We start from the raw sequence: 226731 nt of genomic DNA on the forward strand, positions 1-226731 counted from the left end.
GTTCAACAACTCGCGCTTTGCCAGCTCGCAGATTGGCATCAACGGTTCGCTGGACAGTGAAAACAACCTTAACTACGGCGTGTCGACCACCACCGCCACCGGCGGTCAGCACGATGTGGCGCTCAACGGCAGCTACCGTACGCCATGGACCACCCTCAACGGCAGCTATAGCCAGGGCGAAGGGTATCGTCAGAGCGGCATTGGCGCCAGCGGGACGATGATCGCCCACAGCGGCGGCGTGGTGCTCTCGCCGGAAAGCGGCTCGACGATGGCGCTGATTGAAGCCAAAGACGCGGCCGGCGCCATGCTCCCGGGATCGCCGGGCACCCGCGTGGACAGCAACGGTTACGCCATCCTGCCGTATCTGCGCCCGTACCGGATCAACGCCGTCGAGATCGACCCGAAAGGCAGCCATGACGACGTGGCCTTCGATCGCACCGTGGCGCAGGTTGTGCCGTGGGAAGGCAGCGTGGTTAAGGTGGCGTTCGGCACCACGGTGCAGAACAACCTCACCCTGCAGGCGCGCCAGGCGAACCATGAGCCGCTGCCGTTCGCGGCGAGTATTTTCTCCCCCGACGGCAAGGAGATCGGCGTCGTCGGTCAGGGCAGCATGATGTTCATCAGCGATGCGAACGCCAAACGCGCGATTGTGAAGTGGAGCGGCGGTCAGTGTTCGGTGGATCTGGGACAGCAAACAACAAAGGATAGCGTATGTCGCTGAGGAAATTACTGACGCTTTTTATCGTCTTAATGGCGCTGGGCACCACCTCGTCCTGGGCCGTCTGTACGCGTCTCTCTTCGCCAACGGTGATGCTGGACATGGTGGTGGGCAGGGTGGTGGTGCCCCCGGATCTGCCGGTGGGCTCGGTGATCCTCACCCGTGACTGGACGATGAGCGCCCCGGGCGGGGCGAGCTATCGCTGTACCTCCGGCACCAACCGCTTCGCGGCGAAGATCGTCTCGCCAGGGGCCACCGATCTTGGGAATAAAATTTATTCCACCAACGTGCCGGGGATTGGTATGCGTTTCAGCCGCGGCGGCGCGACGGTGAATATCGTCTATCCCGACGTCTATTCGTCCCGGGTGTATAACACCACCAACTATTCCCTTGAAGGGTCACGTTTTACGCTGGAGATTATCAAAACCGCGGCAACCACCGGCAGCGGCACCCTCGCGGCGGGAAAATACACCTCCTATGACTGGGAGAGCGGCGGCAACCCGATCCTCGAAACCTATCTGAGCGCCAATGCGATCACCGTGGTCTCGCCCTCCTGTTCGGTACTGAGCGGGAAAAATATGAATGTTGATGTGGGCGCCATCAGACGCACTGACCTGAAAGGGGTGGGCACCACCGCGGGCGGGAAGGATTTTAATATCGATCTGCAGTGCAGCGGCGGCCTGAGTGAAACGGGATACGCCAACATCAGCACCTCTTTTTCCGGCACCCTGGCGACCAGCACCACCGCCACCATGGGCGCCTTGCTGAATGAAAAGGCCGGCAGCGGGATGGCGAAAGGCGTCGGCATCCAGGTGCTGAAGGATGGATCCCCGCTGCAGTTTAATAAGAAATATACCGTTGGCCGCTTGAATAATCAGGAGACTCGCTACATCACCATCCCGCTGCACGCGCGCTTTTATCAGTATGGCCCGACGACCAGCACCGGCGAGGTGGAGTCGCATATGATCTTTAACCTGACGTACGATTAATACGGGAGGGGGAATGAAGGGATTGCCGAAACATACTATCGCGTGGCTGCTGCTCTGCGGCAGCCTCGCCGCCCCCTCGGCGTGGGGTTTCGAGACCAATTATGACCGCGGACGGGTCGATTTTGCCGGGCGGGTGACGGATATTTCCTGCAGCGTCGCGCTCAATGGCGGCCAGCATGCCGGCAGCGGCAACGTCTGGCTGGCGCCGGTCAGCCTGGCGGAAGTGCACGATCGCGGGGCCGGCGCGTTTATGAAGCCGCAGCCTTTTACCCTGGCGCTGTCAAACTGTCAGCTGCGTCATGACGGCGGCGCCGCCTCGCAGGACGAGGTGCGGCGGGTCAGCGTTCGCTGGGTCGACGGTTTTTTACTGACGGCGGTCGGCAATGAGAACGCGGGCTATCTCGCCAATACCTTGCCAGACGGAGCGCAGAATATTTATCTGGCGCTGTCGACCAATGATAATAATACGCTGGATAAGAGTAATAAAATTGTCCCTGCGGACCCGCAGCAAAATCAGGTGCATTTGCAGGAAAGCGCGGTCAGCGGCGGCCTGTTCACCTATTATGTGGGCTACGTTTCGCCGACGCCGAAAAGCGCCACCAGCGGGCCAATTACCAGCTGGGCAACGTGGGAATTAGTTTATAATTAAGCGAGACGAAAAAGCCGGGCAAGCCCGGCTTTTTTATATGACAATATCGTCGGCAACCAGTTGTTCAATGCTGACTTCCTGCCAGTAATGCCCCTGAATAGCAAACCATTCCATACCCTGCAGCCATTTTTTATGGGCTTCGCTTTCCACGCCTTCAATAATCACGTTGTGATGATTGCGGGATAAAAAGGTGACCAGCGCATCCATCAGCTGACGGCCGGACTCTTTGTGCATCAGATGCCAGAAAAAATCTTTATCAATTTTGACATAGTCAAAATGATAACCGCTGATGGCGTTTATCCCCGCGTAGCCAGAGCCGAAGTCGTCGAGCCACAGCGAGGTATCCTGCGGGCTTTGCCAGGCGGCGAGGGAATTATTCAGAAGTTTCTCGGCGTTTTCGGTCACTTCAAAATGGACGCAGGTCAGGGCGGCAATTTTCTCTTTTATTTCCTTCTGGCGTAGCAGATTCAGGATATGGTCATCGACGTTAATGGTGGCGGAAATATGGTTACGTAAAAACCATGCTTTATGCTGTTCAATCAACGCCAGTTGCTCGAGAAAAATACGTTCACGAACCGCCGCGGTGGCATGGCGGAAAAAATATTCTGGCGAAACGGGAAGATTATCGAAGCGGCTTAAGCATTCAACTGCGACTAAGGTATCTTGTGGGGAAAACATTTTCTGAAAGACGTAGCGTACAGCGATATCATTACGAGATAAAATGTTGTCTTCGAATATTTTAGTGTTCATTATCCCTCTTCACGAGGTTAGTCAGACAATAAGCAGAGGATTGACTAATTATAGGCTACCTGATGGTTAATGGGAATGGCAGGAAATGTAAATCAACAGCGAATAAGTACGCTTTATCCGCTATTGATTTACCGCTGTAAAATTTAACATTGATGAAGGGCGGCAATACGCTGGTTCATCGTGCGGGAATTATCAATGCCCAGCTTTTGCATGATATGGATACGATGGCTGTGGACCGTTTTATGGGCAATGCCGAGCAGGGCGGCAATACGCTTATTATTATTGTTGGCAATCAGCAGTTCGAGGATCTGGCACTCCCGCGGCGACAGCTGTTTGCGCAATCGTCGCGGCGGCGGTTCGCTGGCGCCCTTCGCGCGCTGGATAATGGAAGTAAACATAGATAGCGGTGAGTTTTCGCTAATAATCATGGCATTATCGACAGTTATCAACTCTCGGCATAGCCCGGCAATGTCGCTTTTTACCATCAGCACCGGCTGCTGGCAGCGCTGCAGGGAAAGGCGGAGCGCATTCAGCAGATCAAGGATTCTGATGGCAGAAATATCCTTATTAATTAAATTGAAAATAACCGTTTGGGCCACAGGCAGATGTTTTCTCTGGATAACATCGTCATAGCCAAAACGGGTGGCATTTTCATGACTATCAATAAGGTAGTGATAGATTGAGTGACCAATGAGATTATCATTGGTGTACAGCAATATACTTTCCAAGGGTATCAGATTCTCTTTTTGCGCTTGGCTTCTAAGATCAGGTCCAGCAGAATCTTCTCTATTCTGCGCTGATCGTCGAGATGACGGAACTTAAACTGGCAGGATATCTGATAGTAGCTTTCGCTCTCTTCATTGGGATTGTCGAGGGTGATAATAATGACATTTTTTACCACCAGGTCGATGGTGATCTCGCCATATTCCGCCAGCATCAGTACGGCATTTTTCAGCAATGCGTTATGACTGAGAAATTTCAGGTTCGGCGTTTTGGTCATCAGCGCGCAACCGCCGTCCGAAATGTCTTTGATGTCGAAAAGATAGTTTTCGCCATTTTTATGGCGCCCGCGGCAATAAAAGTCATGCTCGTGGCGTAAACGAAAGCGGGGATCGCGGCGACGCTGCACGACCTGCAGGCATTCAGGCAAGGAAAAGGCGTAGCGGATACCTTTATCGACACCGCTATTGTCATGTTTTGTCAGGGCTGCATTAAACTCTATTTTCCCTGAATCGCTATGCAGTAGAAAACGAATTTTATGACCCGGTGGGATTTTGCGATGGGTCTGAATATGGAACTCGGCAAAGTCCACGCGCGTCAGTTGGGTTATGATACTGGTGTTGTTAAAAAATATTTCAATTTCAGTACGTTTGCGCAACTCCTCTCTGAAAATAGCAATAATTTCATACTTACTGGTCTTTATCGTTCCCTCTGTCATAGGCTTCCCTTGTAAATAGTTGTCGTGAGGCGTTTGATTTTTCTTATAGCAATAGCAACATTCTGATTGGGTTAATCAGATGTTTTTATGAGCGTTTGATGTTATTGACTATCTTTGCAGCCAGATTGATATGTATAAACTTGGAATTCGATATTGTGTTTCCTGTAATCAAGAGTTTCAAATTTTGGTCATGACAAAAACGACAACGGCCTCCAAGCTGGAGACCGGTCGAAGGAAAAAACTTAAGTTTAATTAACGGGGATAATGAGAAAACGATCGTCGATCATGCCCCATTTGTAGGATCTATAGTGCCAGCAGTGTTGAGGTTTTTCCAGGCAAATATTGAGGAGGGAAGTCGTTCCCTCCATTTGGCCTGAGGGGTCAGGGATGCGTGCGATTGGCGATATTATCCAGGATGCGTAGCGCATCCGCTGGCAGAACCAGTCCGGCGGCGGCAATATTTTCCGCCAGGTGCGTGCGGGATGAGGTGCCGGGGATCAGCAGAATATTGGGCGCGCGCTGGAGTAGCCAGGCGAGGGCGACCTGCATCGGCGTCGCCTCAAGCGAGGCCGCGACCTCGTTCAGCTCCTGCGCCTGCAGCGGGGTAAAACCGCCCAGCGGGAAGAAGGGGACCCAGGCGATGTGCTGGGCGGCCAGCGCATCCACCAGCGCGTCGTCGGCGCGATGGGCAATGTTATAGAGGTTTTGCACGCAGACGATAGGCGTCATTTTCAGCGCATCCGCCACCTGCTTTGCCGTCACGTTGCTAAGGCCAATATGGCGGATCAACCCTCGCGCCTTCAGCTCCAGCAGGGTAGCGAGCGGCGCCTCCAGCGACCCCTCCACCGGGCCGTGGGGGCTCAGCATACTGCGCAGGTTCACCACCTCCAGCACGTCGAGCCCCAGGTGACGCAAATTGTCCTCGACGGCCTGGGTCAGTTCAGCGGGCGACATGGCCGGCAGCCAGTTGCCTTTCTCGTCACGGCGGGCGCTGACCTTGGTGACAATGCACAGATCGTCGGGGTAGGGGTGAAGCGCTTTGCGGATCAGCTGATTGGTCACATGGGGGCCATAGAAATCCGAAGTATCGATATGGTTTACCCCAGCTTCGACGGCGGCCTGCAGCACGCGCACCGCTTCTTCAGGATCTTTCGGCGGGCCGAAGACGCCGGGGCCGGCCAGCTGCATGGCCCCGTAACCCAACCGATAGACCTGGCGATCGCCGAGCGTGCCGCGACCGGATAAGGTGACACTGGACATAGGAACTCTCCTCACGGTGGCTAAGCCGTAAGTGTAATGCGCTCACAAGGAAGGGAAGGACGAGAATGTTGTCAGAATGTGCGACAGCGGCTCAGGCAAGCCGCTGTCGCCGGAGGCGGATTAGCCGAAGAACATCACGGAGACGCAGAGCAGGCCGACCACCAGAGTGATGGCGTTCCCCACCGAGCGATACGGCTTCAGCGCCGGGATAAGCCAGGTTGACAGCGTGGGCATGATAAACAGGATCATGGCGATAAGCGGTCCGCTGATGGCGTAGATCATCGAGATCGCATTCGGGTTGATAAAGCACACCGCAAAGGTGAAGGCGGAGACCAGCATGATCGACATCGCGCGGTTGAAGGCGCGGCTCTTGCGCACGCCCATCAGGCCCAGCGAGCTTTTGACGATTTCGCTGGCGCCTTCAATGACCCCGAAGTAGGTGCCGAGAAAGGATTTCGACATGGCGACCACGGCGACGATAATGCCGGTCACCGCCAGCCAGCCCGGCGCGCCCGGCACCATCGACAGGGCGGAGAGGATAGTCACCCCCTGATCGCGGGCGGTCTCAATATAGGTCGCCGGGATAGCCAGCAGGCAGCTGAAGACGAAAAACAGCACGCTGGCGCAGATGATGGTGTAGGCCACCTTCATGATTTTTTTGCATTTATCCATGGCCAGGTCGCCGTGTTTCTCCTGCTGGTCGATAGCAAAAGTCGAGATGATCGGCGTATGGCTAAAAGCGAAAACCATCACGGGTATGGAGATCCAGACCTGGTGGAGCGTCTGCGAGCTGAACTGCATCTGGCTGGTGAGATGTTCCGGATGCCAGTCGCGGATTAAATAGAGGGAGAGAAACAGAAAGCAGGCGATAAGCGGAAAGACCAGAAAGCCCATCACCTTGATGGTGATCTGCCGGCCCATGAGAAAGATCAGGTTAAGGACCAGCACCACGCCAAAACTCAGCAGCGCGCGTAGCGCAGGCGTCATCGGCGTGTGATGCGCCACCTGCTCGGCCAGCGAGTTGGTGATGGCCACGGCGTAGATCAGCACGACCACAAAGAAGGCGAGGAAATAGAGGCCGGTGATCAGGTTGCCAATTTTCTTACCATAGTAGTGATTGACTGCGCCGGTGATCCCGGTTCCCGGCGCGATATTGGCCGAGAGAATAAACTGGCTCAGCGCTTTGTGAGGCCAGTAGGTGAGCGGCCAGGCGACCAGCGCGGTGATGAAAAGGACGATGGCGCCAGCCGAACCCAGCTGGATCGGTAGAAATAGCGTCCCAGCGCCTACTGCAGTGCCATATAAGGCAAAACTCCATAGAGTTTCTTCTTTAGACCAAATTTTAGACATTATGCGACTTTATCAACCGTCAAACCAAAAAAAAGGAGTGCAATTTACCATATTTATGGTTCATCTGTTGCGATAGTTTTTGGTGATAAAGTCGCGGCGGATCGCGAAGGATCCGCCGCGGGGCTAGCCGCGTGCCGCCTGGCGCGGGCGGCGGTGTCGGATCACGCGCTCGCGCAGGGTGTCCCAGACCCAGTTAAACGCCATGGTGTAGGGCAGGAAGAAGAGCATAAAGCCGATCTCCAGCATAAACGCCTGCAGCAGCGATACCCCCAGCACGATGGCCACCATGGTGACGCCGATGATAACAAAGCCGGTCTCGAAGCCGATCGCGTGCAGCGCCCGCACTTTCAGCCGGCGGGGGACGCGGGAGACCGGCCACAGGCGATCGAAAGCCGCGTTATAAATGATGTTCCATACCATCGCCAGGGTGGCGAGCAGAATGCTCAGCCCGCCCATCTCCACCACCGAACGCTGCATCAGCCAGGCGGCGGTGGGGGCGAGGATCAGCGTCGCCAGTCCTTCGAAGGTGATGGCGTGGATAACGCGTTCGGTGAGCGTCTTGCGCTGATGCGGGGTCTGTTGCATGGCGAGCTACCTCCAGTTTTAGCCTGAACAGGAAATTACCCGGCAGTTTATGGAAAAATATGATAAACAAAAGATAGAAACCAGCGATAAAGTAGATACATCATGCGTTATTCACCGGAAGCGTTAACCGCCTTTGTCGAGGCCGTTGACAGCGGGTCGTTCTCCGCGGCCGCCCGTCGCCTGCGGAAAAGCCAGTCGACGATCAGTACCGCTATCGCCAACCTGGAGGCTGACCTCGGGGTGACCCTCTTCGATCGGGCAACGCGGCAGCCGACGCTGACGCCGCAGGGGGAGCAGGTGCTGAGCTATGTCAAAGCGATCCTCGCCGCCAGCGAGCGGCTGGATGAGCTGGCGGTGTCGCTGTCCGGCGAGACGGAGCCGCGACTGACCTTTGTGCTCTCGGACACCCTGCACCCGGACGTGCTGGAAGATCTGCTGGTGCAGTTTGACCGCCGCTTCCCTCATACCGAGTTTGAGTGTTTGATTGGCGAAGATGAGGACGTGATCGATCTCCTGCAAAAATCCCGCGCCCAGGTGGGATTGATTGAGGCGAGAGAGCGCTACCCGACCGATATCGGCAGCACCCGCCTGCCGCTGCAGACGGCGATGGGCATTTACGTGGCGCCTGACCATCCGCTGGCGGCGCAGGGCAAGGTTGTCTGGGATGAGCTGCGCAGCTGGCGCGAGCTGCGTTTGAGCACCTTTCTGGCCAGCGCCACGGAGCCTGCCGCCGGGCAAGTCTGGTCGGCGCCAAACTACCTGCTGCTGCTCAGCATGGCGGTGCAGGGCTTCGGCTGGTGCATTCTGCCCTGCGCCCTGGTGGCGGAGTTTGCGCCGCAGGGCGGGCTGGTGGCGCTCGATATCCCCGGCTGGCCGCGGGCGATTTCGGTGGATCTGCTGTGGAATAAGAAAGCGCCGCCCGGGGCGGCGGGCAGCTGGCTGCGTCAGCATCTGCAGCGGCGCGAACGTTAACGAATGGCTAATTCTTTGTGATTGGCCTCACTTTTTTTAAACAATTACAAAGTTTTTTGATAACAATTATCTAGTATATCGCTGTTTCTTTGCGCAAAAGCACGGGCAGGGGTAGAGGATGAAGGATGTCGTGATCGTCGGGGCGCTACGAACGCCGATTGGCTGCTTTCAGGGCGCGCTATCGCGCCATTCAGCCGTTGAGCTGGGTAGCGTGGTGGTGAAGGCGCTGGTGGAGAAGACGGGAATCGATCCGCAGAGCGTGGATGAGGTGATCCTCGGCCAGGTGCTGACCGCGGGAACCGGGCAAAACCCGGCCCGTCAGTCCGCTATTCGCGGCGGGTTGCCCAACACTGTATCGGCTATCACCATTAACGACGTCTGCGGTTCCGGCCTGAAAGCCCTGCACCTCGCCACCCAGGCCATCCAGTGCGGGGAGGCGGACGTGGTGATCGCCGGCGGCCAGGAGAACATGAGCCGCGCTCCGCATGTCCTCACCGACAGCCGCACCGGCGCCCAGCTGGGCAACAGCCAGCTGATTGACAGTCTGGTCCATGACGGCCTGTGGGACGCCTTCAACGATTATCATATGGGCGTCACGGCGGAAAACCTCGCCCGGGAATACGGCATCAGCCGCGAACTGCAGGACGCCTGGGCGCTCAGCTCGCAGCATAAGGCGCGCAAGGCGATTGATTCCGGACGCTTTCGCGATGAGATTGTCCCGGTCGTTACCGAGCATAACGGCGCGGCGCGCACCGTAGATACCGATGAACAACCGCGGGTGGATGCCAGCGCGGAAGGGCTGGCCAGCCTGCAGCCTGCCTTCGATCGTCTCGGATCGGTGACCGCCGGCAACGCATCCAGCATCAATGACGGCGCGGCGGCGGTGATGATGATGAGTGAGGCGAAAGCCGAGGAGCTGGGGCTGCCGATCCTCGCGCGGATCCGCGCCTTCGCCAGCGTCGGCGTCGATCCGGCGCTGATGGGCATCGCCCCGGTGCACGCCACCCGCCGCTGTCTGGAACGGGCCGGCTGGCGGCTGGACGACGTCGATTTGATCGAAGCCAATGAGGCCTTTGCCGCTCAGGCTATCTCCGTTGGCCGGGTACTGGAGTGGGATGAGCGACGGGTCAACGTCAACGGCGGCGCGATCGCCCTCGGCCACCCGATCGGCGCCTCCGGCTGCCGGATTCTGGTGTCGCTGGTGCATGAAATGATCAAGCGCGATGCGCGTAAAGGGCTGGCGACGCTGTGCATCGGCGGCGGTCAGGGCGTGGCGCTGGCGGTAGAGCGCGCGTAGCGCTGAATGTCGATTTCCATGGCCTCCTGCGGGAGGCCTTTTTTATGCGCCGCGCTTTGCCGACCTCCCTCTTTTTTTGCCGTATTTCCCTTCTCCCCACCGTCAATTTATTGAGCTCCGTCACGTCTTGTTGTGCCACCTTTTTTGAAACAAATAACTACGATCCTGGTCACTAAAACTGAGGTGCTTAAAAAATAAAATAACGTTTCATAAAAACGAAATGACATTTTATTTATTATAAGGGGTACCCTATGTTAAAACGATCTCTGGTTCTGGCCGCCCTCTGCGGTATGTCTTTTGCGGCAACTGCGGTCACGATAGATTTACGTCATGAATTTATTGATGGCGGCAAGAGCGATAAAAGCAATGCCGACCGCGTCTCGGTATCCCACCGCTTCGCCAACGGGCTAGGCTTTACCGTGGAGGCCAAATGGCGTTCAGGCGGCGACAACGGTTCGCAACCCTATTCGGACGTGGTGGGCAACGGCCATGAAGACACCATCAGCTGGCGCTGGAAAGCGACGTCGAACCTTTTCCTCACCCCCGGGTTTACCATAGAGAGCAACGACAGCCGCTCCATTTACAAGCCGCATCTGCACGTACAGTACAGTTTCGACAATGGCTTCTATGTCGCCGCTCGCTATCGCTATGAGTACACCCGCTATCCGAACGATGCCGGTAAAGATGATGACAAGGTGAATCGCGGCGACGCGTGGGCCGGGTTTGCCCTCGGCGACTGGCGCACCGAGCTGAACTATGTCTATGCCCGCAGTTCGGAAGGGGTGAACCGCAACGACAACAAACCCTACTCACAGGAATATAACGTGAAGGTAGCCTATAAGCTGGATAACAACTGGTCGCCGTATGGTGAAATCGGCAACGTCGGCGTGAATGACCGCAGCGATCGCCAGACCCGTTTCCGCGTCGGGGTGGCCTACTCGTTCTGATTTCCGCCAGACCCTCATCGTCTCTCTTCCCCGGCGCCGTCAGCCGGGGTTTTTTATGCGCCAAAGCGAGGGAACAAAAAAAGCCCTCCGCGAAGGAGGGCAAGGCCAGTTACAGAAAAACGTTCGCCGGGCTCAGGCGCTCAGCATCGGCGGATGGTCAGGTAATTTCGCGATATAGATGGCCGGCTTGCCGTCTTTATCGGAGCTGAACAGAATGGCGCTGTCATCCGGCGTAAACGAGGGGTGCGGGTGAGTCACCTGGCGGCTGTTGGCTACCGTCGCCCACGAGGTATCATGGCGCGCGACGCGGAAGTAGCGCTTCTCCGCCACGTTAAAGACGTACAGATAAGGATCGTTATCAATGGAGTAGCCGCCGGTATCTTTGACATCGACCGGCGTGCCCGATCCATCGCCCACCAGCAGCGTGCCGTCGAAATTGCTCATCAGATGCGAGCAGGCGGGCATCGTGATCAGGGCCTCGTTGACGCCGCTTTCCGGATCAAAGCGATAGATCGTCCGCCCCTGCTGGCCTTTCAGATAGGAGACGTAAATCAGCGCTGAACCGTCCGGTACCCAGAATTCATGGGTGCAGCTTTCGCCCGGGGCATGCGCTTTGACTTTACGCACGTTGCTGCCATCTTCATTGACCAGCCACATGCGGGCGTCAACCAGATCGTGCGGCCCTTCATGGCAGAAGGCGACGGTATGGTCGTCGAAGGGACGATAGATCGGATGTCCCAGCCAGATTTTTTCCTCATGGATCACCTGGCTCTCACCGCTGCGCAGGTCGACGCGCAGCAGGCGGCAGTGCGGTCCTTTGTGGAAAAAGTCATGAAAAATCTGCCAGTCGTTGAGCGGCGTCCAGTCGCTTTTCGCAATCTCAATGCCTACCAGTTTGCTGCAATCGCTGTTCGCCACCCAGGTGCCATAGCCGACCCACTCCTCGCTGACGCGGTAAACTTCACGCTCGGCGAGGGTGGTGAGGTTCACCTCCAGCAGGGTACGGTCATTTTTCACGTAATAGAGCGACTTATCGTCCGGGGAGAGGAAGCCGCCGAAGGTATTATCCCCGGCGCCTTCCGTCAGCTGGACGGCTTCGGCGCTGGCGATATTCAGCAGATAGTAGTTCCAGTGGCCGTCAAACTCGCCGGCGAACAGTAAATGGCTGCCATCGTTAAAAAAGCACTTCTGATAGAAGTAGTTGCGATGACAGGTGACCTCCGGGGGGGTTAAGCGGGTGACTTCCGCCCCGGTATCCGGATCGCGGCTGACGTGATAGTTCAGTTTGACCCGCATGCCTTTAGCCATGTAGTGCTCCTTTCTTTCCTGCGATGCCGCTGGACCAGAGGCGTGTCGCTGAGTGATGTGTTTTAAAAGATGGGTGTTAATTTATCAAAACAACGTTTCATTATTTGTGATGTCTCACGCAGTTCAGCGCAATTCCCGCATCTTCCGCGGCCTGCTGGCCCCACTTCGACCGTCTCTCCAGACAACCGGTTGAATCATCATTCTTTTAAAACCGCTTCCTGTCCGGCGCGGGTTGCCGCATCCGTTCGCTTTTTCTTTTTTTGTAATCGACGTCATAAAAAATGAAACAACGTTTTAAATATCATTGAAAATGACAGGGCGCGGGGCTAAGATGGCACCCATTAGTAAAACGGAACTCTGTTTTATTTTTATGATGGGCTATGCCCGTGAGTTCGCCCTACGCTCAGTCGCGCCGCCGGCGCGAGCCGGGCCGAGAGAACCTTGCCTGCATACTGCAGGCTCTGAACGACTAAGGAACACATTATGATTCTTGATGCATTCTCCCTGCAGGGAAAAGTGGCCGTCGTGAGCGGATGCGATACCGGTTTAGGTCAGGGGATGGCCCTCGGTCTGGCGGAAGCGGGCTGCGATATTGTCGGTATCAATATTGTCGAGCCGGTGGAAACCATCGAGCGGGTGACGGCGCTGGGACGCCGCTTTCTCAGCCTGACCGCCGACCTGCGCCAGATCGACGGTATCCCTCAGCTGCTGGAGCGGGCGGTGGCGGAGTTTGGCCATATTGATATTCTGGTCAACAATGCCGGCCTCATCCGCCGCGAGGACGCGCTGGCGTTCAGCGAAAAGGACTGGGACGACGTCATGAACCTCAATATCAAGAGCGTATTTTTCATGTCTCAGGCGGCGGCGAAGCACTTTATCGCCCAGGGCAGCGGCGGGAAGATCATTAACATCGCCTCGATGCTGTCGTTCCAGGGCGGGATCCGTGTGCCGTCGTATACCGCGTCCAAAAGCGCGGTGATGGGCGTCACCCGCCTGCTGGCCAACGAGTGGGCTAAACACCATATCAATGTCAACGCCATCGCCCCGGGGTATATGGCGACCAATAACACCCAGCAGCTCCGCGCCGACGAGCAGCGCAGTAGCGAAATCCTCGACCGCATTCCCGCCGGGCGCTGGGGCCTGCCGTCCGACCTGATGGGGCCGGTGGTCTTCCTCGCTTCCCCAGCCTCCGATTACATCAATGGCTACACGGTAGCGGTGGACGGCGGCTGGCTGGCGCGCTAACCGTCGGCGACGGCCGGCGCGACACTCATCGCTCCGGCCGTCTGAGCAATTATTGTCCATACCGTAAAATGAGGATCGTCCATATTCCAGAGTGCAGAATGAATGTTACCGCCCTGTATGGACAGGGTTATTAACTATGCGAAACGAATTTTTTGTTACTTTGAAAGTTTAATGTCCATCACAAAACCCATCTTGCCAGCAAAATAGTCCATATCTTTGGCGTATCCAGCCTGACAAACTCCTCCGCCAGTCACGTACTTTCGTCCTATGTCTTTCTCTGTGTGGCAGGAATAAAAATGACTTCAATCAGTAACGACTCTGCATTAACGCCGCGGGCGCAACGTGACACCCGGCGGATGAACTGGTTTGTTTCTATCGCCGCGGCGGTGGCGGGGTTGCTCTTTGGCCTGGATATCGGCGTGATATCCGGGGCGCTGCCCTTTATAACCGACCACTTCACCTTATCCAGCCAGCTTCAGGAGTGGGTGGTCAGCAGCATGATGCTGGGGGCGGCGATAGGCGCGCTGTTTAACGGCTGGCTGTCGTTCCGCCTTGGCCGCAAATACAGCCTGATGGCGGGGGCCGTGCTTTTTGTCGCCGGCTCTATCGGCTCCGCTTTTGCCGCCAGCGTGGAAGTGCTGCTGGTGGCCCGCGTGGTGTTGGGGGTGGCCGTTGGGATCGCCTCTTATACCGCGCCGCTGTACCTCTCCGAAATGGCCAGCGAGAACGTGCGCGGAAAAATGATCAGTATGTATCAGCTGATGGTGACCCTCGGCATTGTGCTGGCGTTTCTTTCCGATACCGCCTTTAGCTACAGCGGTAACTGGCGCGCCATGCTGGGCGTGCTGGCGCTGCCGGCGGTGATCCTGATCGTTCTGGTCGTCTTTCTGCCGAACAGCCCTCGCTGGCTGGCGGAGAAAGGGCGCCATATCGAAGCGGAAGAGGTGCTGCGGATGCTGCGCGATACCTCGGAGAAGGCGCGCGATGAGCTTAACGAGATCCGCGAAAGCCTGAAGCTGAAGCAGGGCGGTTGGGCGTTGTTCAAGGTCAATCGTAACGTGCGCCGGGCGGTGTTCCTTGGCATGCTGCTGCAGGCGATGCAGCAGTTCACCGGCATGAACATCATCATGTACTACGCCCCGCGTATTTTCAAAATGGCGGGCTTTACCACTACCGAACAGCAGATGATCGCCACCCTGGTGGTGGGCCTGACCTTTATGTTTGCCACCTTTATCGCGGTGTTCACGGTGGATAAAGCGGGCCGCAAGCCGGCGCTGAAAATCGGTTTCAGCGTGATGGCGCTGGGCACCCTGGTGCTCGGCTACTGCCTGATGCAGTTCGACAATGGCACCGCCTCCAGCGGCCTCTCCTGGCTTTCCGTCGGCATGACCATGATGTGTATTGCCGGGTATGCGATGAGCGCGGCGCCGGTGGTGTGGATCCTCTGCTCCGAGATCCAGCCGCTGAAATGCCGCGACTTCGGCATCACCTGCTCTACCACCACCAACTGGGTGTCGAACATGATCATCGGCGCCACCTTCCTGACGCTGCTTGACGCGATCGGCGCCGCCGGGACCTTCTGGCTCTACACGGTGCTCAACGTGGCCTTTATCGGCGTCACCTTCTGGCTGATCCCGGAGACCAAAAATGTCACCCTCGAGCACATTGAGCGCAACCTGATGGCGGGCGAGAAGCTGCGCAACATCGGTAACCGTTAATGTGAGGCGCGCGGCAGCCACGGGCTGGCGACCTTGCGCGTCTCCCGATGGTTGTCGCCGTGAATGATATGCAGGGCGCTCAGGCGCCCGATGTCGTAGTGCGGCAGCTGCACCGTGGAGAGCGGCGGCAGAAACAGATCGCCAATGCCCACCATATTGTCGTATCCCACCACCGCCACGTCCTGTGGAATGCGTAACCCCTGGCCCAGCAGCGTCTGATAGACCATAAAGGCGATGCGGTCGTTGCCGCAAATCACCGAGTCAAAGCCGGGTTTACCCTCGCGGATATGCGCCATCACCACCCCCGGAATATCGTGGTAATGCTCATCGCCCTGGGCCATATACGAGTGGGTCAGGCTGTCCGGTTCGATGCCCGCCTCCCGGCAGGCGCGCTCCAGCCCCTGACGGCGGCGGATTGTCGCCAGCTGGCTGGCGGGTAAGTGCAGGCACAGCGGACGACGATAGCCCGCGGCAAGCAGGGCTTTTACCGCGTCGTACTGACCCTGTTCATCGTCCGGGATATAGCTGGCCACCGGCTGGCTGAGGCTTTCGCAGTTGGCCAGCACGCAGGGCAGGGTCAGCAGTTTGTCCGGCAGCGGCACCTGGCGCAGGCCCATGGTGGTAAAGATAATGCCGTCCGGACGGTGGGAGAGGAGCAGGTCGACCACCGCTTCCGGCCGATCGTCGGAAAACATGTTGACCACAAAGCTGTTCCAGCCGTGGGCGCGGGCGGTCTCTTCGATCGAGAGGGTGATCTCCACCGAAAAGGGGGTGGTGACGGTATCCAGCGCCAGCACGCCGATGGTGCTGGGGGTGGCCCGCGCCCCGCGGATCTTTTTCGCCGACAGGTCGGGGACATAGTTGGTTTCGGCGATGGCGGCCTGCACGCGGGCCAGCGTCTCCGGCTTGAGCCGCTCCGGGGTGTTCAGCGCCCGAGAGACGGTCATCAGAGATACATTCGCCAGTTTTGCTACATCTTTCAGGGACGCCATTTTTTCCTCCGCCATAGCTGCAGAGTACAGGCTATACAACTAAGTCGCTGATGTAAAAGCGTGAAACGATTTTATGCTAGCCTCGTCCTCCACGCTGCCGCGGTTAATATTTGATCGCGATCGCATCTTCATTATGTTAACGTTAACTTTTGTGATTAACATCATGTATCGCAGCGAATCCCCCTGCGCTTTGTTTTTTGTTAACGTTACCATAATTGCATTCCTCTAACACGAGAATGTCATGATGAAAGCGCATCACTCACACAGCTACCCGTTGCTCAGTGCCTTACTGTTTTTCTTTTTCGTGACCTGGTCGTCATCCGGCTCCTTGCTCTCCATCTGGCTGCACCAGGAGGTCGGGCTGAAGGCCGGCGATACCGGTATCATCTACGCCGTTCTGTCGGTTTCCGCGCTGTTTGCGCAAGTTTGCTATGGCTTTATCCAGGATAAGCTGGGGCTGCGCAAACATCTGCTCTGGTATATCACCGCGCTGCTGATACTCTCCGGTCCGGCGTATCTGCTGTTCGGCCATCTGCTGAAAATTAACGTCCTGCTGGGCAGCATCTTCGGCGGGATCTACATCGGCTTGACCTTTAACGGCGGCATTGGCGTGCTGGAATCCTATACCGAGCGCGTGGCGCGCCAGAGCCAGTTTGAATTCGGCAGGGCGCGGATGTGGGGCTCGCTGGGCTGGGCGGTGGCCACCTTCTTCGCCGGTCTGCTGTTTAACATCAATCCGCAGCTTAACTTCCTCGTCGCCAGCTGTTCCGGACTGGTGTTTTTTATCCTGCTGGCGCGGCTGCGCGTCTCCTCGGCGCCGCATGCGATGCAGGAGGCGGTTTCGGGCGGCAAGGTGACCCTGGAAGATGCGCTGCGCCTGCTGACGCTGCCGCGCTTCTGGGCGCTGGTCTTCTTCGTCATCGGCACCTGCATCTACGGCGTCTATGACCAGCAGTTCCCGGTCTATTTCTCATCGCAGTTCGCGACCCTGCAGGAAGGCAATGAGATGTATGGCTACCTCAACTCCTTCCAGGTGTTCCTCGAGGCGGCCGGCATGTTCTGCGCGCCGTGGCTGGTGAACCGCATCGGCGCCAAAAATGGTCTGATTTTCGCCGGCATGGTGATGGCGATGCGCATGGTGGCCTCCGGCCTGGTGGAGGGGCCGCTGCTGATCTCCATCACTAAACTGCTGCACGCGGTGGAGCTGCCGATACTGCTGGTGGCTATCTTTAAGTACAACAGCATCAACTTCGATAAACGCCTCTCCTCCACCCTCTATCTGGTGGGCTTCGCCTGCACCAGCTCGATTATCGCCAGCGTTTTGTCGCCGCTGGCGGGCTACAGCTATGAAAAATATGGCTTCGCTCAGTCCTATCTGATCATGGGCCTGCTGGTGTTCTGCACCACCTTTATTTCCATCTTCTTGTTGCGCTCCGGCAAATCCTCCGCCGATCCGCTGGTGTCGCAACCTACCGCTGTCTGAATCAAAAAGAGTGAAAATGATGACTTACACAATCTCCAGGGCTGAACAGGTACTCCAGACACAACGCCAAGCGCTCAATCTGCGCTGGTATCCGCACTATCACCTGGCGGCACGCGCCGGGTGGATCAACGACCCAAACGGTCTGGTGTGGTTCGACGGCTGGTACCATGCCTTTTATCAACATCACCCGTACTCCACTCAGTGGGGGCCGATGCACTGGGGGCACGCGCGGAGTAAGGATCTGGTGCACTGGGAGCATCTGCCGGTGGCCCTGGCGCCGGAGGGGCCGGAGGATAAAGACGGCTGCTTCTCCGGCTCGGCGGTGGTCGATGGCGATACCCTGGCGCTGATTTACACCGGGCATAAATTCCACGGCGATCCGGGCGACGAAGCCAATCTGTATCAGGTTCAGTGTCTGGCCACCAGCCGGGACGGGATCCACTTCGAGCGCCAGGGGATGGTGGTCGACACCCCGCCGGGCATGCACCACTTCCGCGACCCGAAGGTCTGGCGGGAAGGAGACAGCTGGTACATGATCGTCGGCGCGCGCGAAGGCGATACCGGCCAGGTGCGGCTGTACCGCTCAGCCGATCTGCGCCAGTGGCAGGATGTGGGGGTGCTGGATGAAGCGGAAAGCGCCATGGGCTATATGTGGGAGTGCCCGGACTTCTTCACCCTCAACGGCAAACGCGTTCTGATGTTTTCCCCGCAGGGGATGCAGGCCGAGGGGTTCCGCAACCGCAACCTGTTCCAGAGCGGCTATCTGATCGGCGAGTGGCAGCCGGGGCAGCGATTCGTCCGCCACGGCGAGTTCAGAGAGATGGATCATGGCCACGATTTCTATGCGCCGCAAAGCTTCGCCACCCCCGATGGCCGGCGGATCGTGATTGGCTGGCTGGATATGTGGGAATCACCGCTGCCGGAGCAGCAGGACGGCTGGGCGGGCATGCTCTCCCTGCCGCGCGAGCTGAGCCTGAGCGCGGATAACCGCCTGCAGATGCGCCCGGCGAAAGAAGTGGAGAGTCTGCGCGGCGCCTGGTTCCCGTGGCCGGTAAGCACCCTGAACAATCAGCAGACCACGATGGTCGACAACTGCGAGGCGATGGAGGTGAACCTGCGCTGGAACTGCGCCCGCAGCAGCGCCGAGCAGTATGGTCTGCGCTTTGGCGATGGCCTGCGCCTCTACGTGGATGCCCAGCAGCAGCGTCTGGTGCTGGAGCGGCATTATCCGCAGCATGGCCTGTGCGGGACGCGCAGCGTGCCGTTGACCGCGGGGGCGGATCTCAATCTGCGGATATTTTTCGATAGCTCTTCGGTGGAGGTGTTTGTCAATGACGGCGAAGCCTGCCTGAGCAGCCGTATCTATCCGCAGGCTCCCCGCCGTGAATTAGCGTTATTTGCCTGGAGCGGCTCAGCGGCATTAACTGAAGCCGGAGCCTGGCAGCTCGAATAATAATAAGGCTGTTGTCGTTAATAACCCGTCTTTGACGATGGGCGGGTTATTATTGCCTGCATCGTCGTGCATTACCCATTAATAACAAATTTAGTTCATTTCATAATAAAAGGGTTTACCGATGAATAAAATCTGGGTCGGGTGTTTTCTCACGTCTCTCTCTCTGCCACAGGCGATGGCGCAGGCGCCGTTATCGCTGGAGGATCGGCTGGCGCAAATGGAGCAGCGGCTGAAGGCGACGGAGGCGCGCGCCGCCAGCGCAGAGGCGGAGATTAAGACGCTGAAAGGCCAGCAGCAGGCCACGACGGTCGCCCGCGCGGCGCCGGCTACGCCGCGCCTGCAGCTAAACGACAATGGCGAATTAAAATTTTATGGCGACGTCGAATTTAATCTTGATGGCGCCAGCCGCACCGGCAGCCTGACGTCGGTCAAAACCAGCGCGAATAAAAGCTGGGCGCCCGGTGATAAAGAGCGTTGGGATATTAATGGCCGTATTCTGCTGGGTTTCGATGGCAGACGTAATGGCGCCGACGGGAAATATGCCGGATTCAGCGTGCAGCCCCTGGCGGATATGGATGGCAAAATGAATCTCGATGATGCGGTATTTTTCTTTGGTCAGCAGGATGACTGGAAAATAAAAATAGGCCGCTTTGAAGCCTGGGATATGTTCCCCCTGAATCAGGATACCTTTATTGAATATTCAGGAAATACCGCCAACGACCTCTATTCCGACGGCTATGGCTATATTTACATGATGAAAGAGGGGCGCGGGCGCAGCAGCAGCGGCGGCAACCTCCTGTTCAGCAAAACGGTGGATAACTGGTATTTCGAGGTTAACACCCTGGTGGAGGATGGCAGTTCGCTGTTTGTCGATCAGAACTATCACGGTAATGCGCTGGAAAACCGTAAAAACGTGGTGTACGTGCGGCCGGTGGCGGTGTGGCAGTCCGGCGCGTGGTCGGCGGCGGCGGCGATAGAGAGCAACCTCGTCAACAACGCCTACGGCTATCAGAACCAGGGCGGGCGCTGGGTCGACCAGTCAAACCGTACCGGCTACGGGATGACCATGAGCTGGAACACCCTGAAAAGCGATCCGCAGGACGGGGCGGTGGTCAATCTGAGTACCGCCCTGCTGGACGCGGCGGACGAAACCGACTTCAGCGCCGGGATCAACGCCCTGTGGCATCGCGTGGAGCTGGGCTATATCTACGCGCATAACAAAATCGACCAGTTCAACATGGCCGGGGTGAGCAGCGAGTGCGATGACGACTGCGCAATCCTCGTGCCGGGGCGCTATGACATCCACACCGTGCATACTTCCTGGCAGTTGCCGAATATTATGGCGATGCCGAACTTCAATATTTACCTTGGCGCCTACGCCTCGTGGCTCGATTCCACGGCAGCGAAGAGTGGGAATCCCGATGAACGCTACGGCGCCCGGGTGCGCTTTAAATATTTCTTCTGACAGGATACTCAGGCAGGCTCTCCCGCGGCGGACGCAGCGGGAGGTTTCCGACGGGCAGGTTAGCGCATCGCGCGGCGCAGAATGCGGTCGGTCTGGCGCTGGAAGTCCTCGGCCGCTTCTTCCACCGACTTTTTACCGTAGTCGATGTACTGCAGGGTGGTGCCGAACTGGGCGACGATCTGCGGGTCGTCGAAGTACGGCGAGACCGGCAGAGTGGTGGGCAGGGATTGCGCCAGCTTCAGACCGGACACCGCCGGATCGTCGGCTTTGATGATCCCGTCTTCGGTCAGGTAGGTGACCGCCGCTTTACTCAGCGGCACGCCGCGCTCCAGTCCGAGAATATCCACCCCTTCTTTACTGTTCAGCAGGAAGTTAATCACTTTCGCCGCCGCCTGCGGGTTTTTCGTCGATTTGCCAATCGACAGCATTTGCGCAGGCTTGAAGAACAGTCCGGCATCGGTGGCTCCGGGGAGCATCGGGTATTCCCCCAGCACCAGCTTCGCCGGCGGCTTCAGGTTGTCGGAATATTTGTTGATGGTGGAGTTCCACATGTAGGTCCCGCCCCATTCACCCTGGATCCACGGCTTCATCTCGTACATGTTGCTCTTGCCGAAGGAGGCATAGTAGCGGGTGTCCGGCATGACATGGCTGTCGATAAGCTTCTTATACATGCCGAAGAAGTCCGCCCACTGCGCTTTGCTGTAGGAGAATTTGCGTCCTTTCTCATCGATGGCCGGCTGGTTGTATTTTTGCACCATGTAAGAGTTGAGCAGGGCCAGCACGTCCTGGTGCTCAAGCACCACCGGGTAGTACTGTTTCCCGAGTTTGCTTTCGAAAGTTTTCCCCGCCGCCAGCAGTTCATCCCAGGTTTTCGGGAAGGGGATGCCCGCCTTTTTCCACGCTTCGTCGTTAAAGTAGAAGACCCGGGCGGTGACCGACACCGGGATGCCGTTGAGCTTGCCATTGACCGTGGTGGACTGCAGCTCTTTGGCGTCGAACTGGCTGAGATCGATCTCGTCTTTCAGAGTGTTGAGATCGTAAAAACCCTCGCCATTTTTCGAAAAAATCGGCAGCCAGTTCCAGTTGGTCTGCATCACGTCAGGCTCGGTGCCGCCGGCTATCTGGGTGGTCAGGCGCGAAAGATGGCCGTCCCAGCCGGTATATTCCGCTTTGACATTGATATCGGGATATTGCTGGTGAAAAGCCTCCAGCGCCTTGAGAGTCACCTGATGGCGGCCATTGCCCCCCCACCAGGACATACGCAGGTCGACATCCTGCGCCAGCGAGGAGAAGGCGCTAAGGCCGAGGGTGGCGGAGAGGGTGGCGCTTATCAGCATGTTTTTCATTGTTATGCTCCAGGGTTCACAGAGAGAGGTTCTGTTCGGTTTTGGCGTCAAAGATGTGACACTTGTTAAGATCAAAGGTGAAATAGACTTTTCGATTCAGTCCCTTAGCTATCATCGGCTTCGCATCGTCCGACGGCACGCGAGCGGTCAGCTCGTAGCCCGCGACCTGCAGATAGACAAAGAACTCATGGCCCATGTTTTCCACCCGCACCATCTCGCCCATGCAGCCGCCTTCGGCGAACGGCGCGTCGGAGAGCGACACGAATTCCGGGCGGACCCCGTAGAACACCTCCTGATGCTGATACGCGCCGACTTTCTCCGCCAGACGGTCGTTCAACGGCAGGCGCTGGTCGCCAAGGGTCAGGCACAGGCGGCCGTCGTGTTCAACCAGCTGGCTGGGGCGAATATTCATCTCCGGCGCGCCGATGAAGCCGGCGACAAACATATTTTTCGGCTGGTGGTAGAGGTTGTCCGGGGTATCGACCTGCATAATGTGGCCGAGCTTCATCACGCAGATGCGGTCGCCCATGGTCATCGCTTCCGTCTGATCGTGGGTAACGTAGACGGTGGTCGCCGGTTTACCGGATTTTTTCAACTGCTTATGCAGATCGGAAATGCGGATGCGCATCGAGGCGCGCAGCTTGGCGTCAAGGTTGGAGAGCGGTTCGTCGAACAGGAAGACGTCCGGTTTTTTGACGATCGCCCGGCCCACCGCCACGCGCTGCGCCTGGCCGCCGGAGAGCTGGCGCGGCAGACGTTCCAGCAGCTCCTCCAGTTCAAGAATTTTCGCCGCTTCCTCCACCTGCCGATCAATCTGCGCCTTGGGCAGCTTGCTCAGCTTCAGGCCGAAGGCGAGGTTTTCCCTTACCGTCATATGCGGATAGAGGGCGTAGTTCTGGAACACCATCGCGATACCACGGGATTTAGGCGCCAGGTTGTTGACGATCTTATCGCCGATCCGCACCTCGCCGCCGCTGATGGTCTCCAGACCCGCCAGCATGCGAAGGGTGGTCGATTTGGCGCAGCCGGAAGGGCCGACGATCACCATAAATTCGCCATCGGCAATCTTCAGGTCGATACCATGCACCGCTTTAAACCCGTTTGAGTAAACTTTTTCCAGTTTGTTGAAAATCACTTCAGCCATGATATTTCCCTCTTAACCTTTGATTCCGCTGCTGGTCACGCCCTGCACGAAGTAGCGTTGAGCCAGGAAGAAGACGATGATGGACGGCAGAATGGAGATGCTCGCCATTGCCAGAATTTCGTTCCACGGCGCGCCTTCCGTGACGTCGATAGACATTTTTAGCGCCAGCGCGATGGGATACTTATCGACGCTGTAGACGTAGATCAGCGGACCGATAAAGTCGTTCATCGACCACATGAACTGGAACAGCGCCACCGAGATAATGGCCGGCTTGAGGATCGGCACTACCACATACCACAGCACCTGGATGGAGTTGCAGCCGTCGATCTGCGCCGCCTCTTCCATATCGCGCGGGACGCCGCGCAGAAACTGGATCAGCATGAAGACAAAGAATCCCTGGGTGGCGAAGGCCAGCGGCAGATACAGCGGCAGATAGCTGTTCAGCATCCCCATTTCACGGAACATCAGGTACTGCGGGATCAGCAGGACGGTGCTCGGCAGCAGCATGGTGGTGATGAGCGTCGCGAACCAGAACTTCTTCCACGGGATCTCAAAGCGTGCGAAGCCGTACGCCACAATGGTGGAGGAGATGATCGTTAACACGACCTTCGGGATCACATACTTAAAGGTGTTCAGCATATAGTGGCCGAAATGGTATTCGGTGCCGGTCTTCCAGCCGTTGATGAACCCGTCCCAGGTGGCGTGAGTCGGCCACAGCCCGAGGGTGGTGAAGATCTCATGGTTCGGCTTGAACGAGGCGGAGAACATCCACGCCAGCGGGTAGAGCATCAGCAGGCCGACGAACACCAGCACGACGTAGCGCACCACCCGGCTCACCTTTTCCCGGCGCAGCGTACGGGCCACCTCACGATCGGCGTCGCTCATCACCGGCGCCATCTGTTGAATATCAGCCATTTTTGCCTCCCTTATCGGCGGAATAGAAGACCCAGTATTTCGATGACTTAAAGGCTATCGACGCAAAGACCGCCACGACGAGGAACAGCACCCACGCCAGCGCGGCGCCATAGCCCATGTCGAAGTACTTAAAGGCGGTATCGTAGATGTAGAGCGAGAACAGGTAGGTGTAATAGGTCGGGCCGCCGCCGGTTATCACGTACGGGCCGGTAAACTCCTGGAACGCCTGGGTGGTCTGCATAATAAAGTTGAAGAAAATCACCGGGGTGATCAGCGGCACGGTGACCTTCATAAACATCTGCCACTTCGAGGCGCCGTCGATCATCGCCGCCTCATACTGCGACTGCGGGACGTTCTGCAGCGCGGCGAGGAAGATGACCATCGCGGAACCAAACTGCCAGACGCGCAGCAGGGTGACCGACATCAGCGCCAGCGAGGGTTCCCCCAGCCAGTTGATGGCATCGATGCCAAAGACGGCGAGAAAACTGTTCAGCAGGCCGTCAATGGCGAACAGGGCGCGCCACAGCACGGCAATCGCCACCGAGCTGCCAAGGATCGACGGGATATAGTAGGCGGTGCGGAAAAAGCCGATACCGCGCAGTTTGAAATTGAGCACAAAGGCAATGCCGAGGGCGAAAGCCAGTTTTAAGGGGATGGTTAAAAAGACGTAGGCAAAGGTCACCCCCATCGATTTCCAGAACAGGCTATCCTCGGTCAACATATAGCGATAGTTTTCAATGCCGTTAAATACCGGCGGACTCATCAAGTCGTACTCAGTAAAACTGAGAAAGAAAGATGAAACAAAAGGAAAAGCGGTAAAGACAATCAGCCCGATGATATAGGGCGATATCCATGCCAATCCCAGCAGCTTGTTTTCATTCATACATACCTACCTGGCTTACGAGTTGTAATACGGATCCGGTGACGCGGCGCTGTCGGCCTTTGGCCGCGAACCACGCAAAAAAGTCTGAACGCTTCCTCTGGTTAACATATCCTTGTTAATGAATGGGTTAGGTTTTAAGTGGCCCAGCGTGGAGGGGCCGTCAGGCTCTTTTTTTATGCTGATCTGTTTTTTATAAAACACCGTTTTAATTTCATTTTATTGCGATTTATTTCCGCGTCATGCAGATCTGGATGGAAATGTGATCAAAGTCGAAACGATGTTTCAAAAAGGTGAGGTGGTAAGCATTTTAGGCGTTTGTGAGGGACTGAAAAGTATGAAATATCAGCGTAAGCGAGGCGGGGAATATTATTATCAGGATAATGATTTTGCCGGTATATTTTATTCGAAGGTACAGGTAGATAACCGGGGGCGGCAAGCGCCCCCCGACAGGGATTAACCCTGGAGAAAATCTTCGCGGATGGGGGTAAAGGTATCGAGCAGCGTGCCGGGCTGCAGGCAGACGCAGCCGTGCATGATCCCCGGCTGCTTGTACAGCGTATCGCCAGCGCTGACGACGCGCGTCTCCTCGCCGATGGTGAATTCGAACTCGCCGGAGAGCACGTAGGTGAGCTGTTCGTGAGGGTGGTTATGCATCGGGCCGACGGCGCCGGCGGCAAAATTCACCTCCACGGCCATCATTTTGCCATCATGGGCCAGAATGCGGCGGGTTACGCCATTGCCAAGGTCTTCAAGGGTGGTGTCTTTATGGAAAATAAACATCTGCCGATCCTGTTGTTAAAATGAAACATCGTTTCACTTAAGTTATCTCACTCTTCATGAAAAAGAAATACGCGGCCAGAGAAGTGGAAAGTTGATCACAAGTTTGTTTCACTGGCAGAAACAACATAAGGAGCAAAAGATGAAAACCATTGGCCTGTTAGGCGGCATGAGCTGGGAGTCAACGATCCCTTACTATCGCCTGATTAATGAAGGCGTGAAGGCGCGACTGGGCGGGCTGCACTCCGCCAGACTGGTGTTGCATAGCGTCGATTTTCACGAGATTGAAGCCTGTCAGTCCACCGGCGACTGGGATCGCGCCGGCGCGATCCTTGCCGACGCCGCGGTTGGGCTGCAGCAGGCGGGCGCCGAGGGCATTGTCCTGTGCACTAACACCATGCACAAGGTGGCGGATGCCATCGCCGCCCGCTGCCAGGTTCCCTTTCTGCATATCGCCGACGCTACCGGAAGGGCGATTGCCGCCAAGGGCCAGCGGCGGGTCGCGCTGCTGGGCACCCGCTATACCATGGAGCAGACCTTTTACCGGGGTCGTCTGCAGGCGCAGTTTGCCATCGAGACGCTGATCCCCGAGGCCGACGATCGGGCGCGGATCAATCAGATCATTTTCGACGAACTCTGTCTCGGCACCTTCAGCGAGGCGTCGCGGGATTATTATCTGCAGGTGATTGCCGCCCTGGCGGAGCAGGGGGCGGAAGGGGTTATTTTCGGCTGCACGGAAATTGGCCTGCTGGTGCCTGCCGAGCTCAGCCCGCTGCCGGTCTTTGACACCGCGGCGATCCACGCTGAGGACGCGGTCAACTTTATGCTCTCTGCAGAACCGACGCCAGCGGCGTGAGGATCTGCGGCAGACTCTGCTGCAGGTGCGTCACGAAGGCGTCGACCAGCGCCGATCGCGGGCGATGGAGCGGGCGGATCAGGCTGACGGTAAACGGCACTTCGACGCTGAAGCGGCGCACCACCACGCCGCTATCGGCATAGTCCAGGGCGGTCAGCGGGTTAACCACCGAGATCCCGGCGCCGGCGCGCACCATGGCGCAGATCGAGGCCGCGCTGTGGGTTTCGACCACCATCCGCCGCTTGACCTGATGCTCAAGGAACAGGGCGTCGAGCAGCTGGCGATAGCTGTCGGTGCGCGACAGGCTGATGTAGTTCTCGCCCTGAAAATCGGCGGGGGTCAGCGTCGTCTGCGCCGCCAGCGGATGGCCGGCGGGCAGCACGCAGACTTCATTCAGCGTCAGCAGCGGGGTGCGTTCAGTGCCCGCGGGGGTATGCAGGGTCTCCGTCAGACCAAGGTCATGGCGCTGGGCGGAGAGCCATTCCTCCAGCAGCGGCGACTCCTGAGGGACGATCTGCAGGCTGACCTCCGGGTAGCGGGCGAGGAACGGCGGCAACAGCAGCGGCAGAAAGGACTGGGAAAAGACCGGCAGACAGGCTATCGACAGCTCGCCCTGGCGGAACTCGCGCAGGCTCTCGGCGGCGCTGACGATGCGGTCCAGGCCGTACCAGGAACGCTGAACCTCCTCAAACAGGCGCAGGCCCTGCACGGTTGGCTGCAGGCGACCGCGGGTCCGTTCAAACAGCCGCAGGCCGAGCACCTTCTCAAAGCGCGCCAGCTCGCGGCTGACGGTGGGCTGGGAGGTATGCAGCATCCGCGCGGCCTCGGTCAGGTTGCCGGTGGTCATCACCGCATGAAAGATTTCGATATGACGCAAATTGACGGCTGGCATGCGGTCTCCCTGAGGCTCGGCTGTAACTATATCATTTTTGCATAGAGTCGCGATAAAACGATATTTTTTATTCGTCCGGCGCTGTGGCGTAATCAGAAAAAACAGCGACCAACACACGCACTACACCGGAGTTCTTATGCCACACTCGCTTTACGCCACCGATACCGATCTGACCGCGGACAACCTGCTGCGCCTGCCGGCGGAATTTGGCTGCCCGGTCTGGGTCTATGATGCGCAGATTATTCGCCGCCAGATTGCCCAGCTCAGCCAGTTTGACGTGGTGCGTTTTGCGCAAAAAGCCTGCTCTAACATCCATATTCTGCGTCTGATGCGCGAGCAGGGGGTGAAGGTGGACTCGGTGTCGCTGGGGGAGATCGAGCGTGCGCTGGCGGCGGGCTACGATCCGCAGCAGAATCCAGAGGATATTGTCTTCACCGCCGATCTGATCGACGAGGCGACCCTCGATCGCGTCAAGGCGTTACAGATCCCGGTGAACGCCGGCTCGATCGACATGCTGAGCCAGCTGGGTGAAGTGTCGCCGGGCCATCGCGTCTGGCTGCGCGTCAACCCGGGCTTTGGCCACGGCCACAGCCAGAAAACCAATACCGGCGGTGAGAACAGCAAGCATGGCATCTGGTACAGCCACCTGCCGGCGGCGCTGGAAGTGATGCGTCGCTATCAGCTGCAGCTGGTGGGGATCCATATGCATATCGGCTCTGGCGTCGACTATGGTCACCTGGAGCAGGTGTGCGGCGCGATGGTGCGCCAGGTTGTCGACTTTGGTCAGGATCTGCAGGCCATCTCCGCCGGCGGCGGCCTGTCTATTCCTTACCGCGAGGGCGAAGAGGCCATCGACACCGCTCACTATTATGGTCTGTGGAACCGCGCCCGGGAGCAGATCGCCACCCATCTGGGTCACCCGGTGAAACTGGAGATTGAACCCGGACGCTTCCTGGTGGCCGAGTCCGGCGTGCTGGTGTCGCAGGTGCGCAGCGTGAAAGAGATGGGCAGCCGCCACTTCGTGCTGATTGACGCCGGCTTTAACGACCTGATGCGCCCGGCAATGTACGGCAGCTATCATCATATCACCGCTCTGGCGGCGGATGGCCGCGATCTCAGCGCCGCGCCGCAGGTGGAGACCGTGGTGGCCGGGCCGCTGTGCGAGTCCGGGGACGTCTTTACCCAGCAGGAAGGGGGGAAAGTCGAGACCCGTCTGCTGCCGGCGGTGGCCCCAGGGGATTATCTGGTGCTCCATGACACTGGCGCCTACGGGGCTTCGATGTCATCCAACTATAACAGCCGTCCGCTGCTGCCGGAGGTGCTGTTTGATGGCGGCAAGGCGCGGCTTATCCGCCGTCGCCAGACCATCCAGGAGCTGCTGGCCTTAGAGCTTATTTAAAAAAAGGTCCCGTCGTCACCGACTCACGCAACACCAGCGTGCCGGTGAACGGCGGGATCGTTTCGATCGGCTGCTGGTTAGCAAGCTTGATCGCCTGATCGATAGCCGTGGTGATCATGTTGTCGATCGGCAGATAGACCGTCGACAGCCCCGGCTCCAGCCATTTCGCGCTTGGCGCATCGTCGAAGCCAAACAGCGACACATCCTGCGGAATACGCAGCCCCGCCTGATGCAGCGCCTTAGACGCCCCCAGCGCCATATCATCGTTACAGGAAAACAGCGCGCTGAAGCGGGCTTTCTCGTCCAGCAGTTCCCGGCACAGCTCGTAGCCGCGGGTCATCGTCGAGTCCCCGTATTTCACCCGGCTCGGATCCCACTCAATACCATGTTTTATCAGCGCGTTGCGATAGCCCTGCAGGCGCGCCTGGCCGGTGGGGGTGTGCATCGGGACAGTGATGCAGGCGATATCGCGGTGGCCCTGGGTAATCAGATACTCCACGGCCTGGAAGGCGGCTTCCTGCTGTTCGAAGAACACGCAGCGTTCGCGGGCCTGCGCCACATCACGGTTAATCACCACCAGCGGCATGGCGATCGAGTTAATCAGCGACATGATCGCCTTCTCGCTCATATGCCGGGTATAGAGGATGATCGCATCGCACTGCCGGTCGGCGAGCATCTGCACTGCTTCCTCTTCGCGCTCCGGCGTATCATGGCCGTCGGTGACGATAAGCTGTTTTCCCCAGGCTTCGGTCTGGCGTGACGCCTGCTGCAGCAGACGGCCAAAGTAGAAGCCGTCAAAGGTGGAGACGACCAGCCCGATACTGTTGCTGGTCTGATTGGCCAGCGAGCGGGCAAGGAAATTCGGCCGATAGCCCAGCTCTTCCATCGCTTTAAAGACCTGTTGGCGGGTGCTCTCTTTCACCTGACCTGTGCCGTTCAACACGCGGGAAACCGTCGCTTTCGAGACGCCTGCGCGAATTGAGACATCCAGCATTGTAGCCATTCATCGATTCCTGATTTCACGTGGTAAGGCGCAGTTTATCACAGACCGAAAAGGGACATATCGACGGGGCGGGGCGGAAAAACCATCGCGATCACGCTTTTAGCAGGAACTGACCAACCGGCGCTATCTGGTATGCCAATAGCATTTATTATCGATATTTGGGATACCACGCAGCGGGTTGCGAGCCCTGTCACAGAACAATTTTTACCTGGCAACTATGTTTTGGTATGCCAAAAGTCTCTGGCTGTCCACCTGGCCGCAATAAGCCCTTTACTCTGAGGTACTCTTTTATGGCATTACAGGACAAACTGATCGACGCGCTGGGGCGTTTCGCGACGACATTCAACAGCTATCGCTACATTATGGCGATCAAATCGGCGTTTATTACCCTGATGCCGGTGATCATCGTCGGGGCCTTTTCGGTACTGATCTCCAATATGGTGCTGGATCCAAAGAATGGGCTCGCCAGCTTTTCCTCGCTCTCCTTTCTCGCCGCGCTGAAGCCGATCACCAGCGCGCTGAACTACGCCACGCTCAACTTCCTCAATATCGGCGCCGTGTTTCTGATCGGCATTGAGCTGGGGCGGATCAACGGCATCAAAAGCCTGTTTCCCGGCCTGCTGGCGGTGATCTGCTTTATCTGCGTCACGCCGACCACGGTAGAGATGATGGTCGATGGCCAGATGCACGTGGTGAAAGATGTCCTGCTGCGTCAGTTCTCCGACACCCGCAGCCTGTTCCTCGGGATGTTCATCGCTATTCTGTCGGTCGAGATTTACTGCTGGCTGGAGGGGCGCAAGGGACTGAAGATCAAGATGCCGGATACCGTGCCGCCGAACGTTTCAGCCTCTTTTTCCGCGCTGATCCCGGCGATCATCACCACCACCGCGATCGCCACCTTTGGTTTTCTCTTCCACCAGCTGACGGGAATGTATCTCTACGATGCGGTCTACCAGGTGGTGCAGCAGCCGCTGGAGCGGGTGGTGCAGAGCCTGCCGGGGATCCTGCTGCTGATGTTCGTCGCCCAGCTGTTCTGGGTGATCGGTATTCACGGCAACCAGATGATCAAGCCGATCCGCGAGCCGCTGCTGCTGGGGGCGATCACCGTCAATATGAGCGCCTTTGAGCAGGGGAAAGAGGTACCGAACATCATCACCATGCCCTTCTGGGATGTTTACATGAGCATCGGCGGCTCGGGGCTGACCATCGGCCTGCTGATTGCGGTGATGATCGCCACCAGGCGCAAAGAGATGAAAGAGATCGCCAAGCTGTCGATAGGCCCGGGGCTGTTCAATATTAACGAGCCGGTGATCTTCGGGATGCCGATCATGCTCAACCCGATCCTCGCCATCCCGTTTATCATCACCCCGCTGGTGACCGGCAGCATCGGCTATTTCGCCACCCTGACCGGCTTCGCCGGCAAGGCGGTGGTGATGGTGCCCTGGACCACGCCGCCGCTGATCAATGCCTGGCTCTCCACCGCCGGCTCGATGGGGGCGGTGGTCACCCAGCTGATCTGCATCGTGGCCGCGGTGCTTATCTATCTGCCTTTCGTCAAAATCGCCTCCCGCCGTGCCGATGCCGCGCAGCGTCAGGCAGACAATCAACAGACCGCCAACCCTGTCTGAGGAGCCTATGACTACCGTACGGATGACTATTCCCGATGATTTTATCCTTGGCGCGGCGGCTTCCGCCTGGCAGACCGAGGGCTGGAGCGGGAAAAAACCGGGGCAGGACTCCTGGCCCGATCTCTGGTACAAAAACGACCGTCACGTCTGGCATAACGGCTATGGCCCGGCGGTGGCTACCAATTTTATCAACCGCTTTCAGGAAGATGTGCAGCTGATGAAGCTGGCCGGGCTGACCCACTACCGCACTTCGATCAACTGGTCGCGCTTTCTGACCGACTATGAAAACGTCACGGTGGATGAGGAGTATGCGGCCTATTACGACCAGCTGTTCGATGCGCTGCTGGCCAACGGCATCACGCCGATGATCTGCCTTGAGCATTACGAATTACCGGGCTATCTGCTGGAAAAGTATGGCGGCTGGGGGTCGAAAACGGTGGTCGAGCTGTTTGTGCGCTACGCGGAGCAGGTTTTTGCCCGCTACCACCCGAAGGTGACCCGCTGGTTTACCTTTAATGAGCCGATCGTGGTGCAGACCCGGGTCTATCTTGATGCCCTGCGCTGGCCCTATGAGCAGAACACCAGCACCTGGATGCAGTGGAACTACCATAAGGTGCTGGCGACCGCTTGCGTCGTGAAGCGATTTCGCGAGCTAGGCTATCCCGGGACCGTCGGCTGCATCCTCAATCCGGAGGTGACCTACCCGCGCTCCCACGCCCCGCATGACCTGCGCGCGGCGGAGATCTACGATCTGTTCTACAACCGTATGTTTCTCGACCCGCTGGTGCACGGGGTCTGGCCGCCAGCGCTTCTCGCGCTGCTTGAGCAGCATCAGGTGACGTGGGAGGCCAGCGCGGAGGATCTGGCGATTATCCGCGAGCACACCGTCGATGAGCTGGGGATTAACCTTTACTATCCGCACCGGGTCAAAGCCCCGTCGCGGGCCTGGCATCCGCATACCCCGTTCCATCCGGCCTGGTATTATGAGCCGTTTGAGCTGCCCGGCCGGCGGATGAACGCCTCCCGCGGCTGGGAAATCTACCCGCAAATCATCTTTGATATGGCGATGCGGATAAAAAATGACTATCGCAACATTCCCTGGTTCGTGGCGGAGAGCGGGATGGGGGTGGAAAACGAAGGCCAGTTCCGTAATCGCGAAGGCGCCATTGACGACAGCTACCGCATTCGTTTTATCAGCGAACATCTGTGGCACACCCTGCGCGCCCGCGAGGCAGGGGCCAACTGCCAGGGCTATATGCTGTGGGCGTTTACCGACAACGTGTCGCCGATGAACGCCTTTAAAAACCGCTACGGGCTTATCGAAATCGATCTGCAAAACCATCGCGCCCGGCGACCCAAAGCCTCGGCGCACTGGTTTCGTCAGCTCGGCGAACGGCGTGAACTGGTGCTGGATATCGATGATGAATACCGCTAGCCGGGGGCAATATTTGCTAAGATAGCGCCGTGTTTGACTCGCAGGCATGTAACGCACAGGTGATTTTGTGGAAAAAGCGATAATTCCGCCGGAAAAGAAGCCCTATCAGGAGATTGGTGATGACCTGCGCGCCCAGATCGCGCAGGGGCGCTACCCGGTCGGGTCGCGCTTGCCGCCGGAACGCCATATTGCCGAAACCTATGGCGTCAGCCGGACCATCGTGCGCGAAGCGCTGCTGATGCTGGAGCTGCAGGGGACGGTGGATATCCGTCAGGGATCCGGGGTGTACGTCATGCGTATCCCGCACGAAAACGACAGCGAAGAAGAGCAGCTGCTCAGCAGCGACGTTGGTCCGTTTGAAATTCTCCAGGCGCGCCAGCTGCTGGAGAGCAATATCGCCGCCTTTGCCGCGAAAATGGCCACCCGCGCCGATATCGATAATCTGAAGCGGATTATCGAGCAGGAGCAGCGGGCAATCGCCCTCAACGACACCGCCCAGGATAACGCTCGTCTGTTCCATCTGGTGCTGGCTGGGGCGACGCAGAACCAGATGCTGTTAGCGACGGTGGAGCGGATCTGGCTGCAGATGGACAGCAGCCCGCTGTGGCAGCAGTTCAATGTGCATATTGCCAGCCGCGCCTGGCGGCTGAAGTGGCTCGGCGACCGGCAGACCCTGCTTGCCGCGCTGCGGCGTCGCGATGTGATGGGCGCCTGGCAGGCGATGTGGCAGCATCTGGAAAACGTTAAAAACAGTCTGCTGGAGCTGTCCGATGAAGACGCCCCGGACTTTGACGGCTATCTGTTCGACTCGGTGCCGATTTTTCAGGGGAAGCTGGTATGACGATCCTGCCGCTGTACGCCGCGCCGCAGTTCGCCCGGGAGGTGACCGACTGGCTGTGGCAGGCCTTTGGCGGCGAGGCGCTGCCGCGGGAGTTTTTCGCCAGCATTGTGCAGCATAGCCAGACGGCGGAGGCGCTGCCGCTGACCTTTATTGCCGTGGAAGGGGAGCAACTGCTGGGAACGATTGGCCTCTGGCGCTGCGATTTGATCAGCCGCCAGGATCTGTTTCCCTGGCTGGCGGCGCTGTACGTCGCGCCCGCCGCTCGCGGTCAGGGGCTGGCCGGACAACTGCAGCGGCATGTGATCGATTATGCCCGCCGCGCGGGCTATCGGGAGCTTTATCTCTACTCCGCCTGCCGCGATTTTTATGAACGCTTCGGCTGGCGCTACATCGGCGAGGGGCTGGATTACCCGGCCACCGCCGTGCATCTCTATCGCTACGACTTATCGCCTTCCTGCGGGGCCACCACCGAATGACGGCGCACCAGCGTCGGGCTGAACAGGTGGGTGATCTCCGGCGCCGGGCGCTGCTCCGCCAGGGCTAAGGCCAGCTCGGCCGCCTGGGTCGCCATCGTGACGATCGGGTAGCGGACGGTGGTCAGCCGCGGGCGAACATAGCGCGAAATCAGGACATCGTCGAAGCCGATCAGCGAAATTTCCCGCGGGACGTCGATGCCGTTGTCGTTCAGCACCCCCATCGCGCCGGCGGCCATCGAGTCGTTATAGCAGGCGACGGCGCTAAAGTGGCGGCCGCGGCCAAGCAGTTCGGTCATCGCCTGTTCGCCGCCGCTTTCATCCGGCTCGGCGAACGTGACCAGCCGGTCGTTGCACGGCAGGCCGCTCTCCTCCAGCGCCGCGTAGTACCCCTGCAGGCGATCTTCCGCATCAGAGATATCGTGGTTTGAGCACAGGTAGCCGATACGCGTGTGCCCCTGCTGGATCAGATGGCGGGTCGCCAGCCAGGCGCCGTAGCGATCGTCCAGCGCCACGCAGCGCGTTTCATATCCGGGCAGGATGCGGTTGATCAGCACCATGCCGGGGATCTGCTTCATCAGCCCGGCGAGTTCCTCATCGGGGATCATTTTGGCATGCACCACCAGCGCCGCGCAGCGGTGACGGATCAGCTGCTCTATCGCCTGGCGCTCCTTCTGCACGTTGTGGTAGCCATTGCCAATCAGCAAAAAGTTGCCGGTGCGATAGGCCACCTGTTCGACGGCTTTGACCATCGCGCCGAAGAAGGGGTCGGAGACATCGCCTACCACCAGGCCGACGGTTTCCGTGGACTGCTGGGCCAGCGCCCGGGCGTTCGCGTTGGGATGATAGTTGAGGGTTTCCATCGCCGCGCCCACGGACTGACGCGAGGCTTCGCTGGCTTTGGGAGAGTTGTTGATGACGCGGGAGACGGTAGCGACGGAGACTCCTGCGAGTCGGGCTACATCCTTAATTGTCGCCATACCATGCCTTTTATAGGGTAAGCGTTTACATACTGCTATGTTACGGGAAAGAGCGGCAGATTCAAGGCGCGGCGGCGAAGGAATGGCGCAAATGTGATTCAGAGCGGGCTTATCGGTGACCTGTTTACATTGACCCTATCAGTAATTGAAACCGGCTCGGGGAAATACAAACCTTTGCTTACACTTTGCGATGCGCTGTTGCGAATGTTCGCTGGTTTGTCCGCCGAGCAGGTTGATATTCTGGCTCTCCCAGAGGTATTGATAGGTGGAGTCAACGTCATGTTGACCACTTTACTTACACCAGCCTGCGCAGATGCGCAGGTTTTTTTTTGCCCGTCGCCGGCGTTGTTACAGATAGCGAAAATCGTAATAACTGGTTGCACTTAGGCTCACTCCCTTGCGTTTTCCCGCTGGCCCGAACCGGGCGAAAAACGCGACAATCGAGATCCCAGAGGTATTGATAGGTGAGTTTCTCAGGTACGCTCTTCGTACTGGACGTCTTACACCAGCCTGCGCGGATGCGCAGGTTTTTTTTATTCTGAAAATCCCCCCGCTGCACTGCTTTCCCACGCCTTCTCGTGTAACCTGCTTTGACTCATCACCGGTCACATGGAGTTGTTATGCTATTGGGATTTTTCAGACTGCTGTTCAAGGGGTTATACCGGGTCAGACTGACCGGCGACACGCAGGCTTTGCACCAGCAAAAAGTCTTAATTACCCCGAACCACGTCTCGTTCCTCGACGGCATTCTGCTGGCGCTGTTTTTGCCGGTCCGACCGGTTTTTGCCGTCTATACCTCAATCAGCCAGCGCTGGTTTATGCGCGCGCTGACGCCGATTATCGATTTTGTGCCGCTGGACCCGACCAAACCGATGTCGATCAAACATCTGGTGCGCCTGATTGAACAGGGGCGGCCGGTGGTCATCTTCCCGGAAGGGCGAATTTCGGTCAGCGGCTCGCTGATGAAAATTTATGACGGCGCCGCCTTTGTCGCCGCCAAATCGCAGGCGACCATCGTGCCGCTGCGCATTGAAGGCGCTGAGCTGACGCCCTTCAGCCGGCTGAAGGGGCTGGTGAAACGTCGCCTGTTCCCGCGTATTCAGCTGCATCTGCTGCCGCCCACCCATCTGCCGATGCCTGAGGCGCCGCGCGCCCGCGACCGGCGCAAAATCGCCGGAGAAATGCTGCATCAGATCATGATGGAAGCCCGGATGGCGGTGCGTCCGCGGGAAACCCTGTATGAGTCGCTGCTGGCGGCGCAGGACCGCTTCGGCGCGCGCAAACCCTGCGTGGAGGATATCAACTTCCAGCCGGATACCTATCGCAAGCTGCTGACCAAAACCCTGTTTGTCGCCCGCATTCTGGAAAAATACAGCCAGCGGGGCGAGAAGATCGGCCTGATGCTGCCCAACGCCGGCATCAGCGCGGCGGTGATTTTCGGCGCGATCGCCCGCGGGCGCATTCCGGCGATGATGAACTATACCGCCGGGGTGAAAGGGCTCAGCAGCGCCATCGCCGCCGCGGAACTCAACACCATTTTTACCTCGCGCACCTTTCTCGATAAAGGCAAGCTCTGGCACCTGCCGGAGCAGCTGACCCAGGTGCGCTGGGTGTTCCTGGAAGATCTCAAAGGCGATATCACCCCTGCGGACAAACTGTGGATTTTCGGCCATCTGCTGGCGCCGCGTCTGGCGCAGGTTAAGCAGCAGCCGGAAGACGCGGCGATGATCCTCTTCACCTCCGGCTCGGAGGGCAATCCGAAAGGGGTGGTGCACAGCCATAAAAGTCTGCTGGCCAACGTCGAGCAGATCAAAACCATTGCCGACTTTACCGCTAATGACCGCTTTATGTCGGCGCTGCCGCTGTTCCACTCCTTTGGCCTCACCGTCGGTCTGCTGACGCCGCTGCTTACCGGTGCGGAGGTGTTTCTCTATCCCAGCCCGCTGCACTATCGCGTGGTGCCGGAGCTGGTCTACGATCGCAACTGCACAGTGCTGTTCGGCACCTCGACCTTCCTCGCCAACTATGCCCGCTTCGCTAACCCCTATGATTTCTATCGACTGCGCTATGTGGTCGCCGGGGCGGAGAAGCTGCAGGAGAGCACCAAACAGCTGTGGCAGGATAAATTCGGCCTGCGCATTCTCGAAGGCTATGGCGTGACCGAGTGCGCCCCGGTGGTCTCGATCAACGTGCCCATGGCGGCGAAGGTCGGCACCGTGGGGCGTATCCTGCCGGGGATGGACGCCCGCCTGCTGGCGATGCCTGGCATTGAGCAGGGGGGGCGGCTGCAGCTGAAAGGGCCGAACATTATGAAAGGCTACCTGCGGGTGGAAAATCCCGGGGTGCTGGAAGCGCCGACGGCGGAAAATCAGCACGGCGAAAAGGAAGCGGGTTGGTATGACACCGGCGATATCGTCACCTTCGACGAGCAGGGCTATGTCCGCATCCAGGGCCGCGCGAAGCGCTTCGCCAAAATCGCTGGCGAAATGATCTCTCTTGAGATGGTGGAGCAGGTGGCCCTCGGCGCGTCGCCGGACAAAATGCACGCCACGGCGATTAAACAGGACGCCAGCAAAGGCGAGGCGCTGGTGCTGTTTACCACCGATAATGAACTGACTCGCGAAGCCCTGCTGCGCTACGCTCGCCAGCACGGCGTACCGGAGCTGGCGGTGCCGCGCGATATACGCTGGCTGAAACAGCTGCCGGTGCTCGGCAGCGGCAAGCCAGACTATGTCACCCTGAAAAACATGGTCGACGAGGCGGAAACAACCCATGAGTGAGTCAGTGCATACTAACCCTTCGCTGTATTCAAAAGGGATGATGGCGGTGATCTGCGCCCAGTTCCTGTCGGCCTTCGGCGACAATGCGCTTCTCTTCGCCACCCTGGCGCTGATGAAGCAGCTTTATTATCCGGAGTGGAGCCAGCCGGTCCTGCAGATGTTGTTTGTGGGCGCTTACATCCTGTTTGCCCCCTTTGTCGGCCAGTTCGCCGACAGCTTTGCCAAAGGCCGGGTGATGATGGTGGCCAACGGCCTGAAGCTGCTCGGCGCCGGCTGCATCTGCTTCGGCGTTAATCCGTTTATCGGCTATACGCTGGTGGGGATTGGCGCCGCCGCCTATTCGCCGGCCAAGTATGGCATTCTCGGCGAACTGACCACCGGCGATAAGTTAGTGAAGGCTAACGGACTGATGGAGTCCTCGACCATCGCGGCGATCCTGCTGGGCTCCATGGCCGGTGGGATCCTCGCCGACTGGCACGTGCTGGCGGCGCTGATCGTCTGCGCGCTGGTCTACGGCGGGGCGGTGGTGGCTAACCTGTGGATACCCAGGCTGCCGGCGGCGCGTCCGGGGCAGTCATGGCGTTTTAAGCCGATGACGCACAGCTTCTTCAGCGCCTGCCGCACGCTGTGGCGCAACGGCGAAACCCGCTTTTCGCTGATGGGCACCAGCCTGTTCTGGGGCGCTGGCGTGACCCTGCGCTTCCTGCTGGTGATCTGGGTGCCGGTAGCGCTGGGCATTACCAGCAACGCCATGCCCACCTATCTTAATGCGATGGTGGCGGTGGGGATTGTGCTGGGGGCCGGGGCGGCGGCGAAGCTGGTGACTCTGGAGACGGTGTCGCGCTGTATGCCGGCCGGGATATTGATCGGTATTGCGGTAATGGCGTTTGCGGTGCAGCAGTCGCTGCTGCCGGCGTTCGGACTGCTACTGCTGCTCGGGGTGTTCGGCGGCTTCTTTATCGTGCCGCTGAATGCGCTGCTGCAGGAGCGCGGGAAACACTCGGTCGGGGCGGGTAACGCGATTGCGGTACAGAACCTGGGCGAAAACGTGGCGATGCTGCTGATGCTGGGGCTCTATTCCCTGGCGGTGAGCGTGGGCGTTCCGCCGGTCGCCGTGGGGATAGGTTTTGGCGCGGTGTTTGCCGTGGCCATCGCCGCGCTGTGGGTCTGGGGGCGGCGTAAATAACTTCTCGTCGCGGTTGACTCGAAATCGTAACCCCTGCCAGGCGCGCGGGCAGAGGGAAACCCCGGGTTGCGGCTTACGCCTGACCCGGGCTACCGCGGCTGCTGAGGTGGCTACCCGACCGGGGTAGCGAAGGCCCGGTAAGGCGTAGCCGCCACCGGGCAACAACGCGACGCCAGAAGCCGGCGTCGACAGGTCATGCTACGGAGCCGGGTAGGTATAAACCTGATGCACCGCTTCAATCTCCGCTAATACCTCTTCGCTCAGCTCAAGCTGTAAACTTTCCACGTTGGCCTGCAGCTGCGCCATGGTCGTCGCCCCCAGCAGGGTGCTGGCGACAAACGGCTGCCGACGCACAAAGGCCAGCGCCATTTGCGCCGGATCGAGGCCGTGGCGTTTGGCGATATCCACATACGCCGCCACCGCTTTCTGCGACTGCTCGCTGCTGTAGCGCGTAAAGCGGCTGAACAGCGTATTGCGCGCCCCCGCCGGCTTCGCGCCGTTGAGGTACTTCCCGGTCAGGGTGCCGAAAGCCAGGCAGGAGTAGGCCAGCAGCTCCACGCCTTCGAACTGACTCACTTCCGCCAGGCCGACTTCAAAGCTGCGGTTCAGCAGGCTGTAGGGGTTCTGAATGGTCACGATCCGCGGCAGGTCGTGCTTATCCGCCAGGTGCAGATAACGCATCACGCCGAAGGCGGTTTCGTTCGACACGCCGATGTAGCGGATCTTGCCGGCGCGCTGGAACTCGGTCAGCGCCTCGAGGGTATCCAGCAGGGTCACCGCGGGGGCGGCGTCGGCCCAGGTGTAGCCCAGCTTGCCAAAGCAGTTGGTGGGGCGCTGCGGCCAGTGTACCTGATACAGGTCGAGATAATCGGTCTGCAGACGCTTCAGACTGGCGTGCAGCGCCTCGCGGATATTTTTCCGGTCCAGGACGTGGTTTGGTCGAATACTGCTGTCGTTATTACGCGCGGGCCCGCTGACCTTCGAGGCGAGCACCAGCTTTTCGCGATTGCCGCGTTTCGCCAGCCAGTTGCCGACGTAGGCTTCGGTCAGCCCCTGAGTTTCCGGGCGCGGCGGGACAGGGTACATTTCAGCGACATCGATCAGATTGATGCCGTTGGCGACCGCATAGTCGAGCTGCTGATGGGCATCGGCCTCGCTGTTCTGCTCGCCAAAGGTCATGGTTCCCAGCCCGAGGGTGCTGATTTCAAGTGAACTGTGTGGGATACGGTGATACTGCATAGCCAGCTTCCTTTTTATTTATAAGGTCAGGCATTCCCCGACAAAGGAGTATCAACATGGCAGAGGGTGAGAAAAAGAGGAAGTAAAAAAATCAAAAAAGCCGGGTGACGAGGAGGAGCGGTGGGTGAAACCCGCGGTGTCCTGGTGTGTCCCGACTCTTCTCAGAAGACTGGTTGTCGGTAAGCGCAGCGTCAACAGAGGCTGGGGCCGACGGGGAAAAATTAACGCTTAATGATTTGTGAAACGTCGTCACGATTGATCTGCATTTTATTACCCTGCTGATCTTCGTAGCTGATAAGACCGGTATCGTCATCCACGGTGGGTTTACCGTCGGTCAGGATCATTCGCCCATCTTTGGTCGCCATGACGTAATCGCTGCTGCAACCGGAAACCGAGAACGCCAGTCCTACGGCGGAAATCAATACTGCCCATTTTTTCATCGTCATCACCTCTTGAGTAGCTGCACCCCATACCTGTCTATTAATAGCCTGATTTGTGAGACATAAAAAGCAGTAAAGTCTGAAAAAGGGTTGCAGCCTGTGACCAGGCTGCAATTTTGTGGTTTACAGCGGGTTTTTCTTATTGCGCAGCAGGTTAAGGCTCTCCACCGCAATAGAGAAGAACATCGCGAAGTAGATGTATCCCTTCGGCACATGGACGTCGAAACTTTCCAGCATCAGGGTAAAGCCGACGAGGATCAGAAACGACAGCGCCAGCATTTTCACCGACGGATGACGGTCAACAAAATCGCCGATAGGTCGCGCGGCGAACATCATGACCCCCACCGCAATCACAACCGCCGCCATCATAATAAACAGATGATCCGACAGGCCGACGGCGGTGATCACCGAGTCGAGGCTAAAGATGATGTCCAGCAGCATGATCTGCACGATGGCGCCGAGGAAGGAGTGAACGTTAGTTTTCAGCCCCTCCTCTTCGCCTTCGATAGATTCATGGATCTCTTTACTGGCTTTCCAGATAAGGAACAGTCCGCCAAACAGCAAGATCAGATCGCGAAACGAAATCTCCTGACCGAGGACGGTAAAGAGCGGGTTGGTCAGCTTAACGACCCAGGCGATAGAGGCCAGCAGCGCCAGGCGCATGACCATCGCCCCCATTAAACCGATCCGTCGCGCGTGGGCGCGCTGGGCGGTGGGGAGCTTGGCCACAACCAGAGAGAGAAAAATAATATTATCGATCCCGAGCACGATCTCCAGCAGCGTCAAGGTGCCCAGCGCCAGCCAGGCGTTAGGATCGGTTATCCATGCAAATAACATTGTTCAAAGTCCTGCAAAATAGAAAGCAGCAATTATATGCAAGCCCCAACGCAGAACAAAAAATTAATCGTGTTGTAACAAGAAATGGCGGGCGAGCAGGGCGGCGGTAAAATTCTTTTTCAGGTAGAAGCCGCGCGGCAGCGTGAGGATCGTCTCCCCGCGGGCGCCGATGGCTTCGGTCAACGCCTTGCTGTTGGCCGCTTTCGGTCTTAGCTGCAGCACCTCGCCGTGGCGGGCGGTAATGCGCTCCACCTCACCGAGGACAATAAGATCCATCAGCTCTTCCCAGTCCATGCGCAGCTGGCGCTCCTCTTCTTCATCCGGACTCCACAGCAGCGGTGCGCCGACGCGCCGCGCCGCCAGAGGAATGGTGCGCTCTCCCTCCACAGGGATCCACAGGACTCGCTGCAGCTTATGCCGCACATGGCTTCTCTCCCAGGTGACGCCGCTATTGCCAGTTAACGGGGCGACGCAGACAAAAGTCGTCTCCAGCGGACGGCCCCGGCTGTCGATAGGGATCGTTTTGAGCTCCACCCCCAGCGCGGCGAAATCCTGCTCGGGTTTACTGCCCGCGCTGGCCCCCAGCCACAGCTCCAGCAGGATGCCCGTCCAGCCTTTATCACGTTTCAGATCGCGGGGAATGGGGATCCCGGCCAGCGCCGCCAGCTCACCCAGCGTATAGCCGGCCAGCTGGCGGGCCTGGGCCAACAGCTGTTCCTGACTTTGCGGCGGAGAGGAGAGTGGAGCGATAGCGGGCATAGGGCGACACCTTTGGTTAAAAAATGAGCGCTAATTTTGCGCGTTGTGGATAGAGTTTATCGTTTTCTGAGTAACTATACCAATCCCATGATTTATATGATTTTTTAAGGTCATTACGCGGCAGGTGAAAACCATGAAAACAGGTTTTCCAGAACTGGTCACTGACAATAAACAGGATCTTACACCATGTTATCCACAGAAAAGCGGGATAACTGGGGAAAAGCCCCACTACTGGTTCGATTTACAGCCTTGACGTGCGACGAAAATCGAATTTTTAGAGAAAATATGCCCGCGACCTGCGCGTAATCTGTGGATAAAATCGACATTGCTCGATCTTTCATCAGTCGGCGGATCGCATGTGTGATGATCGTCACGTTATGCTGTAATAAGTGAAAGGAATATATTCTAACTTAATGAATATGCTATCATTATTATAAGGTGCTAGCAGTGCGATGTTCAGATTGCTCCGGGTTTTCCCGGGTTAATTCCGTACTTCTTCACAACTCTATCCACAGAAAAAGTGAATAAAATCGGACGTCGGGCGCTTTCGCTGTTTATAACTCTGGCAATTACTGTGAGTTATTCAAATGTTATCCGTTCTCAGTGTGCGAACAGAGTGGTTTACCGTTTCCGACGAGTGTGAAACAATCATTCACATTGAAGCTTATCTTGAGGTAGTCCGGTGATTGATGACGATGGCTACCGCCCAAATGTCGGTATTGTAATCTGTAATCGTCAGGGCCAGGTCATGTGGGCCCGACGCTATGGTCAGCACTCGTGGCAGTTCCCGCAAGGGGGCATAAATCCAGGAGAATCCGCAGAGCAGGCGATGTATCGGGAATTGTTTGAAGAGGTCGGGTTAAGCCGTAAAGATGTGCGGATCCTTGCCTCAACCCGTAACTGGCTGCGTTACAAGTTGCCTAAACGTTTGGTGCGTTGGGACACAAAGCCGGTTTGTATCGGCCAGAAACAAAAGTGGTTTCTTTTGCAGTTGATCGGTAACGACGCGGACATCAATATGCAAACCAGCAGCACACCTGAATTTGATGGCTGGCGCTGGGTGAGTTACTGGTACCCGGTGCGTCAGGTGGTGTCGTTCAAACGCGACGTCTACCGCCGGGTGATGAAAGAGTTCGCCAGCGTCACTATGTCGCTGGCGGAGAGCGCACCTAAGCCGCAAAGCGCGCCTGCTTATCGACGTAAAAGAGGTTAAGCCACTCACATTATGCTCACTCGGTTGCGAGAAATAGTCGAGAAGGTCGCGAGTGCGCCGCGTTTAAACGAGGCGCTGGATATTCTGGTGACGGATGTCTGCCAGGCGATGGAGACGGAAGTCTGCTCGGTTTACCTGGCTGACAATGATCGACGCTGCTATTACCTGATGGCTACCCGCGGGTTAAAAAAACCTCGCGGGCGCACCGTTGCGCTGGCGTTCGATGAAGGCCTGGTGGGGCTGGTTGGCCGCCTGGCGGAGCCCATCAACCTCGCCGATGCGCAAAAACATCCCAGCTTCAAGTATATTCCCGCCGTCAAAGAGGACCGCTTCCGCGCCTTCCTTGGCGTGCCGATCATCCAGCGCCGCCAGCTGTTGGGCGTGCTGGTGGTTCAGCAGCGTGAGCTGCGCCAGTTTGATGAAAGCGAAGAGTCTTTCCTCGTCACCCTCGCCACCCAGATGGCGGCGATCCTCTCCCAGTCCCAGCTGAACGCCCTGTTCGGTCAGTATCGTCAGACGCGCATTCGCGCTCTGCCGGCCTCTTCCGGGGTGGCGATCGCCGAGGGCTGGATGGACGTCAGCCTGCCGCTGATGGAGCAGGTGTATGAAGCCTCGACGCTGGACACCGCCTCGGAACGTGAACGCCTGACCGGCGCGCTGGAAGAAGCGGCCAACGAGTTTCGTCGCTACAGCAAACGCTACGCCGCCGGCGCGCAAAAAGAGACGGCGGCGATCTTCGATCTCTACTCGCACCTGCTCTCCGACGCCCGCCTGCGTCGCGAGCTCTTTGCCGAAGTCGACAAAGGCGCCGTCGCCGAGTGGGCGGTCAAAAAGATCATCGAGAAGTTCGCCGAACAGTTTGCCGCGCTGAGCGACGGCTATCTGAAAGAGCGGGCCGGCGACCTGCGCACGCTGGGTCAGCGTCTGCTGTTCCATCTCGACGACAGTATTCAGGGACCTAACACCTGGCCGGCGCGCATTATCCTCGTGGCGGACGAGCTGTCGGCCACCACCCTCGCCGAGGTGCCGCAGGATCGTCTGGCCGGCGTGGTGGTGCGCGATGGCGCTGCCAACTCCCATGCCGCCATTATGGTGCGGGCCCTTGGCATCCCAACGGTGATGGGCGCCGATATTCAGCCCTCGCTGCTGCATGGCCATACGCTGATTGTCGATGGCTATCGCGGCGAGCTGCTGGTGGATCCTGAACCTGTTCTGTTGCAGGAATATCAGCGGCTTATCAGCGAAGAGAACGAGCTCAGCCGCCTGGCGGAGGACGATCTCCAGCGCGCATCGGAGCTGAAAAGCGGCGAACGGGTGAAAGTCATGCTCAACGCCGGCTTAAGCCCGGAGCACGAAGAGAAGCTCGGCAGCTTTGTTGACGGTATTGGTCTGTACCGTACCGAAATTCCTTTTATGCTGCAGAGCGGCTTCCCCTCAGAAGAGGAGCAGGTCGCCCAGTATCAGGGCATGCTGCAGATGTTTAACAGCAAACCGGTGACCCTGCGTACTCTTGACATCGGCGCGGATAAACAGCTGCCGTACATGCCGATCAGTGAAGAGAACCCGTGCCTTGGCTGGCGCGGGATCCGCATCACCCTCGATCAGCCGGAGATCTTTTTGATCCAGGTGCGAGCGATGCTGCGCGCCAACGCCGCCACCGGCAACCTCAGCATTTTGCTGCCGATGGTGACCAGTCTGGAAGAGGTCGATGAGGCCCGTCGGCTGATCGACCGCGCCAGCCGGGAAGTGGAAGAGATGATCGGCTACGCCATCCCGCGTCCGCGTCTGGGGGTGATGCTGGAGGTGCCGTCGATGGTCTTTATGCTGCCGCAGCTGGCCAGCCGGATCGATTTTATCTCGGTAGGCACGAACGACCTGACCCAGTACCTGCTGGCCGTCGACCGTAACAATACCCGGGTCGCCAGCATGTATGACAGCCTGCATCCTGCGGTATTGCGGGCGCTGGCGATGATCGCCCATGACGCGGAGCGCTTTGGCATCGATCTGCGACTGTGCGGCGAGATGGCAGGCGACCCGATGTGCGTGACGATCCTCATCGGTCTCGGTTATCGCCATCTGTCGATGAACGGCCGCTCGGTGGCGAGGGTGAAATATCTGCTGCGCCGCATCGATATCGAAGAGGCGCAGGAGCTGTCGCGTCGCAGCCTCGAAGCCCAGATGACCGCCGAGGTGCGCCATCAGGTGGCGGCCTTTATGGAGCGGCGCGGTCTCGGCGGCCTGATCCGCGGCGGGCGGTAGCGGTAGCCCGGGTGAGGCGTAAGCCGTAACCCGGGAATCCTCTGTTCGCACCCTCCGGCAAAATAGGATACCACCGGGAAAACGGCATTCTGTTAGCATCCGTATACATATCTTTTACACGCCGGCGCGGATCGCACACCTGGCTTATGCTATGATTCGCCTCCTTCGGCGTGCCCGTTTTAATCGGGCATGGATCATCACCGCTGTCCACTTTCGGCGGAATAACAAGTCTTTATGGTGACAGATGAATAGTGGCTACCTGCATTTTCCGGAGTTCGATCCGGTCATTTTTTCTCTAGGCCCGGTCTCCCTCCACTGGTACGGTTTAATGTACCTGGTGGGCTTTGTCTTTGCGATGTGGCTGGCCACCCGTCGGGCGAATCGTCCGGGCAGCGGCTGGACGAAAAATGAAGTGGAAAACCTGCTTTACGCGGGCTTCCTCGGCGTCTTCCTGGGCGGCCGTATCGGCTACGTGCTGTTCTACAACCTGCCGGTCTTTCTTGCCGATCCGTTGTATCTGTTCCGCGTCTGGGACGGCGGCATGTCGTTCCACGGCGGCCTGATCGGCGTGATCCTGGTGATGATTATCTTCGCCAGACGCACCAAACGGACCTTCTTCCAGGTCTCCGATTTTATCGCGCCGCTGATCCCGTTTGGCCTTGGCGCCGGGCGTCTGGGCAACTTTATCAACGGCGAGCTGTGGGGCCGCGTGGACCCGAGCTTCCACTACACGATGATTTTCCCGGGCTCCCGTGCTGAAGACCTGGCGCTGCTGCCGACCCACCCGGAATGGCAATCGCTGTTTGATACCTATGGCGCGCTGCCGCGCCACGCGTCGCAGCTGTACGAGCTGGCGCTGGAAGGCGTGGTGCTGTTCCTGATCCTGAACCTGTTTATCCGTAAACCGCGCCCGACCGGTTCCGTTTCCGGCCTGTTCCTGATTGGCTACGGCCTGTTCCGCATTATCGTGGAATTCTTCCGCCAGCCCGACGCCCAGTTCACCGGCGGCTGGGTGCAGTACATCAGCATGGGGCAGATTCTTTCGATCCCGATGGTGCTTGCGGGTATCATCATGATGGTTTGGGCTTACCGCCACCGTCCGCAGCAACTGAATTCTTGAGGAACCATGAAACAGTATCTTGATTTGATGCAGAAAGTGCTCGCCGAGGGCACGCCAAAAAATGACCGCACCGGCACTGGCACGATCTCTATTTTCGGCCATCAGATGCGTTTTAACCTGCAGGAAGGCTTCCCGCTGGTGACCACCAAGCGCTGTCATTTACGCTCCATCATCCATGAACTGCTGTGGTTCCTGCAGGGTGACACCAACATCGCCTATCTGCACGATAACAACGTCACCATCTGGGACGAGTGGGCAGATGAAAATGGCGACCTGGGACCGGTTTACGGCAAACAGTGGCGTTCCTGGCCTGCGCCGGACGGTCGTCATATCGACCAGATCAGCACGGTGATGGACCAGCTGAAAAACGACCCGGACTCCCGCCGGATCATCGTTTCGGCGTGGAACGTCGGCGAGCTGGATAAGATGGCCCTGGCGCCGTGCCACGCCTTCTTCCAGTTCTATGTCGCCGACGGCAAGCTCTCCTGCCAGCTGTATCAGCGCTCCTGCGACGTCTTCCTCGGCCTGCCGTTCAACATCGCCAGCTACGCGCTGCTGGTGCATATGGTGGCGCAGCAGTGCGATCTGCAGGTCGGCGATTTCGTCTGGACCGGTGGCGACACCCATCTGTACAGCAACCATCTCGAGCAGACTCATCTGCAGCTGAGCCGCGAACCGCGTCCGCTGCCGAAGCTGGTCATCAAACGCAAGCCCGCGTCGATCTTCGACTACCGCTTTGAAGACTTCGAGATTGAAGGTTACGATCCGCACCCGGGAATCAAAGCGCCAGTGGCGATTTAACCCCCTCTGCAGATATGACCAACCGGCGTCCGATGACGCCGGTTTTTTTATGCCGTTTTCACCACCTGAATGAGTGGCAGCCCTCGTCGCCATTAGGATAGGAACGCTTCACCCCGCCCCCTGGCCACAGGGGGTTGTGGGCGGGAATGTTGGAAAGAGGCTCGCAAAAAAATGTTCTGCTGTTGATCATACAAACCTTTTATGCGTGTCTGGCCGGGAAAGCTATTTTCCGTCGTCGCGCCAGGGCTAACCGCCGCGGCATACTCTGCGCCATGAACAGAGAACATGGCTATACCCTGATGGAAACCCTGGTGACGCTGACGTTAATGATGATCCTCAGCGTCGGCGGCCTGTACGGCTGGCAGCGCTGGCAGCAGCAGCAACGACTGTGGCAAACCGCCGTCCAGGTGCGGGATTTCCTGGTCTTCCTGCGCGATGACGCCAACGCCTACAACCGGGACCGCGTGCTTCGCGTCGGCCAGGATGAAGAGGGCTGGTGCCTGAGTGCGCAGGGGGAGGCGCCGGCGTGCGCCTCCGCGTCGACCTTAACGCTGCGCCCGCGCTGGCCGGGGATCTCGCTGGCAGGCGTCACGCCTGGCCTGGGATTCTACGGCCTGCGCAGCACCGCCTGGGCGGGGAATCTGCGGCTGCAGAGCGAGGCCGGCAGCTGGAGCATTGTGATTTCACACTGGGGGCGGATTCGTTTATGCCGCAGCGACAGCGCGGGAGGGTGCCAGTGAGCCGCCGCGGGTTTTCCCTTGCGGAGGCGCTTATCGCCATGGCGATAGGCTCGCTGCTGCTGATTGGCGCCTGCCGCTTTCTACCCGCCCTGCAGCGCCATATTCTGCGCCAGGGCGAACAGCTGGCCCTGGAGAACGAACTGTGGCAGCGGGTGCATGCCGTGGGTAAACATCTGCAGCGCGCCGGATACTGCCGGGGAGCGTGCGGCGGAGCCGGACTGGAGCTTGCCGCCGACGGCGAGTGCCTGATTGTGCGCTGGGACGCGAACAGCAATGGGACATGGGAAACCTCCCCTGCGGCAGCGGCGGAGAGCACCGGCTTTCGCCTGCGCGACGGCGCGCTGGAGACTTTGCGCGGAGCCAGCGACTGCCGCGGCAGCGGATGGGAGAAAATCACCAATCCGGCCGCTATCGTGGTGACGCGCTTTGCGGCGCAGCGTCTGCTGACCGAGGGCTTCGCGCCGGAGCTGATCGTGACGCTGGCGGCGCGCTCTGCCCGGCAGGCGGGTCTGGCGGCCGAGGTGGAGCAGCGGGTGACGGGGTATAACCTGTGATCCGCCAGCGTGGAATGTCGTCGCTGCTGATGGTGCTCCTGTTGCTGACTCTCGGTAGCCTGCTGCTTGAGGGGCTTAATCTGCAGCAGCGGGCGCTGCTGGCGCAAACCGCCAGCGAAACGCAGGCGATCCGCGATACGGCTGTGGCCCATTCGGCGCTACAGTGGGGAAAGCAGCAGGCCTGGTCGACACAGGCGCCGCTGGCCTGCCGCGAGCAGGCGCAGCAGGGCTGGCGCGCCTGTCTGCGCATCTTCGACGACGGTTCGCTGCTGCTCAGCAGCGCCAGCGGCGAGGTGCAGGTCTGGCAGTCCGGCGAGGTGCGCGGCGGGCAGGTGCGTTTCTCCGCCCATGGCTGGAGCGATTTTTGCCCGCTCAGGGAGGTGAGCTTATGTCAAATGCCATGAAGCGCCAGCGGGGTTTTAGCCTGCCGGAGACCGTGCTGGCGATGGCGCTGATGGTGCTGACGGTCGCCGCGCTGGGCGGCTATCAGCGCGGAATGGCGCAAGGGGTCCACCAGCTGAACCAGACGCGTCAGCTATGGCGCGACGCCTGGCGCTATAGCCAGCTCTCCGCGCCGCCTCCGCCGGCAGGCGAGCAGGTAAGCCGTATGCAGACATCGACGCAAAGATGTGTCAGCATCACGGTAACGATCAGTATGCCCGTTGCAAAGCGGGCGCAGATGACCCGGCTGCATTGCCCGGTCAGCCAGTAGTCAGGAGCAATTATGTTAAGGGTATACCACTCAAACCGGCTGGATGTTCTCGAGGCGTTGATGGAGTTTATCGTCGAGCGCCAGCGGCTGGATGACCCTTTTCAGGCTGAAATGGTGCTGGTGCAGAGTACCGGTATGGCGCAGTGGCTGCAGATGACCCTGGCCTCGCGCTTCGGAATTGCCGCCAACATCGAGTTTCCGCTGCCGGCGAGCTTTATCTGGGATATGTTCGTGCGCGTCCTGAAAGATATCCCTGGCGAAAGCGCCTTCAGCAAGCAGAGCATGAGCTGGAAGCTGATGACTCTCCTGCCGCAGCACCTGGAAGAAGACGATTTTATCCTGCTGCGCCAGTATCTGAGCGATGACGGCGACAAACGCAAGCTGTTTCAGCTGGCCGCCCGGGTAGCGGACCTTTATGACCAGTATCTGGTCTATCGCCCGGAATGGCTGATGCGCTGGGAGGCCGATCAGCGGGTTGACGGCCTCGGCGACGCCCAGCAGTGGCAGGCGCCGCTGTGGAAAGCGCTGGTGCGCTATACCGCCGAGCTCGGTCAGCCGCAGTGGCACCGCGCCAATCTCTATCAGCGCTTTATCAGCGCCCTGGAAAAGGCGGATGAACCACCCGCCGGGCTGCCGTCGCGCGTCTTTATTTGTGGAATTTCCGCGCTGCCGCCGGTCTACCTGCAGGCGCTGCAGGCGCTGGGTAAGCATGTCGATGTCTATGTGCTGTTCACCAACCCCTGCCGCTACTACTGGGGAGATATTAAAGATCCGGCGTTTCTGGCGAAGCTACTGTCGCGTCAGCGACGACATCACCGCGAGGCGCGCGCGCTGCCCCTGTTCCGCGACGCCGGGCAGGCGCCAGGGCTGTTTAATGACGCCGGGGAGCAGGATGTCGGCAACCCGCTGCTCGCCTCCTGGGGCAAGCTGGGACGCGACTATATCTACCTGCTGGCGGGGCTGGAGCGCTATGAGGAGCTGGACGCCTTTGTCGATATCGTTCCTGATAACCTGTTGCATAACCTGCAGTCGGATATCCTCGAACTGCGCAACGCGGCGGTGGCCGGGCAGAGCGCAGAGGCGTTCGCTCACAGTCGCGACAAACGTCCGCTGGCGCAGGATGACCGCAGCCTGAGCATTCACGTCTGCCACAGTCCGCAGCGTGAGGTGGAGGTTCTGCACGATCGGCTGCTGGCGATGCTGGAGGCGGATCCGACGCTCACGCCGCGGGATATCATCGTCATGGTGGCGGATATCGATAGCTACAGCCCCTATATACAGGCGGTGTTTGGCGCCGCCAGCGGCGACCGCTGGCTGCCGTGGGCGATCTCCGACCGCCGCGCCCGCGAGTCGCACCCGGTGCTGCAGGCGTTTATCACGCTGCTCTCGCTGCCCGACAGCCGCTTCGCCAGCGAAGATGTACTGGCGCTGCTGGACGTGCCGGTGCTGGCGGCGCGCTTTAACATCAACGAAGAGGGGCTGCGCTACCTGCGCCAGTGGGTCAACGAGTCCGGGGTCCGCTGGGGAATGGATGACGACAACGTCCGTGAGCTTGACCTGCCGGCGACCGGCCAGCACACCTGGCGGTTCGGCCTTACCCGCATGCTGCTGGGCTACGCGATGGACAGCCGGGAGGGCGAATGGCAGTCGGTGCTGCCCTATGACGAATCCAGTGGTTTGATCGCCGAACTGGTGGGTAACCTCGCATCGCTGCTGATGCAGCTTAACCTGTGGCGACGCGGTCTCGCCCAGCAGCGGCCGCTGGCGGAGTGGCTGCCGGTCTGTCGCGATCTGCTGAATGACTTTTTCCTGCCGGACAGCGAGACCGAAGCGGCGCTGGCGCTGATTGAGCAGCAGTGGCTGGCGGTGATTGATAGCGGTCTGGAGGCGCAGTATGGCGACCAGGTGCCGTTGACGCTGTTGCGCGATGAGCTGGCCCAGCGCCTCGATCAACAACGGATCAGCCAGCGCTTTCTCGCCGGCCCGGTCAACATCTGCACCCTGATGCCGATGCGCTCTATTCCTTTCAAAGTGGTTTGCCTGCTGGGGATGAACGATGGGGTTTATCCGCGAACGCTGCCGCCGCTGGGCTTTGATTTAATGAGCCAGAAGCCGCAGCGCGGCGACCGCAGCCGGCGTGATGATGACCGCTACCTGTTCCTTGAGGCGCTGATGTCCGCCGAACAGACGCTGTATATCAGCTACATCGGCCGTTCTATCCAGGACAACAGCGAGCGCTTTCCCTCGGTGCTGGTGCAGGAGCTGGTGGATTACATCGGCCAGAGCCACTGTCTCGCCGGCGACGAGGAGCTTGATTGCGACACCAGCGAGGCGCGGGTTAAAGCCCACATCACTCACCTGCATACCCGCATGCCGTTCGACATCGCCAATTTCCAGGAGGACGAGAACAAGAGCTACGCCCGGGAATGGCTGGCTGCCGCCGGCCAGCAGGGTGAGGCGCATAGCGACTTCATTCAACCGCTTACCCCGCCGCCGATAGACAGCCTGCCGTTCGAGCAGCTCCTGCGCTTCTGGCAGCACCCGGTTCGCGCGTTCTTTCAGCAGCGTCTGCGGGTCAATTTCCGTGCGGAAGAGGATGATATTCCCGATGACGAGCCCTTCACACTTGAAGGGCTGAGCCGTTATCAACTGAACCAGCAACTGCTCAATACCCTTATCGAGGAACAGGACGCCTCGGCCATGTTCCGCCGCTTCCGCGCCGCCGGCGAGCTGCCGTATGGCGCCTTTGGCGAGCTGGTGTGGGAGACGCAGCGTCTGGAGATGCAGGCCCTGGCCGAGCGGGTGAAAGCCGAGCGCCAGCAGGCGCAGAGCATGGAGATCGATCTCCAGTGCAGCGGCGTCAATCTGACCGGCTGGCTGCAGCAGGTGCAGCCGGACGGGCTGCTGCGCTGGCGGCCTTCGCTGCTGAGCGTCTCCCAGGGGATGCAACTTTGGCTGGAACACCTTGTCTACTGTGCCAGCGGCGGCACCGGCGAGAGCCGACTGTTTGTGCGTAAAGAGGGAGAGTGGCGTTTTCCGCCGCTGGCGCCCGCCGAGGCGCAGGCGTACCTTAATGAGCTGGTGGATGGCTATTTGCTGGGGATGTCGCAGCCGCTGCTGCTGCTGCCGGAAAGCGGTGGCGCCTGGCTGAAAGCCTGTTATGACGCCGAAAAGGATGTCATCGTAATGGACGAAGAGACGCAGCAGAAAGCGCGGAGCAAATTCCTGCAGACCTACGAAGGTAACATGGTGGTCAGCGGGGAGGGCGCCGATATCTGGTATCAACGCCTGTGGCGTTCGCTGGAGCCGGCGCATTACGAAGAAATCATTGCCCAGACGCAGCGTTATCTGTTACCGCTATATCGTTACCATCAGTCCACACAAATTTAAATAGTATAAAAATTGCGCAGTGAATGGCGGTTCATTTATTATGCGCAACGTATCACGGACTGATGGACATAAAAGGCTGCACGCCGTGCAGCGCAAGTTTGTTAATGATGAGGTTCGTGAATGCCCCGCAGTTTATGGTTCAAGGTTTTTGTAGTGCTGGCCGCCCTCTGGGCGCCGTTGAGTCAAGCCGACACCGGATGGCAGCCTGTTCAGGAGACGATCCGCAAAAGCGAAAAAGATACGCGTCAGTATCAGGCGATCCGTCTTGATAACGACATGGTCGTGCTGCTGGTTTCCGATCCGCAGGCGGTGAAATCGCTGTCGGCGCTGGTGGTGCCGGTGGGATCCCTGCAGGATCCGGCCGATCATCAGGGGCTGGCGCATTTTCTGGAACATATGACGCTGATGGGGTCGCAAAAATATCCCCAGCCTGACAGCCTTGCAGAGTTTCTTAAGCTGCATGGCGGCAGCCATAACGCCAGCACCGCGCCCTACCGCACCGCGTTCTATCTCGAAGTGGAGAATGATGCGCTGGACGGGGCCGTAGACCGGCTGGCCGACGCCATCGCTGCGCCGCTGCTGGATAAAAAATATGCCGACCGCGAACGTAACGCGGTCAACGCCGAGCTGACGATGGCCCGGACGCGAGACGGGATGCGCATGGCCCAGGTCAGCGCAGAAACCATTAACCCGGCTCACCCGGCGGCCCACTTCTCTGGCGGCAACCTCGAGACGCTCAGCGATAAGCCCGGCAACCCGGTTCTTGATGCGCTGCACACCTTCCGCGATAGCTGGTACTCCGCCAACCTGATGAAAGCGGTGATCTACAGCAACAAGCCGTTGCCGGAGCTGGCGCGCATGGCCGCTGACACCTTTGGCCGCGTGCCGAATCGTCACATCAGCAGGCCGGAAATAAGCGTCCCGGTGGTAACCGATGCGCAAAAAGGCATCATTATTCACTACGTGCCGGCGATGCCGCGTAAAGTGCTGCGCGTCGAGTTTCGCATCGACAACAACAGCGATCGTTTCCGCAGCAAAACGGATGAACTGGTCACTTACCTGATCGGCAACCGCAGCCCGGGGACGCTCTCCGACTGGCTGCAAAAGCAGGGACTGGCGGAAGGTATCCGCGCGGATTCTGATCCGGTGGTGAACGGCAACAGCGGCGTGCTGGCGATCTCGGCCACCCTCACCGATAAAGGCCTGGCGCACCGCGACGAAGTGACGGCGGCCATATTCAGCTACCTCAACCTCCTGCGTACTCAGGGTGTCGACAAACGTTACTTTGACGAGTTGGCGCATGTGCTGGCGCTGGATTTCCGCTATCCGTCGATCAACCGCGACATGGATTACGTGGAATGGCTGGCGGATACCATGATCCGGGTGCCGGTCGAGCATGCGCTGGACGTGGTCAACATTGCCGATCGCTACGACCCGCAGGCGATCAAAGACCGGCTGGCGATGATGACTCCGCAGAACGCGCGCATCTGGTATATCAGCCCGCAGGAACCGCATAACAAGACCGCTTATTTTGTCGATGCGCCGTATCAGGTGGATAAGATCGGCGAGCAGACGTTCGCTGACTGGCAGCAAAAAGCGCAGGCGATCAAGCTGCAGCTGCCGGCGCTCAACCCCTATATTCCGGATGATTTCACCCTCATCAAAAGCGATAAAGCCTGGCCGCACCCTCAGCTGATTCTCGATGAGCCGACCCTGCGGGTGGTTTATGCCCCGAGCCAGTATTTCGCCAGCGAGCCGAAGGCGGATATCTCCCTGGTGCTGCGTAATCCCCAGGCGATGGACAGCGCTCGCCGGCAGGTGATGTTTGCCCTCAACGATTATCTCGCCGGCATCGCCCTCGATCAGCTCAGTAACCAGGCGGCGGTCGGCGGCATTTCGTTCTCCACCGGCGCCAATAACGGGTTAATGGTCAATGCCAACGGCTACACCCAGCACCTGCCGGCGCTGTTCAGCGACCTGCTGCAGGGATACTTCAGCTATACGCCGACCGAGGAGCAGCTGGAGCAGGCCAAATCATGGTATGCGCAAATGATGGACTCCGCTGAGAAGGGCAAAGCCTACGATCAGGCGATAATGCCGATCCAGATGGTCTCCCAGGTACCGTATTTCCAGCGCGAAGTACGCCGGGCGCTGTTGCCTTCCATCACCTTGCAGGAAGTGCTCGACTACCGCGCCAACCTGAAAACCAAGGGGCGCCCTGAACTGATGGTGATCGGCAATATGTCCGCCGATGCCGCCACGACGCTGGCTCGCCAGATCCAGCAGCAGCTGGGCGCTGACGGCAACGAATGGTGCCGCAATAAAGACGTGGTGGTGAACCGGCAGCAGCTGGCGATCTTCAACAAAGCGGGCAACAGCACCGACTCCGCGCTGGCCGCGGTGTTTGCGCCGCCCAACGTGGATGAGTTCAGCAGCACCGCCGCCAGCACCCTGCTGGGACAGATTATTCAGCCGTGGTTCTACAACCAGCTGCGCACCGAAGAGCAGCTCGGCTACGCGGTCTTTGCCTTCCCGATGAACGTGGGGCGCCAGTGGGGCATGGGCTTCCTGCTGCAGAGTAGCGATAAGCAGCCGGCTTTCCTCTGGCAGCGGTTCCAGGCCTTCTTCCCCACCGCGGAGGCGAAGCTGCGGGCGATGAAGCCGGAAGAGTTTGCCCAACTCCAGCAGGCGGTGATAAGCCAGATGCTGCAGGCGCCGCAGACGCTGGGCGAAGAGGCATCGAAACTGAGCAAAGATTTCGATCGCGGTAATATGCGTTTTGATTCACGTGATAAAGTAGTGGCTCAGATTAAACTGCTGACGCCGCAAAAACTTGCCGATTTCTTCCATCAGACGGTGGTGGATCCGCAGGGCATGACGATATTGTCCCAGATTTCCGGTAGCCAGAATGGCAAAGCGGACTACGCCCAGCCGGCAGGCGGCAAAGTGTGGGAAAACGTCAGCGCATTGCAGCAATCCTTACCCCTGATGCGAGAGAATGAATGACCGACACCGCTGAGTCTTTGGATCCCCTGCGCTTGCCCTTGAGGGGCGAGCGCCTGATAGAAGCCTCTGCGGGCACCGGAAAAACCTTTACCATCGCCGCGCTGTATCTGCGGCTGCTGCTGGGGCTGGGCGGCGAGGCCGCCTATCCCCGCGCCATCAGCGTTGAAGAGCTGCTGGTGGTGACCTTTACCGAGGCGGCGACCGAAGAGCTGCGCGGACGTATCCGCAGCAACATCCATGAACTGCGCATCGCCTGTATGCGCGGTGAATCCGACAACCCGCTCTACAGCGCGCTGCTGGCGGAGATCGCCGATAAAGACGATGCCGCGAAGACCCTGCTGTTGGCCGAACGGCAGATGGACGAGGCGGCGGTGTTCACCATCCACGGTTTTTGCCAGCGGATGCTGAGCCTTAACGCCTTCGAGTCAGGCATGCTGTTCGAGCAGCAGCTGATCGAGGATGAATCCCGCCTGCGCTATCAGGCCTGCGCCGACTTCTGGCGCCGTCACTGTTATCCACTGACCCGCGATATCGCGGCGGTGATCCATGACGTCTGGAAAGGGCCGCGCGACCTGCTGAAGTCCCTTGACCGCTGGCTGCAGGGCGAAGCGCCGCAGCTCAAGTCGCCGCCAGCCGCCGACGAGACGCTGGCCGAGCGCCATCAGCAAATCATCGGCCGCATTGACTCGCTCAAGCAGCAGTGGCGCGAGCAGGTGGGGGAGATCGAAGGCGTGCTTGAAGATTCCGGCCTTGACCGGCGGAAGTTCAATCGCGGCAACCAGGGCAAATGGCTTGAGAAAGTGACCGCCTGGGTGCAGGAAGAGACGCTGAGCTATCAGTTGCCCGACGCGCTGGAGAAATTTGCCCAGTCGTTTCTGCTTGAGCGTACCAAAGCCGGTGGCGAACCGCCCGTGCATCCTCTGTTTAGCGCCGTCGAATCGCTGCTGGCCTCGTCGCTGACGCTCACCGATCTGGTGCTGGCGAGAGCGATGGTCGAGATCCGTGATGCGGTCGCGCGCGAAAAGCGCCGCCGCGGCGAGCTGGGGTTTGACGACATGCTCAGCCGGCTTGACGAGGCGCTGCGCGGCGACAGCGGCGAGGCGCTGGCCAGCGCCATTCGCCAGCGTTTTCCGGTGGCGATGATCGATGAGTTTCAGGATACCGACCCCCAGCAGTACCGGATTTTCCGCCGTATCTGGCGCCAGCGTCCGGAAACGGCGCTGTTGCTGATCGGCGATCCGAAGCAGGCCATCTACGCTTTTCGCGGCGCCGATATCTTTACCTATATGAAAGCGCGCGGCGACGTTGCCGCGCACTACACGCTTGACACCAACTGGCGCTCCTCCCCTGGCATGGTGGGCAGCGTTAACCGGCTGTTCAGCCTCAGCGATAACCCCTTCATGTTTCGCGAGATACCGTTCCTGCCGGTGAAGTCGGCGGCGAAGAACCAGGGGCTGCGCTTTACCGTTGACGCAGCGGATGTCCCGGCGATGAACGTCTGGCTGATGCCCGGCGACACCGTTGGCGCCGGCGATTATCAGACGTTTATGGCCCAGCTCTGCGCCACGCAGATCCGCGACTGGCTGAGCGCCGGTCAGCAGGGGCGCGCACGGCTGTGGCGTGGGGAAACTTCGCGCCCGGTGCAGGCTTCGGATATTACCGTGCTGGTGCGCAACCGGCTGGAGGCGGCGCAGGTGCGTGAAGCGCTCCAGACGCTGGGCATCCCCTCGGTCTACCTCTCCAACCGCGACAGCGTTTTTGAGACGCTGGAGGCCCAGGAGCTGCTCTGGCTATTGCAGGCGGTGTTGTCCCCGGAGCGGGAAAATACCCTGCGCAGCGCGTTGGCGACCTCAATGTTTGGCCTGACCGCGCTGGATATTGAAAACCTCAACCAGGATGAGCAGGCGTGGGACGCGCTGGTGGAGGAGTTCAGCGAATACCGCCAGATCTGGCGTCAGCGCGGGGTGATGCCGATGCTGCGGGCGCTGATGACGGCCCGGCACATCGCCGAGAACCTGCTGGCGACCCGGGGCGGCGAGCGGCGCTTAACCGACATACTGCACATCAGCGAATTGCTGCAGGAGGCGGCCAGCCAGCTGGAAAGCGAGCATGCCCTGGTGCGCTGGCTGACGCAGCATATCGCCGAGCCGGACAGCAACGCCGCCAGCCAGCAGATGCGTCTCGAAAGCGATAAACACCTCGTGCAAATCGTCACTATTCACAAGTCAAAAGGACTGGAATATCCCCTGGTCTGGCTGCCGTTTATCGCCCGGTTTCGCAAACAGGACCAGGCGTTCTATCACGATCGCGAGACGTTCGCGGCGGTACTGGATCTGGGCCAGGATGAGGCCAGCCTCGAACTGGCGGAGGCGGAACGGCTGGCGGAAGATCTGCGCCTGCTGTACGTCGCTCTCACCCGCGCGGTCTGGCACTGCAGCCTTGGCGTGGCGCCCCTCAGCAGTCGAAAGTCCGGCAACAGCGATTTTCATCTGAGCGCCCTCGGGCGGCTGCTGCAGGCGGGCGAAGCCATGGATGCCGCCGGGCTGGCCGCGCGTTTAGCGGACTTCTGCCATGGCGATATTGCATTACAGAGACCTGGCGAGCTGGATCTGACCCCGTGGCAGGCGCCGGCGGCGAGCATTCCCCCGCTGTCGGCGCGCGAGCTGCAGCGCCGCATCGCCGACGACTGGCGGGTGACCAGCTATTCCGGGCTGCAGCAGCATGGTTTCAGCGGCGGACAGGATTTGCTGCCGCGTCTGGATGTCGATGCCGCCGGCGTCGGCGAAGTCGTGGAAGATCCGCAGCTGACCCCGCACCAGTTTCCGCGCGGCGCCGCGCCGGGAACCTTCCTGCACAGTCTGTTTGAGGAGCTGGACTTTACCCAGCCGGTGCCGGACGGGTGGATGGCGGAGAAACTGCAGCTGAGCGGGTTTGACGCGCAGTGGGCGCCGGTGCTGACCGACTGGCTGGGGGGCGTGCTGAAGACCCGTCTGCCGGGGCCGGATATCGCGCTCAATCAGCTTGCGGCGCGGGATAAACAGGTGGAGATGGCATTTTATCTGCCCATCGCCCAGCTGCTGACGGCGGAGCGCCTTGACGCGCTTATCCGCCAGTACGATCCCCTTTCCGCCGACACGCCGCCGCTGGATTTCCGCCAGGTGCGCGGCATGCTGAAGGGCTTTATCGATCTGGTCTTCCGCCACGAAGGCCGCTATTACCTGCTGGATTACAAATCGAACTGGCTGGGGGAAGATCGCGAGGCCTATACCCGGCCCGCGATGGAGCAGGCGATGCGGGCTCACCGCTACGATCTGCAGTATCAGCTGTACAGCCTGGCGCTCCACCGCTATCTGCGCCACCGGCTGGCCGATTACGACTATGACCGCCACTTCGGCGGCGTGATTTATCTCTTCCTGCGCGGCATGGACGGGCAGGAGGGGGGGCAAGGGATCTTCACCACCCGGCCGGTGCGACCGCTGATTGACGGTCTGGATCAGCTTTTTGCCGGAGAAACTCAGGAGGAGGCCTCATGACTTTCGAACAACTACTGCTGGCGGCGGTGGAGCAGCGTCTGCTGCGGCCGCTGGACGTCCAGTTTGCCCTGATGGTGGCGCAAAACGACCCGCCGGCGGTCAAGCTGGCGGCGGCCTTGCTGAGCCGGGACGCCGGCGAGGGGCACGTATGCCTGCCGCTCTCGCGGCTGAGCGGCGACGAGGCGCTCGGCGGGAAAGCGGGGGAGATCCGCGATCGGCTGCTGGCCGAAGCCGGCGCGCCTGAAGACTGGCCCGCGCTGCTGCTCGCTTCGTCGGCGGTGAGCTGCGGCGATGCCCCGGCGCCGATGATCTTATGCGGCGACCGGCTCTATCTGAACCGGATGTGGCGCAACGAGCTGACCGTCGCCCGCTTCTTCAACGAAGCCAACCGGGTGCTGGAGATGGATGAGGCCCGGCTGGCGTCAACCCTGAACGCTCTGTTCCCTGCCACCGACGAAACCGACTGGCAAAAAGTGGCCGCAGCGGTGGCGCTGACCCGCCGCATCTCGGTGATCTCCGGCGGTCCCGGGACCGGGAAGACCACCACCGTGGCCAAACTTCTGGCGGCGCTAATCCAGATTGAAGACAGTCCGCGCTGTCGTATTCGCCTGGCGGCGCCGACGGGGAAAGCGGCGGCGCGTCTGACCGAATCGCTGGGCGCGGCGTTGAGAAAACTGCCGCTGACCGACGCGCAGAAAGCGTTGATTCCCACCGAGGCCAGCACGCTGCATCGTCTGCTGGGCGCCCAGCCCGGCAGCCAGCGCATGCGCTATCACGCCGGCAACCCGCTGCATCTGGACGTGCTGGTGGTGGATGAAGCCTCGATGATCGACCTGCCGATGATGTCGCGGCTCATCGACGCGCTGCCGGCTCACGGGCGGGTGATCTTCCTCGGCGATCGCGACCAGCTGGCCTCCGTGGAAGCGGGGGCGGTGCTGGGGGATATCTGCGCCTGGGCGAGTTCGGGCTATACCGCCGCGCGGGCGCAGGAGCTGACCCGGCTGACCGGTTCACCGGTACCGGCGGGCGAGGGGGCTATCGCTGGCGCGCTGAGAGATAGCTTGTGTCTGCTGCAAAAGAGCTATCGCTTCGGCAGTCACTCCGGCATTGGGAGCCTGGCGCGGGCGGTGAACGCTGGCGCGCGCGCGGAGGTGAAGGCCACGCTGCGCCAGCCGTTTGACGATATCGCGCTTCATCCCCTCAGCACGACCGAAGAGTACGAAGCCATGCTCGGCGCGGCACAGCAGGGCTATGAGCGCTACCTGCAGCTGCGCCGCGAGCGGGCGGAACCGCAGGCGATGCTGGCCGCCTTCAGCGAATTTCAGCTGCTGTGCGCGCTGCGGGAAGGGCCGTACGGCGTGAGCGGCGTCAATGAGCGGCTGGAGCAGCGGCTCAACCGTCAGCGGGCGATCGCCCTGCCGCGCCACTCCCGCTGGTATGACGGCCGGCCGATTATGATCGCGCGCAACGACAGCGCGCTGGGACTGTTTAATGGCGATATCGGGATAGCGCTGGAGCGCAACGGCGAGCTGAGGGTGTGGTTCCTGATGCCCGACGGCGCCATCAAGTCGGTGCAGCCGAGCCGCCTGCCGGAGCATGATACCGCCTGGGCGATGACCGTGCATAAATCGCAGGGATCGGAGTTCGACCATGCGGCGCTGATCCTGCCGGCGCGCAGCGTCCCGCTGGTGACGCGCGAACTGGTCTACACCGCGATCACCCGCGCGAAACAGCGGTTGTCGCTCTATGCCGACGAGCAGGTGCTCTCCCAGGCCATTGTGACGCGAACCGAGCGGCGAAGCGGCCTGACGGAGATCTTCGCCGGGCACAAAGCCCCCTGAGATGCCGCGTTTGGGCGACGGGTAGCGTGACGACGCACCTCGACGGCTGGGCGCATATCGGTGAGCCAGCGAGGTAAAGGGTCTACGCGAAGAGCAGAATTCTACCCGCGAGCCGCAGACAGCGTGCCGGCCAGGCGTGGCAGGGGACAGGCCCGGGGAGCGATAAACGCCGGTTTATCCCGGGCCGTTAGCAACAGCGAAGAAGGGCTTAAGCGAGGTCGGCCATCAGCACCTTCGACCGGCGCTGATAGTTATACATCTGCTTTTTACTCTCCGGCAGCAGGTCGATATCCACCGGCGTGAAGCCGCGCTCCTGGAACCAGTGGATGCTGCGGGTGGTTAACACAAACAGCTTGCTCAGCCCCATCTGTCTGGCCTGGGCGGCAATACGCTCCAGCAGCACCTCTCCCCGCGACGAGCTCCGGTAATCCGGATGCACCGCCACGCAGGCCATTTCGCCGATCTTCTCTTCCGGGAAAGGATAGAGGGCGGCGCAGGCGATAGTGGTGTTATCGCGCTGAATAATAGTGAATTTGTCGATCTCCATCTCCAGCTGCTCGCGGGAGCGGCGCACCAGGATGCCCTGCTGTTCCAGCGGGCTTATCAGCTCGAGAATACCGCCGATATCGTTGATGGTCGCCCGACGGATTTGCTCTGCGCTCTCCATGACGATCTGGGTGCCGATGCCGTCGCGTGAGAATAGCTCCTGCAGCAGCGCGCCATTCTCCTGATAGCTGATCAGGTGGCAGCGCCGCACGCCGCTGCGGCAGGCCTTCACGGCCCCGCGCAGGAAGCGCACGGTACCGGAGTTATAATCTTCGTCCGCTTCCAGCTCTTCGACGCGGGCCTGCGCTTCATTGGGGAACAGTTCGGAGACAATTTCCCCGGCCTGGTTGTAAACCCCTTGCGAAGAACAGAAGCCGATCATTTTCTCTGCTTTCAGCTTGATAGCCAACTGGGTGGCGATCTCTTCCGAAGTCAGGTTAAAGCTTTCGCCGGTGACCGACACCGCGACCGGCCCCATCAGCACAATGGCGCCGCTGTCGAGCTGGCGATGAATCGCCTCTTCGTCAATGCGGCGAATGCGGCCGCTGTGGCAATAATCAACGCCGTCATCAACGCCCAGCGGCTGGGCAATGATAAAGTTGCCGCTGACGACGTTGATATGGGCTCCCTGCAGCGGGGTGTTGTTGAGGCTCATCGACAGGCGGGCGGTGATCTCCAGCTGCAGCATCCCCGCCGCCTGCTTAACCAGCTCCAGCGTTTTGGCGTCAGTCACTCGCGTCTGCTTGTGATAGACCGGCTCGTGATGGTGTTCGGCGAGGTTAGCGTCAATCTGCGGGCGGGCGCCATAGACCACCACCAGGCGAATGCCCAGGCTATGCAATAACCCTATGTCATTGACAATATTTGAGAAATTTTCATGCTCAATGGCTTCGCCGCCCAGCATGATGACAAACGTTTTTCCCCGATGGGCATTAATATAGGGAACAGAATGGCGGAATCCTTCTACCAGTTCAGTGCGACGTTCCTTCACCATGACAAACCCTCAATGCATGATTATTCGTAATTATTGTATTTTTATTCTGTTTTGCCGTTAAACGCAAGCCCCAATTTGAGGCTAAGCCCTGAAAAACATGTGACCCGGCGCAGGGTGTCAATGAATGTTTACCCTTTTATAGATGACAGGTTATATGCCTTTCGTTAAAGTTTCTGGTCAATCTGTTTGTTTTGGGTATAAATGCGTTTTATTGCTTGGGAGTGGCATGTCGGGAAACAACTCTGGATTAAGCCGTCGCCGTCTGCTGCAGGGCGCGGGCGCCATGTGGTTAATGAGCGTGAGCCCCGTTGGGCTGGCCGCCGCCGCGCGGGTGGTTGCCGTTCGCGTCTGGCCAGCATCGACCTACACGCGCGTCACGGTGGAATCGAATCATGTGCTGAAATACCGGCAGTTTGCCCTCAGTAATCCGGAACGGGTGGTGGTGGATCTGGAAGGGGTTAATCTGAACTCGGTGCTGAAAGGCATGGGAGGGCAGATCCGCGATGACGATCCCTTTATTAAGTCCGCCCGCGTGGGCCAGTTTGATCCGCAAACCGTGCGCATGGTCTTCGAGCTCAAGCAGAACGTTAAGCCGCAGCTGTTTGCCCTTGCGCCGGTGGCCGGCTTTAAAGAGCGTCTGGTGATGGATCTTTACCCCGCCAACGCCACCGATGTGCAGGATCCGCTGCTGGCGCTGCTCGAGGATTACAACAAAGGCGATCTGCAGCGTCAGGTACCGCCGGCGCAAAGCGGGCCGCAGCCGGGCAAAGCCGGGCGCGATCGGCCGATTGTCATTATGCTCGATCCCGGCCACGGCGGCGAAGATTCGGGCGCTGTGGGCAAGTATCGCACCCGCGAGAAAGACGTGGTGCTGCAGATTGCCCGTCGCCTGCGGGCGCTGATCGACAAAGAAGGCAATATGAAGGCCTATATGACCCGCAACGAAGACGTGTTTATCCCGTTGAAGGTGCGTGTCGCCAAGGCGCAGAAGCAGCGCGCCGACCTGTTCGTATCGATTCACGCCGACGCCTTTACCAGCCGCCAGCCCAGCGGCTCCTCGGTGTTTGCGCTCTCCACCAAGGGAGCCACCAGTACCGCGGCAAAATATCTCGCCCAGACGCAGAACGCCTCGGATCTGATCGGTGGGGTCAGCAAGAGCGGCGATCGCTATGTCGACCACACCATGTTCGATATGGTGCAGTCCCTCACCATCGCCGACAGCCTCAAATTTGGTAAGGCGGTGCTGGAGAAAATGGGTAACATCAATAATCTGCACAAAAATCGGGTAGAGCAGGCGGGCTTTGCGGTGCTCAAGGCGCCCGATATCCCCTCCATTCTGGTGGAGACGGCGTTTATCAGTAACGTGGAAGAGGAGCGGAAGCTGAAAACGGCCAAATTCCAGCAGGAGGTGGCCGAGTCGATCCTTGCCGGGATTAAAGCGTACTTCGCCGACGGCGCGACGCTGGCCCGGCGTGGATAACCACACAGGAAAAGGATATGGCCTTACTGAAAAGCGCCCATGGCGGCAATATCCGCGAGGCCGCCGCCCTGCTGGGCATTGCCCCCAACGAGCTGCTGGATTTTAGCGCCAACATCAATCCGCTGGGAATGCCTGCCTCGCTCAGGCAGGCGATCGTCGATAACCTCGGCTGCGCCGAGCGCTATCCTGACGTCGAATATCAACAGCTGCACCAGGCGCTGGCGGCCCACCATCAGCTGCCGGCGGGGCATATCCTCGCCGGCAATGGCGAAACCGAATCGATCTTCACCCTCGCCCACGGCCTTAAGCCGAGGCGGGCAATGATCGTCATTCCTGGCTTCGCGGAGTACCGGCGGGCGCTGCAAACCGTGGATTGCGCGGTCGTGGAGTATGCCCTTCGGGAGTGCGATGGCTGGCAGCTGACCGACGCCATCCTCGATGCCCTCACCCCGGCGCTGGACTGCCTGTTTCTCTGCACGCCGAACAACCCCACCGGCCTGCTGCCAGAGCGGGGCCTGCTGGAAGCCATTGCCCGGCGTTGCCAGGCGCTGAACATCAGCCTGATCCTCGATGAGGCCTTCCTTGACTTTATCCCCGACCAGCCGGGGTTTATTCCCCTGCTGGCGCAGTATCCGCACGTCTGGGTTTTGCGCTCGCTCACTAAGTTTTATGCCATTCCGGGACTGCGTCTTGGCTACCTGCTCAATGCTGACGCGCAGGCGGTAGCCCGACTGCGCGAGCGACAAATGCCGTGGTCCATCAATGCGTATGCCGCGCTGGCCGGCGAGATCATCCTCCAGGACCGGGCGTATCAGCGGGCCACCTGGCAGTGGCTGCAGGAGGAGGGGGCGCGTTTCTACGCGCAGCTGCAGGAGATAGCCGGGCTGACCGTGTGGCCCGGGCGCGCCAACTACCTGTTCTTGCGCTGCGACAGACCAGAGCTTGACCTGCAATATGCCCTGTTGCGCCAGCATGTGCTGATCCGCAGCTGCGCGAATTACCCGGGGCTTGATAGCCGCTATTTCCGGGTGGCGATCCGCAGCGCCGGCGAAAACGACCAGCTGCTGGCGGCGCTGCGCCGGGCGCTGGCCTGAGCCCTATTGCAGGGTGACGCCCCCCGGGACCATCGCCAGCAAGTGCTGCAGCGGCCAGTGGGCGGCGATGTCGCTGTCTGCCAGCCGCCATTTTAAAAAGTCGACGTCATGACGACGGCGGTCCAGCAGCAGGCCGACGACGCTGCCGCTGTGCGCCACGTTAAGGCCATAGAGCCCTGCGCTTTCCACCAGGTCCAGCAGCGCGTCAAACCCCGGCTTGGGCAACAGCCGCTGGCTGGCGATGGCGCTGATGGTCGCCGCTTCGCCCAGCAGCTGCGGGCTACCGCGCTGGCAGGCCTGCTGCACTTTCTCCCACGCCAGCTGCAGCCGGGAGGCGTTAGCCAGCAGACCCGGCTCGCGCGGCAGCTGGTGGTAGTCAGTGGTGCGCAGCGTCAGCGGGCTCTCCAGCACTAACAGGTCGAGCGCCGGCGGCGCAGGGCAGGCGATTTGCGTGGCGGCGGTATTATGGTCGAACAACGTCAGCTGGCGGAACAGGGTGCTGTCGGTGGGCTCCAGCGCGACGCACAGGCGCGCCAGCGTCGGCTCATCCAGCGCGTGGCCCAGATGATGGGCGGTAGCCGCCGCGGTGGCGGCGATATCGGCGGTGCTGCTGGCCATCCCTTTGGCGACCGGGATCGTCGAGTGCAGGGTGATGCGGATCTGCTGACTCAGCGCCGCCGGGTAGCCCCAGTGGGCCAGCAGCTGGTCGACCATCGCCCGCGACAGTGGCCGCTCATCGTTTCGCGGCGTGCCGGTCTCGACCTCGACGGTGCTGTACCAGTCCACCGGGCAGGAGACCAGCTTCTCGCTGCCGAGGATCCAGCCCTGGATAAGTTCTCCGCACGAGGCGGGACATTGTGCAACGGCCACGTTTTCACCTTTCCGCTTACCTTCGCCAGGGCGCATAGTGGCACGGCGATTCGCCGGTTACCATGATTCTCCGCAAGGGGAGAGGCGCCGTTTATACCGACACCGCCAGCTCGTGCGCTTGCGGCAGCGCCAGGCGCATCACATCGCGGGCAATCATCAGCTCTTCATTGGTATTGATGACCGCCACTTTGACCATCGCATTTTCGGCCTGAATAAAGGTAGCGTTGTGCTGGTTTTTCTCTTCATCGACCGACAGCCCGAGGAAATTCAGGTTATGGCAGATGGCGCTCCTGGCGCGGGCGGAGTTTTCGCCGATGCCGCCGGTAAAGATCAGCGCGTCCAGGCCGCCCATCTGCATAATATAGCTGCCGATGGTGGCGCGAATGCGCTCGGCAAACAGCGAGAGCGCCAGGGCCGCCCGACGATTACCGCCGTCCGCCGCCTGCTCGACATCGCGATAATCGTGCGAGATGCCGGAAACCCCCAGCAGGCCGGACTCGTTATTCAGCAGCTGATTAAGCTGCTCTGGCGTTTTTCCCTCATGCAGCGCCAGCCACGGTAGAATCGACGGATCGATATCGCCGCTGCGGGTGCCCATCATCACGCCGGACTGCGGCGTAAAGCCCATTGAGGTGTTAACCGAGCGCCCGCCTTTGATTGCGCAAACGCTGCTGCCGTTGCCGAGATGGCAGCTCACCACGCGCAGAGCGCTCAACGGTACGCCCAGCTTTTCCGCCAGCGTCGCGCTAACGTACTTGTGGCTGGTGCCGTGGAAGCCGTAACGGCGAATGCCCAGCTCGCTGTAGTAGCGCCAGGGCAGAGGATAGATAAACGCGCGCTCGTCGAGCGTCTGGTGAAAAGCGGTATCAAACACCGCCACCGACGGCGCGTCGGGCAGCAGCTGACGGAAGACTTTAATGCCCAGCGCGTTGACCGGATTATGCAGCGGGGCCAGCTCCGCCAGGCGCTCGATTTCCGCTAAGGTCTCATCGGTCACCGGCGTCGAATCTTTAAAGCGCTCCCCGCCGTGCGCCACGCGGTGGCCGACGCCATCGATATCCTGCAAACTCTGGATAATCCGATGGTCGAGGAGCTTTTCCAGCAGCAGGGTGACGGCTTCACGGTGATCGGCTACGGGCGCCGTTTCCTGCCATTTTTGCGCCGGCGTTTTGAGGGTCACCTGGGCATTTGCCATGCCGATACGCTCGATCAATCCCTGGCAGAGCATATCGCCCTGAGGCATCTCCAGCAGCTGGAATTTTAACGATGAGCTGCCGGCATTAATGGCCATTATTTTGTAAGACATAGAGGTTCCTTCGAATTCAGAAAATCCAGCACGGTATCAAGACCCAGATTATTCAGCGCGCTGGTGACAAAAATCTGCTGCGCCCCAGCCTGCCTGAGCCACTCCTTGATGAGCGATAACCGCTGCGGGTCGGCAAGGTCGGCTTTGGTGACCAGGCCAATCGTCGGGCGGTTCATCGGGGCGGTAAAACCCGGAGAAAACGGCGACCACTGGGCGTCGGCGTTCAGCACCAGAGCGATAACGTCGGCCTCGCAGGCGCTGGTCAACAGAGCGCTATAAAGGCAGCGGTTCTCCAGATATTCGCCCGGCGTGTCGATGGCCATCGGCGACCATTCAATCGCCTGGGTTTTCTTATAATGGAGCGCTTCGCCGCGCAGGCCCTGGGTCAGCGAGGTTTTGCCGCACTGGCTGGGGCCGATCAACATCAGACGTTTCATCGCGCTACGTCCGGGTTATTGAGCAGGTAGTAAACTGCATCATCTCGCCCAGGGTGCGCGTCACCTGCCTGAGGGCGTACTCGACGGCGGAAACGTCGCCGGTCAGCACCACGGCGCCGGTAAAGCGGTCAAGAAAACCGATCTCCACCGCGCCGGATTTGGTGGCGATATCGCAGGCGATAATCGACGCCTCGCTGGGCGTAATAGTGAGGATGCCGATGGCGGACACCGCATCCTGCAGGCCGAGTTTCTTAAAGAGATCTTTCCCGGGATTGGCAATCAGGTGCGCGAGGGTGACCTGTTTCCCGGGAACGTATTCCTGAATCATGCGATCCGTTGTTGGCTGTCTTTCCATTATCCCTCCACCATCTGTCGCCACATGGCTTCATGCGGTCGCGGGATCACCGAACGATAAACCAGCAGCCCTTTTTCACCCGCGCTTTCGCTGGCTACCGTAACCGCGTTGTTGACGTCGGAAACGTCGCCCGCCACCACCATGTAGCATTTACCGCCGATGCCGAAGGCCATATGCACCCGTACCAGGGTGACGTTGGAGCCTTTCACCGCCCGGTCCGCGGCGCTGATGCAGGCCGCAACGCTCCAGGTTTCAACGATGCCGACCGCCTGGCGTTTGTCTACGCTGTTCAGGCCGCTGATGGCCGGGAGTACGCTGGGATGGATATTCGCCAGCACCAGGCTGTCGACGAGCATTTCGCCGGCCTGCGAAGTGCCGGTTTCAATGGCCTGCTGGATGGCGCCGATATCCCCGCCGAGCATCAACAGAAACTTACCCGGGCAGATAGTCTTGCTGACCAGCAGATTGACGTTGGCGCTTTTCAGCATCGCATCGCCGAGTTCCATTCCTTTGGCAATGCTGGTGAGTTCTAAAATTCCTATAGCCTGAGACATGGTTAACCTCTTACCACCGTGATGGCCTGTTCGCTGATGGCCGCAACCACGCCGTCGATGCTGGCGTGAACCGGCGCGCCTAATGCGCCTGCCGGGATATCGGCAACGCATTGCCCGCGGGTAACGCGTTCTCCCACTGCAACGTTCGCTACCGCGCTGGCGCCGATATGCTGGCGCAACTGTAAAGTCACTGTTTCTACTGCCGGTTCGTCTTCCACCAGCGGCGCCTCCTGATACCAGGGGCTCAACCCCAGTTTGGCGATCAGTCGCTTCACCGGCACGAGGCGATATTTCGCCATTTCGTCGGCCGGATAGAGCGGCCCTTCATAGCGCTGGTTTTGCGCGCGCAGCTCGCGTTTCAGCATGCGGTTGATGCGCATCGGCGAGATCCCCACCGGGCAGGCCACGCTTTCGCAGACGTTGCATTCCGAACAGGTGAGCGCGCTCAGCAGCAGCTGGGGCGTGGCGGCCTGATGAAAGTTCACCGCCCGCACCAGCAGGTGCGGGGAGAGTTCGTGGCCGATCAGATGCCGTGGGCAGAGATCGGTACACAGGCGACACTGTTCGCAGACGGTACGGGCCACGGAAAGCACCGTGCGCTCGTCCTGCATCCGCCGCTGGATAAGCGGATGGCTTTTGGGCAGCACCAGCAGGCCGCCGGTAGTTTTGGTCACCGGGTTATCCAGCGAGGTAATCAGGCCGCCCATCATCGGGCCACCGTTAATAAAACCGGGGTCGTCGACCGTCGCGCCGCCCGCCAGCGCCAGCACTTCGCGCAGCGACATGCCGATGGGGACGGTGACGGTCAGCGGCCGGGCGACCGCGCCGTTAACGGTCAGCGTGCGGCGGGTCACCGGAAACTGCTGCTCAACCGCACGGGCAATATTGAGCACCGTTTGTACGTTATTCACCACGACCCCGACGCTGGCCGGCAGCGCGGCGGGCGCGACCCGGCGACCGGTAGCCAACCAGATAGTCAGCACCTCATCGCCTGCGGGATAGACATCCGGCAGAATATGCAGGCGAATACCGGCAGGCAGCAGCGGGGTGAGCGCGTCGATAGCCCGGCGGTACTTCTCTTTCAGGGCAATCACCCCTTCGCGCGCGCCGGTTGCCGTCATCGCGTACTGCACGCCGCGTACCAGACGTGCAGCCTGCTGCCACATCAGCTGCTGATCGACCTTGAGCATCGGTTCGCACTCGGCGGCGTTAACCAGAAAGATCTCCACCTGCGCCTGCAGCTTCACGTGGGCGGGAAAACCCGCGCCGCCCGCGCCGACGACGCCCGCTGCGCGAACGCGCTCGCGGATTTCATCGGCGCTCCAGGGCATTTCAACAGCGTTGACGGCGGTACTCATCGCAGTTCCTCCAGCAGTTCCTGAATTTCCCCGGCGCTGGCCGGGCGAGGATTCGTGCGCAAGGTCACGTCAGCCAGTGCGGCCTGCACCATGGCCGGAATGCGCGCTGAGTACGCGGCACGTCCCTCTTTCAGCGCGACCGCCAGTGACGGCAGCGCACAGCGCTGCTTGAGCCGTTCGATTTGCTGGATCAGCGCATTGATCGCCGTACTATCGCTGGCCTCTGCCGGACAAAAGCCGCAGGCTTTGGCCAGCCGGGCGTAGCGTTTGCCGGCGCGCGGATGGCCGGCGTTAAAGCGGATAACCGCGGTTAACAGCAGCGCGTTGGCCAGCCCGTGCGGGAGATGAAACTGCCCGCCAAGCTGGTGGGCGATAGCGTGGTTAAGCCCCAGCCCCGCCTGGCTGAACGCCATCCCGGCAAGCGTTGAGGCATTGTGCATTTTCCCGCGCGTCGCCACGCAGTCGCCTTTTTCCACCGCCGTGGGCAGATACTGGAACACCAGTTTGGCGGCTTTTTCCGCCAGCGCGTCGGTAAAGTCGCTGGCGTGCGGAGAGACCCACGCCTCCAGCGCGTGGGTCAGCACGTCCATGCCGGTGTTGGCCGTAATCTGCGGCGGCACGCTGACCACCAGCTCCGGGTCAAGGATCGCCATATCGGGATAGAGCGCATTGTTGAACAGCGGGTACTTGATGCCTTTATCCGGATCGCTAATTACGCAGGCGCTGGTCACTTCTGAACCGGTACCGCTGGTGGTCGGTATGGCCACGCAGGTTTCGATGCTGATGCCGCTCTGCTGACTGAACCAGACGATAGCTTTCGCCGCATCCATTGCCGATCCGCCGCCGAAGCCGATGACCACTTGCGGCTGCAGGGCCTGCATTTGCGCAATGCCCTGTACCACGGTGTGGATAGTGGGGTCCGGGGTTATCTCGCTAAAGACGCTAATGCGGTTATCTGCGGGCAACGCCTGACGCAGGGTTTCCAGCAGCGGCGAGCGCGCAAGAAAGCCATCGCAGATAATCCAGATGTGCTTGTTGGTAAAGCGCTTGAGCACCGCCAGGCTACCCTGACCGCTGTACAACCGCGTTTGTAGTGAGAAAGTCTTCATCGCGACCTCGGTTAGCGAATGGAAAAGCCGTTGGTCAGCACGCAGCGACGGGAGCGGGCAAAGGTGCGCGCCGAGGTTGTCCCTTCACCGGTCGGCGTGGCGATAGTAAAGGTGGTAAAGCCTTCGCCGCCGACGCCAATCCCGGCATAAGAGGGGCCGTTCTTAACGAATATCGAGGTTTGCAGAGTGCGGGCCGCGAGGTTCAGGCGCGAGACATTTTGCGAGTGCATAATGGCGGTATGATGCAGCCCCTCTTCAACCTTCAGCGCCAGCGCCAGCGCGCTATCGAAATCGCTGACTTTCACCACCGGCAGCATCGGCATCAGCTGCTCGCTGGTGACCCACGGATCGTCGGCGTTAACCAGCGCTATCAGCAGACGCGGCGCTTTCGCCGGAACGGCGATGCCGGCCGCTTCGAGCATGGCCGATGGGCTTTTGCCGACCAGTTTTTTATTGGCCTGGCCTTCAGGCAGGCAGGCGGCGCGGAGTTTGTCGGTGTCGGCAGGGCTCAGCAGCAGCGCGCCGAAGGTTTGCATTTGCTGCACCAGACGTTCGGCGACGCTCTCCACCACAATCAGGCTCTTCTCGGCAATGCAGGGCAGGTTGTAATCGAACGAGGCGCCGTTGATGATATCTTCCGCCGCTTTAACCAGATCCGCCGTTTCATCAACGATGCAGGGCGGGTTACCCGCGCCAGCGCCAATGACTTTCTTACCGCTCTTCATGCCCATCGCCACAATGCCCGGGCCGCCGGTAATGGCCAGAACCGCAATGCGCGGATGGGCCATCATCTGCTGGGTGGCTTCAAACGTCGGTTCCGCCACGGTGACCACCAGATTGCGGATGCCGCAGCAGCGGAAAACAATCTCTTCAATCATGCTAATCAGCTTCAGAGAGACCTTTTTTGCTCCCGGATGCGGGCTGAAGTAGACGCTATTGCCCGCCGCCAGCATGCTGATGCTGTTATTAATGATGGTTTCCGTCGGGTTGGTGCTCGGTGCGACCGACCCGATAACGCCAAATGGCGAATACTCAAACAGCACCATGCCGCCGTCGCCGGTCAGCGCCGTGGTGGTGAGATCTTCCACGCCCGGCGTGTTGTCCAGCGCAGCTTTGTTTTTCAAAAATTTATCTTCTTTGTTGCCCATCCCCGTTTCATTGGCGCTCTCTTCCGCCAGGGCGGCCAGATGCGGCGTCAGCTCCTGACGCATTGTGCTAATGATGGCGCTGCGGGTTTTTAGCGGGCACTGCTGATAACGTAAGAACGCCTGATGCGCGGCATCAATGGCCTCGCTCACGGACTGAAAAATCCCTTTGCCCTGCGCCGGGTTTGGCGTTTGGGCTGGGGTTAACTGTTCGCTAAGAATGGTGCGAATAAGCGTTTCGAGTTCAGAAGTATTCATTGATGAGTTCCCACGTTAATGGCCGCGATGGCGGCCAGTGCGATATCCATGTCCTGCTCAACGCTGCCGCCGCTGATGCCAAGACCCCCGATTAATAAGCCGTCGCGCCACAGGGCGTAACCGCCGCCAAAGGTGACCACTTTTCCCTGTAAATGCGTTTCGAGGCCATAAAGCGCGGCGCCCGGCTGAACGGCGTCGCTCAGCTCATGGGTCGCCGTTTTCATCGCCACCGCGGTCCAGGCCTTTTTCGGCGCCAGCTCGCTGCTGACCAGCAGAGCGTCCGGCATCCGCCAGGTCACGGTTTCGGTGCCGTGCGCGTCAACGATGCTGATCACCACCGGCACCTTTAGCTGCTGCGCGCGCTCAACGGCGGCGCGGGTGAGCTGGTGCAGATCGTGGAATGAGAGGGCCACGGGCGTCGTCTCCTTGCTGCGGCTCGGCTGAGTGACGGCCAGATAGCGCCGGCTCACTTCACGAATGATGTTGTTCTGGTGCGCATCGCTATCTTCCGCGCGCGCCAGGGCGTACAGGCAGTCTGACAAGCGATTGATGTAGCGCATCAGCACCTGGCGCACGTTGACTTCCGCCGCCAGCTCAACCAGTCGCCGTTCGGCCCGGCGGGCCAGCGTGCGGGCAAAATGCAGGCGGCTCGCGGCTTCGCAGCGGCCGGGTAAAATAAAGCTGTGCAGCGGCTCGACGCGGGCCATGGCCCGATCGATGGCGGCTTCCAGAGCGGAAATCTCTTCGCTGCTGATGTAGCGCTGTTTCGGCGACGGCCGTTCGCTGTCGCTGGCCAGTTCTGCGCTAAACCAAAAAAGCTGCTGCTGGATGGCCTCAAGTAAGGCGCGGTGATTTTCATCCGCGGCGGCGCAGGCGCACAGGCTCAGCGCGGCGTTCAGCTCATCCAGCGTGCCGTAGGCTTCAACCCGCGGGTGGGTTTTACTCACCCGCTGGCCGGTAAAGAGTGAGGTGGTGCCAGCGTCGCCCGTTCGGGTATAAATCGCCATATTCGCTCCTTAACGTGAAAGCGTATCGACAATGCCGACAACGGCGAGGTCGATGGCCTCGTTTGGCCCGGAAAAAACGTGCCTGGCGCTGGAGCCGCCGCTGAGCAGAACCAGCTCGCCGATCCCCGCGCCAACGGAATCCACGGCGACTTCATCGCCGGCGGTCGGCGAGGCGGGAAGCTCGCCATCGGCGCTGACCCGCCGCACCAGCAGCAGCTTTTTGCCGATCAGGGAAGGCGATTTTTGCGTGGAGACAACCGCGCCCGTGACTCGTGCCAGATGCATGATTTACTCCTGCTTAATTAATTGAATATGCCGCGCCTGTGCCGCTTCGCGCGCCAGCGCGGTCACGATGCATTTGCGGTGGATAACCAGGCGACCCTGGCCCAGCTGCGCGACGTCGCGATAGCTCAGCACCGATCCTGCGTGCAGGATCAGCGGCAGTCCGCGCTCGTCGGTGAAGATCGTCGGCAGGCGCGCCAGTTTTTTGACCGGGATAACCGGCAGCAGCTGGCTGTGCAAGGTGAGCTGCACGCGGATGCCGAAAGCCAGCGCGTCGTGAATTTTCCGGGCCGCAGGATCGTCGGTTTCCGCCTCCGTCAGCTGGCCCAGCAGCGGCAGGTCGACAAGCAGGATGCGCAGCGAGGCGTGCTGGCTGAACAGCCCGGGGCAGTCGGCATCGCGCAGCTGCGCAACGCTCAGCGTCGCCGTTCTATGGGCGCGACGCTGCAGCCTGGAGACGATTTCCTCCACGATGCGCTGCAGAACTTCGCCGTTCATCGCGGGCCTACCAGCCGGGCAAAGGCCTGCGGATTATCGGCGCCGGCGGCGTTGGCTTCATCGGTATCAATGTGCATTTCGAGACGCATATCCGGTGAAACGCGAATCGCCACGTTGTTGAAAATCAGCCCGCGCGCGTCGCCTTCAATGGCCACGGAGACCCTATCGCCGTGGGAAACCCGCAGGATCAGCGCATCGAGCGGCGACATATGAATATGCCGCTGCGCGACGATAACCCCTGAGGAGAGCGTCAGTTCGCCATAGGGGCTGACCAGACGGATGCCCGGCGTCCCTTTCAGATCGCCGGACATTCTCAGCGGCGCCGCAACCCCCAGGGTTCTGGCATCGGTACGCGATATTTCCACCTGGCTTACCGAACGCAGTGGGCCGAGCAGGCGCACATTTTTAAGCTGCCCCTTCGGCCCTACCAGGGTGACGGTTTGCTCCGCAGCGTACTGTCCCGGCTGCAGCAGCGCTTTTTTCTCGCTGATGGGATGGCCAGGAAACAGGCGTTCATAATCCGACGCCGACAGGTGGATATGACGATTTGAAACCCCCAGCGGAATGGGCCGCAGACGCATCTCGTCGAGGACTTTACTGACCGTTGATTCGAGAAGCTGTTTATCCATTACGCTTCACCTCGCTTGCCGGGATGAATGCAAAGGGTGCGCGGCTCGCCCTTCTGGCGCGGACATTTTGGATCCAGGCACAGGTTGCAGCTGACCACGCCTTGTTGCTGGAGGGGCTCTTCTGCTGGCGCTTCAGAAACAACATTAGCCGTCTCTGATTCTTCAGGCTCAGGTTCCATGACGGAGGGTGGGGGAGCCTCTGCGGGCAGGATCCCTTCTCCGGGTCTGGCGATGACTTTATGAGCCACCAAACCGTTTCGCTGTTCGGCAAACTGTGCGCCGGTGGTGATGGCCGCCTGTACTGAGGCCACATCACCGGTAATTTTAATGACCGTCCAGCCTGAACCATTGGTCTTTTCGAGGGCGACCAGCGTGATAGAAGCGGATTTCGCCATGATATCGGCGCAGCTAATAGCCAGTGCCAGACCACAAACTTCCAGTAATCCCAGTGATTGCTTCACGCGGTGCTCCTTATTCGCCATCAATCAGGCTGATTTCGGTAAAATGGCCTCAACGTCGCTGTGCGGACGCGGGATCACGTGGCAGGATTTCACTTCGCCTACGACGCTTGCCGCCGCGCTGCCCGCATCCACCGCCGCTTTGACCGCGCCGACATCGCCGCGAACCATGACGGTCACCAGACCCGAGCCAATTTTTTCGTAGCCGACCAGCTGCACGTTGGCCGATTTCACCATCGCATCGGCGGCCTCAATGGCGCCTACTAACCCTTTTGTTTCAACCAGTCCCAGTGCGTTATTCATACTGCTGTTCTCCTGTTGCTTAGCTATTCAGATCCCGGAACGGGATCCCTTTGACCAGCCGTGCCGCGTTATTACCGGTGTTACGTTGGGCCTGACTGTCCTGATGATGCATCAGCGTAAAAAGCGGCGCCGATGCGGGTAAATTCTTGTAGTGCACGACCAGCGTATGGCGATCGCAGGCGATGCCCACCAGTAGCGGCGAGCTGCGCGCCGCCTGCCAGGCGCTGTCCACGACATCCCCGGCCGGGTGATGCTGGAGCAGGAAAGGAATGCCTTCCTCTTCGATACCCAGCAGCACGTCGCGCCACAGGCCGTCGCAGCCGTCGATGGCGGCGATCACAATAGCCGGGGCGCTGTGATTACTGTCCATGCGCGAACTCCTTATGCCAGGAGAGAATCAGGCCGGTGGCCACCGCGTTTCTGGGACCCTCGCTGCCGCGAATATTTCCCCGTCCGGCAACCAGGCGGTAATGCGCCAGCGCATCGGTGACCAGCTGCGGGACTTCGAAATCCAGCGACGAACCGCCGACCAGCACCACGAACGGAATATCGCGAATGTTGCCGGTGGGGCTGACCTGACGCAGTGCGCGCAGGGCGTTGGTGACAAAGACCCGCTCTTTGGCGCTGCGGCGAATGGCGCGTACTTTTTCCAGCGCTAAGTCGCCGGGTAGCGGCACCAGTTCGTCCGGTTTCACCACGCAGACGCGGGCGAATACGGCGGGGGGCAGCGGCGTGGAGAAGAACTGCACGCTGCCGTCCTCGTGGCGTAAATGGAACAGACTTTCCACCTTGGCCAGCGGATACTTCTTGATCTCTTCCGCCAGATAGCGGTCTTCCAGCCCCAGCTCGCGGGCAATAATCATCGTCACCATATCGCCAGCTCCGGCGAGGTGAGTGGCGATGATTTCGCCTTTGGGGTTGATGATGGAGGCATCGGTGGAGCCTGCGCCGAGGTCGAGGATCGCCAGCGGTCGGGTGGTACCCGGCGTGGTCAGCGCGCCCAGAATGGCGGCTTCGGCCTCGGCACCGCCGATCTGCACGTCTATGTTGAGCTTCTGCTCGATTTCGCGGGCAATCATCGCCATCTGCAAACGATCCGATTTCACCATTGAGGCGATGCCCACGGCCTGCTCCAGCGAGAACTCCCCGGCAAGACCGCCGGTGACGCTCACCGGCACCGAGGTATCGACGGCCAGCAGGTCCTGAATGAATATTTCGCTGCTGGGCTTGTTGGTCAGCTCGGCCATGGTCTGGCGCACGTGTTCCAGCATGCCGCCGATATTGGTCCCCGACTCGCCGGTGACGTTATCGAGCTTGCCGCAGCCGTCGACCGCTTTCATGATGGCTTCGGCGCCAGCGGCAACGTCTACGCGTACGCTCCGGCCCTGGGCCAGCAGCTCAAGGTTACCGGCGGGTATCGCGCGCGCTTTGACGTCACCGGATGGCGTTTTGACCACCACGGCGGAACGGTTGCCAATCAGCGCGCGAGCCATCGGGACGATGTTTTTCGTCTCCTCGGCGTTGAGGTGGAATACGGTAGCGATGCCGTAGGGGTTAGAGAGCGTTTCGATGACCTTCCCCGGGACGGCGACCTCAATTGCCGCCAGCATTCCCAGCGGAATGCGGTCGATGTACAGCACTTCGTCAACAATCGGCAGCGGTTTTTCCAGCCGGTTGCTGACCAGTACGCCATCGTCGCGTTGCAAAATGACGCCGGTAATCTGATATCCGGCGCGCAGGGAAGCGTTAATCACGCTGGCGATATCGGCAAAATCGAACACCGACGACACCACCAGGATATAGGGCGCGTCCGCCGGGCGGGTTAACAGCTCCTGCGGCGTAATGGTGATGCCCACGCCAAGCCCCGCGCCGCCGGGCGTTTTCGGGTTATGGCCGATCATGGTCGATTCGGTGATGATGGTCTCGGTAATGGTTTCCATCGCCACATCGCCAATCACCGGCGTCGCTTCATTAATGCGGATGAGCGAAATATCGCTGACAGCGATCCCGGCGCCTCTGGCGACGAGGGCGAGCGCCTCCTGAATACCGAACACGTTACGCAACGTGCCTTTGATCCCGGTGGTTTCCGCCAGCGCGCTGTGGGTGATTATCAGCGTGCCAGCCTCATTCAGAGTCGCCAGGGCGACTTCCGTCGATGAGTTGCCGATATCAATGCCAGCTATATATCGCATACGAAATCCTTAATCGTCGCCTTTGAGTTTTTTACGCTCGACGTACAGCGTGGCCGCTTCGCGAACGAAAGCGGCGCAAATCTTCGCCTGATAGCGGCTTTCGAGATCGTCGGCGATCGCCAGCAGCTCCTCTTTCGTCGAGCGATAGGGGCGGAGGGCGTTGTAGATTTCAAGAATGCGATCGTCCGGTACCGCGGTCAGCTCGGCGGCGCGCTCGAAGTTCATCGCCAGCCGGTCGCGGCCCGCGTCCCTGGCGATAGAAGCCTGTAAGCGCAGGGTTTCCGGGGTGATACGCATATCCTGGGCGGTGACTTTATTGCTCAGCACGTTTTCCAGCGTAAAGTCGTCCAGCGTTTTATTGGTGGCGGTTTTCACCCATTCCGGGTGTTTGTTCGCCAGCGGGTAGTCGCTGACCTTTGCGCTACGGGACGCGCCGTCTGCCGCCGGAGCCGCCGTCGGCGCCTCGCCCTGCAGGCTGTTCATGCGGCTTAATACGTCGCGCACCATCAATTCAATTGCGTCGGTATTCATGGAGTTATCCTTTATCAAAGCGCCACGCGCAGTTCCTGCGGGTTTTTTCCCGTCACCACGTACTTGGTCTCTTTAATGTGCAAAATGGCCGATTTCGCCTGGTATTTTGGCCGCGCCATCTGGTCGTTCAGCGTCGGGACCGGCTGCGGCGATTCGCGTTTCGCATAGCGGGCGGCGTTTTTACCAATCTGGCGATAGGTTTCCAGGGTCAGCAGCGGCGCCTGGGGGAACAGTTCCAGGTTAGAGAGCGGCGGCAGCCCCTGCTGGTGAATCACCGTGGTGCCTTTTGACTGGATGCCGATAGAGATGCCGGAACCGCTCAGGCGATTGCCTTCAACGGCGACGAAGGCCACGTCGGAGGATTTAAAGCAGCGAATCACGCGCGCCTTAATGCCTTCTTCTTCAATACCGGCAATGACTTCGCGCAAAATGCTCTTATGCGGGATGCCGACGATATTAACGGTCTGCGCCAGGCCGAAAGCCGGGCCGACGGCGATAATCACTTCGTCCTGCTGGGTTCCCTGACGCGCTTCGCCCACTTCCGTCAGGAAGCCGTCGCCGGCGGGCGGCGTGGCCTGGGGCGCCGCGGAGGCCGCTGGCGCAGTAAACGAGACGGGTTTATCGCTGCCCTTCATCTCGCTGAGCACGTCTTCAATTATCTGGCGCAGCAATTTTTCATTAATTTCCATTTCTCACCCCTTAATCAATCTCGTTGGGATCAAGAGCGCCAGGGATGTTTTTAATCTCTTCCCAGCGTTCGCCCTGCAGGCGATAGCCCGTTGCCGGACCGGCATAGTCGTTAACATCGTTGACGGCTGACAGCACCTGCCCATCGCCGACGATAATTGCGGAGGTATGCAGATAGTCTCCGGTCAGCTTGGCTTTCTGGATGTTGAGCATGTCCTGGGCCACGTCGGTGAACCCGCCCTGCGCCAGCGCTTTCACTACTTCCAGGCCGTTGCGGTTTTTATTGATGATTTCCTGGGCGAACTTGATGTCTTCGACGATGTTGCGCTCCGGCATATCTTTCGAACCGTGGGCGTAGGTCGCGGCTTCCACTTCTTCATCGGTAATCGGCGGCAGCCCCATTCCGGCAAAAACGGCCTGCAGCGCGCGGGCAGCCTTATTACGGATGGCAATAACATCTTCTTCGCGAACCGGACGCAGACCGCCGTCCACCTTCAGGTCGCGCTGGATGACGTTGTAGTCGTCAAAGTCTTCGGCATCTTCGTTGGAACCGGCGAACATGTTGTCGTAGTTCGGCACCGCGGAATAACCGGAAGAGATAAAGTCGGTCCCCGGCAGAAACTGCATCAGCAGGCGCGCGGTACGACGCATATCGGAGTGGGTGAAGGTCTGGTCGTTACTGGAGGCGCACTCCAGATCCAGCGACGAACAGATCAGGTTTTCCGCCAGCACCGCGCGAATGCCGGAAGGCACCGCAGACGGCACGCCGATGCAGCTAACGGAACCGTTTTGCAGCCCCTGTACGCCCGCGGCTTTGGTGATGTAGATGCAGCGCGCTTCCAGGTAAAGCATGGATTTGCCTTCGGCGTAGCCCATCTGCACTTCGGAGCCGGAGCCGGAGGTGAAGCGCATTTTCAGACCGCGAGAGGCGTAGGAGGAGGCTAAGAAACCCTTCGACCACGGCGTGTCGTCGCCGTCGGTAAAGACCGGTTCGGTACCGTAGACGGAGATGGTTTCGGCGTAGCAGGTGTGGCCCAGCATGCCGAGCTTCAGCTCGGTGGCTTCTTCCAGCGAGCACTGAGTCAGTACGCCCGGACGGCCTACCTGCGAGCCGACCAGCAGCGCGATGGCGTTGAACGGCGCGTAGCGCGCTACCGCAACGGTGGTTTCCTGTTCGTCAAATCCGCGCCATGCGCCTTCGGCAGCGTCGGCGGCAATCTGTACCGGGTTATCTTTGACGTTGGTGACGTGCGCCTGCTGGGATGGGGTGCGGCGGGCGCGCATTTTCTGCATCGCCATCATCATCTCAACGACGTTCATATGCGAAACCACTTCGACAATTTTTGCCGGCGTCATCGCGGTGGTCAGCGGGACGATTTCGCTGCGTTTAACGTTCGGATCGCACAGCATGTTGGCCAGCTTAACCGAATCCATCGCCATCACTTCTTCGGCGCGATTCAGGTTGATACCGTAGCGGGCGATAAAGTGGTCGATCAGGTCAAAATCGCTCACCGGTTTCCCGTCCAGCTCGGTCACCGCGCCGTTAACGATTTTTATCGACGGTTTCGGATCGTTCGGGCTTTCCATCGCGATAAAGCCTTCTTCGATCCACTCCTTAACGAAGCCGTCCTGATTCACAGGGCGTTTCGCCAGTGCTTCAAATCTTTTCGATCTCATGAATCAGCCTCGTGGGTATCAGATGTAGGACGGGCGATCGTTTTTCGGTTCAGAACCGAGGGTCGCAAGGACGGTTTTACCAATTTCGCGCGCGGAGGTGACTGCCTGGCGGACCGCGCCGGAGTCGCCGGAAATCACCAGGATGGCTTCGTTACTGAAGCTGGTGCCGTGCGCCGGAGAGCTATACGCCACGACTTCCACGTTGGCTGACTTCAGGGCGGTATCGGCCATCAGCACGCCCACGGAGGCCGGTGCGCCGACGATAATGCCGCAGGCGCGGCCAATCGGCGCGCCGAAGGCTTTTTCCAGGGCGTAGCTGGCGCGGGCGGTGTACTGCAGCTCGATATGTCCGGCTTCATTGCCGTAAACATCGCCGAAGGTGCGGTCGAGCTCTTTCAGCGCCACTTCAATCCCGCGCTTAACGTCGGAAACGTCGTTGCCGCCTAAAATAATCAGCGAACCGTGGCCTGCGCCGCCTTTGGTATCGCGCGGCAGCTCAATGCTGACCACTTCGGTATTGGTGGCTTTCACCGCTTCGTCCGCCGCCATAATGTGCGGGCCAGCGCCGGTGCGGGCGCCGAGAATGCCGATGGAGCGATAGCGCTTTTCAAGCTTCATCGCGTCCAGCAGGGCGGTATCGACGTTGGCGATAACCAGACCCAGGGTGTCGCCAATAGCGGTCCCGACAAATTCCGTTAAACTGCAGCTTTTTTCTGCCATAGCCGTCTCTCGTATTGGATGGTTTTCAGTAGGGATGGCCTGCTGTTCCGGCGTTGCCACGCGGGCAATCACCTGAGCCATGATCTGTTCCACCAGCTCATTGCTGCTCATTGGCTAATTCCCTTCGGTAAGATTTTTTCTACATCGGTGTGAGGGCGTGGGATGACGTGTACGGCTTTCACTTCACCCACGTTACGTGCGGCGGCGGCGCCCGCATCGGTGGCCGCTTTTACCGCGCCAACATCGCCGCGCACGATGACGGTTACCAGCCCGGAGCCAATCTTTTCATAGCCCACTAACATCACATTGGCTGACTTAACCATTGCATCAGCGGCCTCTATGGCTGCGGTTAAGCCTTTGGTTTCTACCATTCCTAGTGCTTCTTGTTGCATAAAGACCTCGCATGGAGTGTTCCGATAGTGGGGACTATAAGAAGATGCGAGGAAAAAGAATGGCTGACTTCAATGTGATGGTGAAAAAATAGTGGGTATTGGATAAGATAAAATTGTCGTTTATTTATTTAAGTGTTTGATGTTATTTGTTGTTTTTATTTTCGCTGATGTGATTATCTTGTTTTGTATATTCCATATTTACAAATTTGTTCATGACGATTTTAATTTTATCTGCTATGCGCGAGAAACTGATTTGTGATGTTTGTTGGAAAACGATAAGCTGGTTTTAGCAATATTTTTGCATGCCATGGCGTTGGCATAATGGTGAAAGCCGCGCGTGAGCAATGCAATTCTGCGTTATTTAATGACAATAATTTGTTATTGATACCCGAATTTTCCGGAGGCTGCCGTCAGCAGGTTGCCAACAATTTGCGGACGGGAGTTCATATAGTGGTGCGCGTTGTACTCTACTGCCAGCAGGATGTTGGCTGGTCAGGACACGAACTCTGCTAAGAAGGTGTCACCATGAATGATTCGTTAAAAGCGCAATGTACCGCCGAGTTTCTGGGCACCGGGCTGTTTTTGTTTTTCGGCATCGGCTGCCTGAGCGCGTTAAAGGTGGCGGGCGCCAGCCTCGGACTGTGGGAGATATGCATTATCTGGGGTCTGGGGATCTCGCTTGCCGTCTATCTGACGTCGGGAATATCCGGCGGGCATCTCAACCCGGCGGTGACCGTCGCGTTATGGCTGTTTGCCTGCTTTCCCGGCCGAAAAGTTTTCCCCTATATCGTTTCACAGGTTGCCGGCGCCTTTGGCGGCGCGGTGCTGGCCTATGTGCTGTACAGCACGATGTTTACCGAGTTTGAATCCGCTCATCATATCGCGCGCGGCAGCGTAGAGAGCCAGCAGCTGGCGAGTATTTTCAGCACCTACCCGGCGGCATCGCTGAGCATCTGGCATGCGGCGCTGGTTGAAGTGGTGATCACCTCCATGCTGATGGGGATGATTATGGCGCTGACCGACGACGGCAACGGCGTACCGAAAGGGCCGCTGGCTCCGCTGCTGATCGGCCTGCTGGTGGCGGTCATTGGCGCTTCAACCGGGCCGCTGACCGGCTTTGCGATGAATCCGGCGCGTGATTTTGGGCCGAAGCTGTTTACGTGGATGGCGGGTTGGGGCGATATCGCGATGACCGGCGGAAGGGATATTCCGTACTTTATTGTGCCGATTATTGCGCCACTGATCGGCGCCTGTCTCGGCGCGGCCATCTATCGTTATCTGATTGGTAATAACTTACCGTGTAATACCTGTAAATTAGAGGATTAAGGTTACGGCTGAAATAGCCAAAAATTTTCATGAACCGGTATCACGAACTCGCCAAAAACGTCTCCCACGGATGGGAGACTTTTGCTATCGTATTATTCTTTTATCGTTGGCGGCAATGGATGATGAAAGGAAGTAAATATTAAAGAAATGTTTTATTTATAACAAAAAATTAACTGAGAGGTTTTATCATGATTTCTGCGAGCACACTGAACTCAGAACTCATTAATAAAATCGCACAGGATTTTGCGCAGGCCACCAGTCTGGCGGTGGTGGTCGTCAATATTCATGGTGATGAAATATCTGAACTGTTTAACTTCACCCCTTTTTGCCAGCTGATGCGCCAGCATCCCCAGCACAGCACCCGCTGTCGAATGAGCGACCGCTGCGGCGGGCTTGAGGCGTCTAAAACCGATCAGCTCTGTATCTACCGCTGCCACGCCGGGTTAACCGATTTTTCCATTCCTCTGGTTATCGCCGGGCACCTTGTGGGCTTTGTGCTTTGCGGCCAGGTGCGCTTAAGCAACGATGTTGAACTGGTCGATATCCTCAACGTGGATGACCGCTGGCAGGCCGACCCCGAGCTGCTTAAAGCGTTTCGCGACGTGCCGGAAATGGACTACGCCAGAGTGATTGCTTCTGCTGATTTACTGAAGCTTATCGTCGAAAACTGCCTGAAAAAACAGCTCAACTTTGTGGTGATTAAAGATAATCCCCAGCAGCCGGAACCTGCGCGTGCCAGCCGCGTTGCCAGCCCTCATGACAGCAAAATGAAGAAGGCGCTGCGCTACATTGACGCCCATTTATCCGACGAGCTTCGCCTGGAAGACGTCGCCGCTCACGTTTATCTCAGCCCCTATTACTTCAGTAAGCTGTTCAAAAAATATCAGGGTATCGGCTTTAATGCCTGGGTGAACCATCAGCGGATGGTGAGCGCCAAAGAGCTGCTATGCCACAGCGACTGGAGCATCGCCAGCATTGCGCGGAATTTAGGATTTTCGCAAACCAGCTATTTTTGCAAAGTTTTTCGCCAGGCCTATCAGGTGACTCCGCAGGCCTATCGTCAGCAAATTAACGCCAGATCACAAACTGAGTCAGTTTAAATGACAATAATTTGTTATCGCCGGTTTTTGTTATACCCGCGTATCCTGCTCATTCTAAAATGAAAATATCTCATTCACAGCAATAAATTGTCATAGCGCAACAAAATAATAATGAGAGAACGATAAACTGCACCAGTTTTTATTTATTTGATGGGATAGAGTGATATCCGAAATGGCTTTCAGCGCGCCATCGGCGTAATGAAATAGCTTTGGTATTTAAAAATTAAGCACGACGGAAGCCATTCTGCTTCCGTAAGATGTTCCGGGAATCATTCGAGTGGATTTCATCCCGCTCGAATCATGACGGACTAAACCGACAGGCGCCAGGGAAGGGGGTGTAAATCCCCCGCAGCCCCCGCTGCTGTGATGCTGACGAACCCATATTTAGCCACTAATCTGTTTACCGGATTGGGAAGGATGGGAGAGGACGACGCTAAGCCAGAAGACCTGCCTGTCGGTAATAATCAACAACTTCGGTGGGAAGTGGGTTGCTCAGATGCGTACAGTCGAAAGACTGGGAATGCACGCAGCCCTACCACCCGGCACAGGATCGGGGTATGGCAGCCAGGCAGCACGCATTTATTCTCGCAGGTACCGGCAGCGGTTGTGGTAAAACTACGGTCACGCTTGGCCTGCTCAGCCTGTTGAAGCAGCGCGGCATGCGGGTTCAGCCCTGCAAAGTCGGCCCGGACTACCTCGACACCGGCTGGCACACCGCCGTCAGCGGCGTCGCTTCCCGCAACCTCGACAGCTTTATGCTCCCGGAGCCGGTGCTTAACGCGCTATTTTGCGAACAGATGCAGCGGGCGGATATCGCGGTCATTGAGGGCGTGATGGGGCTGTATGACGGCTTCGGTACCGACCCTGGCTACTGCAGCACCGCCGCGATGGCTAAACAGCTCGGCTGTCCGGTCATTTTGCTGGTAGATGGCAAAGCGGTTTCCACCTCCATCGCCGCCACGGTGATGGGATTTCAACACTTCGACCCCAGCCTCAACATTGCCGGCGTTATCGTCAACCGCGTCAACAGCGAATCCCATTATCAGCTTCTCAAAGGCGCCATTGAACGCTATTGCGGGCTGCCGGTGCTCGGCTACGTACCGCGAATGGAAGGGGTGGCGTTACCCGAACGCCATCTGGGGCTGGTTACCGCCCGCGAGTCGCTGGTCAATCAGCAGCCGTGGCGCGATTTTGCCCACACGCTGGCGCGAACCCTGGATATTGAACGGCTCCTTGCTCTTAGCCAGCTCACCACCCTGCCCGCCGGGGAGTGGCCGGCGCTGCCGTCGCCCGACGCCGGCGCGGGCCTGACGCTGGCGCTGGCCGACGACGAGGCCTTCAACTTTTACTACCCGGATAACCTCTCGCTGCTTGAACGCTGCGGAGTGAATATCGTGCGCTTCAGCCCGCTGCGCGATAGCGAGCTGCCACCGTGCCAGATGATTTGGCTCGGCGGCGGCTATCCGGAAATTCATGCTGCCGCGCTGGCGGCCAATACGCCGATGCTGGCGCAGCTGCGGGAGGCGCACCGGCGCGGGGTGGCGATTTACGCCGAGTGCGGCGGTCTGATGTATCTTGGCAGCTCCCTTGAAGACGCCAGCGGCGACATCTATCCGATGGCCAATCTGATCCCCGGCCACAGCAAGATGGGCAAACGGCTTACCCGCTTTGGCTACTGCGAGGCGCGGGCGATGCGGCAAACGCTGCTGGCGGCGCCCGGCGAAACCCTGCGCGGGCATGAATTTCACTACTCGGATTTTACTCCCGAGTCCCCGGCGGTTCTGGCCTGCCGCAAGGTCCGCGACGGTATGACCCTTCAGCAGTGGTCCGGCGGCTGGCAGGTAGGCAACACGTTCGCCAGCTATCTGCACCTGCACTTTGCGCAGCGTCCCACCATGCTCAACCACTGGCTGGCTGCGGCAAGGAGCGCGCTATGACGCTGCTGGCATGGGGCGTTGCCTGGCTCCTCGATTTTATCATCGGCGATCCGCAAAGCTGGCCGCATCCGGTGCGCTGGATTGGCAGCCTGATCGCCGCCGTTCAGCGCGGTGTGCGCCGCTATTGCCGCAGCGATGTCGCCCTGCGCGTCGGCGGCGGGGTGATGTGGCTGGTGGTGGTCGGACTAACGTGGAGCGTCTGCTGGGGCGTGCTGACGCTGGCGCAGAGGATTCATCCGTGGCTTGGCTGGCTGGTTGAGGTCTGGATGATTTTCACCGTGCTGGCCGGACGCTGCCTGGCGCAGTCGGCGCGGGACGTCGAGCGCCCGCTGCGCGCGGGGGATCTGGCGGAAAGCCGCGTCAAACTCTCATGGATTGTCGGCCGCGACACGACGCAGCTTGCGCCGCAGCAGATTAATCGCGCGGTGGTGGAAACCGTCGCGGAGAACACAGTTGACGGGATTATCGCGCCGCTCTTCTTCCTGCTGCTCGGCGGCGCGCCGCTGGCGATGGCCTATAAAGCGGTCAACACCCTGGATTCGATGGTCGGCTATAAGCACGAAAAATACCGCGCCATCGGCATGGTCAGCGCCCGCCTCGATGATGTCGCCAACTTTATCCCCGCTCGCCTGAGCTGGCTGCTTATCAGCCTCGCCGCTTTCCTCTGCGGTGAAGCGGGCGGCCGCGCGCTGCGCATCGGCTGGCGCGACCGCTACAACCACAGCAGCCCGAACTGCGGATGGTCGGAGGCCACCGTCGCCGGGGCGCTCGGCATCCGGCTTGGCGGCCCTAACGATTACTTTGGTCAGCGCGTGGAGAAGCCGTGGATTGGCGAGGCGACGCGCGACGTTTCCGTAGACGATATTTCCCGAACGATTCGACTGATGTGGGTGTCTTCGACCCTGGCGCTGGCGCTGTTTATGGCGATCCGGTTCTGGCTGGTCGGCGCAGCCTGAGGACAAATGAATGCACTATATCCAGCAACCGCAGGCGATTGAGGCGAAAAGCTTCGACATTATTGGCGACATTATTGCGCAGACTCGCCCGGACTACCGCTTTGCCAGCCCGCTGCACGAAGCCATTATCAAGCGGGTGATCCACACCACCGCCGATTTTGACTGGCTGGATATCCTGTGGTTTTCTCCCGACGTGCTTCCTCGCTTAAGCGCCGCCCTGAGCCAGCCCTGCACGCTTTATACCGATACCACCATGGCCCTTTCCGGGATCAATAAAACCCTGCTGGCGAAATTCGGCGGCGAGTGCCGCTGCTATATCAGCGATCCGCGGGTGGTGGCGGAGGCCAAAGCGCAGGAGATGACCCGCTCGATGGCGGCGGTCGATATTGCGGTTGCCGAAGAGGGCGAGAAGGTGTTTGTTTTCGGCAATGCGCCCACCGCGCTGTTTCGTCTGCTGGAGCATGATGTCGCGGTCAACGGCGTGATTGGCGTGCCGGTCGGCTTCGTCGGCGCGGCGGAGTCGAAAGACGCCCTGACGCAGAGCGGCCTGCCGGGCATTGCCGCGCTGGGTCGTAAAGGCGGCAGCAACGTCGCCGCCGCTATCGTCAACGCCATTCTGTACCACTTACAGGGGGCGAGATGAGCGAGCAATCCTTCGACGCCCCGGTGTGGCACAACGGCAAGGCGCTGCGTAAAGGCTATACCACCGGATCCTGCGCGACGGCGGCGGCAAAGGTCGCGGCGCTGATGGTGATGCGCCAGCACCTCATTCATCAGGTCTCCATCGTGACTCCTTCCGGCGTCACCCTGTGTCTTAACGTCGAATCACCGCACGTCGAAGGGCAGCAGGCGATCGCCGCAATTCGTAAAGACGGCGGCGATGACGTTGACGCCACCCACGGCATGCTGATTTTCGCCCGCGTGACGCTCGACGACTCCGGCGAGATTACCCTGCGCGGCGGGGAAGGTATCGGCACCATCACCCGTAAAGGAATCGGCCTGCCTATCGGCAGCCCGGCGATTAATCGCACCCCGCGCCACACCATTGAGTCGGCGGTGCGCGAAGCGATAGGCCCGTCGCGTGGGGCGACGGTAGAGATTTTCGCCCCGGAGGGCGAGGAGCGGGCGCAGAAAACCTATAACTCGCGGCTGGGGATCCTGGGTGGTATCTCGATTATCGGCACCACCGGTATCGTGACGCCGATGTCGGAAGAGAGCTGGAAGCGTTCGCTGTCGCTGGAGCTGGAAATTAAGCGCGCGGCGGGGCTGGAGCGGGTGGTGCTGGTGCCGGGCAACCACGGCGAGCGCTTCGTACGCGAGCAGATGGGCATCGACTCGCAGGTGGTGGTCACCATGAGCAACTTCGTCGGCTACATGATTGAAGAGGCCGTCCGCCTCGGGTTCCGCCAGATCGTGCTGATTGGTCATCCCGGCAAGCTGATTAAAGTCGCCGCCGGGATCTTCCATACCCACAGCCATATCGCCGATGCGCGCATGGAAACGCTGGTCGCGCATCTGGCCCTGCTGGGGGCGCCGCTGGCGCTGCTGCAACTGGTGAGCGAATGCGATACCACCGAAGCGGCGATGGAGCACATCGACGCGTACGGTTTTCAGCCTATCTATAACCATCTTGCTGAACGCATCTGCCTGCGGGTGATGCAGATGCTGCGTTTTACCAAAACGCCGCCCGTCTGCGACGCCATCATGTTCTCCTTTGATAACAAGGTCCTCGGCAGCAATCGCCCGGTGGCCGAGATTGCGCGGGAGATGTCATGTTAACGGTGGTCGGCATGGGGCCGTCAGGCCTGCATTTGATGACGCCGGCGGCGCGGGACGCAGTCGCCAGCGCGGACGCGCTGGTGGGCGGCAAGCGGCATTTGCAGCAGTTCCCTGAGTTTGACGGCGAACGGTTTGCGCTGGGTGCCAATATCGCCGAACTGCTGGAATGGCTCGGCGAGCGTGACGCGCAGAAGGTGGTGGTGCTGGCCTCCGGCGACCCGCTGTTTTACGGCATCGGTACGCGGCTGATCGCCCACTTTGGCATCGAGCGCGTGCGCATTATCCCCGGCATCAGCGCGGTGCAGTATCTCTGCGCGAAGGCCGGTATCGATATGAACGATATCTGGTTGACCAGCAGCCACGGGCGGGACGTCTGTTTTGATGAGCTGGCGCGCCAGCGCAAGGTGGCGATGGTGACCGACGGGCGCTGCGGGCCGCGGGAAATCGCCGCCCAGCTGGCGGCGCGGGGTAAAGGGTATCGCTGGATGGTGATTGGCGAAAATCTGGCGATGGATAACGAGCGGATCCGCTGGCTACCGGTCAGTGAGGTCGACGGCGAATATGAGATGAACGCGGTGGTGATCCTCGATGAAAGATGAGCTTTTTCTGCGCGGCGAGAAGGTGCCGATGACCAAAGAGGCGGTTCGCGCGCTGGCGCTGGCCAAACTTGAACTGCACCGGGCAAGCCACCTGATTGATATCGGCGCCGGTACCGGCAGCGTGTCGATTGAGGCGGCGCTGCAGTATCCCTCTTTGCAGGTAACCGCCATCGAACGCAACCCCGCGGCTCTCCGGCTGCTGGACGAAAATCGCCAGCATTTCACCTGCGGCAACATTGAGATCCTGCCCGGCGAAGCGCCGATGGTGATGACCGAACGCGCCGACGCCATTTTTATGGGCGGCAGCGGCGGCCGCCTCGACGAACTGATTGACTGGTCGTGGCAGCAGCTCTACCCCGGCGGTCGCCTGGTGATGACCTTTATCCTGCAGGAGAACCTGAACGCCGCTCTCGACTATCTGCGGCTGAAGGGAATCGAACAGGTTGATTGCCTGCAGCTGAACGTTTCATCGCTGACCTCGCTGGGCAGCGGCCACTATTTCAAACCGAATAATCCCGTTTTTGTTATCGCCTGTCAGAAGGAAGAAAACCATGGCTGAGACATTTGACCCCCGTTGTGTGTGGTTCGTTGGCGCAGGGCCGGGCGACCGTGAGCTGATTACCCTCAAGGGCTACCGCTTGCTGCAGCAGGCCCAGGTGGTGATCTACGCCGGGTCGCTGATAAACACCGCGCTGCTGGAGTACTGTCCGCCCGGCGCCGAGTGTCACGACAGCGCCGAACTGCATCTGGAGCAAATTCTCGACCTGATGGAAGCCGGCGTTAAAGCCGGGAAAACGGTAGTGCGTTTACAGACCGGGGACGTGTCGCTGTACGGCTCGGTCCGCGAGCAGGGCGAAGAGCTGACCAAACGCGGTATCGACTGGCAGGTGGTGCCGGGCGTCAGCGCGTTTCTGGGCGCCGCGGCGGTGCTGGGCGTCGAGTACACCGTCCCGGAAGTCTCCCAGAGCCTGATCATCACCCGCCTTGAAGGGCGCACGCCGGTGCCGGCGCGCGAGCAGCTTGAATCATTTGCCAGCCACCAGACTTCAATGGCGATTTACCTTTCCGTGCAGCGCATTCACCGGGTAGCGGAGCGCCTGATGGAAGGCGGCTATCCGGCAACCACGCCGGTGGCGGTGATCTATAAAGCGACCTGGCCGGAAAGCCAGACCGTACGCGGTACGCTGGCGGATATCGGCGACAAGGTACGCGAGGCGGGGATCCGCAAAACGGCGCTCATTCTGGTCGGGAATTTCCTGGGCTCTGAGTATCACTACTCAAAACTCTACGCGGCGGACTTTAGCCATGAATACCGTAAAGCCTGAATCAATCGCACTTTTCTGCCTGACGCCAGGGGGCGTTCGGCTGGCGAAACGGCTGGCGGCGATGCTGCCGTTAACCTGCTTTACCAGCGAGAAGCTGCTGGAAGAGGGTTTTCTTCCCTTTGAAAACGGTTTTGCCAGCGCCGCGCGCGAGGCCTTCAGCAGCTATTCGGCGCTGATTTTCATCGGCGCCACCGGGATCGCGGTACGCGTGCTGGCCCCGCTGGTCAATGATAAGTTCAGCGATCCGGCGGTGGTGGTGATCGACGAACGCGGCCAGCACGTCATTAGCCTGCTTTCCGGCCATGCGGGGGGCGCGAATGCCCTCAGCCGCTATCTGGCCGGGATGCTCGGCGCCGACCCGGTGATCACCACCGCCACCGACGTCAACGAGTTGGCGGCCCTGGATACGCTGGCATTCCAGCTTAATGCCCGGATGAGCGACTTCCGCGCGGCGGTGAAAACCGTCAACCAGATGCTGGTCAGCCATCAGCGCGTCGGTCTGTGGTGGGACGACGAACTGGATGAAGACGTGAGCCGCTGCGACCGGCGGGGATTTATCACCGTGACCGATCTGCACCAGCTTCCCGAGCTGGATGCGCTGGTCTGCGTCACGCTGCGCAACGAACTGCCGCCGATCGCCGTGCCGCACTGGAAGCTGGTGCCGCAGCGGGTGGTCGCCGGCATTGGCTGCCGCCGCGATACGCCATTCCCGCTATTAGCGGCGCTGCTGGCGCGCCAGCTTGAGGCGCAGCGCCTGGATCCGCTGGCGCTGAAAGCTATCGGCAGCGTCACGCTGAAGAAGCACGAGCAGGGGCTGATTCAGCTGGCTTCCTGCTGTCGCGTACCGTTCGAAACCTTTCCCGCTGATGCCCTGCGCGAGCATGAGCATCACTTTCCCGCTTCATCGTTCGTCAGAAAAACCGTCGGCGTGGGGAGCGTATCCGGTCCGGCGGCCTGGCTGCTGAGCCATGGGCAACTGTTAGGCGAAACCCTGCGCGAACAGGGCGTCACTATTACTTTGGGAGTTTCACACTGATGTTAAGCGTAATCGGAATCGGCCCTGGCTCGCAGTCCATGATGACCATGGAGGCCATTGAAGCGCTGCAGGCGGCGGAAATCGTCGTTGGCTATAAGACCTACACGCACTTGGTGAAAGCCTTTACCGGCGATAAGCAGGTGATTAAAACCGGAATGTGCAAAGAGATTGAGCGCTGCCAGGCGGCGATTGAGCTGGCGCAGGCCGGGCATAACGTGGCGCTGATCAGCAGCGGCGATGCCGGTATTTACGGCATGGCCGGCCTGGTGCTCGAACTGGTCAGCAAGCAGAAGCTGGATGTGGAAGTCCGCCTGATCCCGGGAATGACCGCCAGCATTGCCGCCGCCTCGCTGCTGGGCGCGCCGCTGATGCACGACTTCTGCCATATCAGCCTCAGCGATCTGCTGACCCCGTGGCCGGTGATTGAAAAGCGTATTGTCGCCGCCGGGGAAGCCGACTTCGTCATCTGCTTTTACAACCCGCGCAGCCGCGGCCGCGAAGGGCATCTGGCGCGCGCCTTTGAGCTGCTGTCGGCCAGCAAAAGCGCGCAGACCCCGGTGGGGGTGGTGAAGTCCGCCGGGCGTAAAAAGCAGGAAAAATGGCTGACCACCCTGGGGGAGATGGATTTTGCACCGGTCGATATGACCAGCCTGGTGATCGTCGGCAACAAAGCGACGTATATCCAGGATGGCCTGATGATCACGCCGCGAGGCTACGTGCTGTGAGCCACGGCGAGGTGCTGGTGATGGGCGGAACCAGCGACGCGAGGGCGCTGTGTCAGCAGCTTGACGCAGCGCAGGTCCCCTACACCCTGTCGGTGGCGACGCCCACCGGCCAGCAGCTGGCGGGGGATATTCGCGGCCAGGTGCGCTGCGGGCGCCTCGAGCTGGAGGAGATGATCGCCTGGCTGAAAGCTAACCGGACCCGCTGGGTGATCGATGCTTCGCACCCCTACGCCGAAGCGGTAAGCCGCAATATCGTCCGGGCCTGTGAAACCGCCGGCGTGCTGCTGAGCCGCTATCAGCGCCCGGAGCAGCTGAGCGGCCTGACGCATCCGCTGCTCTATACCGTGGAGAGCATTGAACAAGCCTGCGAGGTGGCGCGGCGTTTCGGCCAGCGCGTGCTGCTCACCACGGGAAGTAAAGATCTGGCGCGCTGGCGGGCGGGATTAGGTGACAAAACGCTGCTGGCCCGGGTGTTGCCGGTCGCCGATGTCATCGCGCAATGCGCCGCGCTGGGGTTTGGCGTTGGCGAGATTTTCGCCCTGTGCGGGCCGTTCAGCGCCGCGTTCAACGCCGCTTTCTACCGCCAGTGCCGGGCCGACGTGGTGATCACCAAAGCCTCCGGGGCCGAAGGCGGCTATCAGGAAAAAGTACAACCCTGTCTGGATGCCGGTATCCCCTGCATCGTGATTACGCGCCCGGCGCCGCTGGTGGCGGGTGAAGAGTTACTGGAAAGTCAGGCTGCCTTTGCCCGGCGCTTATCGCGCTGGCTGGCCGCTGCTTAAGGAGTCCGAAATGAAAAAAGCGCTTCTGGTGGTCAGTTTTGGCACCAGCTATCCCGACACCTGTGAAAAGAACATCGTCGCCTGCGAGCGCGAGCTGGCGGCCAGCTGTCCGGACCGCGACACGTTTCGCGCCTTCACCTCCGGGATGATTATCCGCAAGCTCAAACAGCGCGACGGTATCGAGATTGATACGCCGCTGCAGGCATTGCAGAAGCTGGCCGAGCAGGGCTACCAGGATGTGGCGATTCAGTCGCTGCACATTATCAACGGCGATGAGTATGAAAAGATCGTCCGCGAAGTGCAAAGCCTGCGCCCGCTGTTCCTCCGCCTGACGCTGGGGGCGCCGCTGCTGAGCAGCCATCACGATTATGTCCAGCTGATGCAGGCGCTGCGCCAGCAGATGCCGCCGCTTGCCGCCGATGAAACGGTGGTCTTTATGGGCCACGGCGCCAGCCATCACGCTTTCGCCGCCTACGCCTGTCTGGATCATATGATGACGGCGAAGGGATTTCCGGCGCGGGTCGGCGCGGTCGAGAGCTATCCGGAAGTCGATATTCTTATCGATAGCCTGCGCCAGCAGGGGGTGAAGGGCGTACACCTGATGCCGCTGATGCTGGTGGCCGGCGATCACGCCATTAACGATATGGCCTCGGACGAAGAGGACTCCTGGAAAACGCTGTTCAACGCCGCCGGTATCACGGCGACGCCCTGGCTGAACGGGCTGGGAGAGAATCCGGCGGTGCGCGCAATGTTCGTCGCTCACCTGCAGCAGGCGCTGAGCCTGGCAATGGAGGAGGCGGCATGAGCGGCAAACTGTATGCCTTAAGTACCGGCCCTGGCGCCGCCGACCTGATCACCGTGCGCGCGGCGCGGGTGCTGGGCACGCTGGACATTCTCTACGCGCCCGCCGGACGTAAAGGCGGCGACAGCCTCGCGCTCTCCATCGTGCGCGAGTATATCGGCGAACGGACCGAAGTACGCTGCTGCCATTTCCCGATGAGCGCCGACAGCGCGGAAAAAGAGGCGGTGTGGGATGAGGTTGCCGCCGCGCTGGTTCAGGAAGTGGAAGCGGGCAAGCAGGTCGGGTTTATTACCCTCGGCGACGCCATGCTGTTCAGCACCTGGGTGTTCTTACTCCAGCGTATCGGCAGCCCGGAGTGGCTGGAGATTGTTCCCGGCGTCACTTCTTTCGCCGCCATTGCCGCGCGTTCAAAAACGCCGCTGGCTATGGAGCAGCAGTCGCTGGCGGTGATCTCCTGCACCGCGCCGGAAACGGAAATCGAGCAGGCGCTGCGCCAGCATGAAAGCCTGGTGCTGATGAAAGTGTACGGGCGATTTCCCCGCATCAAAGCGCTGCTGGCGAAAAACGGTCTGCTGGATGCCGCGCTGATGATGTCCGAAGCCACGCTGCCGGGCGAGCAGTGCTGGCGCCATCTCCGTGACGTCAGCGACGACCAGCCGCTGCCCTATTTCTCGACCATTCTGGTCAATAAACAGTGGGAGTATGCAGAATGAAACGTGAACAACAGCTAAAACAGCTGTCTTTCAGCGGGTTAGCTGCGGCGCTATTGCTGATAGTGGTTCCCGAAAAGGCTTTCGCGATGCACATCATGGAGGGGTTTTTACCGCCGATGTGGGCCCTGGCATGGTGGCTGCTGTTTTTACCCTGCCTGTGGTACGGGCTGGTGCGCCTGCGCCGCATTGTGCAGGAAGATAACAATCATAAGGTGCTGCTGGCGCTGTGCGGGGCGTTTATTTTTGTCCTCTCGGCGCTGAAAATTCCTTCCGTAACCGGCAGCTGTTCCCACCCGACCGGCGTCGGCCTGGCGGTGATTCTCTTCGGGCCCGGCGTGGTGGCGATCCTTGGCGCCATCGTGCTGCTGTTCCAGGCGCTGCTGCTGGCGCACGGCGGGCTGACGACCCTCGGCGCGAACGGCATGTCGATGGCGGTCATCGGGCCGGTGGTCGGCTATATGGTTTGGAAAATGGCCTGCCGCGCGGGCATTCGCCGCGACGTCGGGGTGTTTCTCTGCGCGATGCTGGCGGATCTGGTGACCTACTTTGTCACCTCCGTACAGCTCGGCGTGGCCTTCCCGGATCCCGCCGCCGGCGCGAGCGGATCGATCGTCAAGTTCATGGGGATCTTCTGCCTGACGCAGATCCCGATCGCCATTGCTGAAGGGCTGTTAACCGTCATGATCTACGACCAGTTGACCAAACGTCAGCTGATTACCGCACAGGGGCATTAACATGAAAAAGACGCTGATATTGTTCGCCATGGTGGTGGCGCTGGTGATCCTGCCGTTCTTTGTCGATCACGGCGGCGAATTCGGCGGTTCGGACGGCGAGGCGGAGAGCCAGATTCAGGTGGTCGCGCCGCATTATGAGCCGTGGTTCCAGCCGCTGTATGAACCGGCGAGCGGAGAAATTGAGAGCCTGCTGTTTACGCTTCAGGGCTCCCTCGGCGCGGCGGTCATTTTCTATATTCTGGGCTACAGCAAAGGCAGACAGCGCCGTGATGACCGGGTTTGACCGACTCAGCTATCAGAGCCGCTGGTTTCACGTCGCGCCGGAGCGCAAGTTCCTGTTCTGGCTGCTGCTGATGGTGCTGGCTTTTACCCTGCCTCCGCTGGGGCAGGGTATCGAAATGGCGCTGATTGCCGCCTTAACCTGCTGGCTGCTGCGGGTCTCGCCGTGGCGCTGGTGCCGTTGGATGGCGCTGCCGTTTGGCTTCCTGCTGATCGGTGTGCTGACCATTCTGTTCAGCGTTAGCCGCAATCCGCAGGATCTGCTGGTGAGCCTGCCGCTGGGCAGCGTCTGGCTGGGCATCACATCGGAGGGGTTGACGACCGCCAATCAGACCTTCTGGCGCAGCCTGGCGGCGCTGGCGTCCACCTTCTGGCTGGTGCTGAATCTGCCGTTCCCGCAGCTTATTTTGCTGCTCAAGCGCGGACGGGTACCGCGGCTGCTGACCGAGCAAATCCTGCTGACCTGGCGTTTTATTTTTATTCTTTTAGACGAAGCGCTGGCGATTCACCGTGCGCAAACATTACGTTTTGGCTACCGTAGCGTGCCGAAGGGCTATCGTTCGCTGGCGATGCTGGTAGGACTGCTGTTTACCCGGGTGATGATTCGCTACCAGCAGATGAGCACCACGCTGGATATCAAACTGTATCAGGGTGATTTTCACCTTTAAGGATAAGTATGCTTGCCACGACCGATCTCTGGTTTCGCTATCAGGACGAGCCGGTGCTGAAGGGGCTGACGCTGGATTTTTCCCATCACGCCGTGACCGGACTGGTAGGGGCGAACGGCTGCGGAAAATCCACGCTGTTTATGAACCTGAGCGGTCTGCTGCGCCCGCAGAGCGGGGCGGTGCTATGGCAAGGAAAACCGCTGGACTACAGCAAGCGCGGCCTGCTGGCGCTGCGTCAGCAGGTGGCGACCGTTTTCCAGGACCCGGACCAGCAGATTTTCTATACCGATATCGACAGCGATATCGCCTTTAGCCTGCGGAACCTGGGCGTAGCGGAAGAGGAAATTGCCCGCCGGGTGGACGATGCCCTGACTCTCGTCGATGCCCAGGGGTTTCGTCACCAGCCGATTCAGTGCCTGAGCCACGGGCAGAAAAAGCGCGTGGCGATAGCCGGCGCGCTGGTGCTGCAGGCGCGCTATTTACTGCTCGACGAGCCGACGGCGGGTCTCGATCCTTCGGGACGCGCGCAGATGATCGACATCATTAAGCGTATTGCCGATCGGGGCAACCACGTGGCGATCTCCAGCCACGATATCGATCTGATCTATGAAATCAGCGATGCGGTTTACGTGTTACGCCGCGGCGAAGTGCTGGCGCACGGCGAACCCGGGGAGGTGTTTGCCCGCAGCGAACTGATGGCCCAGGCCGGGCTCACCCAGCCGTGGCTGGTGAAACTGCACGCGCAGCTCGGGCTGCCGCTGTGTAAAACCGAAGAAGAATTTTTTACGCGGATGCGAAGCAACGCGATGAAGGAGGCGTCATGACGCTGGCAATTATGTTACAGGGCACCGCTTCTGACGTCGGCAAAAGCGTGCTGGTCGCGGGGCTGTGCCGCATCTTTTATCAGGACGGGCAGCGCACCGCGCCGTTTAAATCGCAGAATATGGCGCTCAATTCCGGTATCACGCCGGATGGCAAAGAGATGGGCCGCGCGCAGATTTTCCAGGCCGAAGCGGCGGGTATTATCCCGGATGTGCGCATGAACCCGGTGCTGCTTAAGCCAACCAGCGACCGCAAAGCGCAGGTGGTGCTGATGGGCAAGGTGGCGACCGATATGGACGCGGTGAGCTATCACGAATATAAACCGCGCCTGCGGGAACAGATCCTCGCGGTTTATAACAGCCTGGCCGCCGAACATGATGTGCTGGTGCTGGAAGGGGCGGGCAGTCCGGCGGAGATCAATCTGCGCGATCGCGATATCGTCAATATGGGCATGGCCGAGATGGCCCAGTGCCCGGTGATCCTCGTGGCGGATATCGATCGCGGCGGCGTCTTCGCCTCTATCTACGGCACGCTCGCGCTACTGCACGATCGCGAGCGCGCGCGGGTCAAGGGCGTGATTATCAATAAATTTCGCGGCGACGTGGCGCTGCTGTATTCCGGGATCGAGCAGATAGAAGCGCTCACCGGCGTCCCGGTGCTCGGCGTCATGCCGTGGCTGGACGTCGATCTTGAAGATGAGGACGGCGTCGCGCTGCAAAAAGGGAAATATCTGCGCACCGACAGCCGCGATATTGAGATTGCCGTGATTCAGGTGCCGCACATCTCTAATTTTACCGATTTCAACGCGCTGGCGGCGCAGCCGGACGTCCGCGTCCGCTATGTTCGCCAGCCGCAGGAGCTGGCGGGCGTGGATATGATTATCCTGCCGGGCAGTAAAAATACGCTCGGCGACCTCGGCTGGCTGCGCGAGAGCGGCATGGCGCATGCGGTACTGCAGGCCCGGCGTCAGGGCGTACCGGTGCTGGGGATCTGCGGCGGCTATCAGATGCTCGGCGAAACCATAATCGATGAGGTGGAGTCGGGGCTTGGCACCCAGCCGGGGCTGGGGTTGCTCAATACCGTCACCCACTTTGCGCACAGCAAAACGACGATCCAGGTCACGGCGACTCTGGCTCCGGTGCTGCCGGCGTGGCTGGCGGCAACAGCGGGGCTGGCGATAAGCGGCTACGAAATTCATATGGGCGAAACCGAGCTGCGCGACGGCTGCCGTTCGCTGATGCAATTACATAAAGGCAGCCTGAGCGTGGCGGACGGCGCGGTCAGCGATGACGGCCTGGCGTTTGGCACCTATCTGCACGGCCTGTTCGATAGCGATGCATTTACCCGCGCGCTGGTTAACGGCCTGCGCCAGCGTAAAGGGCTGGCGGCGCTGGATAGCGATTTCGAGTATGCGCAGTATAAATCGCGCCAGTTCGATCTGCTGGCGGACGCGATGCGTCAGCATATTGATATCGAAAAAATCTACGCCATCATGCGCCAACATCAGGAGCCCGTATGCTGACTTTAGTCACCGGCGGGGCGCGCAGCGGTAAAAGCCGCCATGCCGAAGCGCTGATCGCCCATGCGCCGCAGGTACTCTATATCGCCACCTCGCAGATCTTTGATGACGAGATGGCGGCGAGGATCCAGCACCACCGCGACGGCAGGCCCGCGCACTGGCGCACCGCCGAGCGCTGGCAGCAGCTTGATGAGCTGATCACCCCAGATATCGCCCCGGAGGAGGCGATTTTGCTGGAATGCATCACCACCCTGGTGACCAACCTGCTGTTTGCGCTGGGGGGCGACAGCTCGCCGGACGGCTGGGATTATGCGGCGATGGAGCGGGCGATCGACGCCGAAATCGCGGTACTGATTGCCGCCTGCCAGCGCTGCCCGGCCCGCGTGGTGCTGGTGACCAACGAGGTAGGGATGGGGATTGTGCCGGAAAACCGTCTTGCCCGCCATTTCCGCGATATCGCCGGGCGCGTCAACCAGCGCCTGGCGGCGGCGGCAGACGAGGTGTGGCTGGTGGTGTCGGGCATCGGCGTAAAAATCAAATAGGCCAGGCGCGCCGTACCGGGCGTTATTCTTCCTGCTGGCTCTGCCATGAGCCAGCCAACAAGACGAGAACCTCTATGCAAAGCTTAACCTCTCTACTGGGCGCGATCCCGGCGCCTGATGAAAACGCGATGGCGCGCGCCCGGCTTCATATTGATGGTCTGCTGAAACCGCCCGGAAGCCTTGGACGCCTTGAAGATCTTGCCGTGCAGCTGGCGGGCATGCCCGGTCTTGACGGCGTGCCGCAGGTGAAAAAAAAGGCGCTGCTGGTGATGTGCGCCGACCACGGCGTGTGGGACGAAGGGGGCGCTATTTCGCCAAAAGCGGTGACCGCAATTCAGGCGGCGAATATGACGCTGGGCAAAACCGGCGTTTGCGTACTGGCGGCGCAGGCGGGCGCGAAGATGCACGTGATTGATGTTGGAATCGATGCCGAGCTGATACCGGGCGTCATCAACATGCGCGTGGCGCGCGGCTGCGGCAATATCGCCGTTGGTCCGGCAATGCGCCGCAGCCAGGCGGAAGAGCTGCTGCTGGAGGTGATGCGCTATACCCGGGGGCTGGCGGAGGATGGCGTCACGCTGTTTGGCGTCGGGGAGCTCGGAATGGCCAATACCACCCCGGCGGCGGCAATCGTCAGCGTCCTGACCGGCAGCGATGCCCAGGAGGTGGTAGGAATTGGCGCTAATCTGCCGTTGGCGAAGGTCGGCAATAAAGTTGAGGTGGTACGACGAGCCATCGCCGTTAACCGCCCCGATCCGCATGATGGTCTGGACGTGCTGGCGAAAGTGGGCGGTTTTGATTTATTGGGGATGACGGGGGTAATGCTGGGCGCGGCCTCCTGCGGTCTGCCGGTGGTGCTCGATGGCTTCCTCTCCTACGCCGCGGCGCTGGCGGCGTGCCGAATGGCGCCGCAGGTGAAACCCTATCTTATCCCGTCGCACTATTCGGCGGAGAAGGGGGCGCGTATCGCGCTGGCGCACCTGGAGCTGGAGCCGTATCTCAACATGGGGATGCGCCTGGGCGAAGGCAGCGGGGCGGCGCTGGCGATGCCGATCGTGGAAGCGGCCTGCGCGATGTATCACGAAATGGGGATGCTGGCGACGAGCAATATTGTGTTGCCGAAGGGCTGAGAAGGTAAGGGAGCGGCGCTGCGCCGTTCCCGGAATTGTGTAGCGGATTCGCGGAGCGCAGAAACAAAAAAACACCCTTGAGGGTGTTTGTAATGTTGGTTGCGGGGGCCGGATTTGAACCGACGACCTTCGGGTTATGAGCCCGACGAGCTACCAGGCTGCTCCACCCCGCGTCACCGTACTGCTTCACATTGTCAAATTTGATTGGTTGCGGGGGCCGGATTTGAACCGACGACCTTCGGGTTATGAGCCCGACGAGCTACCAGGCTGCTCCACCCCGCGTCACCGTACTGCTTTACTTCATCAAATTTTAATTGGTTGCGGGGGCCAGATTTGAACTGACGACCTTCGGGTTATGAGCCCGACGAGCTACCAGGCTGCTCCACCCCGCGTCCGTGGAAGCGCACTATACTCCGCTAGCGAGATGATGCAACCTTTTTTCGACCAAATCGACATTTTTGTAAGAATTGGCTTATAAAACGCCATGTTGTGGTGTTTTTTTACACAAATCTGTGCCATCGATGAGATCGCGCATTTCAATAGCCCCGGCGCTTTGTTATCTTCAACACGCACTAAGGCTTCGCAGCAAAAGATGAGACACCATGAAAGGACGTTGGGCAAAATATGTAGCGACGGGGGCAATGCTGGCCATGCTCGCCGCCTGTTCCTCAAAACCGACCGACCGCGGTCAGCAATATAGCGATGGCAAGTTCACCCAGCCGTTTTCACTGGTAAACCAGCCGGATGCCGTCGGGGCGCCGATCAATGCCGGCGACTTCTCCGAGCAGGTTAATCAAATTCGTAACGCTTCGCCGCGCCTCTATAACAGCCAAAGCAACGTCTATAACGCGCTGCAGGAGTGGCTGCGCGCCGGCGGCGACACCCGTACGCTGCGCCAGTTTGGCATCGACGCCTGGCAGATGCAGGGTACCGACAACTATGGCAACGTCCAGTTTACCGGCTACTACACGCCGGTGGTGCAGGCGCGCCACACCCGCCAGGGCGAATTCCAGTACCCCATTTACCGGATGCCGCCGAAGCGCGGCAAGCTGCCGTCCCGCGCCAGCATTTATGCCGGCGCGCTGAGCGATAACTATGTGCTGGCGTACAGCAACTCGCTGATGGATAACTTCATCATGGACGTGCAGGGCAGCGGTTATATCGACTTTGGCGATGGTTCGCCGCTCAACTTCTTTAGCTATGCCGGGAAAAACGGCTGGCCCTATCGCAGCATCGGTAAAGTGCTGATCGACCGCGGGGAAGTGAAGAAAGAAGATATGTCGATGCAGGCGATCCGCGAGTGGGGTGAAAAGCACAGCGAAGCGGAAGTGCGTGAGCTGCTGGAGCAGAACCCGTCGTTCGTGTTCTTTAAACCGCAGTCTTTCGCGCCGGTGAAAGGGGCCAGCGCCGTGCCGCTGATTGGCCGCGCCTCGGTGGCCTCCGACCGGTCGATTATTCCGCCGGGAACCACCTTGCTGGCCGAGGTGCCTCTGCTGGATAATAACGGCAAGTTTAACGGCCAATACGAACTGCGACTGATGGTCGCCCTCGATGTCGGCGGGGCGATTAAAGGCCAGCATTTCGATATTTACCAGGGCATTGGCCCGGATGCCGGGCATCGTGCCGGCTGGTATAACCACTACGGCCGCGTATGGGTGCTGAAAAACGCCCCGGGCGCGGGCAACGTCTTTAGCGGCTAGTACTCACGTTCTTTTCCCCGGTCGCGCTGCGCTTACCGGGGCTACGGTAGCCCGGGTAAGGCGCTTGCGCCGCGACCCGGGAATGTCCACTAATTCTGAGGTTATATGTCTGTTGTAATCAGCGATGCCTGGCGCCAGCGTTTTGGCGGTACGGCACGTTTATATGGTGAAAAAGCGCTGCAATGTTTTGCCAACGCCCACGTCTGCGTGGTCGGTATCGGCGGCGTAGGCTCATGGGCGGCGGAAGCGCTGGCGAGAACCGGAATTGGCGCGATTACCCTCATTGATATGGACGATGTCTGCGTGACCAACACCAATCGCCAGATCCACGCCCTTGGCGGCAACGTCGGGCTGGCGAAAGCCGAGGTGATGGCGGAACGTATTCGCCTGATCAACCCCGAGTGCCGGGTCACGGTGGTGGACGATTTTGTCACCCCGGAAAACGTCGCCGAGTATCTTGGCGTTGGCTTTAGCTACGTGATTGACGCCATCGACAGCGTGCGCCCGAAAGCGGCGCTAATCGCTTACTGTCGTCGCCATAAGGTGCCGCTGGTCACCACCGGCGGCGCGGGCGGACAAATCGATCCGACGCAAATCCAGGTCGCCGATCTGGCGAAAACCATCCAGGATCCGCTGGCGGCCAAACTGCGCGAGCGGCTGAAAGGCCAGTTTGGGGTGGTGAAAAACAGCAAAGGCAAGCTCGGCGTGGACTGCGTCTTCTCTACCGAAGCGCTGGTCTACCCGCAGGCGGACGGCAGCGTCTGCGCGATGAAGAGCACGGCGGAAGGGCCGAAGCGGATGGACTGCGCATCCGGGTTTGGCGCGGCGACGATGGTGACCGCGACCTTTGGCTTTGTCGCGGTATCCCATGCGCTGAAGAAAATGCTGGCGAAGGCGGAGCGGCAGACGGCGTAATTTCCCGGGTCGCGGCGCAGGCGCCTTACCCGGGCTACAAGATAATTCCCCGGAGGCACCTGTCCGGGCGACAAAACCGCACGAACCCGTAGCCCGGGCAAGGCGCGTCAAGCGCCGCCCCCGGGATGAGCTTAAACCTCAACCTCGCGGGCGGCGGCGAGCACCGCTTCGCTCAGGGCGCTGAGCCCCTGGCTGCGCGAGGCGCTCAGCTGGCCGCGCAGCCCCAGCTCGTCGAACAGTGCCAGCGGATCCTCGGCCAGGATCCCGGCGCGGGTTTTTCCTTCCACGGCGGTTAAGAGTACGGCCAAAAGACCGCGCACAATCCGTCCTTCGCTGTCGCCAAAGAAGTGCAGCCTGCCTTCGGCATCCTCCTCATAGCCCAGCCAGACGCGGTTTTCACACCCGGCAATCTCCCGGGCCTGCGCTTTGCGCTCATCGGTCAGCGTCGGCAGCTTTTTGCCCAATAAAATCAGCTGCCGATATTTATCCTCCCACTGGTTCAGCGGGGCAAAGGTCTGGCGCAGCGTGGCGTCGGTAATGGTCGTGCCGAAGGGATGCAGAGTTGTCATTAATCCACCAGAATTTCCAGAGCGCGATCCACCGCGTGGACCAGCGCCGCAACATCGTCTTGGGTATTGTAGGGGGCGAAAGAGGCCCGCAGCGTGCCGCTGACCCCTAAGGCCGCCAGCAGCGGCTGGGCGCAGTGTTGCCCGGCACGCAGGGCAATGCCGGACTCCGCCAGCAGCGTCACCAGATCGCTGTGATGAATACCGTCGAACTCAAAGGCGAGCAGGCTTGATTGCTGGCAGCGGAAAGAGCGGAAGCCCGGCCGTTTCGCCAGCGCCTCTTCCGCCAGGCTCGCCAGACTGCGGCTCCAGTTTTCCGCCTGTCCGATATCGCTCTGCGCCAGCCACTCCAGCGCGGCGCTCAGGCCAATCACCCCGGCGACATTGGGCGTACCGGCCTCAAGGCCATAGGGCGCCGGCTGCGGCGTAAAGCCGTCAAAGCTGACCTCGGCGATCATCTTCCCGCCGCCGAGCCAGGGCGACATCGCCGCCAGCAGTTCGCTTTTACCGTACAGGGCGCCGATCCCGGTCGGGCCATACAGCTTATGGCCGGAAAAGGCGTAAAAATCGATATCCAGCGCCTGCACGTCCGCGGGGAAATGCACCGCCCCCTGGGCGCCATCGACCATCACCACCATTCCGGCGGCGTGAGCAAGGCGGATGGCCTGCGCCAGGTCCGGGCAGCCGCCGGTGACGTTGGACATCTGCCCGATGGCCAGCACCCGGCTGCGCGGGGTGATGAGCGCGCCGAGGCTGGCGATATCCGGCAGGCGGTCGGCGCCAAGCGGCAGCTTGACCACTCTGGCGCCGGTCTGCCCGGCCACCATCAGCCAGGGCACGAGGTTGGCATGATGCTCGGCTTCGCTGACGATAATTTCATCGCCAGGCTGCAGGCGCGGCCGGACGTAGCTCTGCGCCACCATATTGATGGCCTCCGTGGTCCCCCGCGTCCAGACGATATCTTTGCCGGAGGGGGCGTTCAGCCACGCCGCCACGCGCTCGCGGGCCGCCTCATAGCGCTCGGTCAGCCGCTGGGCGGCGGCGAATTGACTGCGGTGGACGTTGCCGGCGCTCAGGCGATAAAACTGGTCGCTGGCCTCAATGACCGCCAGCGGTTTGAGCGCCGTCGCCGCGCTGTCGAGATAGACGCCGGCGTCGGCCAGCGCCGGAAACTGCGCGCGAAAGTGCGCAGGGTTGAATGCGTTCATGGAATTCCTCGTATCAATACCGCGATCGTCGCGCAATTTGCCGGGCGTGACAAGGCCTCTGCGTCCTGTGGAATTGTCCGAATGTGACTCCACATGGGGCAAAGAGGGTTATGCTGAAAAGTGTTGGGTTTGTGTTTTAACCTATTACTTAACGAGTCACGAATAGTATAAATAGCCGTAAGGAGAGAAAAATGAAAATGACTAAGGCCGCTGCGATTATCTCTGCCTGTATGCTGACTCTGGGCCTGAGCGCCTGTTCCTCTAACTATGTGATGCATACCAATGATGGGCGGACCATCGTCACCGACGGGAAACCGCAAACCGATAATGATACTGGCATGATCTCGTATAAGGACGCGTGGGGCAACAAACAGCAGATCAATCGCTCTGACGTGAAACAGCTGGGTGAGCTGGACGAGTAAGGCAGTAAAAAGGCAAAAAAAAGCACCGCGCGTTGCGGTGCTACATTAAATCACTATGGACAGACAGGGTAAATGTACAGGAAGTGAAAAGGGGTAGCCTTGCTACCAGGGTCTGCAAAGACAGACCAATTGCAAACACAACAACACAACATCACAACCGTAAGCCAAAAGCTTGATGGAACACGCATTCCAAAAAAAGCTTCTCGTTCCGGCTCAGGAAGTGCCGCCACTATAGGTATTTGCTGGTAGAACCTCAACGGACAATTTATAATGGCTCAGATAAAAAAAACTAATAGGTTAACCGTTGTTTCCTATTTGTTAAATTGAGTTAACATCTAAGCCAGAATAACCATGTCGAAGCGATTACCTCCTCTGAATGCATTACGTGTTTTTGATGCAGCCGCACGCCATCTCAGCTTCACTCGGGCAGCCGATGAGCTTTTTGTGACGCAGGCCGCAGTCAGCCACCAAATCAAGTCTCTCGAGGATTTTCTGGGCCTTAAGCTGTTCCGTCGGCGCAATCGTTCGCTGCTGTTAACGGAAGAAGGGCAAAGCTATTTTCAGGATATTAAAGAGATTTTTTCGCAACTGACGGAAGCGACGCGTAAACTGCAGGCGCGCAGCGCCAAAGGGGCCTTAACGGTCAGTTTATTGCCAAGTTTCGCCATCCAGTGGCTGGTGCCGAGACTCACAAGCTTTAACTCAGCTTATCCGGGAATCGACGTCAGGATCCAGGCGGTGGACCGTCAGGAGGATAAGCTGGCGGACGATGTCGACGTGGCGATTTTTTACGGTCGCGGCAACTGGCCGGGCCTGCGTGTGGAAAAACTGTATGCCGAGTATCTGCTGCCGGTCTGTTCCCCGCTGCTGCTCACCGGCGACAAGGCATTGAAAACGCCTGCCGATCTGGCGCAACATACGCTGCTTCACGATGCGTCCCGCCGCGACTGGCAAACTTATACCCGCCAGCTGGGTCTAAGCCATATTAATGTGCAGCAGGGACCGATTTTCAGCCACAGCGCGATGGTGCTGCAGGCGGCCATTCATGGGCAGGGCGTGGCGCTGGCCAACAACGTCATGGCCCAGTCCGAAATTGAGGCCGGTCGCCTGGTGTGTCCGTTTAATGATGTTCTGGTCAGTAAGAATGCGTTTTACCTTGTTTGCCATGACAGTCAGGCAGAACTGGGTAAAATAGCCGCTTTCCGGCAGTGGATTCTGGCGAAAGCGGCAAGTGAACAAGAAAAATTCCGCTTTCGTTATGAACAATAATTACTTGTAGGGTAACAACATGACCAGCCGTTTTATGCTGATATTCGCCGCGATTAGCGGCTTTATCTTTGTGGCTCTGGGTGCCTTCGGCGCGCATGTCTTAAGTCAATCGCTCGGCGCGGCGGAGATGGCCTGGATCCATACCGGCCTGGAGTATCAGGCCTTCCATACCCTGGCGATTTTTGGTCTGGCGGTGGCGATGCAGCGTCGGATCAGTATCTGGTTCTACTGGAGCAGCGTGTTTCTGGCGTTAGGGACCGTGCTGTTCAGCGGCAGCCTCTACTGCCTGGCGCTCTCTCATTTACGCCTGTGGGCGTTCGTGACCCCGGTGGGCGGCGTGAGCTTCCTCGCCGGCTGGGTTTTAATGTTAATTGGTGCAATTCGTCTGAAACGTAAGGGCGTTGTTCATGAATAAGGTTGTCCTCTATTGTCGCCCTGGGTTTGAGAAAGAGTGCGCAGCAGAAATTACCGATAAGGCAGCCCGCCTTGAGGTGTTTGGTTTTGCCCGGGTCAAAGAAGACTCTGGCTATGTGATTTTTGAAGGCTATCAGCAGGATGATGGCGAGAAGCTGGTGCGCGATCTGCCGTTCAGCTCGCTGATCTTCGCCCGCCAGATGTTTGTGGTCGGCGAACTGCTGCGCGACCTGCCGCCGGAGGATCGCATCACGCCGATCGTCGGCATGCTGCAGGGCGTGGTGGAGAAGGGCGGCGATCTGCGCGTCGAGGTGGCGGACACTAACGAAAGCAAAGAGCTGATGAAGTTCTGCCGCAAGTTTACCGTGCCGCTGCGCGCGGCGCTGCGCGAAGCGGGCGTCCTGACCCGCTATGAAACGCCGAAGCGTCCGGTGGTGCATGTGTTCTTTATCGCCCCGGGCTGCTGCTATACCGGCTACTCGTACAGCAACAACAACTCGCCGTTCTATATGGGCATTCCGCGGCTGAAGTTTCCGTCCGACGCCCCGAGCCGCTCCACCCTCAAGCTGGAAGAGGCGTTCCACGTCTTTATTCCGGCGGACGAGTGGGACGAGCGCCTGGCGAACGGCATGTATGCCGTCGACCTTGGCGCCTGCCCGGGCGGCTGGACCTATCAGCTGGTGAAGCGCAACATGTGGGTCTCTTCGGTCGATAACGGTCCGATGGCCCAGAGCCTGATGGATACCGGCCAGGTGACCTGGCTGCGCGAAGACGGTTTCCGCTATCGTCCGAACCGCAACAACATCTCGTGGATGGTCTGCGATATGGTGGAGAAGCCGGCGAAAGTGGCGGCGCTGATGGCGCAGTGGCTGGTCAACGGCTGGTGCCGGGAGACCATCTTCAACCTCAAGCTGCCGATGAAAAAGCGCTATGAAGAGGTGTCGCAGAATCTGGCCTACATTCAGGCCCAGCTGGACGAGCACGGCATTAACGCCCAGATCCAGGCGCGTCAGCTGTATCACGATCGTGAAGAGGTGACCGTTCACGTGCGTCGCCTGTGGGCTGCCGTCGGCGGACGTCGCGACGAGCGTTAATCTCTCACCCTCAGGCCGGAGACGCGTGCTTGTCCTCCGGCCTTCGCCGCAGGCTTAAGGCTGCGGCGCATCCGACACAATATGCGTCACGTCATCCAGATGACCAATTCTCGCCTCGCCGGAACGGTTGAACTTACTTTTATCGATCAGCAGTAGCGACTGCGCCGCCCGCTTAAGCAGGATCGATTTGAAGTCGGCATTGAACGCATTGGAGTCCCACAGCGCGCCCTGCGGGTCGATGCCTTCGCAGGAAAAAATAAACAGATCGATCTCCAGCGATTTCAGCTGGGAAATCAGCGCCGGGTTAACGTAGCAGCCATATTTCCGCTGCAGGGTGCCGCCGGAGCAGGTGAGGGCGATCTGGTCTCGTTTGGCCAGCTCCTGGCAGATGGGCTGGCTGTTGGTAAAAACGTGCAGCGGGCGGTCCGGCAGCTGGCGGGCGAGGTACCAGCAGGTGGAGCTGGCATCGAGGGCGATGACCATGCCTTCGTCAATCCAGGCCAGCGCTTCGCGGGCGATGTCGGCTTTATGCGCGTAATGGCTTTTCAGGCGCATGTGGAAAGGGTCGCCGCTGTCCTGGCTGCGCTGGTGGATCACTTTGGCCCGGCCGTGGTTGCGCAGCACTTTGCCCTGCGCCTGCAGCTCGCTGAGATCGCGGCGAATGGTTTCCCTGCTGACGTTGAGCTGTTTTGACAACGTTTCGGTGGTCAGGCTGCTGTGGTTGATCAGGAGATCGACGATCGCCTGCTGGCGGGCCGCTTTCATTTATTCTCACCCCATCATTGATTGAGCGTCTGCATCAGGCAGACGCTCCGGCATGAGATTACGGCGTGACTCCTTTTTTTAAAAGGATATTTCCGTACTTAGCGCACTCTCCTGTGATAACGATCGCAAAGGCTTTTTGCGCCCGCTCGTAGAAGGCGAAGCGGTCAATCCGCACGATGTCCGGGCAGGGGGCCTGCGCCGAGAGCGCCTGCCGATAGCGCTGTTCCACCGTCGGGTCGAGGGCATCGCCTTCGACGGCGGCCATCATCACCAGCGGCGGCGCGTAGCTGTCTAACTCGAACAGCGGGATAATCGCCTGCAGCAGGTCGCTGACCCGCAGGCCGTCGGCGCGGATCACCTGCGGACCCATGCTGTGCGCCGGGAAGTGGGCATCGGAAAAAATAATTTCATCCCCATGGCCCATTTCGGCCAGCACTTTCAGCAGTTCCGGCGATATCAGCGGGGAAATGGTTTTGAGCATCTCAGGCTTCCTCTGTGAATTCAGGTTCAGTTTGCGGCCAAAAATAGCGGTAGCGGTACGCGACCTGCGCCCTGGCCTGCTCCGGCGAAGAGAACTCGCCCACGCCATACCAGCCAAACATCGCCGCGCCGGCCACCGTGGTTTCGGCATCGTCGAGCACTTTGATCGGTATTCCCAGCCGGTCGGCCTTGATCTGGTTCCACAGCGCGTTGCGGCTGCCGCCGCCGACCAGCAGCAGCTCTTTCGCCCGGAAGCGGCCAATGTTTTCCAGGGTTTGCAGATGCTGCGCCAGCTGGTCGCTTAACCCCTCCAGCGCGGCACGGTAAAAATGGCCGCGGGTGGTGTTGAGCGTGACGCCCTGCCAGCCGGCGTGCTGGCTGGCGAGCAGGTCGCACTGCATCCTGACGCCCTGGGCGCCGGGCGGGATCGCCTGGGCTTCGTCAATCAGAGTTTGCCACGGCGTGTCGGCGCTCCACAGCAGCTTACGCACCCATTCGAGCACGCCGGAGGCCAGCCACTGCATCCCCGGGTTATAGCGTCCCGGCTGGCTGTCCAGTTCGCAGGTGGAGCCGCTGTAGTCGCCGAGCAGCGAGGTGTCGACCTGCGCGCTGCGCACCATCAGGATCTCCCAGGTCCCGGAGGAGAGCACCGGCTCATCCTGCCCGGCGCCGGCGCCAAACAGGGCGAACTGGGTGTCGTGCCCGGCCGAGATAACCGGGATCCCGACGGGAAGGCCCAACAGCGCAGCGGCCTCCGGCAGCAGGGCGCCGATCGGCTGGCCCGCTTCAACCAGCCGTGGGAACAGGCGGCGCGGCAGGCCGGTCGCCTGCAGGATCGGCGCGCTGAAATCGCGCTGCCGGAGATCGAGCATTTGGCTGGTGCCCGCCATGGTAAGGTCGGTGGTGAACTCCCCGGTCAGCCGATGGTTGATCAGCGACGAAATGAACAGCCAGGCATGGGCCTGCGCCAGCAGCTGCGGGTGGTTCTCTTTCAGCCAGATCAGCTTATACAGGGTGTTGAACGCAAAGGCGCCGACGCCGGCGATTTGCTGCAGCTGGCGCGCGGGCATATACCGGCTGATGGTGTCCATCACCGCCGCGGTGCGCGGGCATTTCCAGCTGATGATCGGATACAGCAGCGCACCCTGCTCATCCACCAGCGCGCCATCGACGCCAAAGGTCGTGACGGCGATGCCGCGTACCGTGCAGGAGGCCAGCGGGTCGTGGATCTGCCGACAGCAATCGGCAAAGCGCTGCATAATGGCCTCCAGCGACCACTGGTGCCAGTCGCTGCGCTCGGCGGCGATGTCGCTGGCGTTTGCCGTGGCGGCGCGGGCGACAATGTTCCCCTGTCGGTCAACGGCCATCGCCCGCACGTTCGTGGCGCCGCAGTCGAGGACCAGGATAACGTCTTGCTTCATAGTGACTCCCGAAACAACATTGCCGAATGGCGCGGCGCTTATCCGGCCTACAAACAGCGCGCGTCTGTAGGCCCGGTAAGCCTGCGCCACCGGCTAAACCCACCAGTTAACGCTTATACAGCGGCCCGTAGTTCTGGCAGGCGCGATAGTCCTGGCCTTCGATGTCCATGCCGTGCGCGGCCCAGGCGGAGGGGCGGTAGATTTTCGCCGCTTCCACGTTGTGCATGCAGACCGGAATGCGCAGCATGGCGGCGAGGGTAATGAAATCCGCGCCGACATGGCCGATGGTCAGCACGCCGTGGTTGGCGCCCCAGTTGGCCATGACCGAGTACACATCGCTGAACGGGCCCTTGCCGGTGAGGCGCGGGGCAAACCAGGTGGTGGGCCAGGTGGAGTTGGTGCGGGCGTCGAGCTGGTCGTGCATCGCTTTGGGCAGCGCCACGCTCCAGCCTTCGGCAATTTGCAGCACCGGTCCCAGACCTTTGATGATGTTCACCCGGGTCATGGTGAACGGCACGCCGCCTTCGGTCAGGAAGCGGGAAGAGAAGCCGCCGCCGCGGAAGTATTCATGGATCGCCGGGCACCATTCGGTGGCCGCGAGGCAGGCATCCGCCTCGTTCTGTTCAATCTCCCAGTGAGGTTTCATCGTCGGGTTGCCCTGCGCGTCGCGCTGCTGGCAGGAGCCGTCCAGCGCCGCGGAGCCGGAGTTAATCAGGTGAATAATGCCGTGCTCCGCCCGGCCGGTGAGCGGCTGCCCGGTGACGCGCTCAACGGCGTCCGGCGACCAGTAGGTGCGCACGTCGGCAAACACCTGGGCGGTGCCGGTGAGCTGGTGGCCCATCAGCATGGCCACGCCGTTGAGGCTGTCGTTTTCGGTGGCGACGACGAACGGCTCGCGCACGCCGTTCCAGTCAAAAGAGCTGTTGAGCAGCGCTTCGGCGGTATCGCCATTGGGGTATTGATCGGTCCAGTGGCGCTGGCCCTGGAAACCGGCGGCGATGGCGTTGTAGCCCAGCGACTCCTCCACCAGCCCTTTTTCCGCGAGCTTCGCGTTGCCCTGCATCATATCGCGGATGCACATCGCCATCAGCAGGCTCTCTTTCAGCACCGCGCGGCTCTGCGTTTCATTGCGCTTATACTGCTCGGCGTTCTGATCTTCGCCGTAGCGGAAATGTTTATCCGCCCACGCCAGCGCCATCTCCAGCTCGGTTTCATCATAGATTTTCTGATCGATTCGCCGGCGCAGCTCCGTCATGTCGACTGCCTGAACCTTCATCCCGAGCCAGGATTCAAAGAAGTTGTGGTCGACGATGGAGCCGGCGATGCCCATTGAGACGCCGCCCAGCGACAGATAGCTTTTCCCCTTCATACTGGCGACGGCCAGGCCGGCGCGAGCGAAGCGCAACAGTTTTTCTTCGACGTCCGCCGGGATGGAGGTGTCATCGGCATCCTGCACGTCATGCCCGTAGATGGAGAACGCCGGGATCCCTTTCTGGCTGTGGGCCGCCAGCGCGGCGGCCAGATAGACCGCCCCCGGACGTTCGGTGCCGTTAAAGCCCCAGATGGCCTTCGGGCGCAGCGGATCCATGTCGATGGTTTCACTGCCGTAGCACCAGCAGGGGGTGACGGTGATGGTGACGCCAACGTTCTGGCTGCTGAATTTCTCTTCACAGGCGGCCGACTCGGCCATGCCGGCGATGCAGGTATCGGCGATCACGCACTCCACCCGGGCGCCGCAGGCATGGCGCAGCTTCTCGCTGATAAGCGCGGCGGTGGCTTTCGCCATGTTCATGGTTTGCGCTTCCAGCGATTCGCGGACCCCCATGCGACGACCATCGATTACCGGGCGGATACCGATCTTCGGTAAGCTGATTTTTTTCATTACAGATCCCTCAGGTTATGCGGATAACAGGTTTAGTTCGTCGCCGCTTGCGAGCGGAAACGGGCAAAAATAAAGATGATGGCGAAGCACAGCGCCGGGACCAGCTCAGCGGTCGGGATATTGCCGGCGGCATCGCTGACAAAGCCCATCACCGGGGTGACGATCCCGCCGCCGATGATGGTCATGACGATAAAGGACGAGCCATATTTGGTGTCCTGACCCAGCTGCTTAATCCCCAACGAGAAGATGGTCGGGTACTGAATGGACATAAAGGCGCTGCACAGGGTCAGGGCCAGCAGGCCGACGTGGCCGCCGCTGAAGGCGGAGAGCAAACAGAGCAGCATGGCGATAAGCGCATAGACAGCCAGTACGTTATGCGGCGCGAAGCGGCGGATAAGCCAGGTGCCGGTGAAACGGCCAATGAAGAAACAGACCATGGTGCCGGTGAGGTAGTTGGCGGCGAAACCGGCCGTCATGCCCGGGATCTCTTCGACAGCGTAGCGAATCAGATAGCTCCAGCAGGCGGTCTGCGCGCCGACATAGCAGAACTGGGCCAGAACCGCCCAGCGCCAGTGGCGGATGCGCATCAGGCGCGACAGCGAGGCGAGAAAAGTGCTCTGCGCGCTGTCGCTGTGGTCATCGCTTTGCAGCGACGGGAAGCGGGTGCAGACGATCAGCAGGGCGACCAGCAGCACGATGGCCACGATAATCATATAGGGGGTTTGTACCGACAGAACCAGGCTGTGCTTCCAGGCGCCGAGCTGTTCTGGGGTCATGCTATCCAGCACCTCCTGCGGCTGATGCGGGACGTTGGACAAAATAAGGCTCTGACCAAATACCACGGCGATAATGGCGCCAAATGAGTTAAAGGTCTGGGCCAGATTAAGACGGAAGTGACCGCCGCTTTCCGGACCGAGAACGGTGACAAACGGGTTGGCCGCGGTTTCCAGACAGCCAAGCCCGGCGGCAATAATAAATAATCCAATCAGAAATAGGGTGTAATTCATCACTTCCGCGGCAGGCCAGAACAGCGCGGCGCCGCAGGCATATAAAAACAGACCAGTAAGAATGCCTGCTTTATAGCTGAATTTTTTCATCAGCATCCCAGCGGGGATGGGAATAACAAAATAGCCAAAATAAAAAGCTGACTGGATTAATCCGGCCTGAAAGTTAGTCAGCGTAAAGGCCTGTTGAAATTGCGGTAATAAAATATCATTAAGATTATTGGCCACGGCCCACAGAAAAAAGAGGGAGCACAGCAGAGCAAAAGGAATAATATAGCTCTTACTCTGCCCGCTCTCCATGGCGCGGTAACTTTGCGTTGGTATCGTTGTGTTTCCCATAGCGTCCTCATCAGTTCAGAAGCAGTTACAACAGCATTCAGGGCGCAGTCTGGTGCTGCAGCAGACCGCAAAATTAAGTGAGCTCAGGTGACGCGCCGGTGAGTGAAATGAAAGTCACGGCGGAACTCATGGCTTCATTTTCAAATAAAAACCGCCTGTTAATATGATGAGGGTCACACTTAACGCTCTGCGGACCATTTTATGTGATAATTGTCACTTTAATTTTTCAAAATCGCTGACCGTTTGAGGAAATAAATTCACAAAACCACAGCGCCAATGACCGATTGAATATATATCGTGGAAAACGGGCAAATGTTACAGGAAAATAAAATGCCCGCTTGATGGAATATTTTTAAGAACGGGCATTTTAAATGGTCGATTAACCAGTCTGATCCCTTTTTTTAGGGCGGAATAATTGACGTGGTTCACAAAATATGGCGATGAAAATTCCCCTGTGATTATTCAGGCTGAAGATGGAGATCATTATTCAACCTATCCCACGGTAGCCGACAATAATTGCGTTGCCCTGCCGTTGACGGATGATGAGTCGCCAAAAGAGGAAAGCAATGGAAAGAAACAGACTGGCCCGGCAGATTATCGATACCTGCCTGGAAATGACCCGCCTGGGGTTAAATCAGGGGACCGCCGGCAATGTCAGCGTGCGCTATCAGGGGGGGATGCTGATCACGCCCACCGGCATCCCGTATGAAAAACTGACGGAAGAGAAGATCGTCTTTATTGATGCCGACGGCCAGCATGAGCAGGGAAAACTTCCCTCCAGCGAATGGCGTTTCCATCAGGCGGCCTACCAGACGCGGCCCGATGCCCAGGCGGTGGTCCACAATCACGCTGTGCATTGTACGGCGGTGTCGATCCTCAACCGGCCCATTCCGGCCATCCACTATATGATCGCCGCGGCGGGCGGGAATTCGATCCCCTGCGCGCCCTATGCCACTTTCGGCACCCGCGAACTGTCTGAGCATGTCGCGGTGGCGCTGAAGCACCGCAAAGCCACGCTGCTGCAGCATCATGGCCTGATCGCCTGCGAGGCCAGCCTGGAGAAAGCGCTCTGGCTGGCGCATGAAGTGGAAGTCCTGGCCCAGCTCTATCTCAGCACGCTGGCGATTACCGACCCGGTACCGGTGCTGGATGACGAGGCGATCGCCATCGTGCTGGAGAAGTTCAAAACCTACGGATTACGCATTGAAGAGTGATGCCGCAACGCTAACAGGAGAGACGCGATGGCAAACCGAATGATCCTCAACGAAACGGCGTGGTTTGGCCGGGGGGCGATAAACGCATTAACCGATGAAGTGCTGCGGCGCGGTTATCGCAAGGCATTGATCGTGACCGACAGCACCCTCGCGCAGTGCGGCGTGGCGGCAAAAGTCACTGACAAACTGGACGCCGCCGGGCTGGCATGGGACATGTTCAGCGACGTGATCCCCAATCCCACCATCGCCGTGGTCCAGCAGGGGCTGCAGGCCTTTCAGCGCAGCGGGGCGGATTACTTGATCGCCATCGGCGGCGGTTCGCCGCAGGATACCTGTAAGGCAATCGGTATTATTCAGCGTAACCCGGCGTTCGCCGATGTCCGCAGCCTGGAGGGGCTGTCGCCCACCCGTCAGTCCAGCGTGCCGATCTTCGCGGTGCCGACCACCGCGGGTACCGCGGCGGAGGTGACGATTAACTATGTCATCACCGATGAAGAACAACGGCGTAAGTTTGTCTGCGTCGACCCGCACGATATTCCGCAGGTGGCCTTTATCGATGCCGATATGATGGACGCCATGCCGCCGGCGCTGAAGGCGGCGACCGGCGTCGACGCCCTGACGCACGCTATCGAAGGGTACCTCACCCGCGGCGCCTGGGCTTTGACCGATGCGCTGCACCTCAAAGCCATCGAGATCATCGCCGGCGCGCTGCGCGGCTCGGTTGCCGGAGACGCCGGAGCGGGGGAAGCCATGGCGCTCGGCCAGTATGTGGCGGGGATGGGATTTTCCAACGTCGGGCTTGGCCTGGTGCACGGCATGGCGCATCCGCTCGGCGCTTTTTACAACACGCCGCACGGTGTGGCGAATGCCATCCTGCTGCCGCACGTGATGCGCTTTAATGCTGAGGCGACCGGGGAAAAATATCGCGATATCGCCAGGGCGATGGGCGTCAGGGTGGAAGCGTTAAGCCTGACCGCCGCGCGCCTGGCGGCGGTGGAGGCGGTCTGCCAGCTCAACCGCGATGTCGGTATTCCCGGCCATCTGCGCGAGGTGGGCGTCAGGAAAGAGGATATTCCGGCGCTGGCCCAGGCGGCGCTGGCGGATGTGTGTACCGGCGGCAACCCGCGCGAGGCGAGCCTGGCCGATATCGTCGGGTTATATCAGGCGGCCTGGTGAGGGGCCGGCCCGGCCGAAGCAGGCGGTGCCGCGCTCGGGTAGGGTCAGCGCGTCAGCCGCAGCTGCTGCAGATTGCCGTCCAGCTGTAGGTCGGTCTGCAGGCGGGCGACTTCCCGGCAGGTGAAGGCCATTTCCTGATGCGTTGCCAGCTTTTTGCGCCACTTTTCCGGGACCTCGGCCAGGCGGGCATACAGCCCCTCCAGGTCCTGGAACTCGTTCAGCAGCTGGGCGGCGCTTTTAGGGCCAATGCCCGCTACGCCCGGCACCTTCGAGCTGCTGATCCCCGCTAGCCCCCAGTAATCCGCCAGCTGCTCCGGGGTGACGCCGAACTCGCTGGCGATGAAGGGGGCGTCCAGCCAGCGCTTCTGAAAGTAGTCGCGGATGCGGATGGTGGGCGACAGCAGCTGGCAGTAGCCTTTGTCAGTGGAGACAATGGTGGCCTGATGGCCCGCCTGGGCCACCTTCACCGCCAGGGTGGCGGCGAGGTCGTCCGCTTCGCTGCCCGGCGAGGCCCAGCAGCGGATCCCCCGCTGCTCGAAGGCGGCCCGCAGCGCCGGCATCTCGGCGACCAGGGTCTCCGGCATCGGCGCGCGGCCGGCTTTGTACTCCGGCAGGCGCTGGTGGCGCCAGCCGTGGGCGCGATCCTCATCATCAAACACCGCCACCGCGTGGGTGGGCTGACTATGGACGATCAGCTGCTCCAGCGCATGCAGGCAGGTATCGACGCAGGGCGAGCCCTGTACCGCGTGGATGCGGCGGATCAGATTTAACGCGTCGACGATTAACAGATGAACAGCCACAGATACCCCCTTATTCTCAGCGCCTTTAGGGTAACATCGGTGGTGATTCGAGGCCATTGGTAGAGCGAGGATCGGGAATCACACTCGCAAATCAGGCAGGATTCCGGTCAAAAGCAGGCCCGCCGCGGCGACGCGCGGCGGGCCAGCAGGTTAATCGCAGGCGACAATCTTCATCGCCAGCCCCCCGCGAGAGGTTTCCCGGTACTTGGCGTTCATGTCTTTGCCGGTTTCGTACATGGTCTCAATGACTTTATCGAGGCAGACGCGCGGCTCGCTGGTCCGGCGCAGCGCCATTCGCGCGGCGTTGACCGCTTTCACGGCGGCGATAGCGTTGCGTTCGATGCACGGCACCTGCACCTGGCCGGCGACAGGGTCGCAGGTCAGACCGAGGTTATGCTCCATGGCGATCTCTGCCGCGATGCACACCTGGCCCGGGCTGCCGCCCAGCAGTTCAGCCAGACCGGCCGCCGCCATCGAGCAGGCGACGCCCACTTCACCCTGGCAGCCCACTTCGGCGCCGGAGATCGAGGCGTTCATCTTATAGAGCGAACCAATCGCGCTGGCCACCAGCATATAGCGCGCCAGGGAGTTGCTGTTCACCTTGCGGATAAACTTGTCGTAATAGGCCAGTACTGCCGGCACGATACCGCAGGCGCCGTTGGTCGGCGCCGTCACCACCCGGCCGCCGGCGGCGTTCTCTTCGTTCACCGCGAGGGCGAACATATTGATCCAGTCGACCACCGCCATCGGGTCGCTGTTGGTGGTGTCCTGGCTCACCAGCATGCGGCGCAGCGCGGCAGCCCGGCGCGGAACGCGCAGTTTGCCCGGCAGGACGCCTTCGGTGGTGATGCCGCGCTCAATACCGGCGCTCATCACTTCCCACACCGCGGCGAAGTGTTGCTCCAGCACCTCTTTACTGTGCAGCGCCAGTTCGTTCTGCATCATCAGGCCGGAGAGCGACAGCCCGGTTTCGCGGCAGTGACGCTGCAGGTCGGCGGCGTTTTTATAGGGGTAAGGGACGGCCACCGGCGCGTCGGTGGTCTGGCCGAAGTGCGCTTCATCGACGATAAAGCCGCCGCCGATGGAGTAGTACGTCTGGCTGTAGAGCGCCTGATCGCCGGCCAGGGCGGTGATGCGCATGCCGTTCTCATGCAGCGACAGGTTGTCGGCATGGAAATTCATACACTGATCGACCGGGAAGTCCACTTCGTGCTGGCCGTTGGCCAGCATCAGGCGACCATGGGTGTTAACGTCCTGAATAAAGCCAGGGATAGCGTCGATGTCGACGGTGTCCGGCAGGTTGCCGGCGAGCCCCATGATAATCGCGATATCGGTATGGTGGCCTTTACCGGTCAGGGAGAGGGAGCCGTAGACATCGACGACCACTTTGGTCACCTCGGCCAGCAGGCCGCGCGCGATCAGGTCGTCAGTGAATTGTTTGCCCGCTTTCATCGGTCCAACGGTATGGGAGCTGGAAGGGCCAATGCCGATTTTAAAGATATCGAATACGCTGATCATATGTATTCCCGTGCTGTCGGAAAGCGCGCCGCCGTTCAGCGGCGCGGGGGGAGGTGTTGACTGAATTAGCTGAACAGCGAGTAGAAGATCGCGGAGATGGCAATCAGACCCATAATCACCACGAAGACGTTGCTGACGTGGCCGCTGTATTTACGCATCGCCGGCACTTTCTGAATCGCGTACATCGGCATCAGGAACAGGATCATCGCGATAATCGGGCCGCCAAGGGTCTCGATCATGCCGAGGATGCTCGGGTTCAGCGTCGCGACAATCCAGGTGGTCACCAGCATGAACAGCGCGGTCAGCTTGTTCAGTTTGTTGATTTCGATAGATTTGCCTTTACCGCGCAGGGACTTAATCACCATGCCGTTAAAGCCTTCGCGGGCGCCCAGGTAGTGGCCGAGGAAGGATTTGGTGATGGCGATCATCGCGATGATCGGCGCCATCCAGGCAATGATTGGCGCGTTAAAGTGGTTCGCCAGGTAAGACAGAATCGAGATGTTCTGCTCTTTCGCCGCCGCCAGGTCTGCCGGAGAGAGGCTCAGGACGCAGCTGAAGACGAAGAACATCACGGTCAGCACCATCATGATATGAGCGCGAGCCAGGATGCTGGAGCATTTTTTCTCGGCGCCTTCGCCGTACTCTTCACGCTTGGCAACCGCGAAGGAGGAGATGATCGGCGAGTGGTTGAAAGAGAAGACCATGACCGGGATCGCCAGCCACAGGGTCATCAGCAGGCCGTTGCCGGTGACGGAGGCGCCGCTCAGGGAGAGGGTCTCCAGCGCCGCGCCGTTCCACTGCGGGATCAGGTACAGCGCCAGAATCATCAGGGCGATAACGAACGGAAACACCAGAATGCTCATCGCTTTCACGATCATCTGCTCGCCGAAACGCACGATGGTCATCATACCGACGATCAGGATCAGCGACAGAATCGCGCGCGGCGGCGGCGTCATGTGCAGCTGGTGCGCCATGAAGCTTTCGACGGTATTGGTGATCGCCACGCTGTAGACCAACAGGATTGGGTAGATAGCGAAGAAGTAGAGCAGGGTAATCAGCTTACCTGCGCCTACGCCGAAGTGTTCTTCAACCACTTCAGTGATGTCTTCGCCCGGGTTTTTGCCGGAGAGCACGAAGCGGGTCATACCGCGGTGGGCGAAGAAGGTCATCGGGAAGGCCAGAATCGCCATGATAATCAGGGGGATCATGCCGCCGACGCCGGCGTTGATCGGCAGGAACAAGACGCCCGCGCCGATCGCTGTACCGTACAGGCCCAGCATCCACATGGTGTCGGTTTTACGCCATCCGCTGCGGGTTTCGCCCGAAACGATGGTGCTGGTTTGAGTGGTTTCCATCTGTATCTCCTGGAGGAATCAACAAAATCTAATGAACAAATACAATTGCGTAACACGAAATTCGTTTAATTACGGTTTTTTTAGAAATTTTCTCCGTAATAATTGGGCCGGAAAGATACATTTATATGGTTTATGCATCAGTGATCGCGATCTCAAATGCAATAATCCACTTTCAATGTGCGTATTTTTAGTCCAACAGCCTGTTTCTGGTGATCAGCCAGCGATTTGTGGCGCGCAGGCTACCATTTGCAGCATATGAGATAAAAGCTGGGTGGCGTAATAACGAGGGATTTACTGTAAAAAAGAGAAGTGGTCGACGTTTTTGCGCTTAAAACCATTTTTTGCAGTGATAATTGTCGCAGTTTTTACCAACGCAAACGATTGGCTATGTAAAAATAATTTAGCTGTTTGATGAGTAACCGAAAGTTTTTTAGCGCGTTTTGGAAGTCAGAGAAAGCGTGCCCGCCGGGGCAACAGGCGCTGCCCCGGCGGGACGGAAATCAGGCGATGATTTCGTAGCAGGGAATATAGGCGGTGCCGCCCGGGAGCTTCATGCGGTGCTGGGCGACGAAGCCCTGCAGCAGATCGTCCATGCGGCGCATCATCTCCGGGTCGCCGTGCAGCTTATAAGGACCGTACTGCTCGATGGCCTGGATGCCCACCTCTTTGACGTTACCCGCGACAATGCCGGAGAAGGCGCGGCGCAGGTCGGCGGCCAGCACTTCCACCGGCTGGTCCGGGGAGAGTTTGAGGTTGGCCATGTTTTCATGGGTCGGATCAAACGGCATCTGCAGGTCCGGCGAGATACGAATCGACCAGTTGAAGCTGTAGGCGTCGTCGGTCTCGCGACGGCTCTCTTTCACCAGCGGCATCGCTTTTTTCATCTGCCGCGCCACTTCCGCCGGGTCGTCGATGATGATCCGGTAGTGGCGACGGGCGGATTCGCCCAGAGTATGGGTGATAAATTCGTCCAGCACGCGGAAGTAGTCAGCGCTCTCTTTCGGTCCGGTGAGGATCAGCGGCAGCACCTGCGCTTTGTTATCCGGATGCATCAGAATACCCAGCAGGTAAAGCAGCTCTTCGGCGGTGCCGACGCCGCCCGGGAAGATGATGATCCCGTGGGCGATGCGCACGAAGGCCTCCAGACGCTTTTCGATGTCCGGCATGATGATCAGTTCATTGACCAGCGGGTTTGGCGGTTCCGCGGCGATAATGGATGGTTCGGTCATGCCGATAAAGCGGCTGTCTTTGTAGCGCTGCTGCGCGTGGCCGACGGCGGCGCCTTTCATCGGCGCTTCCATCGCGCCAGGCCCGCAGCCGGTGCAGATGTTGAGTTCCCGCAGTCCCAGCTGCGTACCGACGCGGCGGGCGTAGAGGTATTCGTTTTCGTTGATCGAGTGGCCGCCCCAACAGACGATCATGTTCGGCGCTTCGCCGACGTGCAGCGCGCGGGCGTTGCGCAGGATCGAGAACACCAGGTTGGTGATATGGACTGAACTTTCGAGATCGAGGTTCGGGAAGCGAACGGTATTGTGGATCTGGCCGTACACGAACAGGATATCGCGCAGCACGGCGAACAGGTTGGCCTGCAGGGAACGAATAATGCGCCCGTCAACGAAGGCCTCTTCCGGCGGGTTGATCAGTTCCAGCTTCACGCCGCGTTCGCGACGCAGCACGTTAATATCGAAATTTTCAAAACGGGACAGAAGCTCCTTGCTGTTATCGGTCAGGCTCCCCGAGTTGAGCACAGCAAGCGAGCAGTTGCGAAAGAGTTGATACAGATCGCTGCTGGCGGTGCGCTTAAGCATATCCACTTCCAGCTGCGACAGCATATCCATTGAACCAAGCGGGCTAACATGTGTAATCAAGTGAACTCCTTACAGGACGCTTATGGTCTTCCTGTGATTACAATAGCCCTGCGAGCGGCGTTTCCACAACCTTGCGCGCGTCTAAACGCACGCAAATTGTGAAAATGTTTATTATTGTCGGGCGAGGCGGCCGGTGGCAGGGGAAAAGTCGCCGTTGCTGCGCCAGGGGTTGATATCCAGACCGCCGCGTCGCGTATAGCGGGCGTAAACGGAAAGCGATTCCGGCTGGCAGAAACGGAGAATATCGTTAAAGATGCGCTCGACGCACTGCTCATGGAATTCGTTATGGTGGCGGAACGAGACCAGATAGCGCAGGAGCTGCTCGCGGTCGATTTTCGCCCCACGATACTGGATCTGCACCGAGCCCCAGTCCGGCTGGTGGGTAATCAGGCAGTTGGACTTCAGCAGATGGCTGACCAGCGTCTCTTCCACGATTTTGCCGCTGGCGGCGCCCTGCAGGTAGTCGGCGCTGAACTGATAGTTATCGATCTCGATATCCTGATCGTCGATGCAGGCGCCATGGAGGTGGGCAATCGGCTGGCCTTCCAGTTCATCCAGCCGATACAGCGAGACCTTGACCTCGCCCTGGGCGCAGGCGCTCAGATCGCGGGTCAGCGTCTCTTCAACCTCCTGCCAGCTGGCGAAACGCGTCTGGTTAAAGCTGTTGAGATAAAGCTTAAAGCTTTTTGACTCCACCAGATTGACGCTGGTGTCGGGCAGTTCGACGTGGCCGACGGCCACCTGCGGCAGGCCTTTGCCGTTCAGCCAGGAGAGTTCGTACAGCGTCCAGATATCGGCGCCGTGAAACGGCAGGTTGTCGGCATGCAGGCCAAGCGGGTCGCGGTTAAGGCTGCGCGGAACGCCCTGCAGCAGCGAGGCGTCATAGGTATCGCGGTAATCGGTTGATTTACCGAGCGTCAGGCCGGCCAGCGCCTGATGATTATCGTAAGAAGACATGTTTCACCATAGTAAAGCGGGTACACTATGACCCCAGTGTATCCTGTCTAACGTGAAGAGAGAAATCGGTGGACCATCAGACCGCAGAAGCGCTGCATGCTTTTACCCAACGTTATTGCGCCGCCTGGCAGCAGCAGCGCCACAGCCTGCCGCGCAGTGAAGAGCTTTATGGCGTCCCGTCGCCTTGCGTCGTCGACACCCAGGGCGAGGCCGTGTTCTGGCAGCCGCAGCCGTTTTCGCTGGCGCAAAATATCAGCGCGGTTGAACGCGCCCTGGATATTGTGGTACAACAGCCGCTTCATTCTTATTATACCACTCAGTTTGCCGGCGATATGACCGGCCGGTTTGCCGGCGAAACGCTAACGCTGCTGCAGACCTGGAGTGAAGAGGATTTTCAGCGGGTGCAGGAAAACCTCATCGGGCATCTGGTGGTGCAGAAGCGGCTGAAGCTGGCGCCGACGCTGTTTATCGCCACCCTCGAGAGTGAACTGGATGTCATTTCCGTCTGTAATCTCAGCGGTGAAGTCGTCAAAGAGACCCTCGGCACCGCCAAACGCATCACCCTTTCCCCCTCGCTTGCGGGTTTCCTCAACCAGCTTGAGCCGGTTCTGTAATCCAGTCTGCCTGGTCATTTGTGAGAGATCTCTTACAAAACCTGTAAGAGATCATCATCATTTAAGGCAAATTTAATCCAATCTTTTTTTGTTAACTTATTGGTATTAAATTGGATTTTTATTTTTTCGTCCTTTTGAGTGGGGACTAATCTTAAGAGATTGTCTCAAGAAGGGTTGTAAGAAGAGGCAGAATCAGTGATCCTATGTCTGTCGACAGGAAGTCGCGAAATGAAGCGAACATCAGGATGATGGCGCTTCTGCAGGACCCGCCAGGATGGCGTTGCAAGGACAGGCTTCAGGATGAAGCAAGGATAACGCAGGATCGCGTAATGGACACCTCCAGGATGGAGAATGAGAGCCGCTCAGGATGAACGGTGGATCTGGAAGATCGGGACAAACTTAAGGATAAGTCATTTCGCATCGGGGTGGTGTGAAAGCAGGATGCACGAGTTTATGGATGAACATGGTCAGGAGACCTCAGGAAAAGTTTTCAAGGACGAGCAGGGAGCACCAATGTAGCGGGAATGCTGCAAAACGAACCGGGAGCACTGTTTATACAGTGCTCCCTTTTTTTATTTCTCCTGCGGATTTGCTATCCTGCGCCCGGTTTTTAACTCATCGAGGTTTCCCCCATGACTCTTGACGATAGCGTGCGCGATCGCCTGCGCGCCATTGAAGCCCTGCTGCGCGAAACAGAGCACTGGCAGGAGACGGCGCCGGACAGCAGCGCCTTCGCCAGCGATAAGCCGTTTTGCCTGGATACTCTGGAGCCGCTGGAGTGGCTGCAGTGGGTCCTGATCCCGCGTATGCATCAGCTGCTGGAGAGCGGCCAGCCGCTGCCGCAAAATTTCGCCGTTGCGCCGTATTACGAAATGGCGCTGGATCAAGCCCACCCGGTTCGCGAATCCATGCTGGCGGAGCTGCTGCTGCTGGACGCGCTGTTTGCCGGTGAGCAGGCCTGATGCTGGAGATAATCTACCAGGACGACTGGCTGGTGGCGGTCAACAAACCGTCGGGCTGGCTGGTGCATCGCAGCTGGCTCGATCGCGATGAGAAAGTGGTGGTGATGCAGACCGTGCGCGACCAGATCGGCCAGCACGTTTTTACCGCCCATCGCCTCGACCGGCCCACCTCCGGCGTCCTGCTCATGGGACTGTCAAGCGAGGCGGGGCGGCTGCTGGCGCAGCAGTTCGAGCAGCATCAGATCCAGAAGCGCTACCATGCGATCGTCCGCGGCTGGCTGATGGAAGAGGCGCTGCTCGATTATCCGCTGGTGGAAGAGCTGGATAAAATCGCCGATAAGTTCGCCCGCGAAGACAAAGGGCCGCAGCCGGCGGTGACCCATTACCGTGGTCTGGCGACGGTGGAGATGCCGGTGGCGACCGGGCGTTATCCCACCACCCGCTACGGGCTGGTGGAACTGGAGCCGAAAACCGGCCGCAAGCACCAGCTGCGCCGCCATCTGGCCCACCTCCGTCATCCGATCCTCGGCGACAGCAAGCACGGCGATCTGCGGCAAAACCGCAGCGCCGCGGAGCATTTCGGCTGTCACCGCCTGATGCTGCACGCCAGCAAACTGTCGTTAACCCATCCCTTTACCGGTGAGCCGCTGACCCTGCGCGCCGGTTTTGACGACGTCTGGATGCGTGCGCTGTCGCAGTTTGGCTGGCGCGGGCTTCTCCCGCTAAATGAAAGGGTTGAGTTTGCCGACGACTGCGGTCAGGATGAAGAGAATAAGGTCAATCCAGGGAGATAATAGCATGGCGGAAGTCGGAATTTTTGTCGGCACCATGTACGGCAACTCGCTGCTGGTCGCGGAAGAAGCGGAAGCGATCCTCAGCGGACTGGGACACAAGGCTACCGTGTATGAGGATCCGCAGGTCAACGACTGGGAATCCTACACGGGTAAGTATGTGCTGGTGGTCACCTCCACCACCGGGCAGGGCGATCTGCCGGACAGCATCGTCCCGCTGTATGAGGGCATTAAAGATATGTATCAGCCTCACCTGCGCTACGGCATTATCGCGCTGGGCGACAGCACCTACGCCAACTTTTGCGGCGGAGGCCTGAAGTTCGATCAACTGCTGCAGGAGCAGGGCGCGAAGCGCATCGGCGAAATGCTGAAGATTGACGCCAGCGAAGATCCGGAGCCGGAGAGCGTCTCTAATCTATGGGTTGAGCAGTGGGCTACCCTGCTGGAATAAAAGCGCTGCCCTCTCCCTACGCAGAGGGCGCCCTTTCAAGATGTCGCGGCCAGATACGCGGACAGCAAAAGTGTATCCCTTTCCGGACGGCACGCCTTCAGGCAAATGCACAATATCCTTAGCAATATCATGGGTTAAGCCAGCCGGTTTCACCGGGTCAAGAGAGGTATTTCACACTCCGGCTCTTATTGCTGCGCTTTTGACCACCCGCGGCGCTGGTTTTTCATTTCCGTGAACTTCCCCCCACTCTTTCAGGCATACGCCATAAACCACCTGCAATAGCGGCGTAAAAGCTGTGTAGATGCACGGTGAGCCGCGGTGTGCCTCTTCATATACTGCTCCAGCCAGTGATAAATGCAGTGCCAGATATAACGACAACTATCAAAACACGACCACGTCATTCTGATTACCCTACAGGTTGTGCTGTTCAGAATGAACGTAGCTAAACGCTATGATTCAGGAGTACAACAATGAGTTCATTAAGTCAGGCGGCGACGGCGGCTGAAAAGCGCACCAACGCCCGCTACTGGATAGTGGTGATGCTGTTTATCGTCACCTCTTTTAACTATGGCGACCGGGCGACGCTGTCGATCGCCGGTTCGGAAATGGCCAAAGATATCGGCCTGGATCCGGTGGGAATGGGGTATGTCTTCTCCGCGTTCTCATGGGCTTATGTCATCGGCCAGATCCCGGGCGGCTGGCTGCTCGACCGCTTCGGTTCGAAGCGCGTCTATTTCTGGTCGATCTTCATCTGGTCGATGTTTACCCTGCTGCAGGGCTTCGTCGACATCTTCAGCGGCTTTGGCATTATCGTCGCGCTGTTTACCCTGCGCTTCCTCGTTGGCCTTGCCGAATCGCCGTCATTCCCGGGTAACAGCCGTATCGTGGCCGCCTGGTTCCCGGCGCAGGAGCGCGGCACGGCCGTGGCGATCTTTAACTCCGCCCAGTACTTTGCCACCGTTATCTTCGCGCCGATCATGGGCTGGCTGACGCATGAGGTGGGCTGGTCGCACGTCTTCTTCTTTATGGGCGGCCTGGGGATTGTGATTAGCTTTGTCTGGCTGAAAGTGATCCACGATCCGAACAACCATCCGGGGGTAAACAAGAAGGAACTGGAATATATCGCCGAAGGCGGCGCCCTGATCAACATGGATCAAAAGAGCAGCGCGCAGAAGGTGCCTTTCAGCGTCAAAATGGGGCAGATCAAGCAGCTGATCGGATCGCGGATGATGATCGGCATCTATATCGGTCAGTACTGCATTAACGCCCTGACCTACTTCTTTATCACCTGGTTCCCGGTTTACCTGGTGCAGGCGCGCGGCATGTCGATCCTTAAAGCGGGGTTTGTCGCCTCCATTCCGGCGGTGTGCGGCTTCGTCGGCGGGGTGCTGGGCGGGGTGATCTCTGACTGGTTAATGCGCCGCACCGGCTCGCTGAACATTGCCCGCAAAACGCCGATTGTGCTGGGGATGCTGCTCTCCATGACCATGCTGATGTGTAACTATGTCAACGTGGAGTGGATGGTGATTGGCTTTATGGCGATGGCCTTCTTCGGCAAAGGGATCGGCGCGCTTGGCTGGGCGGTGATGGCGGATACCGCGCCGAAAGAGATTAGCGGTCTTTCCGGCGGTCTGTTCAACATGTTTGGCAATATCTCCGGTATCGTTACCCCGATCGCTATCGGCTATATCGTCGGCACCACCGGCTCGTTCAACGGGGCGCTGGTTTACGTCGGCATTCATGCCCTGGTGGCGGTGCTGAGCTACCTGGTGCTGGTGGGCGATATCAAACGCATCGAACTGAAACCTGTCGCGGGGCGTTAATCATGACTACCCAATCCAGCCCGATTATTACAGAGATGAAGGTCATTCCGGTGGCCGGGCACGACAGCATGCTGCTGAACATCGGCGGGGCGCACAACGCCTGGTTTACCCGCAATATCGTGGTATTGACCGATAACGCCGGCAACACCGGCGTGGGAGAAGCCCCTGGCGGAGAGGTCATCTACCAGACGCTGCTGGCGGCGATCCCGCAGGTGGTAGGTCAGGAGGTCGCCCGTCTCAATCGCGTGGTGCAGCAGGTGCACAAAGGCAATCAGGCGGCGGATTTCGACACCTTTGGCAAAGGGGCATGGACCTTCGAACTGAAAGTCAACGCGGTAGCGGCGCTGGAGGCCGCGCTGCTCGACCTGCTCGGCAAGGTGCTCAATGTGCCGGTCTGCGAGCTGCTGGGCCCGGGTAAGCAGCGTGATGCCGTCACCGTGCTGGGCTACCTGTTCTATATCGGCGATCGGCAGAAAACCGACCTGGGTTATCTGGACCATACGCCGGGCGATCACGAATGGTATCGCCTGCGCCACCAGCAGGCGCTGAGCAGCGAAGCGGTGGTGCGCCTGGCGGAAGCCGCTCAGGATCGCTACGGTTTCAAAGACTTTAAGCTGAAGGGCGGCGTGCTGCCCGGCGAGCAGGAAATTGACACCGCCCGGGCGCTGAAAAAGCGCTTTCCGGACGCGCGCATCACCGTCGATCCTAACGGCGCCTGGCTGCTGGATGAGGCGATCGCCCTGTGCAAAGGGCTGCAGGATGTTCTGACCTACGCCGAAGATCCGTGCGGCGCCGAGCAGGGCTTCTCCGGCCGGGAGGTGATGGCCGAGTTTCGCCGCGCCACCGGGCTGCCGGTCGCCACCAATATGATCGCCACCAACTGGCGCGAGATGGGTCATGCGGTGATGCTCAACGCCGTCGATATTCCGCTGGCGGACCCGCACTTCTGGACGCTCTCCGGCGCGGTACGAGTGGCGCAGCTGTGCGACGACTGGGGGCTTACCTGGGGCTGCCATTCCAACAACCATTTTGATATTTCCCTGGCGATGTTTACCCACGTCGGCGCCGCCGCGCCGGGTCATCCCACCGCCATCGACACCCACTGGATCTGGCAGGAAGGCGACGCGCGCCTGACCAAAAATCCACTGCAGATTATTAACGGCAAGATTGCCGTGCCAGACGCGCCGGGACTCGGCGTGGAACTTGACTGGGAGCAGGTGCGCAGAGCCCATGAGGCCTATAAAGCGCTGCCGGGCGGCGCGCGCAACGACGCGGGCCCGATGCAGTACCTGATCCCCGGCTGGACATTTGACCGCAAACGTCCTGTTTTCGGCCGCCACTAATTACAAAAGGATGATGCTATGACGACTTTCTCTTCCACGCCCGTTGTCACCACCATGCAGGTGATCCCGGTTGCCGGCCATGACAGTATGCTGATGAATCTGAGCGGGGCCCACGCCCCGTACTTCACCCGCAATATCGTGATTATTAAAGATAACGCCGGCCATACCGGCGTCGGTGAAATTCCGGGGGGCGAAAAAATTCGCCAGACTCTGGAGGATGCCATTCCGCTGGTGGTGGGCAAAACGCTGGGTGAGTATAAAAACGTGCTCGGCGCGGTGCGCAATCAGTTCGCCGACCGTGACGCCGGCGGCCGCGGCCTGCAGACCTTTGACCTGCGCACCACCATCCACGTGGTGACCGGGATCGAAGCGGCGCTGCTGGACCTGCTGGGCCAGCACCTTGGGGTCAACGTCGCCTCGCTGCTCGGCGATGGGCAACAGCGCAGCGAAGTTGAAATGCTGGGCTATCTGTTCTTTATCGGTAACCGCCACGCCACGCCGCTGGCCTATCAGAGCCAGCCGGATGAACAGTGCGAGTGGTATCGCCTGCGCCATGAAGAGGCAATGACGCCGGATGCGGTGGTCCGCCTCGCGGAAGCGGCCTATGAAAAATATGGTTTCAACGACTTTAAGCTGAAGGGCGGCGTACTGGCCGGTTTTGAAGAAGCCGAAGCGATCAGCGCCCTGGCGAAGCGCTTCCCGAATGCCCGCGTGACCCTCGATCCGAACGGCGCCTGGCTGCTTGAAGAAGCCATTCAGATTGGCAAGCAGCTGAAGGGCGTGCTGGCCTATGCTGAGGATCCGTGCGGCGCTGAGCAGGGCTTCTCCGGCCGCGAAGTGATGGCGGAGTTCCGTCGCGCGACGGGCCTGCCGACCGCCACCAATATGATCGCCACCGACTGGCGGCAGATGGGCCATACGCTCTCCCTGCAGTCGGTGGATATCCCGCTGGCGGACCCGCACTTCTGGACCATGCAGGGGTCGGTTCGCGTGGCGCAGATGTGTCATGAGTTCGGCCTGACCTGGGGTTCGCACTCCAATAACCACTTCGACGTGTCGCTGGCGATGTTCACTCACGTCGCGGCTGCGGCGCCGGGCAAGATCACCGCTATCGATACCCACTGGATCTGGCAGGAGGGCAACCAGCGTCTGACCAAACAACCGTTTGAAATTAAAGGCGGAATGGTGCAGGTGCCGAGCACGCCGGGTCTGGGGGTTGAGCTGGATATGGACCGCGTAATGCAGGCAAATGAGCTATATAAGAAACATGGCCTTGGCGCCCGCGACGATGCGATGGCGATGCAGTACCTGATCCCGGGCTGGACCTTTGACAACAAGCGTCCATGCATGGTGCGCTAAAAGGCCGCTGGCCTCTGCGGGGGCCGGCATTGCGCGATAGCGACAGGGGTTAGCTCAAAGTAAGGACTGCAGATGAAAATAGTGATCGCACCGGATTCCTGGAAGGAGAGCCTGACCGCGCTGGAAGTAGCCAGTGCGATAGAGCAAGGCTTTCGCGAGATTTATCCTGACGCGGAATATGTCAGGCTGCCGGTTGCCGACGGTGGGGAAGGGACGGTGGAAGCCATGGTGGCGGCGACCGGCGGGCATCAGGTGCCGCTGACGGTGACCGGGCCGCTGGGGGAGCCGGTAGAGGCATTTTATGGGCTGTCCGGCGATCGCCAGTGCGCCTTTATCGAAATGGCGGCGGCCAGCGGGCTGGAAAGCGTTCCCCCGGCGCAGCGTAACCCGCTGCTGACCACCTCCTGGGGCACCGGGGAGCTGATTCGCCATGCGCTGGACGCTGGCGTGCGGCAGATCATTATTGGCATTGGCGGCAGCGCGACCAATGACGGCGGCGCCGGCATGGCGCAGGCGCTGGGGGCGAAATTGCTGACCGTCGACGGTCAGCAAATCGCGCCAGGGGGCGGCGCGCTGGAGACGCTGGCGCGCATCGATCTTAGCGAGCTTGATCCACGGCTGGCAGATTGTCGGATTGACGTGGCCTGCGATGTCACCAACCCGTTGACCGGCCCGCAGGGCGCCAGCGCGGTATTCGGCCCGCAAAAAGGAGCGACGGCGCAGATGATCGACCGGCTTGACAGCGGCCTGCGGCACTATGCCCGGATCATCGCCCGTGATTTAGATTGCGACGTGCTGAGCCTGGAAGGCGGCGGCGCGGCGGGCGGGATGGGCGCGGCGCTGTATGCGTTTTGTGGCGCTCAACTGCGCCCGGGCATTGAGATTGTCACCGATGCGCTGCAGCTGGCGGAGCGGGTGGCGGATGCTGATTTAGTGATCACCGGCGAAGGACGTATCGACAGTCAGACTATCCACGGCAAGGTGCCGGTGGGAGTGGCCAGGGTGGCGAAGCGATTTAACATACCGGTGATCGGGATTGCCGGCAGCCTTACCGCCGATGTCGGCGTCGTGCATCAGCACGGGCTGGATGCGGTATTCAGCGTGTTGTACACCATCTGCACGCTGGATGAAGCGCTGGCCAATGCCGCCGCCAACCTGCGGATGACGGCGCGAAACGTCGCCGCGGTTTTGCAGATGGGCGGTAAGCTGTAATGGAGGTGTCCCGGCTGGCGCGGCCTCCCGGGAATGTCTAAGCGATGTTGAAGTCGCCAGCACCGGCAGTTTCCGCAGCGCAAGCGGGTAAATTAACGGCAGGCTGCACGGACCGTAGGCCGGGCAAGGCGTCGCCGCCGCCCGGCATAAAAGCGGCTCCGTGCCCGCTCTCCTTGCCCGGCGGCGCGATGCCTGGCGAGCCGGGTGCAGGAACCGTAGGCCGGGCAAGGCGTCGCCGCCGCCCGGCATAAAAGCGGCTCCGTGCCCGCTCTCCTTGCCCGGCGGCGCGATGCCTGGCGAGCCGGGAGCAGGTCGGGAAGCCCTGTGGTTTTAGCCTCCCATCCGGCAGGCTTCGCGCGCCACGTTATCCATCTCATCCAACAGCTCAAGCAGCTCCGGCTCCAGATCCTCGGCGGCGGTGCCTGCGCGCAGCTGGCTCTCCAGAGTGTGGCAGAGCTTTTTCAGCCGCGGCACGCCGCTGTAGCTGCAGCTGCCGTGCAGTTTGTGGATCAGATCCACCAGCCCTTCCGGCTGCTCGCCGACCAGTTGCTCTTCCACTTTGTTACGCACCTCCGGCATAAAAGCGATCAGCATCTGCAGCATCTCCCTCGCCAGGTCCGGCTTCATCGCCGCCTGACGTAGCGCCAGCTGCCAGTCGAGCGTCTGGTTATGGTCGATGACTGGCTCTGCGGGCGGTATCGCCGCCGGGGCGATGCTGTGTACTCCAGGCTGATAGCGCAGCAGCAGGGCGTGCAGTTTCTCTTCTTCGATCGGCTTCGCCAGATAGTCGTTCATGCCGGCGCTCAGTAGCTTCTCGCGCTGGCCCTCCAGGGCGTGCGCGGTGACGGCGATAACCGGCGTTTGCTGGTGATGCGGCAAATGATGGATAAGCTCACAGGCGCGGATGCCGTCCATATCCGGCATCTGAATATCCATCAGGATCAGATCCATCTGCAGTTGCTTGGCCTTGTCCACCGCCTGCTGGCCGCTGTCGCAGAGGATCACCTGCTGCACAAGGTCATCCAGCAGGGCGCCAATGAGCTTCAGGTTTGCCGGATTGTCGTCGACGGCCATCACGGTCATCGGCAGCTTATGGCTGTCGGCCTGGGTCAACGGCGCGGAGGCCGTCGCATGATGGGTGGCCACCAGCGCCGGCAGCAGACGGGTGGTGGTGAGCGGTTTCAACAGGCAGGCGGCGATGCCATCGCGCTTCAGGGCTTCGGCGCTGACCTGGGCATGACATGGCAGAGCCAGCAGTACGTTATCTGACATCGCGCAGGCTTTGGCTAATTTTTCCCGGTGCGGCGACAAATCGCGCATTGAGACCGGAATACCGACCAGCAGAATGTCGTACTGGGCTTCCGCCAGAGCAGAGAAGGTGGGGCTGTAAATCACCTCCAGCGGCGTGGCGGCCAGCATCTCCAGCGTGCACTGCGCCGCCGTCGCGTTGGCTTCCACATAGGCCAGACGCTTGCCCGCCAGCCCGTCGGTATTCAGCGTATCCGGAATGGCGTTCGGGTTGAGATCGAGGCTGATATGGAACCAGAAGGTAGAGCCGCGGTTTGGCTGACTGTGGAACGAGATATCGCCGCCCATCTCCTTAACCAGACGCTGGGTGATCACCAGCCCGAGTCCGGTGCCGCCGTGGCGGCGTGAAATACTGGCATCGGCCTGACGGAAGGCCTGGAACAGCCGGGACTGGTCGCGCTCGGGGATGCCGATGCCGGTATCGTGGATCTGAATTTCGATCTGCACCCGCGAATTACTGATGGCCCGCTGCTCCACCAGCACATCGATATTACCGTGCTCGGTAAATTTGATGGCGTTGCCTACGAGGTTGGTCACAATCTGCTGCAGACGCAGCGGGTCGCCGATGACGTTATCCGGCACGTTGTTCTTAATGTTCAGCGTCAGCTCCAGCCCTTTATCGTGCGCGGAATGCGCCAGCAGGGTGACCACCTCATGAAGCGAGGTGCGCAGCAGGAACGGAATGCTCTCCAGGATCAGCTTCCCGGCTTCCAGCTTGGAAAAGTCGAGCACGTCGTTGATGATCGCCAACAGATTATTGGCCGAGCGTTCGATGGTGGTCAGGTGGTCGCGCTGCGTGGCGTTGAGATCGGTTTTCAACGTCAGACGGGTAAAGCCGATCACCCCATTGAGCGGGGTGCGCAGTTCGTGGGACATATTAGCCAGGAATTCAGACTTAATGCGCGCCGCCTCCTGGGCGCGCTTTTTCGCCAGGTCCAGTTCGACGTTCTGAATCTCCATCTGCTCAAGGGTTTCCCGCAGATCGGAGGTCGCCTGGTCGACGTTGTGCTGCATCTCCTCATGGTACGCCGCCAGCGACATGGCCATCGAGTTGATGCCGTTTTTCAGCATATCCAGTTCGCCGAGCATAAAGCCCTCGACGCGGCTGTCCAGCTGTCCGCGGCGGATGCGGTCGACGGTGTTGACCATATTGCGGATAGGGCCGGTGACGTCGCGCATCAGGCGCCAGCCGAAGATCAGCGCGATACCGATGCAGAACAGCATCATCACGCTGGAGATAAAAATCTCTTTGTACTGCTGGAGGCGCACCGATTTCAGGTCCAGCTCCAGCGCGACGTAGCCCAGCATATTGCCCGGCATTTTGGCATCGGATTCAGGGGATTCATCCGGCGAATAACTTTCCGAGACGATCGGCGTGCGCAGGATCATCATGTCGCCGTCGCGGATGACGCTGAGACGACGGGGAAACGCTTCGCCTTTCGGGATCTGCAGGTCGCTGGGGTTGAGCTGGTAATTGGAGGTGACAAACAAGCGGTTATGCGAATCGTACACCGAGATGGCCCGCACGATCTCCGAGTGGCGACGATGCAGAACGCTGATCAACTGGCCGATAGATTCGCGGTTTTGCAGATTCATGCCATATTCGCTGGAGACCGCCAGCGGCTCAATAATGCTGGTGCCGGCGTCCTCCAGCTGACGTTGCAGGTCGTTATAACGGTGAGCGACAAAGAAAACACTGAGCAACAGCCCTATCAGGACGGTTGGCGCCAGAATCAGAATCATCATGCGAGCACGCAGGCTGTAGTTGGTCATGCGGTTCCATTATGGGAGAATATAGACATCATCGTTCGGTGAGCGTCGGTGCGCCTCGCGGCGCTGCCGCTCTGAACGAGCTCGTTTTATTTGATTGAGACAACTCTCTACGATGGCGCAATTCTACTCTGCAAAACGGCGTGTGACGACGCGCCAGATCATAACCGTTACAGTCAACGACCTCGATCCCTTTGGCCAGGGCGTGGCCCGCCACCAGGGGAAAGCGCTGTTCATCGGCGGCGTGCTGCCGCAGGAGCAGGCAGAGGTGGTGCTGGTGGAAGACAAAAAGCAGTACGCCCGCGCCCAGGTGAAACGCCGTCTGACCGACAGCCCGCAGCGCCAGGCGCCGCGCTGCCCCCATTTTGGCGTTTGCGGCGGCTGCCAACAGCAGCATGCCAGCATCACGCTTCAGCAGCAAAGTAAACGCGCCGCGCTGGCGCGCCTGATGAAGCGCGAGGTGGATGAGATCATCGCCGGCGAGCCGTGGGGCTATCGCCGGCGCGCGCGCTTAAGCTTGAATTATCAGCCAAAGACCCAACAATTGCAGATGGGTTTTCGTCAGGCCAGCGATAAAGCGATCGTCGATGTGGTGCAGTGCCCTGTTTTGGTGCCCCAACTTGAGGCGCTGCTGCCCGCCGTGCGCGAGTGCTTAAGCGCGCTGAGCGCATTACGCCATCTTGGCCACGTCGAGCTGGTGCTGGCGGACAACGGCCCACTGATGGTGCTGCGCCATACCGCTGCGCTGCCGGCGGCTGACCGGGAAAAACTGGAACGTTTTTCGCAAACTCACGGTCTTTCCCTGTACCTCGCGCCGCAAAGCGAGATACTGGAACATATTCACGGCGAAGCGCCATGGTATACCTCAGACGGACTACGCTTAGTGTTCAGTCCGCGGGATTTTATCCAGGTCAACGACGGCGTGAATCAGCAGATGGTGCGTACCGCGCTGGCGTGGCTGGATCTGCAGCCGGAGGACCGGGTGCTGGATCTGTTCTGCGGGATGGGCAATTTTACCCTGCCGCTGGCGACTCGCGCCGCCCACGTGGTTGGGGTGGAAGGGGTGCCGGCGCTGGTTGAGAAGGGGCGGGAAAACGCCGCCCTCAATGGTTTATCAAATGTCACCTTCTTCCATGAAAATCTGGAAGAGGATGTCACCCGCCAGGCCTGGGCGAAGCATGGCTTTGATAAAGTGCTGCTGGACCCGGCCCGCGCCGGCGCGCCGGGCGTGATGCCGCATATTATAAAACTGGCGCCGCGGCGGGTGGTGTATGTTTCCTGCAACCCGGCGACGCTGGCGCGAGACAGCGAAACCCTGTTGCAGGCTGGATATCAGATTCAACGCCTGGCGATGCTGGATATGTTCCCGCATACCGGTCATCTGGAATCAATGGTGTTGTTTGAGCGCAGGCTTACATAAGGTCATTCACAACGTCGCAGAAGAGCCGCCCCGGCCATCAATGCTGACGCGACCTGCAGGATGACATGTAGAAAGTTGAGGCTTGCCGACTTCGGCAGGCCGGTCCCTTAAGGAGAGGACAATGGTTGCGGTAAGAAGTGCACATCTTAATAAAGCTGGTGAATTTGACCCGAAGAAATGGATCGCGAGTCTGGGGATTTCCAGCCAGCAGTCGTGTGAGCGCTTAGCCGAAACCTGGGATTATTGTCGCGAAAAAACGCAAGGACACCCGCTGGCGGACCTGCTGCTGTGGCGGGGCGTCGAAATGGTGGAGATCCTCTCCACCCTGAGTATGGATATCGATACCCTGCGCGCGGCGCTGTTGTTCCCGCTGGCCGACGGCGAAGTCGTCAGCGAAGAGGTCATGCAGGAGAGCGTGGGTAAATCGGTCGTGACCCTGATTCACGGGGTACGGGACATGGCCGCCATCCGTCAGCTGAAAGCCACTCATACCGACTCGGTATCTTCCGAGCAGGTGGATAACATTCGCCGCATGCTGCTGGCGATGGTTGACGATTTTCGCTGCGTGGTTATCAAGCTTGCCGAACGTATCGCGCATCTGCGCGAGGTCAAGGACGCGCCGGAAGATGAGCGGGTGCTGGCGGCGAAAGAGTGCACCAATATCTATGCTCCCCTGGCTAACCGCTTAGGTATCGGCCAGCTGAAGTGGGAGCTGGAAGATTACTGCTTCCGCTACCTGCACCCGGCAGAGTACAAGCGCATTGCCAAACTGCTCCACGAACGCCGTATCGACCGCGAGCATTATATCGACGAGTTCGTCGGCCACCTGCGGGCAGAAATGAAAGCCGAAGGGGTCAAGGCCGAGGTCTATGGTCGGCCGAAGCATATCTACAGCATCTGGCGCAAAATGCAGAAAAAACACCTCGCCTTTGACGAGCTGTTTGACGTACGCGCGGTGCGCATCGTGGCCGAGCGGTTGCAGGATTGTTATGCCGCGCTGGGGATCGTTCATACCCACTACCGTCACCTGCCAGATGAGTTCGATGACTATGTGGCCAACCCGAAACCCAACGGCTACCAGTCTATCCATACCGTGGTGCTGGGGCCGAGCGGCAAGACCGTGGAGATTCAAATCCGCACCCGGCAGATGCATGAAGACGCCGAGCTGGGCGTGGCCGCGCACTGGAAATACAAAGAGGGCGCGGGAGCGGGGACCAGCGGCGGCCGCGGCTATGAGGACCGTATCGCCTGGCTGCGCAAGCTGATTGCCTGGCAGGAAGAGATGGCCGACTCCGGCGAAATGCTCGACGAAGTGCGCAGCCAGGTCTTTGACGACCGGGTGTATGTCTTTACGCCGAAAGGCGACGTGGTGGACCTGCCGGCGGGGTCGACGCCGCTCGATTTTGCCTACCATATCCACAGCGACGTCGGTCATCGCTGCATCGGCGCCAAAATTGGCGGCCGCATCGTGCCGTTCACCTATCAGCTGCAGATGGGCGATCAGATCGAAATCATTACCCAGAAGCAGCCGAACCCGAGCCGCGACTGGCTCAACCCTAACCTCGGCTATGTCACCACCAGCCGCGGACGCTCCAAAATTCACGCCTGGTTCCGTAAGCAGGACCGCGACAAGAACATTCTTGCCGGCCGACAGATCCTCGACGACGAGCTGGAGCATCTGGGCATCAGCCTGAAGGATGCGGAAAAGCATCTGCTGCCGCGCTACAACTTCAACGAGCTCGATGAACTGCTGGCGGCCATCGGCGGCGGCGATATCCGCCTCAACCAGATGGTCAACTTCCTGCAGGCGCAGTTCAATAAACCGAGCGCCGCCGAGCAGGATGCGGCAGCGCTGAAGCAGTTGCAGCAGAAAACCTATGCTCCGCAGAACCGCACCAAGGACAATGGCCGGGTGGTGGTGGAAGGGGTTGGCAATCTGATGCACCATATTGCCCGCTGCTGCCAGCCGATCCCGGGCGATGAGATCGTCGGCTTTATCACCCAAGGGCGCGGGATTTCCGTGCATCGCGCCGACTGCGATCAGCTCGCTGAACTGCAGTCGCATGCCCCGGAGCGCATCGTCGATGCGGTATGGGGCGAAAGCTACTCGGCCGGATATTCGCTGGTGGTCAGGGTGGAGGCGAACGATCGCAGCGGGTTACTGCGCGATATCACCACCATCCTCGCCAATGAGAAGGTGAACGTGCTGGGCGTTGCCAGCCGCAGCGATACCCGTCAGCAGCTGGCCACCATCGATATGACCATCGAGATTTACAACCTGCAGGTGCTGGGCCGGGTGCTCGGTAAGCTGAACCAGGTGCCCGATGTCATTGACGCGCGCCGTCTGCACGGCGGTTAATTCGTCTCCAGGCCGGATAAGGCGAAGCCGCCATCCGGCAATTTCGCAACGTCGGATAAGGTCGAAACGCCTTATCCGGCCGACTATTTTTTACATTTCCAGGATTGTCACATGACCCAAATCGACCGCTTGCTCGGCATCATGCGCCGCCTGCGCGACCCGGAAAACGGCTGCCCGTGGGATAAAGAGCAGACCTTTGCCACCATCGCTCCCTATACCCTCGAAGAAACCTATGAAGTGCTGGACGCCATTTCGCGAGAGGATTTTGACGACCTGCGCGGTGAGCTGGGCGATCTGCTGTTCCAGGTGGTGTTCTATGCGCAGATGGCGCAGGAAGAGGGACGTTTTAACTTTGACGATATCTGCGCCGCCATCAGCGACAAGCTGGAGCGCCGCCATCCCCATATCTTTGCTGATGCCACTGCGGGAAACAGCAGCGAAGTCCTGGCCCGCTGGGAGCAGATCAAAAGCGCGGAGCGGGCGGAAAAAGCCCAGCACTCGGCGCTGGACGACATTCCGCATAGCCTGCCGGCGCTGATGCGCGCACATAAAATCCAGCGTCGCTGCTCGGCGGTCGGTTTTGACTGGACCTCGCTGGGCCCGGTGCTCGACAAGGTGCATGAAGAAATTGATGAAGTGATGCATGAAGCGCAGCAGGCGGTGGTGGATGAAGCGAAACTGGAAGAGGAAGTGGGCGATCTGCTGTTCGCCACGGTGAATTTATCCCGCCATTTAGGGGTCAAAGCCGAGGTGGCGCTGCAGAAGGCGAACCTCAAATTCGAGCGCCGCTTCCGCGAAGTCGAGCGCATTGTCGCTGCCCGCGGCCTGGAAATGACCGGCGTCGACCTCGATACCATGGAAGAAGTATGGCAACAGGTAAAACGCCAGGAAACTGATCTCTAACGAGTTTTCGTGATCAAGCGCGATTTGTGTGATTTTATAAATAACAAGCGCTTGATTTACGTCAAAAACATTTCGCCAAAAGCGTCTATTTTCTCTTTCCGTTATGTCGTTGAAACACCATGTAGCCTGCCTCTTCGAGTTGTTCGGGTCGCAACACAGGTGCAACTTGAAGAACGAAGGGGAGGGGAAGAATGAAAGTTTGTGGCGTCACGCATGTTCGGGTATACTACTTTCCCGTCCTGGTTATTCCATCGTTTTACCCTAACTTCTCAGGTTCAGCATGACAACGAACTATATTTTTGTGACCGGCGGGGTCGTATCCTCTCTGGGTAAAGGCATTGCCGCAGCCTCCCTGGCAGCCATTCTTGAAGCCCGTGGTCTCAACGTGACCATCATGAAACTGGATCCGTATATCAACGTCGATCCGGGCACCATGAGCCCAATCCAGCATGGGGAAGTGTTCGTTACTGAAGACGGCGCAGAAACCGATCTGGACCTGGGCCACTACGAGCGTTTCATCCGTACCAAGATGACTCGCCGCAACAACTTCACCACCGGCCGTATCTACTCTGACGTGCTGCGCAAAGAGCGCCGTGGCGACTACCTGGGCGCGACCGTTCAGGTTATCCCGCACATCACCAACGCTATCAAAGAGCGTGTGCTGGCGGGCGGCGAAGGCCATGACGTGGTGCTGGTGGAGATCGGCGGTACCGTCGGCGATATCGAATCCCTGCCGTTCCTCGAAGCCATTCGTCAGATGGCGGTAGAGATTGGCCGCGAGCATACCCTGTTTATGCACCTGACTCTGGTGCCGTACATGGCCGCCGCGGGCGAAGTCAAAACCAAACCGACTCAGCACTCCGTGAAAGAGCTGCTCTCCATCGGTATTCAGCCTGACATCCTGATCTGCCGCTCCGATCGCGCTGTTCCGGCCAACGAACGGGCGAAAATTGCTTTGTTCTGTAACGTTCCGGAAAAGGCTGTTATTTCTCTGAAAGACGTCGATTCCATTTATAAAATTCCAGGCCTGTTGAAATCTCAGGGGCTGGACGATTATATTTGTAAACGATTCAGCTTAACTTGTCCGGAAGCAAACCTGGCCGAATGGGAACAGGTAATCTATGAAGAAGCCAATCCGGCAGGCGAAGTCACCATCGGTATGGTCGGTAAGTACATTGAACTGCCGGACGCCTACAAGTCGGTGATTGAAGCGCTGAAACACGGTGGTCTGAAAAACCGCGTTACCGTCAACATCAAGCTGATCGATTCGCAGGATGTGGAAACGCGCGGCGTCGAAATCCTCAAGGATTTAGATGCTATCCTTATCCCGGGCGGCTTCGGCTACCGCGGTGTGGAAGGTAAGATCGCCACCGCGCGCTATGCGCGTGAGAACAATATTCCTTATCTGGGCATTTGCCTGGGTATGCAGGTTGCGCTGATTGAGTTCGCGCGCAACGTAGCGGGTATGGAAAACGCCAACTCGACGGAATTTGTGCCAGACTGTAAATACCCGGTTGTGGCCCTGATTACCGAATGGCGTGACGAAGATGGCAACGTCGAAGTCCGCTCCGAGAAGAGCGATCTGGGCGGCACCATGCGCCTGGGCGCGCAGCAGTGCCAGCTGGATGATGATTCTCTGGTACGCCAGCTGTACGGCGAGCCGACCATCACCGAGCGCCATCGTCACCGCTACGAAGTCAACAACATGTTGTTGAAACCGATTGAAGCTGCCGGTCTGCGCGTTGCGGGCCGTTCCGGGGATGATCAGTTGGTCGAGATCATCGAAGTGCCGAACCATCCGTGGTTTGTGGCCTGCCAGTTCCACCCGGAGTTTACTTCGACGCCGCGTGATGGACACCCGCTGTTTGCCGGCTTTGTGAAAGCCGCCAGCGAGTACCAGAAACGCCAGGCGAAGTAAAAAGAGTTAGAACGGCAATGCACCCATCCGGGTGCATTGTTTGTCTGGAGTTTTAGTTTAACTTGTACTGAGGAAAACCTAATGTCCAAAATCGTTAAAGTCATCGGTCGTGAAATCATCGACTCCCGTGGTAACCCGACTGTTGAAGCCGAAGTACACCTGGAAGGTGGTTTCGTCGGTATGGCAGCTGCTCCGTCAGGTGCTTCTACTGGTTCCCGCGAAGCGCTGGAACTGCGCGATGGCGACAAATCCCGTTTCCTGGGTAAAGGCGTAACCAAAGCTGTTGCTGCGGTAAACGGCCCGATCGCTCAGGCAATCCTGGGCAAAGATGCCAAAGATCAGGCTGGCATCGACAAGATCATGATCGACCTGGACGGTACTGAAAACAAATCTAACTTCGGTGCGAACGCAATCCTGGCCGTTTCTCTGGCGAACGCCAAAGCAGCAGCTGCCTCCAAAGGCCTGCCGCTGTACGCGCACATCGCTGAACTGAACGGCACTCCGGGCAAATACTCCATGCCGGTTCCGATGATGAACATCATCAACGGCGGTGAGCACGCTGACAACAACGTCGACATCCAGGAATTCATGATTCAGCCGGTTGGCGCGCCGACCCTGAAAGAAGCTGTACGCATGGGTTCTGAAGTGTTCCATCACCTGGCGAAAGTGCTGAAGTCCAAAGGCATGAACACTGCCGTTGGTGACGAAGGCGGCTACGCGCCGAACCTGGGTTCCAACGCCGAAGCGCTGGCTGTTATCGCTGAAGCGGTTAAAGCTGCAGGCTACGAGCTGGGCAAAGACATCACCCTGGCGATGGACTGCGCAGCGTCTGAATTCTACAAAGACGGTAAATACGTTCTGGCCGGCGAAGGCAACAAAGCGTTCACCTCTGAAGAGTTCACTCACTTCCTGGAAGAGCTGACCAAACAGTACCCGATCGTCTCCATCGAAGATGGCCTGGACGAATCTGACTGGGAAGGTTTCGCTTACCAGACCAAAGTACTGGGCGACAAAATCCAGCTGGTTGGTGACGACCTGTTCGTAACCAACACCAAGATCCTGAAAGAAGGCATCGAAAAAGGCATCGCTAACTCCATCCTGATCAAATTCAACCAGATCGGTTCTCTGACCGAAACTCTGGCGGCTATCAAGATGGCGAAAGACGCTGGCTACACCGCTGTCATCTCTCACCGTTCTGGCGAAACTGAAGACGCGACCATTGCCGACCTGGCTGTGGGTACCGCTGCAGGCCAGATCAAAACCGGTTCTATGAGCCGTTCTGACCGCGTTGCTAAATACAACCAGCTGATTCGTATCGAAGAAGCGCTGGGTGAGCAAGCGCCGTTCAACGGTCGTAAAGAGATCAAAGGCCAGGCTTAATCCTGTCTTTGTGAAATAACCATGCCAGCCTTCGGGCTGGCATTTTTTTTATGCCTGCGGCCATTATTTAAAGTCGACGGCCATTTGCTGAGGGATCGACAGCCCGCGAGTGGTTTCCACGCAGCGGTCGATGTAATCGGTAAAGCGCGGCGGTTTTGGCATCCCCATGCTCAGCAGCTTGTCGTTGCTAAAGCGCACGTTCAGCGTGGCGAACGCGCCATATAAGCGCATCGCTTTCAGCATCAGTCGCTCATTGCACGGCCCAAAAATTCCTTTCAGTTCGCGACGCATTTTGACCAGCGTTTCATAGCTCACCTGGGCGTACTTGTCTCCCACCGGCGCCTGCTCCAGCGCCAGGGCCATCGCCCGGTCGATTTCGGCAAACTTCACGCTGTTCTCCTCGCCGGCAGAGATATGCACCACCTCGCCGCGGGCCAGCGGCTGGTTAAGCAGCATCAGCAGGGCATCGGCGCAGTAGTCCACCGGAATAACATCGATCCGATCCTCCATCGCGCACATAAATTTCTGCAGCATCAGCCCCATGCTGAACACCCAGAAAATACTGCTGGAAGGCCGGCAGCCATGATGGGTATGGCCCACCACAATAGAAGGGCGGGCAATGACCAGCGGTAGCGTAGGGCAGTGCTGCTGCATCAGTTGCTCGATGGCCGATTTCGAGTGGGTATATTCCACCAGATGCTCGGCGCGCTGCCGAAACTCCGCGCTCTCGGCGACCAGCGAATCCGGCTCCGGTGAGCAGGACATTGCGGTGCCGACGTGCAGAAAACGCTGCAGACCCGCCACCTGCGCCATCCGTTGCGCCAGACGCAGCGTACCCGCAACGTTAACCTTCCAGATGAGCGGGTTGCTGCCAAATGAGGCGACAGCGGCGCAGTTGAGGACATGGGTAACTTGCTCAAGCCGCGGGTCGTTAAGAAAATGCTCCGGAGAGGCGAGATCGCCCAGCAGGATCTGCTGCGGGCGCAGCATCGCCAGTTTCTCCTCGGCGATGTTGAACTTACGCATGTTCTCCTTGACCCGCTCCAGGCCTGCGTCGGGACTGTCGGCACGCACCAGCAGCAGCAGATCTAACTGGCTATCCTGATGGAGTATTTTCTCTAACGCCGCGCCGCCCAGAAAACCGGTGACGCCGGTAATGAATAATGTGGTCATAAACGCTATCTCATTATGGTTGGTCTGCGGGATTCTAGGAGGGACAAAGTAAACGACGATTAAATAAAAAATGGCGGGCAACAGGACTTCATTAAGAGGGGCTTAAGCTTATTTTCGGCGGTGGATTGGATTCGACTCTCAGACCAGATAAATAATTCACTCTTTCATGTATCAGTTTGTACACTGCTGTATTTAAAACTGTTTTTGTTTTTATGATGACGTTTTACATGTTCTGGTTTATAACGCGAAAAACATCTTCTGTTACATCTTTCTTTACGATGGCATGGCGCGCCGTTTATTTTAATCCTTACCACACTAATGAAATAAACGAAAACAGAGGCATGCTTTTAATTAACAATGAATAACCTCCGGGGAGAGAAAGCGACGCCGTGAGGGAAAAAACGATCGCAGCGCAGGACAAGACCTGGACAGTGAAATCTGCGATAATAAACGTTTATCACCCTAAACAGAGATGACTATGCAGTACCCGATTAACGAGATGTTCCAGACCCTGCAAGGCGAGGGTTACTTCACCGGCGTGCCTGCCATTTTTATTCGTCTGCAGGGATGCCCGGTAGGATGTGCGTGGTGTGACACCAAGCATACCTGGGACAAACTGGCCGATCGGGAAGTGTCGTTGTTCAGCATCCTGGCGAAAACCAAAGAGAGCGATAAGTGGGGGCCGGCAAGCAGTGAAGATCTGCTGGCGATTATCGGTCGTCAGGGGTGGACTGCCCGCCACGTGGTCATTACCGGCGGTGAGCCCTGCATTCATGATTTAACGCCGTTAACCTCGCTGCTGGAGCAAAACGGCTTTAGCTGCCAGATTGAAACCAGCGGCACTCACGAAGTTCGCTGTACGCCTCATACCTGGGTGACGGTATCGCCGAAGGTGAATATGCGCGGCGGGTATGACGTGCTGTCTCAGGCCCTGCAGCGGGCGGATGAGATCAAACATCCGGTAGGGCGCGTCCGCGACATCGAAGCGCTGGACGAGCTGCTGGAAACGCTGAGCGATGACAAACCGCGGATCATCGCCCTGCAGCCAATCAGCCAGAAAGAAGACGCGACGCGCCTGTGTATCGACACCTGCATCGCCCGTAACTGGCGCCTGTCCATGCAGACGCATAAATATCTGAATATCGCCTGATAAAAAAGCCCGGCAGCGTACTGACCGGGCTTTTTTTCGCTTACTCGCCGCGATAGACGCAGCCGGCGGTGCAGGTCTCTTTCACCATCACCGCGCTCAGCAGCGGTACCCGCGGTTTCATCTCATCCCAGATCCATTTGGCCAGCACTTCGCTGGTAGGGTTTTCCAGACCGGGGATATCGTTCAGATAATAGTGGTCCAGGCGATCGTAGGTTGGCTTGAAGGCGGCCTTCAGCTCGGCAAAATCCATGATCCACCCGGTATGGGGATCGACTTCACCGGTTATCTCCAGACGCACCATAAAGGAGTGGCCATGCAGGCGACCGCATTTGTGTCCTTCCGGGACGTGCGGCAGGTGGTGGGCGGCTTCGAAGGTGAAATCTTTAAACAGCGTGGTGGACATCATTGACTCTCAACAGGACGAAAAAAACCGCCGTAGGGTACCGGAAAGTACATTTTTTCGCATTAACTAAAACGGCCCTGAACAGAAAATCGACACATTTATCTGGGTTAAGTGAATTAAGTTGTGATATTTCAAATAGTTATTTAATCGATTTTGTTGTTAATAACTACAACTAAAACAGGTTAGTCCATTTGGTTATTTATTATTTCCATCCCTTCTTTAATTGTTACTATGCCCGCCGTTAACCTTCTATTCTCTTCTGTTTTTGTCGCGCTGACAGGGTGCGAATAACAGCTTTGCTTACTGGAACAAACGACGCATGACGACACAGGCCCCACCTTCCAACTTGCTGCCGCTCAACCCGGAGCAACTGGCGCGCCTTCAGGCGGCCACCACTGACTTCACGCCCACTCAGCTCGCCTGGGTGTCTGGCTATTTCTGGGGCGTGCTGAATCAGCAGTCCGGCGCGGCAGCCGCCGTTCCCGCCCCGGCCGCCGAGGTCCCGACGATCACGCTGATTTCCGCCTCGCAAACCGGCAACGCTCGCCGCGTCGCCGAAGCGCTGCGCGACGATCTGCTGGCGGCGAAGCTGAACGTGAAGCTGGTGAATGCAGGCGATTATAAATTCAAACAAATTGCTGCTGAAAAACTGCTGGTGGTCGTGACCTCCACCCAGGGGGAAGGTGAGCCGCCGGAAGAAGCGGTCGCATTGCATAAGTTCCTGTTCTCGAAGAAAGCGCCGAAGCTGGACGGGACCGCATTCGCCGTCTTTGGCCTCGGCGATACCTCTTATGAATTCTTCTGCCAGTCCGGCAAAGATTTCGACAGCAAGCTGGCCGAACTTGGCGCGGAACGCCTGCTCGATCGCGTCGACGCCGACGTTGAATATCAGGCCGCGGCCGCTGAATGGCGCGCGCGCGTCGTTGAGGTGCTGAAGGCCCGTGCGCCGGTCGCCGCGCCCGCTCAGCTGTCCGCCAGCGGCGCAGTGAACGACATTCACACCAGTCCCTACAGCAAAGAGGCTCCGCTGACGGCGACCCTGTCGGTCAACCAGAAAATCACCGGCCGCGATTCAGAAAAAGATGTACGCCATATCGAAATTGACCTCGGTGATTCCGGTCTGCGCTATCAGCCGGGCGACGCCCTGGGCGTCTGGTATCAAAACGATCCTCAGCTGGTGAAAGAGCTGGTGGAGCTGCTGTGGCTGAAAGGCGACGAGCCGGTGACCGTCGAGGGCAAAACCCTGCCGCTGGCGGAAGCCCTGCAGTGGCATTTTGAGCTGACGGTTAATACCGCGACTATCGTCGAAAACTACGCCACCCTGACCCGCAGCGAATCGCTGCTGCCGCTGGTGGGCGATAAAGCTCAACTGCAGCAGTATGCCGCCGCGACGCCGATCGTCGATATGGTCCGTTTCTCCCCCGTGCAGCTGGACGCCGAGGCGTTAATCGGTCTGCTGCGCCCGCTGACGCCGCGTCTGTACTCTATTGCCTCCTCGCAGGCGGAAGTGGAGAGCGAAGTGCATGTCACCGTGGGCGTGGTGCGCTATGACATCGAAGGCCGCGCCCGGGCTGGCGGCGCCTCCAGCTTCCTCGCCGACCGCGTGGAAGAGGATGGCGAAGTCCGCGTCTTTATCGAGCACAACGACAACTTCCGTCTGCCGGCTAACCCGGAGACGCCGGTGATCATGATTGGCCCTGGCACCGGTATTGCGCCGTTCCGCGCCTTCATGCAGCAGCGCGCAGCGGACGGGGCGCCAGGTAAGAACTGGCTGTTCTTCGGCAACCCGCACTTCACCGAAGATTTCCTCTATCAGGTGGAGTGGCAGAGCTATGTGAAAGAGGGGCTGCTGACCCGTATCGATCTGGCCTGGTCCCGCGATCAACAACAAAAAATCTATGTGCAGGACAAACTGCGTGAGCAGGGGGCTGAGCTGTGGCGCTGGATCAATGATGGCGCCCACATTTATGTCTGCGGCGACGCCAATCGTATGGCGAAAGACGTGGAACAGACTTTACTGGAAGTGATTGCCGAATACGGCGCGATGGACGCCGAAGCGGCGGACGAATTTTTAAGTGAGCTGCGCGTTGAGCGCCGTTATCAGCGAGATGTCTACTAATGAGCGAAAAACATCCGGGGCCTTTAGTGGTCGAAGGTAAACTGACCGATGCCGAGCGTATGAAGCTCGAGAGCAACTACCTGCGCGGCACCATTGCGGAAGATTTAAACGACGGTCTGACCGGCGGTTTTAAAGGCGATAACTTCCTGCTGATCCGTTTCCACGGTATGTACCAGCAGGACGATCGCGATATCCGCGCGGAGCGCGCCGCTCAGAAGCTGGAGCCGCGTCATGCGATGCTCCTGCGCTGCCGTTTGCCGGGCGGGGTGATCACCACCACCCAGTGGAAGGCGATCGATAAGTTTGCCGCCGAGAACACCATTTACGGCAGTATTCGCCTGACCAACCGGCAGACTTTCCAGTTTCACGGCATTCTGAAAAAGAACGTCAAGCCGGTGCATCAGATGCTGCACTCGGTGGGGCTGGACGCGCTGGCCACCGCCAACGATATGAACCGTAACGTGCTGTGCACCTCCAACCCGTACGAATCGCAGTTGCACGCTGAGGCCTACGAGTGGGCGAAAAAGATCTCCGAGCATTTGCTGCCGCGCACCCGCGCCTATGCCGAGATCTGGCTGGATCAGAAAAAGGTCGCCACCACTGACGAAGAGCCGATCCTCGGTCAGACCTATCTGCCGCGTAAGTTTAAAACCACGGTGGTGATCCCGCCGCAGAACGATATCGATCTGCACGCCAACGACATGAACTTTGTGGCGATCGCCGAAAACGGCAAGCTGGTGGGCTTTAACCTGCTGGTGGGCGGCGGTCTTTCTATCGAACACGGTAACAAAAAAACCTACGCCCGCACGGCGAGCGAATTCGGTTATCTGCCGCTGGAGCATACTCTGGCGGTGGCGGAAGCGGTCGTGACTACCCAGCGCGACTGGGGTAACCGTACCGACCGTAAGAATGCGAAAACCAAGTACACCCTTGAGCGCGTTGGCGTTGAAACCTTTAAGGCGGAAGTGGAGCGCCGGGCAGGCATTAAGTTTGAGCCGATCCGCCCGTACGAATTCACCGGCCGCGGCGACCGCATCGGCTGGGTGAAGGGGATTGATGATAAATGGCACCTGACGCTGTTTATTGAAAACGGCCGCATTCTGGATTATCCGGGGCGCCCGCTGAAAACCGGTCTTCTGGAGATTGCTAAGATCCATCAGGGCGAATTCCGCATCACCGCCAATCAGAACCTGATCGTCGCCAGCGTACCGGAAGATCAGAAGGCGCGGATCGAGAAGCTGGCGCGGGATCATGGTCTGATGAATGCCGTCACCCCGCAGCGCGAAAACTCAATGGCCTGCGTCTCCTTCCCGACCTGCCCGCTGGCGATGGCGGAAGCCGAGCGTTTCCTGCCGTCGTTTATCGACAAGGTGGAAGGGGTGATGAGCAAGCATGGCGTGAGCGATGAGCATATCGTCACCCGCGTCACCGGCTGTCCGAACGGCTGCGGCCGCGCGATGCTGGCGGAAGTGGGGCTGGTGGGGAAAGCGCCAGGCCGCTATAACCTGCACATCGGCGGTAACCGCAGCGGCACCCGCATCCCGCGGATGTACCGTGAGAACATTACCGAGTCGGAAATTCTCGACTCGCTAGACCAACTGGTAGGGCGCTGGGCGAAAGAGCGCGAAGCGGGTGAAGGCTTCGGCGACTTTACGGTGCGTGCGGGCATCATTCGCCCGGTGCTCGATCCAGCCCGCGATTTCTGGGAGTAACATCCTGGTGCCCGGTGGCGCGTAGCGATCCGGGCCTGTAAAACCCGTAGGCCGGGCAAACGCAGTGCCGCCCGGCAAAACAGGCAAACGAGGTTCTTATGTCCGTACTCGATCTAAACGCGCTTAATGCATTGCCGAAAGTGGAACGCATTCTGGCACTCGCGGAAACCAACGCCCAACTGGAAAAGCTCGACGCCGAAGGGCGTGTGGCCTGGGCGCTGGAAAACCTGCCGGGAGACTATGTGCTGTCGTCAAGCTTTGGTATTCAGGCGGCGGTGAGTTTGCACCTGGTGAATCAAATCCGCCCGGACATTCCGGTGATCCTCACCGATACCGGTTACCTGTTCCCGGAAACCTACCAGTTTATTGACGAGCTGACGGACAAGCTCAAGCTGAACCTGAAGGTCTACCGCGCGGCCGAAAGCGCGGCCTGGCAGGAGGCGCGCTACGGCAAGCTGTGGGAGCAGGGCGTTGAGGGCATTGAGAAATACAATGAGATCAACAAGGTTGAACCGATGAACCGGGCGCTGAAAGAGCTGAACGCGCAGACGTGGTTTGCCGGTCTGCGCCGCGAGCAGTCGGGCAGTCGGGCGACGCTTCCGGTGCTGGCGGTCCAGCGCGGGGTGTTCAAGGTGTTGCCGATTATCGACTGGGATAACCGGACGGTGTATCAGTATCTGCAAAAGCATGGGCTGAAATACCATCCGCTGTGGGATCAGGGGTATCTGTCGGTAGGCGATACCCACACCACCCGCAAATGGGAGCCGGGCATGGCAGAAGAAGAGACCCGGTTCTTCGGGCTTAAACGCGAGTGCGGATTGCACGAGGGTTGATTAGCGCTTCCTGAGGGAATGGTGTGAAAGAGAACACGCGGGTGATACCGCGTGTTCATTTGCACCCGTCAGCTTTTCTTCTCCACCTTCGCCAGCTCTTTCACCAGCGGCAGCATCACTTTCACGACATCGCGCCCGCGATGCTCGATCCGTCCCGGCAGCGCGTTGTCGATATATTGCTGATTATCCAGCTGAACGTCATGCCAGCTGATTCCCTGCGGGAAGCTGCGCGATTTGCTCCGCTGCTGATAGCCATCTTTCTTGCCTAATGACCAGTTGGTCGCTTCGACCGACAGCACCGGGATCCCCGCGTTGTCGAAGACGCTGGCGTCATTACAGCAGCTGGTGCCTTTCGGGTAAGCCGGATTGAGTCCCGGATTGGTGTAGGCGGCGATGCCTTTGCTGCGGGCGATAGCCAGCGCGCGATCGCGGGTCAGCTTGCGCACCGAGGCCGGCGTGCGGCGGCCGCTGTTGAAGTAAAGCTTATCGCCCACCACCAGGTTATCGAGATTGATCACCAGCAGGGTATTTTTCTTTTCCGCCTCGCTCATCCGCTGCAGCAGGTTTTGCGCGCCGAGACGACCTTCCTCTTCGCCGCTGGTGGCGATAAAGCGAATGCCATAGCGGGTGGGGACGTTCTTTAAATGCTCCGCCAGCTCCAGCATCACCCCGAGCCCCATCGCGTTGTCGTCAATTCCCTGCAGCGTCAGGCCGCCGAGGTTATTTTCGACATCTTTATCGCTCTGCGGCGCGTAGGTATCGAGGTGCGCCATGATGATGATTTGCTGGCGAGACTGGCCTTCATGGGCGGCGATCACCGTACTGCCGGTGGCATTATGCCAGTTTTTACGCTGGTTGCTGTCGGTATAGATGTAGCGGGTATTGAAGCTCCGCACGTCGCTCTGATAGCCCATCCGGGCGAACTGCTGGCGCAGATAGTCAGCTGAGAGCATTTCCGGGGGCGTTCCGGTCATTCGTCCCGGGAAAACGGTGGCGATATGGCGAGCCTGACTACTGGCGGTGTCGCCCAGCGCGCTGAATGCGGGGGCGGCGGCGAAAACAAAACCGGTGCCGAGCGCCAGCGGAAGCAGACGGCGGCACAACGCGGAAAACATAAGGGGTCCTTACACGAACGAGACAATTTGACGCGTACAGTATGAAACTGTGACCGCGGTTAAACAATTTCAATTGCTCTTAAATAGCGGAAAAATAGCGTGTTAAGCACTTTTTGATATTTAGATTTCCACCGCGTTATTCCTTTGTGTCACAACTCATTCCATTTCGTAATTTCATTTGCTCTAAGGCGCACCCTATAGTCGCAGTATCGCTGATTGTAAGAGAGTTGTTACCCCGTGGATTACTTGCCCCTTTTTGCCGAACTGAAACAAAGGCCCGTGCTGGTGATCGGCGGCGGTGAGATTGCCGAACGCAAGATCAAGTTTCTGCTGCGCGCCCAGGCGCAGGTGCAGGTGGTCGCCGGGACGCTGTCTCCGGCGCTGGCCGATCTGGCGGCGCGCCAGGCGCTTAGCTGGCGGGCGACGGAATTTAGCGACGCTCTGGTGGATGATGTCTTTCTGGTGATTGCCGCCACGGAGGACGAGGCGCTTAACCAGCGGGTGTTTGCGGCGGCTAACGCGCGCTACCGGCTGGTCAACGTAGTGGATAACCAGGCGCTCTGCTCGTTTGTCTTCCCTTCTATCGTCGACCGTTCGCCGCTGCTGGTGGCGATCTCCTCCAGCGGGAAAGCGCCGGTGCTGTCGCGTATTCTGCGCGAAAAAATCGAAGCGCTGCTGCCGACGAACCTCGGGCGTCTGGCGGAATCGGCGAGCTACTGGCGCAATCATCTGAAAACCCGTCTGACGACCACCGAAGCGCGTCGCCGCTTTTGGGAACGGGTCTTTACCGGCCGCTTCGCCAGCCTGATGGTGGCGGGCAACGCTGCGGAGGCGGAAAAAGCGCTGCAGGATGAGCTGGATAAGCCTGAACGCGAAACAGGTGAAATTATTCTGGTGGGGGCCGGACCGGGCGATGCCGGGCTGCTGACCCTGCGTGGCCTGCAGGCGATCCAGCAGGCGGACGTGGTTTTCCACGACCATCTGGTGACCCAGCCGGTTCTCGAACTGGTGCGCCGCGATGCCGAGCTGGTTTGCGTCGGTAAGCGCGCCGGCGAGCACTCGGTGCCGCAGCATGAAACCAATCAGCTTCTGGTGGAGGCGGCGAAGGCGGGGAAAACCGTCGTGCGTCTGAAAGGCGGGGATCCGTTTATTTTTGGCCGCGGCGCAGAAGAGCTGCAGGCTGCCGCCGCCGCGGGCATCCCGTTCCAGGTGGTGCCTGGCGTCACTGCCGCCGCCGGCGCGACGGCCTACGCCGGTATTCCACTGACCCATCGCGATTATGCGCAAAGCGCCGTCTTTGTCACCGGGCACTATAAGCCGGACAGCGCTCCCTTCGACTGGGCGCTGCTGGCGAAGAGCCAACAGACGTTGGCCATTTACATGGGCACCATGAAGGCGGCGGAAATCAGCGCCCAGCTGATCGCCCACGGTCGCGACAGCAATACGCCGGTAGCGGTGATTTCCCGCGGTACCCGCGACGATCAGCAGACGATAACCGGCACATTGCAACAACTCGAACACCTGGCGAAAGACGCCCCGATGCCCGCCCTGCTGGTGGTCGGCGAAGTGGTGCAGCTGCATCAGCAGCTCGCCTGGTTTCAACATACATCATCCGCCGAGGGGTTTAACTCTTCGGTGGTCAATCTGGCTTAAGGAACGGTTATGGACCAAAAACGACTCACTCACCTGCGGCAACTGGAGGCGGAAAGCATCCATATTATTCGTGAGGTGGCCGCCGAATTTGCTAACCCGGTGATGATGTACTCCATCGGGAAAGATTCCAGCGTAATGCTGCATCTGGCGCGCAAAGCGTTTTATCCGGGAACCCTGCCGTTCCCGCTGCTGCACGTCGATACCGGCTGGAAATTCCGTGAGATGTATGAGTTCCGCGACCGTACTGCCAAAGCCTATGGCTGCGAGCTGCTGGTGCATAAAAACCCGGAAGGGGTGGCGATGGGCATTAACCCGTTCGTCCACGGCAGCGCCAAACATACCGATATCATGAAAACCGAAGGGCTGAAGCAGGCGCTGAACAAATACGGCTTTGACGCCGCATTCGGCGGCGCGCGGCGTGATGAGGAGAAATCCCGCGCTAAAGAGCGCATCTACTCCTTCCGCGACCGCTTCCACCGCTGGGACCCGAAAAACCAGCGTCCGGAGCTGTGGCACAACTACAACGGCCAGATTAACAAAGGCGAAAGCATCCGCGTCTTCCCGCTCTCCAACTGGACCGAGCTGGATATCTGGCAGTACATCTATCTGGAAAACATCGAAATCGTGCCGCTGTATCTGGCCGCTGAGCGCCCGGTGCTGGAGCGCGACGGCATGCTGATGATGATCGACGACGACCGTATCGATCTGCAGCCGGGCGAAGTGATTGAAAAACGGATGGTGCGTTTCCGTACCCTCGGCTGCTGGCCGCTGACCGGCGCGGTGGAGTCTGAAGCGCAGACGCTGCCGGAAATTATTGAAGAGATGCTGGTATCCACCACCAGCGAACGTCAGGGGCGCGTCATCGATCGCGACCAGGCCGGCTCGATGGAGCTGAAGAAACGTCAGGGTTATTTCTAAGGAGCCGCCATGAACACGACCATTGCCCAACAAATTGCCAATGAAGGCGGCGTAGAAGCTTATCTGCACGCGCAACAGCACAAAAGCCTGCTGCGTTTTCTGACCTGCGGCAGCGTCGATGACGGTAAAAGCACCCTGATTGGCCGTCTGCTGCACGATACCCGCCAGATCTATGAAGATCAGCTCTCTTCGCTGCACAACGACAGCAAGCGTCACGGCACCCAGGGCGAAAAACTGGACCTGGCGCTGCTGGTGGATGGCCTGCAGGCCGAGCGCGAGCAGGGCATCACCATCGACGTGGCCTATCGCTACTTCTCGACGGAAAAACGCAAATTTATCATCGCCGACACCCCGGGGCACGAGCAGTACACCCGCAATATGGCCACCGGCGCGTCCACCTGCGATCTGGCGATCCTGCTGATCGACGCGCGTAAAGGCGTGCTCGACCAGACCCGCCGACACAGCTTTATCTCCACCCTGCTGGGCATTAAACACCTGGTGGTGGCGGTCAACAAAATGGATCTCGTCGAGTTTAGCGAAGCGCGCTTCAACGAGATCCGTGAAGCTTACCTGACTTTTGCCGAGCAGCTGCCGGGCAACCTCGATATTCGCTTTGTGCCGCTGTCGGCGCTGGAGGGCGATAATGTCGCCAGCCAGAGCGCGAACATGCCGTGGTACAGCGGCCCGACTCTGCTGGAAGTCCTCGAAACGGTGGAGATCCAACGGGTAGTGGAGAGTCAACCGCTGCGCTTCCCGGTGCAGTATGTTAACCGTCCGAACCTCGATTTCCGCGGCTTCTCCGGTACGGTCGCCTCCGGTACCGTGCAGGTCGGCCAGCGTCTGAAGGTGCTGCCGTCGGGCGTCGAGTCGAGCGTGGCGCGTATCGTCACCTTCGACGGCGATCTGCAGGAAGCCGCCGCCGGGGAAGCCATTACCATTGTGCTGAAAGATGAAATCGACATCAGCCGCGGCGACCTGCTGGTTGACGCGCAAGCCACGCTGCCGGCGGTGCAAAGCGCCAGCATCGACGTGGTGTGGATGGCCGAGCAGGCGTTGACCCCGGGGCAGAGCTACGACATCAAAATCGCCGGTAAGAAGACCCGCGCCCGCGTGGACGCGATCCGTTACCAGGTAGATATTAACAACCTGACCCAGCGTGAAGTCGAGTCTCTGCCGCTGAACGGCATCGGGCTGGTGGAGCTGACCTTTGACGAACCTCTAGTGCTGGATCCCTATCAGCAAAACCCAGTGACCGGTGGGCTTATCTTTATCGATCGTCTGACCAACGTCACCGTCGGCGCCGGGATGGTCAACGAGCCGCACCTGCAGGCGCCGACGTCGGCATCGCAGTACAGCGCTTTCGAGCTGGAACTGAACCAGCTGATCCGCAAACACTTCCCGCACTGGGACGCCCGCGACCTGCTGGGAGGCAAATAATGGCCCAGCATGACGAAAACGTCGTCTGGCATGCCCATCCTGTGACCCAGCAGCAGCGGGAACAGCATCACGGCCATCGCGGCGTGGTGCTGTGGTTTACCGGCCTTTCGGGGTCGGGTAAATCCACCGTCGCCGGGGCGCTGGAGGAAGCCTTGCATGAGCGCGGCGTCAGCACCTATCTGCTGGACGGCGATAACGTACGTCATGGCTTGTGCAGCGACCTGGGATTCAGTGATGAGGATCGCAAAGAGAACATTCGCCGCGTCGGTGAAGTGGCCAGGCTGATGGTCGATGCCGGGCTGGTTGTATTGACGGCATTTATATCTCCGCACCGCGCGGAGCGACAGATGGTGCGCGAGCGCCTGGGGGAGGGACGCTTTATCGAAGTGTTCGTCGATACCCCGCTGGCCATCTGCGAGGCGCGGGATCCGAAAGGATTGTATAAGAAGGCGCGGGCAGGGGAATTACGCAATTTCACCGGTATAGACTCGGTCTATGAGGCACCGGAAAAGGCGGAAATTCATCTGGATGGTGAACAATTGGTAACAAATTTGGTGCACCAACTATTAGACCTGCTGCAACAGAGCGATATTATCAGATCCTGAAACGGCAGCGGCATCGAGGGGTGCCGGTTGCCCGGTCTACAGGATTCGATATGCGCAATACCCAGAACCTCAGTATTATTCGTTCAGAACCGCCTCCGGCGACCGGCGACGAGACCACCTGGTCTTTGTCGGGCGCTGCTGTGGGCTTTATTTCATGGCTGCTGGCGCTGGGTATTCCCTTCCTTCTCTATGGCAGTAATACACTTTTCTTCCTCCTCTACACCTGGCCATTCTTCCTTGCGTTGATGCCGGTGGCGGTGGTGGTCGGTATTGCGCTGCACTCTCTGCTCAATGGCAAACTGCTCTATAGCGCCAGCGCGACCATCCTGACCGTCGGGCTGATGTTTGCGCTCCTCTTCCTCTGGCTGTTGGGATAACCCGTTTCTGGTATGAATCAAGCATGGGTATCAGCAGCAAAAATATGGTACAGTCCCCGCGTTACGCGGCATCGTCCGCGCGCCCCGGTAGCGTACCCGGGCGAGTTTTGGGATGATGATGCCGTTTTTCAGGGGGCAGGATGGGTAAACTAACGCTGCTATTATTAGCTTTGCTGGTCTGGCTACAGTATTCGCTGTGGTTCGGTAAAAACGGCCTGCATGACTACACGCGGGTTAACGACGACGTCACCGCCCAGCAGGCGACTAACGCCAAATTAAAAGCACGCAACGATCAGCTGTTTGCCGAAATTGACGACCTCAACGGCGGTCAGGAAGCGATCGAGGAGCGTGCGCGCAATGAACTCAGCATGACCCGCCCGGGCGAAACCTTCTATCGTCTGGTACCGGATGCGTCTAAACGCAACCAGGCATCGGGGCAACAGCAGAACAATCGATAACCAGGCCCAGGATTACAACATGGCAGCCACTTTTCCGGGCATTTGCGCCGTGGTGCCGGCAGCCGGTTTCGGCCGCCGCATGCAAACGGAATGCCCGAAACAATATCTCTCAATCGGTAACAAAACGATTCTCGAACATGCGGTCGCCGCGCTGCTGGCGGATCCGCGCGTCCAGCGCGTGGTGATTGCCGTCAGCCCCGGCGATCGGCGCTTCAGCCAGCTGCCGCTGGCCCAGCACCCGCAAATTACCGTCGTGGATGGCGGCGCCGAGCGCGCCGATTCGGTGCTCGCCGGCCTGCAGGCGTTGCCGGAGGCGCAGTGGGTGCTGGTGCATGACGCCGCGCGCCCCTGCCTGCATCAGGATGACCTCAGCCGCCTGCTGGCACTCTGTGAAACCAGCCGCGTCGGCGGGATCCTCGCAGCGCCGGTGCGCGACACCATGAAGCGCGCCGAGCCGGGCAAAACCGCCGTCGCCCATACCGTCGATCGTAATGACCTGTGGCACGCGCTCACCCCGCAATTTTTCCCTCGCGAGCTGCTGGTGGATTGCCTCACCCGGGCGCTGAACGAGGGGGCCACCATCACCGATGAAGCCTCGGCGCTGGAGTACTGCGGCTTCCATCCGCAGCTGGTCGCCGGACGCGCTGATAATATTAAAGTGACGCGCCCGGAAGATCTGGCGCTGGCGGAATTTTACCTCACCCGTTCCCGACACCAGGAGAAAGCTTAATGCGAATTGGACATGGTTTTGACGTACACGCTTTTGGCGGTGAAGGCCCAATCATCATTGGCGGGGTACGCATTCCTTATGAAAAAGGGCTGCTGGCCCACTCCGACGGCGACGTCGCGCTGCATGCGCTGACCGATGCGCTGCTGGGCGCCGCGGCGCTCGGCGATATTGGCAAGCTGTTCCCGGATACCGATCCGGCGTTTAAAGGCGCCGACAGCCGCGAACTGTTGCGCGAAGCGTGGCGCCGCATCCAGGCCAAAGGCTATACGCTCGGCAACGTCGACGTCACCATTATCGCCCAGGCGCCGAAAATGCTGCCGCATATCCCGCAGATGCGCGTTTTTATCGCTGAAGATCTCGGCTGCCATATGGACGACGTCAACGTGAAAGCGACCACCACCGAGAAGCTGGGCTTCACCGGCCGCGGGGAAGGGATCGCCTGCGAAGCGGTCGCGCTGCTGCGTAAGGCCGACAAATGATCGCCTTTGACCAACTGACCTGGCTGCACGGCAAGCCGCAGAGCAGCGGGCTGCTGAAAGCCAATCCGGAAGATTTCCTGGTGGTGGAAGACCTGGGCTTCGCCCCGGACGGCGAAGGCGAGCACGTGCTGGTGCGGATCCTCAAAAACGGCTGCAATACACGCTTTGTCGCCGATGCGCTGGCGAAATTCCTCAAAATCCATGCCCGTGAAGTGAGCTTCGCCGGGCAAAAAGATAAGCACGCCGTCACCGAGCAGTGGCTGTGCGCCCGGGTGCCCGGCAAAGAGATGCCGGATCTGAGCAAATTTCAGCTCGAGGGCTGCCAGGTACTGGAATATGCCCGCCATAAGCGTAAGCTGCGATTAGGCGCGCTGAAGGGCAACCAGTTTACCCTGATCCTGCGCGAGGTAAGCGATCGCCAGGAGGTGGAGACGCGTCTGCAGGCCATCGCTGAACGGGGCGTGCCGAACTATTTCGGCGCTCAGCGCTTTGGCATCGGCGGCAGCAATCTGCAGGGAGCGCTGCGCTGGGCGGAGAGCGGCGCGCCGGTGCGCGATCGCAATAAGCGCAGTTTTTGGTTGTCGGCGGCACGCAGCGCGTTGTTTAATCAGCAAGTCAGTATTAGATTAAAAAAAACGGAATTTAATCAGGTTGTTGATGGCGATGCGCTACAATTAGCGGGGCGTGGGAGCTGGTTTGTCGTCACACCGGAAGAACTCGAGGTTTCGCAGGCGCGGGTGCATAACCGCGAACTGATGATCACGGCTGCGCTGCCGGGCAGCGGCGACTGGGGAAGCCAGCGCGATGCCCTGGCCGCCGAGCTGGCCGCCATCGCCGAGGAAACCTTGCTGCAGACACTGCTGGTGCGGGAGAAAGTCGAGGCGGCGCGCCGGGCGATGCTCCTCTATCCGCAGCAGCTGAGCTGGAACTGGTGGGATGATGTAACCGTTGAACTGCGTTTCTGGCTGCCGGCGGGCAGCTTCGCCACCAGCGTGGTCAGGGAGCTTATCAATACAACGGGTGACTATGCGAATATTGCTGAGTAACGATGACGGGATCCATGCGCCGGGGATACAGACCCTGGCGAAGGCCTTAAGGGAGTTTGCCGAGGTCCAGGTGGTTGCACCCGATCGTAACCGCAGCGGGGCTTCGAATTCGCTGACGCTGGAATCGTCACTGCGCACCTTTACCTATGAAAATGGCGATATCGCCGTCCAGATGGGGACGCCAACGGACTGCGTCTACCTCGGCGTAAACGCGCTGATGCGCCCGCGTCCGGACATCGTCGTTTCCGGAATCAACGCCGGGCCCAATCTGGGCGATGACGTCATTTACTCCGGCACCGTGGCGGCGGCGATGGAAGGCCGCCATCTGGGGTTCCCCGCGCTGGCCGTGTCGCTCAATGGCTATCAACACTACGACACCGCCGCGGCGGTGACCTGCACTCTCCTGCGCGGACTCAGCCGTGAACCGCTGCGCACCGGGCGGATCCTCAACGTCAATGTCCCGGACCTGCCCCTTGACCAGATCAAAGGTATCCGCGTGACCCGCTGCGGCAACCGCCATCCTGCCGACCAGGTGATCCCGCAAAAGGATCCGCGCGGCAATACCCTTTACTGGATTGGCCCGCCGGGCGATAAGCGCGACGCCGGGCCGGGCACCGATTTTGCGGCAGTGGATGAAGGCTATGTTTCCGTTACGCCATTGCACGTCGATTTAACCGCCCATCAGGCGCATGAGGTGGTCACCGATTGGCTGGAACGTGTCGGGGTTGACAGGCAATGGTAAGTAAACGTGTTGAAAGTTTGTTGAATCAACTGCGCACGCAGGGCATCGTCGATGAACGTGTCCTCGAGGCGATCGCGCGCGTCCCGCGCGAAAAATTTGTTGATGAAGCCTTTGAACATAAAGCGTGGGAAAACACCGCGCTGCCGATTGGCCAGGGGCAAACCATCTCCCAGCCGTACATGGTGGCGCGGATGACCGAGCTGCTGGCGCTGACGCCGGAGTCGCGGGTGCTGGAGATCGGCACCGGTTCCGGTTACCAGACGGCCATCCTGGCGCACCTGGTGCATCACGTTTGCTCGGTAGAGCGAATTAAGAGTTTACAGTGGCAGGCGCGTCGTCGCCTGAAACAACTTGATTTACATAATGTTTCAACCCGTCATGGCGATGGGTGGCAAGGTTGGCAGGCGCGGGCGCCGTTTGATGCCATTATTGTGACGGCGGCGCCGCCGGAAATACCGACCGCGCTGCTGGCGCAGCTGGATGACGACGGCGTGCTGGTACTGCCGGTCGGCGAGGAGCATCAGTTTCTCAAACGGATCCGTCGCCGGGGCAACGAATTTATCATTGATACCGTCGAGGCCGTTCGCTTTGTTCCCCTGGTGAAAGGGGAGCTGGCCTGAGACCCGGATTATTCCAGGTTTTTTTTGCCTGACTTTAGGCGTAGGGTGGACACATTTTTCAGTGTCCTGGCCGGGCGTCGCCCGGTAAGCAAGATATTGGCAGTTAACATATTCCTGGGGGATAAATGAGCGCGGGAAGCACCAAATTTACCGTCAGCCGTATTGCGGCTCTTTCACTGGTTTCACTCTGGCTGGCCGGATGTACCAACACCAATAATCCACCTGCGCCGGTTAGCTCTGCCGGCGGTGCCGCTTCTTCCAGCACCAATTCCGGCATGTTGATTACGCCGCCATCCTCCGGCGTCCAGTCTGCTCCTCAGGCGCAGCCGATCCAGCCGGTGCAGACCCAGACCATTCAGCCGCAGCCAATGGCGCAGGAGCCGGTGCAGACGGTGAATGGCAAGATCGTATACAACCGCAAATATGGCGATATTCCGAAAGGTAGCTATACCGGCGGCAGTACCTATACGGTCAAACGCGGCGACACCCTGTTCTATATCGCCTGGGTCACCGGCAACGATTTCCGTGACCTGGCGCAACGCAACAATGTCCCGGCCCCGTACGCCCTGAACGTCGGTCAGGTGCTGCAGGTCGGCAACGCTTCAGGCCAGCCGATCACCGGTGAAAACGCCGTTTCTCAGGCCAGCGCAAGGGCGAGCGGCGGTGCGACGGCCACCACAACTTCTGCACAAAAATCGACCGCGGTGGTTGCTTCACAACCGACTATTACGTATTCTGAATCCTCAGGTGAACAAAGTGCTACCAAGATGTTGCCTAATAATAAACCAGCGACCACGACCTCGACGGTCGTCGCGCCGGTGACGGCACCTACAACGGTGAGCACAACCCAGCCGACTGCAAGCAGTACGTCAACCAGTTCGCCGATCTCATCATGGCGCTGGCCGACTGATGGCAAAGTTATCGAGAACTTTAGTGGCGCGGAAGGCGGCAATAAAGGTATCGACATTGCAGGCAGTAAGGGACAGGCTATTGTCGCGACCGCCGATGGGCGCGTCGTCTATGCCGGTAACGCACTGCGCGGCTACGGTAATCTTATTATCATCAAACATAACGATGATTACCTGAGTGCCTACGCTCATAACGATACCATGCTGGTTCGGGAGCAACAGGAAGTCAAAGCGGGGCAGAAAATCGCTACCATGGGTAGCACCGGAACCAGCTCAACAAGATTACATTTTGAAATTCGTTACAAGGGGAAATCCGTCAACCCGCTGCAGTACTTACCGCAGCGATAATTTGGCAAAGTACGGATAAGCGAAGCATTAGCTAACAGGCGCCAGGGCGGTGTCTATGCGCCTCTCGCTGAGAGGAGTAGGGGAAATCGTCCTGGCGTCTTTTGTTGATGCGCCGTGGAAGGTGCTTTGCTCAGGGATCACGGGTAGGAGCCACCTTTATGAGTCAGAATACGCTGAAAGTTCATGATTTAAATGAAGACGCGGAATTTGATGAGAACGGAATTGAGGTTTTCGACGAGAAGGCCTTAGTAGAAGAGGAACCCAGTGATAGCGATCTGGCTGAGGAAGAGCTGCTGTCGCAAGGCGCAACGCAACGCGTGCTTGACGCCACTCAGCTTTATCTTGGAGAGATTGGTTATTCCCCACTGCTGACCGCGGAAGAGGAAGTCTATTTCGCGCGTCGCGCACTGCGTGGTGATGTCGCTTCACGCCGTCGCATGATTGAAAGCAACCTGCGTCTGGTGGTGAAGATTGCCCGTCGTTACAGCAATCGTGGTCTGGCGCTGCTGGATCTGATTGAAGAAGGTAACCTCGGCCTGATCCGCGCCGTTGAGAAGTTTGACCCGGAACGTGGGTTCCGTTTTTCGACCTATGCGACCTGGTGGATCCGCCAGACCATTGAACGGGCGATCATGAACCAAACCCGTACGATCCGTTTGCCGATCCACATTGTCAAAGAGCTGAACGTCTATCTGCGTACCGCGCGCGAGTTGTCCCACAAGCTGGACCACGAGCCGAGCGCGGAAGAGATTGCCGAACAGCTGGACAAACCGGTCGATGACGTCAGCCGTATGCTGCGTCTGAACGAGCGCATCACCTCGGTGGATACCCCGCTGGGTGGCGATTCAGAAAAAGCGCTGCTGGATATTCTGGCCGATGAGAAAGAGAACGGCCCGGAAGACACCACGCAGGACGATGATATGAAACAAAGCATCGTTAAATGGCTGTTCGAACTGAACGCCAAGCAGCGTGAGGTTCTGGCGCGTCGTTTCGGTCTGTTGGGTTATGAAGCCGCCACTCTGGAAGATGTGGGCCGTGAAATTGGCCTCACTCGCGAGCGTGTGCGTCAGATCCAGGTGGAAGGTCTGCGTCGCCTGCGGGAAATTCTGCAGGGGCAAGGACTGAATATCGAAGCGCTCTTCCGCGAATAAGATCTTTTCTCTCAAAAAGGCCCCCTCGAAAGACGGGGCCTTTTTCTTTGCGCTAGCCGAGGCGGGTTTCCTGCAGATGGCGCCAGACAATTTTCCCTTCCGCTTGCTGAAAAATCGCCGTCGACCAGCGTACGTTCTTACTGCCATCCGCCAGCGTTTGGCGTTCACGGTACAGCACGGCGGCGCCGTCGTGCCACTCGCTGATGATTTTCGCCTGATCCACCACAATGTGTAATTCCGGACGGCTTGCGCCCGCCTGGTGGAAAAAACGGCTCACCGTCGGGTAGTCCATCTTCTCGCCGCTCAAAGGGATCATGGTGAATTCGGCGGCAAAGCGGCTCATCAGCGCCTCAGCGCTTCCTTCCCCGTGGCTTAACCAGCGTTCGATAAGGACATGGGCGTCGACGACTTCCTGCAGATAAGGGTTCATGACTTCTCCAGAGTAGTGTGCAGGCGATGGATAATCGCCCGATTATTCAGCCGCAGGCAAAACAGCAGCGGCAACAGGGTTATGGCGGCGGCGCAGCTAAACGCGCCCTGCCAGGCGTAGGCCGGCGGGAAGACTCTCAACAGCAGGGCGAGCAGCGCGCTGCCGGCAAAGAAGCTGAGCTGGCGGTTAAGGTTCCACAGCGCGCTGGCGTCAGGCATCTCTTCGCCAGGCGTATGCAGGAAAGCGCTGCTTTGCGCGGTGCTGCTGCATAAGCTGCCTCCGCCGCCCATCAGCGTAAAGGCCAGAATCAACAGCGCCAGCGGGCTGTGCGCATCGACCTGCAGCAGCAGCAGGATCCCCGCCGCCTGTAGCAGGCAGCCGACCATCACCAGCGGCCGCGGCCCGAAGCGGTTGAAATACCTGCCGGTAAAGGTGATAGCGGCAAACGAGGCCAGCGACCACGGCACCATCAGGGCGCCAGTGGCCCCCGGCGCCATCCCGGTGACGCGTTGCAGGTAGAACATTCCCACGACGTTGACGGCAATAAACATCCCCGGTACGCAGAGATAGATCAGCATGGCGAAGCGCAGGAGAGGATCGGCCAGCAATGACAGCGGGAGAAAGCGGGTCGGCCGGACGGGAGCGGGGCTGTTGTTTAGCCATCGCGCCGCCAGCATAAAGGTAAGCAGGGCGACAGGCAGGCTGGCGAAAAAGACCCAGCGCCAGCTGAACGCCTGGACGAGCAGACCACCTATCGCCGGCGAGCAGGCGGGCGCCAGCAGGCCGACCAGCATCACCGCCGCCGACAGCTTCGCCCGCTCCTGCGGCTGAAACAGCGGCCACGTCAGCGCCTGGCCGAGGGGGATTAACAGCCCGCCGCCCATCCCCTGCAGCGTACGCCAGAAAATCAGCTCACCCAGGCTATGGGCCAGCCCCGATGCCAGCGCGCCGAGGCTGAACAGCCCCAGCGAGAGTAAAAACAGTCGTTTTGGCCCACAGCGCTGGCTGAGCCAGGCGCTGAACGGTACGACGGCCGTCAGGCCAAGAATATAGGCATTGCTGACCCACGCCAGCTGCGAGACGGACACCGCCAGCTCGTGGCTGATAGCCGGGAAGGCAATGCTGGCGATAAACATATTGATTAGGTCGAGAAAAAAGCCGAACAGAAAAACGGTGGCAACGCGGTGGCGATAGGTCATGATTCACTCCCTCAGACAGGCGGCTACTGTAAACCCGGCGCCGCGGGGGATAAACGGGGCGAATCGGGATATACTGTCTGAATATTTTTGACAATCATCCGGACGACGATGCTAAACCTTCAGCGCGTGACCATGTTTATCGCCGTGGTGGACGCCGGCAGCTTTACCCAGGCCGCCGCGGCGCTGGGGCAGACCAAGGCGGTGGTCAGCTTTAACGTACGGCAACTGGAAAATGAGCTGGGGGTGACGCTGCTGCTGCGCTCGACGCGCCGTCTGCGGCTCACTGACGCCGGGGCGTTGTTCTATCAGCGTGGGGTGGCGCTGCTCAAAGCGGCGGAAAATCTGCAGGATGAGGTCCGGGCCAGCCATAGCGGTTTAAGCGGAGAGCTGCGGATCACCACCACGCCGGAGTATGGCGCGCAGGTCATCATCCCGGCGCTGGCGGCGTTTTCCCGTCATCATCCGGCGCTACGGGTGCGGCACGTCTCGTCCTCCCATCATGCGGATCTTATCTCCGAACGATTTGACGTGGCGATACGCCTCGGTACGCTGGCCGATTCCCGCTATCGGGCGACGCGGATAGCCAGTTTCGCGATCCTGCCCGTCGCCTCCCCGGCCTGGCTGGCGAGCCATCCGGTGCTGACGCTGTCCGATCTGGCGCAAGCTGACTGGATTATTCACGAGCGTCTGCCGGCCCCGCTGCGCTGGCAGCTGCGAACGGATGAACAGGCAGAGGTGGATTTTACGATAGTCAACGCGCCACGGTTTTCAGCCGACAGCGCCACGGCGCTGATGAGCTTTGCTCTGGCCGGATGCGGCATCGCTTTGCTGCCAGCCTGGCTGGTGGCCGGTAAACTGGCGCAGCGGGAGCTGGTGGCTGTCCTGCCGGAATACCATTTCCCGCCGCAGGGAGTGTATGCCCTTTATCCCGATGCGCAGCATATGCCGACCCGGGTGCGGACGTTTATCGACTTCCTGCGCGAGCAGCTCGGCTAGGCGCTTGCTCAGGGAACCATCATTTTACGCACCAGCCGGGAGAACTGTTCGCGTTCATCATCGCTCAGGCGGCCGAGAAACTCGTCATCGACCTCATTGCCTTGCGGAATGGAACGGTTAAGCAGCGCCTCGCCTTCGTCGGTCAGATAGACAAAACGGCGTCGCTTATCGGCCGGATCGTGCTCCCGGCGCACCAGGCCGCGCGCTTCCATCCGGCTGAGCATCTCCGCCAGCGTGGCCTTCGTACTGACCGCCGCTTCAATCAGCACCACCTGTTCGATCCCCGGCTGCTCCGCAACCGAGCGCATCACCGCATACTGAGGCTTAGTCAGGTCCGGTAACGCCTGCTGCCAGCGGGCGGTATGTTGTTGAAAAAGCTGGCGCAGCAGGTGGAATGCTTCGTTTCGTAACTCCATGGATACTCCGTAACAAAACTGTCACCTCTATGATAGCCGTTCGTACGCCTTTTTATACCTTTTCCCTGTTTGATTAAAAATGCGCACGTATACGAACGATCTTGTCATTCGACTCAGGAGAGGGTAATTTAAGCATAAAGTTCGTGTACGAACAAATTGAATGAGGTCTGGAATGAAACTGATTGTTGGGATGACGGGGGCCACCGGGGCTCCGCTTGGGGTGGCATTACTGCAGGCGCTGCGCGATATGCCGGAGGTGGAAACCCATCTGGTGATGTCGAAGTGGGCCAAAACCACCATCGAGCTGGAAACGCCCTGGACGGCACGGGAAGTGGCCGCGCTGGCGGACTTTTCCCACAGCCCGGCCGACCAGGCCGCCACCATCTCATCAGGTTCATTTCGTACCGACGGCATGATCGTGATTCCCTGCAGTATGAAAACGCTGGCAGGCATTCGCGCAGGCTATGCCGAGGGGCTGGTGGGACGCGCGGCGGACGTGGTGCTTAAAGAGGGGCGCAAGCTGGTGCTGGTCCCGCGGGAAATGCCGCTCAGCACGATCCATCTGGAGAACATGCTGGCGCTGTCCCGTATGGGCGTGGCGATGGTGCCGCCGATGCCGGCTTACTATAACCACCCGGAGACGGTTGACGATATCACCAACCACATTGTGACCCGGGTGCTGGATCAGTTTGGCCTCGACTATCACAAAGCGCGCCGCTGGAACGGCTTGCGCACGGCAGAACAATTAGCACAGGAGATCGAATAATGGCTTTTGATGATTTGCGCAGCTTTTTGCAGGCGCTGGATGACCAGGGACAACTGCTGAAAATCAGTGAGGAGGTGAACGCTGAGCCAGACCTGGCGGCGGCAGCCAATGCCACCGGACGCATCGGCGACGGCGCCCCGGCGCTGTGGTTCGATAATATTCGCGGCTTTACCGACGCCCGGGTGACGATGAACACCATCGGCTCGTGGCAGAACCATGCCATCTCGCTGGGCCTGCCGCCCAACACGCCGGTGAAAAAGCAGATTGATGAATTCATCCGCCGTTGGGATAACTTCCCGGTGACGCCAGAGCGCCGCGCCAACCCGGCTTGGGCGGAAAACACCGTGGATGGCGATGATATCAACCTGTTCGATATTCTGCCGCTGTTCCGCCTCAACGATGGCGACGGCGGGTTCTACCTCGACAAAGCCTGTGTCGTTTCGCGCGATCCGCTTGACCCTGACAACTTCGGTAAGCAAAACGTCGGTATCTACCGTATGGAAGTGAAAGGCAAGCGTAAGCTCGGCCTGCAGCCGGTGCCGATGCACGATATCGCCCTGCATCTGCATAAAGCGGAAGAGCGCGGGGAAGACCTGCCGATCGCCATTACCCTCGGTAACGACCCGATTATCACCCTGATGGGCGCCACGCCGCTGAAATACGATCAGTCAGAATATGAAATGGCCGGCGCGCTGCGCGAGAGCCCGTATCCCATTGCCACCGCGCCGCTGACCGGCTTTGACGTGCCCTGGGGTTCGGAAGTGATCCTCGAAGGGGTGATTGAAGGCCGTAAGCGTGAGATAGAGGGGCCGTTCGGTGAGTTTACCGGCCACTACTCCGGCGGTCGTAACATGACGGTAGTGCGCATCGACAAAGTCTCGTATCGCAGCAAACCGATTTTTGAATCGCTCTATCTCGGTATGCCGTGGACCGAAATCGACTATCTGATGGGCCCGGCCACCTGCGTGCCGCTGTATCAGCAGCTGAAGGCAGAGTTCCCGGAAGTGCAGGCGGTCAACGCTATGTACACCCACGGTCTGCTGGCGATTATCTCCACCAAAAAACGCTACGGCGGTTTTGCCCGCGCGGTGGGTTTGCGGGCGATGACCACTCCCCACGGCCTCGGCTATGTGAAGATGGTGATCATGGTTGATGAAGACGTTGACCCGTTCAACCTGCCGCAGGTGATGTGGGCGCTCTCCTCGAAGGTTAACCCGGCGGGAGACCTGGTGCAGTTGCCGAACATGTCGGTCCTTGAACTTGACCCAGGCTCCAGCCCGGCGGGCATCACCGACAAGCTAATTATCGACGCCACCACCCCGGTTGCGCCGGACCTTCGCGGCCACTACAGCCAGCCGGTGCAGGATCTGCCGGAAACCAAAGCCTGGGCTGAAAAACTGACCGCTATGCTGGCCAACCGTAAGTAAGGAGAAGAAGATGATTTGTCCACGTTGCGCCGATGAAAAGATTGACGTCATGGCGAAATCGCCGGTGAAAGGAGTCTGGACCGTGTATCAGTGCCAGCACTGTCTGTATACCTGGCGGGATACCGAGCCGCTGCGCCGCACCAGCCGTGAGCACTATCCGGAAGCGTTCCGGATGACGCAGAAAGATATTGATGAGGCGCCGCAGGTGCCGCACGTCCCGCCGCTATTGCCGGAAGATAAGCGTTAATGAAAAGAGCCCGCTAAGGGCTTATCCTGTTAAGGTTATTTTACCTGCCATTTTAAAACTGGTTCGTGCGCAAACTGCCTGCGACCATCACGCCGACTGGGATAATCTCTCCGTCGGCTTTTTTATATTTCGCAAAATGATAAAAGTTATTTACTCATTAAATCCAGAAATTATGTAAAGGGGTAATATAATGGGGCGACTTTGCGAGTCGGCTTCCAGATTAATATAAAATCCGTCTGATTAATTCCTTGCAGATAAATTTCACGCCATGACGAGTATAGAATAGCGGCGGGTGCTTGAGGCTGTCTGGCCTTGAGCAAGACCAGGACCCCAGACAGACGAAAGCCCCAGGAGATATTTCTATCAACTGAGGCTGACGGATGAACCTGAACAATTCAGATGTTAGTCTCTTCTTTGCAGGGAGGCAAGACATGCTAACAAAATATGCCCTTGGGGCAATCGTCGTACTGTGTATTACGGTACTGGGATTTACGCTTTTGGTGCGCAGCTCGCTGTGCGAACTCAGTATTAAAGAGCGTAGTATGGAGTTTAAAGCTGTTCTCGCTTACGAATCGAAGAAGTAGCATCCGCGCGGGGGCAACCCCGCGTATTGGTTGTCAGGACGCATCCTCTTGCACCCATTTTTAGTTTGTTAAAACGGCAGCGCTGAGCGGCGCTGCCGTTTTTCACCTTAATGGGGCGCTAGACCAGACTTTTCAGACGGTAGATCCACTCCAGCGCCTGACGCGGGGTCAGGGAGTCCGGATCAAGATTCTCCAGCGCCTCAACCGCAGGCGAGGTCTCTTCCGGAGCGGCGAGCAGCGACATCTGCGTGCCGTCGACCTGGGTTGCCGCCGCGTTGGGCGAGATACTCTCCAGCTCGCGCAGTTTCTGCCGCGCGCGCTTGATCACCTCTTTCGGCACCCCGGCCAGCGCGGCGACCGCCAGGCCGTAGCTCTTGCTGGCCGCGCCATCCTGCACGCTGTGCATAAAGGCGATGGTGTCGCCATGCTCCAGCGCGTCGAGATGGACGTTGGCGACGCCTTCCATTTTCTCCGGCAGCTGAGTGAGCTCGAAGTAGTGGGTGGCGAACAGCGTCAGCGCCTTGATTTTGTTGGCCAGATTTTCCGCACAGGCCCATGCCAGCGACAGACCGTCGTAGGTGGACGTACCGCGGCCAATCTCATCCATCAGCACCAGGCTGTGTTCGGTGGCGTTGTGCAGGATATTGGCGGTTTCAGTCATCTCCACCATAAAGGTCGAGCGGCCGCTGGCCAGGTCATCCGCCGCGCCGACGCGAGTAAAGATGCGATCGATGGGGCCTATCTCCACCTTCTGCGCCGGGACGTAGCTGCCGATATAGGCCAGCAGCGCAATCAGCGCGGTCTGGCGCATATAGGTACTTTTACCGCCCATGTTCGGCCCGGTGATGATCAGCATCCGCCGCTGCGGCGCCAGCTGCAGCGGGTTGGCGATAAACGGCTCTTTCAGCACCTGCTCGACCACCGGATGGCGGCCTTCGCTGATGCGAATGCCCGGCTTATCGCTAAAGGTCGGGCAGCAGTAGTTGAGGGTTTCCGCGCGTTCCGCCAGGTTGACCAGCACGTCCAGCTCGGCCAGCGCGCTGGCGCTCGCCTGCAGGTCGGCAAGGTGCGGCAGCAGCAGGTCGAACAGTTCGTCATAAAGCTGCTTTTCCAGCGCCAGCGCTTTGCCCTTGGAGGTCAGCACCTTATCTTCGTATTCCTTCAGCTCAGGAATAATATAGCGTTCGGCGTTTTTCAGCGTCTGGCGACGCACGTAGTGGATCGGCGCGAGGTGGCTCTGGCCGCGGCTGATCTGGATGTAGTAGCCGTGGACGGCGTTGTAGCCGACCTTCAGGGTGTCGAGGCCCAGCCGCTCGCGCTCGCGGATCTCCAGCTTATCGAGATAATCGGTGGCGCCATCGGCCAGCGCCCGCCACTCGTCCAGCTCTGCGCTGTAGCCTGGAGCGATGACCCCGCCGTCGCGGACCAGCACCGGCGGGGCGTCGATCACCGCGCGCTCCAGCAGTTCGCGCAGTTCGCTAAACTCGCCCATTTTTTCGCGCAATTTTTGCACCGGCTGACTGTCAACGTCAGCCAGCTGCTCGCGCAGCAGGGGCAACTGCTGCAGGGCATGACGCATGCGGGCTAAATCGCGTGGACGGGCGGTACGCAGCGCCAGACGCGCCAGAATACGTTCCAGATCGCCAACCTGGCGCAGCACCGGCTGCAGCTCGGTATAGCGCTCCTGCAGCGCGCCGATGGTCTGCTGGCGCTCCACCAGCACGGCGGTATCGCGGACCGGCATATGCAGCCAGCGCTTGAGCATCCGGCTGCCCATCGGCGTCACCGTACAGTCGAGTACCGAGGCCAGAGTGTTATCGGTGCCGCCGGCGAGATTCTGGGTGATCTCGAGGTTACGGCGGGTGGCGGCATCCATAATGATGCTGTCCTGCTGGCGCTCCATGGTGATGGAGCGAATATGCGGCAGCGAGGTGCGCTGGGTGTCTTTGACATACTGCAGCAGGCAGCCGGCGGCGCACAGGCCGCGGGGGGCGTTTTCCACGCCGAAGCCGACCAGATCGCGGGTGCCGAACTGCAGGTTAAGCTGCTGGCGCGCGGTGTCGATTTCAAATTCCCACAGCGGGCGACGGCGCAGGCCGCGGCGGCCTTCGATCAGCGACGATTCGGCAAAATCTTCCGCATACAGCAGCTCCGCCGGATTAGTGCGCTGCAGTTCTGCCGCCATGGTTTCGCGGTCGGCCGGTTCGCTCAGGCGGAAGCGGCCGGAGCTGATGTCCAGCGTCGCGTAGCCAAAGCCTTTGCTGTCCTGCCAGATGGCGGCCAGCAGGTTGTCCTGACGCTCCTGCAGCAGCGCTTCATCGCTGATGGTGCCCGGCGTGACGATACGCACCACTTTACGCTCGACCGGCCCTTTGGTGGTGGCCGGGTCGCCTATCTGCTCGCAAATAGCTACCGACTCGCCCTGATTAACCAGTTTCGCAAGATAGTTTTCCACCGCGTGGTGGGGGATGCCGGCCATGGGAATGGGTTCGCCCGCGGAGGCGCCGCGTTTGGTCAGCGAGATATCGAGCAGCTGCGACGCGCGTTTCGCATCGTCATAAAACAGCTCGTAAAAATCCCCCATCCGGTAAAACAGCAGAATGTCAGGATGTTGCGCCTTCAGCTTGAGATACTGCTGCATCATCGGCGTGTGGGCGTCGAGATTGTCAATTGTGCTCATGGGGTGTTATCCAGATCCCTGATTTGAAATGGCTGCGATTTTGTTGTTTTCGTCGTTATCACATGGATGAGACATGATAACGGAGATGGGCAGGCGAGGGAAACTGACGAACGCGCGCGGCGCGATCCGGATTCCAGTTGCAGAGGGGGATGAGTCATCACAAGCCAGCATCAGGATGTGCAGTTACCGGTTCAAAAAAGCCCTATCCGATATTTCCCTGGATAAGCCTTAACGGCAGCAGTTAGCAACGATCCTTGATATACTGAAACCATCAGGTGAATGAAAAGGGAGATGCCATGAGTCACAACAAAAAAGATCAGGCCACATACGCCAGACCTTCCCGCGCTGACATCGTTCGTTCTGTTGCGACATCAACCGCGGTCGAGACAGGGCAACCCTCAGCCAGAGTTGAAGAGAGTCTTGAAGCCGCGCGCAAAAAATATGCGCATCTTCGTCTTGCCTAATCCCTTCTTAAGGCCATACTGACCCAGTGTTTCATCGGTCGATAGTCCAGAGTCAAACCTGCATGGATAGCCGATATATACTGGGTTTTGTTTTGTTCCCAGCTTTGATAATTCAGCGGTTTATAGCCAGCCTGCACCGCCATCACATCAGCTAATAATCGTGATAAACGCCCGTTACCCTCTCTGAATGGATGGATGAGGATCAATTCAACATGTGTGACTGCGATAGCTTCTGTGAGCTGCAATTCACTCATGCCTGAACAAGGCGTATAATGAGCAAGGTATTTCTTATCAAAATCGTTTAGCAGTTTAGCCAGCTGTGTTGAAGGGGCGAACATAAAATCGCCTTTGCTGATATTGACCGTTCTTTCCTGGCCTGCCCATGCATAGATATTGCCTAACCAGCGATAATGCCACTTTTTCAGGATATTGACGCTGAGCAATCCGGTTGGAAAGTGTTCCTCAAAAACCGAGCGATAAAGTTGTTCCAGCAGTACCAGTTCTACGCTATCCATCTCATTTGCGTCAGCAATCCCGAGTTTATTAGCCAAAACCCGTTCACCTGAATTTTTCTCATACTGGCCTTCGCTGCCAGCAACTGTGTATCGGCTCATGGGGACCCTCAAAAGGGAACGCTGATAGATATGAAAGTATAATGCTCATCAGCTTTTGCGGTGTAATACCGAACGCGCGCGGCGCGATCCGGATTCCAGTTGCGCCGCGCGGGGGTTACGGCGCCAGATAGACCTGGGGGGCCGCGTTGTCTGGATGCTGGCCGAGACGGACATCCGCCCCGTACCAGCGATGGATAACCGACTGCTGGATCACCTCCTGCGGCGTCCCCTGGGCGACCAGGCGGCCCTGGTGAAGCAGCAGGATGCGGTCGGCCCACAGGGCGGCGAGGTTAAGGTCATGCAGCACCACGCACACGTGCAGTTGCCCGCCGGCGGTGAGCCGTTTGAGCAAGCGCAGCAGATGCTGTTGATAGTAAAGGTCCAGCGCCGAGGTGGGCTCATCGAGAAACAGCCAGCCCTGCGGCGCGCCGTCGCGCCACAGCTGCGCCAGACAGCGGGCGAGCTGCACCCGCTGCTGCTCGCCGCCGGAAAGGGCGGGATAGCGGCGGCCGGCAAGGTCATCGCAGCCGGTGACGGCCATTACCGCCGCCAGCTCCGCCGGGTCCGCGGTCGGGCCCCACGGCGAGCGCCCCATGGCGATGACCGTTTCCACCGTCCAGTCGGCCTGCAGGGCCGTACGCTGTAGCATGACCGCCCGCCGGCGCGCCAGCGCCTCGGGTGACCACGCCTCCAGCGGCGTGCCCGCCAGACGGCGGGTACCGCTATCCGGGGTCAGGTACCCGGTCAGCAGCCGCAGCAGGGTGGATTTGCCAGCGCCGTTCGGCCCGATAAGCGCCGTCATCTCGCCGCCGCGCAGCGCGACGGAGATGTTGTCGATAATCTGCCGCTGGCCGAGGCGAAGCGCCAGCCCCTGCGCGCAATATTCATTAGCCATGTTTGGGGTTCTCCCGACGAAAGACCAGCCACAGAAACCAGGGGGCGCCCAGCAGGCTGGTGAGCAGACCGACCGGTATCTCCGCCGGCGCCGCCACGGTGCGGGCCAGGGTGTCGGCCAGCAGAAGCAGGATCGCGCCGGCCAGCAGCGAGCCGGGGATCAGCCCGCGATGGTCCGGCCCCAGCCACAGGCGCATCAGGTGCGGCACCACCAGGCCAATAAAGCCGATGACGCCGCTGATGGCCACCGCCGCGGCCACCAGCACCGCGCTGCACAGCAGCAGCCAGCGCTGCAGCGCCCGCACGTTGACCCCGAGATAGTGCGCTTCTTCATCGCCGAGCTGCAGCAAATTCAGGCGGGAGGCCATCCACCACACCGCCAGCGCCGCCGGGATGATCAGGGTCGCAGCCACCAACAGGGTCGGCCACTCGGCCTGGCCCAGGCTGCCCATGCCCCACAGCGACAGCTGGCGCAGCTGGGCGTCGTTGCTCAGCCAGGCCAGCACGCCGACCAGCGCCCCGCACAGCGCGTTGATGGCGATCCCCACCAGCAGCAGGCGCGACAGCGACCCCTCCTCCGCCCGGCTGAGGATAAAAATCACCACCATCACCGCCAGGCTGCCGATAAACGCCGCCAGCATCGGCATATACAGGGCGATCAGCCCCGTTGCGGAGAGCGGGAGCACCAGCCAGCTGGCCACCGCCAGCGCGGCGCCGCTGCTGATGCCCAGCAGGCCCGGGTCGGCAAGCGGGTTGCGAAACAGCCCCTGCATCACGCAGCCGGAGAGGGCCAGCGCCGCGCCTACCAGCAGGGCCAGCAGCACCCGCGGCAGACGGATGGTCAGCCAGATGTGGCGCAGCATCTCATCCCCGGCGGGCAGCAGGCTGGCCAGCGGCAAACGCATCGCGCCAAGGGTGGTGGCGAACAGCGTCAGCAGGACCAGCAGCAGCGTCATCAACAGCAAACGGCGGGCGAGGGCAGGGCGCATCAGGGCAGATGCTCCGCTTTTTCACGCAGCGCGATAATCGCCTGCGGGGTGCGCGGCCCGAAGCCGAGCAGGGCCATATCGTCGATCGTCAGCAGCTGTTTATGACGCCCCGCCGGGGTCTGCGCCAGGCCGGGCAGTCTCCACAGCCCGGCTTCGCCGCCCATCCCTTTGAGACCATCGGCGGAGATCACCACCAGATCCGCCTGGCTGGCGGCCACCCCCTCCTGCGACATCGCCCGATAGTGGTCGAAGCCCTGCATCGCGTTCTGCAGCCCGGCGGCGTGAATGGCGCCATCGGCCGCGGTGCGTTGCCCGGCCACCAGGGTATTCATTCCGCCGTGGCTGAGAATAAACAGCACCCGCCTGGCAATCGGCTGCGTTGGAATGGCGGCGATCTGCTGCTGAAGCTGCTGGCGCAGCGCGTCGCCCGCCGGGGTTTTGCCTAACGCTTCGGCAATGACGGCCACTTTGCTATCGATCGCGGCCAGGCTTTCGCCGCCCGGCACGTTAACCACCTTTACGCCGCTCGCCTGCACCTTGTGTAAAACCAGCGAGGGCTGTGCCTGGGCGCTCGCTAATACCAGCTGCGGGCGTAACGCGAGGATCCCCTCGGCGTTCAGCTGCCGCAGGTAGCCGACATCCGGCAGCTTTTGCGCCGCCGGGGGCCAGCTGCTGGTGCTGTCCCGGGCGACCAGGCTCTGTTGCGCGCCAAGGGCATAGACGATCTCAGTGACATCGCCGCCGAGGGTGACGAGCCGCTCCACAGCGGCGTGGCTCAGCAACGGGAAGGCGATGAGAAGCAGTAACCAGCGCATCATGCGGGCAGTCCTTCGCGGGTCAGACGATCCACCTGCTGGCGCCATTGCGCCTGCTCGGGGTGGCCCTCGCTGCGCTGGCCATAGAGCTGGGCGATCTGGGTGCCGTCTTTGGCGAACAGCTCGACGCTGGTGACGTGTCCGTCTGAGGTCGGCTTACGGGTCACCCACACTTCATCGAGGCTCTCTTCACGCAGATGCAGGGTAAAGGTGGTATTGAAGATATTCAGCCAGCCGCGCATGGGAGCCAGCTTTTCCAGGGCGCCGGTGAAGATCTGCACGCAGCCGCGATTGCCGACGAAGATCATGATTTCATTGCCCTCCTGGCGCACCGTCTCCAGTAACGCTGGCAGCGCATGGCGATCAACGCGGCAGGCGAGGTCGTCGTTCACCAGGCGGAAGGCCTGCTGGCGGGAAAGCTGATATTTACGCAGCAGACCGAAGAACTGGTGTACGTCGGTCATCGCGCGCCAGTCGTTCTCCAGGGCGGCGCCGTCGGCGCTCTCGGCATATTTCACCGGCTCCAGCGGGCGCAGGGCCAGCGGCGCCGGGGCCGCCACCCGATGTTCTTCGATCAGGGTGTCCCAGGCCGCCATGTCGGCCTGCGTGGTCGCATAGACTTTCAGCAGGGCGTCGCCGTGGTGGTCGAAAAACTGAATGCTCTGGCGACCGTTATCGTTCAAATGGAAGGCGCTGGCCCACTGGCTGAGGAACAGACGCAGATCGAGCGCGCGCGGGTTCAGCACCAGCCCGGCGTGGCCGCTGAGGTGCTGGTGCGTGAACTGGCCGACCTGCTCATGGACGGCATACTCATTGCGGCAAATGCATTTGGTTTCACCGACGCGCTCCAGGGCGGCAATCAGCGCCCGGGCGTCATCGATCAGGCGCACGGCACCGTGACCGAGGCGGGCGGCGGTCAGCTCGGCTTCGCTGATCCCCATTTCCGCGGCGATATCGCGGGCATATTTCGCGGTGCTGGACGCTTTGGTGGCCTGGTAGCGCTGCCACAGATCGGGGTGGGCATTGGGCATAATCATATCCTTCTCAATGTTCAATATCCCCGGCCGGCGGGCCGGGGCAGGTGAGTTGTTATTCGGGCAATCAGAAGTCGACGTTGACCCCAAGCTGCCAGGTGCGGCCCGGCATGACCGCCAGCGCTTTATCATTGGCGTCCTGGTTGGTGCCGGTCTCGATATTGCGGCTGCTCAGGTAATCCCAGTATTTACGATCGGTGAGGTTGTAGACCCCGCCATTGAGGCGCACGTTTTTCGCTACCTGCCAGTACGCGGTCCAGTCCAGCATGCCGTAGCCCGGCACGCGCATATAGTCGCTGCTGGCATCGGCGATGGCGGACCCGCTGTTGCTGTAGCTTTCGCGGTTGGTGGCGGTCGCCTGTTTCCCCTTGACGAAGGTCGCCGTCAGGGCGGTGCCGTAGCGTTTCGCCGGATCGTCCCACGCCACGCCGACGATAGCTTTCATCGGCGCTACGCTGTCGAGGTCGACGTATTTATCGCCGCTGTAGCTGGATTTCGATTTCCCTTCGCTATAGCCGAGGGCGAGGGTGGCGCTCAGGCCGTTCACCTGCTCATACCAGGTGCCAAAGTTAAATTTGGTGCTGATCTCACCGCCGTAGATATAGGCTTTATCGCGGTTTTCCGCCTGATAAATGGTGTAGATGTTCGACGGCACGTTAGTGAACTGGCCCGGATTATTCGCCCGGGTATAGCGGGTATAGGCGATAAAGTTCTTATAGCTGTTGTAGAACAGCGCTGTGCGCAGGGTGATGCCTTCGGTAACTTCCCCCTTCAGCCCCCACTCGAGATTATCGCTGGTTTCCGTCTTCAGATCGGTATTGCCGATCAGGGCATACTGCTGGCTACCGGCGTAGCTGGACCCAAGGTTCCAGGATCCATACAGCTGGCTGGCGTTGGGGAACTGCGCGCCGCGCTGGTACTGCAGGTAGGTCATCAGGCGCGGGGTGAGGTCGTACTGGAAGGTCAACGACGGCAGAACCTGGGTATCGCTGTTTTTACCGTACAGATTCGCTACTGACGATTCGGTCAGCGCGCTGCTGTTGGCGGCAAGGTCGGACAGATTTTCCGGCTTCGTCGATTGATGCACCACGCGCACGCCGGGAATAATGGCGAAGTTGTGGCTATCAAGGTCGAAGTTGATCTTATCCTGGACAAAGCCGCCGAGAGTGTAGCTGCGGCTGTCCGCCTCCGGCTGCATGATCTCGCTGTAAACGCTGGGGATCGGCGACTGGCTGAAGGGCCGCTGGGTTTTGCTGGTGCTGGCGTTGAAGCCGGCGCTCAGATCGTGGCGGCCCAGGGTTTTCGCCAGCGCGGTCTGCAGGCCCCAGGTGTCGGTGTCGTAGTTGGAGTTCACCGTCTGCATCCTGCGGGTGACGCTGTCCGGCATATACGTCCAGTCATGGGCTTCGGTATGCTGGTAATAGATTTTACTGGAGACGCTGTCGAGGTAGTCATTCATCGGCGTCCAGTCATCCTTCAGGCTCAGGCCCCAGCGTCGGGTCTGGCTGGTCTGGTTGGCGGTGCCGATGGTGCTGTTGCCGCTGGAATCCCAGGTATCGTAGTGGGTGTGGTTGGTTTTGTGGTAATAGTCGAAGGTGCTGGTTAGCTTGTGCTCGTCGTTGGGCTGCCAGATCCCGGAGGCCAGAAAGGCATCGGAGTGCCAGTTCGCCGGGTAGGCGTCGACGGTGCCGCTGTTATTTTCGGTTTCCTGGCCGTCGCGGCGGCTGTAGACCAAAATGCCGCGCAGGAACTCATCGCCGGCGGCGACGGTCACCCCGTTGTGCCAGCTGCGATCCGCGGAGTCGTAGCCGCTGCGATAGCCGAAGGCGCTGGTTTTGCCCGGGCGCAGGTAATCATCCGCCGATTTCGGGCGGAAGGAGACATTCCCTCCGATGGCGCTGTTGACCGTTTCCGTCGAGGTGGCGCCGGACTGGATATCCACGCTGCCGTACATATACGGGTCGATATAATCGCGGCCGATGCCGAAGGTATTGAGCCCCGAGCGGCCGACGTAGCCGCGGCCGGTGGCGTTGGGCTGGGCGATACCGTCCACGTCGATACCGACGCGGTTGCTCTCCATGCCGCGAATGTTGTAGCCGGTGTAGCCCCCGCGGTCGAAGCCGCTTTTGCCGTTGCCGGAGCCGCCGCTGGCCCCGGTGGCGCTGATGAGCGGTTCATAGCGCATGATCGAGCCGAAATCGTTAGCGCCTTTGTCCTCCAGCTCCCGGGCGCTGATGCTGTGCTCGTTACCGGCTTTTTGCGCCGGCGCGGGAGCGGTGACGGTCATTTGTTCCGAGGTGTCATCCACCGCCTCGCCGCCGATGGCGGAAGTGCCTGCTGCGACGGCAGAAGTTTGATAAATTGCTGCAAGCAAAGAGGTCACCAGCAAGCGTTTTTTACACCCTGCTGCTGACGGAGTCGATTTGTACATAGTCGCCACGCCTTGATCGTTATTAGTATCGGCTCACGCGTTACTTCCAGAGTTGCAGGTTGCTCCGTCTTTTCCGTTGCGGATAGGGTCTTACTCCATTTGTTGATTGCGAATGGTAATGATAGGTATTATCGTTTGCAACAAAATATTCATGTATTCCTCATTTAAACTGCACTTTGTTTACACTGTGCCCTTTCAGCCTGAGCGAGATGACGATGAATTCAAAAGCGGCTATCACCATCACCTATTGTTCCCAGTGCAACTGGATGCTGCGCGCCAGCTGGATGGCGCAGGAGCTGTTACACACCTTCAGCACCGATATCGCCTCGGTGACGCTGGTGCCGGGCACCGGCGGGATCTTTACTATCGATATCGACGGCCAGCAGATCTGGGAGCGCAAGCAGGATGGCGGCTTTCCGGATGCGGCAGAGCTGAAACGCCGGGTGCGCGATGTCTGCTTCCCGGAAAAAGCATTGGGGCATGTTGATAAACCCGCTAACCCGACCTAATCATTAGGAAAGCGGCTGCGTGGCCCGTTTAAAAGGTGTATTATTGATGCATCTTTTTGTGGGGAGGGAAGTTGACGGTGGGCAAACGCATCGAACGTGAAAAGCAGACGATCGGTCGGATGATTGGGCTTTATCAGCGCCGCTGTCCGGATGCCCGCGACGACGGCGAGCACTATCAGGCGCTGAACGCCTACGCCGACAAGCGGCTTGATAAGTGCGTGTTTGGCGACAATAAACCGGCCTGCAAGCAGTGTCCGGTACACTGCTATCAGCCGGCGAAGCGCGAAGAGATGAAGCAGATTATGCGCTGGGCCGGGCCACGAATGCTCTGGCGCCACCCGATCCTGACCCTTCGCCATCTGCTGGATGACAGGCGGCCGGTGCCGCCGCTGCCGGAAAAATATCGACCGAAAAAATAGCGGCCTTTCCCCGGCCTGGGCTGCGCGCAGCCGGGGGACAAGCGCAGCCCCGGTAAGGCGTTAGCCGCCACCGGGGATGGGTGATGAAGCCTTCTGTTTCTGACTATCCCGGATCGTGCTTGTCACAAAGGCGACCACAAACAGCGCGCTGAACAGCACCACGATAGTCGGCGCCGGCGCGCTATCGAGATAAAACGCCAGCCACACCCCTCCCGCCGAGCAGCAGACCGCTACCGCCACCGCCAGCAGCAGGGCGTGGATAAAGCGCCGTACCAGCAGGAGCGCAATCGCCCCGGGGGCAATCAGCAGCGAAATCGACAGAATAATCCCTACCGACTGCAGCGTCGCGACGATGGTCAGGGCGATCATGCACAGCATGCCGTAGTGCAGCAGTCCGCCGCGCAGGCCGCTGGCTTTGGCCTGCGTCGGATCGAAGACGTGCAGCAAAAAATCCCGCCATTTCAGCCCGATAATCAGCGCAATCATCAGCGCGATAGCCGCCGTTTGTCCAATATCGCTGAGGGAGATCCCGAGCATATCGCCGAACAGAATATGGTCGAGATGGACGTCGGACTGGATCGCTACGTACAGCACCAGCCCGGCGCCAAACATGCCGGAGAAGACAATTCCCATGATGGTATCGCGTTTGAGGCGGCTGTTGTCGTCGAGAAAACCGGTCGTCACGGCGCAGAGCAGCCCAGCGATAAACGCGCCGATGGCGAAGGGGATGCCGATAATGTAGGCCAGCACCACGCCGGGAAAGACCGCGTGGCTCATGGCGTCGCCCATCAGCGCCCAGCCTTTGAGCACCAGAAAGACCGACAGCAGCGCGCAGGGCACGGCAACGACCATCGATACTGTTATCGCGTTGACCATAAAAGGAAACTGGAACGGGGCCAGGATCAGATTCAGCATGCGGCCTCCCCGGCGCGGCGACGGTTGGCCAACAGGCCATGCTTCGGCGCGAAGATAAAGGTGATGAGGAACAGCAGCGTTTGCGCCACCACGATAATGCCGCCGGTGGCGCCGTCGAGGTAGTAACTGAGCCAGGCGCCGAAGAAGCTGGTCAGGCTGCCGATGGCGACGGCGATGGCCAGCAGGCGCGGGAAGCGGTCGGTTAACAGCCAGGCGGTGGCGCCGGGGGTGACCACCAGGCAGATAACCAGAAAGGCGCCGACGGTCTGCAGCGCCGCTACGGTGCAGGCCGCCAGCAGGGTAAAGAACAGCAGCTTCAGGCCGCGGGTGTTCAGACCAATCGAGCGGGCGTGGTGCTCATCGAAGAAGGTCACCATCAGATCTTTCCACTTCAACAGCAGGATCGCCATCGAGATAAAGCCGATCGCCGCCAGCTGGATAATATCCTCCGGGGCGATGGCCAGAATATTGCCGAGGATAATCGTCTGGATATTCACCGACGTCGGGTTCAGCGACACCATAAACAGCCCGATCCCGAAGAAGGAGGAGAAGATCAGGCCGATAATCGCATCCTCTTTCAGCCGCGACCGCTGCTGCAAAAACAGCATACTGCCCGCCGCCAGGCCGCCGGAGAGAAACGCGCCGAGGGCAAACGGCAGGCCGAGCATATAGGCCCCGGCGACGCCGGGCACAATCGAGTGGGAAAGGGCGTCGCCAATCAGCGACCAGCCCTTCAGCATCAGGTAGCAGGAGAGAAAGGCGCAGACGCCGCCCACCAGCGCCGCCACCCACATCGCATTGAGCATATAGTGATAGCCAAACGGCTCCAGCAGCCAGCTCATCGTGGGCCTCCCGCCGCGCGCCGGCTGATAAACGGCCGCTCGTCATCGGTGATAATCTGCGCTTCCGTACCGGTGAGCGAGACGTGGCGCAGTACGCCGCTGAAAGCCCGCTCCAGATTCTCGGCGGTGAAGGTGGTTTCTGTCGGGCCGCTGGCCAGCACGGTGCCTTTTACCATCACTGTGTAATCGCAAAATTCACTTACGGACCCGAGATTATGGGTGGAGACCAGCATGGTACAGCCCTCATCGCGGAGCTCGCGCAGCAGGCTGATGATCCGCGCTTCGGTCTGCACATCGACGCCGGTAAAAGGCTCATCCAGCAGGATCACCTGTCCCTGCTGAGCGATGGCGCGGGCAAGGAAGACGCGCTTTTTCTGCCCGCCGGAGAGCTCGCCAATTTGCCGATGGCGGTACTCGCTCATGCCCACGCGGGCCAGCGCGGCATCGACAATCTCGCGATCGCGCGGCTTTGCCCGCCGCAGCCAGCCCATATGGCCGTAGCGGCCCATCATCACCACATCCTCCACCAGCACCGGGAAGGACCAGTCCACCTCTTCCGACTGCGGGACATAGGCGACCAGGTTCTGGCGCAGCGCGCGGTTGACCGGCTGGCCGAGGATGGCGATCTCGCCGTGACCGACGCGCACAAAGCCCATCAGCGCTTTAAACAGTGTGGATTTACCCGAGCCGTTAACCCCCACCAGCGCGGCAATGGCGCCGCGCGGTACGCTGAACGAGGCGTCGCGCAGGGCGGTGTGGCCGTTGCGCCAGGTGACGGTGAGCTGGTCGACATACAGACCCGCTTGCGCAGTATTCATGGCTGTTTCCTCATCCCGTCCTGGATACCGTTGACGATGGTTTCGGTGGTGACGCGCAGCAGGTCGAGCCAGGTCGGCACCGGGCCGTCGGCGGCGCTCAGCGAATCGACATACAGCACGCCGCCGTAGTGGGCGCCGGCTTCGCGCGCCACCTGACGCGCCGGTTTATCGGAGATGGTGCTTTCGCTGAAGATGGTCGGGATCTGTTCTTTCTTCATGGTGTCGATAACCTTGCGCACCTGTTGCGGCGTGCCCTGCTGGTCGGCGTTAATCGGCCACAGATACAGTTCGCGCAGGCCATAGTCGCGGGCCAGATAGGAGAAGGCTCCCTCGCTGGTGACCAGCCAGCGCTTATCCGTCGGCAGCTGCGCCAGTCTGGCCTGCAGCGGCGCCATCGTCTGGCGGATCTTCTCTTTATAGGCCTCGGCGTTGCGGCGATAGGTGTCGGCGTGAGGCGGATCGTATTTCACCAGAGCATCGCGAATATTATCGACATAGATCAGGGCGTTATCTGCCGACATCCAGGCATGGGGATTGGGCTTCCCGCTATAGGGGCCTGCGCTGATGCCCATCGGCTGGATCCCCTCGCTGACCACCACCTCCGGGACGCCCTGCAGGTGCTGATAAAAGCGGGCAAACCACCGTTCGAGATTGAGACCGTTGCTGAGGATCAGCTGCGCCCCCTGCGCGCGTTTGATATCGCCGGGGGTAGGCTGGTAGTCGTGGATCTCCGCGCCCGGTTTGGTGATGGAGCTGACGACGGCGGCATCGCCGGCCACGTTCTGCGCCATATCGGCGATAACCGTGAAGGTGGTGATAACCCTGAATTTCTCCTGCGCCGAGGCCGGCGCCGCGGCCAACAGGGCCAGCGCGCTGGCCAGCAGCAATGATTTCAGCGGTGTCAGGTGCAGCATAGGATCCCTCGCAATGATGTGGTTAATTTCCCAGCGTTTATAGCCATTGCTATGTTATATAGCACAAGCTATTTATAAATGAAAATGATTCTTATTTGCATGCGTGGGTAATGATTAGAGCGAGAACGATTTTGTCACGGGGATTTAAATTAACCCGGGCTGCATTGTGCTGACCCGGGTGACATGCGGTATTCGGTTTACCGGCTCGCAAGCCGGGCGTCTTCGGGGGGAAGTGCTGCGTGTGTGCTGGGTGGCGGCGACGCCTTGCCCGGCCAGCAACACCTGCGATGATAAATAAATAGCAGGCGAGGCTACACCAGCTCGTCTTTATTAATGCCCAGCCGCTTCATGCGCGACAGGAGCGTGGTGCGCTTCAGCCCCAGCCGCTGGGCGGCGCCCTTCGGCCCGGCCACCACGCCGTTGCTCTCCTTCAGCACCCGGACGATCAGCTGATATTCATCTTCGCCTTCCTCAGGCAGGACCTCTGGCGACCGCGGAGGCTCGACGATATCCCGCTCCGGCAGGGAGAGCTGCAGCACGTTGCCGCGGGTCAGCAGCACCGCCCGTTCGATGACGTTTTCCAGCTCGCGCACGTTGCCCGGCCACTCCATGCGCGTCAGGGTACGCAGGGTCTCCGCCGGAATGCTGTCGATATTGCGTCCCATGCGGCGGGCGATTTTGAAGGTAAAGGCCTTCACCAGCAGCGGGATATCGTCGGGGCGCTCGCGCAGCGGCGGCAGGTGGATCGGGAACACGTTGAGCCGGTAGTAGAGGTCGCTGCGAAATTCCCTGTCGATAACCATCTGCTTGAGATCGCGGTTGGTGGCGGCGATCAGTCGGACGTCGGTCTGGATCAGCTTGTTGCTCCCCAGGCGCTCGAACTCCTGCTCCTGGAGAACGCGCAGCAGTTTGGGCTGCAGCTCCAGCGGCATATCGCCCACTTCATCAAGGAACAGGGAGCTTTTGTCCGCCAGTTCGAAGCGGCCGATACGCTGGGCGCTGGCCCCGGTGAACGCTCCGCGTTCGTGGCCGAACAGATCGCTCTCCAGCAGTCCGGCGGGCATCGCGGCGCAGTTCATCTTCACCATCCGCCGACTGTTTCGTCCGCTGAGGTTATGAATGGCGCGGGCGATAAGCTCTTTGCCGGTGCCGGTTTCGCCGAGGATCAGCACGGTGCTGTCGCTGTGGGCCACCATCTCGACCTGCTTGAGCACATTGTTCATCGCCTCGCTGCGGCCGATGATCTCCCCGAATTCGCTCTCGACATTGTTGAGCTGCTCGGTGAGGGCGAGGTTCTCATCCACCAGCCGCTCTTTCAGGCGCTGAATTTCACGGTAGGCGAGGGCGTTATCGATAGCGATCGACACCCGCTCGGCGATCTGCCGCAGCAGCTTGAGATTGGTGGTGGTAAACACCTGTTCGTCGCATTGCGCCAGCTTCAGCACCCCGAGGAGGGTGTTGCCGGACATCAGCGGCAGCAGGCACAGGGTCTGGATCTTGTTGCCCCACATTTCGAAGAGCATCTTCTCGTACGGCGCGAGGGTGTCATGCTCGTGCAGATTAAGCAGCAGCATCTCTTTGCTTTTGAACACGCGCTCGGTGAGGGTGCCCGCTTCATCTACCTCGCTCTGGTCGTGAACCGGATGGCTGGCATCGAGATAGTGCGTGGAATAGATGTTGAGCTTCCCTTTGCGGTTGCTGCGCAGCACCACGCTGATGGCGTCGATCCGGAAGTAGCGATGGATCTCTTTCGCCACCTCGCTGACCAGCTCGTCGATATCCAGACGTGAGAGGACCGCGTTGGTGATCGCCACCAGAATGCGGAAGTTGTCGCGCTCGTGGCACAGCAGATCGTAATCGACGTTGTTGCTGACCCGGTTCTGAATCTGCTCGCTGACGACGGCGACGATCTGCGCGAAGGTATGCAGCCGCTGGAACTCTTTCTCGCTCCATGGCCGGTTGTCACGGCGCAGAAATTCGCAACCGCCGAAGATCCGCCCGTCGGCCGCCAGCGGCAGCAGCGAGTAGTACCCGAACGGGCGATAGATCCCGCTGCGGATAAGCTGCGGCCAGGTGTCGGCAAAGGTCTCATGATCGCAATGCAGGGCATCCGGCCGGGAGAGTAAGCGGCGCACTGGTCCGTGGGCGAGCACGGTTTCATCTTCATAGCTCACCGGCTGGCCTGCCTCATCGCAGGCGTATCTGGCCGCGCGGTGGTTGCCTGCGTTCCACAGGATAATGGCCGCTTCGTCGGCCAGTGCGGACTGTTGCACCAGGCGGGTCAGGGTTTCGCTCAGCGCAGCCAGATCGGGCTGCTGTAATAAAAGCCGGGTGATATCAAACAGACCCTGCTGGCCGAGATCGCTCATCGGTGTATACGACATGGCTTACATCCAAAACGCGCCGGCAACGCGGCGCATAAGAAAATGATGGTACAAATAATAGTATGTTAATAAAGCGGTTATTGCCGCTTTAACCCATCCGTGGGCGCCCGCTGGTTTGGGCGGGATAATCATGCTGGCTTTTCCCGGCTCGCGCTGCGCTTAGCCAGGCTACATGTGCGCGCCGTGTTGTAGCCTGGATAAGGCGCCAGCCGCTATCCGGGACCCGACGCCGTGGTTAACAAATTCTCGGCAGCGGCTCGGCGTGGGGAAGATCGAGCGTCCGCTTCACGCCGTACAGCCCGACGGAACGCACGCCCGGGCGGGCGACCACCTCGCCGATTATCGCCGCCTCGCGTCCCAGGGCGTGAGACCGTATATGCGCCAGCACGTTTTCCGCTTCTTCGCGGGCGACGGCGATCACCAGCTTGCCTTCATTGGCGAAGTTCAGGGCGTCCAGCCCGAGCAGCTCGCAGACTCCGCGCACGGTGTCGTTGACCGGCAGCTTCGCCTCGTGCAGTTCAATGCCGCAGCCGCTGGCGGCGGCGAACTCATGGGCGACGGCGTTGACGCCGCCGCGGGTGGCGTCGCGCAGGGCTTTGACGCCGCGCAGCGGCCGCAGGGTTTGGATCAGCGGCGTCAGCACCGCGCAGTCGCTGGACAGCGCGCCGTCGAGCCCCATCTGCTCGCGCAGATTAAGGATGGTGGCGCCATGATCCCCCAGCGTGCCGCTGACCAGCAGCACATCGCCGGCGCTGATCTGCTGCGTCCCCCAGTGAACGTCTGCCGGGATGGCGCCGATGCCGGCGGTGTTAATAAACAGCTTATCCGCCGCGCCGCGCGGCACCACTTTGGTGTCGCCGGTAACGATAGCGATCCCTGCCGCCCGGGCGGTATCGGCCATGCTGGCGACCACCGCTTCCAGGGTAGCCATCTCCAGCCCCTCTTCGAGAATAAACCCGCAGGAAAGATAGCGGGGGATGGCGCCGCTGACCGCCACATCGTTGGCGGTACCGCAGACGGCCAGCTTGCCGATATTGCCGCCGGGAAAGAACAGCGGGTCAATCACATAGCTGTCGGTGGAGAAGGCGAGACGATCCCCCTGGGCGGCAAGCGCCGCCAGATCGAGACGCGCCTGATCCTCCTGCTCCGCCAGCCAGGGGTTGGCGAAAGCCTGCATAAACAGGTCGCCGATCAGCTGCTGCATTGCCTGACCGCCGCTACCGTGGGCTAACTGGACGCTTTTCATGCTTCATATTCCTGACTGCGATATTGATACCAGGCGGCGCAGGCCCCTTCCGAGGAGACCATCAGCGCGCCAAAGGCGCTTTGCGGATTGCAGGTGCTGGCGAAGAGCGGGCACTGGTGCGGTTTACAGCGGCCGGTCAACACCTCGCCGCAGCGGGCGCGCGGGTCGTCACACACGCGCTGCGGCGCCGGGCGGAAATGGGCCTCGGCATCGAAGCGCTGATAGGCCGGCGTGAGGTGCACGCCGGAGTCGCTGATGACCCCCAGACCGCGCCATTCGCTGTCGCCATCAAGGCGAAACACGTCGGCCATCGCCGCCTGCGCCAGCGGGTTGCCGGCATCCGGCACTACGCGGCGGTACTGATTTTCCACCTCGCTACGCTGCGCTATTGTCTGCTCAACCAGCATCACCGCGCCTTGCAGTAGATCAAGAGGTTCGAAACCGGCGACCACTAACGGGCGATGATAGTCGCTGGCGATAAAGCCGTAGGCTTCGGTGCCGATCACCATACTGACGTGGCCGGGGGCGAGAAAGGCGTCGATACCGTTGTCAGGCTGGTCCAGCAGACTGCGCAGGGTCGGCAGCAGGGTGATGTGCTGGCAGAAAAAGAAGAAGTTATCGACGTTGCGCTCCCGCGCCTGACGCAGGGTGAGGGCGGTGGCGGGCATGGTGGTTTCGAAACCGAGACCGAAAAAGACCACTTCACGCTGCGGGTTTTGCTGCGCCAGCCGCAGGGCGTCCATCGGCGAATAAACGATGCGGATATCGGCGCCGCGGGCTTTCGCCTGCAGCAGTGAGCCGTTTTTGCCCGGAACGCGCATGGCGTCGCCGAAGGTACAGAAGATAACCCCCGGACGACTGGCAATCTCAATGCAGGCGTCGATGCGCCCCATCGGCAGGACGCACACCGGGCAGCCGGGCCCATGAATAAATTCGATATTCTCCGGCAACAGCTGGTCGAGACCGAACTTAAAAATGGCATGGGTATGACCGCCGCAGACCTCCATGATGCGCAGCGGTCGCGCGGCGGTGTGCGGCAGCAGATGGGCACGCTGCTGAAGATGGGCCACCAACTGCATGACCTGCTCAGGGGCGCGGTATTCGTCAACGTAACGCATTATCGCTCCTCGCCGTACAGCAGGGCGCCGACGTCCGGCTCTACGTCAAACATATTTTGCAGCGCTTCGAGAGTGTCGCGGGCTTCGGCTTCATTAATCACGCTCATGGCGAAGCCGACGTGCACCAGCACCCACTGGCCGAGACGCGGCTGGCCCTGCTCGTCAACGGCGCCCACCAGCGTCAGGTCGACGTCGCGCTGAATGCCGCAGACTTCCACCTTCGCCAGCACGCCGTCGATGGCGCAAATTTGTCCCGGAATGCCTATGCACATCGCTGCGTCTCCAGCCAGGTGAGCCACTGATCCATGCCTTCGCCGCTGGTGGCGGAGAGGAGGATAATGTCAATATGCGGATTGACCTCGCGGGCGCAGGCCAGGCACTTCTCGACGTCGAAATTGAGATACGGCAGCAGGTCGACCTTGTTGAGCAGCATCAGGCTGGCGGCGGCGAACATATGCGGATACTTCAGCGGCTTGTCTTCGCCTTCCGTGACCGACAGCACCGCCACCTTATGGCGTTCGCCGAGATCAAAGCTCGCCGGGCAGACCAGGTTGCCGACGTTTTCAATAAACAGAATGCCGTGGTCAGCCAGCGGCAGGCGCGGAGCGGCGTCGGCGATCATCTGGGCGTCGAGATGGCAGCCTTTCCCGGTGTTGACCTGAATCGCCGGGGTGCCGGTGGCGCGAATGCGGGCGGCGTCATTGACCGTTTGCTGGTCGCCTTCAATCACTGCGCAGTCGGCACGCCCTTTCAGCCGGGTGAGGGTTTCGGTGAGCAGGGTGGTTTTGCCGGAGCCGGGGCTGGAAACCAGATTCAGCACCAGCTGCTGCTTCGCCGCAAAGCGCGCGCGGTTGCGCGCCGCCAGACGGTTGTTTTTATCCAGCACGTCGATTTCCACTTCCAGCATGCGCCGCTGGCTCTGGCCCGGGGCGTGAGTCCCCGCTTCACCATGGCCGTAATGCAGATCGCCCTCTGTCGTGCGGGTGGGGGCGAAGTGGTCGGTTTTTACGCCGGTGATGGTCATCGTCTGGCGTGGGGCGGGCGCGAAGGGGGCGCTGCGGAACGCGGAATGCGGGTTTCGTTCGTCTCCTTCAATATAGAGGTTGCCTTCTCCACAGCCGCATGTTGTACACATAATTTACTCCAATTCTAAACGCTGAATCTGTAAGCCGTCATCCGCCACGATCTGTAGCTGGTCGTTGTTGCAGTGCGGGCAGCGGCGGACGTGCTGCGAGACAAGATGGACGTACTGCTGACAGCGTTCGCACCAGCATTCAGCCTGTTGTTCGGCGATATGCAGTTCGCACCCCTCCGCCAGCGTGCCGCGGCAGACCAGCTCAAAGCAGAAGGTCAGGGCGCTGGCTTCCACGCAGGAAAATGCCCCCACCTTAAGCCACACGCCGGTCACCCGCCGCGCGCCGGCCTGCTGCGCCTGTTGTTCAATAATTTCCAGCGCCCGCTGGCTGAGGGTGATTTCGTGCATAGTCGCCTCCGTATCGCGATGCGCCTTTTATGCAATAACGGTGCCAGAAAAGACTCGTGGCGGCAGGAAATGTCGATGACGACGCGCCGGGGCTGTCATCGACATGTCGCGTCGGCAGGGAATAAATATAAAAACATAATTAAATCAAATAAATAAAATGTGGCACGGAAAATGCTTAGACGGTGCATCTCATGCTACGGAGAAACCGATATGACTATTTGGGAAATAAGTGAAAAGGCGGATTACATCGCCGACCGTCACCGGCAGCAGCAGGAGCAGTGGCATATCTACTGTAACTCGCTGGTTCAGGGGATCACCCTGTCGAAAGCCCGCCTGCATCACGCGATGAGCTGCGCGCCGGACAAAGAGCTGTGCTTCGTGCTGTTCGGCCATTTTCAGGTGTTCGTCGCCCTGGCGGAAGGCTTCAACAGCCACACCATCGAATACTACGTCGAAAACAAAGGCGGCGGTGATAAGTATCTGATTGCTCAGGCCACGCTCGCCGCGGATGGCACGGTGGACGGGCGGATCAGCAACCGCTCCCGCGACCAGGTGCTGGAGCATTATCTGGCGATTATCGCCACCGTCTATGACCGTCTGTACGACGCCATGGAGCAAGACCAACCGGTGGACTTAAGCCATCTGGCCCTGACCCACTGATCGCAAGGTGTCGACACGTGTCGAAAATGACACCTGCGCAACCTGATTTCGTCAAAAGTGACTTTCACCCGAGGATGACCCGGTGAACCGTTTTGTAATTGCTGACTCCACTGTCTGTATCGGCTGCCGCACCTGCGAAGCCGCCTGCTCTGAGACGCATCGCCAGCACGGCCTGCAGGCTATGCCGCGGCTGCAGGTGATGCGTAATGAAAAAGAATCGGCACCGCAGATGTGCCACCACTGCGAAGACGCCCCCTGCGCCGCTGTCTGCCCGGTAAACGCCATCCAGCGCGTCGATGGCGCCGTCCAGCTCAACGAGAGCCTGTGCGTAAGCTGCAAACTGTGCGGCATCGCCTGCCCGTTTGGCGCGATCGAATTTTCCGGCAGCCGTCCGCTGGATATTCCGGCCAATGCCAATACCCGGCTGGCGCCCCCCGCGCCGCCGGCGCCGGCCCGCGTCAGCTCGCTGCTCGACTGGGTGCCGGGCGTGCGCGCCATTGCCGTGAAATGCGACCTCTGCCACTTCGATGACCAGGGCCCGGCCTGCGTGCGGACCTGTCCGACCAAAGCGCTGATGCTGGTGGATAGCCGTGATATCGCCCAGGCCAGCAAGCGTAAACGCCAGCTGACCTTTAATACCGACCTTGGCGACTTGTCGTTGTTCCAGGCGCAACAGGGGGAGAGGGAATGAGTGTAATTGGATTAGTCAATCAGGCGGTGACGTGGTACGCCTCCAGCGCCGTGCTGGCCTTTGTGTTTGCCATGCGTAAACCGCTCAGCGGCGCCATTGCCGGGATTGGCGGCGCGGTGGCCAGCGCTATGCTGGTGGTTGCCGGCGGCGCCGCGCTGCTGATGCCGGATCGGATCCACGGCGGCATGCTGCAGTTTCTCCATCTGACGATGCGGGTGGGCGGCGTCAATGCCCTGTGGCTGCTGGCCATCGGCCTGTCGGCGCTGCCGGTGTCGCTGTTTAACATTAGCTGGCATCGCCACCCGCAGGTGAAGGCCAACGGCCTGCTGGTCAACCTGCTGCTGGCCGCCGCCACCTGCGCGGTGGTGGTGACCAACATCGGTTCGCTGGTGGTGATGGCGGAGATCATGGCGCTCTGCGCGGCGTTTCTCACCGGCTGCGCCGCCTCCGGTAAGCTGTGGTTTGCGCTGGGTCGTCTCGGCACGCTGTTGATGGCATGGACCTGCTGGCTGGTGTGGTCGACCTACGGCACCCTCGAGCTGGCGCAGATCAATCTCCAGGCGGTGGATATGATGCAGAACCCGCTGCTGTGGCTGCCGGGGCTGGCGGGATTCGCCCTGCTGGCGGGGGCGATCCCGCTGCACGGCTGGGCGCCGCAGGCTCACGCCGGAGCCAGCGCGCCGGCCGCCGCGCTGTTTTCCACTGTGGTCATGAAGGTCGGTCTGTACGGCATGTTAACCGTTTCGCTGGCCGGCGGCGTGCCGCCGCTGTGGTGGGGCGTGATGCTGCTGGTGCTGGGGATGATCACCGCCTTCATCGGCGGGCTGTATGCGTTGATGGAGCATAACATTCAGCGCCTGCTGGCCTATCACACCCTGGAGAATATCGGCATCATCCTGCTGGGGCTGGGCGCCTTCGTTACCGGCGTGGCCACCCGCAACAGCACGCTGATGGTGCTGGGCTTCATCGGCGGCATGTATCACCTGATTAACCACAGCCTGTTCAAAACTACGCTGTTCCTCGGCGCCGGGGCGGTGTGGTTCCGCACCGGCCATCGCGATATCGAGAAGCTGGGCGGCATCGGTAAAAAAATGCCGCTGATCTCCCTCGCCATGCTGGTGGGGCTGATGGCGATGGCGGCCTTGCCGCCGCTGAACGGCTTCGCCGGCGAGTGGGTCATCTACCAGTCCTTCTTCAAAATGAGCACCAGCGACCTGTTTATTGGCCGTCTGCTGGGGCCGCTGCTGGCGGTGGGCCTGGCGATCACCGGCGCGCTGGCGGTGATGTGTATGGCCAAAGTCTATGGTGTCACCTTCCTCGGCGCGCCGCGGAGCAAAGAGGCGGAAAACGCCACCTGCGCCCCCTGGCTGATGACCCTGAGCGTGGTCATGGCGGCGGTCTTCTGCCTCGTTGGCGGCATCGCCGCGCCGTGGCTGCTGCCGCTGGTGAGCGGCGCCTTCCCGCTGCAGGCCCAGGTGTCGAGCGTGGTGTCGCAGCCGATGATCGCGCTGCTGCTTATCGCCTGCCCGCTGCTGCCGTTCCTGCTGATGATCTTCTTTAAAGGCGATCGCCTGGCGGCGCGCTCGCGCGGCGCGGCCTGGGTCTGCGGCTACGATCACGAACAGTCGATGGTGGTCACCGCCCACGGTTTCGCCATGCCGGTGAAAGAGGCCTTTGCGCCGCTGCTGAAGCTACGTCACTGGCTGAACCCGGTGCGTCTGGTGCCGGGCTGGCAATCGGCCTCGGCGCCGGCGCTGCTGCGCGCAATGGCGCTGGTTGAGCTGGCGGTGCTGGTGGTGATTGTCATTTCCCGAGGAGCCTGAGAATGAGTCTGTTAATTGCATTGCTACAGGCGCTGGCGTTGTTTGCCGTCGCGCCGCTGTTATCCGGGATCGTCCGCGTCGCCCGCGCGCGGCTGCATAACCGCCGCGGACCGGGCGTGCTGCAGGAGTATCGGGATATCCTGAAATTGCTGGGCCGCCAGAGCGTTGGTCCCGACGCCTCGGGCTGGGTGTTCCGCCTGACGCCGTACGTCATGGTGGGCGTGATGCTGACCATCGCCACCGCCTTGCCGGTGGTGACGGTGGACTCTCCGCTGCCGGTGCTTGGGGATCTCATCACCCTGATCTACCTGTTCGCCATCGCCCGTTTCTTCTTCGCGATTTCCGGTCTGGACACCGGCAGCCCGTTTACCGCGCTGGGCAGCAGCCGCGAAGCGATGCTCGGCGTGCTGGTGGAGCCGATCCTGCTGCTGGGCCTGTGGGTCGCCGCGCAGGTGGCGGGCTCCACCCATATCAGCAGTATCACCGACACCCTTTATCACTGGCCGGCAGCGCGCAGCATTCCACTGATTCTGGCGCTGTGCGCCTGCGCCTTCGCCACCTTTATCGAGATGGGCAAACTGCCGTTCGATCTGGCGGAAGCGGAGCAGGAGCTGCAGGAGGGGCCGCTTTCCGAGTACAGCGGCAGCGGCTTTGGCATCCTGAAGTGGGGCATCAGCCTCAAACAGCTGGTGGTGCTGCAGATGTTTGTCGGGGTCTTTTTCCCGTGGGGCCAGATGACCAGCTTCAGCGTCGGCGGCCTGCTGCTGGCGCTGGTGGTGGCCGTCGTCAAGCTGGTGGTGGGCGTGCTGATCATCGCGCTGTTTGAAAACAGCATGGCGCGTCTGCGCTTCTGTGCCACCTCCCGCGTCACCTGGGCCGGGTTTGGTTTCGCCTTTTTAGCTTTCGTCTCCTTGCTGGTGGCGTGATTAAGAGAGTTTGAGCATGTCTGAAGAAAAAATCGGTCAACACTATCTTGCGGCGCTGCACCAGGCCTTTCCGGGCGTGGTGCTGGACGAAGCCTGGCAGACCAAAGATCAGTTAACCATCACCGTGAAGGTCAATTACCTGCCGGAAGTCGTGGAGTTTCTCTACTACCAGCAGGGCGGCTGGCTGTCGGTGCTGTTCGGTAACGATGAACGTAAGCTGAACGGCCACTACGCGGTCTATTACGTGCTGTCGATGGAGCAGGGCACCAAATGCTGGATCACCGTGCGTGTGGAGGTGGATGCCAACAAACCGGAATACCCATCGGTGACGCCGCGCGTGCCGGCGGCGGTGTGGGGCGAGCGCGAAGTGCGCGATATGTATGGCCTCGTGCCGGTTGGCCTGCCGGACGAACGCCGGCTGGTGCTGCCGGACGACTGGCCGGACGAACTCTATCCGCTGCGTAAAGACAGCATGGACTATCGCCAGCGTCCGGCGCCGACCACCGACGCCGAAACCTACGAGTTCATCAACGAGCTGGGCAGCAAGAAAAACAACGTGGTGCCGATCGGCCCGCTGCACGTCACTTCCGATGAGCCCGGCCACTTCCGCCTGTTCGTTGACGGCGAGAACATTATCGATGCCGATTACCGTCTGTTCTATGTCCATCGCGGGATGGAGAAGCTGGCGGAAACCCGCATGGGTTATAACGAAGTCACCTTCCTGTCGGACCGGGTGTGCGGCATCTGCGGCTTCGCCCACAGCACCGCTTATACCACCTCGGTGGAGAATGCGATGGGCATCGTAGTGCCGGAGCGGGCGCAGATGATCCGCGCCATTCTGCTGGAGGTGGAACGCCTGCATTCGCACCTCCTGAACCTCGGTCTGGCCTGCCACTTCACCGGCTTCGACTCCGGCTTTATGCAGTTCTTCCGCGTGCGCGAAACCTCGATGAAGATGGCCGAGATCCTCACCGGCGCGCGGAAAACCTACGGTTTGAACCTGATCGGCGGGATCCGCCGCGACCTGCTGAAAGAGGACATGATCCAGACCCGCCAGCTGGCGCAGCAGATGCGTCGCGACGTGCAGGAGCTGGTGGATATGCTGCTCAGCACCCCGAACATGGAGCAGCGTACTGTCGGCATTGGCCGTCTGGACCCGGAAATCGCCCGCGACTTCAGCAACGTTGGCCCGATGGTGCGCGCCAGCGGCCACGCCCGCGACACCCGCGCCGATCACCCGTTCGTCGGCTACGGCCTGCTGCCGATGGAAGTCCACAGCGAACAGGGCTGCGACGTGATCTCCCGCCTCAAGGTGCGGATCAACGAGGTTTATACCGCGCTGAACATGATTGATTACGGTCTTGATAACCTGCCGGGCGGTCCGCTGATGGTGGAGGGCTTCACCTATATTCCGCACCGCTTCGCGCTGGGCTTCTCAGAAGCGCCGCGCGGGGATGATATCCACTGGAGCATGACCGGCGACAACCAGAAGCTGTACCGCTGGCGCTGCCGGGCGGCGACCTACGCCAACTGGCCGACTCTGCGCTATATGCTGCGCGGCAATACCGTTTCCGATGCGCCGCTGATCATCGGCAGCCTTGACCCGTGCTACTCCTGTACCGACCGCATGACCGTGGTCGATGTCCGCAAGAAGAAGAGCAAAGTGGTGCCGTACAAAGAGCTGGAGCGCTATAGCATCGAGCGTAAAAACTCGCCGCTGAAATAAGGAATCGCCATGTTTACCTTTATTAAAAAAGTGATTAAGACCGGCACCGCGACGCACGCCTATCCGCTGGAGCCGATGCCGGTAGATAAAAACTTCCGCGGCAAGCCGGAGCATAACCCGCAGCAGTGTATCGGCTGCGCGGCCTGCGTGAACGCCTGCCCGTCGAACGCCCTGACGGTAGAGACCGATCTGGCCACAAACCAGCTGGCGTGGCAGTTCAACCTCGGGCGCTGCATCTTCTGCGGCCGCTGTGAAGAGGTCTGCCCGACGGCGGCGATTAAGCTGTCGCCGGAGTATGAGCTGGCGGTGTGGAAGAAAGAGGATTTCCTCCAGCAGTCGCGCTTCGCTATCTGCCACTGCCGGGAGTGCCAGCGGCCGTTCGCGGTGCAGAAGGAGATCGACTACGCCATCGCGCTGCTCAAGCATAACGGCGACACCCGCGCCGAGCTGCACCGCGAAAGCTTCGAAACCTGCCCGGAATGCAAGCGCCAGAAATGCCTGGTGCCGTCCGATCGTATTGAACTGACCCGCCACATGAGGGAGGCCAGCTGATGAGCACTTTACTTGGCCCACGCGATGAAAACGGCATTCCGGTGCCGATGACGGTGGATGAATCCATCGCCAGCATGAAGGCCTCGCTGCTGAAGAAAATCAAACGTTCCGCCTACGTTTATCGCGTCGACTGCGGCGGCTGTAACGGCTGTGAAATCGAAATTTTCGCTACCCTTTCACCGCTGTTCGACGCGGAACGCTTCGGGATTAAGGTGGTGCCTTCGCCGCGCCATGCCGATATCCTGCTGTTTACCGGGGCGGTGACCCGCGCGATGCGCTCCCCGGCGCTGCGCGCCTGGCAGTCGGCGCCGGATCCAAAGATTTGCATCTCCTACGGCGCCTGCGGCAACAGCGGCGGCATCTTCCACGACTTGTACTGCGTCTGGGGCGGAACCGATAAAATCGTACCGGTCGATGTCTATATCCCGGGCTGCCCGCCGACGCCCGCCGCCACCCTGTACGGCTTCGCCATGGCCCTCGGCCTGCTGGAGCAGAAAATTCACGCCCGCCTGCCGGGCGAGCTTGACGAACAGCCGACCGAGCTGCTGCACGCCGATATGGTGCAACCCCTGCGGGTGCGCATCGATCGTGAAGCGCGCCGTCTGGCGGGCTATCGCTATGGTCGGCAGATTGCCGACGACTATATGCGTCTGCTCGGCCAGGGCGACAGCCAGGTGCTGCGCTGGCTGGAGGCGGAGAAAGATCCGCGTCTGACCGAGATCGTCACCCATCTCAACCAGGTGGTCGAGGGGGCGCGTATCCGATGAGCGAGACGGTGGTGTTCAGTCAGCTGAGCCGTAAATTTATTGATGAGAACGACGCCACGCCGGATCAGGCGCAGCAGGTGGTCTATTACAGCCTGGCGATTGGCCACCACCTCGGCGTTATCGACTGTCTCGAGGCGGCGCTGAGCTGCCCGTGGGACGCGTATCTGGCATGGATCGCCACCCTTGAGGCCGGCAGCGTCGCGCGGCGCAAAATGGAGGGGGTGCCGAAGTATGGCGAAATCGTCATCGACAGCAGCCATGTGGCAATGCTGGCCAACGCCTTTGATAAAGCGCAGTCCGCGCAGACCCCGCAGCAGCAGGCGTGGAGCAAAACAATGCTCAGCATGCTGCATGATATTCACCAGGAAAGCGCCATCTACCTGATGGTGAGGAGATTACGTGACTGACGTTTTACTCTGTGTCGGCAACAGTATGATGGGCGACGACGGCGCCGGCCCGCTGCTGGCGGAGATATGTGCGGCGAACCCGGCCGGCCAGTGGGTGGTCATCGACGGCGGCAGCGCGCCGGAAAACGACATCGTGGCGATCCGCGAATTACGCCCCGAACGCCTGCTGATCGTCGATGCCACCGATATGGGCCTAAACCCCGGCGACATTCGCGTCATCGACCCCGACGACATCGCCGAGATGTTTATGATGACCACCCATAACATGCCGCTCAACTATCTGGTCGATCAGCTGAAAGAGGACGTCGGCGAAGTGATCTTCCTCGGCATTCAGCCGGATATTGTCGGTTTTTATTATCCGATGACCCAGCCGGTGAAAGAGGCCGTTGCCCGGGTGTACCAGCAGCTGGCAGGCTGGCAGGGCCACGGCGGCTTTGCCCGGCTGGAAGCCGCAGACGATTAACCCTGCGGTGCTCAGGGCTCCCCGACGGCGCGCGACTGACCGGCCGGGAGCCCCGTTACCGGCGGCGCCAGCTCAAGATTTTCTATCACTAATTTACCGGGCGACACCGAGACTCTGACCTGCGTGCCGACCGGGAATCCCGCCTGCTCCAGCCAGTCGCCGTTCAGGCTCAGCGCCGCATGGCGGGTGTAGCGCCGCGTCTCCCGCGTTTTGCGGTTCTCATGGCGTTTTCTGACATATCCCACGGTTAACTGGCGAATGGCCCTGGCGATCCCTCCGGCTGCAGTGGTGTGCTGTGCGTTCATGATGTGCTCCTTGCTGAAGATACCCCTGAAAACATACTGGATAAAATACCAGTTGTTGTGAACGGGAGGCAAACCAGAAACTGGAATCAGGCTCGAGAAAAAAACATGTAATAGATGCAACAGAAAGCAGCGCCCGTCCTCCGGTTAGCGCGGAGAGACGGGCGAGCGCGGGAGACGCGCTTAGTCGAGGTCGGCGCCGTTGCTGGCTATCACCTTCTGGTACCAGAAGAACGACTTTTTACGCTTGCGCGCCAGCGTGCCGTTGCCGGCGTCGTCGCGATCGACATAGACAAAGCCGTAGCGCTTGCTCATCTCGCCGGTTGACGCCGAGACCAGATCGATGCAGCCCCAGCTGGTGTAGCCCAGCACCGGAATACCGTCGCCGATGGCGTCGCGCATCGCCTTGATGTGCTCGCGCAGGTAGCTGATGCGATAGTCGTCATTGATCTCCCCCCTGGCGTCAATCTCGTCCCGGGCGCCGAGCCCGTTTTCCACCAGGAACAGCGGTTTCTGATAGCGGTCGTACATCATGTTCATGGTGATGCGCAGGCCCAGCGGGTCGATGCCCCAGCCCCATTCGCTGGCCGGAATGTGCGGGTTCTTCAGCGACTTGACGATGTTGGCGGCATTGGTGTTGCTGGCGTTCATCTCCGCCGAGGCGCAGCGCGAGGCGTAGTAGCTAAAGGAGACGAAATCGACGGTGTTTTTGAGGATCTCATCATCGCCCGGCAGCTTCGCAATGGTGACCCCCTTTTCCCGGAATACCCGCGCGGCCCATACCGGGTAGGCGCCGCGCGCCTGGACGTCAATAAAGAACAGGTTTTCGCGGTCCTTCTCCAGCGCCATCCATACATCTTCCGGCTTGCAGGAGTAAGGGTAGAAATTACCGCCCGCCAGCATGCAGCCGACCTGATTCTGCGGGTTTATCTCGTGGGCGATTTTTGTCGCCAGTGCGCTGGCCACCAGCTCGTGATGCGCCGCCTGGTACTTCACCTGCTCCTGATTTTCTCCCTCTTCAAACACCAGTCCGGCGCCGGAGTAGGGGCTGTGCAGCATGATGTTGATTTCATTGAAGGTGAGCCAGTATTTCACCAGACCGTCAAAAGCTTCAAAGCAGGTGCGGGCGTAGTGGCTGAAGAAATCGACCATTTTGCGGTTGCGCCAGGAGCCGTACTCCATCACCAGATGCATCGGCACGTCAAAATGGCACAACGTCACCAGCGGCTCGATACCGTGCTTTTTGCACTCCTCGAACAGCGAACGATAGAAGGCGATGCCCTGCGGATTCGGCTGCTGCTCGTCGCCGCGCGGGAACAGGCGGCTCCAGGCGATGGAGGTGCGAAAGACGCTGAACCCCATCTCCGCCATCAGGGCGATATCTTCCTTGTAGCGGTGGTAGAAATCGATCGCCTCGTGGCTGGGGTAGAATTCGTCTTCGCGAAGCGTGAAGCGCTTCTCCAGGCCTAATTTTACCGGCAGACGGTGGGCGCCGTGGGGGAGGGTATCCACGGTGGCCATCCCTTTCCCCCCTTCGCGCCATGCGCCTTCTGACTGGTTGGCGGCCAGTGCGCCGCCCCATAAAAATCCCTGTGGGAAACTCGCCATGCGTTACCTCGTTATTAATGGTGTGTTCAGGCGTGGGTTGCCTGGGCCTGGGCCTGGCGCGCTCGGGCGTCGGCGGCGGCCTGTTCAACGGGAATATCTTCAAAGCCGAGGATCAGCGTCAGGGCAAACGACAGCACTACCGACAGCGCCATCACGCCAAACACCCAGACGATGGTCATTGGATTGGCTGGATCGAAAAACTGCACGCTGGTGAACAGCCCCGGCGCCGCCATCGAGTGGCTGGCCAGTCCGGCGATGCCCGCCACCGCGCCGCAGATAAAGCCGCTGATTAAGCTGGCGATCAGCGGGCGTTTCAGGCGCACCGCCACGCCGTACAGCGCCGGTTCGGAAATACCGGCCAGAATCGCCGATGCCGCGGCGGCCAGCGCCGTCTGGCGCAATTCCGGGTTTTTCGTTTTCCACGCCACCGCCAGCGACGAGCCGCCGAGCGACAGGTTGGCGCCGATCTCCGACGGCATTACCATGCCCTCTTTGCCGGTTTCGGCGATGGTCTGAATGATGGTCGGCGTAAAGACCCGGTGCATGCCGGTCATCACCAGCAGCGGCCACAGCCCGCCCATGATCGCCACCGACAGCCAGCCGAGATAGCTGTGGATCGTATAGACCAGCGCGGAAATGGCGCTGCCAATCCAGATGCCGAGCGGGCCAATCAGCAGGATCGCCAGCGGGGCGGCGATCAGCACGATCAGCATCGGCTTAAGGAAGTTTTTCGTCACCGCCGGGGTAATGCGATCCACCCAGCGTTCGATATACGACAGGCACCAGGTCATCACCAGCGCCGGGATCACCGTGTAGGTGTATTTCACCGCGGTCACCGGAATAAGGGCAAATTCGACGTGTTCGCCCTGGGCGGCTTTGGCCATTAATTCGATAAACCCGGGATGCACCAGCACCCCGGCGATAGCGATGGCCAGCGACATATTGGTTTTGAATTTCACCGCCGCGGAGGCGGCCACCATCAGCGGCAGGAAGAAAAACGCGCCGTCGCCGATAAGCGTCAGGAGGGTCAGCGTCGGCGAGCCTTTCGGCAACGCGCCGCTCATTTCGAGGATCATCGCCAGCAGCTTGACCATCGATCCGCCGATAATCGCCGGGATCAGCGGCGACATGGTGCCGATCAGCGCGTCGAGGATCCCGGCGCCGATGCGTTTCAGGGTGATCGGCGCTTTGCCCTGCGGCTCGACCGGGCGCAGGTCGCCAGGCAGCAGATTCACTACCTCGCGATAGGCCTGAGAGACCGTGTTGCCGATGATCACCTGGCACTGGTTATCGCTGCGCACGACGCCGAGCACCCCGGTCAGGCCTTTCAGGGTAGGGCTATCGACCTGTTCGTTGTCTTTGACCACGAAGCGCAGACGCGTCATGCAGTGGGTCACGGCGACGACGTTATCGACTCCGCCTAATGCCGCGACTATCTGTTGCGCCAGGGCTGCATAATTTTTCGACATCGGATTTTATCCTGTTTATCAATAGGGTACTGATCTGTTACCGCGCCGCATCGTCGGGCGATACCATGCTTTATAGGAAACCGGTTCCACAAAATCATGGTGAGTTTTATTTGATTTCACAAGAAATAAAAAAATATGATCTCATTTTTGTGATTTTGATCGCGAAGCGTCGCGGCGAGCAGGATCGCGGTGGTGAGCGGGGGATGCTGTAAAAGCCAGAAACGTGCAGTACACTGCCTGCAACTTTTGCAACAGGAAGAATCACATGGCAACGATGCTGGAGGTCGCAAAGCGCGCGGGGGTATCGAAGGCGACCGTGTCGCGGGTGCTGTCGGGCAACGGCTATGTCAGCCAGGAGACCAAAGACCGGGTGTTTAAGGCGGTGGCGGAGAGCGGCTACCGACCGAATCTGCTGGCGCGCAACCTGGCGACCAAAACCACGCAAACCCTTGGCCTGGTGGTGACCAACACCCTCTACCACGGCGTCTATTTCAGCGAGCTGCTGTACCACGTGGCGCGGATGACGGAGGATAAAGGGCGGCAGCTGATCCTCGCCGACGGCAAGCACAGCGCGCAAGAGGAGCGGGAAGCGATCCAGTATCTGCTGGATCTGCGCTGCGATGCGATCATCATCTACCCGCGCTTTCTCACCGTCGACGAGATGGACGAGATCGTTGAGAACCACTCGCAGCCGATCATGGTGCTGAACCGCCGGCTGCGCCGCCACGCCAGCCATTGCGTCTGGTCCGATCAAAAAGCGTCGGCGATGCGGGTGGTGGAGCGGCTGATTGCCCTGGGTCACCGCGATATCGCCTTTATTACCGGCTCCCTTGACTCGCCCACCGGCGTCGAGCGCCTTGCCGGCTATAAAGACGCGCTGGCTGGCCACGGCATTACCCTCAACGAGGCGCTCATCGCCGAAGGGCGCTGGACGCCGGAAACCGGCGCGGCGGCGGTGGAGAGCCTGCGTCAGCGCGGGGTGACCTACAGCGCGCTGGTGGCGAGCAATGACGATATGGCCATCGGGGCGATGAAGCAGCTTCACCAGCTGGGCGTTAAGGTGCCGGAGCAGGTCTCGGTGGTGGGGTTTGACGATATTGTGCTGGCGCCGTACATGGTGCCGTCGCTCGCCAGCGTCCGGGTGCCGGTGACGGAGATGATTAAAGAGAGCATTAATCGCCTGATATTTATGCTCGATGGCGGAGAATTCAATGTTCAGCAGAGTTTTCCCGGGGCGCTGATCGAGCGTGAGTCGCTGGTGTCAGGTCCCTGCGCCTGACGTCGTCAGCTGTCATCGTCACTACTGACGATGACAGCGCGCTAACCATTAAATTTTATTTATTATCAATAAGATAAAAACTGGAACGTATTATGCATACTCCGGCGCCTAACCCTCTTACTGCTGGAGAAATGGATGAACCGTTTCATTATCGCCGATGCGAGCAAATGCATCGGCTGTCGCACTTGCGAAGTAGCCTGCGTGGTCTCCCATCAGGAACATCAGGACTGCGCCTCCCTGACGCCGCACACCTTTCAGCCGCGTATTCACGTCATCAAAGGGGTCAATGTCTCCACGGCCACCGCCTGCCGTCAGTGTGAGGACGCCCCGTGCGCCAATGTCTGCCCGAACGGCGCCATCAGCCGCGATAAAGGCTTTGTTCATGTGATGCAGGAGCGCTGCATCGGCTGCAAAACCTGCGTCGTCGCCTGCCCGTACGGGGCGATGGAGGTAGTGGTGCGGCCGGTGATCCGCCATAGCGGCGCCGGACTGAACGTCGTGGCGGAAAAAGCCGAAGCCAACAAGTGCGATCTCTGCTTCCACCGCGACAGCGGCCCGGCCTGCATGGAGGTCTGCCCGACGCACGCCCTGGTCTGCGTAGACCGCAACAAGCTGGAGCAGATGAACCAGGAAAAACGTCGCCGCACGGCGCTGGCCTGGTAAGCTCAGGCATGAACGGGGTGCAAATCCGCATTCGCGGTAAAGTGCAGGGGGTGGGGTTCCGCCCCTTTGTCTGGCAGCTGGCTCAGGGGCAGGCGCGCTGCGGCGATGTCTGTAACGACGGCGACGGCGTGCTGGTGCGGCTGGCCGGGGACGATGATGGTTTTACTGCCGCCCTCGCTGCCCACTGCCCGCCGCTGGCGCGGATCGACAGCCTCGTCTGCGCCCCTTATCGCTGGGCGGCTCCGCCGCAGGATTTCACCATCCGCGAGAGCGGGGCAGGACGGATGCGCACCCAGATCGTGCCCGATGCCGCGACCTGCCCGGCGTGCCTCGCGGAGATGAATGATCCCCGGGCGCGCCGCTACCGCTACCCCTTTATCAACTGCACCCACTGCGGGCCGCGGTTAACCATTATTCGCGCGATGCCTTACGACCGGCCATTTACCGCGATGGCGCCGTTTCCGCTCTGTCCGCCCTGCGAGGCGGAATACCGCGATCCTGCCGATCGCCGGTTTCACGCCCAGCCGGTGGCCTGCCCCGACTGCGGGCCGCGACTGGAATGGCGGGCGCAAGGGGAAACGCTGGACGGCGAGGCGGCGCTGCAGTCGGCTATCGCCCGGCTGGCGGCGGGCGACATCGTGGCGATAAAAGGCGTCGGCGGCTTTCATCTGGCCTGCGACGCCGGCAACCCCGCTGCCGTTGCCACACTGCGGGCGAGGAAACACCGTCCGGCGAAACCGCTGGCGGTGATGCTGCCCTCTGCGGCGGGGTTACCTGCCGACGCCGCGGCGCTGATGGGCTCCCCGGCGGCGCCCATCGTACTGATTAGCAAAGCGCAGGTCTCCGGCCTGTGCGACGAGATTGCGCCAGGGCTTGCGGAAGTTGGGGTGATGCTGCCGTCTAATCCGCTGCAGCATTTGCTTCTGCAGGCGCTGGCGCGCCCTATCGTGATGACCTCCGGCAACCTTAGCGGCCGCCCGCCGGCGTTAAGTAATACTCAGGCGCTCAACGACTTAGCCGACATCGCCGACGGCTTTTTGCTCCATAACCGCGACATCGTGCAGCGGATGGATGATTCGCTGGTGCGCTCGAGCGGAGAAATGCTGCGCCGCGCCCGGGGCTATGTCCCGGATGCGCTGCCGCTGCCGCCGGGTCTGGAGAAGGTTCCGCCGCTGCTGGCGCTGGGCGCGGACATGAAAAACACCTTCTGCCTGGCGCGCGGGGGCGAAGCGGTTCTCAGCCAGCACTTTGGCGATCTTGGCGAGGAGGGCGTCGAGCAGCAGTGGCGCAGCGCGCTACAGCTGATGCAGAACATCTACGCCTTTATGCCGCAGCGGGTGGTGGTTGACGCCCATCCCGGCTATCGCTCGACGCAGTGGGCGGCGACTCTGCCGCTGCCGGTAGAGACAGTGCTACATCACCATGCTCACGCCGCGGCGTGCCTGGCAGAGCACCGCTGGCCGCTCGACGGCGGAGACGTCATCGCCCTGATCCTCGACGGAATCGGCATGGGGGAGAACGGCGCGCTATGGGGCGGGGAGTGCCTGCGGGTTAACTATCGCCAGTGCGAACATCTCGGCGGGCTGCCGGCCGTCGCGCTGCCGGGCGGCGACCTGGCGGCGCGTCAGCCGTGGCGTAATCTGCTGGCTCAGTGCCTGGCCTTTATCCCTGACTGGCAGGATTACCCGCAGACCGGTACGCTGCGCCAGCGCAACTGGTCGCTGCTGGCGCAGGCCATCGATCGCGGCATTAACGCGCCGCGCGCCTCGTCCTGCGGACGGCTGTTTGATGCCGTCGCCTGCGCGCTGGACTGCGCCCCGGAGAGCCTGAGCTATGAGGGCGAGGCGGCCTGTCGGCTGGAGGCGCTGGCCGCCAGCTGCTCCGGCGTCTGCCATCCGGTCACGCTGCCGTGGCGCGGCAATGCGCTGGACTTAGCCACCTTCTGGCGACAGTGGCTGCGCTGGCAGGCGACCCCGGCGCAAAAAGCCTGGGCATTCCATGACGCCCTGGCCAGCGGACTGGCGGCGATGGCCCGCGACTGCGCCACCGCCCGCGGCATCGACACGATGGTCTGCAGCGGCGGAGTGCTGCATAACCGCCTGCTGGCGGCGCGATTGACCTTTTATCTGGCGGATTTTACTCTGCTGTTTGCGCAGCAGTTGCCGGCCGGCGACGGCGCAATCGCCTATGGTCAGGCGGTGATCGCCGCCGCCCGCGGACAGGCTCAAGGAACACAACAATGATAATGACAGTTTTACGCCAGCAGCCGCGCGCTGCGGGACTGGTGCTGGGGTTGATCGCGGCGAACCTACTGGCCTGGTGCTGGGCGCTGCAGGCCTTTGGCGACAGCGGCGCGCTGATGGCCGCCAGCCTGCTGGCCTGGGGCTACGGCCTGCGCCACGCGGTGGACGCCGACCATATCGCGGCGATTGATAACGTCACCCGCAAGATGATGCAGCAGGGGCGGCGGCCTTTCGCCGTCGGGGCCTGGTTCTCGCTGGGCCACTCGTCGATTGTGGTGCTGGCCTCGGCGGCGATTGCCGCGACCGCCACGGCCTTCAGCGCGCAGATGAGCTGGCTGCACGACACCGGCAGCGTCATCGGCACTGCGGTGTCGGCGCTGTTTCTGCTGGCGATGGCCTTTATCAACCTGGTGATATTGCGCAGCGTCTGGCGCAGCTTTCGGGCGTGGAAGCGCGGTGAGCCGGTGAGCGACGAGATCGTCAGCGGCGGCGGGGTGATGAGCTGGCTGTTTGGCAAAACCTTTCGTCTGGTCAGCCGCAGCTGGCAGATGTACCTGGTCGGTTTCCTGTTCGGCCTCGGGTTTGATACCGCCACCGAAATCGGCGTGCTGGGCATCTCCGCCGCCGGCGCGTCGAGCGGGATTTCCGTCTGGTCGATTATGGTCTTCCCGGCGCTGTTCGCCAGCGGCATGGCGCTGGTGGACACCCTCGATAACGTGCTGATGGTCGGCGCCTACGGCTGGGCGTTCAGCAAGCCGCAGCGCAAGCTTTACTACAACATGACCATCACCGGCACTTCGGTGGTGGTGGCGCTGTTTATCGGCGGCCTGGAAGCGCTGGGTCTGCTGAGGGATAAGTTTGCGCTCAGCGGCGGAATATGGCGCTGGGTCGGGGTGTTAAACGACAACCTCGGCGACGCCGGGTTTGTGGTGGTCGGGCTGTTTGTCGCCTGTTGGGCGCTGTCGGTGCTCAACTATCGCTGGCGCGGCTACGATAATCTGGCGCGTTAGGTTCAGCATTTTCCCGGCTTGCGCTGCGCTAAGCCGGGCGACAACAACTGTCCGGCGGCGCTACGTGGGCCTGCGTGGCGTATGCTGCCCGCACTGTTTTACGCAGGAGCCTGCTGCTCGTGGTGAGGCATTGTATCGGTGTCTCTCAGGCTGATTTTTAACTTCTTGAAAACATATTAATTTCTGTTAGCCCCTCCCTTCCCCCGCTTTTAACGACCTTATACATCTGTGATTCACCTCTTATTTACATCATTTAAACCAATCGTTAACTGGATAAAAACACGGCAGCCTCGTTATAGTAGTTTTGTAAAATAAAACACTGTTGTACAGGGTAAAACAAAACGAGGTGTTCATGGAGATCGTTACCGCGCCGCACCTTGCGGTCAGAAACGAGTGGCTTGCGTTACATCGTGAAGCGCCATTACAACCCGAGCTGCCCATCATTGATGCGCATCATCATCTTTGGGATCGGCAAACCGGCCGCTATCTCACCCATGAGTTCAGCGACGATATCCAGACCTCAGGGCATCGCGTTGTCTCATCGGTCTATGTGCAATGCCGCTCTATGTTGCGTCGCGACGGGCCGGAGACGCTTAAACCGCTTGGTGAAATCGAGTTTGCCAGCGGTATCGCCGCGATGTTCGCCAGCGGACATTATGCAAACGCGCTCGGATGCGAAGCCATCATCGGCGGGCTCAGTTTACTGGCGGGGGACGCGATGCAGCCTGCCATTGAGCGCGCGATAGCGTTATCCGGCGGGCGGCTGCGTGGGATGCGCAATCCGTTGGCCTGGCATCCCGATCCGCGGGTAACCTCCAGCCCGGTTACGCCACCGGCAGGCCTGGCGCAGAGCGCTCCGTTCCGCCGGGGCGCTGCCTGTCTCGCGAGGCATGCATTGTCGCTCGATGTATGGGTTTACCACACGCAGCTGGAGGAGATTGCCGATCTGGCGCGGGAAATACCAACGTTACAGATTGTGATCGATCACTGCGGCGGGCCGGTCGGCGTTGGACCCTGTTCAGAACGGGATCCGGACATGTTTCAGCAGTGGCGAAACGGTATGCGACGTCTGGCGGAACTGCCGAACGTATGCGTAAAAATTAGCGGCTTTGGGATGACGGTCAGGGGGTTTCACTTCGCAGCGGCAGAGACGCCGCCGGATTCGCAAATGCTGGCACAGGCATGGATGCCGTGGTTTGAGACCATTGTTTCTCTTTTCGGTGCCGAACGCTGCATGTTCGCCAGCAACTTTCCCGTCGATAAAGGCATGTTCAGCTACGGCGTTTTCTGGAACGCCTGCAAACGCCTGGCGCAACAGGCGTCCCCTGACGAACAGGCGCAGTTGTTCTGGCGTACCGCCGCAACCTGTTATCGGTTAACCTCTGTGGAGAATATCAATGACCAGTAAAAGCGAGCTAAATCAATTTACTGCGACTAAAGCGACGCCTGACGCATTGCCACAACGCGTCGCTGAGAGGCGGACGCTGGCGCTGGGCGGCCTTGGCTGGACATTTGAAAGCTACGACTCCTTTCTGCTTTCATTGCTGTTGCCAGTGCTGGGCGTGGTGTTCGGTATTAATAAAACCGAGCTTGGGCTGTTTATCAGCGTCACGGCCGGGGGGCAGATTATTGGCGGGATCCTGTTTGGTTTTATCGCCGACAAAATTGGGCGTGTGAAAACGGCGCTGATCTGTATCGCCATCTATTCACTCTTTTCCGGCCTGTTAGCCTTTACGCACGATCAACAACATTTCGCGCTTTTACGTTTTTGCGGCGCGCTGGGTATGGGCGGAATGTGGACCTCGGGCGCGGCGCTGATTGCTGAAACCTGGCGACCTGAACGGCGCGCACGCGGCGGCGCGTTGATGCAAATGGGCTTACCTGTTGGCGCTATTCTGGCTATCAGCCTGACGGCAATCGTCAGCTCGGTCAACGGCGGCCTGGAGCAGGGTGCATGGCGCTATCTGTTTATGATCGGCGCGCTGCCGGTATTCATTATGAGTGTGGTCGCCTGGTTCACACCGGAATCGCAGGTTTGGCTTGCTCGTCAACAGGCGAAGGCGACGAGTCGTCAACCTGCCGTCAAGCTGGGTAAACAGAATCTGCGAGGTCTGCTGTTGGCCTTTGTCTTTATCTTTTTTATTCAGTATCTGTTCTGGGGCGTATTTACCTGGACACCCACCTATCTGCGGGAAGTCAAACATCTGGATTTTTTGCACAGCCTGAAGTTTGTACTTGCGCTGCAGGCTGGGGCCATCGCGGGTTTTCTGGTGTTTTCGGTGCTGGCGGATAAGTGGGGACGCCGTCCGATGTTCCTGATTTATCTGTTAACCGGCGCCATTGCCGTCGCGCTGTACCTTGTGACCACGCAACCCTTCATTCTGATGGTGGCGATTTTCATGGCCGGTTTCGGGGTTAACGGTATTTTTGCGGGCTCGGGACCCTTCCTGGCGGAAATCATCGGGGACACCTCATCCCGGGGCTTCCTGATGGGGCTCGCCTATAACGGAGGCCGTCTGGGCGGATTTATTGCGCCGCTACTGATTGGCGCTGTCGCCAACGCTGGCGGTTTCACCGCGGGACTGGCGACGACCGTGGTTGCTTTCCTTGCGGCGATGCTGGTGGTGTGGCGAGCGCCGGAAACCAGAGGCATCAAGCTGAAGTAACTTATTTCATCTCTACATCGTTTTCCTGATAAACATAATGAAACCCTGCGAGGAAACCATGACCGATCAATTACCGCACCGCGCGAGCGATAACGACGCGCTGGAAAAAGAAACCATGCGACGGGTTATCTGGCGCATCCTGCCTTTCCTGGTGGTGAGCTACCTGGTATCGATTATTGACCGCGGCAACATAGGCATGGCGGCGCTGCAGATGAATCAGGATCTGGGCCTGAGTAAGGCGGCTTTCGGCTTCGCCAGCAGCTTGTATTTTGTGGCCTACTTTATCTTTGAAGTACCCAGCAACCTGGCGATGCAGAAGGTGGGGGCACGATTGTGGATCCCGCGCATTATGATCAGCTGGGGAGTGGTATCGATGTGTATGGCGCTGGTGCAAAATACCACCTCCCTTTACATCGTACGCTTTTTGCTGGGGGCTGCCGAAGCGGGCTTTTTCCCGGGCGTGGTGCTCTATCTTACCTGGTGGATCCCGTCGCGCTACCGGGCGCGGATCATCGCCTCGTTTATGGTGGCCATTCCGCTGGCTAACTTTATCGGTTCCCCGCTTTCCGGGTTGATACTGATGATGGATGGGTGGTTAGGCCTGCGCGGCTGGCATCTGTTATTCATTATTGAAGGGCTGCCGGCGGTCCTGCTGGGGATAACCGCGTTTTTCATCTTGCGGGACCGTCCACATCAGGCTGGCTGGTTAAACGATCGTCAGAAAGCATGGCTGGAAAACACGCTTCAGGCGGAGCGCCAACAGCAGAAACAGATCGGCCACACCTCCACCTGGCAGCTGTTGAAGCATCGTCAAATCTGGCTCATGGCGCTGATTTACGCCGGCGCCTCCTCTGCCGGCACGACCCTTAGCGTCTGGTCTCCCCAGCTGCTGAAGTCGTTCCATCTGGATAACCTGACCACCGGGCTGCTTAATGCCATCCCCTATGGTCTGGCCTCGGTGCTGATGATTGTCTGGGGGCGCAGTTCGGATCGAAGTAATGAACGCCGCTGGCACACGGCGCTCACCCTCTTTATGATCGCGGGCGGCGTGTTTGCGGCGTTTATCAATCTGTCGCTGCCGGCCACCATTGCGATCCTCAGCACCATTCTGATTGGCGCTTATGCGATGAAGGGGCCCTTCTGGGCGCTGGCGTCGGGCTGGATGAGCAGCACCTCAGCCGCCGCCGGGCTGGCGGCCATCGGGGCGATCGCCAACCTGATTGGCGGCGCGGTGATGGTGAATGCCTACGGCATGATTAGCGAACGGACAGGAAGCCATACGCTGGCGATGCTCCCGCTGGCAGGCTTGTGTCTGGCAGGCGGCATTGCGGTGCTGGCCATGGGGCGCCGTTACTCGCAGACGGTCAGGCAGGAAAAACAGGTGACCCATTAATAAGCAAAGGCGGGATTTTTCCCGCCTTCTCAGCAAAGCTTACTCTTTCACACCGTAAAACGTTTCGCAGAATGTCTTGCTGGCGCCTAGCTTGAGCGACAGGCGGTTGGCCGTCTCCTGCATGAGCTGGCTGATGCCGCTCGCTTTACGATCTTCCGTCAGACGCGATGCCGGCCCGGTCAGGGCCAGCGCCGCGATCAGTTTATCGTGGACGCCAAACACTGGCATGGCGAAGGCCGCGGTGTGCGGGTCGCGCGCGCCGGAGGTATAGAACGGCAGCGTCGGTTCGTCTTCCGGCAACGATTCACCCAATCCCCAGCGGCGTAAAACCTTACTGATAGCGGAACCATCCAGCGGGAACTGGCTGCCAGGCAGGTTGCTGTGGCGCAATCCCTGGGAGGCTTCGGCGCGGAACAGACACAGGCGTTGTCCGCCTTCAATCACATACCAGCTTGCGCTTTCGCTGGAGGCCTGTGACAGCGCCTGCAATTCCGGCTGTACCACTCTGGCAAGTTCAAATGATTGCTCATAGAGCTTGCCAAGATAGAGCAGACGGTGGCCGAGCGTATAGGTGCCATCGTCGTGCCGGATGATGTAGTTCATTCGCTCAAGCGAATTCATCAGGCGATAAACGGTTGTTTTGTGATATCCCGAAAGCTGGGCCAGCTCCGTTAACGTCAGACTGTCATTACCGGGACGGAAGCAATCAAGTAAAGCCAGCGCCTTTTCAACGGCAATTACGCCTTCATTCCCCATCATGTTCTCCTTTTTGCCGAACAAAATTGTACCTGAATTTTGTGAGTAACTTCGTGTTTACATCACAAACAACTTCGCAACACTGGCGAAAAGCGAAGCAATGCACGTATAGTTGTTTTATATAGTACACATTAGTTGTATCTAGTAAAACAAATGGGGAGTCACCATGCCTGCTTCGCAACAGAAACTCATCAATTTTGCTATTGCGCGTGTTACCGCGGAAGAAGTCCGTCAGGCCGCCGAATTTCAGGCCGCCATTCTGGCTGACGTGGCCGGACGCCGTGGCACATTACATGGCCGCATCAAGCCGCTGGCGCCGCATATGGCGGTCGCCGGGCCGGCGATTACCGTCGAGGTTCGCCCGGGGGATAACCTGGCTATTCACGCCGCAATGGCCGTCGCTAAACCTGGCGATGTATTAGTGATCGACGGGAAAGGCGATCTCTCCTGCGCGCTGCTGGGGGAGATCATGGCCACGCAGGCGCAGGCCAGCGGTATCGCCGGGATCGTTATCGATGGCGCCGTTCGTGATGCGGAGACCTTAAGCAAACAACGCTTCCCGGTGTTCGCTGCCGGCCTGAACCCGTGCGGCCCGACCAAGTTCATTCCTGGCCGGGTCAATCATGCCATTTCGGTCGGCGGCGCCGCGGTGCAGGCGGGGGACTTAGTGGTCGGGGATATTGACGGCGTGGTCGTTATCCCACGCGAGGAAGTCCGCACCATCATCGAACTGGCGAAAGGCAAACTGGAGATGGAAGCAAAACGTCTGGTTGCTATCCGCGATGGCGATCTACGTCCGCACTGGCTGGAGGGCGCCCTGCGTCAGGCGGGGATGCTGAGCGAAGGGGAGACGCTGCCATGAGTGCTAAAAACGTGGTACTGATTACCGGCAGCGATTTGGCTGACGCGGCGCTGGGGATGCTGGAAGATTACGAACTTGTCTTTGCCGGCCGCCAGCCTACAGAGGCCCAGTTGATCGCTCTGTGCCAGCAGCACAATCCCGTCGCGATCCTGGTGCGCTATGGCCACATCACTGCCGCCGTTATGGATGCCGCCCCGGCATTGAAGGTGATTGCCAAACATGGCAGCGGCATTGATGTCATTGACGCCGAGGCGGCTGCCGCGCGCGGCATTCTGGTTCGCGCAGCGATCGGGGCGAATGCCGCCGCGGTGTCCGAACATACCTGGGCGTTAATTTTGGCCTGTGCTAAGTCGGTCATTCCGCTCGACCGCCGCCTGCGTGAAGGGCACTGGGATAAATCCACGCATAAATCGCTTGAGCTTGAGGGCAGAACGCTGGGACTCATCGGCCTGGGCGCCATTGGCAGCCGGGTGGCGAAGATTGCCTGTGCCTTTGGTATGAAGGTTCTGGCTTACGATCCCTATGCGAAAGCAGTCCCGCCGGGATGTGAACGTGTTGCTGAACTTAACGATCTGCTCAGGCAGGCCGATGTGCTGTCCCTTCATTGCCCCTTGACGCAACAAAACAGGGGAATGATCAATGCCGCCACGCTGGCGCAGTGTAAGCCGGGCGCCATCCTGGTCAATACCGCGCGCGGCGGGTTGATTGACGATGCGGCGCTGGCCGCGGCATTAAAAGCGGGGACCTTGCGCTGGGCGGCGCTCGACAGCTTTAACAGTGAACCATTAACCACGCCCCACATCTGGCAGGCGATCGATAATGTGATTCTGTCTCCGCATGTGGGCGGCGTAAGCGATGCCTCTTACGTGAAAATGGGGACCGCTGCCGCGGCCAATATTCTGCAGGCGCTGCAGGAGTCGGCTCAGACAGAAACAACGTATTAAGTGTTAATCGAACCTGCGCTTCCGGTTAATTATTTTGCCCTTATGAGCTTACGGGCGGCATCCGCAGGCCGGGTAAGCGTAGCGCCACCCGGCAAACTAACCGTGCAACAGGGTTGCCTTGGAGGTAATCAACGCGTGCCCGGCGGCGCTGCGCTTGCGCGGGCCTACCGTATCTGAGCTTACGGGCTACATCCGTAGGCCGGGTAAGGCGCAGCCGCTACCCGGCAAACTAACCGTGCAACAGGATCGCCTGGGTGGTGAGCTATGCTTGCCCGGCGGCGCTGCGCTTGCGCGGGCCTACCGTATCTGGGCTTACGGGTTACATCCGTAGGCCGGGTAAGCGTAGCGCCACCCGGCAAACTGGCGGCGCAACAGGGATGCGTGTATTGCAGATACGGTTATTGGATTGCCATTTTCTCACTCCGGCAAAAAGCGTCTGTCGCGTGTGATTTCAGCGTACATTGCGCTCCCGGTTAATCGTCTGCGTTATGCCTGGCATGGCGCAGGGAGCGCACAGGGGGCGGCCAGTCGCCGCCGCCCCCTGTACCCCCGGGCTCCGGCCAGCAAAATCGCCGCTACGCGGTACCTTCGACTTATCCCTGCAGGCTTCGGGTCGGGCCGAGGCAGCGTCCGTGCAAAACACGGCCCTCAGCCCGCATCCATGCGGGCTGCCCCGGCCTTCCGGGAACGTCTCAGCGATTTTGAGGCCGCCAGCACCGGCAGTTTCAGTCGCGCAAGTGGGTAAATCAACGACAGGTCGCACGATCCGTAGGCCGGGTAAGGCGCAGCCGCCACCCGGCAAACTAACCGTGCAACAGGGTTGCCTTGGAGGTAATCAACGCGTGCCCGGCGGCGCTGCGCTTGCGCGGGCCTACCGTATCTGAGCTTACGGTTTACATCCGTAGGCCGGGTAAGCGTAGCGCCACCCGGCAAACTGGCGGCGCAACAGGGTTGCCAGGGAGGTAATGAACGCGTGCCCGGCGGCGCTGCGCTTGCGCGGGCCTACCGTATCTGAGCTTACGGGCTACATCCGTAGGCCGGGTAAGCGTAGCGCCACCCGGCAAACTAACGGCAAAACAGGGCTGCCTGGAAGGTCATTCACTCACCAGCTGTTTGAGCAGCGCGAAGGCGTCTTTCATCTTGTCTTCGCTGACCACAAAGGCGCGCAGTTGATTCGCCTCATCCAGCCCTTTCGCCACCAGCCCCTCTTTGGCGGCCACGATGTTCCACGTCAGATCCTCGCGGCGGGTGTCGCCGGCCAGATGCAGCGGCAGATCCGGGGTCTTCACCTTCACCAGCATTGGCGGCAGCTTGAGTTCGCCCGCCTGCGCCAGCAGGTTTTTACTCAGGCACATGGCGCTGAGCAAAATCGGCTGCAGGAACGGCAGTACCGTACCGTTGATTTCCGCACAGTCGCCGAGGGCGTAAATCGCCGGGTCGCTGGTTTGCAGCTGGCTATTGACCACCACGCCGCGGTTAATCTGCAGTCCGGCGTGGCGCGCCAGCGAGGTTTCCGGGCGCAGGCCGGCGGCGGCCACCACCGCATCGACGGTTATCGCGCGCTGGCGGTCGAGACTGACGCGGATGCCGTCGGCGGTGTGTTCAAGCCCTTCCAGCTGCGTTTTTAACATCAGATGGACGCCCATCCCGGTGAGGCGATGCTGCAGACGGCTGCTGACCTCCGGCGGCATCAGCGCCGCCAGCACGCTGGCGGCATTATCGACCACCGTTACCGCTTTACCGGCGCGACAGAAATCCATCGCCAGCTCGCAGCCAATCAGGCCGCCGCCGACGATCAGCACCCGCCTGGCGTCGCGGAGCTGGCTCTGCGCCGCGCCATATTCGCGCTGGCTGTTCAGCGTTAGCATCAGCTCGCGGCCCGGCACCGGGGGGATAAACGGCGTGGCGCCGGTGGCCAGCACCAGTTTGTCGTAGCGCCACTGCTTATCCAGGCTTTTCACCCGATGGTTTTCAGCGTCGATATCGCTCACCCAGGTATGGGGAAACAAGCGCAGGTGGTACTGTTCGGCGAACTCGCCGGCGCTTTGCAGAGTCAGATCGTCGGCGTGCTGTCCGCGGCTGATGACGTGGCTGAGATCGGGCTTGTTATACTCATCCATGCTGTCGGCGGCGATGAGGGTCAGCGGGATCTCGGCATCCTGCTTACGAATATTTTTCACCAGCTGGCGGGCCGCGAAGCCCGAGCCGATGATGACGATGCCATCACTCATTTTGCCTCCGTTGCCAGAACATCAAACACATCTTTACCCAGCGAACATTCAGGGCAGAGGAAGTTATCCGGCACGTCGCTCCACGGCGTACCCGGCTGCACATCCTGGTTAGGTTCGCCTTTCGCCGGGTCATACACCCACTGGCAGACGCTGCACTGCATCATGGGACCGAGATCGGCGGCCGCGGCGGCGGCACAGGCGCACTCCTGTTGTTCCGGCGTGACTGTCGCTTCAGCAACCGGCAGTGGAGCGAGCGCCCACTGGCGGGCGATGTCGCGCCCATGTTGGCGGCACAGTTCGAGCGCGTCGATATCCGGGCGCCATTTGGCCTTCAGACTCAGGGACATTTCAAACCCGGCATCCTGCAGGCGGGTGGACAGGCGGTCTACCGCGCCGCCGCTCCAGCCGTGGGAGCCAAAGGCGCTGGCGCGTTTGTTGCGAAAACGCAGCCCGGTCATCTCTTCCACCAGCCCGGCAATTTTCGGCATCATGACGTTGTTCATGGTGGAGGTGCCCACCAGCACGCCTTTTGAGCGGAAAACGTTGGTCAGAATGTCGTTTTTGTCGCTGCGGGCGACGTTAAAGATTTTCACCGCCACCCGTGGGTCGACCTCGGTGATCCCCTGGGCAATGGCGTCCGCCATCATGCGGGTGTTGTTGGACATGGTGTCGTAGAAAATCGTGATGCGATCTTCCTGATAATCCGCCGCCCATTCGAGGTATTTCTCGACGATTTGCGTCGGGTTATCGCGCCAGACCACGCCGTGGGAGGTGGCAATCATCGCTACCGGCAGGTTGAAGCCGAGAATTTCGTTAATTTTCGGCGTCACCAGGCGGCTGAAGGGCGTCAGGATGTTGGCGTAGTAGCGCTGGCACTGTTCGTACAGTTCAGTCTGGTCCACTTCATCGTTGAACAGATGTTCGTCGCAGTAGTGCTGGCCGAAGGCGTCATTGCTGAACAGCACCGCGTCGCCGGTCAGGTAAGTCATCATGCTGTCCGGCCAGTGCAGCATTGGCGTTTCCACGAAGATCAGCTGCTTACCATTGCCGATATCGAGGGTGTCGCCCGTTTTCACCACGTGGAAGTTCCACTCCGGGTGGTGGTGGTGGCCGTTGATGGAGTCGATGGCGTTGGCGGTGCAGTAGATCGGCGTATCCGGGATCTGCATCATCAGCTCAGTCAACGCGCCGGCGTGGTCCTCTTCGGCGTGGTTAATAACGATGTAGTCGAGGTCGGCGAGGTCGATTTCGCGGCGCAGATTCTGCACGAACTCGCGGCTGAATTTATGATCGACGGTATCGATCAGCACGTTTTTCTCTTCGCGGATGAGATAGCTGTTATAGCTGCTGCCGCGCAGCGTTTTATATTCGGTGCCGTGGAAATCACGCACTTCCCAGTCACGTTGGCCAACCCAAAGAATGTTATTTTTCACCACAATAGACATAGCAACCTCAATTAATACAGTGTGTTCAAAGTCAGTTGATTGATGTATTACAAGTTGCGTGCCAGTTTTTTAACTTATTGAATAAAAGCATTTTTTAAATTTTCATGATTTTAGTTGCTGTCAAAATGACAATGATTAAAATAGTCGATATGACTATATTGGCTGTCAAAATGACAATGGAGCGATGATGAGTTTTTCCGTCGAGGCGCTGGCGAGAATCGCCATTGATTTACAAAGCGATATCGGCCACGTCGACCGCTTTTCGCGCCTGATCGCCACCCTGCGGCAGATCCTTGGCTGCGACGCCTCGGCGCTGCTGCGCTATGAGGCCCATCAGTTTGTGCCGCTGGCGATCGATGGTCTGGCGCAGGATGTGCTTGGCCGGCGCTTTGCACTGGATGGGCATCCGCGGCTGGAGGCGATCGCCCGCGCCGGCGATGTGGTGCGCTTCCCGGCGGACAGCGACCTGCCGGACCCCTATGACGGCCTGATCCCCGGCCAGGAGAGCCTCAAGGTTCACGCCTGCGTGGGGTTGCCGCTGTTTGCCGGGCAAACGCTGATCGGCGCGCTAACTCTTGACGGCATGGATGCCGACCGCTTCGACAGCTTCAGCGATGAAGAGCTGCGACTGATTGCCGCGCTGGTGGCCGGGGCGCTGAATAACGCGCTGCTTATCGCCCGCCTTGAAGCGCAAAACGTCCTGCCCGCGCAGGTGGTGAATTACCCGCAGCCGGAGCGTCAGGAGATCATCGGCCTGTCGGCGCCGATGCTGCAGCTGAAAAAAGAGATCGAGATTGTCGCCGCCTCGGATTTGAACGTGCTGATCAGCGGCGAAACGGGGACCGGTAAGGAGCTGGTGGCGAAGGCGGTGCATCAGGGATCGCCGCGTGCGGCTAACCCGCTGGTGTACCTCAACTGCGCGGCGCTGCCGGAGAGCGTGGCGGAGAGCGAGCTGTTCGGTCACGTGAAAGGGGCGTTTACCGGGGCTATCAGCAATCGCAGCGGCAAATTTGAGATGGCCGATAACGGCACGCTGTTCCTCGACGAAATCGGCGAGCTGTCGCTGGCGCTGCAGGCGAAGCTGCTGCGCGTCCTGCAGTATGGCGATATTCAGCGTGTCGGCGATGACCGCAGCCTGCGGGTCGATGTGCGGGTGCTGGCGGCCACCAACCGCGACCTGCGCCAGGAGGTGGTGGAAGGGCGCTTTCGCGCCGACCTCTATCACCGGCTGAGCGTCTTCCCGCTGTCGGTTCCGGCGCTGCGCGAGCGGGAAAATGACGTGGTGCTGCTGGCTGGCTATTTTTGCGAGCAGTGCCGCCTGCGGATGGGGCTGGCGCGGGTAATTTTAAGTGAGGCAACGCGAAACAGGCTGCAGCAGTGGTCGTGGCCGGGCAACGTGCGCGAACTGGAGCATGCCATTCACCGCGCGGTGGTGCTGGCGCGGGCTACTCAGGCTGGCGATGACATAGTACTGGAGCCGCAGCATTTCGAGTTTACGGCGACTGCGCCGACGTTGCCGACCGAGGCGGCGGCAGCGGCGCCGGCAATGGGCAACGTGAATCTGCGCGAAGCCACGGATAATTTCCAGCGCGAGGCGATTGCCCGCGCGCTGGCGGCACATCAGGGCAACTGGGCGGCGACCGCCCGCGCGCTGGAACTCGACGTCGCCAACCTGCACCGGCTGGCGAAACGTCTGGGGCTTAAAGGATCCCGGCCTGGTAAAAGTTCTGCAGGTTGATGGCGCCGACCAGTTGGCCGTTTTCATCGACTACCGGCGCGGCGCTGATTTTGTGCTTCATCAGCCGCTCTTTGGCTTCCACCGCGCGGCTCTCCGCCTGTAGCGTCACGCCGTTGCGGGTCATCGCCTGCGCGACGCCGTCGTTTAAGGTGCCGCCGCCCACCAGCCAGCGGCGCAGGTCGCCGTCGGTGAAGACCCCCTGCACGTGGTTGGCCTCATCGCAGACCGCCACCAGGCCGAGCCCGGTGCGGCTTAGCTCGAGCATCGCGTTCATGACGTTGGCGTCCGTGCCGACGCGCGGCACTTCGTCGTCGCGGCGCATCAGGTGATGCACTTTGTTCAGCAGACGCGCGCCGAGCGCCCCTGCCGGGTGGGAGCGGGCAAAATCCTCTTCATTGAAGCCGCGGGCCTGCATGACCGCCATCGCCAGCGCATCGCCAAGCATCAGGGTGTTGACGGTGCTGGAGGTCGGCGCCAGGTGCATCGGACAGGCCTCTCGCTCGACGGCGATATCCAGCACCGCTTTCGCCGCCAGCGCCAGCGGCGAGGTGGATTTGCCGGTCATCGCCAGCAGCGGGATACCTTTTTCCTCCAGCCGCGGCACGATCAGATCCAGCTCTTTCGCGCTGCCGGAGTAGGAGATAAACAGCATCACGTCGCGGCCGTCGAGCATGCCAAGATCGCCGTGCAGCGCTTCCGCCGGATGGACAAAAAAGGCCGGAGTGCCGGTGCTGGCGAAAGTCGCCGCCAGCTTTTTGCCGATATGACCGGATTTACCGATACCGGAGACAATCAGTTTGCCCTCGCAGTGGATGATGGTTTCCGCCGCGCGGATGAAGTCGTCGCCCAGGCGTTCCGGCAGGCGGCTCGCCTCCTGTAGCTCCAGCATCAGGGTCTGGCGTCCGGCCTCTAACAAAAAGTTACTCATGATGTTCTCCAGTAATGATGACTTCTATGCCTTTGGCTTCCAGCGCCCGCTGGAATGCAGGGTCAATATCGGCATCGGTAATCAATTTATCCACGCGCTCCAGGCCGCAGACGATATTGGGGCTTTTACGGCCAAACTTTGACGAGTCGGCCATCAGGATCACTTCGCGGGCGGCGTTGCACATCGCCTTGCTGACGGTATACACCTCATTGAAGGTGGTGACGCCGGCGTTCAGATCGATGCCGTCGGTGCCCATAAACAGCTTGTCGAAACTGAACTGTTCGAAGGCGTTTTCCGCCAGCTGGCCGTGAAAGGAGGCCGATTTTTTGCGGAAGGTGCCGCCGGGCATCAGGATAGTCTGTTCATTATCCAGTTCGGCAAGGGCGTTGACGATATGCAGGCTGTTGGTCATCACCGTGATGTTATTGAAGCGGCTGAGCAGTGGGACCATCTGCAGCACCGTGCTGCCGGCATCAAGGATGAGGGAGTCGCCATCATGAATAAAGCGCACCGCCGCTTCGGCGATGCGCGCTTTCTTATGGGTGTTGATCAGCGTTTTATGATCGATCGGCGGATCGGCTTCATCTTTGTTGAGTACCACGCCACCGTAGGTGCGAATGACGGTGCCGGCGTTTTCCAGCGTGACCAGATCCTTGCGGATGGTGGTGCCGGTAGTATCGAAGTGTTGCGCCAGCTCTTCGACCGAGCATTTTCCCTGCGACTGCAGGAACTCGAGAATGGCTGCCTGGCGCTGACGTGGTTTCATAGGCGTCTATCCTGCGTTTAAGTTTCGAAGTGATAATTTCGCAAGATATTTACTTTTACAACGAAATTATCCATGTTTCGGATTAAGCGCTAATGATAGTGCATTCTGACAGCGCGGATCATGGGGAAAGATCACATCAGGCTGCAATTCCCCGATATGTTTGCCATCCAGCGCGGGGATTTTTTGCGGTCGGGCGAAAATGGTGAAGCCTTTCATCAGCAGCGTGTCGCAAATGCGGTTGTCATCATCAACGGCGATAGCGACGATGGCGCGCGGTTGAAAGCGCCCGGCGGAGCGGCCGACCCCCACCCGACCCTGCTGGCACAGGCTGTCGAAGGCGCGATTGAAGCGGCGGATCTGCCAGCCGCCGAAGGCCAGTTGGGTAAGCCAGGCGATGGCGGCGATGGTGATGAGTGCGGTAACCATAGGTGTCTCCTTAAGGGGGCCGGGAACAACCCGGGTCGCGGCGCGAGCGCCTAACCCGAGCGACCCGCGGTGCCGTATTTTTGTCGGGTGGCGGCTAACGCCTTACCCGACCTACCGTTTTGTAGCCCGGATAAGCGCGGCGCCATCCGGGAGCCCTTTAAAACATCACCTGGCCGCCGGTAACGTTGATCGACTGACCGGTGCAGTACGACGCCTGCGGGCTGGCGTAAAACATCAGGACGTTCAGCACATCCTGATATTCGCAACCGCGCTTCAGGGGCACCTTGTCGATGTAGTACTGCTCGACCTCGCTCTCATCGATACCGAGCTTGGTGGCGTACTGCGGCAGCAGCGACTGGAACATCGGCGACTTCAGCAGATTACCGAGCATCAGTGAGTGTACGGTAATGCCGTACTCCGCCAGATCCAGCGCCAGCGACTGGGTCAGGCCGACGCCGCCGAACTTCGCCGCGCTGTAGCCGGAGTTGTGCTTGCTGCCCACTTTGCCGGATTTCGAGTTGATCTGAATGATGCGTCCCTTAATGCCGTCGCGGATCATCAGCCGGGAAAACTCGCGGGCGCAGAGGAAGTAGCCCACCAGATTGACCTGCAGCGAGCGGTCGAAATCCCCCAGCGCAAAGTCGCTAATAAACGCCGCTTTAGCGATGCCGGCGCTGTACACCAGCAGGTCGACACGCGAGAAAATCTCATCCACTCCGTGGGCCAGCGCGGTGACGCTGGCCTCGCTGGTGGCGTCGGCGCCGAAGCCATACGCCATGCCTTCGCCATATTCAGCGTTAATCTCCTGGGCGACGCGGCTGGCTTTTTCGCTCTGAATATCGACCACCGCCACGCGGTAGCCCTCGGCGGCCAGCCCGCGGCACAGAAACTCTCCTAAGGTTTGTCCACCGCCAATGACAACAGCAACCTGATTCATCTTTCTCTCCTGTTAAGCAACAAATTTCAGTACGCAGCCGGTGGCGATGCCTTCCGGCACCGGGCCCGCGACGTGCACGGTTCCGGGGAATTCCGCTTCGCGGTGACCATCAAAGCGCAGGGTGATGTGGCCCAGCTCGCGCAGGTTTTGTTCGGCGACCTCGCCGACGGCGGTCACCGGGTAGCGCAGCTCGCCAAGCTGCAGCTCTGCGCCCGGCTGCAGCGCGCCGGCAAGCTCGCCGTGGTTGTGAATAAAGCAGTACGCTTCGATATCCGCCGGGGCGCCCTCGCGGAAGGTGATCAGCATCTGCTCCTCCAGCGCCATCGTCGCGCAGGCGCCGATATGGGTAATGGTGGTCTGGTAAATCACGGTCATCTTCTGGCCCCTCTTACTGGTAAATAAATCCGGAAACGAACCACGCGATCAGCACCGTTGGCGCGCCGGTCAAAAAGCGGCTGACCAGCACCGACGGCACGCCGACGCGCACGGTATCCTGGCGGGCTTCAGCCAGCGACAGGCCTACCGGGATAAAATCGCAGGCGGCCTGGGCGTTAATGGCGAACAGCGCCGGCAGGGCGAGGTGCGGGGGAATATTGCCGAGGCCGATCTGAACGCCGATCAGTACGCCAATCACCTGGGCGATAACCGCGCCGGGGCCGAGAAACGGCGACAGCAGCGGGAAGGAGCAGATCAGCGCCAGGGTCACCAGACCCAGCGGATGGCTGGCCAGCGGCGCCAGGCCATGGGCGATCCAGTCGCCGATGCCGGAGGCCATGATGATGCCGATCAGCGCCGAGACGAAGGCCATAAACGGCAGGATGGTCTTCAGCACCGTATCGATGGTGTCGCGCCCGGCCTGGAACAGCACCGCCACCACCGAGCCCATCCCCATCCCGACCTTCGCCAGCAGGCCATCGCTCTGTTCAGTGATCTTTTTGCTGGCGTCGTAATCGCGACCCGCGCGGTTGTTCTCCGCCGGCGGCTCGGGAGCTACCGCGCTGTCGGTCGCGATGCGCTGAATGTTCTCCTCTTTGACGCCGGAGACGTAGATATCTTCTGTGATGTACTGGGCCAGCGGCCCCGATTTGCCGGTGGCATGGATATTCACCGTCGGGATGCGACGCTTGGGGTAGAGCCCGCAGCGCAGGGTGCCTCCGCAGTCGATAATCGCCACGCCGATGTCGCTTTCCGCCGGTTCGCCCTCTTTAAAACCATCCACCGCCTGCCAGCCGGTCAGGCTGGCGATGCGGTCAACGATCGCCGGGCGGGTGCCGGCGGTGATATAGACGATCTTTTTGCCCTCGACGACGTCGAGCTCAAGGGGGCCGCCCCAGCCGCCGGTACCTTTCTCAATACGAATCCGGGTCATGATGTCGCTCCTGACAGATGCACTTTCTGAGCCAGCTGAATCGCCATTTTTCGTTCGAAAATCGAGGTGGTCAGGTCGGTGACCCAGCCGCGGAAGAAGTTGGTCACCAGCCCGACCAGCAGATAGCTCACCGCCAGCGGCCCAAGCGGCAGGCCGAGGGTGGTGAGGCCGTTGGCGATGCCGAGATAGACGAACAGCTCGCCGGGGTTGATATGCGGAAACAGGCCGTTCATCGAGTGGCAGCTGTAGGACGCCGCCGCGTAATAGCTGGGCTTGTACTTCTCTGGCATAAAGCGGCCCAGGCTCAGGGTCATCGGGTTACAAAACACAAAGGTGCCGATGCAGGGCAACAGCAGGTAGCGGGAGATCGGGTTCCCGGCGCAGCGCTGCGCCAGTTTTTCGATCCGCTGCTGGCCGATAAAGTTGATCAGCGCGTTCATGATCACCAGCAGACTGATCAGCAAGGGGAGGATCCCGGTCACCATTCCGGTAAATACCTCGCCGCCTTTCTGAAACAGGCCGATAAACCACTCTGCGCCGTGGGTCACGACGTCAATCATTGTTCTCTCCTTCAGCATGTTATTTTTCTTGCTAACTGCAGGCTGATTTTAATCACTTTGAAAGTTTTTAAAGTGTTAAATGGATCGCAAAATGAAAGATAAATATTTTATTTCGAAAGATTGGCGCTGAGAGGATGAAATCACGAGGCGCATGACAGCATCTAGGAAGGGGGGCGGTGAAGGACTATTTTGTCTACAAACAGATTGTCGCTTTCTTGTTGGTCGTCGCATGCTTTACCATAATTATCCCTTGCTGAATTTGTTAAACGGAATTCCCATGTTGAAGCGTCGCTCTCTGGCTGTACTTCCCCTTTGTGTGCTCCTCGCTGCCTGCAGCAGCAAACCCAAGACTCCCGCGGAAACGGAGATGGCGAGTGGAACCGGCGGCTTTTTGCTGGAACCGCAGCATAACGTGATGCAGATGGGCGGCGACTTCGCCAACAACCCGGCAGCGGCGCAGTTCATCGATAAGATGGTGGCGAAGCACGGCTTCGACAGGCAGCAGCTGCAGGAGATCCTGTCGCAGGCGAAGCGTCTGGACTACGTTCTGCGGCTGATGGATCGTCAGGCGCCGACCGGCCTGCCGCCGACCGGGCCGACCGGCGCCTGGCTGCGCTACAAGAAACAGTTTATTACCCCCGATAACGTGCAGAACGGCGTGGTGTTCTGGAATCAGTATCAGGACGCGCTCAACCGCGCTTATCAGGTCTACGGCGTACCGCCGGAAATCATTGTCGGCATTATCGGCGTGGAGACCCGTTGGGGCCGGGTGATGGGCAAAACGCGCATCCTCGACGCGCTGGCGACTCTGTCGTTTAACTATCCGCGCCGTGCAGAATACTTCTCCTCCGAGCTGGAAACCTTCCTGCTGATGGCGCGCAGCGAAAGCGACGACCCGCTGGATCTGAAAGGCTCTTTCGCCGGGGCGATGGGTTACGGCCAGTTTATGCCGTCCTCCTATAAGCAATACGCGGTGGACTTTAACGGCGACGGCCATATCAACCTGTGGGACCCGGTGGATGCGATTGGCAGCGTGGCCAACTACTTCAAACAGCACGGCTGGGTGAGCGGCGATCTGGTGGCGGTGCAGGCGCTGGGCCAGGCGCCGGGGCTGGAGAATGGTTTCAAAACCAAATACAGCGTTTCGCAGCTGTCGGCGGCGGGATTAACCCCGACCCAGCCGCTGGGCAACCATCAGCAGGCCAGCCTGCTGCGCCTGGACGTCGGCACCGGCTATGAGTACTGGTACGGGTTGCCGAACTTCTACACCATCACCCGCTACAACCACAGCACCCACTACGCCATGGCCGTCTGGCAGCTTGGCCTGGCGGTTTCTCAGGCCCGCGGCGGTTATTAATACTGTCATCCGGCTGACCGATCCCGAGCCTCCCCGGATAGCGGCGCGTAGCGCCTTATCCGGGCTACGGTCTGTTATCCGGTTGGCAGCCCCGGTAAGCGCAGCGCGACCGGGGGACTTCTCGCTTATCCTCCTGCTTTTTCCCGTTTGCCTGCCGTTTGTCGACCTTTGTTACATTTCCGCTCCCCGACGCTGATTTACAATCTTATTTCGCCCCTGTATTGTTATGTTATAACATTCAATAGAGGTGGGATATGTTCACATCGGTTTTTATGGCATCCGGCGTGGCGCGCCTGGCCATCGCGGGAACGCTGCTGGCGGCGCTATGGCTGGCGACCTGGTGGGCGGTGACGCTGCCATGATTGAACTGGAACAACTGGTAACCGGCTATGGCGGGGTGGCGATCACCCCGCCGCTGAGCGGGATGATATGCCCCGGCAGCCTGACGGCAATCGTTGGCCTCAATGGCTGCGGAAAATCGACCCTGCTGAAAACCCTCGCCGGGTTTCTTCCGCCGGTCAGTGGCTGTCTGCGCTGGCAGGGAAAGCGGCCGGTGATTGGCTGGCTGGCGCAGCGCCATGCCCTCGAGTCGCAGTTTCCTCTCAACGTGCAGGATGTGGTGAGCCAGGGCGCATGGCCCGGCGTGTCGCTGCTGCGCGGTCTGGGCGGCGATACCCGGCGACGCATCGGCGCGGCGCTGGAGCGGGTCGGGCTGGCGAGCCTGGCGAAAACCCCGATCGAAGCGCTCTCCGGCGGTCAGTTTCAGCGCATGCTGTTTGCCCGGGTGCTGGTGCAGCAGGCGCCGCTGGTGATGCTCGACGAGCCCTTCACCGGCATTGATGAAGCGACCAGTCGCGAACTGATGGATTTGATCCTCGACATGCACCGGCAGGGGCAGACCATCCTGGCGGTGCTGCATGATAACCAGCGGGTAGCCGACTTTTTCCCGGAGACGCTGCTGCTGACCCCCCGGCGCGCCTGCTGGGGCGCCACCCGGGCGGTTCTCCCGGCCTTCAGCCAGGCGAGGTCGGCATGATCTGGCACACCTTCTTTCAGCCTTTTATTGAATTCGGCTTTATGCGCCGGGCGCTGGTGGTCTGTTTGGCGCTGTCGCTAAGCACCACCATGCTGGGCGTCTTCCTGCTGCTGCGGCGCATGAGCCTGATGGGCGACGCACTGTCGCACGCCATTCTCCCCGGCGTGGCGGTGGGCTATCTGCTGAGCGGCATGTCGTTGCTGGCCATGACCCTTGGCGGCTTTGTCGCCGGCATCGCGGTCGCGCTGGTCGCGGGATGGGTGAGCCGGCGGACGCCGTTAAAAGAGGACGCCAGCTTTGCCGGATTTTATCTTGGATCGCTGGCGCTGGGCGTCACCCTGGTGTCGCTGCGCGGCTCCAGCGTCGACCTGCTGCATCTGCTGTTTGGCTCCATTCTGGCGGTGGACCGTGACGCGGCGCTGTTTGTCAGCGGCGTCGCCAGCCTGACGCTGCTGTGCATCGCGCTGTGCTACCGCGGTCTGGTCAGCGAGGCGTTCGACAGCGCCTGGCTGCAGGTGAACCACCGCCGGCTGCCGGCGCTGCTGCATGGGCTTTTTCTGGCGCTGCTGGTGCTTAACCTGGTGGCGGGGTTTCAGGTGCTCGGCACGCTGATGGCGGTAGGGGTGATGATGCTGCCGGCGGTCGCCGCGCGCTGCTGGGCGCGAACGCTGCCGGGCATCCTGCTGCTGGCGGCGCTCTCCGGCGCGCTCTGCGCCTGGCTGGGTTTGAGTCTCTCCTGGGCGGCCAGTCTTCCCGCCGGGCCCGCCATCGTGCTGACCGCCAGCGCGCTGTTTTTTATTTCGCTGTTTTTTGGCACGCGCAGCCGGCTGCTGGTCGGCTGGCGCAAATTGATGGGGTAAGGAAATGATGAAACGTAGTG

217 protein-coding genes, 3 tRNA genes, 1 pseudogene and 1 riboswitch (2 of these 222 running past the window's edge) are annotated in these 226731 nt (G+C 59.9%); of the genes and pseudogenes, 126 read left to right on the forward strand and 95 right to left on the reverse strand.

Annotated features, from left to right (window positions below; all coding sequences use genetic code 11):
* The 3 genes in view from mrkC to mrkF are tightly spaced (at most 13 nt apart) and all read left to right on the forward strand, a layout consistent with a single transcriptional unit that may run on beyond the window.
* Window positions 1-721, forward strand: the 3' portion of a protein-coding gene (gene mrkC / locus ACLH1U_RS07640) for a type 3 fimbria usher protein MrkC (RefSeq protein WP_411299161.1). 1766 nt of this gene lie to the left of the window's left edge; only the last 721 of its 2487 coding nucleotides appear in the window; its start codon lies beyond the left edge, outside the window; the stop codon is at window positions 719-721.
* Entirely contained in the window at window positions 712-1707 is a 996-nt protein-coding gene (gene mrkD / locus ACLH1U_RS07645; protein WP_023290930.1) for a type 3 fimbria adhesin subunit MrkD, read from the forward strand. Before mrkC ends, mrkD begins: the two co-directional genes overlap by 10 nt.
* 13 nt (window positions 1708-1720) lie before the next feature.
* Window positions 1721-2356, forward strand: coding sequence for a type 3 fimbria minor subunit MrkF (gene mrkF, locus ACLH1U_RS07650; RefSeq protein WP_023290929.1), 636 nt, complete (start codon window positions 1721-1723; stop codon window positions 2354-2356).
* Between the two features lie 33 nt (window positions 2357-2389).
* Here mrkF and ACLH1U_RS07655 read toward each other — a convergent pair whose 3' ends face one another.
* The 6 genes from ACLH1U_RS07655 to ACLH1U_RS07680 form a co-directional block, all read right to left on the reverse strand.
* Window positions 2390-3106, reverse strand: coding sequence for an EAL domain-containing protein (locus ACLH1U_RS07655; protein ID WP_411299162.1), 717 nt, complete (start codon window positions 3104-3106; stop codon window positions 2390-2392).
* Between the two features lie 143 nt (window positions 3107-3249).
* Window positions 3250-3822 carry a LuxR C-terminal-related transcriptional regulator gene (locus ACLH1U_RS07660; RefSeq protein WP_023290927.1) on the reverse strand — a complete coding sequence of 191 codons (573 nt, stop codon included), beginning with the start codon at window positions 3820-3822 and terminating at the stop codon, window positions 3250-3252.
* Window positions 3823-3839: 17 nt separating this feature from the next.
* On the reverse strand, window positions 3840-4544 hold the full coding sequence (gene mrkH, locus ACLH1U_RS07665; RefSeq protein WP_023290926.1) for a transcriptional activator MrkH: 705 nt from the start codon (window positions 4542-4544) through the stop codon (window positions 3840-3842).
* A gap of 381 nt (window positions 4545-4925) precedes the next feature.
* A complete protein-coding gene (locus ACLH1U_RS07670; RefSeq protein WP_130941534.1) occupies window positions 4926-5804 on the reverse strand; it encodes an aldo/keto reductase family oxidoreductase in 879 nt (292 codons plus the stop codon).
* A gap of 120 nt (window positions 5805-5924) precedes the next feature.
* On the reverse strand, window positions 5925-7154 hold the full coding sequence (locus tag ACLH1U_RS07675) for an amino acid permease (protein WP_411299163.1): 1230 nt from the start codon (window positions 7152-7154) through the stop codon (window positions 5925-5927).
* A gap of 123 nt (window positions 7155-7277) precedes the next feature.
* Entirely contained in the window at window positions 7278-7739 is a 462-nt protein-coding gene (locus ACLH1U_RS07680) for a multidrug/biocide efflux PACE transporter (RefSeq protein WP_017899256.1), read from the reverse strand.
* Between the two features lie 102 nt (window positions 7740-7841).
* On the opposite strand from ACLH1U_RS07680, the gene ACLH1U_RS07685 reads away from it, so the two are divergent.
* From ACLH1U_RS07685 to ompK26, 3 genes are all read left to right on the forward strand, one after another.
* The gene (locus ACLH1U_RS07685) at window positions 7842-8711 is read left to right on the forward strand and encodes a LysR family transcriptional regulator (protein WP_032453992.1); all 870 of its coding nucleotides are present in this window, start codon (window positions 7842-7844) and stop codon (window positions 8709-8711) included.
* 118 nt (window positions 8712-8829) lie between these two features.
* Window positions 8830-10008: an acetyl-CoA C-acetyltransferase gene (locus tag ACLH1U_RS07690; protein ID WP_044524632.1), complete on the forward strand. Its 1179-nt coding sequence runs from the start codon at window positions 8830-8832 to the stop codon at window positions 10006-10008.
* 251 nt (window positions 10009-10259) lie between these two features.
* Window positions 10260-10955 (forward strand): KdgM family porin OmpK26, encoded by a 696-nt coding sequence (gene ompK26, locus ACLH1U_RS07695; protein WP_004205398.1) that lies wholly within the window; start codon window positions 10260-10262, stop codon window positions 10953-10955.
* A 132-nt stretch (window positions 10956-11087) separates the two neighbouring features.
* Here the strand turns inward: ompK26 and ACLH1U_RS07700 are convergent, their stop codons facing one another.
* On the reverse strand, window positions 11088-12263 hold the full coding sequence (locus ACLH1U_RS07700; RefSeq protein ID WP_411299164.1) for an oligogalacturonate lyase family protein: 1176 nt from the start codon (window positions 12261-12263) through the stop codon (window positions 11088-11090).
* 483 nt (window positions 12264-12746) lie between these two features.
* Here ACLH1U_RS07700 and kduD point away from each other — a divergent pair, with 483 nt between their 5' ends.
* Window positions 12747-13508 (forward strand): 2-dehydro-3-deoxy-D-gluconate 5-dehydrogenase KduD, encoded by a 762-nt coding sequence (kduD, locus tag ACLH1U_RS07705; protein WP_023290920.1) that lies wholly within the window; start codon window positions 12747-12749, stop codon window positions 13506-13508.
* Between the two features lie 296 nt (window positions 13509-13804).
* Window positions 13805-15226 (forward strand): sugar porter family MFS transporter, encoded by a 1422-nt coding sequence (locus ACLH1U_RS07710; protein ID WP_004205402.1) that lies wholly within the window; start codon window positions 13805-13807, stop codon window positions 15224-15226.
* On the opposite strand, the gene ACLH1U_RS07715 is transcribed toward ACLH1U_RS07710, so the two are convergent.
* Window positions 15223-16218 (reverse strand): LacI family DNA-binding transcriptional regulator, encoded by a 996-nt coding sequence (locus ACLH1U_RS07715; RefSeq protein ID WP_032453988.1) that lies wholly within the window; start codon window positions 16216-16218, stop codon window positions 15223-15225. The genes ACLH1U_RS07710 and ACLH1U_RS07715 overlap by 4 nt on opposite strands.
* Window positions 16219-16312: 94 nt before the next feature.
* On the opposite strand from ACLH1U_RS07715, the gene ACLH1U_RS07720 reads away from it, so the two are divergent.
* From ACLH1U_RS07720 to ACLH1U_RS07735, 4 genes are all read left to right on the forward strand, one after another.
* Window positions 16313-16447 carry a hypothetical protein gene (locus ACLH1U_RS07720; protein WP_032429210.1) on the forward strand — a complete coding sequence of 45 codons (135 nt, stop codon included), beginning with the start codon at window positions 16313-16315 and terminating at the stop codon, window positions 16445-16447.
* 12 nt (window positions 16448-16459) lie between these two features.
* Window positions 16460-17701 carry an MFS transporter gene (locus tag ACLH1U_RS07725; protein WP_023290917.1) on the forward strand — a complete coding sequence of 414 codons (1242 nt, stop codon included), beginning with the start codon at window positions 16460-16462 and terminating at the stop codon, window positions 17699-17701.
* 19 nt (window positions 17702-17720) lie between these two features.
* A complete protein-coding gene (locus ACLH1U_RS07730) occupies window positions 17721-19154 on the forward strand; it encodes a glycoside hydrolase family 32 protein (RefSeq protein WP_032429209.1) in 1434 nt (477 codons plus the stop codon).
* 121 nt (window positions 19155-19275) lie between these two features.
* A complete protein-coding gene (locus ACLH1U_RS07735; protein WP_032453987.1) occupies window positions 19276-20619 on the forward strand; it encodes a carbohydrate porin in 1344 nt (447 codons plus the stop codon).
* Between the two features lie 59 nt (window positions 20620-20678).
* Here ACLH1U_RS07735 and ACLH1U_RS07740 read toward each other — a convergent pair whose 3' ends face one another.
* The 4 genes from ACLH1U_RS07740 to ACLH1U_RS07755 are packed head-to-tail and all read right to left on the reverse strand — an operon-like array spanning window position 20679 to window position 24907.
* Window positions 20679-21965 carry an ABC transporter substrate-binding protein gene (locus ACLH1U_RS07740; RefSeq protein WP_411299165.1) on the reverse strand — a complete coding sequence of 429 codons (1287 nt, stop codon included), beginning with the start codon at window positions 21963-21965 and terminating at the stop codon, window positions 20679-20681.
* Between the two features lie 16 nt (window positions 21966-21981).
* On the reverse strand, window positions 21982-23109 hold the full coding sequence (locus ACLH1U_RS07745) for an ABC transporter ATP-binding protein (protein ID WP_017899248.1): 1128 nt from the start codon (window positions 23107-23109) through the stop codon (window positions 21982-21984).
* A 12-nt stretch (window positions 23110-23121) separates the two neighbouring features.
* Window positions 23122-24024: a carbohydrate ABC transporter permease gene (locus tag ACLH1U_RS07750; RefSeq protein WP_025711283.1), complete on the reverse strand. Its 903-nt coding sequence runs from the start codon at window positions 24022-24024 to the stop codon at window positions 23122-23124.
* Entirely contained in the window at window positions 24017-24907 is an 891-nt protein-coding gene (locus ACLH1U_RS07755; RefSeq protein WP_002915995.1) for a carbohydrate ABC transporter permease, read from the reverse strand. The genes ACLH1U_RS07750 and ACLH1U_RS07755 overlap by 8 nt, the downstream gene beginning before the upstream one ends.
* Before the next feature lie 259 nt (window positions 24908-25166).
* On the opposite strand from ACLH1U_RS07755, the gene ACLH1U_RS07760 reads away from it, so the two are divergent.
* Window positions 25167-25364, forward strand: a complete 198-nt coding sequence (locus ACLH1U_RS07760; RefSeq protein WP_032453985.1) for a hypothetical protein — start codon at window positions 25167-25169, stop codon at window positions 25362-25364.
* Here ACLH1U_RS07760 and ACLH1U_RS07765 read toward each other — a convergent pair.
* Window positions 25361-25687: a cupin domain-containing protein gene (locus ACLH1U_RS07765; RefSeq protein ID WP_023290912.1), complete on the reverse strand. Its 327-nt coding sequence runs from the start codon at window positions 25685-25687 to the stop codon at window positions 25361-25363. The two genes, ACLH1U_RS07760 and ACLH1U_RS07765, sit on opposite strands and share 4 nt — an antisense overlap.
* 139 nt (window positions 25688-25826) lie before the next feature.
* Between ACLH1U_RS07765 and ACLH1U_RS07770 the strand changes: the two genes are divergently transcribed.
* Window positions 25827-26540, forward strand: a complete 714-nt coding sequence (locus ACLH1U_RS07770) for an aspartate/glutamate racemase (RefSeq protein ID WP_023290911.1) — start codon at window positions 25827-25829, stop codon at window positions 26538-26540.
* Here ACLH1U_RS07770 and ACLH1U_RS07775 read toward each other — a convergent pair.
* Window positions 26506-27432, reverse strand: a complete 927-nt coding sequence (locus tag ACLH1U_RS07775) for a LysR family transcriptional regulator (RefSeq protein ID WP_023319085.1) — start codon at window positions 27430-27432, stop codon at window positions 26506-26508. The genes ACLH1U_RS07770 and ACLH1U_RS07775 overlap by 35 nt on opposite strands.
* 136 nt (window positions 27433-27568) lie before the next feature.
* Between ACLH1U_RS07775 and lysA the strand changes: the two genes are divergently transcribed.
* A complete protein-coding gene (gene lysA, locus ACLH1U_RS07780) occupies window positions 27569-28831 on the forward strand; it encodes a diaminopimelate decarboxylase (protein WP_023290909.1) in 1263 nt (420 codons plus the stop codon).
* Here lysA and ACLH1U_RS07785 read toward each other — a convergent pair.
* A complete protein-coding gene (locus ACLH1U_RS07785; protein ID WP_004229436.1) occupies window positions 28824-29825 on the reverse strand; it encodes a LacI family DNA-binding transcriptional regulator in 1002 nt (333 codons plus the stop codon). The genes lysA and ACLH1U_RS07785 overlap by 8 nt on opposite strands.
* 299 nt (window positions 29826-30124) lie before the next feature.
* Here ACLH1U_RS07785 and ACLH1U_RS07790 point away from each other — a divergent pair, with 299 nt between their 5' ends.
* The 4 genes from ACLH1U_RS07790 to ACLH1U_RS07805 all read left to right on the forward strand — a co-directional run bounded on the left by ACLH1U_RS07790 (window position 30125) and on the right by ACLH1U_RS07805 (window position 34214).
* Window positions 30125-31462, forward strand: a complete 1338-nt coding sequence (locus ACLH1U_RS07790; protein ID WP_023290908.1) for a PTS sugar transporter subunit IIC — start codon at window positions 30125-30127, stop codon at window positions 31460-31462.
* 7 nt (window positions 31463-31469) lie between these two features.
* Window positions 31470-32897: a glycoside hydrolase family 1 protein gene (locus tag ACLH1U_RS07795; RefSeq protein WP_263084185.1), complete on the forward strand. Its 1428-nt coding sequence runs from the start codon at window positions 31470-31472 to the stop codon at window positions 32895-32897.
* A 67-nt stretch (window positions 32898-32964) separates the two neighbouring features.
* Window positions 32965-33738: a GntR family transcriptional regulator gene (locus ACLH1U_RS07800; protein ID WP_004205433.1), complete on the forward strand. Its 774-nt coding sequence runs from the start codon at window positions 32965-32967 to the stop codon at window positions 33736-33738.
* Window positions 33735-34214, forward strand: coding sequence for a GNAT family N-acetyltransferase (locus ACLH1U_RS07805; protein WP_023290906.1), 480 nt, complete (start codon window positions 33735-33737; stop codon window positions 34212-34214). Before ACLH1U_RS07800 ends, ACLH1U_RS07805 begins: the two co-directional genes overlap by 4 nt.
* On the opposite strand, the gene galR is transcribed toward ACLH1U_RS07805, so the two are convergent.
* Window positions 34175-35191: an HTH-type transcriptional regulator GalR gene (gene galR / locus ACLH1U_RS07810; RefSeq protein ID WP_002915981.1), complete on the reverse strand. Its 1017-nt coding sequence runs from the start codon at window positions 35189-35191 to the stop codon at window positions 34175-34177. The two genes, ACLH1U_RS07805 and galR, sit on opposite strands and share 40 nt — an antisense overlap.
* 620 nt (window positions 35192-35811) lie before the next feature.
* Here galR and aas point away from each other — a divergent pair.
* Window positions 35812-37971 carry a bifunctional acyl-ACP--phospholipid O-acyltransferase/long-chain-fatty-acid--ACP ligase gene (gene aas, locus ACLH1U_RS07815; RefSeq protein ID WP_032453978.1) on the forward strand — a complete coding sequence of 720 codons (2160 nt, stop codon included), beginning with the start codon at window positions 35812-35814 and terminating at the stop codon, window positions 37969-37971.
* Complete coding sequence (gene lplT, locus ACLH1U_RS07820) at window positions 37964-39157, forward strand: lysophospholipid transporter LplT (protein WP_023290904.1); 1194 nt, start codon at window positions 37964-37966, stop codon at window positions 39155-39157. Before aas ends, lplT begins: the two co-directional genes overlap by 8 nt.
* Window positions 39158-39355: 198 nt before the next feature.
* On the opposite strand, the gene ACLH1U_RS07825 is transcribed toward lplT, so the two are convergent.
* The 5 genes and pseudogenes from ACLH1U_RS07825 to ACLH1U_RS07845 all read right to left on the reverse strand — a co-directional run.
* Window positions 39356-40396, reverse strand: coding sequence for an NADP(H)-dependent aldo-keto reductase (locus tag ACLH1U_RS07825; RefSeq protein ID WP_065805354.1), 1041 nt, complete (start codon window positions 40394-40396; stop codon window positions 39356-39358).
* Window positions 40397-40617: 221 nt separating this feature from the next.
* Window positions 40618-40836 carry a YgdI/YgdR family lipoprotein gene (locus tag ACLH1U_RS07830; protein ID WP_002915974.1) on the reverse strand — a complete coding sequence of 73 codons (219 nt, stop codon included), beginning with the start codon at window positions 40834-40836 and terminating at the stop codon, window positions 40618-40620.
* Window positions 40837-40959: 123 nt separating this feature from the next.
* The gene (locus ACLH1U_RS07835) at window positions 40960-41673 is read right to left on the reverse strand and encodes a TerC family protein (protein WP_023290903.1); all 714 of its coding nucleotides are present in this window, start codon (window positions 41671-41673) and stop codon (window positions 40960-40962) included.
* A gap of 63 nt (window positions 41674-41736) precedes the next feature.
* Window positions 41737-42432, reverse strand: coding sequence for a DNA mismatch repair endonuclease MutH (gene mutH, locus ACLH1U_RS07840; RefSeq protein ID WP_323066055.1), 696 nt, complete (start codon window positions 42430-42432; stop codon window positions 41737-41739).
* An 88-nt stretch (window positions 42433-42520) separates the two neighbouring features.
* Window positions 42521-42661 (reverse strand): annotated as a pseudogene (locus ACLH1U_RS07845) (hypothetical protein); the annotation flags it as partial.
* Window positions 42662-43114: 453 nt separating this feature from the next.
* On the opposite strand from ACLH1U_RS07845, the gene rppH reads away from it, so the two are divergent.
* The 12 genes from rppH (at window position 43115) to recD (ending at window position 61601) form a co-directional block, all read left to right on the forward strand.
* Window positions 43115-43645, forward strand: coding sequence for an RNA pyrophosphohydrolase (gene rppH, locus ACLH1U_RS07850; RefSeq protein ID WP_004205443.1), 531 nt, complete (start codon window positions 43115-43117; stop codon window positions 43643-43645).
* Between the two features lie 12 nt (window positions 43646-43657).
* A complete protein-coding gene (gene ptsP / locus ACLH1U_RS07855) occupies window positions 43658-45904 on the forward strand; it encodes a phosphoenolpyruvate--protein phosphotransferase (protein ID WP_023290901.1) in 2247 nt (748 codons plus the stop codon).
* Between the two features lie 244 nt (window positions 45905-46148).
* The gene (gene lgt, locus ACLH1U_RS07860) at window positions 46149-47024 is read left to right on the forward strand and encodes a prolipoprotein diacylglyceryl transferase (RefSeq protein ID WP_004205445.1); all 876 of its coding nucleotides are present in this window, start codon (window positions 46149-46151) and stop codon (window positions 47022-47024) included.
* A 6-nt stretch (window positions 47025-47030) separates the two neighbouring features.
* A complete protein-coding gene (thyA, locus tag ACLH1U_RS07865) occupies window positions 47031-47825 on the forward strand; it encodes a thymidylate synthase (RefSeq protein WP_023290899.1) in 795 nt (264 codons plus the stop codon).
* A 188-nt stretch (window positions 47826-48013) separates the two neighbouring features.
* Window positions 48014-48565, forward strand: coding sequence for a prepilin peptidase-dependent protein (locus ACLH1U_RS07870; protein ID WP_101862223.1), 552 nt, complete (start codon window positions 48014-48016; stop codon window positions 48563-48565).
* Window positions 48562-49119 carry a prepilin peptidase-dependent protein gene (locus ACLH1U_RS07875; RefSeq protein WP_032453975.1) on the forward strand — a complete coding sequence of 186 codons (558 nt, stop codon included), beginning with the start codon at window positions 48562-48564 and terminating at the stop codon, window positions 49117-49119. The genes ACLH1U_RS07870 and ACLH1U_RS07875 overlap by 4 nt, the downstream gene beginning before the upstream one ends.
* Window positions 49116-49523, forward strand: coding sequence for a DUF2509 family protein (locus ACLH1U_RS07880; protein WP_023290896.1), 408 nt, complete (start codon window positions 49116-49118; stop codon window positions 49521-49523). The genes ACLH1U_RS07875 and ACLH1U_RS07880 overlap by 4 nt, the downstream gene beginning before the upstream one ends.
* On the forward strand, window positions 49508-49831 hold the full coding sequence (locus ACLH1U_RS07885; RefSeq protein WP_023290895.1) for a prepilin-type N-terminal cleavage/methylation domain-containing protein: 324 nt from the start codon (window positions 49508-49510) through the stop codon (window positions 49829-49831). The genes ACLH1U_RS07880 and ACLH1U_RS07885 overlap by 16 nt, the downstream gene beginning before the upstream one ends.
* Before the next feature lie 12 nt (window positions 49832-49843).
* A complete protein-coding gene (gene recC / locus ACLH1U_RS07890; RefSeq protein WP_121936603.1) occupies window positions 49844-53221 on the forward strand; it encodes an exodeoxyribonuclease V subunit gamma in 3378 nt (1125 codons plus the stop codon).
* Window positions 53222-53341: 120 nt separating this feature from the next.
* A complete protein-coding gene (gene ptrA, locus ACLH1U_RS07895) occupies window positions 53342-56227 on the forward strand; it encodes a pitrilysin (RefSeq protein WP_032453972.1) in 2886 nt (961 codons plus the stop codon).
* The gene (gene recB, locus ACLH1U_RS07900; RefSeq protein ID WP_411299166.1) at window positions 56224-59760 is read left to right on the forward strand and encodes an exodeoxyribonuclease V subunit beta; all 3537 of its coding nucleotides are present in this window, start codon (window positions 56224-56226) and stop codon (window positions 59758-59760) included. The genes ptrA and recB overlap by 4 nt, the downstream gene beginning before the upstream one ends.
* On the forward strand, window positions 59757-61601 hold the full coding sequence (gene recD, locus ACLH1U_RS07905) for an exodeoxyribonuclease V subunit alpha (protein ID WP_117132692.1): 1845 nt from the start codon (window positions 59757-59759) through the stop codon (window positions 61599-61601). The genes recB and recD overlap by 4 nt, the downstream gene beginning before the upstream one ends.
* 208 nt (window positions 61602-61809) lie before the next feature.
* Here the strand turns inward: recD and argA are convergent, their stop codons facing one another.
* Window positions 61810-63141 (reverse strand): amino-acid N-acetyltransferase, encoded by a 1332-nt coding sequence (argA, locus tag ACLH1U_RS07910; RefSeq protein ID WP_004149616.1) that lies wholly within the window; start codon window positions 63139-63141, stop codon window positions 61810-61812.
* A gap of 226 nt (window positions 63142-63367) precedes the next feature.
* On the opposite strand from argA, the gene amiC reads away from it, so the two are divergent.
* Complete coding sequence (gene amiC / locus ACLH1U_RS07915; RefSeq protein WP_023290890.1) at window positions 63368-64621, forward strand: N-acetylmuramoyl-L-alanine amidase AmiC; 1254 nt, start codon at window positions 63368-63370, stop codon at window positions 64619-64621.
* Between the two features lie 17 nt (window positions 64622-64638).
* Window positions 64639-65715 (forward strand): threonine-phosphate decarboxylase CobD, encoded by a 1077-nt coding sequence (gene cobD, locus ACLH1U_RS07920; protein WP_023290889.1) that lies wholly within the window; start codon window positions 64639-64641, stop codon window positions 65713-65715.
* 3 nt (window positions 65716-65718) lie between these two features.
* On the opposite strand, the gene ACLH1U_RS07925 is transcribed toward cobD, so the two are convergent.
* The 21 genes from ACLH1U_RS07925 to pduA form a co-directional block, all read right to left on the reverse strand.
* Entirely contained in the window at window positions 65719-66585 is an 867-nt protein-coding gene (locus ACLH1U_RS07925; protein ID WP_032453970.1) for an L-threonine kinase, read from the reverse strand.
* Between the two features lie 91 nt (window positions 66586-66676).
* Window positions 66677-67891: an acetate/propionate family kinase gene (locus tag ACLH1U_RS07930; protein WP_101862147.1), complete on the reverse strand. Its 1215-nt coding sequence runs from the start codon at window positions 67889-67891 to the stop codon at window positions 66677-66679.
* The gene (pduV, locus tag ACLH1U_RS07935) at window positions 67876-68328 is read right to left on the reverse strand and encodes a propanediol utilization protein PduV (protein ID WP_102002481.1); all 453 of its coding nucleotides are present in this window, start codon (window positions 68326-68328) and stop codon (window positions 67876-67878) included. The genes ACLH1U_RS07930 and pduV overlap by 16 nt, the downstream gene beginning before the upstream one ends.
* A gap of 4 nt (window positions 68329-68332) precedes the next feature.
* Window positions 68333-68683 (reverse strand): propanediol utilization microcompartment protein PduU, encoded by a 351-nt coding sequence (pduU, locus tag ACLH1U_RS07940; RefSeq protein ID WP_032453966.1) that lies wholly within the window; start codon window positions 68681-68683, stop codon window positions 68333-68335.
* The gene (gene pduT, locus ACLH1U_RS07945) at window positions 68683-69237 is read right to left on the reverse strand and encodes a propanediol utilization microcompartment protein PduT (protein ID WP_000075777.1); all 555 of its coding nucleotides are present in this window, start codon (window positions 69235-69237) and stop codon (window positions 68683-68685) included. The genes pduU and pduT overlap by 1 nt, the downstream gene beginning before the upstream one ends.
* Window positions 69238-69239: 2 nt before the next feature.
* Window positions 69240-70595: a cobalamin reductase PduS gene (gene pduS / locus ACLH1U_RS07950; RefSeq protein WP_411299167.1), complete on the reverse strand. Its 1356-nt coding sequence runs from the start codon at window positions 70593-70595 to the stop codon at window positions 69240-69242.
* Complete coding sequence (pduQ, locus tag ACLH1U_RS07955) at window positions 70592-71704, reverse strand: 1-propanol dehydrogenase PduQ (protein WP_255894346.1); 1113 nt, start codon at window positions 71702-71704, stop codon at window positions 70592-70594. Before pduQ ends, pduS begins: the two co-directional genes overlap by 4 nt.
* 11 nt (window positions 71705-71715) lie before the next feature.
* Window positions 71716-73107: a CoA-acylating propionaldehyde dehydrogenase PduP gene (gene pduP, locus ACLH1U_RS07960; protein WP_411299168.1), complete on the reverse strand. Its 1392-nt coding sequence runs from the start codon at window positions 73105-73107 to the stop codon at window positions 71716-71718.
* Complete coding sequence (pduO, locus tag ACLH1U_RS07965) at window positions 73104-74114, reverse strand: two-domain cob(I)yrinic acid a,c-diamide adenosyltransferase PduO (RefSeq protein ID WP_411299169.1); 1011 nt, start codon at window positions 74112-74114, stop codon at window positions 73104-73106. The genes pduP and pduO overlap by 4 nt, the downstream gene beginning before the upstream one ends.
* A 9-nt stretch (window positions 74115-74123) precedes the next feature.
* On the reverse strand, window positions 74124-74399 hold the full coding sequence (gene pduN / locus ACLH1U_RS07970; protein ID WP_032453962.1) for a propanediol utilization microcompartment protein PduN: 276 nt from the start codon (window positions 74397-74399) through the stop codon (window positions 74124-74126).
* Between the two features lie 3 nt (window positions 74400-74402).
* Window positions 74403-74894 carry a microcompartment protein PduM gene (pduM, locus tag ACLH1U_RS07975; protein WP_101862143.1) on the reverse strand — a complete coding sequence of 164 codons (492 nt, stop codon included), beginning with the start codon at window positions 74892-74894 and terminating at the stop codon, window positions 74403-74405.
* Entirely contained in the window at window positions 74891-75523 is a 633-nt protein-coding gene (locus tag ACLH1U_RS07980; RefSeq protein ID WP_023290881.1) for a phosphate propanoyltransferase, read from the reverse strand. The genes pduM and ACLH1U_RS07980 overlap by 4 nt, the downstream gene beginning before the upstream one ends.
* Window positions 75523-76005, reverse strand: coding sequence for a BMC domain-containing protein (locus tag ACLH1U_RS07985; RefSeq protein WP_086075064.1), 483 nt, complete (start codon window positions 76003-76005; stop codon window positions 75523-75525). The genes ACLH1U_RS07980 and ACLH1U_RS07985 overlap by 1 nt, the downstream gene beginning before the upstream one ends.
* A gap of 3 nt (window positions 76006-76008) precedes the next feature.
* The gene (gene pduJ / locus ACLH1U_RS07990) at window positions 76009-76284 is read right to left on the reverse strand and encodes a propanediol utilization microcompartment protein PduJ (protein ID WP_001057755.1); all 276 of its coding nucleotides are present in this window, start codon (window positions 76282-76284) and stop codon (window positions 76009-76011) included.
* A gap of 19 nt (window positions 76285-76303) precedes the next feature.
* A complete protein-coding gene (gene pduH / locus ACLH1U_RS07995) occupies window positions 76304-76654 on the reverse strand; it encodes a propanediol dehydratase reactivase beta subunit PduH (protein ID WP_050533537.1) in 351 nt (116 codons plus the stop codon).
* Window positions 76644-78476 carry a propanediol dehydratase reactivase alpha subunit PduG gene (gene pduG, locus ACLH1U_RS08000; protein ID WP_411299170.1) on the reverse strand — a complete coding sequence of 611 codons (1833 nt, stop codon included), beginning with the start codon at window positions 78474-78476 and terminating at the stop codon, window positions 76644-76646. Before pduG ends, pduH begins: the two co-directional genes overlap by 11 nt.
* A 9-nt stretch (window positions 78477-78485) precedes the next feature.
* Window positions 78486-79007, reverse strand: coding sequence for a propanediol dehydratase small subunit PduE (gene pduE, locus ACLH1U_RS08005; protein WP_411299171.1), 522 nt, complete (start codon window positions 79005-79007; stop codon window positions 78486-78488).
* 14 nt (window positions 79008-79021) lie between these two features.
* Entirely contained in the window at window positions 79022-79696 is a 675-nt protein-coding gene (pduD, locus tag ACLH1U_RS08010) for a propanediol dehydratase medium subunit PduD (RefSeq protein ID WP_023290878.1), read from the reverse strand.
* Between the two features lie 10 nt (window positions 79697-79706).
* Window positions 79707-81371 carry a propanediol dehydratase large subunit PduC gene (gene pduC, locus ACLH1U_RS08015; protein ID WP_004105132.1) on the reverse strand — a complete coding sequence of 555 codons (1665 nt, stop codon included), beginning with the start codon at window positions 81369-81371 and terminating at the stop codon, window positions 79707-79709.
* A gap of 18 nt (window positions 81372-81389) precedes the next feature.
* Window positions 81390-82202 (reverse strand): propanediol utilization microcompartment protein PduB, encoded by an 813-nt coding sequence (gene pduB / locus ACLH1U_RS08020; protein WP_004105122.1) that lies wholly within the window; start codon window positions 82200-82202, stop codon window positions 81390-81392.
* The gene (gene pduA / locus ACLH1U_RS08025; protein ID WP_001183618.1) at window positions 82199-82483 is read right to left on the reverse strand and encodes a propanediol utilization microcompartment protein PduA; all 285 of its coding nucleotides are present in this window, start codon (window positions 82481-82483) and stop codon (window positions 82199-82201) included. Before pduA ends, pduB begins: the two co-directional genes overlap by 4 nt.
* Before the next feature lie 525 nt (window positions 82484-83008).
* On the opposite strand from pduA, the gene pduF reads away from it, so the two are divergent.
* From pduF to cobT, 21 genes are all read left to right on the forward strand, one after another.
* Window positions 83009-83809, forward strand: a complete 801-nt coding sequence (pduF, locus tag ACLH1U_RS08030; RefSeq protein WP_411299172.1) for a propanediol diffusion facilitator PduF — start codon at window positions 83009-83011, stop codon at window positions 83807-83809.
* 188 nt (window positions 83810-83997) lie between these two features.
* Entirely contained in the window at window positions 83998-84909 is a 912-nt protein-coding gene (pocR, locus tag ACLH1U_RS08035) for a transcriptional regulator PocR (protein WP_023290877.1), read from the forward strand.
* A gap of 301 nt (window positions 84910-85210) precedes the next feature.
* Window positions 85211-85379, forward strand: a riboswitch (cobalamin riboswitch).
* A gap of 87 nt (window positions 85380-85466) precedes the next feature.
* Entirely contained in the window at window positions 85467-86846 is a 1380-nt protein-coding gene (locus ACLH1U_RS08040) for a cobyrinate a,c-diamide synthase (RefSeq protein ID WP_065805339.1), read from the forward strand.
* Window positions 86843-87802: an adenosylcobinamide-phosphate synthase CbiB gene (gene cbiB / locus ACLH1U_RS08045; protein ID WP_411299174.1), complete on the forward strand. Its 960-nt coding sequence runs from the start codon at window positions 86843-86845 to the stop codon at window positions 87800-87802. Before ACLH1U_RS08040 ends, cbiB begins: the two co-directional genes overlap by 4 nt.
* Window positions 87803-87812: 10 nt before the next feature.
* The gene (locus ACLH1U_RS08050; RefSeq protein WP_072420538.1) at window positions 87813-88445 is read left to right on the forward strand and encodes a cobalt-precorrin-8 methylmutase; all 633 of its coding nucleotides are present in this window, start codon (window positions 87813-87815) and stop codon (window positions 88443-88445) included.
* The gene (gene cbiD, locus ACLH1U_RS08055) at window positions 88442-89581 is read left to right on the forward strand and encodes a cobalt-precorrin-5B (C(1))-methyltransferase CbiD (RefSeq protein WP_004114997.1); all 1140 of its coding nucleotides are present in this window, start codon (window positions 88442-88444) and stop codon (window positions 89579-89581) included. Before ACLH1U_RS08050 ends, cbiD begins: the two co-directional genes overlap by 4 nt.
* A complete protein-coding gene (locus ACLH1U_RS08060) occupies window positions 89575-90180 on the forward strand; it encodes a cobalt-precorrin-7 (C(5))-methyltransferase (RefSeq protein ID WP_101862140.1) in 606 nt (201 codons plus the stop codon). Before cbiD ends, ACLH1U_RS08060 begins: the two co-directional genes overlap by 7 nt.
* The gene (locus ACLH1U_RS08065; RefSeq protein ID WP_032453946.1) at window positions 90170-90739 is read left to right on the forward strand and encodes a decarboxylating cobalt-precorrin-6B (C(15))-methyltransferase; all 570 of its coding nucleotides are present in this window, start codon (window positions 90170-90172) and stop codon (window positions 90737-90739) included. Before ACLH1U_RS08060 ends, ACLH1U_RS08065 begins: the two co-directional genes overlap by 11 nt.
* On the forward strand, window positions 90732-91505 hold the full coding sequence (locus ACLH1U_RS08070) for a cobalt-precorrin-4 methyltransferase (protein ID WP_102002258.1): 774 nt from the start codon (window positions 90732-90734) through the stop codon (window positions 91503-91505). Before ACLH1U_RS08065 ends, ACLH1U_RS08070 begins: the two co-directional genes overlap by 8 nt.
* Window positions 91486-92541 (forward strand): cobalt-precorrin 5A hydrolase, encoded by a 1056-nt coding sequence (cbiG, locus tag ACLH1U_RS08075; protein WP_411299175.1) that lies wholly within the window; start codon window positions 91486-91488, stop codon window positions 92539-92541. The genes ACLH1U_RS08070 and cbiG overlap by 20 nt, the downstream gene beginning before the upstream one ends.
* The gene (locus ACLH1U_RS08080) at window positions 92541-93266 is read left to right on the forward strand and encodes a precorrin-3B C(17)-methyltransferase (protein ID WP_004105101.1); all 726 of its coding nucleotides are present in this window, start codon (window positions 92541-92543) and stop codon (window positions 93264-93266) included. The genes cbiG and ACLH1U_RS08080 overlap by 1 nt, the downstream gene beginning before the upstream one ends.
* Window positions 93263-94048 (forward strand): cobalt-precorrin-6A reductase, encoded by a 786-nt coding sequence (locus ACLH1U_RS08085; RefSeq protein ID WP_411299176.1) that lies wholly within the window; start codon window positions 93263-93265, stop codon window positions 94046-94048. The genes ACLH1U_RS08080 and ACLH1U_RS08085 overlap by 4 nt, the downstream gene beginning before the upstream one ends.
* A gap of 10 nt (window positions 94049-94058) precedes the next feature.
* A complete protein-coding gene (gene cbiK / locus ACLH1U_RS08090; RefSeq protein ID WP_064157656.1) occupies window positions 94059-94853 on the forward strand; it encodes a sirohydrochlorin cobaltochelatase in 795 nt (264 codons plus the stop codon).
* On the forward strand, window positions 94850-95563 hold the full coding sequence (locus ACLH1U_RS08095; RefSeq protein ID WP_186977111.1) for a cobalt-factor II C(20)-methyltransferase: 714 nt from the start codon (window positions 94850-94852) through the stop codon (window positions 95561-95563). Before cbiK ends, ACLH1U_RS08095 begins: the two co-directional genes overlap by 4 nt.
* Window positions 95560-96297, forward strand: coding sequence for a cobalt ECF transporter S component CbiM (cbiM, locus tag ACLH1U_RS08100; RefSeq protein ID WP_411299177.1), 738 nt, complete (start codon window positions 95560-95562; stop codon window positions 96295-96297). Before ACLH1U_RS08095 ends, cbiM begins: the two co-directional genes overlap by 4 nt.
* A 1-nt stretch (window position 96298) precedes the next feature.
* Window positions 96299-96580, forward strand: a complete 282-nt coding sequence (locus ACLH1U_RS08105; protein ID WP_004105092.1) for an energy-coupling factor ABC transporter substrate-binding protein — start codon at window positions 96299-96301, stop codon at window positions 96578-96580.
* Window positions 96567-97244 (forward strand): energy-coupling factor ABC transporter transmembrane protein, encoded by a 678-nt coding sequence (locus ACLH1U_RS08110; RefSeq protein WP_060591993.1) that lies wholly within the window; start codon window positions 96567-96569, stop codon window positions 97242-97244. The genes ACLH1U_RS08105 and ACLH1U_RS08110 overlap by 14 nt, the downstream gene beginning before the upstream one ends.
* 8 nt (window positions 97245-97252) lie before the next feature.
* On the forward strand, window positions 97253-98068 hold the full coding sequence (locus tag ACLH1U_RS08115; protein WP_004105088.1) for an energy-coupling factor ABC transporter ATP-binding protein: 816 nt from the start codon (window positions 97253-97255) through the stop codon (window positions 98066-98068).
* Entirely contained in the window at window positions 98065-99588 is a 1524-nt protein-coding gene (locus ACLH1U_RS08120) for a cobyric acid synthase (RefSeq protein WP_411299178.1), read from the forward strand. The genes ACLH1U_RS08115 and ACLH1U_RS08120 overlap by 4 nt, the downstream gene beginning before the upstream one ends.
* Window positions 99582-100127 (forward strand): bifunctional adenosylcobinamide kinase/adenosylcobinamide-phosphate guanylyltransferase, encoded by a 546-nt coding sequence (cobU, locus tag ACLH1U_RS08125; protein ID WP_087849635.1) that lies wholly within the window; start codon window positions 99582-99584, stop codon window positions 100125-100127. The genes ACLH1U_RS08120 and cobU overlap by 7 nt, the downstream gene beginning before the upstream one ends.
* Before the next feature lie 74 nt (window positions 100128-100201).
* Window positions 100202-101257 carry a nicotinate-nucleotide--dimethylbenzimidazole phosphoribosyltransferase gene (cobT, locus tag ACLH1U_RS08130; RefSeq protein WP_411299179.1) on the forward strand — a complete coding sequence of 352 codons (1056 nt, stop codon included), beginning with the start codon at window positions 100202-100204 and terminating at the stop codon, window positions 101255-101257.
* A gap of 96 nt (window positions 101258-101353) precedes the next feature.
* On the opposite strand, the gene ACLH1U_RS08135 is transcribed toward cobT, so the two are convergent.
* From ACLH1U_RS08135 to ACLH1U_RS08145, 3 genes are all read right to left on the reverse strand, one after another.
* Window positions 101354-101430, reverse strand: a tRNA-Met gene (locus tag ACLH1U_RS08135).
* Between the two features lie 32 nt (window positions 101431-101462).
* Window positions 101463-101539 (reverse strand) — tRNA-Met (locus ACLH1U_RS08140).
* Between the two features lie 33 nt (window positions 101540-101572).
* Window positions 101573-101649, reverse strand: a tRNA-Met gene (locus ACLH1U_RS08145).
* Window positions 101650-101859: 210 nt separating this feature from the next.
* Between ACLH1U_RS08145 and mltA the strand changes: the two genes are divergently transcribed.
* Both mltA and tcdA read left to right on the forward strand, forming a co-directional pair.
* Window positions 101860-102957, forward strand: a complete 1098-nt coding sequence (gene mltA, locus ACLH1U_RS08150; protein WP_008806279.1) for a murein transglycosylase A — start codon at window positions 101860-101862, stop codon at window positions 102955-102957.
* Between the two features lie 105 nt (window positions 102958-103062).
* On the forward strand, window positions 103063-103872 hold the full coding sequence (gene tcdA / locus ACLH1U_RS08155) for a tRNA cyclic N6-threonylcarbamoyladenosine(37) synthase TcdA (protein WP_275256824.1): 810 nt from the start codon (window positions 103063-103065) through the stop codon (window positions 103870-103872).
* A 131-nt stretch (window positions 103873-104003) separates the two neighbouring features.
* On the opposite strand, the gene csdE is transcribed toward tcdA, so the two are convergent.
* Both csdE and csdA read right to left on the reverse strand, forming a co-directional pair.
* Window positions 104004-104441: a cysteine desulfurase sulfur acceptor subunit CsdE gene (csdE, locus tag ACLH1U_RS08160; protein WP_023290863.1), complete on the reverse strand. Its 438-nt coding sequence runs from the start codon at window positions 104439-104441 to the stop codon at window positions 104004-104006.
* On the reverse strand, window positions 104441-105646 hold the full coding sequence (gene csdA / locus ACLH1U_RS08165) for a cysteine desulfurase CsdA (RefSeq protein WP_101881253.1): 1206 nt from the start codon (window positions 105644-105646) through the stop codon (window positions 104441-104443). Before csdA ends, csdE begins: the two co-directional genes overlap by 1 nt.
* A gap of 197 nt (window positions 105647-105843) precedes the next feature.
* On the opposite strand from csdA, the gene ACLH1U_RS08170 reads away from it, so the two are divergent.
* The 4 genes from ACLH1U_RS08170 to rlmM all read left to right on the forward strand — a co-directional run bounded on the left by ACLH1U_RS08170 (window position 105844) and on the right by rlmM (window position 108845).
* Window positions 105844-106068: a YgdI/YgdR family lipoprotein gene (locus ACLH1U_RS08170; protein ID WP_002915549.1), complete on the forward strand. Its 225-nt coding sequence runs from the start codon at window positions 105844-105846 to the stop codon at window positions 106066-106068.
* A gap of 351 nt (window positions 106069-106419) precedes the next feature.
* Entirely contained in the window at window positions 106420-107337 is a 918-nt protein-coding gene (gene gcvA / locus ACLH1U_RS08175) for a glycine cleavage system transcriptional regulator GcvA (protein WP_002915545.1), read from the forward strand.
* A gap of 19 nt (window positions 107338-107356) precedes the next feature.
* The gene (locus ACLH1U_RS08180) at window positions 107357-107752 is read left to right on the forward strand and encodes a DUF423 domain-containing protein (RefSeq protein WP_002915543.1); all 396 of its coding nucleotides are present in this window, start codon (window positions 107357-107359) and stop codon (window positions 107750-107752) included.
* Window positions 107745-108845, forward strand: a complete 1101-nt coding sequence (rlmM, locus tag ACLH1U_RS08185; RefSeq protein ID WP_023290861.1) for a 23S rRNA (cytidine(2498)-2'-O)-methyltransferase RlmM — start codon at window positions 107745-107747, stop codon at window positions 108843-108845. Before ACLH1U_RS08180 ends, rlmM begins: the two co-directional genes overlap by 8 nt.
* A gap of 54 nt (window positions 108846-108899) precedes the next feature.
* Here the strand turns inward: rlmM and fucR are convergent, their stop codons facing one another.
* The 5 genes from fucR to fucP all read right to left on the reverse strand — a co-directional run bounded on the left by fucR (window position 108900) and on the right by fucP (window position 114736).
* Complete coding sequence (gene fucR / locus ACLH1U_RS08190; protein ID WP_023290860.1) at window positions 108900-109610, reverse strand: L-fucose operon activator; 711 nt, start codon at window positions 109608-109610, stop codon at window positions 108900-108902.
* A gap of 58 nt (window positions 109611-109668) precedes the next feature.
* Complete coding sequence (gene fucU, locus ACLH1U_RS08195) at window positions 109669-110091, reverse strand: L-fucose mutarotase (protein ID WP_023290859.1); 423 nt, start codon at window positions 110089-110091, stop codon at window positions 109669-109671.
* A gap of 1 nt (window position 110092) precedes the next feature.
* Window positions 110093-111511 carry an L-fuculokinase gene (gene fucK, locus ACLH1U_RS08200; RefSeq protein ID WP_180265191.1) on the reverse strand — a complete coding sequence of 473 codons (1419 nt, stop codon included), beginning with the start codon at window positions 111509-111511 and terminating at the stop codon, window positions 110093-110095.
* A gap of 106 nt (window positions 111512-111617) precedes the next feature.
* Window positions 111618-113393, reverse strand: a complete 1776-nt coding sequence (fucI, locus tag ACLH1U_RS08205) for an L-fucose isomerase (protein WP_023290857.1) — start codon at window positions 113391-113393, stop codon at window positions 111618-111620.
* Between the two features lie 32 nt (window positions 113394-113425).
* Window positions 113426-114736, reverse strand: a complete 1311-nt coding sequence (gene fucP / locus ACLH1U_RS08210) for an L-fucose:H+ symporter permease (RefSeq protein ID WP_023290856.1) — start codon at window positions 114734-114736, stop codon at window positions 113426-113428.
* A 566-nt stretch (window positions 114737-115302) separates the two neighbouring features.
* On the opposite strand from fucP, the gene fucA reads away from it, so the two are divergent.
* Window positions 115303-115950, forward strand: a complete 648-nt coding sequence (fucA, locus tag ACLH1U_RS08215; protein WP_023290855.1) for an L-fuculose-phosphate aldolase — start codon at window positions 115303-115305, stop codon at window positions 115948-115950.
* A 27-nt stretch (window positions 115951-115977) separates the two neighbouring features.
* On the forward strand, window positions 115978-117126 hold the full coding sequence (gene fucO / locus ACLH1U_RS08220) for a lactaldehyde reductase (protein ID WP_139619970.1): 1149 nt from the start codon (window positions 115978-115980) through the stop codon (window positions 117124-117126).
* A 44-nt stretch (window positions 117127-117170) separates the two neighbouring features.
* Here the strand turns inward: fucO and xni are convergent, their stop codons facing one another.
* From xni to queF, 5 genes are all read right to left on the reverse strand, one after another.
* Window positions 117171-117926 (reverse strand): flap endonuclease Xni, encoded by a 756-nt coding sequence (xni, locus tag ACLH1U_RS08225; protein ID WP_023290853.1) that lies wholly within the window; start codon window positions 117924-117926, stop codon window positions 117171-117173.
* Between the two features lie 150 nt (window positions 117927-118076).
* The gene (locus ACLH1U_RS08230; protein WP_263083396.1) at window positions 118077-119444 is read right to left on the reverse strand and encodes an L-serine ammonia-lyase; all 1368 of its coding nucleotides are present in this window, start codon (window positions 119442-119444) and stop codon (window positions 118077-118079) included.
* A gap of 65 nt (window positions 119445-119509) precedes the next feature.
* Window positions 119510-120799, reverse strand: coding sequence for an HAAAP family serine/threonine permease (locus ACLH1U_RS08235; RefSeq protein WP_023290841.1), 1290 nt, complete (start codon window positions 120797-120799; stop codon window positions 119510-119512).
* Window positions 120800-121299: 500 nt separating this feature from the next.
* A complete protein-coding gene (gene ppnN / locus ACLH1U_RS08240) occupies window positions 121300-122667 on the reverse strand; it encodes a nucleotide 5'-monophosphate nucleosidase PpnN (RefSeq protein ID WP_023290840.1) in 1368 nt (455 codons plus the stop codon).
* Window positions 122668-122778: 111 nt separating this feature from the next.
* On the reverse strand, window positions 122779-123624 hold the full coding sequence (gene queF / locus ACLH1U_RS08245) for an NADPH-dependent 7-cyano-7-deazaguanine reductase QueF (RefSeq protein WP_023290839.1): 846 nt from the start codon (window positions 123622-123624) through the stop codon (window positions 122779-122781).
* 68 nt (window positions 123625-123692) lie between these two features.
* On the opposite strand from queF, the gene syd reads away from it, so the two are divergent.
* From syd to ACLH1U_RS08285, 8 genes are all read left to right on the forward strand, one after another.
* On the forward strand, window positions 123693-124238 hold the full coding sequence (gene syd, locus ACLH1U_RS08250; RefSeq protein WP_023290838.1) for a SecY-interacting protein: 546 nt from the start codon (window positions 123693-123695) through the stop codon (window positions 124236-124238).
* Between the two features lie 632 nt (window positions 124239-124870).
* A complete protein-coding gene (locus tag ACLH1U_RS08255) occupies window positions 124871-125200 on the forward strand; it encodes a YqcC family protein (RefSeq protein ID WP_044524539.1) in 330 nt (109 codons plus the stop codon).
* Window positions 125200-125994, forward strand: coding sequence for a tRNA pseudouridine(65) synthase TruC (truC, locus tag ACLH1U_RS08260; protein WP_085551560.1), 795 nt, complete (start codon window positions 125200-125202; stop codon window positions 125992-125994). Before ACLH1U_RS08255 ends, truC begins: the two co-directional genes overlap by 1 nt.
* A 4-nt stretch (window positions 125995-125998) precedes the next feature.
* A complete protein-coding gene (locus ACLH1U_RS08265; RefSeq protein WP_411299180.1) occupies window positions 125999-126442 on the forward strand; it encodes a flavodoxin in 444 nt (147 codons plus the stop codon).
* Window positions 126443-126912: 470 nt separating this feature from the next.
* The gene (locus tag ACLH1U_RS08270; RefSeq protein ID WP_023290835.1) at window positions 126913-128265 is read left to right on the forward strand and encodes an MFS transporter; all 1353 of its coding nucleotides are present in this window, start codon (window positions 126913-126915) and stop codon (window positions 128263-128265) included.
* A 2-nt stretch (window positions 128266-128267) separates the two neighbouring features.
* Window positions 128268-129608, forward strand: coding sequence for an enolase C-terminal domain-like protein (locus tag ACLH1U_RS08275; RefSeq protein ID WP_023290834.1), 1341 nt, complete (start codon window positions 128268-128270; stop codon window positions 129606-129608).
* 18 nt (window positions 129609-129626) lie between these two features.
* Entirely contained in the window at window positions 129627-130967 is a 1341-nt protein-coding gene (gene gudD, locus ACLH1U_RS08280) for a glucarate dehydratase (protein WP_004205567.1), read from the forward strand.
* A 72-nt stretch (window positions 130968-131039) separates the two neighbouring features.
* Window positions 131040-132179 (forward strand): glycerate kinase, encoded by a 1140-nt coding sequence (locus ACLH1U_RS08285; RefSeq protein WP_326181859.1) that lies wholly within the window; start codon window positions 131040-131042, stop codon window positions 132177-132179.
* Window positions 132180-132509: 330 nt separating this feature from the next.
* On the opposite strand, the gene barA is transcribed toward ACLH1U_RS08285, so the two are convergent.
* Entirely contained in the window at window positions 132510-135260 is a 2751-nt protein-coding gene (barA, locus tag ACLH1U_RS08290) for a two-component sensor histidine kinase BarA (protein ID WP_411299181.1), read from the reverse strand.
* A gap of 112 nt (window positions 135261-135372) precedes the next feature.
* Between barA and rlmD the strand changes: the two genes are divergently transcribed.
* The 5 genes from rlmD to eno all read left to right on the forward strand — a co-directional run bounded on the left by rlmD (window position 135373) and on the right by eno (window position 143237).
* Window positions 135373-136677 (forward strand): 23S rRNA (uracil(1939)-C(5))-methyltransferase RlmD, encoded by a 1305-nt coding sequence (gene rlmD, locus ACLH1U_RS08295; protein ID WP_048335138.1) that lies wholly within the window; start codon window positions 135373-135375, stop codon window positions 136675-136677.
* Between the two features lie 121 nt (window positions 136678-136798).
* On the forward strand, window positions 136799-139036 hold the full coding sequence (gene relA, locus ACLH1U_RS08300; RefSeq protein ID WP_023290829.1) for a GTP diphosphokinase: 2238 nt from the start codon (window positions 136799-136801) through the stop codon (window positions 139034-139036).
* A 111-nt stretch (window positions 139037-139147) separates the two neighbouring features.
* A complete protein-coding gene (gene mazG, locus ACLH1U_RS08305; protein ID WP_032453910.1) occupies window positions 139148-139939 on the forward strand; it encodes a nucleoside triphosphate pyrophosphohydrolase in 792 nt (263 codons plus the stop codon).
* A 280-nt stretch (window positions 139940-140219) separates the two neighbouring features.
* Entirely contained in the window at window positions 140220-141857 is a 1638-nt protein-coding gene (gene pyrG, locus ACLH1U_RS08310; protein ID WP_023290827.1) for a glutamine hydrolyzing CTP synthase, read from the forward strand.
* 81 nt (window positions 141858-141938) lie between these two features.
* Window positions 141939-143237 (forward strand): phosphopyruvate hydratase, encoded by a 1299-nt coding sequence (gene eno / locus ACLH1U_RS08315; RefSeq protein ID WP_002915213.1) that lies wholly within the window; start codon window positions 141939-141941, stop codon window positions 143235-143237.
* A 63-nt stretch (window positions 143238-143300) separates the two neighbouring features.
* Here the strand turns inward: eno and ACLH1U_RS08320 are convergent, their stop codons facing one another.
* The gene (locus tag ACLH1U_RS08320; RefSeq protein WP_023290826.1) at window positions 143301-144410 is read right to left on the reverse strand and encodes an SDR family oxidoreductase; all 1110 of its coding nucleotides are present in this window, start codon (window positions 144408-144410) and stop codon (window positions 143301-143303) included.
* A gap of 478 nt (window positions 144411-144888) precedes the next feature.
* On the opposite strand from ACLH1U_RS08320, the gene queE reads away from it, so the two are divergent.
* Window positions 144889-145560 (forward strand): 7-carboxy-7-deazaguanine synthase QueE, encoded by a 672-nt coding sequence (gene queE / locus ACLH1U_RS08325; protein ID WP_023290825.1) that lies wholly within the window; start codon window positions 144889-144891, stop codon window positions 145558-145560.
* Window positions 145561-145600: 40 nt separating this feature from the next.
* Here the strand turns inward: queE and queD are convergent, their stop codons facing one another.
* Window positions 145601-145966 carry a 6-carboxytetrahydropterin synthase QueD gene (queD, locus tag ACLH1U_RS08330; protein WP_004174641.1) on the reverse strand — a complete coding sequence of 122 codons (366 nt, stop codon included), beginning with the start codon at window positions 145964-145966 and terminating at the stop codon, window positions 145601-145603.
* A 316-nt stretch (window positions 145967-146282) separates the two neighbouring features.
* On the opposite strand from queD, the gene cysJ reads away from it, so the two are divergent.
* The 3 genes from cysJ (at window position 146283) to cysH (ending at window position 150627) form a co-directional block, all read left to right on the forward strand.
* A complete protein-coding gene (cysJ, locus tag ACLH1U_RS08335) occupies window positions 146283-148082 on the forward strand; it encodes an NADPH-dependent assimilatory sulfite reductase flavoprotein subunit (RefSeq protein WP_411299182.1) in 1800 nt (599 codons plus the stop codon).
* Complete coding sequence (cysI, locus tag ACLH1U_RS08340; protein ID WP_004205585.1) at window positions 148082-149794, forward strand: assimilatory sulfite reductase (NADPH) hemoprotein subunit; 1713 nt, start codon at window positions 148082-148084, stop codon at window positions 149792-149794. The genes cysJ and cysI overlap by 1 nt, the downstream gene beginning before the upstream one ends.
* Window positions 149795-149892: 98 nt before the next feature.
* Window positions 149893-150627 carry a phosphoadenosine phosphosulfate reductase gene (gene cysH / locus ACLH1U_RS08345; RefSeq protein WP_004205586.1) on the forward strand — a complete coding sequence of 245 codons (735 nt, stop codon included), beginning with the start codon at window positions 149893-149895 and terminating at the stop codon, window positions 150625-150627.
* Between the two features lie 68 nt (window positions 150628-150695).
* On the opposite strand, the gene ACLH1U_RS08350 is transcribed toward cysH, so the two are convergent.
* Window positions 150696-151742 (reverse strand): aminopeptidase, encoded by a 1047-nt coding sequence (locus ACLH1U_RS08350; RefSeq protein WP_023290823.1) that lies wholly within the window; start codon window positions 151740-151742, stop codon window positions 150696-150698.
* A 246-nt stretch (window positions 151743-151988) separates the two neighbouring features.
* Between ACLH1U_RS08350 and cysG the strand changes: the two genes are divergently transcribed.
* The 13 genes from cysG to rpoS all read left to right on the forward strand — a co-directional run bounded on the left by cysG (window position 151989) and on the right by rpoS (window position 163214).
* On the forward strand, window positions 151989-153395 hold the full coding sequence (gene cysG / locus ACLH1U_RS08355; RefSeq protein ID WP_072096587.1) for a siroheme synthase CysG: 1407 nt from the start codon (window positions 151989-151991) through the stop codon (window positions 153393-153395).
* A gap of 9 nt (window positions 153396-153404) precedes the next feature.
* Window positions 153405-154313 carry a sulfate adenylyltransferase subunit CysD gene (gene cysD / locus ACLH1U_RS08360; protein ID WP_048335130.1) on the forward strand — a complete coding sequence of 303 codons (909 nt, stop codon included), beginning with the start codon at window positions 153405-153407 and terminating at the stop codon, window positions 154311-154313.
* Window positions 154314-154322: 9 nt separating this feature from the next.
* Entirely contained in the window at window positions 154323-155750 is a 1428-nt protein-coding gene (gene cysN / locus ACLH1U_RS08365; protein ID WP_023290822.1) for a sulfate adenylyltransferase subunit CysN, read from the forward strand.
* Complete coding sequence (gene cysC, locus ACLH1U_RS08370) at window positions 155750-156355, forward strand: adenylyl-sulfate kinase (protein ID WP_002915158.1); 606 nt, start codon at window positions 155750-155752, stop codon at window positions 156353-156355. The genes cysN and cysC overlap by 1 nt, the downstream gene beginning before the upstream one ends.
* 50 nt (window positions 156356-156405) lie before the next feature.
* Entirely contained in the window at window positions 156406-156732 is a 327-nt protein-coding gene (locus tag ACLH1U_RS08375; protein ID WP_004205590.1) for a DUF3561 family protein, read from the forward strand.
* A 140-nt stretch (window positions 156733-156872) separates the two neighbouring features.
* Window positions 156873-157190 carry a cell division protein FtsB gene (gene ftsB, locus ACLH1U_RS08380; RefSeq protein ID WP_002915156.1) on the forward strand — a complete coding sequence of 106 codons (318 nt, stop codon included), beginning with the start codon at window positions 156873-156875 and terminating at the stop codon, window positions 157188-157190.
* Between the two features lie 19 nt (window positions 157191-157209).
* Window positions 157210-157920: a 2-C-methyl-D-erythritol 4-phosphate cytidylyltransferase gene (ispD, locus tag ACLH1U_RS08385; RefSeq protein WP_017899180.1), complete on the forward strand. Its 711-nt coding sequence runs from the start codon at window positions 157210-157212 to the stop codon at window positions 157918-157920.
* The gene (ispF, locus tag ACLH1U_RS08390; RefSeq protein ID WP_004181093.1) at window positions 157920-158399 is read left to right on the forward strand and encodes a 2-C-methyl-D-erythritol 2,4-cyclodiphosphate synthase; all 480 of its coding nucleotides are present in this window, start codon (window positions 157920-157922) and stop codon (window positions 158397-158399) included. Before ispD ends, ispF begins: the two co-directional genes overlap by 1 nt.
* Complete coding sequence (gene truD / locus ACLH1U_RS08395; protein WP_411299183.1) at window positions 158396-159445, forward strand: tRNA pseudouridine(13) synthase TruD; 1050 nt, start codon at window positions 158396-158398, stop codon at window positions 159443-159445. The genes ispF and truD overlap by 4 nt, the downstream gene beginning before the upstream one ends.
* Entirely contained in the window at window positions 159426-160187 is a 762-nt protein-coding gene (gene surE / locus ACLH1U_RS08400) for a 5'/3'-nucleotidase SurE (RefSeq protein ID WP_004205600.1), read from the forward strand. The genes truD and surE overlap by 20 nt, the downstream gene beginning before the upstream one ends.
* Window positions 160181-160807, forward strand: coding sequence for a protein-L-isoaspartate(D-aspartate) O-methyltransferase (locus ACLH1U_RS08405; protein WP_023290820.1), 627 nt, complete (start codon window positions 160181-160183; stop codon window positions 160805-160807). Before surE ends, ACLH1U_RS08405 begins: the two co-directional genes overlap by 7 nt.
* A 125-nt stretch (window positions 160808-160932) precedes the next feature.
* The gene (nlpD, locus tag ACLH1U_RS08410; RefSeq protein ID WP_023290819.1) at window positions 160933-162063 is read left to right on the forward strand and encodes a murein hydrolase activator NlpD; all 1131 of its coding nucleotides are present in this window, start codon (window positions 160933-160935) and stop codon (window positions 162061-162063) included.
* A gap of 158 nt (window positions 162064-162221) precedes the next feature.
* Window positions 162222-163214: an RNA polymerase sigma factor RpoS gene (gene rpoS / locus ACLH1U_RS08415; RefSeq protein ID WP_002915106.1), complete on the forward strand. Its 993-nt coding sequence runs from the start codon at window positions 162222-162224 to the stop codon at window positions 163212-163214.
* 52 nt (window positions 163215-163266) lie between these two features.
* Here rpoS and ACLH1U_RS08420 read toward each other — a convergent pair whose 3' ends face one another.
* Together ACLH1U_RS08420 and ACLH1U_RS08425 are read right to left on the reverse strand one after the other, a co-directional pair.
* Window positions 163267-163644: a DUF4440 domain-containing protein gene (locus ACLH1U_RS08420; protein WP_105491011.1), complete on the reverse strand. Its 378-nt coding sequence runs from the start codon at window positions 163642-163644 to the stop codon at window positions 163267-163269.
* A complete protein-coding gene (locus ACLH1U_RS08425; protein ID WP_023290817.1) occupies window positions 163641-164843 on the reverse strand; it encodes an MFS transporter in 1203 nt (400 codons plus the stop codon). The genes ACLH1U_RS08420 and ACLH1U_RS08425 overlap by 4 nt, the downstream gene beginning before the upstream one ends.
* A 108-nt stretch (window positions 164844-164951) precedes the next feature.
* On the opposite strand from ACLH1U_RS08425, the gene ACLH1U_RS08430 reads away from it, so the two are divergent.
* On the forward strand, window positions 164952-165839 hold the full coding sequence (locus ACLH1U_RS08430; protein WP_032453901.1) for a LysR family transcriptional regulator: 888 nt from the start codon (window positions 164952-164954) through the stop codon (window positions 165837-165839).
* Window positions 165840-165847: 8 nt separating this feature from the next.
* Here ACLH1U_RS08430 and ACLH1U_RS08435 read toward each other — a convergent pair whose 3' ends face one another.
* Window positions 165848-166255, reverse strand: a complete 408-nt coding sequence (locus tag ACLH1U_RS08435) for a MarR family winged helix-turn-helix transcriptional regulator (protein ID WP_023290815.1) — start codon at window positions 166253-166255, stop codon at window positions 165848-165850.
* 172 nt (window positions 166256-166427) lie between these two features.
* Between ACLH1U_RS08435 and ACLH1U_RS08440 the strand changes: the two genes are divergently transcribed.
* The 4 genes from ACLH1U_RS08440 (at window position 166428) to ACLH1U_RS08455 (ending at window position 169279) form a co-directional block, all read left to right on the forward strand.
* Window positions 166428-167021: a non-oxidative hydroxyarylic acid decarboxylases subunit B gene (locus ACLH1U_RS08440; RefSeq protein ID WP_023290814.1), complete on the forward strand. Its 594-nt coding sequence runs from the start codon at window positions 166428-166430 to the stop codon at window positions 167019-167021.
* Window positions 167021-168448 carry a non-oxidative hydroxyarylic acid decarboxylases subunit C gene (locus ACLH1U_RS08445; RefSeq protein ID WP_004205612.1) on the forward strand — a complete coding sequence of 476 codons (1428 nt, stop codon included), beginning with the start codon at window positions 167021-167023 and terminating at the stop codon, window positions 168446-168448. Before ACLH1U_RS08440 ends, ACLH1U_RS08445 begins: the two co-directional genes overlap by 1 nt.
* Before the next feature lie 10 nt (window positions 168449-168458).
* Window positions 168459-168695 carry a non-oxidative hydroxyarylic acid decarboxylases subunit D gene (locus tag ACLH1U_RS08450; protein ID WP_017899174.1) on the forward strand — a complete coding sequence of 79 codons (237 nt, stop codon included), beginning with the start codon at window positions 168459-168461 and terminating at the stop codon, window positions 168693-168695.
* A 431-nt stretch (window positions 168696-169126) separates the two neighbouring features.
* Complete coding sequence (locus tag ACLH1U_RS08455) at window positions 169127-169279, forward strand: Hok/Gef family protein (RefSeq protein WP_072420511.1); 153 nt, start codon at window positions 169127-169129, stop codon at window positions 169277-169279.
* 118 nt (window positions 169280-169397) lie between these two features.
* Here ACLH1U_RS08455 and mutS read toward each other — a convergent pair whose 3' ends face one another.
* Window positions 169398-171959, reverse strand: coding sequence for a DNA mismatch repair protein MutS (gene mutS, locus ACLH1U_RS08460; RefSeq protein ID WP_043520744.1), 2562 nt, complete (start codon window positions 171957-171959; stop codon window positions 169398-169400).
* A gap of 296 nt (window positions 171960-172255) precedes the next feature.
* Here mutS and ACLH1U_RS08465 point away from each other — a divergent pair, with 296 nt between their 5' ends.
* Window positions 172256-172423: a hypothetical protein gene (locus ACLH1U_RS08465; protein ID WP_162838135.1), complete on the forward strand. Its 168-nt coding sequence runs from the start codon at window positions 172256-172258 to the stop codon at window positions 172421-172423.
* On the opposite strand, the gene ACLH1U_RS08470 is transcribed toward ACLH1U_RS08465, so the two are convergent.
* From ACLH1U_RS08470 to ACLH1U_RS08495, 6 genes are all read right to left on the reverse strand, one after another.
* Window positions 172420-173037 (reverse strand): Fic/DOC family protein, encoded by a 618-nt coding sequence (locus tag ACLH1U_RS08470; RefSeq protein WP_023290812.1) that lies wholly within the window; start codon window positions 173035-173037, stop codon window positions 172420-172422. The genes ACLH1U_RS08465 and ACLH1U_RS08470 overlap by 4 nt on opposite strands.
* 115 nt (window positions 173038-173152) lie before the next feature.
* Complete coding sequence (locus ACLH1U_RS08475) at window positions 173153-173932, reverse strand: heme ABC transporter ATP-binding protein (protein WP_060591945.1); 780 nt, start codon at window positions 173930-173932, stop codon at window positions 173153-173155.
* Window positions 173925-174920: a FecCD family ABC transporter permease gene (locus tag ACLH1U_RS08480; protein ID WP_411299184.1), complete on the reverse strand. Its 996-nt coding sequence runs from the start codon at window positions 174918-174920 to the stop codon at window positions 173925-173927. Before ACLH1U_RS08480 ends, ACLH1U_RS08475 begins: the two co-directional genes overlap by 8 nt.
* The gene (locus tag ACLH1U_RS08485; RefSeq protein ID WP_285203355.1) at window positions 174920-175738 is read right to left on the reverse strand and encodes a hemin ABC transporter substrate-binding protein; all 819 of its coding nucleotides are present in this window, start codon (window positions 175736-175738) and stop codon (window positions 174920-174922) included. The genes ACLH1U_RS08480 and ACLH1U_RS08485 overlap by 1 nt, the downstream gene beginning before the upstream one ends.
* Window positions 175735-176766: a hemin-degrading factor gene (locus tag ACLH1U_RS08490; RefSeq protein WP_411299185.1), complete on the reverse strand. Its 1032-nt coding sequence runs from the start codon at window positions 176764-176766 to the stop codon at window positions 175735-175737. The genes ACLH1U_RS08485 and ACLH1U_RS08490 overlap by 4 nt, the downstream gene beginning before the upstream one ends.
* A 70-nt stretch (window positions 176767-176836) precedes the next feature.
* Entirely contained in the window at window positions 176837-179200 is a 2364-nt protein-coding gene (locus ACLH1U_RS08495) for a TonB-dependent receptor domain-containing protein (protein WP_285203352.1), read from the reverse strand.
* A 215-nt stretch (window positions 179201-179415) separates the two neighbouring features.
* On the opposite strand from ACLH1U_RS08495, the gene ACLH1U_RS08500 reads away from it, so the two are divergent.
* Window positions 179416-179709 carry a SelT/SelW/SelH family protein gene (locus tag ACLH1U_RS08500; protein WP_004205627.1) on the forward strand — a complete coding sequence of 98 codons (294 nt, stop codon included), beginning with the start codon at window positions 179416-179418 and terminating at the stop codon, window positions 179707-179709.
* Between the two features lie 77 nt (window positions 179710-179786).
* Complete coding sequence (locus ACLH1U_RS08505) at window positions 179787-180128, forward strand: nitrous oxide-stimulated promoter family protein (RefSeq protein ID WP_023290806.1); 342 nt, start codon at window positions 179787-179789, stop codon at window positions 180126-180128.
* Between the two features lie 60 nt (window positions 180129-180188).
* Here ACLH1U_RS08505 and ACLH1U_RS08510 read toward each other — a convergent pair whose 3' ends face one another.
* The 10 genes from ACLH1U_RS08510 to hypA form a co-directional block, all read right to left on the reverse strand.
* Window positions 180189-181043: a metal ABC transporter permease gene (locus ACLH1U_RS08510; protein WP_411299186.1), complete on the reverse strand. Its 855-nt coding sequence runs from the start codon at window positions 181041-181043 to the stop codon at window positions 180189-180191.
* Window positions 181037-181885, reverse strand: a complete 849-nt coding sequence (gene sitC / locus ACLH1U_RS08515; RefSeq protein WP_023290804.1) for an iron/manganese ABC transporter permease subunit SitC — start codon at window positions 181883-181885, stop codon at window positions 181037-181039. The genes ACLH1U_RS08510 and sitC overlap by 7 nt, the downstream gene beginning before the upstream one ends.
* The gene (locus ACLH1U_RS08520) at window positions 181882-182703 is read right to left on the reverse strand and encodes a manganese/iron ABC transporter ATP-binding protein (protein ID WP_117132717.1); all 822 of its coding nucleotides are present in this window, start codon (window positions 182701-182703) and stop codon (window positions 181882-181884) included. The genes sitC and ACLH1U_RS08520 overlap by 4 nt, the downstream gene beginning before the upstream one ends.
* Window positions 182700-183617 (reverse strand): metal ABC transporter substrate-binding protein, encoded by a 918-nt coding sequence (locus tag ACLH1U_RS08525; RefSeq protein ID WP_117136210.1) that lies wholly within the window; start codon window positions 183615-183617, stop codon window positions 182700-182702. The genes ACLH1U_RS08520 and ACLH1U_RS08525 overlap by 4 nt, the downstream gene beginning before the upstream one ends.
* A 311-nt stretch (window positions 183618-183928) precedes the next feature.
* The gene (flhA, locus tag ACLH1U_RS08530; protein WP_023290801.1) at window positions 183929-186001 is read right to left on the reverse strand and encodes a formate hydrogenlyase transcriptional activator FlhA; all 2073 of its coding nucleotides are present in this window, start codon (window positions 185999-186001) and stop codon (window positions 183929-183931) included.
* 235 nt (window positions 186002-186236) lie between these two features.
* Window positions 186237-187247 (reverse strand): hydrogenase expression/formation protein HypE, encoded by a 1011-nt coding sequence (gene hypE / locus ACLH1U_RS08535; protein ID WP_411299187.1) that lies wholly within the window; start codon window positions 187245-187247, stop codon window positions 186237-186239.
* Window positions 187244-188365: a hydrogenase formation protein HypD gene (gene hypD, locus ACLH1U_RS08540; RefSeq protein ID WP_121936626.1), complete on the reverse strand. Its 1122-nt coding sequence runs from the start codon at window positions 188363-188365 to the stop codon at window positions 187244-187246. Before hypD ends, hypE begins: the two co-directional genes overlap by 4 nt.
* Window positions 188365-188637 carry a HypC/HybG/HupF family hydrogenase formation chaperone gene (locus ACLH1U_RS08545; RefSeq protein WP_002914934.1) on the reverse strand — a complete coding sequence of 91 codons (273 nt, stop codon included), beginning with the start codon at window positions 188635-188637 and terminating at the stop codon, window positions 188365-188367. Before ACLH1U_RS08545 ends, hypD begins: the two co-directional genes overlap by 1 nt.
* Window positions 188628-189500, reverse strand: coding sequence for a hydrogenase nickel incorporation protein HypB (hypB, locus tag ACLH1U_RS08550; protein WP_023290798.1), 873 nt, complete (start codon window positions 189498-189500; stop codon window positions 188628-188630). The genes ACLH1U_RS08545 and hypB overlap by 10 nt, the downstream gene beginning before the upstream one ends.
* 3 nt (window positions 189501-189503) lie before the next feature.
* Complete coding sequence (hypA, locus tag ACLH1U_RS08555; protein ID WP_004205644.1) at window positions 189504-189848, reverse strand: hydrogenase maturation nickel metallochaperone HypA; 345 nt, start codon at window positions 189846-189848, stop codon at window positions 189504-189506.
* A gap of 210 nt (window positions 189849-190058) precedes the next feature.
* On the opposite strand from hypA, the gene hycA reads away from it, so the two are divergent.
* From hycA to hycI, 9 genes are all read left to right on the forward strand, one after another.
* On the forward strand, window positions 190059-190508 hold the full coding sequence (gene hycA / locus ACLH1U_RS08560; protein ID WP_004205645.1) for a formate hydrogenlyase regulator HycA: 450 nt from the start codon (window positions 190059-190061) through the stop codon (window positions 190506-190508).
* Between the two features lie 82 nt (window positions 190509-190590).
* On the forward strand, window positions 190591-191199 hold the full coding sequence (locus tag ACLH1U_RS08565; RefSeq protein ID WP_023290796.1) for a 4Fe-4S dicluster domain-containing protein: 609 nt from the start codon (window positions 190591-190593) through the stop codon (window positions 191197-191199).
* On the forward strand, window positions 191196-193022 hold the full coding sequence (gene hycC / locus ACLH1U_RS08570) for a formate hydrogenlyase subunit 3 (RefSeq protein WP_411299188.1): 1827 nt from the start codon (window positions 191196-191198) through the stop codon (window positions 193020-193022). The genes ACLH1U_RS08565 and hycC overlap by 4 nt, the downstream gene beginning before the upstream one ends.
* 2 nt (window positions 193023-193024) lie before the next feature.
* Window positions 193025-193948 carry a respiratory chain complex I subunit 1 family protein gene (locus ACLH1U_RS08575; protein ID WP_023290794.1) on the forward strand — a complete coding sequence of 308 codons (924 nt, stop codon included), beginning with the start codon at window positions 193025-193027 and terminating at the stop codon, window positions 193946-193948.
* 16 nt (window positions 193949-193964) lie between these two features.
* A complete protein-coding gene (gene hycE, locus ACLH1U_RS08580; RefSeq protein ID WP_004205649.1) occupies window positions 193965-195674 on the forward strand; it encodes a formate hydrogenlyase subunit HycE in 1710 nt (569 codons plus the stop codon).
* 9 nt (window positions 195675-195683) lie between these two features.
* A complete protein-coding gene (locus ACLH1U_RS08585; protein ID WP_023290793.1) occupies window positions 195684-196226 on the forward strand; it encodes a formate hydrogenlyase complex iron-sulfur subunit in 543 nt (180 codons plus the stop codon).
* Window positions 196226-196993: an NADH-quinone oxidoreductase subunit B family protein gene (locus ACLH1U_RS08590; protein ID WP_002914891.1), complete on the forward strand. Its 768-nt coding sequence runs from the start codon at window positions 196226-196228 to the stop codon at window positions 196991-196993. Before ACLH1U_RS08585 ends, ACLH1U_RS08590 begins: the two co-directional genes overlap by 1 nt.
* On the forward strand, window positions 196990-197400 hold the full coding sequence (locus ACLH1U_RS08595; RefSeq protein ID WP_023290792.1) for a formate hydrogenlyase maturation HycH family protein: 411 nt from the start codon (window positions 196990-196992) through the stop codon (window positions 197398-197400). Before ACLH1U_RS08590 ends, ACLH1U_RS08595 begins: the two co-directional genes overlap by 4 nt.
* The gene (hycI, locus tag ACLH1U_RS08600) at window positions 197393-197863 is read left to right on the forward strand and encodes a hydrogenase maturation peptidase HycI (protein WP_411299189.1); all 471 of its coding nucleotides are present in this window, start codon (window positions 197393-197395) and stop codon (window positions 197861-197863) included. The genes ACLH1U_RS08595 and hycI overlap by 8 nt, the downstream gene beginning before the upstream one ends.
* A gap of 11 nt (window positions 197864-197874) precedes the next feature.
* On the opposite strand, the gene ACLH1U_RS08605 is transcribed toward hycI, so the two are convergent.
* From ACLH1U_RS08605 to ascF, 3 genes are all read right to left on the reverse strand, one after another.
* On the reverse strand, window positions 197875-198168 hold the full coding sequence (locus ACLH1U_RS08605) for a SymE family type I addiction module toxin (protein ID WP_023290790.1): 294 nt from the start codon (window positions 198166-198168) through the stop codon (window positions 197875-197877).
* A 180-nt stretch (window positions 198169-198348) separates the two neighbouring features.
* Window positions 198349-199773 (reverse strand): 6-phospho-beta-glucosidase, encoded by a 1425-nt coding sequence (locus ACLH1U_RS08610; protein WP_048298106.1) that lies wholly within the window; start codon window positions 199771-199773, stop codon window positions 198349-198351.
* A 26-nt stretch (window positions 199774-199799) separates the two neighbouring features.
* The gene (ascF, locus tag ACLH1U_RS08615) at window positions 199800-201242 is read right to left on the reverse strand and encodes a PTS cellobiose/arbutin/salicin transporter subunit IIBC (protein WP_049014476.1); all 1443 of its coding nucleotides are present in this window, start codon (window positions 201240-201242) and stop codon (window positions 199800-199802) included.
* 65 nt (window positions 201243-201307) lie between these two features.
* On the opposite strand from ascF, the gene ACLH1U_RS08620 reads away from it, so the two are divergent.
* The 8 genes from ACLH1U_RS08620 to ACLH1U_RS08655 all read left to right on the forward strand — a co-directional run bounded on the left by ACLH1U_RS08620 (window position 201308) and on the right by ACLH1U_RS08655 (window position 210496).
* Window positions 201308-201454, forward strand: coding sequence for a hypothetical protein (locus tag ACLH1U_RS08620; RefSeq protein WP_411299190.1), 147 nt, complete (start codon window positions 201308-201310; stop codon window positions 201452-201454).
* A 53-nt stretch (window positions 201455-201507) separates the two neighbouring features.
* A complete protein-coding gene (locus tag ACLH1U_RS08625; protein WP_023290787.1) occupies window positions 201508-202521 on the forward strand; it encodes a LacI family DNA-binding transcriptional regulator in 1014 nt (337 codons plus the stop codon).
* Between the two features lie 135 nt (window positions 202522-202656).
* On the forward strand, window positions 202657-203184 hold the full coding sequence (gene hydN, locus ACLH1U_RS08630; protein WP_004205658.1) for an electron transport protein HydN: 528 nt from the start codon (window positions 202657-202659) through the stop codon (window positions 203182-203184).
* Window positions 203185-203192: 8 nt separating this feature from the next.
* Entirely contained in the window at window positions 203193-205427 is a 2235-nt protein-coding gene (hypF, locus tag ACLH1U_RS08635; RefSeq protein ID WP_263083405.1) for a carbamoyltransferase HypF, read from the forward strand.
* Window positions 205424-206437, forward strand: coding sequence for a HoxN/HupN/NixA family nickel/cobalt transporter (locus ACLH1U_RS08640; RefSeq protein WP_232712426.1), 1014 nt, complete (start codon window positions 205424-205426; stop codon window positions 206435-206437). The genes hypF and ACLH1U_RS08640 overlap by 4 nt, the downstream gene beginning before the upstream one ends.
* A 352-nt stretch (window positions 206438-206789) precedes the next feature.
* Window positions 206790-207845 carry an amidohydrolase family protein gene (locus tag ACLH1U_RS08645; RefSeq protein WP_032453872.1) on the forward strand — a complete coding sequence of 352 codons (1056 nt, stop codon included), beginning with the start codon at window positions 206790-206792 and terminating at the stop codon, window positions 207843-207845.
* Window positions 207835-209103 (forward strand): MFS transporter, encoded by a 1269-nt coding sequence (locus ACLH1U_RS08650; protein WP_023290783.1) that lies wholly within the window; start codon window positions 207835-207837, stop codon window positions 209101-209103. The genes ACLH1U_RS08645 and ACLH1U_RS08650 overlap by 11 nt, the downstream gene beginning before the upstream one ends.
* Before the next feature lie 58 nt (window positions 209104-209161).
* Window positions 209162-210496 (forward strand): MFS transporter, encoded by a 1335-nt coding sequence (locus tag ACLH1U_RS08655; RefSeq protein WP_194859777.1) that lies wholly within the window; start codon window positions 209162-209164, stop codon window positions 210494-210496.
* Window positions 210497-210535: 39 nt separating this feature from the next.
* Here ACLH1U_RS08655 and ACLH1U_RS08660 read toward each other — a convergent pair whose 3' ends face one another.
* Window positions 210536-211252 carry an IclR family transcriptional regulator gene (locus tag ACLH1U_RS08660; RefSeq protein ID WP_023290781.1) on the reverse strand — a complete coding sequence of 239 codons (717 nt, stop codon included), beginning with the start codon at window positions 211250-211252 and terminating at the stop codon, window positions 210536-210538.
* Window positions 211253-211418: 166 nt separating this feature from the next.
* Between ACLH1U_RS08660 and ACLH1U_RS08665 the strand changes: the two genes are divergently transcribed.
* Window positions 211419-212114, forward strand: a complete 696-nt coding sequence (locus ACLH1U_RS08665) for a diguanylate cyclase (protein ID WP_032453868.1) — start codon at window positions 211419-211421, stop codon at window positions 212112-212114.
* On the forward strand, window positions 212111-213058 hold the full coding sequence (locus ACLH1U_RS08670; RefSeq protein ID WP_044524486.1) for a hydroxyacid dehydrogenase: 948 nt from the start codon (window positions 212111-212113) through the stop codon (window positions 213056-213058). Before ACLH1U_RS08665 ends, ACLH1U_RS08670 begins: the two co-directional genes overlap by 4 nt.
* Window positions 213059-214152: 1094 nt before the next feature.
* Here the strand turns inward: ACLH1U_RS08670 and norW are convergent.
* A complete protein-coding gene (gene norW / locus ACLH1U_RS08675; RefSeq protein ID WP_048298098.1) occupies window positions 214153-215289 on the reverse strand; it encodes an NADH:flavorubredoxin reductase NorW in 1137 nt (378 codons plus the stop codon).
* On the reverse strand, window positions 215286-216734 hold the full coding sequence (gene norV / locus ACLH1U_RS08680; protein WP_023290776.1) for an anaerobic nitric oxide reductase flavorubredoxin: 1449 nt from the start codon (window positions 216732-216734) through the stop codon (window positions 215286-215288). Before norV ends, norW begins: the two co-directional genes overlap by 4 nt.
* Window positions 216735-216921: 187 nt before the next feature.
* On the opposite strand from norV, the gene norR reads away from it, so the two are divergent.
* Window positions 216922-218472 (forward strand): nitric oxide reductase transcriptional regulator NorR, encoded by a 1551-nt coding sequence (gene norR / locus ACLH1U_RS08685; RefSeq protein WP_048335079.1) that lies wholly within the window; start codon window positions 216922-216924, stop codon window positions 218470-218472.
* On the opposite strand, the gene gutQ is transcribed toward norR, so the two are convergent.
* The 7 genes from gutQ to ACLH1U_RS08720 all read right to left on the reverse strand — a co-directional run bounded on the left by gutQ (window position 218435) and on the right by ACLH1U_RS08720 (window position 223458).
* Window positions 218435-219400 carry an arabinose-5-phosphate isomerase GutQ gene (gene gutQ / locus ACLH1U_RS08690; protein ID WP_411299191.1) on the reverse strand — a complete coding sequence of 322 codons (966 nt, stop codon included), beginning with the start codon at window positions 219398-219400 and terminating at the stop codon, window positions 218435-218437. The genes norR and gutQ overlap by 38 nt on opposite strands.
* The gene (locus ACLH1U_RS08695; RefSeq protein WP_004205671.1) at window positions 219393-220166 is read right to left on the reverse strand and encodes a glucitol operon DNA-binding transcriptional repressor SrlR; all 774 of its coding nucleotides are present in this window, start codon (window positions 220164-220166) and stop codon (window positions 219393-219395) included. The genes gutQ and ACLH1U_RS08695 overlap by 8 nt, the downstream gene beginning before the upstream one ends.
* A gap of 66 nt (window positions 220167-220232) precedes the next feature.
* A complete protein-coding gene (gutM, locus tag ACLH1U_RS08700; protein WP_117132727.1) occupies window positions 220233-220592 on the reverse strand; it encodes a transcriptional regulator GutM in 360 nt (119 codons plus the stop codon).
* A 157-nt stretch (window positions 220593-220749) separates the two neighbouring features.
* Window positions 220750-221529, reverse strand: coding sequence for a sorbitol-6-phosphate dehydrogenase (gene srlD, locus ACLH1U_RS08705; RefSeq protein ID WP_002914815.1), 780 nt, complete (start codon window positions 221527-221529; stop codon window positions 220750-220752).
* A gap of 12 nt (window positions 221530-221541) precedes the next feature.
* Complete coding sequence (srlB, locus tag ACLH1U_RS08710; protein ID WP_032453821.1) at window positions 221542-221904, reverse strand: PTS glucitol/sorbitol transporter subunit IIA; 363 nt, start codon at window positions 221902-221904, stop codon at window positions 221542-221544.
* 13 nt (window positions 221905-221917) lie between these two features.
* Complete coding sequence (locus ACLH1U_RS08715) at window positions 221918-222898, reverse strand: PTS glucitol/sorbitol transporter subunit IIB (protein WP_032453820.1); 981 nt, start codon at window positions 222896-222898, stop codon at window positions 221918-221920.
* Window positions 222895-223458 carry a PTS glucitol/sorbitol transporter subunit IIC gene (locus ACLH1U_RS08720; protein WP_004205677.1) on the reverse strand — a complete coding sequence of 188 codons (564 nt, stop codon included), beginning with the start codon at window positions 223456-223458 and terminating at the stop codon, window positions 222895-222897. Before ACLH1U_RS08720 ends, ACLH1U_RS08715 begins: the two co-directional genes overlap by 4 nt.
* Window positions 223459-223735: 277 nt before the next feature.
* On the opposite strand from ACLH1U_RS08720, the gene mltB reads away from it, so the two are divergent.
* From mltB to ACLH1U_RS08740, 4 genes are all read left to right on the forward strand, one after another.
* A complete protein-coding gene (gene mltB / locus ACLH1U_RS08725) occupies window positions 223736-224815 on the forward strand; it encodes a lytic murein transglycosylase B (RefSeq protein WP_023290770.1) in 1080 nt (359 codons plus the stop codon).
* 325 nt (window positions 224816-225140) lie between these two features.
* The gene (locus tag ACLH1U_RS08730; protein ID WP_072413489.1) at window positions 225141-225851 is read left to right on the forward strand and encodes a metal ABC transporter ATP-binding protein; all 711 of its coding nucleotides are present in this window, start codon (window positions 225141-225143) and stop codon (window positions 225849-225851) included.
* Entirely contained in the window at window positions 225848-226711 is an 864-nt protein-coding gene (locus tag ACLH1U_RS08735) for a metal ABC transporter permease (protein WP_023290767.1), read from the forward strand. The genes ACLH1U_RS08730 and ACLH1U_RS08735 overlap by 4 nt, the downstream gene beginning before the upstream one ends.
* Before the next feature lie 7 nt (window positions 226712-226718).
* Window positions 226719-226731, forward strand: the start of a protein-coding gene (locus ACLH1U_RS08740) for a metal ABC transporter substrate-binding protein (protein ID WP_102007166.1). Its footprint extends 866 nt past the window's final position; 13 of the gene's 879 nt are visible here — the first part of the coding sequence; the start codon lies at window positions 226719-226721; the stop codon falls past the right edge of the window.

This window comes from Klebsiella sp. 1SOBk5mer (assembly GCF_046603115.1).
Taxonomy (GTDB): Bacteria; Pseudomonadota; Gammaproteobacteria; order Enterobacterales; family Enterobacteriaceae; genus Klebsiella; species Klebsiella quasipneumoniae.

Bases quoted from the DNA above. Each gene is read 5' to 3' on its own strand.
- pduS (WP_411299167.1), bottom strand. From the start codon at position 70,595: ATGAGTACCGCCGTCAACGCTGTTGAAATGCCCTGGAGCGCCGATGAA.
- gutM (WP_117132727.1), bottom strand. From the start codon at position 220,592: ATGGTTACCGCACTCATCACCATCGCCGCCATCGCCTGGCTTACCCAA.
- recC (WP_121936603.1), top strand. From the start codon at position 49,844: ATGTTAAGGGTATACCACTCAAACCGGCTGGATGTTCTCGAGGCGTTG.
- ACLH1U_RS08590 (WP_002914891.1), top strand. From the start codon at position 196,226: ATGAGCACTTTACTTGGCCCACGCGATGAAAACGGCATTCCGGTGCCG.
- ACLH1U_RS08450 (WP_017899174.1), top strand. From the start codon at position 168,459: ATGATTTGTCCACGTTGCGCCGATGAAAAGATTGACGTCATGGCGAAA.
- ACLH1U_RS08645 (WP_032453872.1), top strand. From the start codon at position 206,790: ATGGAGATCGTTACCGCGCCGCACCTTGCGGTCAGAAACGAGTGGCTT.
- ACLH1U_RS07725 (WP_023290917.1), top strand. From the start codon at position 16,460: ATGATGAAAGCGCATCACTCACACAGCTACCCGTTGCTCAGTGCCTTA.
- ACLH1U_RS08465 (WP_162838135.1), top strand. From the start codon at position 172,256: ATGAGTCACAACAAAAAAGATCAGGCCACATACGCCAGACCTTCCCGC.
- cbiB (WP_411299174.1), top strand. From the start codon at position 86,843: ATGACGCTGCTGGCATGGGGCGTTGCCTGGCTCCTCGATTTTATCATC.
- galR (WP_002915981.1), bottom strand. From the start codon at position 35,191: ATGGCGACAATTAAGGATGTAGCCCGACTCGCAGGAGTCTCCGTCGCT.
- ACLH1U_RS08115 (WP_004105088.1), top strand. From the start codon at position 97,253: ATGCTTGCCACGACCGATCTCTGGTTTCGCTATCAGGACGAGCCGGTG.
- pduB (WP_004105122.1), bottom strand. From the start codon at position 82,202: ATGAGCAGCAATGAGCTGGTGGAACAGATCATGGCTCAGGTGATTGCC.
- ACLH1U_RS07775 (WP_023319085.1), bottom strand. From the start codon at position 27,432: ATGCCAGCCGTCAATTTGCGTCATATCGAAATCTTTCATGCGGTGATG.
- fucU (WP_023290859.1), bottom strand. From the start codon at position 110,091: ATGCTCAAAACCATTTCCCCGCTGATATCGCCGGAACTGCTGAAAGTG.
- ACLH1U_RS08375 (WP_004205590.1), top strand. From the start codon at position 156,406: ATGCGCAATACCCAGAACCTCAGTATTATTCGTTCAGAACCGCCTCCG.
- ACLH1U_RS08270 (WP_023290835.1), top strand. From the start codon at position 126,913: ATGAGTTCATTAAGTCAGGCGGCGACGGCGGCTGAAAAGCGCACCAAC.
- cbiG (WP_411299175.1), top strand. From the start codon at position 91,486: ATGAATACCGTAAAGCCTGAATCAATCGCACTTTTCTGCCTGACGCCA.
- pduG (WP_411299170.1), bottom strand. From the start codon at position 78,476: ATGCGATATATAGCTGGCATTGATATCGGCAACTCATCGACGGAAGTC.
- lysA (WP_023290909.1), top strand. From the start codon at position 27,569: ATGCCACACTCGCTTTACGCCACCGATACCGATCTGACCGCGGACAAC.
- ACLH1U_RS07765 (WP_023290912.1), bottom strand. From the start codon at position 25,687: ATGTTTATTTTCCATAAAGACACCACCCTTGAAGACCTTGGCAATGGC.
- pduN (WP_032453962.1), bottom strand. From the start codon at position 74,399: ATGCATCTGGCACGAGTCACGGGCGCGGTTGTCTCCACGCAAAAATCG.
- ACLH1U_RS08480 (WP_411299184.1), bottom strand. From the start codon at position 174,920: ATGCGCCCTGCCCTCGCCCGCCGTTTGCTGTTGATGACGCTGCTGCTG.
- ACLH1U_RS08640 (WP_232712426.1), top strand. From the start codon at position 205,424: ATGATAATGACAGTTTTACGCCAGCAGCCGCGCGCTGCGGGACTGGTG.
- srlD (WP_002914815.1), bottom strand. From the start codon at position 221,529: ATGAATCAGGTTGCTGTTGTCATTGGCGGTGGACAAACCTTAGGAGAG.
- pduF (WP_411299172.1), top strand. From the start codon at position 83,009: ATGAATGATTCGTTAAAAGCGCAATGTACCGCCGAGTTTCTGGGCACC.
- ptrA (WP_032453972.1), top strand. From the start codon at position 53,342: ATGCCCCGCAGTTTATGGTTCAAGGTTTTTGTAGTGCTGGCCGCCCTC.
- ACLH1U_RS08500 (WP_004205627.1), top strand. From the start codon at position 179,416: ATGAATTCAAAAGCGGCTATCACCATCACCTATTGTTCCCAGTGCAAC.
- relA (WP_023290829.1), top strand. From the start codon at position 136,799: ATGGTTGCGGTAAGAAGTGCACATCTTAATAAAGCTGGTGAATTTGAC.
- nlpD (WP_023290819.1), top strand. From the start codon at position 160,933: ATGAGCGCGGGAAGCACCAAATTTACCGTCAGCCGTATTGCGGCTCTT.
- ACLH1U_RS08050 (WP_072420538.1), top strand. From the start codon at position 87,813: ATGCACTATATCCAGCAACCGCAGGCGATTGAGGCGAAAAGCTTCGAC.
- rpoS (WP_002915106.1), top strand. From the start codon at position 162,222: ATGAGTCAGAATACGCTGAAAGTTCATGATTTAAATGAAGACGCGGAA.
- aas (WP_032453978.1), top strand. From the start codon at position 35,812: ATGCTATTGGGATTTTTCAGACTGCTGTTCAAGGGGTTATACCGGGTC.
- fucR (WP_023290860.1), bottom strand. From the start codon at position 109,610: ATGAAAGCGGCCCGCCAGCAGGCGATCGTCGATCTCCTGATCAACCAC.
- ACLH1U_RS08170 (WP_002915549.1), top strand. From the start codon at position 105,844: ATGACTAAGGCCGCTGCGATTATCTCTGCCTGTATGCTGACTCTGGGC.
- ACLH1U_RS08445 (WP_004205612.1), top strand. From the start codon at position 167,021: ATGGCTTTTGATGATTTGCGCAGCTTTTTGCAGGCGCTGGATGACCAG.
- hypD (WP_121936626.1), bottom strand. From the start codon at position 188,365: ATGCGTTACGTTGACGAATACCGCGCCCCTGAGCAGGTCATGCAGTTG.
- truC (WP_085551560.1), top strand. From the start codon at position 125,200: ATGCTGGAGATAATCTACCAGGACGACTGGCTGGTGGCGGTCAACAAA.
- hypB (WP_023290798.1), bottom strand. From the start codon at position 189,500: ATGTGTACAACATGCGGCTGTGGAGAAGGCAACCTCTATATTGAAGGA.
- mrkF (WP_023290929.1), top strand. From the start codon at position 1,721: ATGAAGGGATTGCCGAAACATACTATCGCGTGGCTGCTGCTCTGCGGC.
- ACLH1U_RS07670 (WP_130941534.1), bottom strand. From the start codon at position 5,804: ATGTCCAGTGTCACCTTATCCGGTCGCGGCACGCTCGGCGATCGCCAG.
- srlB (WP_032453821.1), bottom strand. From the start codon at position 221,904: ATGACCGTGATTTACCAGACCACCATTACCCATATCGGCGCCTGCGCG.
- ACLH1U_RS08430 (WP_032453901.1), top strand. From the start codon at position 164,952: ATGCTAAACCTTCAGCGCGTGACCATGTTTATCGCCGTGGTGGACGCC.
- ACLH1U_RS08060 (WP_101862140.1), top strand. From the start codon at position 89,575: ATGTTAACGGTGGTCGGCATGGGGCCGTCAGGCCTGCATTTGATGACG.
- argA (WP_004149616.1), bottom strand. From the start codon at position 63,141: ATGGTGAAGGAACGTCGCACTGAACTGGTAGAAGGATTCCGCCATTCT.
- ACLH1U_RS07700 (WP_411299164.1), bottom strand. From the start codon at position 12,263: ATGGCTAAAGGCATGCGGGTCAAACTGAACTATCACGTCAGCCGCGAT.
- ACLH1U_RS07835 (WP_023290903.1), bottom strand. From the start codon at position 41,673: ATGTTATTTGCATGGATAACCGATCCTAACGCCTGGCTGGCGCTGGGC.
- pduT (WP_000075777.1), bottom strand. From the start codon at position 69,237: ATGTCTCAGGCTATAGGAATTTTAGAACTCACCAGCATTGCCAAAGGA.
- ACLH1U_RS08575 (WP_023290794.1), top strand. From the start codon at position 193,025: ATGAGTCTGTTAATTGCATTGCTACAGGCGCTGGCGTTGTTTGCCGTC.
- ACLH1U_RS08735 (WP_023290767.1), top strand. From the start codon at position 225,848: ATGATCTGGCACACCTTCTTTCAGCCTTTTATTGAATTCGGCTTTATG.
- ispF (WP_004181093.1), top strand. From the start codon at position 157,920: ATGCGAATTGGACATGGTTTTGACGTACACGCTTTTGGCGGTGAAGGC.
- surE (WP_004205600.1), top strand. From the start codon at position 159,426: ATGCGAATATTGCTGAGTAACGATGACGGGATCCATGCGCCGGGGATA.
- recB (WP_411299166.1), top strand. From the start codon at position 56,224: ATGACCGACACCGCTGAGTCTTTGGATCCCCTGCGCTTGCCCTTGAGG.
- ACLH1U_RS08670 (WP_044524486.1), top strand. From the start codon at position 212,111: ATGAGTGCTAAAAACGTGGTACTGATTACCGGCAGCGATTTGGCTGAC.
- cysC (WP_002915158.1), top strand. From the start codon at position 155,750: ATGGCCCAGCATGACGAAAACGTCGTCTGGCATGCCCATCCTGTGACC.
- pduH (WP_050533537.1), bottom strand. From the start codon at position 76,654: ATGGACAGTAATCACAGCGCCCCGGCTATTGTGATCGCCGCCATCGAC.
- pocR (WP_023290877.1), top strand. From the start codon at position 83,998: ATGATTTCTGCGAGCACACTGAACTCAGAACTCATTAATAAAATCGCA.
- ACLH1U_RS08595 (WP_023290792.1), top strand. From the start codon at position 196,990: ATGAGCGAGACGGTGGTGTTCAGTCAGCTGAGCCGTAAATTTATTGAT.
- ACLH1U_RS07770 (WP_023290911.1), top strand. From the start codon at position 25,827: ATGAAAACCATTGGCCTGTTAGGCGGCATGAGCTGGGAGTCAACGATC.
- queF (WP_023290839.1), bottom strand. From the start codon at position 123,624: ATGTCTTCTTACGATAATCATCAGGCGCTGGCCGGCCTGACGCTCGGT.
- ACLH1U_RS07750 (WP_025711283.1), bottom strand. From the start codon at position 24,024: ATGGCTGATATTCAACAGATGGCGCCGGTGATGAGCGACGCCGATCGT.
- ACLH1U_RS08455 (WP_072420511.1), top strand. From the start codon at position 169,127: ATGCTAACAAAATATGCCCTTGGGGCAATCGTCGTACTGTGTATTACG.
- ACLH1U_RS08275 (WP_023290834.1), top strand. From the start codon at position 128,268: ATGACTACCCAATCCAGCCCGATTATTACAGAGATGAAGGTCATTCCG.
- pduV (WP_102002481.1), bottom strand. From the start codon at position 68,328: ATGAAACGTCTGATGTTGATCGGCCCCAGCCAGTGCGGCAAAACCTCG.
- ACLH1U_RS08585 (WP_023290793.1), top strand. From the start codon at position 195,684: ATGTTTACCTTTATTAAAAAAGTGATTAAGACCGGCACCGCGACGCAC.
- ACLH1U_RS08440 (WP_023290814.1), top strand. From the start codon at position 166,428: ATGAAACTGATTGTTGGGATGACGGGGGCCACCGGGGCTCCGCTTGGG.
- ACLH1U_RS08695 (WP_004205671.1), bottom strand. From the start codon at position 220,166: ATGAAACCACGTCAGCGCCAGGCAGCCATTCTCGAGTTCCTGCAGTCG.
- mazG (WP_032453910.1), top strand. From the start codon at position 139,148: ATGACCCAAATCGACCGCTTGCTCGGCATCATGCGCCGCCTGCGCGAC.
- mutS (WP_043520744.1), bottom strand. From the start codon at position 171,959: ATGAGCACAATTGACAATCTCGACGCCCACACGCCGATGATGCAGCAG.
- ACLH1U_RS07680 (WP_017899256.1), bottom strand. From the start codon at position 7,739: ATGCAACAGACCCCGCATCAGCGCAAGACGCTCACCGAACGCGTTATC.
- ACLH1U_RS08510 (WP_411299186.1), bottom strand. From the start codon at position 181,043: ATGCTGAATCTGATCCTGGCCCCGTTCCAGTTTCCTTTTATGGTCAAC.
- ACLH1U_RS08610 (WP_048298106.1), bottom strand. From the start codon at position 199,773: ATGGCGAGTTTCCCACAGGGATTTTTATGGGGCGGCGCACTGGCCGCC.
- ACLH1U_RS07885 (WP_023290895.1), top strand. From the start codon at position 49,508: ATGTCAAATGCCATGAAGCGCCAGCGGGGTTTTAGCCTGCCGGAGACC.
- cobU (WP_087849635.1), top strand. From the start codon at position 99,582: ATGCTGACTTTAGTCACCGGCGGGGCGCGCAGCGGTAAAAGCCGCCAT.
- ACLH1U_RS08520 (WP_117132717.1), bottom strand. From the start codon at position 182,703: ATGAATACTGCGCAAGCGGGTCTGTATGTCGACCAGCTCACCGTCACC.
- ACLH1U_RS07795 (WP_263084185.1), top strand. From the start codon at position 31,470: ATGACTACCGTACGGATGACTATTCCCGATGATTTTATCCTTGGCGCG.
- pduE (WP_411299171.1), bottom strand. From the start codon at position 79,007: ATGAATACCGACGCAATTGAATTGATGGTGCGCGACGTATTAAGCCGC.
- ACLH1U_RS08110 (WP_060591993.1), top strand. From the start codon at position 96,567: ATGACCGGGTTTGACCGACTCAGCTATCAGAGCCGCTGGTTTCACGTC.
- rlmM (WP_023290861.1), top strand. From the start codon at position 107,745: ATGAATAAGGTTGTCCTCTATTGTCGCCCTGGGTTTGAGAAAGAGTGC.
- pduQ (WP_255894346.1), bottom strand. From the start codon at position 71,704: ATGAAGACTTTCTCACTACAAACGCGGTTGTACAGCGGTCAGGGTAGC.
- ftsB (WP_002915156.1), top strand. From the start codon at position 156,873: ATGGGTAAACTAACGCTGCTATTATTAGCTTTGCTGGTCTGGCTACAG.
- pduD (WP_023290878.1), bottom strand. From the start codon at position 79,696: ATGGAAATTAATGAAAAATTGCTGCGCCAGATAATTGAAGACGTGCTC.
- ACLH1U_RS07655 (WP_411299162.1), bottom strand. From the start codon at position 3,106: ATGAACACTAAAATATTCGAAGACAACATTTTATCTCGTAATGATATC.
- ACLH1U_RS08730 (WP_072413489.1), top strand. From the start codon at position 225,141: ATGGCTGGCGACCTGGTGGGCGGTGACGCTGCCATGATTGAACTGGAA.
- ACLH1U_RS08070 (WP_102002258.1), top strand. From the start codon at position 90,732: ATGGCTGAGACATTTGACCCCCGTTGTGTGTGGTTCGTTGGCGCAGGG.
- rlmD (WP_048335138.1), top strand. From the start codon at position 135,373: ATGGCGCAATTCTACTCTGCAAAACGGCGTGTGACGACGCGCCAGATC.
- ACLH1U_RS07730 (WP_032429209.1), top strand. From the start codon at position 17,721: ATGACTTACACAATCTCCAGGGCTGAACAGGTACTCCAGACACAACGC.
- ACLH1U_RS07755 (WP_002915995.1), bottom strand. From the start codon at position 24,907: ATGAATGAAAACAAGCTGCTGGGATTGGCATGGATATCGCCCTATATC.
- ACLH1U_RS07710 (WP_004205402.1), top strand. From the start codon at position 13,805: ATGACTTCAATCAGTAACGACTCTGCATTAACGCCGCGGGCGCAACGT.
- ACLH1U_RS08435 (WP_023290815.1), bottom strand. From the start codon at position 166,255: ATGGAGTTACGAAACGAAGCATTCCACCTGCTGCGCCAGCTTTTTCAA.
- pduU (WP_032453966.1), bottom strand. From the start codon at position 68,683: ATGGAAAGACAGCCAACAACGGATCGCATGATTCAGGAATACGTTCCC.
- ACLH1U_RS08655 (WP_194859777.1), top strand. From the start codon at position 209,162: ATGACCGATCAATTACCGCACCGCGCGAGCGATAACGACGCGCTGGAA.
- ACLH1U_RS08105 (WP_004105092.1), top strand. From the start codon at position 96,299: ATGAAAAAGACGCTGATATTGTTCGCCATGGTGGTGGCGCTGGTGATC.
- fucP (WP_023290856.1), bottom strand. From the start codon at position 114,736: ATGGGAAACACAACGATACCAACGCAAAGTTACCGCGCCATGGAGAGC.
- lgt (WP_004205445.1), top strand. From the start codon at position 46,149: ATGAATAGTGGCTACCTGCATTTTCCGGAGTTCGATCCGGTCATTTTT.
- ACLH1U_RS07715 (WP_032453988.1), bottom strand. From the start codon at position 16,218: ATGGCGTCCCTGAAAGATGTAGCAAAACTGGCGAATGTATCTCTGATG.
- pyrG (WP_023290827.1), top strand. From the start codon at position 140,220: ATGACAACGAACTATATTTTTGTGACCGGCGGGGTCGTATCCTCTCTG.
- kduD (WP_023290920.1), top strand. From the start codon at position 12,747: ATGATTCTTGATGCATTCTCCCTGCAGGGAAAAGTGGCCGTCGTGAGC.
- ACLH1U_RS07830 (WP_002915974.1), bottom strand. From the start codon at position 40,836: ATGAAAAAATGGGCAGTATTGATTTCCGCCGTAGGACTGGCGTTCTCG.
- ACLH1U_RS08265 (WP_411299180.1), top strand. From the start codon at position 125,999: ATGGCGGAAGTCGGAATTTTTGTCGGCACCATGTACGGCAACTCGCTG.
- hycE (WP_004205649.1), top strand. From the start codon at position 193,965: ATGTCTGAAGAAAAAATCGGTCAACACTATCTTGCGGCGCTGCACCAG.
- tcdA (WP_275256824.1), top strand. From the start codon at position 103,063: ATGTCTGTTGTAATCAGCGATGCCTGGCGCCAGCGTTTTGGCGGTACG.
- eno (WP_002915213.1), top strand. From the start codon at position 141,939: ATGTCCAAAATCGTTAAAGTCATCGGTCGTGAAATCATCGACTCCCGT.
- cobD (WP_023290889.1), top strand. From the start codon at position 64,639: ATGGCCTTACTGAAAAGCGCCCATGGCGGCAATATCCGCGAGGCCGCC.
- fucA (WP_023290855.1), top strand. From the start codon at position 115,303: ATGGAAAGAAACAGACTGGCCCGGCAGATTATCGATACCTGCCTGGAA.
- cbiM (WP_411299177.1), top strand. From the start codon at position 95,560: ATGAAACGTGAACAACAGCTAAAACAGCTGTCTTTCAGCGGGTTAGCT.
- cysJ (WP_411299182.1), top strand. From the start codon at position 146,283: ATGACGACACAGGCCCCACCTTCCAACTTGCTGCCGCTCAACCCGGAG.
- pduM (WP_101862143.1), bottom strand. From the start codon at position 74,894: ATGAACGGCGAAGTTCTGCAGCGCATCGTGGAGGAAATCGTCTCCAGG.
- ACLH1U_RS08475 (WP_060591945.1), bottom strand. From the start codon at position 173,932: ATGGCTAATGAATATTGCGCGCAGGGGCTGGCGCTTCGCCTCGGCCAG.
- ascF (WP_049014476.1), bottom strand. From the start codon at position 201,242: ATGTCGAAAAATTATGCAGCCCTGGCGCAACAGATAGTCGCGGCATTA.
- ACLH1U_RS08665 (WP_032453868.1), top strand. From the start codon at position 211,419: ATGCCTGCTTCGCAACAGAAACTCATCAATTTTGCTATTGCGCGTGTT.
- cbiD (WP_004114997.1), top strand. From the start codon at position 88,442: ATGAGCGAGCAATCCTTCGACGCCCCGGTGTGGCACAACGGCAAGGCG.
- ACLH1U_RS07745 (WP_017899248.1), bottom strand. From the start codon at position 23,109: ATGGCTGAAGTGATTTTCAACAAACTGGAAAAAGTTTACTCAAACGGG.
- barA (WP_411299181.1), bottom strand. From the start codon at position 135,260: ATGACCAACTACAGCCTGCGTGCTCGCATGATGATTCTGATTCTGGCG.
- cbiK (WP_064157656.1), top strand. From the start codon at position 94,059: ATGAAAAAAGCGCTTCTGGTGGTCAGTTTTGGCACCAGCTATCCCGAC.
- ACLH1U_RS07735 (WP_032453987.1), top strand. From the start codon at position 19,276: ATGAATAAAATCTGGGTCGGGTGTTTTCTCACGTCTCTCTCTCTGCCA.
- ACLH1U_RS07805 (WP_023290906.1), top strand. From the start codon at position 33,735: ATGACGATCCTGCCGCTGTACGCCGCGCCGCAGTTCGCCCGGGAGGTG.
- hydN (WP_004205658.1), top strand. From the start codon at position 202,657: ATGAACCGTTTCATTATCGCCGATGCGAGCAAATGCATCGGCTGTCGC.
- ACLH1U_RS08720 (WP_004205677.1), bottom strand. From the start codon at position 223,458: ATGATTGACGTCGTGACCCACGGCGCAGAGTGGTTTATCGGCCTGTTT.
- ACLH1U_RS08650 (WP_023290783.1), top strand. From the start codon at position 207,835: ATGACCAGTAAAAGCGAGCTAAATCAATTTACTGCGACTAAAGCGACG.
- ompK26 (WP_004205398.1), top strand. From the start codon at position 10,260: ATGTTAAAACGATCTCTGGTTCTGGCCGCCCTCTGCGGTATGTCTTTT.
- hycA (WP_004205645.1), top strand. From the start codon at position 190,059: ATGACTATTTGGGAAATAAGTGAAAAGGCGGATTACATCGCCGACCGT.
- ACLH1U_RS07690 (WP_044524632.1), top strand. From the start codon at position 8,830: ATGAAGGATGTCGTGATCGTCGGGGCGCTACGAACGCCGATTGGCTGC.
- ACLH1U_RS08235 (WP_023290841.1), bottom strand. From the start codon at position 120,799: ATGGAAACCACTCAAACCAGCACCATCGTTTCGGGCGAAACCCGCAGC.
- cysD (WP_048335130.1), top strand. From the start codon at position 153,405: ATGGACCAAAAACGACTCACTCACCTGCGGCAACTGGAGGCGGAAAGC.
- hypF (WP_263083405.1), top strand. From the start codon at position 203,193: ATGAACGGGGTGCAAATCCGCATTCGCGGTAAAGTGCAGGGGGTGGGG.
- ACLH1U_RS07980 (WP_023290881.1), bottom strand. From the start codon at position 75,523: ATGGATAAACAGCTTCTCGAATCAACGGTCAGTAAAGTCCTCGACGAG.
- mutH (WP_323066055.1), bottom strand. From the start codon at position 42,432: ATGCCCGCTATCGCTCCACTCTCCTCTCCGCCGCAAAGTCAGGAACAG.
- ACLH1U_RS07685 (WP_032453992.1), top strand. From the start codon at position 7,842: ATGCGTTATTCACCGGAAGCGTTAACCGCCTTTGTCGAGGCCGTTGAC.
- queD (WP_004174641.1), bottom strand. From the start codon at position 145,966: ATGATGTCCACCACGCTGTTTAAAGATTTCACCTTCGAAGCCGCCCAC.
- ACLH1U_RS08095 (WP_186977111.1), top strand. From the start codon at position 94,850: ATGAGCGGCAAACTGTATGCCTTAAGTACCGGCCCTGGCGCCGCCGAC.
- pduO (WP_411299169.1), bottom strand. From the start codon at position 74,114: ATGGCGATTTATACCCGAACGGGCGACGCTGGCACCACCTCACTCTTT.
- lplT (WP_023290904.1), top strand. From the start codon at position 37,964: ATGAGTGAGTCAGTGCATACTAACCCTTCGCTGTATTCAAAAGGGATG.
- ACLH1U_RS08405 (WP_023290820.1), top strand. From the start codon at position 160,181: ATGGTAAGTAAACGTGTTGAAAGTTTGTTGAATCAACTGCGCACGCAG.
- ptsP (WP_023290901.1), top strand. From the start codon at position 43,658: ATGCTCACTCGGTTGCGAGAAATAGTCGAGAAGGTCGCGAGTGCGCCG.
- ACLH1U_RS08470 (WP_023290812.1), bottom strand. From the start codon at position 173,037: ATGAGCCGATACACAGTTGCTGGCAGCGAAGGCCAGTATGAGAAAAAT.
- csdE (WP_023290863.1), bottom strand. From the start codon at position 104,441: ATGACAACTCTGCATCCCTTCGGCACGACCATTACCGACGCCACGCTG.
- ACLH1U_RS08285 (WP_326181859.1), top strand. From the start codon at position 131,040: ATGAAAATAGTGATCGCACCGGATTCCTGGAAGGAGAGCCTGACCGCG.
- csdA (WP_101881253.1), bottom strand. From the start codon at position 105,646: ATGAACGCATTCAACCCTGCGCACTTTCGCGCGCAGTTTCCGGCGCTG.
- ACLH1U_RS08485 (WP_285203355.1), bottom strand. From the start codon at position 175,738: ATGATGCGCTGGTTACTGCTTCTCATCGCCTTCCCGTTGCTGAGCCAC.
- ACLH1U_RS08495 (WP_285203352.1), bottom strand. From the start codon at position 179,200: ATGTACAAATCGACTCCGTCAGCAGCAGGGTGTAAAAAACGCTTGCTG.
- hypA (WP_004205644.1), bottom strand. From the start codon at position 189,848: ATGCACGAAATCACCCTCAGCCAGCGGGCGCTGGAAATTATTGAACAA.
- gcvA (WP_002915545.1), top strand. From the start codon at position 106,420: ATGTCGAAGCGATTACCTCCTCTGAATGCATTACGTGTTTTTGATGCA.
- ACLH1U_RS07825 (WP_065805354.1), bottom strand. From the start codon at position 40,396: ATGCAGTATCACCGTATCCCACACAGTTCACTTGAAATCAGCACCCTC.
- queE (WP_023290825.1), top strand. From the start codon at position 144,889: ATGCAGTACCCGATTAACGAGATGTTCCAGACCCTGCAAGGCGAGGGT.
- ACLH1U_RS08065 (WP_032453946.1), top strand. From the start codon at position 90,170: ATGAAAGATGAGCTTTTTCTGCGCGGCGAGAAGGTGCCGATGACCAAA.
- pduP (WP_411299168.1), bottom strand. From the start codon at position 73,107: ATGAATACTTCTGAACTCGAAACGCTTATTCGCACCATTCTTAGCGAA.
- ACLH1U_RS08425 (WP_023290817.1), bottom strand. From the start codon at position 164,843: ATGACCTATCGCCACCGCGTTGCCACCGTTTTTCTGTTCGGCTTTTTT.
- hypE (WP_411299187.1), bottom strand. From the start codon at position 187,247: ATGAAAAGCGTCCAGTTAGCCCACGGTAGCGGCGGTCAGGCAATGCAG.
- ACLH1U_RS08625 (WP_023290787.1), top strand. From the start codon at position 201,508: ATGGCAACGATGCTGGAGGTCGCAAAGCGCGCGGGGGTATCGAAGGCG.
- pduJ (WP_001057755.1), bottom strand. From the start codon at position 76,284: ATGAATAACGCACTGGGACTGGTTGAAACAAAAGGGTTAGTAGGCGCC.
- cysI (WP_004205585.1), top strand. From the start codon at position 148,082: ATGAGCGAAAAACATCCGGGGCCTTTAGTGGTCGAAGGTAAACTGACC.
- mltA (WP_008806279.1), top strand. From the start codon at position 101,860: ATGAAAGGACGTTGGGCAAAATATGTAGCGACGGGGGCAATGCTGGCC.
- ispD (WP_017899180.1), top strand. From the start codon at position 157,210: ATGGCAGCCACTTTTCCGGGCATTTGCGCCGTGGTGCCGGCAGCCGGT.
- ACLH1U_RS08605 (WP_023290790.1), bottom strand. From the start codon at position 198,168: ATGAACGCACAGCACACCACTGCAGCCGGAGGGATCGCCAGGGCCATT.
- sitC (WP_023290804.1), bottom strand. From the start codon at position 181,885: ATGAGCTGGCTGCTGGAGCCGTTTGGCTATCACTATATGCTCAATGCG.
- ACLH1U_RS08715 (WP_032453820.1), bottom strand. From the start codon at position 222,898: ATGACCCGGATTCGTATTGAGAAAGGTACCGGCGGCTGGGGCGGCCCC.
- ACLH1U_RS07675 (WP_411299163.1), bottom strand. From the start codon at position 7,154: ATGTCTAAAATTTGGTCTAAAGAAGAAACTCTATGGAGTTTTGCCTTA.
- norR (WP_048335079.1), top strand. From the start codon at position 216,922: ATGAGTTTTTCCGTCGAGGCGCTGGCGAGAATCGCCATTGATTTACAA.
- ACLH1U_RS08620 (WP_411299190.1), top strand. From the start codon at position 201,308: ATGCTTTATAGGAAACCGGTTCCACAAAATCATGGTGAGTTTTATTTG.
- amiC (WP_023290890.1), top strand. From the start codon at position 63,368: ATGTCGGGAAACAACTCTGGATTAAGCCGTCGCCGTCTGCTGCAGGGC.
- ACLH1U_RS07985 (WP_086075064.1), bottom strand. From the start codon at position 76,005: ATGGCGAATAAGGAGCACCGCGTGAAGCAATCACTGGGATTACTGGAA.
- gutQ (WP_411299191.1), bottom strand. From the start codon at position 219,400: ATGAGTAACTTTTTGTTAGAGGCCGGACGCCAGACCCTGATGCTGGAG.
- cobT (WP_411299179.1), top strand. From the start codon at position 100,202: ATGCAAAGCTTAACCTCTCTACTGGGCGCGATCCCGGCGCCTGATGAA.
- fucO (WP_139619970.1), top strand. From the start codon at position 115,978: ATGGCAAACCGAATGATCCTCAACGAAACGGCGTGGTTTGGCCGGGGG.
- ACLH1U_RS07740 (WP_411299165.1), bottom strand. From the start codon at position 21,965: ATGAAAAACATGCTGATAAGCGCCACCCTCTCCGCCACCCTCGGCCTT.
- ACLH1U_RS08255 (WP_044524539.1), top strand. From the start codon at position 124,871: ATGACTCTTGACGATAGCGTGCGCGATCGCCTGCGCGCCATTGAAGCC.
- cysN (WP_023290822.1), top strand. From the start codon at position 154,323: ATGAACACGACCATTGCCCAACAAATTGCCAATGAAGGCGGCGTAGAA.
- gudD (WP_004205567.1), top strand. From the start codon at position 129,627: ATGACGACTTTCTCTTCCACGCCCGTTGTCACCACCATGCAGGTGATC.
- ACLH1U_RS08230 (WP_263083396.1), bottom strand. From the start codon at position 119,444: ATGATCAGCGTATTCGATATCTTTAAAATCGGCATTGGCCCTTCCAGC.
- ACLH1U_RS08660 (WP_023290781.1), bottom strand. From the start codon at position 211,252: ATGGGGAATGAAGGCGTAATTGCCGTTGAAAAGGCGCTGGCTTTACTT.
- cysH (WP_004205586.1), top strand. From the start codon at position 149,893: ATGTCCGTACTCGATCTAAACGCGCTTAATGCATTGCCGAAAGTGGAA.
- ACLH1U_RS08545 (WP_002914934.1), bottom strand. From the start codon at position 188,637: ATGTGCATAGGCATTCCGGGACAAATTTGCGCCATCGACGGCGTGCTG.
- norW (WP_048298098.1), bottom strand. From the start codon at position 215,289: ATGAGTGATGGCATCGTCATCATCGGCTCGGGCTTCGCGGCCCGCCAG.
- mrkH (WP_023290926.1), bottom strand. From the start codon at position 4,544: ATGACAGAGGGAACGATAAAGACCAGTAAGTATGAAATTATTGCTATT.
- ACLH1U_RS08490 (WP_411299185.1), bottom strand. From the start codon at position 176,766: ATGCCCAATGCCCACCCCGATCTGTGGCAGCGCTACCAGGCCACCAAA.
- ACLH1U_RS08420 (WP_105491011.1), bottom strand. From the start codon at position 163,644: ATGAACCCTTATCTGCAGGAAGTCGTCGACGCCCATGTCCTTATCGAA.
- ACLH1U_RS07930 (WP_101862147.1), bottom strand. From the start codon at position 67,891: ATGTCTTACAAAATAATGGCCATTAATGCCGGCAGCTCATCGTTAAAA.
- fucI (WP_023290857.1), bottom strand. From the start codon at position 113,393: ATGAAAAAAATCAGCTTACCGAAGATCGGTATCCGCCCGGTAATCGAT.
- pduA (WP_001183618.1), bottom strand. From the start codon at position 82,483: ATGCAACAAGAAGCACTAGGAATGGTAGAAACCAAAGGCTTAACCGCA.
- truD (WP_411299183.1), top strand. From the start codon at position 158,396: ATGATCGCCTTTGACCAACTGACCTGGCTGCACGGCAAGCCGCAGAGC.
- ACLH1U_RS07785 (WP_004229436.1), bottom strand. From the start codon at position 29,825: ATGCTGGATGTCTCAATTCGCGCAGGCGTCTCGAAAGCGACGGTTTCC.
- mrkD (WP_023290930.1), top strand. From the start codon at position 712: ATGTCGCTGAGGAAATTACTGACGCTTTTTATCGTCTTAATGGCGCTG.
- thyA (WP_023290899.1), top strand. From the start codon at position 47,031: ATGAAACAGTATCTTGATTTGATGCAGAAAGTGCTCGCCGAGGGCACG.
- mltB (WP_023290770.1), top strand. From the start codon at position 223,736: ATGTTGAAGCGTCGCTCTCTGGCTGTACTTCCCCTTTGTGTGCTCCTC.
- ACLH1U_RS08040 (WP_065805339.1), top strand. From the start codon at position 85,467: ATGGCAGCCAGGCAGCACGCATTTATTCTCGCAGGTACCGGCAGCGGT.
- pduC (WP_004105132.1), bottom strand. From the start codon at position 81,371: ATGAGATCGAAAAGATTTGAAGCACTGGCGAAACGCCCTGTGAATCAG.
- ACLH1U_RS08120 (WP_411299178.1), top strand. From the start codon at position 98,065: ATGACGCTGGCAATTATGTTACAGGGCACCGCTTCTGACGTCGGCAAA.
- ACLH1U_RS08525 (WP_117136210.1), bottom strand. From the start codon at position 183,617: ATGCTGCACCTGACACCGCTGAAATCATTGCTGCTGGCCAGCGCGCTG.
- ACLH1U_RS08080 (WP_004105101.1), top strand. From the start codon at position 92,541: ATGTTAAGCGTAATCGGAATCGGCCCTGGCTCGCAGTCCATGATGACC.
- norV (WP_023290776.1), bottom strand. From the start codon at position 216,734: ATGTCTATTGTGGTGAAAAATAACATTCTTTGGGTTGGCCAACGTGAC.
- flhA (WP_023290801.1), bottom strand. From the start codon at position 186,001: ATGTCGTATACACCGATGAGCGATCTCGGCCAGCAGGGTCTGTTTGAT.
- ACLH1U_RS08320 (WP_023290826.1), bottom strand. From the start codon at position 144,410: ATGACCACATTATTCATTACCGGCGTCACCGGTTTTCTGGGCGGCGCG.
- recD (WP_117132692.1), top strand. From the start codon at position 59,757: ATGACTTTCGAACAACTACTGCTGGCGGCGGTGGAGCAGCGTCTGCTG.
- hycC (WP_411299188.1), top strand. From the start codon at position 191,196: ATGAGTGTAATTGGATTAGTCAATCAGGCGGTGACGTGGTACGCCTCC.
- ACLH1U_RS07790 (WP_023290908.1), top strand. From the start codon at position 30,125: ATGGCATTACAGGACAAACTGATCGACGCGCTGGGGCGTTTCGCGACG.
- ACLH1U_RS08180 (WP_002915543.1), top strand. From the start codon at position 107,357: ATGACCAGCCGTTTTATGCTGATATTCGCCGCGATTAGCGGCTTTATC.
- ACLH1U_RS08350 (WP_023290823.1), bottom strand. From the start codon at position 151,742: ATGTTTTCCGCGTTGTGCCGCCGTCTGCTTCCGCTGGCGCTCGGCACC.
- fucK (WP_180265191.1), bottom strand. From the start codon at position 111,511: ATGAAGCAAGACGTTATCCTGGTCCTCGACTGCGGCGCCACGAACGTG.